Origin of the sequence: Thermococcus sp. P6, from assembly GCF_002214525.1 — an archaeon.
Classification (GTDB): domain Archaea; phylum Methanobacteriota_B; class Thermococci; order Thermococcales; family Thermococcaceae; genus Thermococcus.
The window spans coordinates 997,559-1,215,023 of sequence record NZ_CP015104.1 but is presented as its reverse complement, the minus strand read 5'-3'; the positions used below and the strand labels follow the sequence as shown (position 1 = coordinate 1,215,023).

General features: G+C 55.2%; 242 protein-coding genes, 4 tRNA genes, 2 pseudogenes and 1 CRISPR repeat array (2 of these 249 cut by a window edge). Of the genes and pseudogenes, 97 read left to right on the top strand and 151 right to left on the bottom strand.

The window, feature by feature from the left end:
* On the top strand, positions 1 to 125 hold the final stretch of the coding sequence (locus tag A3L12_RS06575) for an asparagine synthase-related protein (RefSeq protein WP_088882878.1). It extends 493 nt beyond the left edge of the window; only the last 125 of its 618 coding nucleotides appear in the window; the start codon falls outside the window, past its left edge; the stop codon is at positions 123 to 125.
* A gap of 5 nt (positions 126 to 130) precedes the next feature.
* On the opposite strand, the gene rpl18a is transcribed toward A3L12_RS06575, so the two are convergent.
* The 7 genes from rpl18a to A3L12_RS06540 all read right to left on the bottom strand — a co-directional run bounded on the left by rpl18a (position 131) and on the right by A3L12_RS06540 (position 5,163).
* Positions 131 to 361: a 50S ribosomal protein L18Ae gene (rpl18a, locus tag A3L12_RS06570; protein ID WP_088882877.1), complete on the bottom strand. Its 231-nt coding sequence runs from the start codon at positions 359 to 361 to the stop codon at positions 131 to 133.
* Positions 362 to 376: 15 nt separating this feature from the next.
* The gene (locus A3L12_RS06565; RefSeq protein ID WP_088882876.1) at positions 377 to 1,063 is read right to left on the bottom strand and encodes a translation initiation factor IF-6; all 687 of its coding nucleotides are present in this window, start codon (positions 1,061 to 1,063) and stop codon (positions 377 to 379) included.
* Between the two features lie 26 nt (positions 1,064 to 1,089).
* Positions 1,090 to 1,359: a 50S ribosomal protein L31e gene (locus tag A3L12_RS06560; protein ID WP_088882875.1), complete on the bottom strand. Its 270-nt coding sequence runs from the start codon at positions 1,357 to 1,359 to the stop codon at positions 1,090 to 1,092.
* A gap of 10 nt (positions 1,360 to 1,369) precedes the next feature.
* Positions 1,370 to 1,525 (bottom strand): 50S ribosomal protein L39e, encoded by a 156-nt coding sequence (locus A3L12_RS06555; RefSeq protein ID WP_088882874.1) that lies wholly within the window; start codon positions 1,523 to 1,525, stop codon positions 1,370 to 1,372.
* A 114-nt stretch (positions 1,526 to 1,639) separates the two neighbouring features.
* Positions 1,640 to 3,328, bottom strand: a complete 1,689-nt coding sequence (locus tag A3L12_RS06550) for a methylmalonyl-CoA mutase (protein ID WP_088882873.1) — start codon at positions 3,326 to 3,328, stop codon at positions 1,640 to 1,642.
* A gap of 87 nt (positions 3,329 to 3,415) precedes the next feature.
* Complete coding sequence (locus A3L12_RS06545; RefSeq protein ID WP_088882872.1) at positions 3,416 to 4,228, bottom strand: ABC transporter permease; 813 nt, start codon at positions 4,226 to 4,228, stop codon at positions 3,416 to 3,418.
* Complete coding sequence (locus A3L12_RS06540; RefSeq protein WP_088882871.1) at positions 4,225 to 5,163, bottom strand: ABC transporter ATP-binding protein; 939 nt, start codon at positions 5,161 to 5,163, stop codon at positions 4,225 to 4,227. The genes A3L12_RS06545 and A3L12_RS06540 overlap by 4 nt, the downstream gene beginning before the upstream one ends.
* 61 nt (positions 5,164 to 5,224) lie before the next feature.
* Here A3L12_RS06540 and A3L12_RS06535 point away from each other — a divergent pair, with 61 nt between their 5' ends.
* From A3L12_RS06535 to A3L12_RS06525, 3 genes are all read left to right on the top strand, one after another.
* Positions 5,225 to 6,088: an MBL fold metallo-hydrolase gene (locus tag A3L12_RS06535; protein ID WP_088882870.1), complete on the top strand. Its 864-nt coding sequence runs from the start codon at positions 5,225 to 5,227 to the stop codon at positions 6,086 to 6,088.
* An 87-nt stretch (positions 6,089 to 6,175) separates the two neighbouring features.
* Positions 6,176 to 6,661: an Hsp20/alpha crystallin family protein gene (locus A3L12_RS06530; RefSeq protein ID WP_088882869.1), complete on the top strand. Its 486-nt coding sequence runs from the start codon at positions 6,176 to 6,178 to the stop codon at positions 6,659 to 6,661.
* A 103-nt stretch (positions 6,662 to 6,764) separates the two neighbouring features.
* Positions 6,765 to 9,155: a CDC48 family AAA ATPase gene (locus A3L12_RS06525; RefSeq protein WP_088882868.1), complete on the top strand. Its 2,391-nt coding sequence runs from the start codon at positions 6,765 to 6,767 to the stop codon at positions 9,153 to 9,155.
* Positions 9,156 to 9,173: 18 nt separating this feature from the next.
* Here the strand turns inward: A3L12_RS06525 and A3L12_RS08375 are convergent, their stop codons facing one another.
* The 4 genes from A3L12_RS08375 to A3L12_RS06515 all read right to left on the bottom strand — a co-directional run bounded on the left by A3L12_RS08375 (position 9,174) and on the right by A3L12_RS06515 (position 10,843).
* The gene (locus tag A3L12_RS08375) at positions 9,174 to 9,323 is read right to left on the bottom strand and encodes a hypothetical protein (protein WP_198300039.1); all 150 of its coding nucleotides are present in this window, start codon (positions 9,321 to 9,323) and stop codon (positions 9,174 to 9,176) included.
* A 163-nt stretch (positions 9,324 to 9,486) separates the two neighbouring features.
* Entirely contained in the window at positions 9,487 to 9,636 is a 150-nt protein-coding gene (locus A3L12_RS08370; protein WP_198300038.1) for a hypothetical protein, read from the bottom strand.
* Between the two features lie 247 nt (positions 9,637 to 9,883).
* The gene (mobB, locus tag A3L12_RS06520; RefSeq protein WP_088882867.1) at positions 9,884 to 10,618 is read right to left on the bottom strand and encodes a molybdopterin-guanine dinucleotide biosynthesis protein B; all 735 of its coding nucleotides are present in this window, start codon (positions 10,616 to 10,618) and stop codon (positions 9,884 to 9,886) included.
* A gap of 9 nt (positions 10,619 to 10,627) precedes the next feature.
* The gene (locus A3L12_RS06515; RefSeq protein ID WP_088882866.1) at positions 10,628 to 10,843 is read right to left on the bottom strand and encodes an LSm family protein; all 216 of its coding nucleotides are present in this window, start codon (positions 10,841 to 10,843) and stop codon (positions 10,628 to 10,630) included.
* Between the two features lie 60 nt (positions 10,844 to 10,903).
* On the opposite strand from A3L12_RS06515, the gene A3L12_RS06510 reads away from it, so the two are divergent.
* A complete protein-coding gene (locus tag A3L12_RS06510) occupies positions 10,904 to 11,731 on the top strand; it encodes a hypothetical protein (RefSeq protein WP_088882865.1) in 828 nt (275 codons plus the stop codon).
* Here the strand turns inward: A3L12_RS06510 and A3L12_RS06505 are convergent.
* Together A3L12_RS06505 and A3L12_RS06500 are read right to left on the bottom strand one after the other, a co-directional pair.
* Positions 11,715 to 12,422 (bottom strand): 6-hydroxymethylpterin diphosphokinase MptE-like protein, encoded by a 708-nt coding sequence (locus A3L12_RS06505; RefSeq protein WP_088882864.1) that lies wholly within the window; start codon positions 12,420 to 12,422, stop codon positions 11,715 to 11,717. The two genes, A3L12_RS06510 and A3L12_RS06505, sit on opposite strands and share 17 nt — an antisense overlap.
* A gap of 53 nt (positions 12,423 to 12,475) precedes the next feature.
* Complete coding sequence (locus A3L12_RS06500) at positions 12,476 to 12,958, bottom strand: Mut7-C RNAse domain-containing protein (protein WP_232462927.1); 483 nt, start codon at positions 12,956 to 12,958, stop codon at positions 12,476 to 12,478.
* An 85-nt stretch (positions 12,959 to 13,043) separates the two neighbouring features.
* On the opposite strand from A3L12_RS06500, the gene A3L12_RS06495 reads away from it, so the two are divergent.
* Entirely contained in the window at positions 13,044 to 13,790 is a 747-nt protein-coding gene (locus A3L12_RS06495; RefSeq protein WP_088882863.1) for an MBL fold metallo-hydrolase, read from the top strand.
* 162 nt (positions 13,791 to 13,952) lie between these two features.
* Here the strand turns inward: A3L12_RS06495 and thrC are convergent, their stop codons facing one another.
* Positions 13,953 to 15,101, bottom strand: a complete 1,149-nt coding sequence (gene thrC, locus A3L12_RS06490; RefSeq protein WP_088882862.1) for a threonine synthase — start codon at positions 15,099 to 15,101, stop codon at positions 13,953 to 13,955.
* Between the two features lie 74 nt (positions 15,102 to 15,175).
* Entirely contained in the window at positions 15,176 to 15,505 is a 330-nt protein-coding gene (locus A3L12_RS06485; protein WP_088882861.1) for a methionine--tRNA ligase subunit beta, read from the bottom strand.
* 138 nt (positions 15,506 to 15,643) lie between these two features.
* Positions 15,644 to 17,888: direct repeats of the CRISPR family, unit length 30 nt; unit sequence CTTTCAATTCTCTTAGAGTCTTATTGGAAC.
* A gap of 515 nt (positions 17,889 to 18,403) precedes the next feature.
* Between A3L12_RS06485 and cas2 the strand changes: the two genes are divergently transcribed.
* On the top strand, positions 18,404 to 18,658 hold the full coding sequence (gene cas2 / locus A3L12_RS06480; RefSeq protein ID WP_088882860.1) for a CRISPR-associated endonuclease Cas2: 255 nt from the start codon (positions 18,404 to 18,406) through the stop codon (positions 18,656 to 18,658).
* A 33-nt stretch (positions 18,659 to 18,691) separates the two neighbouring features.
* Here the strand turns inward: cas2 and csa3 are convergent, their stop codons facing one another.
* The 15 genes from csa3 to A3L12_RS06405 all read right to left on the bottom strand — a co-directional run bounded on the left by csa3 (position 18,692) and on the right by A3L12_RS06405 (position 33,544).
* On the bottom strand, positions 18,692 to 19,372 hold the full coding sequence (gene csa3, locus A3L12_RS06475; RefSeq protein ID WP_088882859.1) for a CRISPR-associated CARF protein Csa3: 681 nt from the start codon (positions 19,370 to 19,372) through the stop codon (positions 18,692 to 18,694).
* A complete protein-coding gene (locus A3L12_RS06470) occupies positions 19,341 to 19,961 on the bottom strand; it encodes a CRISPR-associated endonuclease Cas3'' (protein WP_232462878.1) in 621 nt (206 codons plus the stop codon). Before A3L12_RS06470 ends, csa3 begins: the two co-directional genes overlap by 32 nt.
* Before the next feature lie 41 nt (positions 19,962 to 20,002).
* Positions 20,003 to 21,562 carry a CRISPR-associated helicase Cas3' gene (cas3, locus tag A3L12_RS06465; RefSeq protein WP_088882857.1) on the bottom strand — a complete coding sequence of 520 codons (1,560 nt, stop codon included), beginning with the start codon at positions 21,560 to 21,562 and terminating at the stop codon, positions 20,003 to 20,005.
* Positions 21,559 to 22,767: a type I-A CRISPR-associated protein Cas8a2/Csx9 gene (gene cas8a2 / locus A3L12_RS06460; protein ID WP_088882856.1), complete on the bottom strand. Its 1,209-nt coding sequence runs from the start codon at positions 22,765 to 22,767 to the stop codon at positions 21,559 to 21,561. The genes cas3 and cas8a2 overlap by 4 nt, the downstream gene beginning before the upstream one ends.
* Entirely contained in the window at positions 22,757 to 23,500 is a 744-nt protein-coding gene (gene cas5a, locus A3L12_RS06455) for a type I-A CRISPR-associated protein Cas5a (RefSeq protein ID WP_232462877.1), read from the bottom strand. Before cas5a ends, cas8a2 begins: the two co-directional genes overlap by 11 nt.
* A 1-nt stretch (position 23,501) precedes the next feature.
* Complete coding sequence (cas7a, locus tag A3L12_RS06450; protein WP_088882855.1) at positions 23,502 to 24,449, bottom strand: type I-A CRISPR-associated protein Cas7/Csa2; 948 nt, start codon at positions 24,447 to 24,449, stop codon at positions 23,502 to 23,504.
* Positions 24,449 to 24,799: a type I-A CRISPR-associated protein Csa5 gene (gene csa5, locus A3L12_RS06445; RefSeq protein WP_088882854.1), complete on the bottom strand. Its 351-nt coding sequence runs from the start codon at positions 24,797 to 24,799 to the stop codon at positions 24,449 to 24,451. Before csa5 ends, cas7a begins: the two co-directional genes overlap by 1 nt.
* 189 nt (positions 24,800 to 24,988) lie before the next feature.
* Positions 24,989 to 25,969, bottom strand: a complete 981-nt coding sequence (gene cas1b, locus A3L12_RS06440) for a type I-B CRISPR-associated endonuclease Cas1b (protein WP_088882853.1) — start codon at positions 25,967 to 25,969, stop codon at positions 24,989 to 24,991.
* A 3-nt stretch (positions 25,970 to 25,972) separates the two neighbouring features.
* On the bottom strand, positions 25,973 to 26,485 hold the full coding sequence (gene cas4, locus A3L12_RS06435; RefSeq protein ID WP_088883238.1) for a CRISPR-associated protein Cas4: 513 nt from the start codon (positions 26,483 to 26,485) through the stop codon (positions 25,973 to 25,975).
* Positions 26,486 to 26,535: 50 nt separating this feature from the next.
* Positions 26,536 to 28,722, bottom strand: a complete 2,187-nt coding sequence (locus A3L12_RS06430) for a CRISPR-associated helicase/endonuclease Cas3 (RefSeq protein ID WP_088882852.1) — start codon at positions 28,720 to 28,722, stop codon at positions 26,536 to 26,538.
* Complete coding sequence (gene cas5b / locus A3L12_RS06425; RefSeq protein ID WP_088882851.1) at positions 28,719 to 29,333, bottom strand: type I-B CRISPR-associated protein Cas5b; 615 nt, start codon at positions 29,331 to 29,333, stop codon at positions 28,719 to 28,721. Before cas5b ends, A3L12_RS06430 begins: the two co-directional genes overlap by 4 nt.
* Positions 29,334 to 29,337: 4 nt before the next feature.
* On the bottom strand, positions 29,338 to 30,426 hold the full coding sequence (cas7i, locus tag A3L12_RS06420; protein ID WP_088882850.1) for a type I-B CRISPR-associated protein Cas7/Cst2/DevR: 1,089 nt from the start codon (positions 30,424 to 30,426) through the stop codon (positions 29,338 to 29,340).
* Positions 30,423 to 31,880: a type I-B CRISPR-associated protein Cas8b1/Cst1 gene (cas8a1, locus tag A3L12_RS06415; protein ID WP_394335072.1), complete on the bottom strand. Its 1,458-nt coding sequence runs from the start codon at positions 31,878 to 31,880 to the stop codon at positions 30,423 to 30,425. Before cas8a1 ends, cas7i begins: the two co-directional genes overlap by 4 nt.
* Entirely contained in the window at positions 31,849 to 32,643 is a 795-nt protein-coding gene (gene cas6, locus A3L12_RS06410) for a CRISPR-associated endoribonuclease Cas6 (RefSeq protein WP_088882848.1), read from the bottom strand. Before cas6 ends, cas8a1 begins: the two co-directional genes overlap by 32 nt.
* Before the next feature lie 202 nt (positions 32,644 to 32,845).
* Complete coding sequence (locus A3L12_RS06405; RefSeq protein WP_088882847.1) at positions 32,846 to 33,544, bottom strand: acetate--CoA ligase family protein; 699 nt, start codon at positions 33,542 to 33,544, stop codon at positions 32,846 to 32,848.
* Between the two features lie 144 nt (positions 33,545 to 33,688).
* Between A3L12_RS06405 and A3L12_RS06400 the strand changes: the two genes are divergently transcribed.
* Entirely contained in the window at positions 33,689 to 34,987 is a 1,299-nt protein-coding gene (locus tag A3L12_RS06400) for a DUF4139 domain-containing protein (protein ID WP_088882846.1), read from the top strand.
* Here the strand turns inward: A3L12_RS06400 and A3L12_RS06395 are convergent.
* On the bottom strand, positions 34,984 to 35,217 hold the full coding sequence (locus A3L12_RS06395) for a hypothetical protein (protein ID WP_088882845.1): 234 nt from the start codon (positions 35,215 to 35,217) through the stop codon (positions 34,984 to 34,986). The genes A3L12_RS06400 and A3L12_RS06395 overlap by 4 nt on opposite strands.
* 86 nt (positions 35,218 to 35,303) lie before the next feature.
* On the opposite strand from A3L12_RS06395, the gene A3L12_RS06390 reads away from it, so the two are divergent.
* The 3 genes from A3L12_RS06390 (at position 35,304) to A3L12_RS06380 (ending at position 40,637) form a co-directional block, all read left to right on the top strand.
* Complete coding sequence (locus A3L12_RS06390; protein ID WP_088882844.1) at positions 35,304 to 35,879, top strand: SWIM zinc finger domain-containing protein; 576 nt, start codon at positions 35,304 to 35,306, stop codon at positions 35,877 to 35,879.
* Positions 35,880 to 35,883: 4 nt separating this feature from the next.
* Positions 35,884 to 39,549 carry a reverse gyrase gene (gene rgy / locus A3L12_RS06385; RefSeq protein ID WP_088882843.1) on the top strand — a complete coding sequence of 1,222 codons (3,666 nt, stop codon included), beginning with the start codon at positions 35,884 to 35,886 and terminating at the stop codon, positions 39,547 to 39,549.
* Between the two features lie 293 nt (positions 39,550 to 39,842).
* Complete coding sequence (locus A3L12_RS06380) at positions 39,843 to 40,637, top strand: helix-turn-helix domain-containing protein (protein WP_088882842.1); 795 nt, start codon at positions 39,843 to 39,845, stop codon at positions 40,635 to 40,637.
* Positions 40,638 to 40,690: 53 nt separating this feature from the next.
* Here the strand turns inward: A3L12_RS06380 and A3L12_RS06375 are convergent, their stop codons facing one another.
* The 3 genes from A3L12_RS06375 to A3L12_RS06365 are packed head-to-tail and all read right to left on the bottom strand — an operon-like array spanning position 40,691 to position 41,954.
* Positions 40,691 to 40,903, bottom strand: a complete 213-nt coding sequence (locus tag A3L12_RS06375) for a winged helix-turn-helix domain-containing protein (protein ID WP_088882841.1) — start codon at positions 40,901 to 40,903, stop codon at positions 40,691 to 40,693.
* Positions 40,900 to 41,199 (bottom strand): Sjogren's syndrome/scleroderma autoantigen 1 family protein, encoded by a 300-nt coding sequence (locus tag A3L12_RS06370; RefSeq protein ID WP_232462923.1) that lies wholly within the window; start codon positions 41,197 to 41,199, stop codon positions 40,900 to 40,902. Before A3L12_RS06370 ends, A3L12_RS06375 begins: the two co-directional genes overlap by 4 nt.
* Positions 41,200 to 41,228: 29 nt before the next feature.
* Positions 41,229 to 41,954 (bottom strand): arginase family protein, encoded by a 726-nt coding sequence (locus A3L12_RS06365; RefSeq protein ID WP_088882840.1) that lies wholly within the window; start codon positions 41,952 to 41,954, stop codon positions 41,229 to 41,231.
* Between the two features lie 138 nt (positions 41,955 to 42,092).
* Here A3L12_RS06365 and hxlAB point away from each other — a divergent pair, with 138 nt between their 5' ends.
* The 12 genes from hxlAB to A3L12_RS06310 all read left to right on the top strand — a co-directional run bounded on the left by hxlAB (position 42,093) and on the right by A3L12_RS06310 (position 52,807).
* On the top strand, positions 42,093 to 43,313 hold the full coding sequence (gene hxlAB / locus A3L12_RS06360) for a bifunctional 3-hexulose-6-phosphate synthase/6-phospho-3-hexuloisomerase (protein ID WP_088882839.1): 1,221 nt from the start codon (positions 42,093 to 42,095) through the stop codon (positions 43,311 to 43,313).
* Positions 43,314 to 43,323: 10 nt separating this feature from the next.
* Positions 43,324 to 44,076 (top strand): hypothetical protein, encoded by a 753-nt coding sequence (locus A3L12_RS06355; RefSeq protein WP_088882838.1) that lies wholly within the window; start codon positions 43,324 to 43,326, stop codon positions 44,074 to 44,076.
* Between the two features lies 1 nt (position 44,077).
* Positions 44,078 to 44,722, top strand: coding sequence for an HAD family hydrolase (locus A3L12_RS06350; RefSeq protein ID WP_088882837.1), 645 nt, complete (start codon positions 44,078 to 44,080; stop codon positions 44,720 to 44,722).
* Positions 44,719 to 44,895 carry a hypothetical protein gene (locus A3L12_RS08365; protein ID WP_198300036.1) on the top strand — a complete coding sequence of 59 codons (177 nt, stop codon included), beginning with the start codon at positions 44,719 to 44,721 and terminating at the stop codon, positions 44,893 to 44,895. The genes A3L12_RS06350 and A3L12_RS08365 overlap by 4 nt, the downstream gene beginning before the upstream one ends.
* Before the next feature lie 2 nt (positions 44,896 to 44,897).
* Positions 44,898 to 45,710 carry a glutamate cyclase domain-containing protein gene (locus A3L12_RS06345; RefSeq protein WP_088882836.1) on the top strand — a complete coding sequence of 271 codons (813 nt, stop codon included), beginning with the start codon at positions 44,898 to 44,900 and terminating at the stop codon, positions 45,708 to 45,710.
* Positions 45,711 to 46,331, top strand: a complete 621-nt coding sequence (locus tag A3L12_RS06340; protein ID WP_088882835.1) for an HD domain-containing protein — start codon at positions 45,711 to 45,713, stop codon at positions 46,329 to 46,331.
* An 88-nt stretch (positions 46,332 to 46,419) separates the two neighbouring features.
* Positions 46,420 to 46,932 carry a KH domain-containing protein gene (locus tag A3L12_RS06335; protein ID WP_088882834.1) on the top strand — a complete coding sequence of 171 codons (513 nt, stop codon included), beginning with the start codon at positions 46,420 to 46,422 and terminating at the stop codon, positions 46,930 to 46,932.
* A gap of 23 nt (positions 46,933 to 46,955) precedes the next feature.
* The gene (gene aspS, locus A3L12_RS06330; protein ID WP_088882833.1) at positions 46,956 to 48,272 is read left to right on the top strand and encodes an aspartate--tRNA(Asn) ligase; all 1,317 of its coding nucleotides are present in this window, start codon (positions 46,956 to 46,958) and stop codon (positions 48,270 to 48,272) included.
* A 55-nt stretch (positions 48,273 to 48,327) separates the two neighbouring features.
* Complete coding sequence (locus tag A3L12_RS06325) at positions 48,328 to 50,379, top strand: hypothetical protein (protein ID WP_088882832.1); 2,052 nt, start codon at positions 48,328 to 48,330, stop codon at positions 50,377 to 50,379.
* A 57-nt stretch (positions 50,380 to 50,436) separates the two neighbouring features.
* Positions 50,437 to 50,793 carry a peptidyl-tRNA hydrolase Pth2 gene (gene pth2 / locus A3L12_RS06320; protein ID WP_088882831.1) on the top strand — a complete coding sequence of 119 codons (357 nt, stop codon included), beginning with the start codon at positions 50,437 to 50,439 and terminating at the stop codon, positions 50,791 to 50,793.
* Between the two features lie 3 nt (positions 50,794 to 50,796).
* The gene (gene truD, locus A3L12_RS06315; RefSeq protein ID WP_088882830.1) at positions 50,797 to 52,044 is read left to right on the top strand and encodes a tRNA pseudouridine(13) synthase TruD; all 1,248 of its coding nucleotides are present in this window, start codon (positions 50,797 to 50,799) and stop codon (positions 52,042 to 52,044) included.
* Positions 52,045 to 52,087: 43 nt separating this feature from the next.
* A complete protein-coding gene (locus A3L12_RS06310; RefSeq protein ID WP_088882829.1) occupies positions 52,088 to 52,807 on the top strand; it encodes a phosphoglycolate phosphatase in 720 nt (239 codons plus the stop codon).
* An 11-nt stretch (positions 52,808 to 52,818) separates the two neighbouring features.
* On the opposite strand, the gene A3L12_RS06305 is transcribed toward A3L12_RS06310, so the two are convergent.
* The gene (locus tag A3L12_RS06305) at positions 52,819 to 53,967 is read right to left on the bottom strand and encodes a M20 family metallopeptidase (protein ID WP_088882828.1); all 1,149 of its coding nucleotides are present in this window, start codon (positions 53,965 to 53,967) and stop codon (positions 52,819 to 52,821) included.
* Positions 53,968 to 54,100: 133 nt separating this feature from the next.
* On the opposite strand from A3L12_RS06305, the gene A3L12_RS06300 reads away from it, so the two are divergent.
* The 6 genes from A3L12_RS06300 (at position 54,101) to A3L12_RS06275 (ending at position 57,247) form a co-directional block, all read left to right on the top strand.
* Positions 54,101 to 54,178, top strand: a tRNA-Ala gene (locus A3L12_RS06300).
* Positions 54,179 to 54,188: 10 nt separating this feature from the next.
* Positions 54,189 to 54,266 (top strand) — tRNA-Val (locus A3L12_RS06295).
* Between the two features lie 63 nt (positions 54,267 to 54,329).
* On the top strand, positions 54,330 to 54,617 hold the full coding sequence (locus tag A3L12_RS06290; protein WP_088882827.1) for a DUF357 domain-containing protein: 288 nt from the start codon (positions 54,330 to 54,332) through the stop codon (positions 54,615 to 54,617).
* Between the two features lie 11 nt (positions 54,618 to 54,628).
* Positions 54,629 to 55,018 carry a DUF555 domain-containing protein gene (locus A3L12_RS06285; RefSeq protein WP_088882826.1) on the top strand — a complete coding sequence of 130 codons (390 nt, stop codon included), beginning with the start codon at positions 54,629 to 54,631 and terminating at the stop codon, positions 55,016 to 55,018.
* Positions 55,019 to 55,096: 78 nt separating this feature from the next.
* Positions 55,097 to 56,698, top strand: coding sequence for a glutamine hydrolyzing CTP synthase (gene pyrG / locus A3L12_RS06280; protein WP_088882825.1), 1,602 nt, complete (start codon positions 55,097 to 55,099; stop codon positions 56,696 to 56,698).
* 153 nt (positions 56,699 to 56,851) lie between these two features.
* Positions 56,852 to 57,247, top strand: a complete 396-nt coding sequence (locus A3L12_RS06275; protein WP_088882824.1) for a 30S ribosomal protein S8e — start codon at positions 56,852 to 56,854, stop codon at positions 57,245 to 57,247.
* A gap of 53 nt (positions 57,248 to 57,300) precedes the next feature.
* Here A3L12_RS06275 and A3L12_RS06270 read toward each other — a convergent pair whose 3' ends face one another.
* A complete protein-coding gene (locus A3L12_RS06270) occupies positions 57,301 to 58,380 on the bottom strand; it encodes an NOG1 family protein (RefSeq protein WP_088882823.1) in 1,080 nt (359 codons plus the stop codon).
* 112 nt (positions 58,381 to 58,492) lie between these two features.
* Here A3L12_RS06270 and A3L12_RS06265 point away from each other — a divergent pair, with 112 nt between their 5' ends.
* From A3L12_RS06265 to A3L12_RS06255, 3 genes are read left to right on the top strand one after another with little or no spacing between them, the layout of a single operon-like run.
* Positions 58,493 to 59,269, top strand: a complete 777-nt coding sequence (locus A3L12_RS06265; protein WP_232462922.1) for an undecaprenyl-diphosphate phosphatase — start codon at positions 58,493 to 58,495, stop codon at positions 59,267 to 59,269.
* Positions 59,266 to 60,519, top strand: coding sequence for a bifunctional sugar-1-phosphate nucleotidylyltransferase/acetyltransferase (glmU, locus tag A3L12_RS06260; RefSeq protein WP_088882821.1), 1,254 nt, complete (start codon positions 59,266 to 59,268; stop codon positions 60,517 to 60,519). Before A3L12_RS06265 ends, glmU begins: the two co-directional genes overlap by 4 nt.
* A complete protein-coding gene (locus A3L12_RS06255; RefSeq protein ID WP_088882820.1) occupies positions 60,516 to 61,628 on the top strand; it encodes a DUF835 domain-containing protein in 1,113 nt (370 codons plus the stop codon). Before glmU ends, A3L12_RS06255 begins: the two co-directional genes overlap by 4 nt.
* 6 nt (positions 61,629 to 61,634) lie before the next feature.
* On the opposite strand, the gene A3L12_RS06250 is transcribed toward A3L12_RS06255, so the two are convergent.
* Positions 61,635 to 62,810, bottom strand: coding sequence for a CBS domain-containing protein (locus A3L12_RS06250; protein ID WP_088882819.1), 1,176 nt, complete (start codon positions 62,808 to 62,810; stop codon positions 61,635 to 61,637).
* A 133-nt stretch (positions 62,811 to 62,943) separates the two neighbouring features.
* Here A3L12_RS06250 and A3L12_RS06245 point away from each other — a divergent pair.
* Positions 62,944 to 63,030 (top strand) — tRNA-Ser (locus A3L12_RS06245).
* A 9-nt stretch (positions 63,031 to 63,039) separates the two neighbouring features.
* On the opposite strand, the gene map is transcribed toward A3L12_RS06245, so the two are convergent.
* The gene (gene map / locus A3L12_RS06240; RefSeq protein ID WP_088882818.1) at positions 63,040 to 63,927 is read right to left on the bottom strand and encodes a type II methionyl aminopeptidase; all 888 of its coding nucleotides are present in this window, start codon (positions 63,925 to 63,927) and stop codon (positions 63,040 to 63,042) included.
* Positions 63,928 to 64,026: 99 nt separating this feature from the next.
* Between map and A3L12_RS06235 the strand changes: the two genes are divergently transcribed.
* Both A3L12_RS06235 and A3L12_RS06230 read left to right on the top strand, forming a co-directional pair.
* Positions 64,027 to 65,508 (top strand): TrkH family potassium uptake protein, encoded by a 1,482-nt coding sequence (locus A3L12_RS06235; RefSeq protein WP_088882817.1) that lies wholly within the window; start codon positions 64,027 to 64,029, stop codon positions 65,506 to 65,508.
* Positions 65,505 to 66,359, top strand: coding sequence for an ATP-binding cassette domain-containing protein (locus tag A3L12_RS06230; protein ID WP_088882816.1), 855 nt, complete (start codon positions 65,505 to 65,507; stop codon positions 66,357 to 66,359). Before A3L12_RS06235 ends, A3L12_RS06230 begins: the two co-directional genes overlap by 4 nt.
* On the opposite strand, the gene A3L12_RS06225 is transcribed toward A3L12_RS06230, so the two are convergent.
* The 5 genes from A3L12_RS06225 to hjc form a co-directional block, all read right to left on the bottom strand.
* Positions 66,319 to 67,122, bottom strand: coding sequence for a hypothetical protein (locus A3L12_RS06225; protein ID WP_088882815.1), 804 nt, complete (start codon positions 67,120 to 67,122; stop codon positions 66,319 to 66,321). The two genes, A3L12_RS06230 and A3L12_RS06225, sit on opposite strands and share 41 nt — an antisense overlap.
* Positions 67,109 to 67,660: a class IV adenylate cyclase gene (cyaB, locus tag A3L12_RS06220; RefSeq protein ID WP_088882814.1), complete on the bottom strand. Its 552-nt coding sequence runs from the start codon at positions 67,658 to 67,660 to the stop codon at positions 67,109 to 67,111. Before cyaB ends, A3L12_RS06225 begins: the two co-directional genes overlap by 14 nt.
* Positions 67,661 to 67,767: 107 nt before the next feature.
* Positions 67,768 to 68,805, bottom strand: coding sequence for a lysyl aminopeptidase (locus tag A3L12_RS06215; protein WP_088882813.1), 1,038 nt, complete (start codon positions 68,803 to 68,805; stop codon positions 67,768 to 67,770).
* 66 nt (positions 68,806 to 68,871) lie between these two features.
* Positions 68,872 to 70,419 carry a hypothetical protein gene (locus A3L12_RS06210; RefSeq protein WP_088882812.1) on the bottom strand — a complete coding sequence of 516 codons (1,548 nt, stop codon included), beginning with the start codon at positions 70,417 to 70,419 and terminating at the stop codon, positions 68,872 to 68,874.
* Positions 70,409 to 70,810: a Holliday junction resolvase Hjc gene (gene hjc / locus A3L12_RS06205; protein ID WP_088882811.1), complete on the bottom strand. Its 402-nt coding sequence runs from the start codon at positions 70,808 to 70,810 to the stop codon at positions 70,409 to 70,411. Before hjc ends, A3L12_RS06210 begins: the two co-directional genes overlap by 11 nt.
* 71 nt (positions 70,811 to 70,881) lie before the next feature.
* On the opposite strand from hjc, the gene A3L12_RS06200 reads away from it, so the two are divergent.
* The 4 genes from A3L12_RS06200 to A3L12_RS06185 all read left to right on the top strand — a co-directional run bounded on the left by A3L12_RS06200 (position 70,882) and on the right by A3L12_RS06185 (position 73,748).
* Positions 70,882 to 71,406 (top strand): gamma carbonic anhydrase family protein, encoded by a 525-nt coding sequence (locus A3L12_RS06200; protein ID WP_088882810.1) that lies wholly within the window; start codon positions 70,882 to 70,884, stop codon positions 71,404 to 71,406.
* A 5-nt stretch (positions 71,407 to 71,411) separates the two neighbouring features.
* Complete coding sequence (gene uppS, locus A3L12_RS06195) at positions 71,412 to 72,206, top strand: polyprenyl diphosphate synthase (protein ID WP_088882809.1); 795 nt, start codon at positions 71,412 to 71,414, stop codon at positions 72,204 to 72,206.
* A 65-nt stretch (positions 72,207 to 72,271) separates the two neighbouring features.
* Entirely contained in the window at positions 72,272 to 72,946 is a 675-nt protein-coding gene (locus tag A3L12_RS06190; protein ID WP_088882808.1) for a TBP-interacting protein, read from the top strand.
* Between the two features lie 34 nt (positions 72,947 to 72,980).
* Entirely contained in the window at positions 72,981 to 73,748 is a 768-nt protein-coding gene (locus A3L12_RS06185; protein WP_088882807.1) for a hypothetical protein, read from the top strand.
* On the opposite strand, the gene A3L12_RS06180 is transcribed toward A3L12_RS06185, so the two are convergent.
* Positions 73,707 to 75,581 carry a threonine--tRNA ligase gene (locus A3L12_RS06180; protein ID WP_088882806.1) on the bottom strand — a complete coding sequence of 625 codons (1,875 nt, stop codon included), beginning with the start codon at positions 75,579 to 75,581 and terminating at the stop codon, positions 73,707 to 73,709. The two genes, A3L12_RS06185 and A3L12_RS06180, sit on opposite strands and share 42 nt — an antisense overlap.
* Before the next feature lie 119 nt (positions 75,582 to 75,700).
* On the opposite strand from A3L12_RS06180, the gene A3L12_RS06175 reads away from it, so the two are divergent.
* Genes A3L12_RS06175 through A3L12_RS06160 form a run of 4 tightly spaced genes read left to right on the top strand, consistent with a single transcriptional unit; the run spans position 75,701 to position 77,610 of the window.
* Positions 75,701 to 76,288, top strand: a complete 588-nt coding sequence (locus A3L12_RS06175) for an exosome complex RNA-binding protein Csl4 (RefSeq protein ID WP_088882805.1) — start codon at positions 75,701 to 75,703, stop codon at positions 76,286 to 76,288.
* 2 nt (positions 76,289 to 76,290) lie between these two features.
* Complete coding sequence (locus A3L12_RS06170) at positions 76,291 to 76,923, top strand: DUF2067 family protein (protein WP_088882804.1); 633 nt, start codon at positions 76,291 to 76,293, stop codon at positions 76,921 to 76,923.
* On the top strand, positions 76,913 to 77,200 hold the full coding sequence (locus A3L12_RS06165; RefSeq protein WP_088882803.1) for a DNA-directed RNA polymerase subunit L: 288 nt from the start codon (positions 76,913 to 76,915) through the stop codon (positions 77,198 to 77,200). Before A3L12_RS06170 ends, A3L12_RS06165 begins: the two co-directional genes overlap by 11 nt.
* Before the next feature lie 23 nt (positions 77,201 to 77,223).
* A complete protein-coding gene (locus A3L12_RS06160; protein WP_088882802.1) occupies positions 77,224 to 77,610 on the top strand; it encodes a ribonuclease III family protein in 387 nt (128 codons plus the stop codon).
* Between the two features lie 2 nt (positions 77,611 to 77,612).
* Here A3L12_RS06160 and A3L12_RS06155 read toward each other — a convergent pair whose 3' ends face one another.
* A complete protein-coding gene (locus A3L12_RS06155; RefSeq protein WP_088882801.1) occupies positions 77,613 to 78,419 on the bottom strand; it encodes a sugar phosphate isomerase/epimerase in 807 nt (268 codons plus the stop codon).
* Positions 78,420 to 78,512: 93 nt separating this feature from the next.
* Between A3L12_RS06155 and sppA the strand changes: the two genes are divergently transcribed.
* From sppA to A3L12_RS06125, 6 genes and pseudogenes are all read left to right on the top strand, one after another.
* Positions 78,513 to 79,529, top strand: coding sequence for a signal peptide peptidase SppA (gene sppA / locus A3L12_RS06150; protein WP_088882800.1), 1,017 nt, complete (start codon positions 78,513 to 78,515; stop codon positions 79,527 to 79,529).
* Positions 79,526 to 80,514, top strand: a pseudogene (locus tag A3L12_RS06145) (AI-2E family transporter). Before sppA ends, A3L12_RS06145 begins: the two are co-directional and overlap by 4 nt.
* Before the next feature lie 48 nt (positions 80,515 to 80,562).
* Positions 80,563 to 81,531, top strand: a complete 969-nt coding sequence (locus A3L12_RS06140) for a beta-ribofuranosylaminobenzene 5'-phosphate synthase family protein (protein WP_088882799.1) — start codon at positions 80,563 to 80,565, stop codon at positions 81,529 to 81,531.
* Positions 81,503 to 82,285: an N-glycosylase/DNA lyase gene (locus A3L12_RS06135; protein ID WP_088882798.1), complete on the top strand. Its 783-nt coding sequence runs from the start codon at positions 81,503 to 81,505 to the stop codon at positions 82,283 to 82,285. The genes A3L12_RS06140 and A3L12_RS06135 overlap by 29 nt, the downstream gene beginning before the upstream one ends.
* Before the next feature lie 140 nt (positions 82,286 to 82,425).
* The gene (locus tag A3L12_RS06130) at positions 82,426 to 83,295 is read left to right on the top strand and encodes an ABC transporter permease subunit (RefSeq protein WP_088882797.1); all 870 of its coding nucleotides are present in this window, start codon (positions 82,426 to 82,428) and stop codon (positions 83,293 to 83,295) included.
* Positions 83,296 to 83,299: 4 nt separating this feature from the next.
* On the top strand, positions 83,300 to 84,217 hold the full coding sequence (locus A3L12_RS06125) for an ABC transporter ATP-binding protein (RefSeq protein WP_088882796.1): 918 nt from the start codon (positions 83,300 to 83,302) through the stop codon (positions 84,215 to 84,217).
* Positions 84,218 to 84,227: 10 nt separating this feature from the next.
* Here A3L12_RS06125 and A3L12_RS06120 read toward each other — a convergent pair whose 3' ends face one another.
* Positions 84,228 to 85,493 carry a UbiD family decarboxylase gene (locus tag A3L12_RS06120; RefSeq protein ID WP_088882795.1) on the bottom strand — a complete coding sequence of 422 codons (1,266 nt, stop codon included), beginning with the start codon at positions 85,491 to 85,493 and terminating at the stop codon, positions 84,228 to 84,230.
* 72 nt (positions 85,494 to 85,565) lie between these two features.
* Here A3L12_RS06120 and A3L12_RS06115 point away from each other — a divergent pair, with 72 nt between their 5' ends.
* Entirely contained in the window at positions 85,566 to 86,951 is a 1,386-nt protein-coding gene (locus tag A3L12_RS06115; protein ID WP_088883236.1) for a DEAD/DEAH box helicase, read from the top strand.
* Here the strand turns inward: A3L12_RS06115 and truA are convergent.
* The 4 genes from truA to tdh all read right to left on the bottom strand — a co-directional run bounded on the left by truA (position 86,898) and on the right by tdh (position 92,131).
* Positions 86,898 to 87,701 (bottom strand): tRNA pseudouridine(38-40) synthase TruA, encoded by an 804-nt coding sequence (gene truA, locus A3L12_RS06110; protein ID WP_088882794.1) that lies wholly within the window; start codon positions 87,699 to 87,701, stop codon positions 86,898 to 86,900. The two genes, A3L12_RS06115 and truA, sit on opposite strands and share 54 nt — an antisense overlap.
* 95 nt (positions 87,702 to 87,796) lie before the next feature.
* Entirely contained in the window at positions 87,797 to 89,503 is a 1,707-nt protein-coding gene (gene pheT, locus A3L12_RS06105) for a phenylalanine--tRNA ligase subunit beta (protein ID WP_088882793.1), read from the bottom strand.
* Between the two features lie 10 nt (positions 89,504 to 89,513).
* Positions 89,514 to 91,016 carry a phenylalanine--tRNA ligase subunit alpha gene (locus tag A3L12_RS06100; RefSeq protein WP_088882792.1) on the bottom strand — a complete coding sequence of 501 codons (1,503 nt, stop codon included), beginning with the start codon at positions 91,014 to 91,016 and terminating at the stop codon, positions 89,514 to 89,516.
* A gap of 62 nt (positions 91,017 to 91,078) precedes the next feature.
* The gene (gene tdh, locus A3L12_RS06095) at positions 91,079 to 92,131 is read right to left on the bottom strand and encodes an L-threonine 3-dehydrogenase (RefSeq protein WP_088882791.1); all 1,053 of its coding nucleotides are present in this window, start codon (positions 92,129 to 92,131) and stop codon (positions 91,079 to 91,081) included.
* Positions 92,132 to 92,257: 126 nt separating this feature from the next.
* Here tdh and A3L12_RS06090 point away from each other — a divergent pair, with 126 nt between their 5' ends.
* Together A3L12_RS06090 and hmgA are read left to right on the top strand one after the other, a co-directional pair.
* Positions 92,258 to 93,001, top strand: a complete 744-nt coding sequence (locus tag A3L12_RS06090) for a MinD/ParA family protein (protein ID WP_088882790.1) — start codon at positions 92,258 to 92,260, stop codon at positions 92,999 to 93,001.
* 15 nt (positions 93,002 to 93,016) lie between these two features.
* Entirely contained in the window at positions 93,017 to 94,243 is a 1,227-nt protein-coding gene (hmgA, locus tag A3L12_RS06085; RefSeq protein ID WP_088882789.1) for a hydroxymethylglutaryl-CoA reductase (NADPH), read from the top strand.
* Positions 94,244 to 94,445: 202 nt separating this feature from the next.
* Here hmgA and gatE read toward each other — a convergent pair whose 3' ends face one another.
* The 3 genes from gatE to A3L12_RS06070 form a co-directional block, all read right to left on the bottom strand.
* Positions 94,446 to 96,323, bottom strand: a complete 1,878-nt coding sequence (gene gatE, locus A3L12_RS06080) for a Glu-tRNA(Gln) amidotransferase subunit GatE (RefSeq protein ID WP_088882788.1) — start codon at positions 96,321 to 96,323, stop codon at positions 94,446 to 94,448.
* Positions 96,324 to 96,328: 5 nt separating this feature from the next.
* On the bottom strand, positions 96,329 to 97,648 hold the full coding sequence (gatD, locus tag A3L12_RS06075; protein WP_088882787.1) for a Glu-tRNA(Gln) amidotransferase subunit GatD: 1,320 nt from the start codon (positions 97,646 to 97,648) through the stop codon (positions 96,329 to 96,331).
* A 104-nt stretch (positions 97,649 to 97,752) separates the two neighbouring features.
* The gene (locus A3L12_RS06070; protein ID WP_088882786.1) at positions 97,753 to 98,046 is read right to left on the bottom strand and encodes a transcriptional regulator; all 294 of its coding nucleotides are present in this window, start codon (positions 98,044 to 98,046) and stop codon (positions 97,753 to 97,755) included.
* 47 nt (positions 98,047 to 98,093) lie between these two features.
* Between A3L12_RS06070 and A3L12_RS06065 the strand changes: the two genes are divergently transcribed.
* The 5 genes from A3L12_RS06065 (at position 98,094) to rsmA (ending at position 101,596) form a co-directional block, all read left to right on the top strand.
* Positions 98,094 to 99,254, top strand: a complete 1,161-nt coding sequence (locus A3L12_RS06065) for a tRNA pseudouridine(54/55) synthase Pus10 (protein WP_088882785.1) — start codon at positions 98,094 to 98,096, stop codon at positions 99,252 to 99,254.
* A gap of 133 nt (positions 99,255 to 99,387) precedes the next feature.
* Positions 99,388 to 99,684 carry a 50S ribosomal protein L21e gene (locus A3L12_RS06060; protein ID WP_088882784.1) on the top strand — a complete coding sequence of 99 codons (297 nt, stop codon included), beginning with the start codon at positions 99,388 to 99,390 and terminating at the stop codon, positions 99,682 to 99,684.
* 2 nt (positions 99,685 to 99,686) lie between these two features.
* On the top strand, positions 99,687 to 100,049 hold the full coding sequence (locus A3L12_RS06055; protein ID WP_088882783.1) for an RNA polymerase Rpb4 family protein: 363 nt from the start codon (positions 99,687 to 99,689) through the stop codon (positions 100,047 to 100,049).
* Between the two features lie 66 nt (positions 100,050 to 100,115).
* Positions 100,116 to 100,745 carry a DUF655 domain-containing protein gene (locus A3L12_RS06050; RefSeq protein ID WP_088882782.1) on the top strand — a complete coding sequence of 210 codons (630 nt, stop codon included), beginning with the start codon at positions 100,116 to 100,118 and terminating at the stop codon, positions 100,743 to 100,745.
* Entirely contained in the window at positions 100,742 to 101,596 is an 855-nt protein-coding gene (gene rsmA / locus A3L12_RS06045; protein WP_088882781.1) for a 16S rRNA (adenine(1518)-N(6)/adenine(1519)-N(6))-dimethyltransferase RsmA, read from the top strand. Before A3L12_RS06050 ends, rsmA begins: the two co-directional genes overlap by 4 nt.
* Here rsmA and A3L12_RS06040 read toward each other — a convergent pair.
* Positions 101,563 to 102,102 carry a ferritin family protein gene (locus tag A3L12_RS06040; protein ID WP_232462921.1) on the bottom strand — a complete coding sequence of 180 codons (540 nt, stop codon included), beginning with the start codon at positions 102,100 to 102,102 and terminating at the stop codon, positions 101,563 to 101,565. The two genes, rsmA and A3L12_RS06040, sit on opposite strands and share 34 nt — an antisense overlap.
* Before the next feature lie 87 nt (positions 102,103 to 102,189).
* Between A3L12_RS06040 and A3L12_RS06035 the strand changes: the two genes are divergently transcribed.
* On the top strand, positions 102,190 to 103,935 hold the full coding sequence (locus A3L12_RS06035) for a radical SAM protein (RefSeq protein ID WP_088882780.1): 1,746 nt from the start codon (positions 102,190 to 102,192) through the stop codon (positions 103,933 to 103,935).
* On the opposite strand, the gene A3L12_RS06030 is transcribed toward A3L12_RS06035, so the two are convergent.
* The 14 genes from A3L12_RS06030 to A3L12_RS05970 form a co-directional block, all read right to left on the bottom strand.
* A complete protein-coding gene (locus A3L12_RS06030) occupies positions 103,925 to 104,698 on the bottom strand; it encodes a hypothetical protein (RefSeq protein WP_088882779.1) in 774 nt (257 codons plus the stop codon). The genes A3L12_RS06035 and A3L12_RS06030 overlap by 11 nt on opposite strands.
* Before the next feature lie 42 nt (positions 104,699 to 104,740).
* Positions 104,741 to 106,549 (bottom strand): S-layer protein, encoded by a 1,809-nt coding sequence (locus A3L12_RS06025; RefSeq protein WP_088882778.1) that lies wholly within the window; start codon positions 106,547 to 106,549, stop codon positions 104,741 to 104,743.
* A 198-nt stretch (positions 106,550 to 106,747) separates the two neighbouring features.
* A complete protein-coding gene (locus tag A3L12_RS06020) occupies positions 106,748 to 107,563 on the bottom strand; it encodes a hypothetical protein (protein ID WP_088882777.1) in 816 nt (271 codons plus the stop codon).
* Between the two features lie 2 nt (positions 107,564 to 107,565).
* The gene (gene amrS, locus A3L12_RS06015; protein ID WP_088882776.1) at positions 107,566 to 108,609 is read right to left on the bottom strand and encodes an AmmeMemoRadiSam system radical SAM enzyme; all 1,044 of its coding nucleotides are present in this window, start codon (positions 108,607 to 108,609) and stop codon (positions 107,566 to 107,568) included.
* A gap of 108 nt (positions 108,610 to 108,717) precedes the next feature.
* Positions 108,718 to 109,422 carry an ABC transporter permease gene (locus A3L12_RS06010; protein WP_088882775.1) on the bottom strand — a complete coding sequence of 235 codons (705 nt, stop codon included), beginning with the start codon at positions 109,420 to 109,422 and terminating at the stop codon, positions 108,718 to 108,720.
* Positions 109,419 to 110,120, bottom strand: a complete 702-nt coding sequence (locus A3L12_RS06005) for an ABC transporter permease (RefSeq protein ID WP_198300035.1) — start codon at positions 110,118 to 110,120, stop codon at positions 109,419 to 109,421. Before A3L12_RS06005 ends, A3L12_RS06010 begins: the two co-directional genes overlap by 4 nt.
* Positions 110,117 to 110,590 carry an AAA family ATPase gene (locus A3L12_RS08430; protein ID WP_394335083.1) on the bottom strand — a complete coding sequence of 158 codons (474 nt, stop codon included), beginning with the start codon at positions 110,588 to 110,590 and terminating at the stop codon, positions 110,117 to 110,119. The genes A3L12_RS06005 and A3L12_RS08430 overlap by 4 nt, the downstream gene beginning before the upstream one ends.
* A 13-nt stretch (positions 110,591 to 110,603) precedes the next feature.
* Complete coding sequence (locus A3L12_RS08425) at positions 110,604 to 110,966, bottom strand: ATP-binding cassette domain-containing protein (RefSeq protein WP_250638311.1); 363 nt, start codon at positions 110,964 to 110,966, stop codon at positions 110,604 to 110,606.
* A gap of 113 nt (positions 110,967 to 111,079) precedes the next feature.
* The gene (locus A3L12_RS05995; RefSeq protein WP_088882774.1) at positions 111,080 to 111,475 is read right to left on the bottom strand and encodes a type II toxin-antitoxin system VapC family toxin; all 396 of its coding nucleotides are present in this window, start codon (positions 111,473 to 111,475) and stop codon (positions 111,080 to 111,082) included.
* Positions 111,472 to 111,705, bottom strand: a complete 234-nt coding sequence (locus A3L12_RS05990; RefSeq protein WP_088882773.1) for an AbrB/MazE/SpoVT family DNA-binding domain-containing protein — start codon at positions 111,703 to 111,705, stop codon at positions 111,472 to 111,474. The genes A3L12_RS05995 and A3L12_RS05990 overlap by 4 nt, the downstream gene beginning before the upstream one ends.
* 43 nt (positions 111,706 to 111,748) lie before the next feature.
* Positions 111,749 to 111,925, bottom strand: a complete 177-nt coding sequence (locus A3L12_RS05985) for a hypothetical protein (protein ID WP_198300034.1) — start codon at positions 111,923 to 111,925, stop codon at positions 111,749 to 111,751.
* A gap of 57 nt (positions 111,926 to 111,982) precedes the next feature.
* Positions 111,983 to 112,585: a hypothetical protein gene (locus A3L12_RS05980; protein ID WP_198300033.1), complete on the bottom strand. Its 603-nt coding sequence runs from the start codon at positions 112,583 to 112,585 to the stop codon at positions 111,983 to 111,985.
* Positions 112,586 to 112,719: 134 nt separating this feature from the next.
* Positions 112,720 to 113,658 (bottom strand): thiamine-phosphate kinase, encoded by a 939-nt coding sequence (locus tag A3L12_RS05975; protein WP_088882772.1) that lies wholly within the window; start codon positions 113,656 to 113,658, stop codon positions 112,720 to 112,722.
* Positions 113,659 to 113,742: 84 nt separating this feature from the next.
* The gene (locus A3L12_RS05970) at positions 113,743 to 115,008 is read right to left on the bottom strand and encodes a TIGR00375 family protein (protein ID WP_088882771.1); all 1,266 of its coding nucleotides are present in this window, start codon (positions 115,006 to 115,008) and stop codon (positions 113,743 to 113,745) included.
* Between the two features lie 102 nt (positions 115,009 to 115,110).
* On the opposite strand from A3L12_RS05970, the gene A3L12_RS05965 reads away from it, so the two are divergent.
* Positions 115,111 to 115,581: a hypothetical protein gene (locus tag A3L12_RS05965; RefSeq protein ID WP_088882770.1), complete on the top strand. Its 471-nt coding sequence runs from the start codon at positions 115,111 to 115,113 to the stop codon at positions 115,579 to 115,581.
* Positions 115,582 to 115,590: 9 nt separating this feature from the next.
* Here the strand turns inward: A3L12_RS05965 and A3L12_RS05960 are convergent, their stop codons facing one another.
* The 7 genes and pseudogenes from A3L12_RS05960 to A3L12_RS05930 form a co-directional block, all read right to left on the bottom strand.
* A complete protein-coding gene (locus A3L12_RS05960; RefSeq protein ID WP_088882769.1) occupies positions 115,591 to 116,910 on the bottom strand; it encodes a cation:proton antiporter in 1,320 nt (439 codons plus the stop codon).
* On the bottom strand, positions 116,898 to 117,392 hold the full coding sequence (locus tag A3L12_RS05955) for a CBS domain-containing protein (RefSeq protein WP_088882768.1): 495 nt from the start codon (positions 117,390 to 117,392) through the stop codon (positions 116,898 to 116,900). The genes A3L12_RS05960 and A3L12_RS05955 overlap by 13 nt, the downstream gene beginning before the upstream one ends.
* Before the next feature lie 120 nt (positions 117,393 to 117,512).
* Complete coding sequence (gene speB, locus A3L12_RS05950) at positions 117,513 to 118,370, bottom strand: agmatinase (protein WP_088882767.1); 858 nt, start codon at positions 118,368 to 118,370, stop codon at positions 117,513 to 117,515.
* A gap of 41 nt (positions 118,371 to 118,411) precedes the next feature.
* Positions 118,412 to 118,822 carry a translation initiation factor IF-5A gene (locus tag A3L12_RS05945; RefSeq protein WP_088882766.1) on the bottom strand — a complete coding sequence of 137 codons (411 nt, stop codon included), beginning with the start codon at positions 118,820 to 118,822 and terminating at the stop codon, positions 118,412 to 118,414.
* A gap of 68 nt (positions 118,823 to 118,890) precedes the next feature.
* The gene (locus A3L12_RS05940; protein WP_088882765.1) at positions 118,891 to 120,270 is read right to left on the bottom strand and encodes a sodium-dependent transporter; all 1,380 of its coding nucleotides are present in this window, start codon (positions 120,268 to 120,270) and stop codon (positions 118,891 to 118,893) included.
* Between the two features lie 95 nt (positions 120,271 to 120,365).
* Positions 120,366 to 121,025 (bottom strand): 16S rRNA methyltransferase, encoded by a 660-nt coding sequence (locus tag A3L12_RS05935; RefSeq protein ID WP_088882764.1) that lies wholly within the window; start codon positions 121,023 to 121,025, stop codon positions 120,366 to 120,368.
* Between the two features lie 114 nt (positions 121,026 to 121,139).
* Positions 121,140 to 121,631: pseudogene (locus A3L12_RS05930) on the bottom strand (saccharopine dehydrogenase family protein); the annotation flags it as partial.
* A gap of 59 nt (positions 121,632 to 121,690) precedes the next feature.
* Between A3L12_RS05930 and A3L12_RS05925 the strand changes: the two are divergent.
* Together A3L12_RS05925 and A3L12_RS05920 are read left to right on the top strand one after the other, a co-directional pair.
* On the top strand, positions 121,691 to 122,269 hold the full coding sequence (locus A3L12_RS05925; protein ID WP_088882763.1) for a metallophosphoesterase: 579 nt from the start codon (positions 121,691 to 121,693) through the stop codon (positions 122,267 to 122,269).
* Positions 122,269 to 123,249, top strand: coding sequence for a hypothetical protein (locus tag A3L12_RS05920; RefSeq protein ID WP_088882762.1), 981 nt, complete (start codon positions 122,269 to 122,271; stop codon positions 123,247 to 123,249). The genes A3L12_RS05925 and A3L12_RS05920 overlap by 1 nt, the downstream gene beginning before the upstream one ends.
* Here A3L12_RS05920 and A3L12_RS05915 read toward each other — a convergent pair.
* Both A3L12_RS05915 and argF read right to left on the bottom strand, forming a co-directional pair.
* Entirely contained in the window at positions 123,236 to 124,165 is a 930-nt protein-coding gene (locus tag A3L12_RS05915) for an RsmB/NOP family class I SAM-dependent RNA methyltransferase (protein WP_088882761.1), read from the bottom strand. The genes A3L12_RS05920 and A3L12_RS05915 overlap by 14 nt on opposite strands.
* Positions 124,166 to 124,228: 63 nt before the next feature.
* Entirely contained in the window at positions 124,229 to 125,176 is a 948-nt protein-coding gene (gene argF / locus A3L12_RS05910; protein WP_088882760.1) for an ornithine carbamoyltransferase, read from the bottom strand.
* Positions 125,177 to 125,378: 202 nt separating this feature from the next.
* Here argF and A3L12_RS05905 point away from each other — a divergent pair, with 202 nt between their 5' ends.
* Complete coding sequence (locus tag A3L12_RS05905; protein WP_088882759.1) at positions 125,379 to 125,894, top strand: DUF996 domain-containing protein; 516 nt, start codon at positions 125,379 to 125,381, stop codon at positions 125,892 to 125,894.
* 124 nt (positions 125,895 to 126,018) lie between these two features.
* The gene (thyX, locus tag A3L12_RS05900) at positions 126,019 to 126,768 is read left to right on the top strand and encodes an FAD-dependent thymidylate synthase (protein ID WP_088883233.1); all 750 of its coding nucleotides are present in this window, start codon (positions 126,019 to 126,021) and stop codon (positions 126,766 to 126,768) included.
* A gap of 11 nt (positions 126,769 to 126,779) precedes the next feature.
* Here thyX and A3L12_RS05895 read toward each other — a convergent pair whose 3' ends face one another.
* Positions 126,780 to 127,280: an HIT domain-containing protein gene (locus A3L12_RS05895; RefSeq protein ID WP_088882758.1), complete on the bottom strand. Its 501-nt coding sequence runs from the start codon at positions 127,278 to 127,280 to the stop codon at positions 126,780 to 126,782.
* Between the two features lie 120 nt (positions 127,281 to 127,400).
* On the opposite strand from A3L12_RS05895, the gene A3L12_RS05890 reads away from it, so the two are divergent.
* Both A3L12_RS05890 and A3L12_RS05885 read left to right on the top strand, forming a co-directional pair.
* Positions 127,401 to 128,636, top strand: coding sequence for a 2,3-bisphosphoglycerate-independent phosphoglycerate mutase (locus A3L12_RS05890; protein ID WP_088882757.1), 1,236 nt, complete (start codon positions 127,401 to 127,403; stop codon positions 128,634 to 128,636).
* A 66-nt stretch (positions 128,637 to 128,702) separates the two neighbouring features.
* A complete protein-coding gene (locus A3L12_RS05885; RefSeq protein WP_088882756.1) occupies positions 128,703 to 129,521 on the top strand; it encodes an aldo/keto reductase in 819 nt (272 codons plus the stop codon).
* A gap of 1 nt (position 129,522) precedes the next feature.
* Here the strand turns inward: A3L12_RS05885 and A3L12_RS05880 are convergent, their stop codons facing one another.
* From A3L12_RS05880 to A3L12_RS05835, 10 genes are all read right to left on the bottom strand, one after another.
* Complete coding sequence (locus A3L12_RS05880) at positions 129,523 to 130,248, bottom strand: tRNA-binding protein (RefSeq protein ID WP_088882755.1); 726 nt, start codon at positions 130,246 to 130,248, stop codon at positions 129,523 to 129,525.
* Positions 130,166 to 131,284 carry a tetratricopeptide repeat protein gene (locus A3L12_RS05875; RefSeq protein WP_232462876.1) on the bottom strand — a complete coding sequence of 373 codons (1,119 nt, stop codon included), beginning with the start codon at positions 131,282 to 131,284 and terminating at the stop codon, positions 130,166 to 130,168. Before A3L12_RS05875 ends, A3L12_RS05880 begins: the two co-directional genes overlap by 83 nt.
* 22 nt (positions 131,285 to 131,306) lie before the next feature.
* Complete coding sequence (locus A3L12_RS05870) at positions 131,307 to 131,633, bottom strand: hypothetical protein (RefSeq protein ID WP_088883232.1); 327 nt, start codon at positions 131,631 to 131,633, stop codon at positions 131,307 to 131,309.
* A 42-nt stretch (positions 131,634 to 131,675) separates the two neighbouring features.
* Positions 131,676 to 132,659 carry a bifunctional oligoribonuclease/PAP phosphatase NrnA gene (locus A3L12_RS05865; protein WP_088882753.1) on the bottom strand — a complete coding sequence of 328 codons (984 nt, stop codon included), beginning with the start codon at positions 132,657 to 132,659 and terminating at the stop codon, positions 131,676 to 131,678.
* The gene (locus tag A3L12_RS05860; protein WP_088882752.1) at positions 132,637 to 132,969 is read right to left on the bottom strand and encodes a DUF3194 domain-containing protein; all 333 of its coding nucleotides are present in this window, start codon (positions 132,967 to 132,969) and stop codon (positions 132,637 to 132,639) included. Before A3L12_RS05860 ends, A3L12_RS05865 begins: the two co-directional genes overlap by 23 nt.
* Before the next feature lie 26 nt (positions 132,970 to 132,995).
* A complete protein-coding gene (locus A3L12_RS05855; RefSeq protein WP_088882751.1) occupies positions 132,996 to 133,346 on the bottom strand; it encodes a prefoldin subunit beta in 351 nt (116 codons plus the stop codon).
* 66 nt (positions 133,347 to 133,412) lie between these two features.
* Entirely contained in the window at positions 133,413 to 133,685 is a 273-nt protein-coding gene (locus tag A3L12_RS05850; RefSeq protein ID WP_088882750.1) for a KEOPS complex subunit Pcc1, read from the bottom strand.
* Positions 133,634 to 134,269 (bottom strand): ribosomal biogenesis protein, encoded by a 636-nt coding sequence (locus A3L12_RS05845; protein WP_088882749.1) that lies wholly within the window; start codon positions 134,267 to 134,269, stop codon positions 133,634 to 133,636. The genes A3L12_RS05850 and A3L12_RS05845 overlap by 52 nt, the downstream gene beginning before the upstream one ends.
* Positions 134,270 to 134,312: 43 nt before the next feature.
* Positions 134,313 to 134,462 (bottom strand): DNA-directed RNA polymerase subunit P, encoded by a 150-nt coding sequence (locus A3L12_RS05840; RefSeq protein ID WP_088882748.1) that lies wholly within the window; start codon positions 134,460 to 134,462, stop codon positions 134,313 to 134,315.
* Positions 134,463 to 134,488: 26 nt separating this feature from the next.
* Entirely contained in the window at positions 134,489 to 134,749 is a 261-nt protein-coding gene (locus A3L12_RS05835; protein ID WP_088882747.1) for a 50S ribosomal protein L37ae, read from the bottom strand.
* A 271-nt stretch (positions 134,750 to 135,020) separates the two neighbouring features.
* On the opposite strand from A3L12_RS05835, the gene A3L12_RS05830 reads away from it, so the two are divergent.
* From A3L12_RS05830 to A3L12_RS05815, 4 genes are all read left to right on the top strand, one after another.
* Entirely contained in the window at positions 135,021 to 135,518 is a 498-nt protein-coding gene (locus tag A3L12_RS05830; RefSeq protein WP_088882746.1) for a hypothetical protein, read from the top strand.
* A gap of 19 nt (positions 135,519 to 135,537) precedes the next feature.
* Positions 135,538 to 135,798 carry a hypothetical protein gene (locus A3L12_RS05825; protein ID WP_088882745.1) on the top strand — a complete coding sequence of 87 codons (261 nt, stop codon included), beginning with the start codon at positions 135,538 to 135,540 and terminating at the stop codon, positions 135,796 to 135,798.
* A gap of 9 nt (positions 135,799 to 135,807) precedes the next feature.
* Complete coding sequence (locus A3L12_RS05820; RefSeq protein ID WP_088882744.1) at positions 135,808 to 136,569, top strand: 7-carboxy-7-deazaguanine synthase QueE; 762 nt, start codon at positions 135,808 to 135,810, stop codon at positions 136,567 to 136,569.
* 67 nt (positions 136,570 to 136,636) lie between these two features.
* Positions 136,637 to 137,959 (top strand): RuvB-like helicase, encoded by a 1,323-nt coding sequence (locus tag A3L12_RS05815; protein WP_088882743.1) that lies wholly within the window; start codon positions 136,637 to 136,639, stop codon positions 137,957 to 137,959.
* A 73-nt stretch (positions 137,960 to 138,032) separates the two neighbouring features.
* Here the strand turns inward: A3L12_RS05815 and A3L12_RS05810 are convergent, their stop codons facing one another.
* Both A3L12_RS05810 and A3L12_RS05805 read right to left on the bottom strand, forming a co-directional pair.
* On the bottom strand, positions 138,033 to 138,494 hold the full coding sequence (locus tag A3L12_RS05810) for a DUF2284 domain-containing protein (protein ID WP_088882742.1): 462 nt from the start codon (positions 138,492 to 138,494) through the stop codon (positions 138,033 to 138,035).
* 43 nt (positions 138,495 to 138,537) lie between these two features.
* A complete protein-coding gene (locus A3L12_RS05805) occupies positions 138,538 to 139,260 on the bottom strand; it encodes an SDR family NAD(P)-dependent oxidoreductase (RefSeq protein ID WP_088883231.1) in 723 nt (240 codons plus the stop codon).
* A gap of 185 nt (positions 139,261 to 139,445) precedes the next feature.
* Between A3L12_RS05805 and A3L12_RS05800 the strand changes: the two genes are divergently transcribed.
* Complete coding sequence (locus A3L12_RS05800) at positions 139,446 to 139,913, top strand: YbhB/YbcL family Raf kinase inhibitor-like protein (RefSeq protein WP_088882741.1); 468 nt, start codon at positions 139,446 to 139,448, stop codon at positions 139,911 to 139,913.
* 2 nt (positions 139,914 to 139,915) lie between these two features.
* Here the strand turns inward: A3L12_RS05800 and A3L12_RS05795 are convergent, their stop codons facing one another.
* Entirely contained in the window at positions 139,916 to 140,173 is a 258-nt protein-coding gene (locus A3L12_RS05795; protein ID WP_088882740.1) for a lipid-A-disaccharide synthase N-terminal domain-containing protein, read from the bottom strand.
* Between the two features lie 100 nt (positions 140,174 to 140,273).
* Complete coding sequence (locus A3L12_RS05790) at positions 140,274 to 140,738, bottom strand: hypothetical protein (RefSeq protein WP_088882739.1); 465 nt, start codon at positions 140,736 to 140,738, stop codon at positions 140,274 to 140,276.
* Positions 140,739 to 140,829: 91 nt separating this feature from the next.
* On the opposite strand from A3L12_RS05790, the gene A3L12_RS05785 reads away from it, so the two are divergent.
* Together A3L12_RS05785 and A3L12_RS05780 are read left to right on the top strand one after the other, a co-directional pair.
* Complete coding sequence (locus tag A3L12_RS05785) at positions 140,830 to 141,393, top strand: CGP-CTERM sorting domain-containing protein (RefSeq protein WP_088882738.1); 564 nt, start codon at positions 140,830 to 140,832, stop codon at positions 141,391 to 141,393.
* Between the two features lie 62 nt (positions 141,394 to 141,455).
* Positions 141,456 to 142,184 carry a cytochrome C biogenesis protein CcdA gene (locus tag A3L12_RS05780; protein ID WP_088882737.1) on the top strand — a complete coding sequence of 243 codons (729 nt, stop codon included), beginning with the start codon at positions 141,456 to 141,458 and terminating at the stop codon, positions 142,182 to 142,184.
* On the opposite strand, the gene A3L12_RS08310 is transcribed toward A3L12_RS05780, so the two are convergent.
* Positions 142,176 to 142,331, bottom strand: coding sequence for a hypothetical protein (locus A3L12_RS08310; RefSeq protein WP_157726707.1), 156 nt, complete (start codon positions 142,329 to 142,331; stop codon positions 142,176 to 142,178). The two genes, A3L12_RS05780 and A3L12_RS08310, sit on opposite strands and share 9 nt — an antisense overlap.
* 27 nt (positions 142,332 to 142,358) lie before the next feature.
* Positions 142,359 to 145,778: a helicase-related protein gene (locus A3L12_RS05775; protein WP_232462875.1), complete on the bottom strand. Its 3,420-nt coding sequence runs from the start codon at positions 145,776 to 145,778 to the stop codon at positions 142,359 to 142,361.
* 246 nt (positions 145,779 to 146,024) lie between these two features.
* Between A3L12_RS05775 and A3L12_RS05770 the strand changes: the two genes are divergently transcribed.
* From A3L12_RS05770 to A3L12_RS05760, 3 genes are read left to right on the top strand one after another with little or no spacing between them, the layout of a single operon-like run.
* Positions 146,025 to 146,594, top strand: a complete 570-nt coding sequence (locus A3L12_RS05770) for a hypothetical protein (RefSeq protein WP_088882736.1) — start codon at positions 146,025 to 146,027, stop codon at positions 146,592 to 146,594.
* The gene (locus tag A3L12_RS05765; RefSeq protein ID WP_088882735.1) at positions 146,578 to 147,069 is read left to right on the top strand and encodes a hypothetical protein; all 492 of its coding nucleotides are present in this window, start codon (positions 146,578 to 146,580) and stop codon (positions 147,067 to 147,069) included. Before A3L12_RS05770 ends, A3L12_RS05765 begins: the two co-directional genes overlap by 17 nt.
* A 12-nt stretch (positions 147,070 to 147,081) precedes the next feature.
* On the top strand, positions 147,082 to 147,672 hold the full coding sequence (locus tag A3L12_RS05760; RefSeq protein WP_088882734.1) for a hypothetical protein: 591 nt from the start codon (positions 147,082 to 147,084) through the stop codon (positions 147,670 to 147,672).
* 61 nt (positions 147,673 to 147,733) lie between these two features.
* Here the strand turns inward: A3L12_RS05760 and A3L12_RS05755 are convergent, their stop codons facing one another.
* From A3L12_RS05755 to A3L12_RS05675, 18 genes are all read right to left on the bottom strand, one after another.
* A complete protein-coding gene (locus tag A3L12_RS05755; RefSeq protein ID WP_232462917.1) occupies positions 147,734 to 150,280 on the bottom strand; it encodes an Eco57I restriction-modification methylase domain-containing protein in 2,547 nt (848 codons plus the stop codon).
* Positions 150,281 to 150,627: 347 nt separating this feature from the next.
* Positions 150,628 to 151,587 (bottom strand): hypothetical protein, encoded by a 960-nt coding sequence (locus A3L12_RS08415; RefSeq protein ID WP_232462874.1) that lies wholly within the window; start codon positions 151,585 to 151,587, stop codon positions 150,628 to 150,630.
* Between the two features lie 78 nt (positions 151,588 to 151,665).
* On the bottom strand, positions 151,666 to 152,394 hold the full coding sequence (locus tag A3L12_RS05750) for a hypothetical protein (protein WP_088882733.1): 729 nt from the start codon (positions 152,392 to 152,394) through the stop codon (positions 151,666 to 151,668).
* Entirely contained in the window at positions 152,366 to 153,316 is a 951-nt protein-coding gene (locus tag A3L12_RS05745; protein WP_088882732.1) for a MarR family transcriptional regulator, read from the bottom strand. Before A3L12_RS05745 ends, A3L12_RS05750 begins: the two co-directional genes overlap by 29 nt.
* A 324-nt stretch (positions 153,317 to 153,640) precedes the next feature.
* Positions 153,641 to 154,327: an NADH-quinone oxidoreductase subunit NuoI gene (gene nuoI, locus A3L12_RS05740; RefSeq protein WP_088882731.1), complete on the bottom strand. Its 687-nt coding sequence runs from the start codon at positions 154,325 to 154,327 to the stop codon at positions 153,641 to 153,643.
* 5 nt (positions 154,328 to 154,332) lie between these two features.
* The gene (locus tag A3L12_RS05735) at positions 154,333 to 155,508 is read right to left on the bottom strand and encodes an NADH-quinone oxidoreductase subunit D (protein ID WP_088882730.1); all 1,176 of its coding nucleotides are present in this window, start codon (positions 155,506 to 155,508) and stop codon (positions 154,333 to 154,335) included.
* A 10-nt stretch (positions 155,509 to 155,518) separates the two neighbouring features.
* Complete coding sequence (locus A3L12_RS05730) at positions 155,519 to 156,034, bottom strand: NADH-quinone oxidoreductase subunit C (protein WP_088882729.1); 516 nt, start codon at positions 156,032 to 156,034, stop codon at positions 155,519 to 155,521.
* A complete protein-coding gene (gene nuoB / locus A3L12_RS05725; protein WP_088882728.1) occupies positions 156,027 to 156,620 on the bottom strand; it encodes an NADH-quinone oxidoreductase subunit NuoB in 594 nt (197 codons plus the stop codon). The genes A3L12_RS05730 and nuoB overlap by 8 nt, the downstream gene beginning before the upstream one ends.
* An 11-nt stretch (positions 156,621 to 156,631) precedes the next feature.
* The gene (locus A3L12_RS05720) at positions 156,632 to 157,561 is read right to left on the bottom strand and encodes a respiratory chain complex I subunit 1 family protein (RefSeq protein ID WP_088882727.1); all 930 of its coding nucleotides are present in this window, start codon (positions 157,559 to 157,561) and stop codon (positions 156,632 to 156,634) included.
* A gap of 3 nt (positions 157,562 to 157,564) precedes the next feature.
* Entirely contained in the window at positions 157,565 to 159,427 is a 1,863-nt protein-coding gene (locus A3L12_RS05715; RefSeq protein WP_232462873.1) for a proton-conducting transporter membrane subunit, read from the bottom strand.
* The gene (locus tag A3L12_RS05710) at positions 159,424 to 160,911 is read right to left on the bottom strand and encodes a proton-conducting transporter membrane subunit (protein WP_088882726.1); all 1,488 of its coding nucleotides are present in this window, start codon (positions 160,909 to 160,911) and stop codon (positions 159,424 to 159,426) included. The genes A3L12_RS05715 and A3L12_RS05710 overlap by 4 nt, the downstream gene beginning before the upstream one ends.
* The gene (locus tag A3L12_RS05705; RefSeq protein WP_088882725.1) at positions 160,908 to 161,252 is read right to left on the bottom strand and encodes an NADH-quinone oxidoreductase subunit K; all 345 of its coding nucleotides are present in this window, start codon (positions 161,250 to 161,252) and stop codon (positions 160,908 to 160,910) included. Before A3L12_RS05705 ends, A3L12_RS05710 begins: the two co-directional genes overlap by 4 nt.
* Positions 161,249 to 161,950, bottom strand: a complete 702-nt coding sequence (locus tag A3L12_RS05700; RefSeq protein WP_088882724.1) for a Na(+)/H(+) antiporter subunit B — start codon at positions 161,948 to 161,950, stop codon at positions 161,249 to 161,251. The genes A3L12_RS05705 and A3L12_RS05700 overlap by 4 nt, the downstream gene beginning before the upstream one ends.
* Before the next feature lie 2 nt (positions 161,951 to 161,952).
* Positions 161,953 to 162,237, bottom strand: coding sequence for a DUF4040 domain-containing protein (locus A3L12_RS05695; protein WP_088882723.1), 285 nt, complete (start codon positions 162,235 to 162,237; stop codon positions 161,953 to 161,955).
* Positions 162,234 to 162,608, bottom strand: a complete 375-nt coding sequence (mnhG, locus tag A3L12_RS05690) for a monovalent cation/H(+) antiporter subunit G (RefSeq protein WP_088882722.1) — start codon at positions 162,606 to 162,608, stop codon at positions 162,234 to 162,236. The genes A3L12_RS05695 and mnhG overlap by 4 nt, the downstream gene beginning before the upstream one ends.
* On the bottom strand, positions 162,605 to 162,859 hold the full coding sequence (locus A3L12_RS05685; RefSeq protein ID WP_088882721.1) for a monovalent cation/H+ antiporter complex subunit F: 255 nt from the start codon (positions 162,857 to 162,859) through the stop codon (positions 162,605 to 162,607). The genes mnhG and A3L12_RS05685 overlap by 4 nt, the downstream gene beginning before the upstream one ends.
* Positions 162,856 to 163,362 carry a Na+/H+ antiporter subunit E gene (locus A3L12_RS05680; protein ID WP_088882720.1) on the bottom strand — a complete coding sequence of 169 codons (507 nt, stop codon included), beginning with the start codon at positions 163,360 to 163,362 and terminating at the stop codon, positions 162,856 to 162,858. The genes A3L12_RS05685 and A3L12_RS05680 overlap by 4 nt, the downstream gene beginning before the upstream one ends.
* A 231-nt stretch (positions 163,363 to 163,593) precedes the next feature.
* Positions 163,594 to 164,094, bottom strand: coding sequence for an ACT domain-containing protein (locus A3L12_RS05675; RefSeq protein ID WP_088882719.1), 501 nt, complete (start codon positions 164,092 to 164,094; stop codon positions 163,594 to 163,596).
* Between the two features lie 155 nt (positions 164,095 to 164,249).
* On the opposite strand from A3L12_RS05675, the gene A3L12_RS05670 reads away from it, so the two are divergent.
* Entirely contained in the window at positions 164,250 to 165,512 is a 1,263-nt protein-coding gene (locus tag A3L12_RS05670; RefSeq protein ID WP_088882718.1) for a radical SAM protein, read from the top strand.
* 3 nt (positions 165,513 to 165,515) lie between these two features.
* Here A3L12_RS05670 and wecB read toward each other — a convergent pair whose 3' ends face one another.
* The 3 genes from wecB to A3L12_RS08305 are packed head-to-tail and all read right to left on the bottom strand — an operon-like array spanning position 165,516 to position 168,132.
* Entirely contained in the window at positions 165,516 to 166,649 is a 1,134-nt protein-coding gene (gene wecB / locus A3L12_RS05665) for a non-hydrolyzing UDP-N-acetylglucosamine 2-epimerase (protein ID WP_088882717.1), read from the bottom strand.
* Entirely contained in the window at positions 166,646 to 167,932 is a 1,287-nt protein-coding gene (locus A3L12_RS05660; RefSeq protein WP_088882716.1) for a UDP-N-acetyl-D-mannosamine dehydrogenase, read from the bottom strand. The genes wecB and A3L12_RS05660 overlap by 4 nt, the downstream gene beginning before the upstream one ends.
* Entirely contained in the window at positions 167,929 to 168,132 is a 204-nt protein-coding gene (locus tag A3L12_RS08305; protein WP_157726706.1) for a hypothetical protein, read from the bottom strand. Before A3L12_RS08305 ends, A3L12_RS05660 begins: the two co-directional genes overlap by 4 nt.
* Positions 168,133 to 168,217: 85 nt before the next feature.
* Here A3L12_RS08305 and A3L12_RS05655 point away from each other — a divergent pair, with 85 nt between their 5' ends.
* Positions 168,218 to 169,342 carry a DUF354 domain-containing protein gene (locus A3L12_RS05655; protein WP_088882715.1) on the top strand — a complete coding sequence of 375 codons (1,125 nt, stop codon included), beginning with the start codon at positions 168,218 to 168,220 and terminating at the stop codon, positions 169,340 to 169,342.
* Here A3L12_RS05655 and A3L12_RS05650 read toward each other — a convergent pair.
* Positions 169,283 to 169,849, bottom strand: coding sequence for a stage II sporulation protein M (locus A3L12_RS05650; protein WP_232462872.1), 567 nt, complete (start codon positions 169,847 to 169,849; stop codon positions 169,283 to 169,285). The genes A3L12_RS05655 and A3L12_RS05650 overlap by 60 nt on opposite strands.
* A gap of 11 nt (positions 169,850 to 169,860) precedes the next feature.
* Complete coding sequence (locus tag A3L12_RS05645) at positions 169,861 to 170,145, bottom strand: lipoate protein ligase C-terminal domain-containing protein (RefSeq protein ID WP_198300030.1); 285 nt, start codon at positions 170,143 to 170,145, stop codon at positions 169,861 to 169,863.
* 63 nt (positions 170,146 to 170,208) lie between these two features.
* Between A3L12_RS05645 and A3L12_RS05640 the strand changes: the two genes are divergently transcribed.
* The gene (locus A3L12_RS05640) at positions 170,209 to 172,113 is read left to right on the top strand and encodes an arginine--tRNA ligase (protein WP_088882712.1); all 1,905 of its coding nucleotides are present in this window, start codon (positions 170,209 to 170,211) and stop codon (positions 172,111 to 172,113) included.
* A gap of 26 nt (positions 172,114 to 172,139) precedes the next feature.
* Here A3L12_RS05640 and prf1 read toward each other — a convergent pair whose 3' ends face one another.
* From prf1 to A3L12_RS05625, 3 genes are all read right to left on the bottom strand, one after another.
* Positions 172,140 to 173,387 carry a peptide chain release factor aRF-1 gene (gene prf1, locus A3L12_RS05635; protein ID WP_088882711.1) on the bottom strand — a complete coding sequence of 416 codons (1,248 nt, stop codon included), beginning with the start codon at positions 173,385 to 173,387 and terminating at the stop codon, positions 172,140 to 172,142.
* Between the two features lie 74 nt (positions 173,388 to 173,461).
* The gene (locus A3L12_RS05630; RefSeq protein WP_088882710.1) at positions 173,462 to 173,701 is read right to left on the bottom strand and encodes a pro-sigmaK processing inhibitor BofA family protein; all 240 of its coding nucleotides are present in this window, start codon (positions 173,699 to 173,701) and stop codon (positions 173,462 to 173,464) included.
* 9 nt (positions 173,702 to 173,710) lie between these two features.
* Entirely contained in the window at positions 173,711 to 174,319 is a 609-nt protein-coding gene (locus A3L12_RS05625; protein ID WP_232462871.1) for a hypothetical protein, read from the bottom strand.
* Positions 174,320 to 174,463: 144 nt separating this feature from the next.
* Between A3L12_RS05625 and A3L12_RS05620 the strand changes: the two genes are divergently transcribed.
* Positions 174,464 to 176,680, top strand: coding sequence for a glycosyltransferase family 39 protein (locus A3L12_RS05620; RefSeq protein ID WP_157726705.1), 2,217 nt, complete (start codon positions 174,464 to 174,466; stop codon positions 176,678 to 176,680).
* A gap of 3 nt (positions 176,681 to 176,683) precedes the next feature.
* On the opposite strand, the gene A3L12_RS05615 is transcribed toward A3L12_RS05620, so the two are convergent.
* Positions 176,684 to 176,869 carry a class III signal peptide-containing protein gene (locus A3L12_RS05615; RefSeq protein ID WP_088882707.1) on the bottom strand — a complete coding sequence of 62 codons (186 nt, stop codon included), beginning with the start codon at positions 176,867 to 176,869 and terminating at the stop codon, positions 176,684 to 176,686.
* 96 nt (positions 176,870 to 176,965) lie between these two features.
* The gene (locus A3L12_RS05610) at positions 176,966 to 177,148 is read right to left on the bottom strand and encodes a class III signal peptide-containing protein (protein WP_088882706.1); all 183 of its coding nucleotides are present in this window, start codon (positions 177,146 to 177,148) and stop codon (positions 176,966 to 176,968) included.
* A gap of 181 nt (positions 177,149 to 177,329) precedes the next feature.
* Here A3L12_RS05610 and A3L12_RS05605 point away from each other — a divergent pair, with 181 nt between their 5' ends.
* Complete coding sequence (locus tag A3L12_RS05605; protein WP_232462870.1) at positions 177,330 to 177,830, top strand: hypothetical protein; 501 nt, start codon at positions 177,330 to 177,332, stop codon at positions 177,828 to 177,830.
* Here A3L12_RS05605 and A3L12_RS05600 read toward each other — a convergent pair.
* Genes A3L12_RS05600 through A3L12_RS05590 form a run of 3 tightly spaced genes read right to left on the bottom strand, consistent with a single transcriptional unit; the run spans position 177,820 to position 180,662 of the window.
* Positions 177,820 to 179,058 carry a site-2 protease family protein gene (locus A3L12_RS05600; RefSeq protein ID WP_088882704.1) on the bottom strand — a complete coding sequence of 413 codons (1,239 nt, stop codon included), beginning with the start codon at positions 179,056 to 179,058 and terminating at the stop codon, positions 177,820 to 177,822. The genes A3L12_RS05605 and A3L12_RS05600 overlap by 11 nt on opposite strands.
* A 41-nt stretch (positions 179,059 to 179,099) precedes the next feature.
* The gene (locus tag A3L12_RS05595; RefSeq protein ID WP_088882703.1) at positions 179,100 to 179,492 is read right to left on the bottom strand and encodes a DUF126 domain-containing protein; all 393 of its coding nucleotides are present in this window, start codon (positions 179,490 to 179,492) and stop codon (positions 179,100 to 179,102) included.
* Positions 179,493 to 179,501: 9 nt separating this feature from the next.
* Positions 179,502 to 180,662 (bottom strand): aconitase X catalytic domain-containing protein, encoded by a 1,161-nt coding sequence (locus A3L12_RS05590; protein ID WP_088882702.1) that lies wholly within the window; start codon positions 180,660 to 180,662, stop codon positions 179,502 to 179,504.
* A gap of 144 nt (positions 180,663 to 180,806) precedes the next feature.
* On the opposite strand from A3L12_RS05590, the gene A3L12_RS05585 reads away from it, so the two are divergent.
* From A3L12_RS05585 to A3L12_RS05555, 7 genes are all read left to right on the top strand, one after another.
* Positions 180,807 to 180,884, top strand: a tRNA-Met gene (locus A3L12_RS05585).
* A 67-nt stretch (positions 180,885 to 180,951) separates the two neighbouring features.
* Entirely contained in the window at positions 180,952 to 181,425 is a 474-nt protein-coding gene (locus tag A3L12_RS05580) for a lamin tail domain-containing protein (RefSeq protein WP_088882701.1), read from the top strand.
* An 81-nt stretch (positions 181,426 to 181,506) separates the two neighbouring features.
* The gene (locus A3L12_RS05575) at positions 181,507 to 181,962 is read left to right on the top strand and encodes a 30S ribosomal protein S15 (protein WP_088882700.1); all 456 of its coding nucleotides are present in this window, start codon (positions 181,507 to 181,509) and stop codon (positions 181,960 to 181,962) included.
* A gap of 27 nt (positions 181,963 to 181,989) precedes the next feature.
* Positions 181,990 to 183,408 (top strand): DHHA1 domain-containing protein, encoded by a 1,419-nt coding sequence (locus A3L12_RS05570; protein WP_088882699.1) that lies wholly within the window; start codon positions 181,990 to 181,992, stop codon positions 183,406 to 183,408.
* Entirely contained in the window at positions 183,405 to 183,665 is a 261-nt protein-coding gene (locus A3L12_RS05565; protein ID WP_088882698.1) for a KEOPS complex subunit Pcc1, read from the top strand. Before A3L12_RS05570 ends, A3L12_RS05565 begins: the two co-directional genes overlap by 4 nt.
* 15 nt (positions 183,666 to 183,680) lie before the next feature.
* A complete protein-coding gene (locus A3L12_RS05560) occupies positions 183,681 to 184,280 on the top strand; it encodes a 30S ribosomal protein S3ae (RefSeq protein WP_088882697.1) in 600 nt (199 codons plus the stop codon).
* Positions 184,281 to 184,316: 36 nt separating this feature from the next.
* Entirely contained in the window at positions 184,317 to 185,363 is a 1,047-nt protein-coding gene (locus A3L12_RS05555; protein ID WP_088882696.1) for an SPOUT family RNA methylase, read from the top strand.
* Between the two features lie 6 nt (positions 185,364 to 185,369).
* Here the strand turns inward: A3L12_RS05555 and A3L12_RS05550 are convergent, their stop codons facing one another.
* From A3L12_RS05550 to A3L12_RS05525, 6 genes are all read right to left on the bottom strand, one after another.
* Positions 185,370 to 186,092: a DUF92 domain-containing protein gene (locus A3L12_RS05550; RefSeq protein WP_088882695.1), complete on the bottom strand. Its 723-nt coding sequence runs from the start codon at positions 186,090 to 186,092 to the stop codon at positions 185,370 to 185,372.
* Between the two features lie 69 nt (positions 186,093 to 186,161).
* Positions 186,162 to 186,611, bottom strand: a complete 450-nt coding sequence (locus tag A3L12_RS05545) for an Lrp/AsnC family transcriptional regulator (RefSeq protein ID WP_088882694.1) — start codon at positions 186,609 to 186,611, stop codon at positions 186,162 to 186,164.
* An 86-nt stretch (positions 186,612 to 186,697) separates the two neighbouring features.
* Complete coding sequence (locus tag A3L12_RS05540) at positions 186,698 to 187,006, bottom strand: MazG nucleotide pyrophosphohydrolase domain-containing protein (protein ID WP_088882693.1); 309 nt, start codon at positions 187,004 to 187,006, stop codon at positions 186,698 to 186,700.
* 1 nt (position 187,007) lies between these two features.
* Positions 187,008 to 187,385, bottom strand: coding sequence for a metalloregulator ArsR/SmtB family transcription factor (locus tag A3L12_RS05535; protein WP_088882692.1), 378 nt, complete (start codon positions 187,383 to 187,385; stop codon positions 187,008 to 187,010).
* A gap of 68 nt (positions 187,386 to 187,453) precedes the next feature.
* The gene (locus A3L12_RS05530; RefSeq protein WP_088882691.1) at positions 187,454 to 187,825 is read right to left on the bottom strand and encodes a Mov34/MPN/PAD-1 family protein; all 372 of its coding nucleotides are present in this window, start codon (positions 187,823 to 187,825) and stop codon (positions 187,454 to 187,456) included.
* 9 nt (positions 187,826 to 187,834) lie between these two features.
* Positions 187,835 to 188,635: a DUF2666 family protein gene (locus A3L12_RS05525; protein ID WP_088882690.1), complete on the bottom strand. Its 801-nt coding sequence runs from the start codon at positions 188,633 to 188,635 to the stop codon at positions 187,835 to 187,837.
* A 115-nt stretch (positions 188,636 to 188,750) separates the two neighbouring features.
* Here A3L12_RS05525 and lonB point away from each other — a divergent pair, with 115 nt between their 5' ends.
* Positions 188,751 to 190,652, top strand: coding sequence for an ATP-dependent protease LonB (gene lonB / locus A3L12_RS05520; RefSeq protein ID WP_088882689.1), 1,902 nt, complete (start codon positions 188,751 to 188,753; stop codon positions 190,650 to 190,652).
* An 11-nt stretch (positions 190,653 to 190,663) separates the two neighbouring features.
* Here the strand turns inward: lonB and A3L12_RS05515 are convergent, their stop codons facing one another.
* From A3L12_RS05515 to A3L12_RS05475, 10 genes are all read right to left on the bottom strand, one after another.
* Positions 190,664 to 191,113 (bottom strand): hydrogenase maturation protease, encoded by a 450-nt coding sequence (locus A3L12_RS05515; RefSeq protein ID WP_088882688.1) that lies wholly within the window; start codon positions 191,111 to 191,113, stop codon positions 190,664 to 190,666.
* Positions 191,114 to 191,142: 29 nt separating this feature from the next.
* The gene (locus A3L12_RS05510) at positions 191,143 to 192,426 is read right to left on the bottom strand and encodes a Ni/Fe hydrogenase subunit alpha (protein ID WP_088882687.1); all 1,284 of its coding nucleotides are present in this window, start codon (positions 192,424 to 192,426) and stop codon (positions 191,143 to 191,145) included.
* The gene (gene hydD, locus A3L12_RS05505) at positions 192,423 to 193,208 is read right to left on the bottom strand and encodes an NADPH-dependent hydrogenase/sulfhydrogenase 1 subunit delta (protein ID WP_088882686.1); all 786 of its coding nucleotides are present in this window, start codon (positions 193,206 to 193,208) and stop codon (positions 192,423 to 192,425) included. Before hydD ends, A3L12_RS05510 begins: the two co-directional genes overlap by 4 nt.
* A gap of 10 nt (positions 193,209 to 193,218) precedes the next feature.
* Positions 193,219 to 194,106: a hydrogenase subunit gamma gene (locus tag A3L12_RS05500; RefSeq protein ID WP_088882685.1), complete on the bottom strand. Its 888-nt coding sequence runs from the start codon at positions 194,104 to 194,106 to the stop codon at positions 193,219 to 193,221.
* Positions 194,103 to 195,203 (bottom strand): 4Fe-4S dicluster domain-containing protein, encoded by a 1,101-nt coding sequence (locus A3L12_RS05495; protein WP_088882684.1) that lies wholly within the window; start codon positions 195,201 to 195,203, stop codon positions 194,103 to 194,105. The genes A3L12_RS05500 and A3L12_RS05495 overlap by 4 nt, the downstream gene beginning before the upstream one ends.
* A 159-nt stretch (positions 195,204 to 195,362) precedes the next feature.
* Entirely contained in the window at positions 195,363 to 195,533 is a 171-nt protein-coding gene (locus A3L12_RS08360) for a hypothetical protein (RefSeq protein WP_198300028.1), read from the bottom strand.
* 47 nt (positions 195,534 to 195,580) lie between these two features.
* Positions 195,581 to 196,687 (bottom strand): ABC transporter substrate-binding protein, encoded by a 1,107-nt coding sequence (locus tag A3L12_RS05490; protein WP_088882683.1) that lies wholly within the window; start codon positions 196,685 to 196,687, stop codon positions 195,581 to 195,583.
* A gap of 145 nt (positions 196,688 to 196,832) precedes the next feature.
* A complete protein-coding gene (locus tag A3L12_RS05485; RefSeq protein WP_088882682.1) occupies positions 196,833 to 197,396 on the bottom strand; it encodes a CBS domain-containing protein in 564 nt (187 codons plus the stop codon).
* 258 nt (positions 197,397 to 197,654) lie between these two features.
* The gene (locus A3L12_RS05480; protein ID WP_088882681.1) at positions 197,655 to 198,524 is read right to left on the bottom strand and encodes a DMT family transporter; all 870 of its coding nucleotides are present in this window, start codon (positions 198,522 to 198,524) and stop codon (positions 197,655 to 197,657) included.
* 163 nt (positions 198,525 to 198,687) lie between these two features.
* The gene (locus A3L12_RS05475; RefSeq protein WP_335755171.1) at positions 198,688 to 200,379 is read right to left on the bottom strand and encodes a hypothetical protein; all 1,692 of its coding nucleotides are present in this window, start codon (positions 200,377 to 200,379) and stop codon (positions 198,688 to 198,690) included.
* Between the two features lie 102 nt (positions 200,380 to 200,481).
* Between A3L12_RS05475 and A3L12_RS05470 the strand changes: the two genes are divergently transcribed.
* The gene (locus A3L12_RS05470; RefSeq protein WP_088882679.1) at positions 200,482 to 201,945 is read left to right on the top strand and encodes a DHH family phosphoesterase; all 1,464 of its coding nucleotides are present in this window, start codon (positions 200,482 to 200,484) and stop codon (positions 201,943 to 201,945) included.
* On the opposite strand, the gene A3L12_RS05465 is transcribed toward A3L12_RS05470, so the two are convergent.
* Genes A3L12_RS05465 through A3L12_RS05445 form a run of 5 tightly spaced genes read right to left on the bottom strand, consistent with a single transcriptional unit; the run spans position 201,946 to position 204,547 of the window.
* A complete protein-coding gene (locus A3L12_RS05465) occupies positions 201,946 to 202,152 on the bottom strand; it encodes a PRC-barrel domain-containing protein (RefSeq protein WP_088882678.1) in 207 nt (68 codons plus the stop codon). It lies immediately after the preceding gene.
* 41 nt (positions 202,153 to 202,193) lie between these two features.
* Positions 202,194 to 202,712 carry a hypothetical protein gene (locus tag A3L12_RS05460; protein ID WP_232462869.1) on the bottom strand — a complete coding sequence of 173 codons (519 nt, stop codon included), beginning with the start codon at positions 202,710 to 202,712 and terminating at the stop codon, positions 202,194 to 202,196.
* Positions 202,712 to 203,347, bottom strand: a complete 636-nt coding sequence (locus A3L12_RS05455; RefSeq protein WP_088882676.1) for a DUF120 domain-containing protein — start codon at positions 203,345 to 203,347, stop codon at positions 202,712 to 202,714. Before A3L12_RS05455 ends, A3L12_RS05460 begins: the two co-directional genes overlap by 1 nt.
* Entirely contained in the window at positions 203,344 to 203,928 is a 585-nt protein-coding gene (locus A3L12_RS05450) for an endonuclease V (protein WP_088882675.1), read from the bottom strand. Before A3L12_RS05450 ends, A3L12_RS05455 begins: the two co-directional genes overlap by 4 nt.
* Positions 203,897 to 204,547: a haloacid dehalogenase gene (locus A3L12_RS05445; protein ID WP_088882674.1), complete on the bottom strand. Its 651-nt coding sequence runs from the start codon at positions 204,545 to 204,547 to the stop codon at positions 203,897 to 203,899. The genes A3L12_RS05450 and A3L12_RS05445 overlap by 32 nt, the downstream gene beginning before the upstream one ends.
* Before the next feature lie 181 nt (positions 204,548 to 204,728).
* Here A3L12_RS05445 and A3L12_RS05440 point away from each other — a divergent pair, with 181 nt between their 5' ends.
* Entirely contained in the window at positions 204,729 to 205,946 is a 1,218-nt protein-coding gene (locus A3L12_RS05440) for a methionine adenosyltransferase (protein ID WP_088882673.1), read from the top strand.
* Positions 205,947 to 205,963: 17 nt separating this feature from the next.
* Here A3L12_RS05440 and A3L12_RS05435 read toward each other — a convergent pair whose 3' ends face one another.
* On the bottom strand, positions 205,964 to 206,173 hold the full coding sequence (locus A3L12_RS05435; RefSeq protein ID WP_088882672.1) for a hypothetical protein: 210 nt from the start codon (positions 206,171 to 206,173) through the stop codon (positions 205,964 to 205,966).
* Between the two features lie 120 nt (positions 206,174 to 206,293).
* On the opposite strand from A3L12_RS05435, the gene A3L12_RS05430 reads away from it, so the two are divergent.
* Positions 206,294 to 206,833, top strand: coding sequence for an adenylate kinase family protein (locus A3L12_RS05430; RefSeq protein WP_088882671.1), 540 nt, complete (start codon positions 206,294 to 206,296; stop codon positions 206,831 to 206,833).
* 4 nt (positions 206,834 to 206,837) lie between these two features.
* A complete protein-coding gene (locus A3L12_RS05425) occupies positions 206,838 to 207,482 on the top strand; it encodes a metallophosphoesterase (RefSeq protein ID WP_088882670.1) in 645 nt (214 codons plus the stop codon).
* On the opposite strand, the gene A3L12_RS05420 is transcribed toward A3L12_RS05425, so the two are convergent.
* The 3 genes from A3L12_RS05420 to proS all read right to left on the bottom strand — a co-directional run bounded on the left by A3L12_RS05420 (position 207,479) and on the right by proS (position 211,840).
* Positions 207,479 to 208,648: a pyridoxal phosphate-dependent aminotransferase gene (locus tag A3L12_RS05420; protein ID WP_088882669.1), complete on the bottom strand. Its 1,170-nt coding sequence runs from the start codon at positions 208,646 to 208,648 to the stop codon at positions 207,479 to 207,481. The two genes, A3L12_RS05425 and A3L12_RS05420, sit on opposite strands and share 4 nt — an antisense overlap.
* 92 nt (positions 208,649 to 208,740) lie before the next feature.
* Positions 208,741 to 210,354, bottom strand: a complete 1,614-nt coding sequence (locus tag A3L12_RS05415; protein ID WP_088882668.1) for a carbamoyltransferase — start codon at positions 210,352 to 210,354, stop codon at positions 208,741 to 208,743.
* A 37-nt stretch (positions 210,355 to 210,391) separates the two neighbouring features.
* The gene (gene proS / locus A3L12_RS05410; RefSeq protein WP_088882667.1) at positions 210,392 to 211,840 is read right to left on the bottom strand and encodes a proline--tRNA ligase; all 1,449 of its coding nucleotides are present in this window, start codon (positions 211,838 to 211,840) and stop codon (positions 210,392 to 210,394) included.
* A 101-nt stretch (positions 211,841 to 211,941) separates the two neighbouring features.
* Between proS and A3L12_RS05405 the strand changes: the two genes are divergently transcribed.
* The 5 genes from A3L12_RS05405 (at position 211,942) to A3L12_RS05385 (ending at position 216,787) form a co-directional block, all read left to right on the top strand.
* Positions 211,942 to 212,943 (top strand): NAD(P)-dependent oxidoreductase, encoded by a 1,002-nt coding sequence (locus A3L12_RS05405; RefSeq protein WP_088882666.1) that lies wholly within the window; start codon positions 211,942 to 211,944, stop codon positions 212,941 to 212,943.
* An 18-nt stretch (positions 212,944 to 212,961) separates the two neighbouring features.
* Entirely contained in the window at positions 212,962 to 213,735 is a 774-nt protein-coding gene (locus A3L12_RS05400) for a sulfite exporter TauE/SafE family protein (RefSeq protein WP_232462868.1), read from the top strand.
* Positions 213,736 to 213,791: 56 nt separating this feature from the next.
* Positions 213,792 to 214,523: a sulfite exporter TauE/SafE family protein gene (locus tag A3L12_RS05395; RefSeq protein WP_088882665.1), complete on the top strand. Its 732-nt coding sequence runs from the start codon at positions 213,792 to 213,794 to the stop codon at positions 214,521 to 214,523.
* 188 nt (positions 214,524 to 214,711) lie between these two features.
* Positions 214,712 to 215,932, top strand: a complete 1,221-nt coding sequence (locus tag A3L12_RS05390) for a hypothetical protein (RefSeq protein WP_335755170.1) — start codon at positions 214,712 to 214,714, stop codon at positions 215,930 to 215,932.
* Between the two features lie 30 nt (positions 215,933 to 215,962).
* Positions 215,963 to 216,787: a helix-turn-helix domain-containing protein gene (locus A3L12_RS05385; RefSeq protein ID WP_088882663.1), complete on the top strand. Its 825-nt coding sequence runs from the start codon at positions 215,963 to 215,965 to the stop codon at positions 216,785 to 216,787.
* A 105-nt stretch (positions 216,788 to 216,892) separates the two neighbouring features.
* Here A3L12_RS05385 and metG read toward each other — a convergent pair whose 3' ends face one another.
* Positions 216,893 to 217,465, bottom strand: partial view of a methionine--tRNA ligase gene (metG, locus tag A3L12_RS05380; RefSeq protein ID WP_088882662.1) — the final stretch only. It continues 1,629 nt past the right edge of the window; the window shows 573 of its 2,202 coding nt (coding positions 1,630-2,202); its start codon lies beyond the right edge, outside the window; the stop codon is at positions 216,893 to 216,895.

The following is a 217,465-nucleotide window of genomic DNA, read 5'->3' as shown; positions in this document are numbered from 1 at the left end:
ACGAAGTCGAGCTGAGGCATCTGCTGCGGGAGAAAGGCATCGACCCGCTGGAGATATTTCCCAGGGAGCACTACCAGTCGAGGGTTCTCGGCTGGAGGGAAGGAAACCTCAAGGGTAAGGAATAAAAACATCAAAGCCCGCTGAGCTTTCTGACTATCGGGTTCTCGGCCTCTTCGGGTTTTATCTCTTCAACGCTCTCGATCCAGATCTTGTTCCTCGGAACCCTGTGCTTGCTACCCACCTCTGAGTAGAGGATTTCCACGACGTCCTCGGCCTTAAGGCCGCGGTACTCCCTGCTGAACCTCTCCTTTTTTCCGTTCCTCTCGAAAACACCCCTAATCCTGAAGACCTTAACCTCCATATCCACACCTCCCGATCAGTCAAGGAAACCAAGGGCCTCTTCAATCTTAACTATCTCGGGTCCGGTTGTAAGGCTTCCAACGACGACACCGTTGGAGTTTGCAAGGACGCATGAGCCGACGAAGGGAACGCCCATGTTGGCGGTTCCAACGTATATATCCACCCCGAAGAGATCGCGGAGCCACTCAAGTTCCTCATCCGTGGCCTCGGGATGGACGAGCCCGCCCCTGTTCGTAACGACCCCCGCACTCCCAACGGCATGGAAGTCGCCTATCATGCCCCTCTCAACCTCAACGTCGAGTATGTCCCCGAGCTTTTTTGCCTCCTCACGGGTGAACTTGGCACTCACCAGCGCCGCCCTGTCGTTGGCCAGGATGAGGTTGCCAAGGGCCGTGAGTGTGCTTTTGAAGGGAACAACCTCCATATCCAGGTCGTGCTCCCTGAGTCCCTCTTTTATCCGCTCCAGCTCGGTGTCCCAGACATACCACGGGACGACTATCGCTCTGGAGTTCCCGGCGGCGAATATGCCGATTATGCGGGACTTCATAACGCTCGTCTCCACGAGAGGGACTCCGAGAACTCCCCCGAGGGTTTCAAGCTTTCGCGAGCTTAGACCCTCCCTGATGAGGGCTACCCTGTCGGTGACGAGGCCGTAAACTCCAAGGTACGGGGAGTTCTCAAAATCCATCCTTTCTATTCGCATCCGGTCACCCCTTCAAATTAAAAGAATCAGGCGAGGGAAACCCGGGCAATCCTCTTGCCTTCGCTCTCCTCGACGATAACCTTGACGCGGATCTTGTTCGGCGGTTTCTCCGCCCCGCGCTCCCAGAGCTTCTCGTTGACGTCCGTTCCGATGACCACCTCGTCGGCCTTGGCGTGCCTCGCTATCCACTCGCGGACGAATCTTGCAGCCCTCGGTGCCCTCTTCCAGCGCGGAACGCGCTTCTTTATCTTCCTGATGGGAACGACGAACATAACTTCCTCTCCGGGTCTGATCATTTAAACCACCTCACTCCTTGAGCTTGGTCCTTCTCCACATCCTCCTCTTCGGATGGGTCATGACCTCCCTGCTGGTCTTGAGGATGACCCAGACCGGAACGCGTCTGTTCTGCTTGGCGGCCTTGGCAAGCCTGAGCTTCTTCGCAAAGGGTTTGTTTCTCGCCATAACTACACCTCCGGATTATCATGATGTCCGTTGATGCTTTGGGTATCCTTTTTTAAGCTTTTTCGTGAGCCCTACGCTTCTCCCGCTTGAGAAAGGGGGGAGAAAAGGTAAACCTCAGAACACCAGCGGGGCCCTGTACTCGCCCCAGACGTCCCTCAGAACGTCGGTAACCTCCCCGAGGGTTGCGAGGTGCCTGTGGGCCTCTATGATGTAGGGCATGAGGTTCTCGTCCTCGGTTTCCGCTGCTTTCCTGAGCTTATCAAGGATTTCCTCAACTTTTTTACCATCTCTTACGGAACGGAGCTTTTTGAGCCTCTCGATCTGCTTCTCCCTTATGCTCGGGTCGACCTTGAGTATCTCGACGTCCAGAGGTTCGTCAACCACGAACTCGTTAACGCCGACTATTATACGCTTCTTCTCCTCTATCTCCTTCTGGACTTTGTAGGCACTCTCCGCTATCTCCCTCTGGACGTAGCCCCGTTCAATGGCCTTCATCATCCCTCCCATCTTCTGGATCTTCTCAATGTACTTCAGGGCCTCGTCATAGATGTGGTCCGTGAGCCACTCGATGTAGTAGGAACCCCCAAGCGGGTCTACGGTGTCGACCACACCGCTTTCGTAGGCTATGATCTGCTGGGTTCTGAGGGCTATGCGGACGCTCTTCTCCGTCGGCAGGGAAAGGGCCTCGTCGTAGGAGTTGGTGTGAAGACTCTGGGTTCCGCCGAGAACGGCCGCGAGGGCCTGAATGGCAACGCGAACTATGTTGTTCTCCGGCTGCTGGGCGGTCAGGGTTGACCCGGCCGTCTGGGTGTGGAAGCGCAGGAGCATGCTCCTTGGATTTTTGGCGTTGAACCACTCCTTCATGATGTAGGCCCAGAGTTTTCTGGCGGCCCTGAACTTGGCTATCTCCTCGAGGAAGTTGTTGTGGGCGTTGAAGAAGAAGCTCAGTCTCGGGGCGAACCTGTCAACGTCCATCCCCCTGTCGATGACGGCCTTGACGTACTCCACACCGTCCGCGAGGGTGAAGGCAACCTCCTGAACGGCATTTGCCCCGGCCTCCCTGATGTGGTAGCCGCTTATTGAGATGGGGTTCCACTTGGGAACGTTCTCGGCGCAGTACATGATGATGTCCGTGGTGAGCCTCATGCTCGGCTGGGGCGGGAAGATGTAGGTGCCGCGCGCTATGTACTCCTTGAGCACGTCGTTCTGAACCGTTCCGCGGAGCTTTTCCTGAGAAACGCCCTGCTTTTCGGCAACGAGTATGTACATGGCCAGAAGGTTGGCCGCGGTGGAGTTGATGGTCATCGAAGTTGAGACCTTATCCAGAGGAATACCATCGAAGAGTATCTCCATATCCCAGAGGGAGTCTATGGCAACACCGACCTTACCCACCTCACCCTCGCTCATCGGGTGATCGCTGTCGTAACCTATCTGGGTTGGAAGGTCAAAGGCGACGCTCAAACCCGTCTGTCCCTGCTCAAGAAGGTATTTGTACCGCCTGTTCGACTCCTCGGCCGTTCCGAAACCCGCGTACTGCCTCATCGTCCAGAACCTGCCGCGGTACATCGTCGCGTAAACCCCGCGGGTGAAGGGGTACTCGCCGGGAAAACCGAGCTTTTCGAGGTAGTCCCAGTCCTCTCCAAGGTCCGCGGGAGTATAAGTCCGCTTTATCTCAAAGCCGTCGTCCGTCATGAACTTCTCCTTTCTCTCGGGCCTCCTCTCGATGAGCTTCTTAACCGTCGTTTCCTCCCAGCGCTTTTCCTCCTCCCTAATCTTCGAGAGCTTTTCCTTATCGAAGGTCATACCTACCACCCCTTCCCTATTGGACTCCGGAATATAAAAAGCTTTTACATAACTAAAGAGTCCCCTTTACCTTGGATAAATTATCCATCAGTCCGGGAAGTCCCTCCTCATCAGAACCGCCCACGTAAAGGTCAGCAGGAGAAGGGTCGTTCCGCCGAAGTAAAGGGCCGTGTGGGATGGAACTCCGGTGAAAACGCTCAGGTCGAGTTTGTCGAAGCTGGCCTTGAGAAGAACGACCGCCTGATAGCCGAGGGTGTACCTCTCCGGATTCCGGATGTAGGGTATCTGGGGAAGGAGGAACTGAAGGAGGAAGACGATTCCAAAGGTCGCCAGAGAGGCGTACAGGGAGCGGGGTATGAGAGCTGAAACGAGCATCGCCAGTGCCCCGAGGAGCGCCAGAACGAGCAGGGTTACTCCGAGAACGAGGAGGAGCTGGGGAAGACCCTCGCGGAGACCCTCAAAGCCGGCGTCGTAGACCACGGGATTGTAGAGCCAGACGGTAAGATAGGGAATCCCAAAGAGGACCGCGAGGGCACTTAACCCCGCGAGGAACTTGGCGGTGATCATCTCGCTGAGCCTCAGGGGTCTCGCAAGCAGGAGCCTTATCGTCCCCCTGTCTATCTCCCCCCCAAGGAGGTCGCTCATCAGGATTATGGCTATGAGCTGACCGATTATACCTATCCAGTAGTCTGGGAGAAGCTGGAGCATCAGGGCCTGAAAAGACTCCAGCATGGCCTCAACGCCGGTCCCTGTTGAATTCGGGTTAAGGAGGTATATCAAAGCCGGGAAGAACGTTACAGCAAAGAGAACCTTGAGCTTCCTCGAACGGATGAGCCTCCTGAACTCGCCCTCGAAGACGACCCACAGGGGACTCCGGAGGGGGTCTGGTTTAGGGCTCATTCCTTCCACCCCACGTTGAAGCGCTTCATCAGGATCCTCTCCAGCGGGCTGGTGTGGGGTTTGAAGAGCCTGAGCGCGAGTCTGTTCTCGGCCAGAAACTTTGGAAGCTCCAGAAAGAACCTCTCGGCGAACCTCTCATCCAGCTTTACCCTCACAATACCTTCCTCCTCCCACGCTTCCCTAACGTAGATCTCTCCCCTGAGGAACTCGAGGAGAAGAGCGTTGTCGGAAACCATCACATCGTAGTCCGTTCCGTCGACCTTTACGAGCTCCCTGACGCGCCCCTGTTCGATGAGCTCGCCGTCCTTTATAAGCCCGACGTGGTTGCACATCCTCTCTATCTCGCTCACAATGTGGGAGCTCACGAATATGGTCTTCCCGCTCTTTGCCAGCTCCAGAACCTTGCCTATGAACTCCATCCTCCCCAGCGGGTCGAGGTTGCTCGTTGGCTCGTCGAGGATGAGGAGCTCCGGATCCCCGAGGAGGGCCATGGCGAAGGTGACCCTCTGCCTCTGGCCGCTCGAGAGCTCCTTTATCCCCTTGAAGGCCAGCTTTCCAACGCCCGTGTAGGCCATCAGCTCCCTCGCCTCCCTCACCGCCTCGTCCTTTGGAAGTCCCAGAAGGCGGCCCATGTAAGTCAGAAACTCGAAGATAGTCATGTCCTCGTAGGCGAGGGGTCTCTCGGGCATGTAGCCAACGTTACGCATTATCTCGACCCTCTGGCGGGGCATCTCGAGGTCAAAGATCCTTATCTCACCGTAGGTTGGTCTCAAAGCCCCGGTGAGCATCTTTATGGTGGTGGTCTTTCCCGCACCGTTGGGCCCCAGAAAGCCGTAGACAGCCCCCTTGGGCACCCTGAGGTTGAGATGATAGACGGCGTTCATCTTACCGAAGAACTTGGTGAGGTTCCGGGTCTCGATAATGTAGGTGCCCATCTCAACACCAAGAAGGGAATCGAAACGAAGGTAGATAAACGTTTCGGGGTATCTCCCTGTGATGATACTGGAGAACGTCGGTCTCGACAGCTCGGCCACCTTAGCCTTCCAGAGCCACGCCCACGCGGACCACTTCGTAAGCGGCCGGATAATCTTCTCGACCAGACCAACGAAGTTCCTCAGCCATCTGAGAAAGGGGGGCTTTTACCGGGAGGTTAAATTCGGGAAGCGCTTCTACCTCGGCGATTTCAAGGCCAAGCTATATCCCGCAGGCCATATGCTCGGCTCTGCCGGAATAAAGCTGTGGCTCGAAAACGGGACGCTTTTCTATACCGGAGACACGAAGTGGTTCAAACTAAGAACGGCCGAGAAGAGCCGATTTCCGGGGGCAGATTTCCTCATCGTGGAGGCCACCTTCGGGGTTCCGGGTTTCTCCTTTCCAGCTCCAAGAGAGGCCGAGAAAAGGCTGGTAGGACTTGTCGAGGAGGCCCTCGATAGGGGAAAAAGGCCCGTTCTATACGTCAACCGGATGGGGAAGGCTCAGGAGGTCATGAAGATACTCGACCTGCACGGCTACACCGTAAGGGTTCCGGGGGAGGTACTGAAGGTGGCGCGCGTTTATTCCAAGTTCGGGGTCTCCTTCAAGAACGTCTCCCCGGAGGGCGACGTCGTGCTGGCTTCCGGCATGGAGAGGTCTTCACTTCCGGAGCCTGGAGTTAGGGTCTCCGGCTTCGGGGAATTAAAGCTCAGCAACCACGCCGACTTCTGGGAGCTCATCAGGATCGTGGAGAGGGTGAATCCCGAGAGGGTGTTCACCGTCTACGGCTTTTCGAGGGAGTTCGCCCGGACACTCAACGGCCTCGGCTACGATGCTCAGGCCATCTCAAGGGACTCCGTTCTGAATTTTAGCGGAAGAGAATTTTAGTCACCAATGCACACTAAAAGACACAAAACTTTTTAAACCCTTACGTTTTAGTTACAGTGGGTAAACAAAAGGTACGGGGGTGGTAGTATGGTGTGGAGGAGGGACCGCTACTGGGATCCCTTCGACGTTATTAGGGAGATACAGGAGGAAATAGACGATATCTTCAGGGACTTCTTCAGGGGACCAAGGCTCTGGAGCCACCGCGAACCCGAGGAGCGCTACGAGTTCATGAGCGAGACGTGGAGGGAGCCCTTCGCGGACATCTTCGACCGCGGTGACAGGTTCGTGATAACCGTCGAACTGCCGGGGGTCAGGAAGGAGGATATCAGGCTCCGCGTTACCGAGGAGGCGGTCTACATCGAGGCCCAGGTAAAGCGCGAGAAGGAGCTCGAGGAGGAAGGGGCAATAAGGATCGAGCGCCACTACTCGGGCTACAGGAGGGTCATCAGGCTGCCCGAGGAGGTTATACCCGAGAAGGCCAAGGCCAGATACAACAACGGCGTCCTCGAGATAGAGATACCCAAGAAGTCCCCGAGGAAAGAGAAGGAAGGGTTCGAGGTCAAGATCGAGTGAACCTTTCGTTATTTTTTTCATCGGGATAAAATAAGGTTCGTCCCAATCATCTGAAGTACCAATCATCTGAAAAAACTGGTGAAAAAACTGGAGGTGGTTAAAAATGTCCGAAAAGAGGGAGGTCAAGCTCAAGGTGGCTTCCGCTTACCAGCGCGACGTTGGTAGGGGAATAGTTAGGATAGACAGGAGAGCCATGCACGAGATTGGCGTTCAGAGCGGTGACATCGTCGAAATCATCGGAACGAAGAACACCGCCGCCGTGGTGTGGCCGGCCTATCCGGAGGACGAAGGACTGGGCATAATCAGAATGGACGGGACCATGAGAAAGAACGCCGGCGTTGGCCTCGGGGACGAGGTCTCGGTGAGAAAGGCGGAAGTGAAGGAGGCAAAGAAGGTAATCGTTGCCCCAACGGAACCGCTCCGCTTCGGCCATGACTTCGTCGAGTGGTTCCACAGCAGACTGATGGGCAGGCCCGTTGTCAGGGGTGATTACCTCAAGGTCAGCATCCTCGGTCAGGAACTCACCTTCGTGGTTACCGCGACGACTCCCGCCGGCATAGTCCAGATAACCGAATTCACGGAATTCAACGTGAGCGAGAAGCCCGTTAAGGAGGTCAGCAAGACCGCCGCTCTGGGCGTTACCTACGAGGACATCGGCGGGCTGGGCGACGTCATCCAGAAGGTCAGGGAGATGATAGAGCTCCCGCTCAAGCACCCGGAGATATTCGAGAAGCTCGGTATAGAGCCGCCGAAGGGAGTTCTCCTCTACGGTCCACCCGGAACGGGTAAGACGCTTCTCGCGAAGGCGGTTGCCAACGAAGCCAACGCCCACTTCATAGCAATTAACGGACCCGAAATAATGAGCAAGTACTACGGAGAAAGCGAAGAACGCCTGAGGGAAGTCTTCAAAGAGGCGGAGGAAAACGCTCCGACCATAATCTTCATTGATGAGATCGACGCGATAGCCCCCAAGAGGGAGGAAGTCACGGGAGAAGTTGAAAAACGCGTGGTATCACAGTTATTAACCCTGATGGACGGTCTGAAGAGCCGCGGGAAAGTCATAGTCATAGCGGCAACCAACAGGCCCGACGCGATCGATCCAGCGTTGAGAAGACCCGGAAGGTTCGACAGGGAACTCGAGGTAGGAGTGCCAGACAAAACCGGAAGAAAAGAAATCCTCCAGATCCACACAAGAGGAATGCCCATCGAACCGGAGTTCAGGAGGGACAGGGTTATTGAGATACTGGAAGAGCTGGAGAGAAACGATGCCTACCGCGAGGCCGCGGAGACGGCCATGCTGAGGATCAAGTACGCAAAGGACGAGGACATCCCGAAGATACTGAGGGACGTAAACGAAAGGCTCTACGAGGAGGTCCGGGCGAGGCTGATAGACCTTCTCCTTGAGGAACTGGCGGAGGTCACCCATGGCTTCGTCGGGGCGGATCTGGCGGCACTCGCAAGAGAAGCGGCAATGGCAGCACTCAGAAGGATCATCAAGGAGGGCAGAATAGACTTCGAAGCCGAGCACATACCCAAGGAAGTCCTTGAGGAGCTCAAGGTGACGAGGGAGGACTTCTACGAGGCCCTGAAGATGATCGAACCCTCAGCCCTAAGAGAAGTCCTCATAGAAGTACCAAACGTCCGCTGGGACGACATCGGAGGACTCGAAGAAGCAAAACAGGAACTCCGCGAAGCAGTAGAATGGCCACTGAAGTACCCGGAGGCCTTCCTCGGGCTGGGCATAACCCCGCCGAAGGGGATACTCCTCTACGGTCCACCCGGGACAGGTAAGACGCTACTGGCCAAGGCCGTCGCTAACGAGAGCGAGGCGAACTTCATAGGCATTCGCGGTCCCGAAGTGCTGAGCAAGTGGGTTGGCGAGAGCGAGAAGAACGTCAGGGAGATATTCAGGAAGGCGAGGCAGGCGGCTCCAACGGTGATCTTCATAGACGAGATCGACGCGATAGCTCCCGCGAGAGGGAGCGACGTGAACAGGGTTACGGACAGGCTCATCAACCAGCTCTTAACCGAGATGGACGGCATACAGGAGAACAGCGGGGTCGTGGTTATAGCGGCAACCAACAGGCCGGACATCCTCGATCCAGCTCTATTAAGGCCGGGGAGGTTCGACAGGCTTATACTCGTCCCGGCTCCCGATGAGAGGGCGAGGCTGGAGATACTCAAGGTGCACACGAGGAACGTTCCATTGGCGGAGGAGGTTAGCCTCGAAGAGCTGGCAAGGAAAACCGAGGGCTACAGTGGAGCGGACATAGAAGCCCTCGTAAGAGAAGCCGCCATGACCGCGATGAGAAGGGCGCTCCAGGTGGGCATCATAAGGCCGGGCATGAAGGCCGACGAGATAAGGAGAAGGGTAAAGGTAACCATGAAGGACTTCGAAAGCGCCCTCAAAAAGGTGGGTCCCAGCATAAGCAAGGAAACGATGGAGTACTACAGAAAGATTCAGGAGAAGTTCAAACAGTCCAGAGGGGGCTGAAGGCGTAAGGGGGCCGCTTCAGGCCACCCACTCCACCTCGTACCCCCTCGCACCGAGCCTTTTCATTTCTTCCTTTGCCACCCTTTCTGCCTTCTTAATGTCGTTCGTAACAACTATGCGCTCCGCAGGGATGGTGCTATCGAAGTAGTAGACGACCCTCACGAGCATGCCGTCACCCCCTTATATCACTGACGGTGATGAAGCGATGGGAAGGTCTTATAAACGTTAGTGGACTTATAGAAACATCAATGAACACAAATGGCCGAACACAAAAATACATTAATGCACTTAAATTCCCGGGAGCACGTAGATGACGCAAAAGAAGGAAAGGTCACCCGAGCATTTCAAGTTCGAAGACTCTGGCGGCCTTCCTCTTGAGTTCTCTGAAGGCGAACTGCCTCGCCTCGTCGGCCGTTTCGGCCTCAAAGACCAGCCTTTCGCCGTGATGTTTTCCCCCGTGGAGGGTGAGCTCCCACTTCACGATATCACCGGCGGACTTTCGTCATATCTCCAGCATTTATAAGCTTAACGGGGAGTTTTTAACCACGAGGTTGATAATTCGACAGGAGGACTTAAGGGCGATTGTCAAAAAGGCGTAGAAAAAACCCGCCGGGGTTTGTGGCTTCCTCTTCGGGAGGAGTGAGGGATGCGGGCACCTCCGAGAGGTTCGCTTCGTTCCCAACGGGCCTACGTGCTGAAAAACGGGGGTGCAGAGATCGTAAGGACCTTCAGTCGTCCCTGATCACGATCTCTATCCTTCTGCCATCCCGGTAACCCTTCATCGCGGAGAGCATCCCCTTCACGGTTTTCTCAACCAGCTCCTGCACCCAGTCCTTCATGGGCAGAACCTTCCCGTCAATCCTCACCGTTACCTTGGGCCTCTGGCTCAGGATAACGCAATCCCTGGGTGTTTTCTCACCGCTGACGATCTTCTTCGCCATGAGCTCGCACGTGAAACCGCAGAGCCCGCAGTCTATGTTGGGGAGCATGAAGGCCTTCTCCTCGACCAGATCGGCGAGTTTCTCAGGCTCTCTGGTCGCATCGATAACCGGAAGGCCGTTGACCTCTCTGATCCCCTTTGAGGCTATGACACCGCTGACCGCCACTGCGAGGCCCCCGTCGAGCTCGCCAACCTCCCACTCATCCCTCGCACAGACCACCCTTGGAACGTGCTTTACCGCCTTAAACCCCTCGAAAAGGACGAAATCCGCGGAGACCATTGAAAGGAGGGCGTTTAAATCCCTGGCCCGGAAGAGCAACGCGTCCGTGTCCCTCGCCCTGACGAGGACCTCATCGGCCACCCGGGAAAAGCGCCACGTGTCGCTTCCCTCCCTGTCGAAATCGGCGTGCATGCTCTTCGCCACAACGACCCTGTAACCCCTCCCCTTCAGGACGCTCGCTACGGCCTCAACGGTTGTCGTTTTCCCGCTCTTTTTGTAGCCCACGAAGGCAACGCCCCTCATTGTACCACCTCACAGGAGCATTATCCAGTTGATGTCGTCTATCTTGACGAGCAGTGCCTTCGCCCTGTTCTGGACGACATCCGAGACGTCCCTGAGGAGCACCACCTCATCGTCGAAGTCCTCCAGGATTCCGGTGAAGGACTGTTCGCTGCCGATGGCCAGGGCGACCCTTTTACCCCTCCACGATTCAAGGGTCCTGTCGAGCAGGTACTCCTTCTCTCCCATCGTCTCACCCGGAGACCAAAAACCTATAAGGCTTTTAACCCTTTCCGGTTCGGTGGTAAAATGCGGTTCGTAACGAAGAGCGAGGCTGTGAAGGAGTCGTTTCTCAAAGACCTGAGGGATGCGGGAATAAAGTTCGAGCTTCAGGAAGTGGCCGGTTACGAGACCTTCGTGGGCTACGCCCTCGAGGGGACGCTCGAGGAGATAAGCTTGATGATAAACGTTATCGAAGGTGCCGACAGAGAGGCCCTCAAAGAGGGTTTTCTCTCCTTCAAGGAGAGCCTCAACCACCTTCTGGAGCATCTCAAGGTTGGAGAGAGGTTTGAGACCCTGATCCGGGAGGGGCCGTGGGTGGCCGAGCTCCTCGATCAGCTCGCGCGGAACGGTGCTCTGGAATACGGGGACGGCACCGTCAGGCTAAAGGAGGGAATCGACGTCACGAACCTCCGCTTTGAGTTCAAGTTCCCCTTCAACCTCGTCCACAGCCCGGAGAGTACGGAAAGGATCGCCAAACAGTTCGTGCTCACCGAGTTGACCATGGAGTACAGGTTCGAGATACTGGAGCTCGATATGGGGAGGATAAACTCCCTTGGGGAGATCGCGGCGCGCTACTTCCCGGAGGATCAGCTCCTGAAGGTTTACTTCGCGCTTATAGGCCGGTCGATTCTTGCCGGAGAGATCCTAAAAGCCCTTGGAGAGGGGAAGATACGGGAGGAGGACCTCATAAACGGCTTCCTCCGGGCCTCTCCGATATCGATACCGACCCAGAAGGGAACCCTCGTGATCAGCTACTCAAAAAGGGCCCTTGAAGAGGTCCTGCGCTTCCTGAAGAAGGCCGGCTACGTCGAGATGAAGGGCGGGAAGGTCAGAAAACTCAGGGATCTAACCTGAAATACTCGATCCTTGCCCTTCCGTTTTTTTCCAGCCACCGGAGAAGCTCCTGCGCAAACTCGAACTTCTTCCGCTTGCTATCCCAGACGGGCGAATGGTCCCTGAGACGGGGCTTGCTCCACTTCCCCACGAGCGGACCGAAGTCGAAGCCCACCAGAACGATCTCCCTTGCCCCGAGCTCCTCCGCCAGAAAGGCAGCCCTGTCACCGTCCGTGAAGCCACCGAAGTTGTAGACAACGTCCAGCGGTTCCGTCTGGCACGTTCCAAGGATCCTCGAGAACACCGGGACGTAAGCGGCGATCCTGTCGGCGTTGTCACCGTGGGCGTGCACCACCACGAAGGTCCCCCTGTCGTTGGCCAGTTTTATGTCCGGAATCCTGCCGTCGAGGTCCGTGACGGTTATATCCGGAACGAGACCGGCATTGAGGAGGGCCGAGGTGGCTCCATCTGCCGCTATAAGCGTTCCGTCGGAGAAGTCGTGGGTCTTTAAAGCGTCCTCGAGGCTCGGGCCCGCTCCGAAGACGTAAGCTTTCCTCCCAACGATAACCTCAAGCTCATCCCTCAGAAGGTACTCATCACCCTCAAGGAGCAGCGCCCTCAACAGCCCGGCGGACCTTCTGTCTTCCTCTATGGAATAACCCATCTCGCGGACGATCCGGAGGTAGAAGGGCTTCCACGTTTCCCACCTCATGCCATCACCCGCACCTTCATCCTTATCACTCCGTGGCCTGCCATCCTACCCCTTTAACCCCCCCTCGCGTTTTTGAGCTTTTCAGCCATTCTCACCATCTCCCTCCACTGCCTTCCGGGCCAGTATATCTGGCCACACTTTTCGCAGATGTAGAACTCGTCGTATTTTTGGTAGACCGCCTCGGGGACTTTTCCCCTGACCTCCTCGCCGGAGGCCCTCCTGAGGGGGCCGTTGCACTTTGGACAGCGGGCGCTGGCCGGCGACAGTTCCCCGAACTCAACCCCGTGCTCCTCAAGCTCTGTGACCTGTCCTTCGAGCGAGTTCGAGCCCAGCAGAATGACCTCCAGACCGAGACTCTTCGCCCTCCGGGAGAGCCCCGAATCCCGGGTGATGATGACCCGCTCCTCATCGCGGGCAATCCTGAGTATCTCCCCGTCTTCCTCGACGCCGTAGAGCGTGTCGTAACCGTACAGCCGAAGCCACCTCGCCAGTCTTCCGAGCATCATGTCGGCTATGAACTTCCGCCTCATACCCATCACCGGGGAACTTCAGGGAAGAACAATAAATGCCTTTTGGAAGAAACTTTATAACCCCTTAGCGTTTCCGGTTGTGGTGAAGGTATTGATAGTGTACTTCATAGGCACCGGGGGCAGTGAGGGGATTCCGGCTCACCTTTGCACGTGCGAAACGTGCGAAGAGGCCCGTAAGCTTGGATTTGCACAACGGAAACCTTCCACCCTGGCAATCGTCACCAAAAACAAAAGGGCGATCCTCATAGACGTTGGAACGGACATCAGGGACGTTTTAAACGTTCCACTTGAGGGAATACTCCTCACCCACTGGCACCACGATCACATTTACGGACTTTACAAGCTCAGGTGGATGGCGAGGAAAACGACATTGTACGGGCCGAGGGGCAACGCGGACTGGCTGATGATCCACGATCCGAAGAACATTCAGGTAAGGTTCATCAAAGCTGGAGACGTGCTTGAGATGGATTCGCTTAAGATAACGGCTCTAAAGCTCAATCACCAGATAGAAACCCTCGGATACCTGATAGAGGAAGATAACAAAAGCGTGGCGGTCCTCTACGACACCAAAGGGCTTCCCGATGAGACCTTCGAACTGCTGAAAAAGAAGGGTCTCAGGCTTGCCGTAGTGGACTCCACCTACGGCCCCGGCGTCGATGATCCCTACCACAATAACGTCGACGAGGCAGCTGAAATCGGCCTCGAACTGGCCCAGAGGACCGTGTTAAGCCATATCTCCCACAAGAACCTCCCATTTTTAGAACTCGACGAATACGTGAGGAAAAAATACGATGGAAAGGTTCTCGTTGCCTACGATGGGATGCTGTTTTACGTGTAGGGATGACACTCGAACTGGCTAAAAAAGGTTAGAACGTCCCCCCGAAACGGTTCCAAAAGCCCTGTTTATGGGCTCTTCCGGTATTTCTATCTTCCTCCTCCGGATCCAGAACTGGATTCACGTGAGACACCACGCTGAAGCTGTTAACGTTTTTTCATTCCCTCACTGAAAGCATGCTTCAAGAGAGTCCAGATCACATTCGCTCACCTCTGCGGTTTTAACACTGCTCAGGGTCTTTAAACCGGCGCCCGTGAGGATATCAACGATTTTTGCCCCTTCTTCCACAATTTTTCCCGCTACGAGTTTCCTTATGGCAGCTATTCCAGTAGCAGAGGCCGGCTGGACAAAGATCCCCTCCCCACCAAGCTCTTTTTGGGCCTTTAGAATCTCTTCATCGGTTACGGTAACACAAAGTCCATTGAATTCCTTCAACAACCTCAAAACGGCGTTTCCACTCGGTGGATACGGATTCTCTATGGCATGGGCTATGGTACGGGGACTTTCAAACCTCTCTACCCTTTCTTTTTTCTTCTCAAATGCCCCGCATATCGGAGAGCAGCCCTTTGCCTGAACCACGACAAAACGCGGAAGTTTTTCAATGATTTCACTCTCTTTAAGCTCCAAAAACCCTTTCACGATTCCCCTGAAAAGACCCCCTGAAGACGTCGGCACAACAACGTAGTCCGGAGTGACCTCCTCGATTATTTCAAAGCTTATGCTCTTGTATCCTTCAATTCGGAAGGGATCGTCTGAATTTATGAAGTATATCCCCTTTTCCCTGCCAATTTCGAGACTTCTGTAGTAGAGCTCGCCGTAATCTCCACGGACCTTGATGACCTTTGCTCCATAAGGGGCGAGAGCCTTTAATTTCTCCTCCGCTATACCTGAGGAAACGAGTACGTAGGTTTCAAGCCCGGCCCTTGCTCCATAAGCGGCCACGCTGGCCGCCATGTTGCCCGTTGAAACCGTGCCGATTTTTTTAAACCCCAACTGGAGGGCCCTGTGGATGCCCAGATAAGTTCCCCTATCCTTAAAGCTCCATGTCGGGTTGAGGGTCTCGTTTTTTAGATACAGCTTAACGCCGAGCTCTCCTGAGAGGCGCTTCGCCTTCGTGAGGGGGGTGTCACCTTCACCGAGGCTATACTCCGGATCAAGCTCGAAAGGATAGAATTGAGAAAAGCGCTCCCATACCTTTCTTCCCCTACCGGGAGCACCCCTAAAAAGCTCAAGCTCCAGAGGTTCCCCGCATTCACACCTCTGATACGGCTCCCCTAAGGGGTAACGTCTTCCACATGACGTGCATTTCAGCATGGTACCACCTCAAAACCTCCGGAGGTTTTTGTAACGTGTCACGATGGATGGACCCCGGCGATTCCAAACAGCATCTACCACACCTTCGTTCCTACCGGCACTTCATCGGGAACCGGAAGGAGGTAAACCTTCCCATCTTCACTTTCAGCAACTACAAGCATTCCCCGACTTTCTATCCCCGAAAGTTTCTTGGGCTTTAAATTTAAAACAAAAATGAATTTTTTATCTTCCAGCTCCTCTGGAGCGTATTGATCTGCTAAACCGGTGATTACAGTCCTCTGTTCACTTCCAAAATCTACCTCGAGCTTTATGAGCTTTTTAGTTCTCCTTAACTTTTCAGCTTTCTTAACAAGACCAACTCTAAGGTCAAATTTCCAGAACTCATTGACGTCATAGAGTTCCATGTCCAACACCAAAACTATTCAAGGGAAGAGATATTTAGAGTTTTTCCCGGTGCACCTTTCAATTGGAGGTAGCTCTTGTACCAAACGATGCTAAATTACAGTAGAACAGCACAAAAATGAGCGAAACGCATTGCCCTACTTTCAATTCTCTTAGAGTCTTATTGGAAGGGGGGATGAAACATCCCCCACTCCCCCCTTAAAGTTCCCCCATTCTCTTAGAGTCTTATCGGAACTTAAGAAAATTATTGACGGCCGGTTCAATCCACCAGCCCTTTCAATTCTCTTGGAGTCTTATTGGAACTTAAACTTTAAAGCATAAAGATATATGACGAAATCGCCTTTCAATTCTCTTAGAGTCTTATTGGAACTTTCCCTTATCCTCCCTGCTTCCCTTAAGTTCACTACCACGTTTCAATTCTCTTAGAGTCTTATTGGAACAAAAGCGAGGGCATCAACTCAACTAACGACTAATTCTCTTTCAATTCTCTTAGAGTCTTATTGGAACCATTGCGAGCATTGCGATCGAGCCAATCACCAGGAAAGCTTTCAATTCTCTTAGAGTCTTATTGGAACTTAAGCGTTAATTTTATAGTTTATCTTATTTTATCTTTCAATTCTCTTAGAGTCTTATTGGAACACTACCACCACGGTAGCATGGTGAAGTTTTATTATAACTTTCAATTCTCTTAGAGTCTTATTGGAACCCCCAACATATAAAGTAGAGAACGCTATAAGAGAGCTCTTTCAATTCTCTTAGAGTCTTATTGGAACAGTTTAACGACGAATACCATATTATCCCCCATGATCTCTTTCAATTCTCTTAGAGTCTTATTGGAACGATGATAAATTTCCTTTGGACGATTGGAAATCTCTTCCTATTGATGACTTTCAATTCTCTTAGAGTCTTATTGGAACTTTATAACTTTTGCAGCTATACGGGGGTGTGCTTTCCTTTCAATTCTCTTAGAGTCTTATTGGAACGGAGATAAAAGTAATTAGCGACTACATAGCCATAGTACTTTCAATTCTCTTAGAGTCTTATTGGAACGCCATAAGCTTAATATCCTATATTAAATTAAGATAACCTTTCAATTCTCTTAGAGTCTTATTGGAACAGTTCTTCAACTAAGACTGTATACTCCCCATATACCTCTTTCAATTCTCTTAGAGTCTTATTGGAACATACCCTCTATGAAGATAAACAGAATGTTTATTTCCTCTTTCAATTCTCTTAGAGTCTTATTGGAACGAGATATCTTTTCATATTCCTTAGCAAGCCACTTTGGCTTTCAATTCTCTTAGAGTCTTATTGGAACGATGTTAAGAGCATCTAAAAAGCCACATAAAAAAAAGCGCTTTCAATTCTCTTAGAGTCTTATTGGAACCGTTGCGCACCACCTCGGACTGTCTCTAAAAAGTTACCTTTCAATTCTCTTAGAGTCTTATTGGAACAATAACCTCCATGCCGTCGATGTAGTTCATTAGTCGCTTTCAATTCTCTTAGAGTCTTATTGGAACCGGCGTCTATTAACTCGAGGTAACCACGGCCCCCCTCTTTCAATTCTCTTAGAGTCTTATTGGAACTTCGGGTAGTGGGGGTATAGGTCATTCGGGTTTATTCTTTCAATTCTCTTAGAGTCTTATTGGAACGCCCCGGAATTAAGGCAATCTGGAATATTATCATTGCCTTTCAATTCTCTTAGAGTCTTATTGGAACGAATTAGATTCTACGAGGACGGAAAAAGAACACATACTTTCAATTCTCTTAGAGTCTTATTGGAACTTGTCGAAAACCACGTTTTGAGTGTTTCAAGAATTCCTTTCAATTCTCTTAGAGTCTTATTGGAACCAGCATCATAAAGCCCGCACCATCTCCGCTTATCTTTGCTTTCAATTCTCTTAGAGTCTTATTGGAACATATCAGGAGTAGCTATACTCTTATCTTGTGCTTGCCTTTCAATTCTCTTAGAGTCTTATTGGAACCTTATCGTCGAGGATGGGGATTATAGGCTAGAGCCACTTTCAATTCTCTTAGAGTCTTATTGGAACGGGAAACGCCATTATAACCGGTATAGTGATGGTAGTCTTTCAATTCTCTTAGAGTCTTATTGGAACTTACATAGCTCCACGCCGTGCTTATTCTCGAGACGGTCTTTCAATTCTCTTAGAGTCTTATTGGAACTTTCCTTGAGTTATAAGGTTCCGACGGAAGGAGGGGACTTTCAATTCTCTTAGAGTCTTATTGGAACAATGAAGTATACAAAGGAGAGGGATTTCCGGAAGGCTCCTTTCAATTCTCTTAGAGTCTTATTGGAACAAAACTATATATATTTTGACGTCGTACATAGACCGACTTTCAATTCTCTTAGAGTCTTATTGGAACAGGCCGGATTTTTGCCCCATTTTCCTAACAACGTTATATGAGAGCCGGAACTATAAAAGCCTTTCGGTGAAGGGTCAATAAAAACTCCCTAAAAAGCCCCCAATTCGGGTCATCGTGTGGTCTCCCAGAACCGTTGAACCCTTTAAAAAACCCGGATTTCACCATGAACAAAAACGTCCACGAGACTTCCCAAGCTTTCCGAGAGGAGTAAAACAAAAATAAAACCTTTAAACACCTCAAAAATCAAAAAGACACGATTTCCACTGGGAGAATGCATAAAAGCTCCCCTGAAAGCCCTCCTCCCAGAACTTCGAAAAAATTCGTAACAAAAACTTAAAATTTTATAACTTTCTGTTAGATGATAACTTTTCATTACTAAAGACTTCCAGACTCCTGAAAAACCCCAGAATCGAAAAAGAACCTCCTTCAGAACCCCAAACCCGATAAGAACCTCTCAAAGCGAGTAACGAAAAACCTTCGAAAAGGTTAAACGTAAGTACACCAATATTCCCTTGATGTACGTGATCATCGTTTACGACGTCAACGTTTCGAGGGTTAATAAGGTTAAAAAGTTCCTGCGTCGGCATCTGCACTGGGTTCAGAACAGCGTCTTCGAGGGAGAAGTCACCATGGCGGAGTTCGAGCGCATAAGGGAAGGCCTCCGCGATTTAATCGATGAAGAGGATTCCGTTGTTATCTACAGGCTCCGCTCCATGCCCCGGAAGGAAGTTCTTGGAAAGGAAAAGAACCCGATCGAGGACATCATCTGACTTTCAACTCTTCGGTGGTTACTCCGGAGTCCCCTAAGGTCCCTCACATTCCGCCTCCATTAGCTTCAGATAGAGCCTGCCAGCCCTCGTAATGACGTATCTCGGGACGCGTTCGTTTAGCTTTCCGGTCTTTATCAGATGGTGCTCTCTCATTTTTCTCAGTTCGTTGCTGACGGTGGCGGGTGAGAGTCCTACTTTCTCGGATATCGTTCTCACGCTCTCGTTTCTTAAAAGTCCGCAGAGTATGTGCTCCCACCTCCTGTTCCTGGGTGCGAGGAAGGCCCCGAGCTCGATGGAGATGTATCCCGAGAGGTTCTCGAAATCACTTTCAACTATTACCCGGGCGTCCTTCAGAGTTAGCAACGCCAGTAACGTTGAGACCAAAAGCGGCCTCATCCCTCCGGAGAGAACCGCGAGTACGATCCTGTCGGATGGCATGTTCTCCTCGAGACCCTTCTTTATGAAGAGGACCGTATCCTCCCCATCCACCGGAACCTCGAGACGTATTAAACCCTCCTCCCCAACTATGGGGACGGCTATGTTCTCTATGGATTGAAGCGCGCTCAATGTTCTCTGCTCCTTCCTGTATCCCTCGGGCAGTATGGCCATCAGCCTGTCTCCCTCCTTTAACCCGGTAACGTCATCCTCTCTGTTTCTCACGAGGGCACGGATTATGAACTTCTCATCGAATCCCACCGGAAAGACAACGAGCAACCTCCCACCCCCTGACGGAGAGCGTTTCAAAGATCTCCCTGCCGAGGAGACTTCCCTTTCCACCCCTGTTGCAGGCCGCGGCGTAGTTGTCAGCCACGGTGATCGGAAGCAGGAATGCGTAGACGCCACGGAGGTTTTTTTGAAGAATCCCCTTAACATTACTCTGAAATCTCACCGGCTCAACCCAGTTCATTTCCCCGGGAATACTCTCACCGGACAGCTCCTCAAGTAAATGGCGACAGGTTTCCTCGAGCTTCAGGTCTGGTGGTTTTTTTGGTGTTTTACTCCTGACCCAGTCGTGGTGGTGGAGCATTATCGCCACCGATGCAACTCTGCCGGCCTCTCCGAATTTTTTCAGGACTTCCATCGCTATTACTCCCGAGTAGAACTCATGGAAAGGGAACTTGGATTTTCGCTTCTGGAAAAACTCGAGGCACTTGCCGGCATCGTGAAGAACGTAGGCCTTTCTCAGGAGGGTCTCCGCTTCTTCGGGCGTTACACCCACAATCCTGCCGATCAGGGAACCGTAGTTCCTTTGGAGGTATAATCTATCAATGAGCTCGAGACCTCTGGTGACGTGTTCCTTCATGGTTTCGATGCACTCCCCCTTCTCAAAAAACGCGCATCCCGTCATACTATCCCACGCTCCCGATCGTATTCTCCCACAAACACAACGTTAATATCTCTACCGAGGGCGATGTCCTTGGCTACAAGGTACGCATCGTTGAGGTCTTTGATCTCCCTCCCGGAGCCTTCGACGCTGAGCAAACCCTTTGAATAGAGCTCAAGAAGTTTCTTTGGAGTTATGGGAACGATTTCGCCGTTGACTGAAAGGGGAATCAAAAAGCTCCTCATGATGGGTTTTCCCTCAGCCATCATGGTCTCGATAACGCTAAGAACATCGGGGGCCCTCTTTTCCGGAGCCTTCATGAGGTTTAGAAGCTTTGCCTTGTGACTCCTGTCGATGATTCTGGTAACGTTGCTACGCTTTTCTCCATGAACCGCACTCACGATGTCCTGATAGGTTCCGGGAACGCGGGGGTGAATACCCTTTTCTTTCAGGAGTTTTAGGGTGGTCCCCACCTTCTCCTTTGAATAGGGCTGTGGGGGAGCATCGATTATTATGATCTCTCCTTTCTTATCCCCACCGTGCCGGGCCACCCTTCCGAAGCGCTGGAGGAGGGAGTTTATGGGCGCTGCATCTGTAACCATCACATCCGCCGAGAAATCAACCCCTGCCTCGATGGCCTGGGTTCCGATGAGGAGGAACTCCCCGTTCTTAAGCTCCCTGAGGCGTTCTATCACGCTTCTCTTATGGCCCGGTGTCATCCTGCCGTGGATGAGGAGTACCTTCTCGCGCCCTAATCCGATGTCGTTTTTGGCATCTTCATAAAGCTTAATCGCCCTGTCAACCGTGTTCACTATCACGGCGTTCCGCTTTTCTGGATCCACAAACTTCAGGTGATCATCTCTGGCGAAGCTTATTGAGAACTCCTTCCCGAGCTCACGTTCTATGAAGGGATCCCCTTCCTTAGGAGTCAAAATCCTGAAATCGTAACCGTTCTTTTTTGCGTACCCCTCAAAAAGCTCACGGTGTCCCCTCGAGAGGGTGGCCGTCATCACCACAACCGGAACCCCGTTGGAAGTAAGAAAATCAACGACCGCGTCGAAGGCCGTCACCATGGATTCGTCCTCGAGCAAAAAGTGGGCCTCATCGAAGATCACCAGCGAGGTTAAAATTGAAGCCTGAGTTAGATAATCGTATCCGAACTCCTTTCCCGCCTTTATCCGGTGTCTCTTCTTTGTGTTGAGCTTCAAAAGGTCCCACGTAAAGGTATCGGCAGTCGTTATGTTGAGAGGGAAGAGGTGGAGGAACTCACCGCTCGAGCCCATCATCTTTGTCCTCGAGAAGCCGAAGGTCTCCTCCGCGGTCCTTTGAATGTCCTCGATGATCGAACGCATCGGCAGAACGTGTATCACCCTGTCGAAGAGGGAGGCATCTCCAAGGGAATGCAGGGCCAGTGCAAAGCTCAGGAGTGTCTTACCGTAGCCCGTGGGTGCGTTGAGTATGAGGAAAGGTCTATCGCTGGAGGTTAAAAAATCAAAAGCCTCCTCCAGGAGGGGCCTTCTTTCGGGTTTGAACCCCTTAACCTCCGCCAGTCTTTTAAGAGCCTCCCGGTAGGCTTTCATACCAACACCCTCAGGTGTTCCTCCCACATGAACCCTCTGAGAACCTTTCTCAGCTCGTAACTTCCGCTTCCCTTCCCCTCCAGGAGACCCCTTCCCTGACGGAACAGCCTGAAAATGGTGTCCTCGATCAGCTTTCTGTTATCGCTGTTTATCGCCCTGTAAAGGTCCTTTACGAAGATGTAAGCGAGCATCTCTCCATCACCGCTTACGTTCTTCTGCAGTTCTTTCTCAGCAACGTCCACGAGGGCCCACAGGGGGTATTTCCTTACGGTTTTGCCCCGCTCTTTGAGCTCGATCGTTATCGGAGTTCCTCCGATACCCGCTCCCCCGATTCTATCTATGTAAGCCCTGAAGTATCCGTTCAGGCCCGAGAGGTTTAGCTGGACTGTCTTGAGTTCGGTGTAAACTTTTGTCTGTCGATCTGGCTTTTTATGTAAATGCAGTGTGAGGGGATAAACCTCCTCGGGTATGCTCGCGTTATCCTCAACCAGCTTCATAGCGAGCTTCATCTCGTAAAGCTCCTCGGTGGTGAAGGCAACCCTTCCCCTGATGGCCGCCCCGGTTACCGGCAGTATTCCCTTTTCAACGATGTCCTCCACGTCATAGGGCCAGAAACCTTCGATTCCCGGTTTTGTTATAAGGTAATGCATACCCCCAATGGAGCCGGCGAAGGCCGTGAAAAATCCGACGGCCATCAGGGAGAGCCACAGGGGATCGAGATGGATCTTTGCCATTTGACCCATCGTGGGGAGCATGAAAGTGCTCTGGCGTTCGTAATATTCCGGCTGCTTGATTATTGCCGGAAGCAGTGCCATCTCCCCGTTGTATTCCACGCCCAGATAGATTCCCCTTCTGTCGGTTCTAAATGCCCTCAAAGATTCCTCCGGGTCCAGAGAGCCGTTGCGGAGCAGTTCCACGGTCTCCCTTATCACGAGCTCGAAAACTTCACCATAGGTTTCCGGGGCTCCCCTGTTGAACCACGCCCTGAAGAGATTATCATAGGAACTCCGATCGTTCCTGCCCATCTTTGACGTGTGCGCCTTCATCCTGTCCCCCAGGGAGCGGAGTGCGTTTTCGAGGGAATCCGCCATCTCCTCACCATCGGGTTCGAGGCCGGCGTTCATAACGACCCATGACATTCCAAGGGACAGTAACTCCCGGGTAAGACCCTCGTAGGGATAGTTTTCGATCGCCTCAAGAATCAAGGATCAGCACCTCCCCCTCAACCTCTGCAGTGCGTAGATCTCCCCTAACCTTCACGCTACCCTCAGGATAGAACATCGCCATCCTCTTTGCCGTTGAGTGCTCCCCTATTCCAGAGCGCCATTCCACCACCGACTGCAGGGTTCCTCTCCCTTCGACTTCCACCCTCCTGAAGGGGAACGCATAGGAGGTTTCCACGATGCTGGCTTCCCCGATCTTCGCCTTTCCGGATTCAACCCCTTCAACGCTCACAACCGATTCCCTCGAACCGAGCCTTGTTATCCCCCAGAGGGCCCTTTCAATGTCCTTCAGGCTGTAACTGCTCCCAGAGAGCGCCTCTTCGTTGAGGAGGTAGACGGCAGTTATCTCCGGGTTAAATGCACCGTACATAACCCCCAAGGGAAAGGAGGTGACGGCGCTCTGGGCCTTTCCACGGTACAGGGTGTTGATCTTCAGGAGCGAACCGTAGAGCATGGGCTTTACAGACGTCTTCACGGTTACCCACGTGAACAGGTTCAGGACCTCCTCCGCGGCGCTTCTGAAGGTTTTCCCTTCGTAGATCGTCTCCCTTCTGTTCCCCTTCTGGTGGAGGAGGGGGTAGGCCACGGCACCGATCAGCGTGGTGGGTGGAACGTAGCGCAGTGCCATCCTCATCTTGCTCTGGGGCAGGGAGCGGAGGGCTATTATCCCCGTAGGCCGCAGGGTGACCTTAAAAAATTTGGTCAAGGGGATCACCTCAGAGGGTTTCCCCGTCATTCAGGTGGTCGATCACTTCCTTCAGGACTTCCTCCGGGACCTTCCCGTCCTCTGTGGTGGCTAAATATGTGGATTCGTTGAAGCCCTTCAGGACATCCAGCCTTCTCCGGGTCTTTTCAACGTAGTCGTCGTATATCGGCGATGTGACCACGAAGGGGTGCTCCGTAACGGTAACCACGAGCTCGGTTATGCCTCCCACAGGGAAGAAGCGCGAGAGCTTTGCCCCGAACTGCGAGGAGGAGAGCATTCTGAAGAGGGATTTGAGGGCCGCTTCGCGCCTCGCTTTTATATCCTCCTTCTCGAGTATCGGCTCTGCAGTTATTGCGCTCACCCCGATGGCGTCGAGGTCGAGGTTGAACGTGAACCCGTAAAGTGCCGTGCCCGTTTCGACGTAGTATATCATCTGCTCCGAGGCGTTGCCCTTTTTGCTTGAAGCATCCATCTGCGCATGCCTCGCGTGAAGCTGAGGCTCGGACGTGGCGAAGAGTGCCGTGGACTTGACGGGGAGTGCGTAGCTGACCTGAAACGCAGAGCTTCTTCTTACCGGTGGCTTTTCAGCGTAGAGAAATCCCCCAACGTCCTCGACGACACAAGATTTCACTATGGCTTCTTCTATCCTCTTAGGATCGTCTGGGATGGGATCGACCTTCTTCTGGAGGTGGACCCTGTTCATGGACTTGAAGAATTCTCCCTTTCTGCAGTCATCACACACGGGAAGGTTAAGCGACAGGGCCTCCCGGACGAGATGCTCCTGATAGGCATGTGCCAGGCTTTCTCCACTTATTGCCGGGACGTAAACGGTCTTAAGTTTTCCATCCTCCTCCACGAGGTACGGGACGCGTCTGTGCTTCCCGTAGTTGCCGGCCGTTTCCACCATGTTCAGGGCTTCCACGTTTGCCTCAAACCTAACCCCAAGGCTCAAAAACATCATTCATCACCTCCGTTGGTTTTCTTCTTTGAGGGATACGCGAGAGCCAGCGTTGAGATCCTCTTGGCAACCCCCACATCAGAACGCACATCCTCGAGAAAAGCTTTGATTTCCTCTTCAGAGGGAATGCCCGGTACAGGGATTTTTTTGCCCTCCTTCTCCACGTATCTTCTGCCTTCACTATCGACGGATGCACTCTCCCTTATGGACCTGAAGGCTCTAATGGCTTCAAAAAGTGCCACTTCCACGGATTCAGGGTTCAGGGCGTTCCCGATTCTGTCCACGTAGCCGAAGTTCTTCGTCTGGACGAAGAACCTCAGCATTTTCACTATCCCTTCATACTTCGACATGGAATCACCTCAATAACAATGGAAAGTAAGGTTTAATAAGCTTTTCGCTAAAAAGTGTTTATTAGGAAACGTAAAATGTTTAGAAAAAACTAAACACACTGCAATCGTTACGGTTCGGAAGATGTCCTGCAACTGCTCACCGGTCTGAAAAAGGAAAATTCCAGTGTGTTTAGATATTACTGAACAGCCTTAAAACCACGCCACCAGCGGCTCGTACTCCCTAACGCCAACGAGGTGCTTGATTAGTTTATAGGCTTCGAGCCTTATCAGGCGCTGCTTCGTAACGTTCTTCCCGAGTTTTGGATGCTTTACGCTGCCCGTCATCTCCGCGTTGAAGGCTTTTAGGACCCTTTTCTTCCCTTCGTCGTTGAGCAGAACGCCGTTGAGCTCTTCCCTGAAGTGCTCTTCCCCGATTATCCCCTGCTTCACCAGTCTGGTGGCGATGCGGTCGACGATTATGGGCTTGAAGATCTCGCTCAGGTCGAGCGCCAGAGAAAACCTCCTCTCGGCCGGCTCGTGAAGGTAGCTAACCGTCGGAACCAGCTGCGTGTTGTAGAGCTCCGAAACTATCGTCGCGTAGAGCCTCGAGTTTAGGAAGCTTATCAGGGCGTTCATCTCGTTCCCCGGCGGCCTCCTCAATCGCTTTACTATTCTGAACCCCTCGGGCATGTGCTCGTCCCACCTCGAGTAATAGCCCTCCCGTATCCTCGCCTCGACGTTCATGACCTCGGTTAGCTTTTCCGCCCCTTCGAGTTCCTCGAGGAGTTCCCTCAAAAGGTCGGAAAAGTCGCCATCTGTTTTCCAGCGCTTTAGATTCTTCTCCATGTTCAGCGCACTTCCCCGGACGAAAAGCCTCGCAAGTTTCAGGCGCTTTGCCGTGTCAAGATAATGTTCAGCCTGTCTGACGACCAGATCGCCGGAGTGCAGACTTTCCCTCGGATAGAAGGAGCCGTCGTAGTAGCCGTAGTGGTTGAAGAAGTGAAGGGCTATGCCATTCTGGGCCAGAAAGTGAAGGGCCTGCGAGCTTACGTTCACGTGGCCGTAGATGTAGATGTCGTAGATCCCCTCTATCGCGAGGGGCTTTCTTCCACGGGCGTTCTCAAAGTAGAGGGTGTTCTCCTTCCTGAAGAGGGTTCCATCCGAAAGAAGGGTTATCGAGCGCTTCCTCATCTTTCACACCCAGCAGAGTTCGTAATAGGCGCACTTCTTACACGCCCTTCTCTTTACGGGAGCGGGAGGCTCCGGCAGGGACTTTATCCTCTCAACCTCCCGGATGGCTTCCTCCACCTCAGCTTCCCTTCCCTCGAGGCTCAGCTCCTTCGTTTCCCTGAGCTTTGGATAGTTCAGGAAAGCCTTAGCGTTTATTCCGAACTTCCTGAGGTAGTAAAGGTAGTAGAGCGCCTGCATCTCGTGGGCCTTCTCCATGCTCCTACCCTTCTTGACCTCGTGGACTTCAACGATGTCGCCCCTCTTGATGAAATCGATGTTTATGAAGCCGATATTCACATCCTTCTCCTCATTGAAGTAGCTCCTCTCGTGAAGGAACCTGCCGAGATCGACGTATTCGCTTTCCTGCTCCATTGTGATGCCCCTTGAGAAGTACCAGAGCTTCGTGGGGCAGACGAAGAGGTAGTTTATCTCTATGCCGCGGATGCGGAGATCTTCTTCAGGATAGGCCACCTCCAAACTCCGACGCTTATCCGTTCCAACCCTACCTGTGAGGGATTTATCTGCAATCACAGGATCTCCTCCTCTTCAACCTCATCAAGAAGTCCAAGATCATGGCTGTACTTCAGGTTGGCTATAATCAGACGGTGTTTCCTATCGTAGTTGAAGACTTCTCCAAGGCTGTTCTTCAATGCAAAGAACTTCCAGTAGGGAATCGGCACCAGATAGCGGTTCACCTCGATACCCCTGCCCTTATCGATTAAATCGCTGACCTCACCGGCAAACCCAATCGGGACGACTTCAAGACCGTTGAACATCCTGTAAAACTCCTCTTCGCTTCCACCTCTTTTTAGTGGCTTCAGGTTTTCAAAAAGCTCGAAGGCAATTTTCCTCTTCCGGGACACCTCATCAACTATCCGATCTTTTACGGAAGAGTATGCTTCACTAACCAGCTCTGGAATTATGGATTCTCTCAGCTCCTCTCCGTTTAACCCTTCTAAAAGCTCAACGCTGCGTTTCACAACATCGTAGGGACTGTAAACCTTTTCATCCTTTTCAGAGCCCTCTGTTAGAACGTACACATCGGCTTTTACCCCGTCCCTCCATCCCTGCCTGTTCACCCTCCCAAAGCGCTGAATCAGGGCATCCATCGGGGCCGGTTCCGTCAGTATCGTTCTGAAACTTATATCCAGAGAAACCTCAACCACCTGCGTCGCCACAACAAAGTCATAATCAGCCAGGTTGCTTTTGAGTTTCCTCTCAAGCTCCTCTCTGTCCCCGTATGTGAAGCGACTGTGAAGGAGCATGACACGATAGTCCCGACTTAACTCTTCGTAAACCTGCATTGCCCGATCGACTGTATTGCATGCAATCAATGCAGGGGTTTCGCTCTTGATCTTCTCTACGAACTCCGTGAGATTATCTTCGATGCTTCCATCAACGATCCTGACCCTATGCCTCGTAAAGTCGTCCGCTTCCCCGGGGGAAACTATCAGCTTCCGTGGACTCAAAACTTCCGAAAATAGCTCCTCAATGAAATCCGGAAGTGTTGCGGACATTATCAGTGTTTTTGCCCCGTATCCCCTCAGGATTTCAAGCATCGCCATGATTATTCCCAGAACGTTCGGCTCGTAGGCGTGAATCTCGTCGAATATTAACAGGGAACCTGTGAGCTCAGTTAGGGCCATCTCAAAGAATCCAACTCCAAAGAAAGCCTTCATAACCTGAAATGGCGTGGTTACCTTTAAAGGCGTGAACATTTTCCGGTACAGACTGGAGAGGCGCCGGTATTCAAGATTCGAGGCGTAAAGATAGTATGTCGATGAGCTATGAAGCACCCCCGCCAGTTCTGGGCTTTTGAAGTACTTCAACATGCGTTCGTGCATGGCGTTTATGCTCGCCTTATAGGGCAGAACGTAGAATATTCTGCTTGAAATACCTTTTTTAGTCCCTCTGGCGTTTCTATCTGCCCATAAAAGGGCAGCCTCCGTTTTACCGTAACCGGTTGGGGCCCTGAGCAGCAGGTTTCCTTCCGTTTTCCATGCCTCCCTTTGAAGGGGCCTCCACCCTTCCTCCGGAATCCGGAGTTCCACTGTGCTCTTTACATCCGGTAGAAGGTTGATTCCAAGCTCTCCGGCAGAGGCAAGGTGATCGGAAGCGTTTAGAAGGCCCCTCATGAGGATAAGCTCATTTCTATAGTTCTCCACGTTCCTGTCGTACCAGTCCAAAAGGCTGTCGAAATCATATTCCCTGACCACTTCGATCCAGTTGTTTGGTAGATTGAAAATCCCGAGCTTCTTTCTAAAAAAGTAAAGCTCCCAGTATGGAACCCTTGGAAAGAACGCTTCCTCTAAATAGGGGGCGTTTTTTGAGAGTTCTTCAACTTTTTCCTCGAATTCGACCCTGTGCTCCCCGCTTGGAAGGAGTCCCTCAAGTTCGTCCAGCGTTTTGTGATGGGTAAGTACAGACAGGGCTATCAGGTTTTTATCATCCCCGGGGAGGTTGAGGAAAGAGGCAAAGGGGGCGGATAGGATTTCATGCCTGTATCCCCATTTCAAGGGGTTCCTTTGAAAACCGGCCGCACACTTTCCGATATCATGGAGGAGCAGGGAATAAAAGGAAAGCTTCCATACATCCGGAAAAATATCCTCCAGCCACTTAAAAGAGGATTTGATACTTTTGAGGACGTTTATTGCGTCGTTTACATGGCATTCGAGGAAGTCGTGGGGATTAAACTTGGCGAAGCATACTTTCATCCTCCCCACCTGTGGAGATAAACGCCGACTCCAAGCTCCGGATCGAAGAGTGTTTCTATGGGTCTTCCCCTCTTTTCAAAGGGCAGAACGACGAAGGGCTTCACAATACTTGCTTTTCTGGGAACGGTTGAGTAGTCGTATTCGACGACGAGGGCGTGCACTATTCCCGGGATCCCGAGTTCAATTGGAACAAGGGTTCCGCTTAAAGGTGCCCTGCCTTCTTCCAGTTCTGTGCGCTTTACCTCTTCGACCGTCGCTATATCACTGGAACGGCCGAGGAGGAGCTGGTACTTTGGTTTCTTAAAGTAGCCTGCCCATTCATCCGGCAGGTAGAGGTAGAGTTCTGCATTATGGAGGAACTCTCGCTTTATCACATCCGTTTGAACCTTTCCAATGGCGTATATCCTCTCGAGGTCGATGGCGGTACCGTTGCTCTTAAAGATGTAACCGACGTATGGGAGTTTCGTTAGATATACCGGTTCTCCCTTTGCTGCTGAGAGTATCCCCTGGATCGTGGACGGTGGTGGAACTGGAAGGGTTGGCTGGTAACCCGATTGGAAAGTTGGAAAGCGAAAGGAGGCCGTCCAGGCTTTAAGTTTAACCCTTATCATCTGCTCACCCGTAATAGGCTTCGATTTCCTCCGCGAATTGATCGATGGCTTCCTTCACGGTACCTTCAACCACTTCAAGTCCGCTCTTCTTGAGTGTCTCAACGATTTTTTCGGCGTCCCATCCAAGGGAGTGCACAAAGCCACCGTCGTAGCCGACGTAGAGTTTTGCACCCTCGGGAATAACATCCTTAAGGTCGGAGATTCTCCCAGCAAGAACTTCCGCGTCGAACTTTACCTCCCCCTTCTCCTCGAGGATTATATCGCTTATGAATGGGTTTATCCCCCCGTCCACGTTGAGCAGCAGGACAAATTTGGGCGTAACGTCCGTATGGTATGCTGTCTGCTTTGCCCCTCCTGTGAGGAAGCGTAGGGCCTTGATGGTCTCGGAGGCGCGTTTCTTCCTGACGTCCGCGGGCATGAGCCATTCTCCCTCTCCTTTTTTCACGTTGAATTCATCGGCCAGCTTCTCCATGTCCTCTATCTCCTTAACTATCTCCTCGGTTCCCCGCTTGGGTTTACCGCCCTTACCTTTGGGAACGTCTTCGAGGGTTAGCAGGTTCTTGAAGCCGGCCTTCTGTATCACCGTGAACCTCCCCACGGACTCAAGGTCGAGGGAAAAGGCCCCCTTGAAGACTGTGGAGTAGAATTCCTGGCTGTAAGGAACGGGATCCCCTTCGTGTCTCGATGCGTAGCCATCATCGGTGGTTAGAGCACTCCTATCGGGCAAAACAGACACAAGCGGGGTGTTCTTGAGCGGGGAGACTCTGGTGACGCTTACGTTTATTTTGCCTTTTTTAAATGCTCTCATGTAACCGAAGACGTCATCGTCGGGATATTTTATCGGATTCGCCGCGGTGAAAACCTGCTTTTGCTCACGATAAAGCGGGGAAAGCTCCCAGTTAAAATACTCCTTGAGGGTTGTCCTCCACCAGTAGCGCCACGCCTGCGGGGAAACGTATGGATAGCGGTTCCTTCCCCGTCTGAAAGTTTTAACCCTCGTTACGTTCCTGTCGGCGAGACTCGTGTCTATACCGAGCATGTTTAGGGCCGAGTGGGGCGCGTCTATCAAAACCAATCCCGTTGCAAACCTCATTCTTCCACCTCCTCCAAACCGTATACCTCTTCGGATTCCTCTTCCCCAACCTCCTCGAGGGTCTTCATCAGTCTATCGTGGAGTTTCTCGTATATTCTGAACAGGAGCAGGTCCCTAACCGTTCTCCACGAGACGTTCAGATCCTCCCCGTAGGAGGTTAGAATAGTCGCAAATTCGTCAAAGGTCATCAAAGGCCCCTTCACTCCAAGCCTCTGGCGGAGCTTTTCCGTGTTCACAAAAAAGGCCTCGAACTGATATAGCTTCTCAGCTCTCTCAAGCTCCATAACGCGCTTTGAGAGCTGGTTTTCGGGGAGCTTTTCAATGGTCTCCACTATCCTGTCTCCTATGGACTTAACAAACTCAAGGGCATCCTTATCCAAACCCAACACCTCCGAGCAGTAAAATTCGAGTAGGGCCCACTTTGAATTGGCAAGACGGTTTTTTCTGTCCGTGAAATAGTAGAGGATGCTCTCGCCGCTGAGGAGCTTTGAATAAACCTCGTTAGAATACCTCCTCTCGTAATCCTCAAACTCCTCTTCACTCGGTCTCTTCCTCCAGCCCAGTGAAACTATCCTTCTCCATCCCTCCCTATCGCGGGTTGCTGCATAGGCTACGAAACGAAGGACCGGTGCTGGAACGTGTATTATCTGCAACTCTTGGCTCTGGTTGTTGTTCACAAAATAGTACAGTGTTATTGATGCATTTTTCCAGAGCTCACGGTTTTCTGTTTTTCTTACGATCTCGCCCACTTGGCGGAACAGAAAGTTTTCCGGCCATTTAAAGTTCCGGGCAGTGGATGCCAGCATGCTCTTCTTCACATCTCTCAACGCCTCGGAATGCAGTTCAAGGGTGAGTTCGTAGGGATGTGCGTGCATCACAAGAACCCGTCCGAGCCGATATGCGATGAGCGGAAGGAACTGGACGAGGAAGAGACAGCGCGGGCATACGTTCGCCCCATCCTTCCCTGAGTGGAAGTAATTCCTCATACCCCCCGTTCCCACAAGTGGAAAGTCGGAACGGTGGACGGGTTCTACCCTTGAATGGCCCCTCCCGCAGATCTCGCAGATCGGAGCTTTAGGATCCTCGGGTTCATTCAGGAGGTTTAGAAGGTTTTGAGCTATCGCCTCCGGAGTTCTCTTTTTGGCCATGCTTGGATTTGCCATGAGGATGCCGCTGTTGGGCAGCATCATCGCGTGTATGTATCCTGAGCTCCATTCTTTCCTTGCGTAAAGTTCAGAGGCGAACTCAACCGCTTTCCTAACGTCCTCCTCGGTCAGTTCCTCCGGAGAATCCTTCTTTGAGAGAAGCAGCAATGCCACCAGCCCTGCATCTACGAAGGGATGCCCCGTCCATTGGAAGAGCGGGGCTTTTTTGGCGTGTTTTTCCGGTTTACGTTCGGGTGAAGACGGCCCTATAAATTCGTCAAGCTTCTTTTCGTTTCCTATCTCGTCCACCCCCTTCTGAGCTTTTTCTCCCTCTTGATATCCTCTTACCCCCATCAAGCTTCACCATGCCGAAGCCTATCGAGTTCTTCTCTCCGAAACCGGCCAGATAACCCGCTCTTAAGAGCCCCTCATCTCCCATTGCCCGAAACACGAGGTGCCACGCTATCTGGTAAATCCCGGGCTTCACCTGAAAGCGCTTCGGCTTTGCTTTGAGGACTTTCATCTCGAATTCTTCGGGTGGGTTAAGGCCGAATATCTGAAGATGCTTCTCGCGGAGATTTTCCTTTATGAGCTCGTAGAATTCCGGTTCAGTTGGACCGAGATCGTAGCTCCTCGGTTTGCCGAACTGAGCTCTTTTGGTGGTTACCGCTATGGGGGAGAGCGTTACGAACCTTTTCCCGCTGAGCTTTTGAGGCTCCGCAAGGGCCTTTACCTCCTCCACGGTGAACTTTTCACCCCAGAGCTCCACCTCCGGGTTCTGGAGCAGGCCGGTGATGAAGGCCTCGGCTATCTCCGGAACGGCCGTGGAGAAGTAGAAGAACCCCCTCCTGTGGCCGATGAGACCGCTCCTATCCTCCGCGAGGTTACGCCTCTCGGCCATGAAGAGGGAGAAGGTGAAGAGCTTGGGGACCTTCGGCGAGTGCAGTTTCAGGCTCAGGTCCGGGTTGACCCGCTGGACCCTCCGGTAGAACAGTCCCTGAAGGCTGTGCTGGTGGTTGAAGGGGATCTTGAAGGGTTCACTCTCCGGCCGGAGTCTTATTACAAATCTCAATGGATCACCCCATTAAACGATGTGGATTGTCCATAAAAGTATGCGCTCGAACTTTATAACATTTTCCATTCCCGGAGGTACATAGGGATTTATCCGGACGTTCCGAAGGGTGAGGATTAAAGGAGGTAAGCGTTGTTAATCCCACGGACCGGAGGTTAAGGAAGGAAGAAGGGTAATGCTGAAGAGAAGAAAAGGAAAACCCTCAAAGGAGCATCCTCGCATCGACGGCAACCGCGGAGTCCTCGTAGGCGAAGACAGGGTTGATGTCGAGCTCCTTAATCTCAGGGAGTTCAAGTGCAAGCTCCCCGACCTTTGTGATGATTTCCGCCAGTGCTTCGACGTTAACGGGCTTCTCTCCGCGCGCTCCCGCGAGGATCGGGTAGGCCTTTATCTCCTTAATCATGTCGAGGGCCTCTTCCTTCGTTATCGGAGCGACCCTGAAGGAAACGTCCTTGAGTATCTCGACGAAGATGCCACCGAGACCGAACATTATGGCCGGACCGAACTGCGGGTCCCTTATCATACCGATTATGACCTCCTTGCCGAGCGGGAGCATTCTGTAAACGATGACGCCCCAGAGGTCCGCATCCGGCTTGTAGTTCTTTGCGTTCTCCATGATCTTCCTGAAGGCTTCCCTTGCCTCCTCATCGCTCTTTATGTTGACCTTGACACCGCCGGCGTCGCTCTTGTGGATTATCTGCGGGGAGACTATCTTCATGACGACCGGGTAGCCTATCTCCCTTGCGAATTTAACGGCCTCCTCCTCGGTGGTGGCGACCTTAAAGTCCGGTACCGGAACGCCGTACAGCTTCAAAATTTCCTTGGCCTCGGGCTCAACGAGCGGCCTGTTCTCGGCCCTGGCCTTCTCTATTATCTCCTTTGCCTTTTCGACCCTGTTCATGCAGATCACCCCGTTAGATTGACATTTTTCAATCCATCCGGGGGGTTAAAAGGGTTTCCATACACCGGGTTTCGCTTCCAGTGGCGTTGAAGCGATGTTCGGGGTATAAATACCATGAAGCCCAAGGGGTTACTGGTGATCGTGATGAAGGGTAAGATACTGGCCGGCGTCCTGGGGATGCTGGTGGTTCTGGCGGTTTTTTCCCTTCACGGGGGAAAGGCATCGGATTCGAGCAGTACCGTGGTGCTGTACAACTCGGTTAAGATCGGCGTTGTTGAGAGGGTTGTTGAGGTTGAGCTCGGGGAGGGCATGAACGACGTTCCCCTCGAGGAGCTGGCCGGCCTGGACATAGCGGAGGTGACCATCAGACCGCTCGATGAGGGCGTTACCGTCCTCGGAGTCTTCAGCAGGGGCGGGGGAGATGCCTACAGCGCCAACGTTGGAAACGATGTGGAGGTAAAGCTGAAGAACGGAGAAAAGGTGGCAGGTAAGTTCCTCGGCCTCAGGGAAGGAAAGATCGTTCTGGAGGGGGACGGCTACTACCTCATAAACCCTGAGGAAGTGGCCTACTTCAGGGCCCAGAACCTAGAGGGAAAGGCGAGCGTTTACGCGGTTCTTCGCGCGGAGAAGGCCGGAAAGTACAACGTGAGCGTGATCTACCGCGTTGTGAACATGGACTGGGAAAGCAGGTACAAGCTCTACCTCGGCGAGAAGGCGAAGCTTTACGGCTACGTCGTCGTCAACAATCCGACGGTCCAGAAGTTCGAGGATGCCCGGGTTCTCCTCGTTGCGGGTGATGTGCAGCTTTACCAGAACCTTCCACGCCCGGGAGACCTTTACACCCTCGCCGAAAAGGGAACTCAGGAAGTCAGCGTCGGCCAGCCCGAGAAAGTGGAGGCCTTCTACCTCTACAGGCTTGGGGTGGTGGACCTGAATCCCGCCAGTACGATGATGTACCCCTACATAAACTTCGAGGCCCCCTTCGAGAGGGGGTACCTCTACGAGAGCTGGCCCTACAGCAGGGAGGGGGCGGTTTACGAGTCGGTATCTTTTAAGACGGAGAAGGTCCTTCCGGCCGGAATCGTCGAGGTGTACCGGGAGACGGAAGACGGATCGCTCCTCATCGGCGAAAGGGCCATCGAGCACACGCCAGAGGGGGACACCCTCAGGATAGGCATCGGCAGGGACTACGACCTCAAGGGGAGCACAACGGTCCTCGAGGAGAAGCACGATAAGGATTACTCCTACTACAAAATAAAGATAACCCTCGAGAACCTTGGAAACGGGACGAAAACCGTTGTCGTCAGACACCACAAGCGGGGCAGGATCCTGAATTCGAGCGTCGAGCCCATCGACGAGACCGCGAGCTACGTGGAGTTCAGAGTTACTATAAACCCCGGAGAAAAGAAGGAGATCGTCTTCGACTACAAGAACCGCTATTAGCTCTTCCGGAGCGTTATCTCGAACCTCTTTTCTCCCTTTGTTACCTCGAGGACGAGGCTTCTGTCGTAGTCCACGAACTTCGTGCTTAGAATGTTGTAGCCTTCGCCTCTCAGGAACTCGGCCATCTTTAGACCGAGATCCCCATAGAGCTCAGCCGCCATGGTCGCCATGCTGGCCTCCTTCACGCCGAGCTCATCGTGGTAGCGTCTCGCGAGTTCAAAAACGTCCATGACCATCACCGGTGTAATTACGCGCGAGGGAATAAAACGGTTGCGGTCGAAAGGCTTAAAGATTAGCCACCAAAGTAAGGGGTGCCATGGACGAGAAGACGCTGAAGAAAGGGGAGCGCTATTACAGGGCCGGAAAGGTCCTCTGGGTGGTCAAGGTTGGAAACAGGCTCTTCTCCAAGGTTCTGGGGAGGTACCCCTATTACGTGGAACTGAACGTCGAAACCGGGGAGAACAGATGCACCTGCCCGCTCGGGGGGGACTGCAAGCACGTGGGGGCCGTTTTGAAGGCCTATGAAGAGGGTTTCTACTTCGAAGCTCTGGACGGACACGCGGAACTGTTTCCGGAAGCGGTTGCCATGGAGTTTCTGGCCGAAGTGCCCGAGTTGGCGCTCGACGTTACCCTCAAGGAGCTTTCCTTTTCCCTGAGCACGGACGAGAGCGGGAGCGAGTCTGCAAGACTCTTCCGCAGGGCCCTGAAGCTCGTGAGGATGACCGGGAGGAGAGAAGCCCTGCACGTTCTCGAGGAAGCCCTCGAGGATTACAGACACGTCTTCAGCGACTACGAGCTTTCGGAGAAGCTTGAGGCTGAACTGAGGGAGCTTAAGGCATCGCTCGAAAACCCTTATAAATCCCGAAGAGGCAATCGGACGTTCAGAGGGTGAGAAAATGAAGGCCATCTACCGCGGAATGTGCCCGAACTGCCTCGACAGGATCTCCGATGAGAGGCTCTACATGAAGAATCCGTGTAAGGAATGCCTCGATGAACCCCTTCACGCTGACTCCTACTTCGATCTCGTTTCTGCGGTTAGAAACGCCCTTAAACTCAGGGGGACCCTCAAAGAGTGGGAGAGGATCTATTCTCTGGAGAAGGACCTCAGAGAGATCGAGGAGTTCTTCCGCCGGGCCACGGGGTTCACCTTCTGGAGTGCCCAGAGAACGTGGGTAAAGCGTCTCCTCAAGGGGAGGAGCTTCTCCATCATAGCCCCCACCGGAATGGGCAAGAGCACCTTCGGAGCTTTCATGGCCGTGTGGTACGCCAGCCGGGGAAAGAAAAGCTACATAGTCGTCCCGACAACACCCCTCGTCCTCCAGACGGTGAAGAAGCTCCGGACGATAATTGACAACTCGGGCCTCGAGGTGAGGGTGGCTTATTACCACGGCAACCTCCGAAAAAAGGAAAGGGAGGAGATGCTGGCCCTTATCCAGAAGGGGGATTACGATGTACTCGTAACCAGCTCCCAGTGGCTCGCGAGGAAGTTCGACGAGGTTCTCGCCGGGAGGCGTTTTGACTTCATCTTCGTCGATGACGTTGACGCGTTTCTGAAGGCGAGCAGGAACATAGACCGCTCCCTTTTCCTGCTCGGCTTCAACGAGGAAATCATAGGGAAGGCCTGGGAGATAGTCCGCCTCAAAAAGGAGATGAGTCGCTACCTAAACGGCCGTGCCAGTGACAGGGAGGAAAAACTCAGGGAGCTGAACGATAGGATCTCAAAGCTCCAGCTGGAGATCGAGGAGTTCAGGAACAAAAACAACGTCGGGGCGATGGTCATCGCCTCGGCCACCGGCTCCGCGAGGGGGGATAGAATAAAGCTCTACCGCGAGCTCCTCGGTTTCGAGGTCGGAAGCGGCCGTTCGTCCCTGAGGAACGTCGTTGACACCTACCTGAAGCCGGAGAAGGACATAAAGGAACACGTCGAGGAGCTCCTCCAGCGACTCGGAAGGGGAGGGCTGGTATTCACCCCCATCGATCAGGGGCTCGGCTACGCCGAAGAGCTGGCGGAGTACCTTCGCGGGAAGGGCTTCAAAATCGAAGTCGTTAGCTCGAAGAACAAAAATGCCATAGAACGGTTTGAGAAGGGGGAGGCGGATTACCTCATAGGCTCGGCCGCCTACTACGGTTCCCTCGTGAGGGGACTCGACCTCCCCCACCTCATACGCTATGCGGTCTTTACGGGCGTTCCAAAGTTCCGCTTCAGCGTGGACCTCGAAAGGCCGACCATATACCGCACCCTCGGTTTGCTGAACGAGGTAATGGACTTCCTGAGCGACGAAGACAGGAAAGAAGCCGAGAGGCTCCACGCAAGATTGAGGCGCCTAATCCGCAACATTCCAAGCTTCCAGATCCTCAAGATAGAGGAGGCACTGGCGGAAGGCCTGCCTCTGGAAGACGGGTTCCACAACCACGTCCTCGGTGTTTTCAGGAAGACGGTCGAGTTCCTCAGGAGGGTCTTAAAGGACGAAGAGGTGCTCAGGAAGCTCGCCGAAGACCCCTTCGTAAGCCTTAAGGAAGAAGGGGGCAAATGGTACATCGAGATCCCCGATGTGAGGACCTACATACAGGCCACCGGAAGGACGAGCAGGCTCTTTGCGGGGGGAATAAGTCAGGGACTCAGCGTCCTGATAGTGGACAACGAGAAGGTCTTCAACGGCCTTCTGAGGCAGATGCGCTGGCGCTTCACGGAGTTCAGGATGGTACCCTTTGAGGAGCTCGACCTCGATGAGGTTCTCAGGAGAATAGACGAGGACAGGGAAAAGATAAGGCTCCTGATGGAGGGTAAAATAAGCTCGAAGGCCAAAGATCTCGTGAAGTCCGCCCTCATGATAGTGGAGAGCCCGAACAAGGCCAGAACCATAGCCGGTTTCTTCGGCAGGCCCAGCAAGACGAGGATAGGCGATCTGGTTGCCTACGAGGTGAGCATAGGGGACATGATGCTGACCATCCTCGCGAGCGGCGGGCACATGTTCGATCTCGTAACGAACGAGGGTTACCACGGTGTTCTGCTGGAGGGTGAAGCCGACCGGATGAAGTTCATTCCGGTCTACGACACCATCAAGCGCTGCAGGGACTGCGGTCATCAGTTCGTTGACTGGGAGGAGAAGGGCGTATGCCCGAGATGCGGAAGCAGGAACGTCTACGATGCCACCCAGAACGTGAAAGCAATGCGCGAGATAGCCGGAGAGGTGGACGAGATACTGATAGCCACGGATCCCGATACGGAGGGAGAGAAGATAGCGTGGGACATAAGGAACGTGCTCTCTCCCTACGCACCGAACATCAAGCGCATAGAGTTTCACGAGGTAACGAGACCGGCCATAATGAAGGCCATCTCGGAGGCGAGGGAGGTTAACGAGGGGCGCGTCAATGCCCAGATAGTAAGGCGCATAGAGGACAGATGGATAGGCTTCGAGCTGAGCCAGAGGCTCCAGAGGGTTTTCGAGAACCACAACCTCTCCGCCGGAAGGGTTCAGACGCCCGTTCTGGGATGGATAATAGAACGCTACAAGGAGTTCACGGAGAGCGAAGTTTACTTCCTCGGGTTAACCCTTGAAAACGGCCTCAAATTGACGATAGAGCTTGGAAAGGACGGTAAGGACGTCAAGGTTCCGGAAGAGGTGATCGTTGAGGACGTTCAGCTTGAGGAGAGGGAGATCAACCCGCTTCCACCCTACACCACGGACACGATGCTTAAGGACGCCTCAACCTTCCTGAAGCTTTCGGCCCCCCAGACAATGCGCATAGCCCAGGACCTCTTCGAGATGGGTTTGATCACCTACCACAGAACGGACAGCACCCACGTGAGCAACACCGGAATAGAAGTGGCCAAGGAGTACATTACGGGGGAAATCGGCGAGGAATACTTCAAACCGCGGCCGTGGGGGAAGGAGGGAACCCACGAGGCCATAAGACCCACCAGACCCATAGATACCGGAAGGCTGATGAGTCTCGTCCGCGACGGCGTGATCCAGCTCCCCAAAAACCTCACGCGGGACCACTATCGCCTTTACGACATGATATTCCGCCGTTTCATGACGGGTCAGATGAAGGCGGCGAAGCTCATCATGGAGAGGGCCGTCATCAACGCCATCGCCGGAAAGGCAGAGCTCGAGGGCTACGTTGAGGTTATCGAGGATGGCTGGACGAAGCTCCGCTCACCCCCCTTCAGACAGCTGCCGAGACTCGAAGCCGGGGCGAGGCTCAGGGTCGTTGAATCCAGAAAATGGAAGGCGCCCAAGGTTTCCCTTTACACCCAGGGAGACGTGATTGCACTGATGAAGGAAAGAAAGATAGGACGCCCCTCGACCTACGCCAAGATAGTGGAGACGCTCATAAAACGCTACTACGTCATCGAGACCCGCGGGAGGAAGAAGCTCGTCCCCACCGAACAGGGGGTGAAGGTCTACCACTACCTCGTTAGTAAGTACAGAGACCTCGTTAGCGAGGAAAAGACGAGGGAGCTTGAGGAAATAATGGATCGAATCGAAGAGGGGAAGGCGGATTACGAGGAGGTTCTCGGAGGGCTCTACGAGGAGATACAGAAGTTCCTAACATGATATCGTTGTGTTAAAAGATCCGGCAATGGATTGCCTGAGGTTACATTTATCCCTTCTTTTTATCCGGTTTTCATGCCTTTATGTTGGGTTGTAGGTTTGCTCATCGGTAAAACCAAAACTTTTAAAACCTTTTTAGTGGTAATCCAAATGTATAGCTATACAACGACAGTAACATCCGGTAGAGTTATCCCGGGGTAACCCCGGTAGCATAACCGGAGACACTAATGACACGGGGAAAAAATTTATAGGGGATGAACCCCAAAGGACAGATAGGAAATACGGTGGTGGTAAGAATGGTAAAAGATAGGATGGTTGAGCTCCTTCAGGAGCACTTTGAGTTGAACCTGTACGAGGCAAGGGCGTATGTGGCACTGGTCGGCTTCGGCGTCCTCACCCCTGCGGAACTGGCCAGCGTTTCGGAGGTTCCGGCTCCGAGAACCTACGACGTCCTCAGGAGCCTCGAGAAGAAGGGCTTCGCCATAAGCCAGCCCGGAAAGGTCAACAAGTACAGGCCGGTTCGCCCTGAGAACATCCTCGAGAGCTTCATCGAGAGGTGGCAGGAGCGCGTTAAGGAAGAGCTCGAGGCCAAAAAGAAGGCCAAGGAGGAACTCCTGGAGCTGATGAGCCCGCTCATAGAGACGGAGATTCCCAAGTACGGCGTCGAGAAGGTCTGGGTTGTGAGGGGCATCAGGAACGCCACCCTCAAGACCAGGGAGATGTTCGAAGGGGTCAGGGAGAAGATACTGCTTGCCGACGACGGCTACATTGCCATAAACCTCGAGAAAGACATCCTGAAGGCCATCGACAACGGTGCCGAGGCCAGGATAATCGTCACCGAAAACGTCTACAACAGGCTCAGCGACTCCAAGATACTCGACTACTATAAGGACGGAAAGCTCGAACTCAGGATAATCGACAAGCTCGAGCTCCCGATGCTCATCTGCGACGACGAGGTCTTCTTCGCCCTCGAGGACATGGCGGCAAGGTACTTCAACTACGAGACTCAGATATGGATCAAGGACCCGCGCGTTAAGGCGCTCTTTGAGGGCAGGTTCAACGAGTACTGGGAGAAGGCCCGGAAGGCCTGATCCCTTTCGATTTTCCTTCTTCCGTATCCCTGACGGGGAGACGTGGGGAGGAGTTAGACGTACCTGAACTCCTCCTCTTCCTCACTCGTCTCCCTGATCTTCCAGAAGATCTTTCCTTCCCTCTGGTAGCTCTCGACCTTTCCCTGCTCCACAAAGCGGAGGAGGTACCTCCTGACCTCCATGGGGCTTATGGCTGTGATTTCGCTTATCTCCTCTATAGTCTTTGGTCCATCCTCAAGGGCCTTCAAAACCCTGACGTTCTTCATACCTCTCCCTCCAGTTTCCTGTAACGTTCCAGCAGTTCAACTATCCTCTCCATCACCTTTAAGTGTTTCTCGAGCTCCTCCAGATCCTCCGGCAGGGAGTTTGCCAGATCCTCCAGCTTCTCGATCAGCCGTTCCTCGACCCCCTTCCTGCTGGCCTTTTCCATATTCTTCCTGTGCTCGCACACGGGGCAGAAGACCCTGCCGTTCTTCTCGAAGAGCGGTGAGCCGCACACCGGGCAGTGCCTGTCGAGCATCTTCGCCCCGGAGAGCATCAGGGGCATGATGACGGTTCTCATCTCCTCCTCCGTCGGACCCTTCAAAGCGATCACCCCGCCAGCAGCTGGAAAACCTCGACGAAAGCCTTCCTTCCAAGCCTTGAGTGACGGATCCTGTCGGAAACTTCGGCTATGTCAAAGGACACTATCCTGAAGTTCTTCTTCACCTCTTCGAGGATCTCGAGAAGCTCTTCCAGAGTAAGTTCGCCGTGCTGGAAGCGTGCTATCCTGTACTCCGGCCGGAGCACGTCGAGGTCAACCGTCAGGTACACTTCGTCACCCAGATAGCCCTTTGCCTCCCGGATTATCTCATCGAGGGAGTTCGTCTGGAGGTTCCGGTAGGCCCTCCACTTCCCCCGGACTTTCCTGCTCCTGAGCAGGGCGGGGAATATCTTGACCCTCCTGTTCCAGAGCTTCGTCCTTTCGGTCGTGGGTATCATCAGAACGGGAGCCAGAACCGCCGCTCGATTCACCTTCCGTTCCTCGAGGGCGTAGGCGAGCCACGAGCCGTGGTCAAGGTAGTCATGCATGAGATCGGTGTGGGCATCAACGCTGAGGAGGGAAGGAGGACGTAACTTATCGACTATGCCGTAAGTTGCCACGTGCTCCCCGATTACGTAGGCTTTATCGGCCGGTATCCGCTCGGGCAGCAGTTCAACCCGGCTCGATTCGACTATGATGTAATCGTCGATGAGCTTGTTCCTCTTGAGGAGACTGAGGACGTAAAGGACGCCCTCCCTGTTGGGCTTCTCGCCGAAGGGAATGAAGGTTACCATGATCCCACCTCCCGGGAGTTGTCCCCCCGTTTTTTAAACCTTGGCCGGTGTTATTGCCATGTTCCTGTTAAATTTCAACACCAAACTTTAAAAAGTAGGCCCTTAAGGCTAAAACGAAAACCCTTCGGAGGCGAGGAGATGATACTTCAGGTTGCCCTTGACCTTACCGATGTTGAGGAGGCCATTTCTATAGCGGAAAAAGCCGCCCGTGGTGGAGCTCACTGGCTGGAGGTCGGGACCCCACTGGTTAAGAAGGAGGGCATGCGTGCTGTTGAGCTTCTCAAGAGACGCTTTCCGGACAGAAAGATCGTCGCAGATCTGAAGACGATGGATACAGGAGCGCTCGAGGTGGAAATGGCGGCGAGGCACGGTGCGGACGTTGTATCGATCCTTGGTGTGGCAGATGACAAGACGATAAAGGACGCCGTTGAGGTAGCCAGAAAGTACGGCATCAGGGTTATGGTGGACCTCATCGGGGTTAAGGACAAGGTCAAAAGGGCGAAGGAACTCGAGAGGATGGGGGTTCACTACATCCTCGTCCACACGGGCATAGACGAGCAGGCTCAGGGCAAAAACCCGCTGGAAGACCTCGAAAAGGTAATCAAAGAGGTTAACGTCCCGGTTGCGGTTGCCGGCGGGTTGAACCTTGAGACCATCCCGAAGGTCATCGAGCTCGGGGCAACGATAATAATCGTCGGCGGGGCCATAACGAAGGCCAAGGATCCCGAGGAGGTAACCAGGAGGATAATAGACCTGTTCTGGGAGGAGTACATGATGGCCATAAGGAAGGCCATGAGGGACATAACGGAGCACGTGGCGGGCGTTGCCGAGAAGTTAAAGATGGAACAGGTTCGCGGCTTCGTCGACGCTATGATAGGGGCGAACAAGATATTCGTTTACGGTGCCGGGAGAAGCGGTCTCGTGGGTAAGGCCTTCGCGATGCGTCTCATGCACCTCGACTTCAACGTTTACGTCGTCGGCGAGACCATAACGCCGGCCTTTGAGGCGGGAGACCTGTTAATAGCCATCAGCGGTTCGGGCGAAACAACCAGCATCGTTGACGCCGCGAAGATAGCCAAAAAGGAGGGTGGAAAGGTCGTGGCGATAACCTCCTACTCGAACTCAACCCTTGGAAAGCTCGCCGATGTCGTGGTGGAGATACCCGGAAGGGCCAAATCAGATGTTCCAACCGACTACATAGCCCGCCAGATGCTCACAAGATACAAATGGATAGCCCCCATGGGGACGCTCTTTGAGGACTCCACGATGGTGTTCATGGACGGCGTCATAGCCCTCCTTATGGCAACGTTTCAGAAGACCGAAAAGGATATGAGGAAGAAGCATGCGACCCTCGAGTAAGGGGGGCATCATGGGATCTTTTACCCATATTTTTGTGGGCATAGGGAACAATGGCGCTCGCGTGGTCAACGGCATAAGGGCCGATGGAGTGGTCAGGGTAACCGTGAACCCCGCCTATTACCTCCTCCGGCCCGATACCTACGGGGATCGCCTGAGGAACTTCATCTCAGGCCTTCCGGATGGGAGCTTCCTCTGGCTGGTCTTCGAGGACACGGAAGTGAACCGCGAGCTCGAGAGGCTGATAGTCGAGAGCGTTCCGGCAGGAGTGATAAAGCTCGCCTACGTTTTGACCCCCGGGAAAGAACTTGTAGTCGAGAAGAAACCTCCGTGGGCCGGGGATTTTGAAACGGTGTTTTATGACTCCCTGTGGGATTTCCTTATCGATGAAAACGCTTCCCTGTCGGAGGCCTTCGATGGGGCCTCAAAGAGCATCGCGGAGATGTTCTCCCGGCTCCACTACTACCTCGAAACCCGGATGCTCGTCAACATCGACTACGCGGATCTCTTCAACATCATAAAAGGCGGCAACGTGGGCATTCTCAGGCTCCTCAGGAAGGTGGACTTCAGGTGGCACTGGGGGATCTGGGAGCGGGGACTCGTGGGGATTCTGGTGGGAACGAGCTTTCCCCTGAAGGACGCCCACTCGATCCTCGGGAGGTTTCAGGAGATACTCTCCGAGAAGGACGTCATCTGGGGCGTAATAACGGACGAGGACATGGGGAGAGGGGTCGAGATACTGGCCCTCCTCGTAAGGAGATGGTAGGATGAAGGCGGTTCTCTTCGACGTGGACGGAACACTGCTGACGGAGATACCTCTCATACAGCTCTTCCTTCCACAGGTTTACGACAGGATATCCCGGAAGTTTGGAATCAGCAGGGAAGAGGCGAGGAAGCGGTTCCTCGGGGAGCTCCTTGGAAGGAGGGACACCTACGAGTGGCACGACTGGAACTTCTTCTTCGAACTCTTCGGGGTGGACCTCAGGTACGAGGAACTGCTCAGGGCTTACCCGCAGAAGCTCCACGTTTACCCCGATACGATTCCGGTCCTGAAATGGCTCAGGGAGGAGGAATACGGACTCGGCGTCGTTACCAGCGGGCCCGAATACCAGAGGCTGAAGCTCAGACTCACCGGACTGATGGATTACTTCGACGTCGTTGTTACCCGGGATGACGTCAACTCCGTAAAGCCGGAGCCGAAGATATTCCTGTACGCCCTTGAGGCCCTCGGATTGAAGCCCGAAGAGGCCATTATGGTGGGAGATTCCCTCAGTCAGGACGTTTACGGGGCCAAGAACCTCGGGATGACGGCCGTATGGGTAAACCGGGAGGGAGAAAGGGGCTACAACATGGCCGATTACGAGGTTAGAACCCTTCATGAGCTTAGAAAAATAGTGGAGGGGGCAACATGAGGAAGGTGTTCGATGAGGAAGGCGTTTTCGTGAGGTACGGGGAGAAAAAGGTCAGGCTCGAAAACGGCCACGAGCTGACCCACAGGAGTGAAGAACCCACGGAGCTCTGGTGGAAGCTCAAGGAGGCCCTGAAGGGCAAGAAGGTCAGGGTAGTGGTCTACGAGGTTGAGTAGGCATGATAGCCCATCTCATCAACACGGACGCCGGTAACCGAGGGACACTCAGGGTTTACCTCGACTACCGGAGAAATAATCCCGATTTCTTACGCGATTCCGCGAAGATGCTCCTCGACAATTACGAGAGGGTTTTGATCATAACGGGTTTTCCCATACCCCCGACGATGAGGGCGGAAACCGACGGACCACCGGGGGCGCTTGCCATAGCGAGGGCCGTGGAGAACCTCGGCGGAAGGGCGGAGGTGCTCACCTACCAGGAGGTGAGGGAAGCCCTCGACCGGTTTCACCTGAGCTTCGTGGAAGGGCCGGATGTTAGCGATTACTCCCTCGTCGTGGCCGTGGAAACCCCCGGCAGGGGGAAGGACGGAAGGTACTACTCGATGACGGGGGCGGAGATAACCCGGGGGACCTTTGACCGTGCGATCCTCGAGGCGAGAGATGCTGGCATACCCACGATTGGAATAGGCGACGGGGGAAACGAGGCGGGGATGGGAAAGATCAGGGAGCTCGTTGAGAGGCACGTCCCCCGCGGGAGGAAAATAGCGAGCACCGTTGAAACCGACGGACTCGTTCTTTCGGCGGTCTCAAACTGGGGCGCCTACGGGCTCGTAGCCCAGGCCTCTCTGGAGTTCGGTCGAAAACTGATCCCCGACTGGAAGGAGGGGGAGGTCATAAGGACCATCTCAAGGTCCGGGCTCATAGACGGGGTAACCCGGAACCAGACCCCCACGGTGGACGGTATAAGCCTGAGGATACACGAGGGGATCGTTGAACTTTTAAACGCCCTGCTGGAGGAATCGATGGGTGGTTGAATGAACCTGAAGGAGTTCATAGCCGACGAGGAAACCCTCAGGCTCATAGAGAGGACCCGGGAGTACGCGAGGAAGTTCTTCGAAAGGGAAGGAACCCACGGTTTCAGCCATGTTGAGCGCGTCTTCAACCTGTGCATGCACATCGGGAAAAAAGAAGGCGCGGATCTTGAGGTTCTGGCGCTTGCGGCCCTTCTCCATGACGTTGCCCGCCCTCTGGAAGACGCGGGGAAGGTAGAAGATCACGCCATCGAGGGGGCGAGGATTGCGGAGGACTATTTAAGAAGCCTCGGCTACCCCGAGGAAAAGGCCCGTGCGGTTGCCCGGGCCATTGAATCCCACCGCTTTTCCCGTGGTCCCGAGCCCGAAACTCTGGAAGCAAAGATCCTGAGCGATGCAGACAAGCTCGACGCCATCGGTGCGATAGGCATTGCGAGGGTTTTCATGTACTCCGGAGAGCACGGGAGGGACATAGAAGCCTCGCTGAGGCACTTCGAGGAGAAGATACTGAAGCTCAGGGATACCATGTACACCGAAACGGCCAGAAGCATGGCGGAGGAGAGACACGCCTTTACACTTAGGTTCATCGAGCGCATCAGGCTGGAGATAGAGGGGAAAGCCTGAGCTTACCCTTTTTTCATAAGGTTTTTAAACGGGCTCCGGAATTTAGGTTAGCCCTCAGGTTCATTCTTCGGACGGAGGAGGTGAGAAGATGAAGGCACCGATCTGTGAGGTGTGTTTGAAGACCGATGGTATTCTGTGCCCGGCCGACGAGAAAAAACTTCAGGAAGGGATCATATCCGAGCTGGACGTTAAGGTTGCGAGACTTCTCTACAGGCTCATCGGTGACTCGGATGTGGAGTTCAAGAAGGCCGTCGAGGCCGGTGATCTGGTTGTCATCGTGGTCGGGGAGGGTGACGTTCCGCTGACCATCGGAAAAGGCGGTAAAAACGTGAAGATCCTTACGAGGGAGCTTGGAAAGAGGATACGCGTCATCGAGGCGGTTGAGGTGAGAAAACCCGAGGACGTTAAGAAGATCGCCACCGATTTACTCTACCCCGCGGGGGTCTTCGGGGTCAACGTCGTTTACAAGCCCAGCGGAGATAATTACTACAGGATTCTCGTGCCGGACAGGGACAGGAAGAAGATCCCCGGAAGGAGGGAAGTGCTCGAGAGCATAATCTCCCAGATAGCCGGTGCGGAGGTAAGGATAAACTTCATCTGATCTTCCTTCATCGGGTGATGATCATGTACAGAACGCACTACTCAGCCCAGATAACCGAGGAGCTGAACGGTAAGAGGGTCAGGATCGCGGGATGGGTTCAGGAGGTAAAGGACCTCGGTGGAATAAAGTTCCTCTGGATAAGGGACAGGGAGGGCATAATTCAGGTCACCGCCCCGAAGAAGAAGGTAAGTCCCGAGATCTTCGGGCTCATACCGAAGCTCAACGCCGAGGACGTTGTGGCCGTTGAGGGAGTCGTCAGCTTCACGCCCAAGGCGAGGCTGGGATTTGAGGTTCTTCCAGAGAGGATTGAGGTCCTCAACGTCGCCCAATCCCCGCTGCCCCTCGACCCCACGGGGAAGGTGAAGGCCGAACTCGACACGAGGCTGGACAACCGCTTCATGGACCTCAGAAGGCCGGAGGTAATGGCGATCTTCAAAATACGCTCCAGCGTCTTCAGGGCCATCAGGGACTTCTTCCACAGCGAGGGCTTCGTCGAGGTTCACACCCCGAAAATAATCGCCACGGCCACGGAAGGCGGGACCGAGCTTTTCCCCCTGAAATACTTCGAGAGGGACGCCTTTCTGGCCCAGTCCCCGCAGCTCTACAAACAGATAATGATGGCCACGGGCCTCGACAGGGTTTACGAGGTGGCCCCCATCTTCCGGGCCGAGGAGCACAACACGACGAGGCACTTGAACGAGGCGTGGAGCGTAGATGCCGAGATGGCCTTCATAGAAAACGAGGAAGAGGTTATGAACCTACTCGAAATGATGGTTGGAAGTGTCATCAAACACGTCCTCGAGCACAACGAGAAGGAACTGGAAATCCTGAACTTTGAACTCGAGGAGCCGAGGCTGCCCTTCCCCAGGGTATCGTACGGGGAGGCCCTCGAAGTCCTCTCGGACCTCGGAAAGAAAATTGAGTGGGGCGAGGACATAGACACCGAGGGCGAGAAACTGCTCGGGAAGTACATGATGGAGAACGAAGACGCACCCCTCTACTTCATCCACGGGTACCCCAGCGAGGCAAAGCCCTTCTACATAATGAAGTACGACGACCGGCCGGAGATAAGCCGCTCCTTTGACCTCGAGTACAGGGGGGTGGAGATAACCTCCGGCGGCCAGAGGGAGCACAGGGTTGACGTCCTCGTCGAGCAGATCAGGGAGAAGGGCCTCGATCCGGGGAGCTTCGAGTTCTACCTTAAGGCCTTTCGCTACGGGATGCCCCCCCACGGCGGCTTTGGCCTCGGGGCGGAGAGGCTGATAAAGCAGATGCTGAACCTGAACAACATCAGGGAGGTCATCCTCTTCCCGAGGGACAGGAGGAGACTAACACCGTAACACCTTTATATCACCTCCCCCTTCTGGTTTTGTTAAACAACCGGAGGCTGAAAGAATGGGAAAGGTAACCGCTTTAATCCTGCTGGGAATGATGATCTTTTCATTGATACCCTCCTTCCATGCCGTGGGGGCCGCAGGCGTGCCTGAATCAGCCAGCATATCCGGTGTCTCCCTTGGTGCCGGAGATAAGGCCGTTCTGGGACCCTTTAAGGTGCAGTTCGTTGACTTCGACAAGGACTGGACTCAGGTCTACCTCCAGGTGGACGGCCCTCAGGGTTCCAGGAGCTACGTCCTCGGCGAAGGTGACCACCTCCTCTATCCATCGGGGGACAACGTTTACCTGAACGTGAGTCTGGTGTGGATAAGACACGATACCAACTCCATACTTCTGGAGATCAGTTCTCCCATCCAGAAGATTCTTTCAGAGAAGAACATGGTCGTCGGGGACGAGATAACCCTGCCCGAGGGCTTTCCCGCGATTAAGATAAAGCTGACCTCCGTTTCAGGCAGCACGGCCACCTTTAAGGTCACCATGCCCTACGGGAGCACTTACACCCTCGCCGTAGACAAAGGATCCGCGGGAAGGGTATCTTACAAACTCGATGATAAGCACTCCTACTCGGATTATCTCACGCTGGAGGTTACTAACACGGTCAACAACGGTGCAACCGTGAACGTTTATCTCCCGAAGGTAGCCTCTACGGACTTCCAGATCGTTAAAAAAGGAGGCACCTCCAGCCAGGAAAGCAACGAAACCGTCGAGAAGGTTCTGCTCTACAACGACCTCCTTTACGTCAACGAGAAACTGCCCGTTAAGGTCGACGGCAGCACTTACTACGTTAAGCTGGTCTCCACCATACCCGACGTTGTTAAGGTCGAAGTTCTTAAGGGAGACGAAAGCCTCGGCACGATGCTCCTCGAGGCCGGTGACGAGCCGAAGGAAGCTCCCGGCGCACCCCTCAAGCTCTCCGTCCAGAACGTTGAGCCGGACTACAAGAGGGCCATCCTGAGGGTTTACGGTCCGGCGGACGCGCAGGTTACCCCCATACTGAGAAGGGCCAACCTGATGGCTAAAATCGATGCCGTTCCCCGGAAAATGCTCCTTGGAGACATCCTCGTGGTCACGATAAACGTCCAGAACCTCGGAAGGGGAGACGCCTACGATGTGAACGTTGCAGCTCCCATACCCGATGGCTTTGAGCTCGTGAGCATGACCAGAACGTGGACGCTCAAGAACTTCCCGGCCTTCACGAGCATGCCCGCCCTCATATACGTCCTCAAACCGACGGGGATGGGTAAATTCGACATCGGCAAGGCCATCGTTACCTTCTACGACGATCAGAGCCTCGAGACGGGGGAGAAGAGGACGGTTTACTCCCCGGCACTTGAGGGTATAGAGGTCTACGCCGTGCCCAGCATAGACGTCACCGCCCGGGCCTACAACGGAACATGGGGCAACTACGTTGGCTCAAAGGTCGGTGATAGCGTAAAGCTCAGGTTCACGCTCTCCGCTGGTGAGGGGGTTCCGGACTACGAGTTCGTAACCAACGCCACCCTTCTCCTTGACCTCCCCCCGAGCGTGGACGGTCCCTCCTACATCAGCGTGGGAACCATAAAGGCGGGGGAGACCAAGACGGTTCAGGTGGACCTGAAGGTTCTGAGCGAGAACCTTACAAACGTGCGGGCAACCCTCGTCTACCTCGACCCCCTCGGAAACGAGAGGGAACTCCAGCTCGGCAACCTCGTTACCATTGACAGCATCCCGCCGAAGGTCATCGTTAAGAACACCACGATAAAGGTGTGGCCAGCACCAGAGGAGCTTCCGGCCTACATCAACAAAACCCTCGCCGAGAGGAACGATTCGGGTGTTCTTGCAGGGGAAATCAAAGGGGTGGTGGAAGCCTACAGCCCGACGGGCAATCCGTGGAAACCGCTCGCGATACTCTTCATCCTAACAACCCTCGTGCTCGTGGGTGCGGCTTACAAGTACTGGGACGAGTCCAGAAAGCTCAGGGAGAAGCTCGAGAAGAAGAGGAGCAGCCGTCCCGGAGGACTGCCCAAGAAGTCTGAAGAGGAGGAATCCAGCGAAGAGATCCACGAGCTCTGAGCTTTTTTCCTTGCTTAACTTTATAAGCCCCTTTTCTCAGCCTTCCCGGGATGGGCCATGTTCAGGTACAAACAGGTCATGGTCACGAGGAAGGATCTGAAGCTCAGCAGGGGTAAGTTCGCGGTTCAAGTCGCCCATGGGGCCGTTACGGCCGCCCTCAAGGCCCAGAAGGAGAAACCGGACTGGTTCAAAGCGTGGTTCCACGAGGGGCAGAAGAAGGTGGTGGTGAAGGCCGAGAACGAGGGGGAACTCTTCGAGCTCAAGGCCCGGGCTGAAAAGCTCGGTATTCCCGTCGCCCTCATCAGGGACGCCGGTCTGACGGAGATCCCTCCGGGGACGATAACGGTTCTGGCCGTTGGACCCGCCCCAGAAGAGCTGGTTGATAAAGTTACAGGTCACTTAAAACTGGTGTGATCCATGGACTACAGGGAGTTCTTCTCAAGGTTCCGCCACCTGAGCGAAAGGCCCGGCATAGGCGGCAGGATAAAGGTCCGGCCCGAGGACTTCACGGTCATCGAGGACCCCCTGAAGGGGATATTCGAGGGGAAGGAACACGCCATCTTCCTCCTCAAAAAGCGCAACTGGGACACGATGGGTGTTATCAAGGAGATAGCGAAGCGTGCCGGAATCAGCCACAGGAAAGTGGGCTTCGCCGGAACGAAGGACAGGCACGCGGTTACGTATCAGTACGTGAGCGTCCCGTCCCGGGCGAAGGAGGCAGTTGAGAGGGTCAGGATAAGGGACGTTGAGCTGAGGTTCGTCTCCTACGGGCGCTTCATAAAGCTCGGCCACCTCCGCGGAAACAGGTTCCGGATAATCGTCAGGGACGTCGACGAAAGGGCCTTCGAGCTTTCGAGGGACATCCTGCGGGAGCTCAGGGAGAAGGGAGGGTTTCCAAACTACTTTGGTTACCAGCGCTTCGGTGAAAGGCGCGTTACGAACCACATCATAGGGAAGCTACTCCTTGAGGGGAAGTTCGAGGAGGCCGCAAGGCTCTTCCTCGGGGCCCACGGAGACGATATGATGGGAGACGATGCGAGGAAGAACTTCTGGGAGAGTGGGGATGTCGAGAGGGCCCTGAGGGAGTTCCCGAACTTCCTGCGCTACGAGAGAACGCTCCTGCACCGCTATAAAGAGACGGGAAGCTGGAAGCGGGCGTTTCTAAGCCTCCCCCTCCCCATAATGCGCATCTTCATACACTCCTACCAGAGCTACCTCTTCAACCTCTACCTCTCGAGGCGCATCGAGGAGATGCCCCTTAACGAGGCCCTCCCCGGGGACATCGTGGTTCAGGTTAAAGGGGGGATACCCCTGAGGGACAGGACCTACCGGGTCACGGAGACCAACCTCAACTTCGTCAGGGAGAAGATAGAGAGAAATAATGCCATGGTTTCGGGACCGCTCTTCGGCTTCGCCATGAGAAGGGCCCGGGGACTTCCGGGGGAGCTCGAGGAGGAAATTCTGGAGGAAGAAGGTATCGACCTTAACGCCTTCAGGAGGCTTCCAAAGCCCATGCAGGAACCGGGGGGGAGGAGGGAGTTGCTCATCAGGCCCCTCGGGATGACCTACGGCTACGTACCCGGGGAGGGCATGTGCTTCCGCTTCTTCCTTCCGAAGGGCGTCTACGCGACGAGCGTGCTCAGGGAGATAATGAAGGACCACTGAAAAGCTTTTATCCCCTTTTTCCATCACCCCACGGGCGAGGAAGATGAAAAGGGTAAGGGCGATATCCCTTGATATAGACGGAACGATAACGTATCCCGACAGGAGACTTCACGAGGATGCCCTGAAGGCGATAAGGCTCGCCGAGGACCTCGGGGTTCCGGTCATGCTGGTCACGGGCAACTCCGTTCCCTTCGCCGAGGCGGTGGGGGTGATGATAGGCACAACGGGTCCGGTGGTGGCCGAGGACGGGGGGGCCCTCTCCTTAAGGGATGGAAAGCTCAGAAAGAGGATCTACCTCACGGGCATGGAGGAGGAGTGGATCCTCTGGAGCGAGGTAAAGAAACGCTATCCCGAAGCCGTTTTGAGCTTCTCAATGCCGGAGCGAAAGGCCGGGCTCGTTATAATGAGGACTGTTCCGGTAGAGGCCGTCAGGGAGCTGATTGAGGAGCTCGGGCTGAACCTCGTCGCCGTCGATTCGGGCTTCGCCATACACGTGAAAAAACCGTGGATAAACAAGGGGACGGGTATAAAAAAGGCCTGCGAGAGTATCGGCGTGGATCCGGAAGAGGTCGCCCACATCGGGGACGGGGAGAACGATCTCGACGCCTTTCAGGCCGTCGGCTACCGCGTTGCGGTGGGTCAAGCACCCAAAAGCCTCAAGGATAAGGCCGATTACGTGACGGAGAGGACCTACGGAGAGGGAGGCGCCGAGGGAATCCTGCACATCCTTAGGAAGTTCGGCTACCTCGAGCGGAATAAATAAGGAAAAAGCTTTTACCCCCTCAGGAACTCCCTGGCGAGGGCGACCTCCATGGCGGTGCCGATGGGGAGGACGTCCTCGTCAACGTCGAAGCGCGGGTGGTGGTGGGGGTAGATTATCCCCTTCTCCTCGTTGTATATTCCAAGGGTCAAGAAAGCTCCCGGAACCCTCTGGAGGTAAAAGGCGAAGTCCTCCGCCCCCATAGTCGGCTCAACGTCACCATATCTAAGGTTGTACTTCTCGGCCACCCTTCTGGCGAAAGCGCTCATCTTCGGATCGTTAACCGTCGGGGGAGTGAGCTCCTCTATGGACAGCTCGTAAGAAGCCCCGTGTGCCCTCGTTATTCCATCGAATATCTCCTCCATGCGCCTTCTGATGAGCGCTCCTATTTCATCCTTGAAGAACCTCACGGTTCCTTTCATCTCAACCTCCACGGGAATCACGTTGAAGGCCTTTCCGGCGTTTATCGAGGTAACGCTAACCACCCCGGTTTCTATGGGCGGGACGTTTCTGCTCACGATGGTCTGGAGGGCGAGCACCGTCTCGGCCGCCACGGGTATCGGATCGACGGTCTGGTGGGGTGAGGCACCGTGGCCGCCCTTTCCGATTATCCTCCCCCTGAAGATCCCGGCCCCGGCCAGAAGTGGACCGTCCCGTATCCCTATGATCCCGCTCGGAAGGTCGGCCCAGACGTGGAGGCCGAAGATAGCGTCCACCCCATGGAGCGCCCCGCCCTCGATCATCCTCACCGCTCCGTTGCCGCCTTCTTCAGCCGGCTGGAAGATGAGCCTTACCCTTCCATGGAACTCATCGATGTGGTCGGAGATTATACTGGCCGCTCCGAGGAGCATTGCCGTGTGGGCATCGTGCCCGCAGGCGTGCATTTTTCCGGGAATCCTCGACCTGTAGGGGACCTCGTTCTCCTCCTGAATGGGCAGGGCGTCCATATCGGCCCTCAGGGCTATCGTCCTCTCTCCATCCCCGATATCAGCTATCAATCCCGTTCCGACCCGCTTCACGCGGTAACCCCATTCGCGGAGGTGTTCCTCCACTATCCCTGAGGTCCTCTCCTCCTCGTACTTCAGTTCGGGGTGCATGTGGAAGTCCCGCCTCCACTCCACTATCCTATCCTTAATCGCTAAAGCTTCTTCGAGCGGGTTCATGGTACCACCGGGGAAAATTGCCTGAGGGACTAAATTAACTTTTCGATGGCGGTCTTAATGGAGTTACCAACCGCAAGATTTATAAACCTGCCCCGGTAGGTGATTACGGCCTCACCGGAGGCCGTGGAGGAGTGGGCCGGTAGCTCAGCCTGGTATGAGCGCCGCCTTGGCAAGGCGGAGGCCGCGGGTTCAAATCCCGCCCGGTCCACCATCCCTGGGTTGGGCCCGTGGTCTAGACTGGTTATGACGCCACCCTGACACGGTGGAGGTCCGGGGTTCGAATCCCCGCGGGCCCACCAGAAAGATCTCTTCTGAGGCAAAATTTATAAGCCACATCCCCAAGGGGTGCTGAGGCGAGACCGGTGGAACGGGAGATCACGGAAGAAAGGCTCCAGAAGTATTTTAAAATAACCGGCGAGGCCCTGAAGACCCTCGAAATAGCGGTCCACGAAAAAAGCCTTTTAAGAAGCGTTGCCGAGGACTTCCTCACCATGGCGAGGAGCTATTTTGAGGACGCCCGGTATTACTACGGGAAGGGGGACTACGTGACGGCCTTTGCCGCGCTCAACTACGCCCACGGTTTTATCGATGCCGGCGTAAGGCTGGGGGTCTTTAAAGGAGAAGACAACAGACTGTTTGCCTTTGGCTGAGGTGGGAGACGATGGGAGACTACGTGGTCGTTTTGGAAGCACCGATTATAGTGAGGGACGTTGAAACGAGCGAGGACGCGGTAAACGTCGCCGTGAGTAAGGTCGCGAGGGCACTCAACAGGGAGAAGCTCGACTTCGTGAGGGTTGAGATAGGCTATTCCCAGTGTCCCGTCTGCGGGGCCCACTTCGAGAGCGCCTTCGTCATAGGCTCCGTCGGTCTGGTCGGGATTTACCTCACGATCAAGGTTTACAACGCCCAGACCATCGAGCACGCCGAGAGGATAGCGAAGGCCGTCATCGGAAAGGCCCTCAAAAAGGTTCCGCTGAAGGTTTTTGAGATTAAAGAGATTGAAAATGGAAGTAAGGAGGAAGGTTTGCACTTTGATGGAGACGAGGCCTGATCTTTATTTCTTTCGCTGTACAGTAAGCTTTTAAACACCCCGCAATCAACCAACGGCATAACGGAGGGAGGTTTTGTCATGGCAAAGTTCATATTCGTCACCGGTGGTGTCGTTAGCGGTCTTGGAAAGGGTATAACGAGCGCTTCCCTCGGGATGCTGATGAAGGCCCGCGGTTTTAAGACGACCAACGTCAAGATCGACCCCTACCTGAACTACGACGCTGGAACCATGAACCCCTACCAGCACGGAGAGGTTTTCGTGCTCGACGACGGCGGAGAAGTTGACCTCGATCTGGGTAACTACGAGCGGTTTCTCGATACGAGCCTGACCTCCGACCACAACATAACCACCGGCAAGGTCTACTCGGCCGTCATAGAGAAGGAGCGCAGGGGGGACTACCTCGGCGCCACGGTTCAGGTTATTCCCCACGTGACCGGTGAGATAAAGGAAAGGATAAAGGCCATAGCGAGGGATTACGAGGTCGTTGTAGTCGAGATAGGGGGAACCGTCGGCGATATAGAGAGCATGCCATTCCTCGAGGCGGCACGCCAGATGCAGCTCGAAGAGGGGAGAGATAATGTCGCCTTCGTCCACGTTACCTACGTGCCGAAGCTTAAGGTTGTCGGGGAGCAAAAGACCAAACCAACCCAGCACAGCGTTAAGGAGCTCAGAAGCCTTGGAATTCAGCCCGACGTCATAGTGGCCCGCTCGGAGGATCCGCTCGAGGAGAGCGCGAGGAGGAAGATAAGCCTCTTCACCAACGTTCCACCGGAGGCCGTGGTGAGTGCCCACGATGTGGAGGACACCTACGAGGTTCCACTCATTCTGGAGAGAGAAGGCCTCCCCGGCTATCTGACGGGGAGGCTCGGCCTTCCTGACAGGGAGGCGAGGCTCGAGGAATGGGAGAGGATGGTGGAGACCTACAGGTCCCTCGAGGATACGGTCGAGATAGCCGTGGTGGGCAAATACGTTAAGCTGGCCGATGCCTACCTGAGCATAAGGGAGGCCCTCAAGCATTCCAGCGTCGCCAACGGGGTGAAGGTTGGAATACGCTGGATAGAGGCAGAGGATCTCGAGGAGAAAGGAACGAAGCTCCTTGAAGGCGTCGATGGTATAATCGTTCCCGGAGGTTTCGGTTCGCGCGGAAGCGAGGGCAAGATTATGGCCGTCAGGTACGCGAGGGAGAACGACGTACCCTTCCTCGGGATATGCTTCGGTTTCCAGCTGACGGTGGTTGAGTTCGCCCGCAACGTTCTCGGGCTTGAGGGTGCCCACTCCACGGAGATAGACCCCAAAACGCCCCATCCCGTCGTTGACCTGATGCCCGAACAGAGGGACCTCAACAGGCTCGGCGGCACGATGCGGCTTGGAGCGTATCCGGTGAGGATAAAGCCCGGAACCCTCGCGTGGAAGCTCTACGGAAAGGAGCTGGTTTACGAGCGCCACAGACACCGCTGGGAGGTCAACCCGGACTACGTGGGGAGGTTCGAAGAGGCGGGCATGGTCTTCAGCGGGGTTGCGGGAGACGATGGGAGGAGGATGGAGATACTCGAGCTTCCTGAGAAGAGCTACTTCATAGCCACGCAGTTCCATCCCGAGTTCAGGTCAAGGCCGATGAACCCGGCACCCGTGTTTAAAGGTCTCGTAAGGGCCGCAAAAGAAAAGAGGTACGGGAGCTAAACCCCCTCCCGGAACCCTTCTCTCTTTCCCCCGCTCTCAGAGTAACCACCGGAAGGAGTAACAAACGCATGTTTTTAAGCCCTTTGGAAAAGCTTATAAACGAACCCCCCAAAGTGGCGATAGGTTGAGCATCAGGCTTATGAGGTGAGATAAATGACCGTATGGCAAGGAAGATCACTCAGAAAACCCTCAGGTGGAAGGATTATCCTCGCCCGAAAGAAGAGGAAGAGGGAGCTCGGAAGGGAGCCAGCCCTCACGAGGGTCGGTGAAGGAAGGGAAAAGAAGAAGATCATCAGAACCCACGGCGGGAACGAGAAGGTCAGGCTCATCGAAGCCGTGTACGCCAACGTCTTCGAGAACGGAAAGGGCAGGAAGGTCAGGATAATCGGTGTGGTTGAGAACCCGGCCAACAGGCAGTACGTCAGAAGGGACGTCATAACGCGGGGCGCTGTGATTGAGACCGAGGCAGGCAGGGCGCTGGTTACCTCAAGGCCCGGTCAGGATGGCGTCGTTAACGCCGTTCTCATCAAGGAAGAGAAGAACGCCTGAACCTTTCCCTTTGGGGCCTCTCCTTTTTAGTTCCGCCGGAAGTTAAGAAGGGATCAAAGTCCGGGTTCTTCCCGGTATCTCTCCAGCTCCGCTTCCATTATCCTTCTGGCGTGCTCCTCGACCATCGGTCTCACCAGTTCGATGACCCTCTTCCTGAGCACGTCGAGACCCTCGCCCTTCAGCGCCGAAACCCTGATGGGTTCAAAGCCCTTCTCCCTGACGAACTCCTCAACGGTTCTCATATTCCCCTCTTCAGCCACGTCCGCCTTGTTAAGGACGACCACGAAGGGAAGCTCCCCAAACTCCCTGTGGATTTCCTCGAAGAGGTGGAGCTGCTCCTCCACAGGATAACCGCAGTACTCGCTGGGATCGAAGACGTAAAGGATAACGTCGCCGAGATGCTTTAGAGCCAGAATGGCCTGCCTCTCCACCTCGTTCCTCTCGCTCAGCGGTCTGTCGAGCAATCCGGGGGTGTCTATGACCTGATACCTGAGGTAGTGCTCCTCGAACTGACCGACGTTTATGCCCTTCGTGGTGAAGGGGTAGCTTGCCACCTCGGGCTTCGCGTTCGTGAGGGCCCGTAAGATCGTGCTCTTACCCACGTTAGGATGGCCGGCTATCACAACGGTGGGGAGCTCAAGGTCCACGACGGGAAGGTCTTTGAGCACGTTTCTGGCCCTGTTGAGGTATTCGAGGTCGTTAGCTATGTCCCTCAGAACGTCCGCAACCCTTCCGTAAAAGGCCCTTCTGAGCCGGGCCATCTCTTCAGGATCCCGAGAATAGCGTATCTTTAGGGCGTGCCTCGCTTCAAGGTTCCTTACCGTCTTTATCGCCCAGTTGACCCTCGCGAGGGAACGGTGGAACTGGTCCCTCTCCACGAGGGTATCAACGAGTTCCCTGTAGAAGGTGGGCAGTTCCGAAACCCCGGGCGTTCTCCTCAGGAGTTTTTCGAGGTTGTCCCTGATAACGTTCGAGACCGTTCTAACGCGGAGCTCCTCCCTCCATCTCGCCCTGGCCCTCGGGCCCCCCCTCGGAGTGGCGGCTGAAGCGGCCTTCTCGGCCCTCCTGAAAGCTTTATCGATGAGTTCATCGGCCGTAAGCACAGTCGGCATCTTTTCAAAGGGATTCTTCATCTCACTCACCTTTTTCTCTCGCGGGGGTTAGCTTTCCGGCCGGGTATTTAAATGTTCGCCCCCTTCGAAAGGTTTATGTTTCGGAAAGTCCAAAAGTGCCCGTGTGGTCTCAATGAATGTCCTTGATTACTTAACCCCCGCGGTCTCGGGCGTTGTCGTTGCACTGTCATCACTTTTCCCGATTAGCCCGGAAGGCTATTCCGTCCTGAAGTCCCTCGAGGCCTTAACTCCAGCCTGCGGTGATTACATCGTCTCCGCGTACCTCGGCGTGACCTTTGCCCTTCTCTTCAACTTCAGGAACGAGATCGGATCCGGGTCTCAGAGGGTCCTGCGGGGAATACCCGATCCGGATATGCGGTATCTCCTCTACTCCACCGTTTTCACCCTTCTGATAGGCTACCCCCTGCTTACCAACAACGGGATACCCCTCTCCCCCCGAACCGCAGACCTCATCAACGCCGTAACCGGGGCCCTAATCCTCTCCCTGATGGGTCGCCCCGGCAGGAAGACCGAATGGGGGGAGGAAGAGAAAACTCTTGTGGGCTCGATCGTCTCAGGTTCACTTCAGGGGGGTGCCCTCATCGGGGCCCTTTCCAGGAGCGGACTGACCTTCCTCGGTCTCCTCGTTACCGGGATCCCGGTTAAGAAGGCCCTCAAACTGAGCTTCCTCACGGCCCCGACCTACTTCGTACTGAAGCTGGCTTTTGTCGGCTGGCAATTGAAGCTTCCGGTCCCACTCCTCTTTACGGCCTTCCTGACGGCCTTTCTAACGGGTATGGTGACCATAAAAGCCCTGTTCAGGGCCGTTGACGTTCTCGGAGAAAGGGGGTTCCTGATCCTCTTCGGCTCGTTACCCGTCATAGTGTACCTGATGGAGGTGATCCTTTGAAAGGAGTCGTTCTCGCAGCCGGAAAGGGCGAAAGGCTGCAACCTCTAACCGATGACAGGCCAAAGGTGTTGCTCAAAGTTGCAAACAGGCCAATAATCGAGTACGTACTCGAGAACCTCGATCCCTTCGTGGACGAGTTCGTGATAATCGTCCGCTACGAGAAGGAAAAGCTAATCAAAGCCCTTGGGGACGAGTTCAACGGAAAACCCATAACCTACATCGATCAGCTGCCCGGGGAAGGCACCGCGAAGGCCATAGAGTCGGCCCGCGATCTGATCGATGAGGAGTTCATAGTGGCGAACGGCGACGTCTATCTCGAGGTGGATGGCCTGAAGGAGCTCGTGGGGACCTTCAGAAGGGAGAAGGCCGATGCCGCCGTCCTCGTGAAAGAACTCGACGATTTGAGCCATTTTGGAAAGGTTGATACCCGGGGGAACCTTGTCTCCGGAATAAGGGAGAAACCGGGGGGGGTTTCCGGTTACGCCAACCTCGGCCTCTACGCCTTCAAACCGGAGGTCTTTGAGTTCCTCGAGAGGACCCCCCTCAGCGGGCGCGGGGAGTACGAGGTAACGGACACGATAAACCTCATGGTGGAAGCCGGGAAGAAGGTTGTCTACGCCCTTTACTCCGGCTACTGGAACGATGTTGGGAGACCCTGGAACCTTCTTGAACTGAACGAGTACCTCCTGAAGACCAAACTGCGGCACAGCGTCAGGGGAAAGGTCGAGGAGGGAGCGGTACTGGTTCCACCCGTTGAAATCGGCGAGGGCACGGTTGTTAGGAGCGGAGCCTACATAATCGGCCCCGTGAAGATAGGCAGGAACTCCCGCATAGGTCCCAACTGCTTCATAAGGCCCTACACGAGCATAGGGGACAACTGCCACGTGGGCAACGCCGTCGAGGTCAAGAACTCGATAATCATGGACCACAGCAACGCCCCCCACCTCAACTACGTCGGGGACTCCATAATCGGAGAGAACACGAACCTCGGTGCGGGCACGATCACCGCAAACCTGAGGCACGACGGAAAGGCGGTAAAAGTAGAGGTGAAGGGTAAGCTTGAGAGCTCTGGAAGGAAGAAGCTCGGGGCCATAATCGGCCACAACGTCAAGGTGGGCATAAACGTCAGCATCTACCCCGGCAGGAAGATAGGGAGCAACTCCCTCGTCGGACCCGGCGTTGTAGTTGATCGTAACATCCCGGAGGGAAGCCTCGTGGTGGTAAAGCAGGAAAAGGTGGTGAAGGCATGAACTGGGACCTGTTCATCTCCTACCTCAACTTCGTCTCAAGGTGGTACCTTTTCATAGCGGTTGCCTACAAGGCCTATCAGACGAGGGATAAAGCGTGGGTTCTGCTGAGCGCGGCCCTCTTCATAAACGCACTGGACGTTGAGAGCTACATCCTCTCCCCCCTCGGGATCCAGATAACCGGTGAGGTTTACGACGTCGTCTCCCAGCTCCCCAACTTCTACATAGCCGTTTTACTCTTCTGGGGTGCCCTCCACCTCAAGTACGGCACGAGCAGGCTCATGGATACCGTACTCCTCTCGACGTTCGTGGTAGAATCCTACGTCTGGATGTTCCTCGTGGCAGCCGGCGTTTTTCAGGACAACTTCGCACTCAAAACCTCTTTTCCCCTATTCGCCTACAGTTCTGGCCTCGTTTACTTCGGAAAGGTCCTCAGGGAGAGGGAGATATCGGGCAGGGGTATTGAGTCCCTCTTCCCGTGGGGGATGATGCTCCTTGGACTGCTCAACTTCACCTACCCCTTCATAAGGAACGTTGAGGAACTGGCCAGAGCGGCCTTTTTCCTCGCCGCCCTCTTCAGACTGAGCGCGACCGTTGGGGCCCTTAAGTTCGTCTTTATCCCGATTCCGGAGGAAAAGGTCGCAAGAGCGCCGACAACGATAATGCCCGGGGCCTTTATACGCTCTCCCAGAGAGGGACTGGACGACCTGCTCGGGGATACAAGAGACGTTCCAAATCTCGTTTTGATAACCCGGGAAGGAGCAGAGGCCGTTAAGGAAAAACTGCATCCCAATGCCCTCGTGTTCTGGGTCACAAGGATAGCCGAGGGGGAGGTACTTTCCTCCCCGAGGGTTTATGCAATAAGCCCCACGAGGATCGACATACTGACGGATCTGGTGGCAAAGGCCATTGACAGGGGCTACCGCGTCCTGTACGTTGACGCCCTCGAGTACCTGGTGGTGGAGAACGGCTTCGAGAGCACCCTGAAGTTCCTCCTCAACGTGAAGGACCGCGTGCTCGTTGCGAACGGCACCATGGTCCTCATAGTTGACCCGGAGGCCCTGAAACCGTCGCAGAGAAGGATACTGGAGAGGGAATTTCAGGGGGGATGATCCCCCTCAACCCAGTCCCATTTTCTGGAGGAAGCGCCTGTAGTAATGGGGGTCCTTCTCGAGCTTCGCCTTCTGCAGTATCTGCCTCTCTATGGCCCTGAGGGCGTCGTGGACGGCCTGTATTGCACCCCAGCTTTCTCCCGTGGCCACGAAAACCCCTCTGTCCGTCGCGACGCGCATCCTTGCCTGATAGAGGTGAACGCCCCTGAAGCGTTCGTTGAAGCGCCTGATGTAGAGGTATATTATGCCCTCCTGCCCGAGCAGATCCTCGTAACCGTCAACGAAATCCCTTACATCTTCTACTATCCTTTCCCTCGTGAAGTCGCTGAGCACTGAAGCGTCACCGCCCAGCTGGAGGTAGAAGCGGGCTTCCTTCTCGACCATCCTCGAGATCGGAAGCAGCACGTCCTTTACCGTGAGAACGCCCTTAACCCTGTCCTCCTTATCAACCACTATCAGGCCGTCGATGTCGTTATCTATCATGGTGGCAACGGCTTCCCTGAGCGTTGAATCGGGAAAGGTCGTTATGACGCCCCTTATCATGACCTCCCTCAGTTTCATGCTGAAGGGGGGTACCTTCTCGCCGGCGACCTCACCGTACTGGGCCCTGAAGCGTGGTTTTATGAAGCGTACGATGAGGTCGTGGAGGGTAACGAGCCCCTCGAGTCTGCCCCTCTCGTTTACCACGGGTATCCTCGATATGGCGTGGTCGCGCATGGTTGCGAAGGCCTTCGCAACGGTATCGTCAGGTCCGAGGGTTACGACGTCCTTGGTCATGAACTCCTCCACCTTTCTCTTACCGAACTCCCCCATGGTCATCCTTTTGAGCAGCTCCAGATCACTTATGACGCCCATGATTTTAGTCCTGTCCCTTCCCACGGGAAGGGAACGCAGGTCGGTTTCTATCATGAGCTTGGCGGCCCTGCTGAGATCTTCATCGGGCTCGATTACGGGGGCCGGCTTGTAAGCGTCCTTAACCTTGGCCCGGGTCGGGTCCCACTTCAGGTGGGAGCGTATTATCAGGTCCTGAGTCAGAACACCCTTGTAGGTGTCCCCATCGAACACCAGAATCAGGTCGGGATCCTCCTTTTCAAAGATTCCAATCGCTTCAGAAAGCGGGGCGTTGATGTCTATCTTCCTGAACCTGTCGGTCATAACCTCCTCCACGCGAATGCCGACCATTTCTGTCACCTCCTTCTAAAGTTAATACGGTGGCCAAAGATTTAAACCTTTGCAACCGAAGTTTTTAGTTAATTTGGGTTAATAAATCTATCGCGGAAAAGTTTATAAGACCGCCGTGGGAAGATTCCACCGCGCCGGGGTAGCCTAGCCTGGGAAGGCGCGGGACTCGAGATCCCGTGGGCGTTAGCCCACCAGGGTTCAAATCCCTGCCCCGGCGCCACTTCTCTCCTCAGGTGGTTACGTACGCGGAATCCTTCTCCACTATGACAGTATGTTCAAACTGGCTCACGAGACCCCCGCGGACTTCCCTGAGGATCCTGTAGGAGTATATCGCCCCCGCCCTGTCGAGCTGGGTCAGTGCGATTTTAAGCTGTCCCTCGGGCATTAAATCCTGAAGCCAGCGGTAGGCAAAGGGCAGGGTCCGGTATTCCCTCCTTATGTGGGCCAGCAGCCTTCTCGCTCCGGGCATTCTCACGGGCCTGTCGCGAAGGTACATGAATATGAGCGCCGGTGGAACCTCCACAACCCGGCCCGCTCCGGTGGTGGCGAAGGGTTCTATGGCTATCACATCCCCCTCCTTGAGCACGTAGTTATCGTCCGGCCTGTAGACGTTGGGTATGCTTACACCCGCGTGGAGTTTGTAGCGCTCTATCTTGTGGCCGCTGAGGTTGACTATCGGATTGAAGCCCCGGGATCTTATGGTTTCCTCCACGGTCCTTCCGATCTCGCTGATCCTCACCCCGGCGCGCACCACGCTGATGGCGTTTTCAAGGGCCTCCTTCGATGCCTCCATCAGTTCGTCCTCCTCCATGCCAACCCTGAAGGTTAACGCTGTGTCCGCTATGTAGCCGTCAACGTGAACCCCGAGGTCCACCTTCAGGTAATCCCCCTCTTTGAGAACCGTCTCATCGCCCCTGTAGGGCGTGTAGTGTGCCGCCACCTCGTTTATTGAAAGGTTGCAGGGGAAAGCCGGTTTTCCACCGAGCTCGACTATGCGTCTTTCCACGAACTCCGCGATATCGTAGAGCTTAACTCCCGGTTTTATCATGTCCCGGACTTCCTTCTTTACCTGCCTCGCTATCTTTCCGGCCTTTATGAGGGCATCCCTTTCATCCAAGTTCTACCACCGGGATAAAGAAGGCAATACTCCTTAAAACCTTTCCATCCCGGGAAAAACCTTTTATTCGATGCCCCCTTTCAATCCCCCGGTGAACCCATGTTCCAGAGCCGTAAGTACATCAACCTCTCCAACGATACCTTCGTCATCAAAAGCCTCATCGGGCCGATCCTTGAGGGCGTGGGGCTCGCCTACTTCTTCCCCGTGTTACTCCTGTGGTTCTATCCGGATGAAATTGGTTACGCCCCCTACTTCGCGGCTCCCGGAGCCCTTTTGATCCTTCTGGGAGCGTGGCTCGGGAGACATGAGGAACAGGTGGAGGACGTGAACCTGAGGCAGGCAATGGTGGCCGCGGCCTTTACGTGGCTCTTTGCGTCCTTCGCAAGTGTCGTACCCTTCATGTACATGGCCGGAATGTCCTTCGTGGATTCCTACTTCGAGAGCATGAGCGCATGGACGGGTACGGGTTTAACCGTGATGAGGAATCTGGAGAGTTACCCTCACATCCTCCTCTTCTGGCGTGCGTGGATGCAGTGGCTCGGGGGAATAGGTATCGTACTCGTCGCGTTAACCGTTCTCATCCACCCGGGGGTCGCGGCCGCGAGGCTCTACAGGGCCGAGGCGCGGAGCGAGAGGATACTCCCCAATCTCGTCAGCACCTCCAAGGTCATCTTCCAGATATACCTCCTCCTCACCCTCGTGGGTGTCTACCTCTACTACATAAACGGAATGCCCCTCTTCGATGCCTTCATACACTCCATGACCGGCCTTGGAACGGGTGGTATGAGCAACCACGACCTCAGCATCGGTTACTTCAACAGCACCGCCATAGAGGCCGTTACCATCTTCCTGATGATAATGGGTGCCGTAAACTTCACGGTCCACTACCGTCTCTTCAAGAGCAGGCATCTGAGGCCCTTCTTCGAGGACGTTCAGGTCAGGTACATGTTCGTCTTCCTGCTCCCCGCCGTGGGGATAACGGCCTTCAACCTCACACAGGCCGGAAGCAGCGTTGCCGATGCCCTGAGGGGGGCTGTTTTCCACTCGGTTTCGGCCATAACGTGCACCGGGTTCGGGATCGCCGACCTGAGCAAATACCCCGAACTTGCCAAGTTCATCCTGGGAATCCTCATGGTGGTGGGGGGTGGCGCCGGAAGCACTGCCGGCGGCATAAAGCTGATACGCGTCGTTTTGATGTACGAAAGCCTGAAATGGACAATTCAAAGCGCCATCCTGCCAAGGGGCGCCGTCATAAAGAGGAAGGTGGGCAGCTACATCTTCACCGAGGAGGACGTTCAGGAGGTCACCGGCTTCACAATAACGTATCTGGCCTTCCTTCTGTTCGGGACCGTCTACACCATGCTCCGCATGAAAACGGGTCTCGTGGATTCGTTCTTTGAGGTGGCCTCCGCTCAGGGCAACGTCGGTCTCAGCGTGGGCATAACCTCCCCCTCCATGCCCGTCGATATGAAGGTCCTCCTCGTGCTCCACATGTGGATCGGAAGGCTGGAGATCTTCTCAACCCTCGTCTTCATCATAAGCGTGTTTTTCCTCGCTCCACGGATGGTGAAAAGGAAATGAAGGTCATAAGGGTGGAGAACCTCAGCTTCAGGTACCGGCGGGCCAGGAGGTATTCCCTTAGGGAAGTAAGCTTCGAGGTGAAGCGGGGGGAGCTGCTGGGGATAATAGGGCCGAGCGGAAGCGGTAAATCAACGCTCTGCCTCACCCTGAACGGCATAATTCCCGGCTCGATAAAGGGAGAATTTTCGGGTGATGTCGTGGTAAGGGACCCCGCAACCGGGGAAGAATACAACACCCGAGAAGTTCCGGTCTCGAAGCTCTCCACTCTGGTCGGTCTCGTCCTCCAGAACCCGGAGAGCCAGCTTTTCAACATGACCGTCGAGGAGGAGGTGGCCTTCGGGCTTGAGAACCTCGGACTGGAGAGGGACGAGATACTCAGGCGCATCCAGTGGGCTCTGGAAGTAACCGGCTTGAGAGGACTCGAGAAGGAGTTCCCGCCCGGTCTAAGCGGTGGCGAGAAGCAGAGGCTGGCCATAGCGTCAATCCTCGCCATGAAGCCGGAGGTTCTCGTTCTTGATGAGCCCACGAGCCAGCTCGATCCCGTTGGGAGGAGGGAAGTTCTGGGGGTGGTATCCCTCCTGAAAAAGGAACACGGGATTACGGTGATCCTTGTGGACCACAACACCGATTACATACTCCGCCACGCCGACAGGGTCCTTGTTATGAAGGAGGGAAGGGTGATCCTCGAAGGAACCCCCCGAGAACTCGCGGAGGAAGTCGAAACCCTGAAGGAACTGGGCGTGAAGCTGCCCCCGAGCCTCGAGATCTCCCACGAGCTCAGAAAACGTGGAATCGTCAAAACCCCGGCCCTTACTGAGGAGGAGCTTCTTTCCCTGATAGGATCCCCCTGATATCGAGGGAGCTGTCGAGCAGGTGATGTTTGAGATCGTAGAGCTTGAAGGCCACCTCTACTTTGGCCTCGGGTTCCTCTATCTCATCAACAACCCTGAAAGCCTCGTTGAGTATCCGGAGGGCCTCCTCCCTGTTCCTTCCCCCCTCGATTTCCGCCAGATAGTAGAGCGCCATGGCCCGGTGGAAGGGGGTCGATATGTGATCCACTATGCGCCACGCTTTCTCCTTCTCTCCCCGGCTGTAAATGAGTCTTGCAAGGTTGACCAGAACAACGTCCAGCGTTTCAGGTTCCCGAACCCTCTTCATGGCGTAGCCCGCCTTCTCGAGAAGACCGTACTTCAGGAGGTTCATCAGGATGTCCCTTATCGTGTCCGCATTGTCCCCTGCGAACTCTATCGCAGTCTTCAGCGCTATATCCCCGTTCAGCTCGTCTCCCAGAAGGTAGAACAGAACCGCCATATCGCCAAGGACGAGGGCCCTGTAACGCGGGGTGAAGAGCGAGTTGGCCGGGGGGATAAGCCCGCGCAGGAGTTCCCTTACCCTTCCGGGATCCTCTTTTTGCTCCCAGATCATTTTGATTATCGAACGTATTATCATTCGAAGGGCGAGGAAGGTATTCGGCTCGCTCTTAACCTCATCGGTAAGCCGGATAGCCCTCTCCACTTCCCCGATCTTGAGGGCGTTCTCGATGTCATCGAGCACCTCGAGGTCGGATCTATTCCTCCTCTTCGAAGGGCTAAAGAGATTATCAAGTATGCCCATTAGACACCCCCTTCTCAAGCATCAGCTCGAGGTAAGAACGCCTCTCAAATCTCTTGACTCCAAGAGATTTAAGGATTTCCCTGAGTTCCCCCACGATCTTCTTAACCTCGTCCTCCTTCCCGGTCAGGTATTCGATCTCCACGAACTTCCCAAGGCCGTTGACCTCGTCGAGGGCTATCGTAATCCCCCTGTCAACGTAGTATCTTTCCCGGGTCTTCCTGACGGTGAGGACCTCCGTGAAGCCGAGGCTTTTGAGCACCCTCGCGTGTTCCTCCGGATCGTTTATCTGGACCTCAAGTTCCTTCCGGGTTTTCGAGGTTTCCTCCATTCTGGGCCCCTTGTAGGTTAGAAAAGCCTCGAGATGACCGTCGAAACGCTTTATCCTTATCCTAAGGGCTTCATCCGTCTTCCCGAAATCCCTGCACGGATGGTTGAAGTAGGTGTCCTCATGGTACTCCCTGCGTATGCACTCGAAACTCTTCCTAACGCGCTCGAAAATCCCTTCGTCCGCGTACCCCTTGAGCTCAACCTCTATCATTGGCCCTCCTCCCGTAAAAACGATGGGTTCCCCCGCAGGGTTCCCATGAACTTATCTCATCGGGAGAGGAGATAAACCTTTCCCTAAAGGGGGAAGGTAAAGAAACGTCAGGGAGTCAGATCCATCTCCCGGAGCTCCTCCATGAGGCCTCTGGCGAGTTTAATCGTCATGTCGATGTCCCTGATGTCAGCGGTCTCAACCTGACTGTGCATGTAGCGTATGGGTACGCTGAGGACCGCGGTGGCAACGCCCTCGCGGTTGATCTGCATTATGTTGGCGTCGGTGCCCGTTGGCCTCGGCGAGGCCTCAACCTGAAGCGGGATCCCGTACTTCCTCGCGATCTCCCCGGCGAAAGCCCTGAGCTTCGGGTTTATGTTCGGTCCAACGTCCATCACAGGCCCCCCTCCGAGTTTGGGGACTATCCTGTCCTTATCCCCGACCTGCTTTGCGAAGGTGACGTCCATAGCGATACCTATCTCGGGATCGATGGCGTAGCTTGCCACCCGGGCACCCCTGAGTCCAACCTCCTCCTGAACGGAGGCAACGAGGTACAGATCGGCCTCGTGTTCTTCAACGGACCTCGCGGCCTCTATCATGGTGTAGAGGCAGACCCTGTCGTCGAGGTAAGGAGTGGCTATCCTGTTCTCGTTCAGCCGGACGAAGGCCGGGGCGAACTCCCCGACCGTTCCAACGCGGAAGCCCATCTCCTCGGCCTCCTCCCTGCCATCCGCGCCGACGTCGACCACAACCGTGTCCCAGTCCGCGGCCTTTTTTCTGTCCTCGGGCCTCTGGATGTGGGGGGGTATGTGACCGACGACGCCGAACCGCTCGCCCTTCTCCGTGAAGAACCTTACCCTCTGGGCCACCAGAGTCCTCGGATCGACTCCCCCTATCGGAACGATGTGGAGGTAACCGTTTTCATCGATGTAGTTCACCATAAGGCCGATCTTGTCCATGTGGGCGGCGAACATCACCCTCGGACCGTCGCCCTTCTTATGGGCTATGACGTTGCCGAGTTTGTCCACCTTTATTTCATCCACGTAATCCCTAAGGGCCTCGATGACCACATCCCTGACTCCGAGGAACTCGTAGCCCGAAACACCCGGTGCCTCGATTATTCTCCTTAAAAGCTCCATGTCCACCATGGTTTTGCCTCCTTTAGATTTTGATCTAAATGTCCCCATCCCGGTTAATAAGGTTTACGAGGGAAGTTAACCGAGGATGACCTGCAGGTAGGCCTCCTCCTCGGGCTCAAGATGCTCCACTTCCCAGACCACCACCCCATCTTTGACCTCCGCCCTTCCCTTCGTGGCCCGAACTTCTATGGCATTGACGGCCCTCTCGAAGTGGAATCCATCCACGCCCCTGAGCCTCGGGGCTTTGACCTTAACGAAGTAATACCTGTCCAGCATCTCCTCCTGAACAATGGGGCGGAAGAAGGCCACGTAGGAGGTTCCGGCGAAGATAACACCGGCAAGGAAGAGTATCCCGGCCAGCGATCCGTAGTTCCTCGGGGGATTCGCCCGGGTTGTTGTGGGTGTGATCGTGACGGTTTCAGGGGCTTTAGTCTCCGAGGTGGTCGTGCTCGTGCTCGTCGTTGGCCTGACAGGAGGGGCCACGTTAACCGTCGTTTCCCCGCCCACGTACCTCCTGCTTTCGGCACGTATCATAACCGTTCCGTAGCCGGTTTTCTCCAGATCTATCCGGGCCACGCCGAGGGAGTCGGTGGTTGAGTATTCCGTCCCAAGGGGCCCGGAGGCGGTAACTGTTACGTTAGGAACAGGCTGTCCCGTCGAGTCAAGGACGCTGACCAGAAGGGTCTCGTTTTCCCGGGTTACACTCAGGAAGAGCTTTTTCACCTCCACAAAGGTCTTAACGATCCTTCCATCGAGGTTCATAACGACCTCGTAGGTCCCGGGGTTGTCCACGAGGTAGGAGACGGTTCCGTCATCCCCCGTCTGGAAGGGCACTCCCCCTATCGTGACGGGTATACCCGACACCGGTTGTCCCTTTTCCCCGTAAACACGGACGTATATCGCCCCGTCCCTGAAGTAAGCTTCGTAGTTCAGGTTCCTCTGGTAAACCCTGAAGGTCTTTCGTGTGCTCTTGAACTTCCCGCCGAAGTTGGCCCAGAGGTAGACGGAGTAATCCCCCACCTCCGGCCTCGTCAGGTTAACCTCCATGACCCAGCTCTCCCCGGGCAGGAGGTAGACCGAGGTGGTGAAGGTTTTTACCGGACTTCCGTCGCGAGAGATGGTGTAACCCAGCCTGCCTATGATCACGCCGTTCGCCCCGGACTTCACCCTGAGCACTGCCGTAACGTTGCTACCGTAGGTGTACTCTTCGCCCACATCTATCCTCAGAGAATAGTCAACGAGCGTTCCAACGCGCACTTTTATACTCGCCTCGGAATAGCTCGAACCGGCCCTTGCCACGAGGGTGAGGTTGTAGACCCCGGGGTTGAGGTTGAGGAGCTTTATCGATACCGTGTCCTCCACAGTCCCGTTGGGTTCAACGGGCTCCCTTATGACCTTACCCCCGTAGAGAAAGCCCTCCGCCGGGCCGGTAACGTAAACGCTGACGTTCGACAGGGTCACGTTTCCGAGGTTTTTGAGCTGGAACGGGATTATTATCGTGTCGCCGGGCAGACCCGTGAAGCTATCGTTGAGAGGAGCTATTACGAGCGGTGACTGGGAGGTAACCTCCGGAAGGAAAAAGGGAACCAGCAGGATTATCAGGATTACGACCTTAGGTTTCATCCCCCACCACCCCTTCGAGGGTTTTCTGCCTCCCGATAACCTCGTCAAAGGTCAGGTATTCCCTGCTCTGGAGGTCCAGCTTATAGCTCTTGCCTTCCCTTTTGAGGCTATCGGGGAGAAAGAAGCGCCAGCCGTTGTTCACGAACTTAACGGCTATGACCGGCTTTCCTCCGAACCTTCTGGAGAAGGAGACAAGCTTCTCGTGGTCCTCGGCGGTGAAGTACAGCCTCCCCCTGCGGGTGCTCTTCACCTCCACGCAGAGGTAGAGCCTCCCGTTGCCCGCCACGATGTCCACCTTCTTGCTTCCTGCGGAGCGCACGACGGCGAAACCCGCCCTCTCGAGCATCTTTATAAGTTCCCTCTCAGCGCTCGCTCCCATTCTGTAGCCCATTGAACTACCCCATGATGGGTTCTCCGGTTAGGTTTATAAGCTATGTTGAAGAGTTAGGCCGGGTGATGGATGTGGCGATCTACGAACTGGCCGGAAAGAAGCCTGTAATTCACGAGACGGCTTTCGTTGACGAGAGTGCCTCTGTCATAGGGGACGTGGTTCTCGAGGCCAGAACGAGCGTCTGGCCGAGTGCCGTTCTGAGGGGAGACATAGAGAGGATCCACATCGGAGAGGGCTCGAACGTTCAGGACAACGTCAGCATACACACCTCCCACGGACAGCCCACCATAGTGGGAAGGTACGTTACCATCGGCCACAACGCGGTCGTCCACGGGGCTGAGATAGGAGACTACACCATAATAGGCATGGGTGCCGTGGTGCTCGACGGTGCAAGGATAGGAAAGCACGTCGTCATAGGTGCCGGGGCGCTCGTTCCACCGGGCAAGGAGATCCCGGACTACAGCCTCGTCGTTGGAGTTCCGGGCAGGGTGGTAAGGGAGCTCAGAGACGATGAGATCGAGTGGACGAGGAAGAACGCCGAGATCTACATCGAACTTGCCGGGATGCATCTCTCCGGCAGGAAAAGGATCGAGTGATTAAAATGATCTCCCGCCTCATCTCCCACGTTCCCCACCTTCTTTTAAGGCCGGTTTACAACCTCTACGAGGACTACCTCCTCGAGAGGGTTAAGTCGGGAAAGGTTCCGAGGCACGTTGCCATAATAATGGACGGGAACAGGAGATGGGCGCGGAAGATGGAGAAGCCCCCGTGGTACGGCCACCTTTTCGGCTCCCGGAAGCTTGAGGAAATACTGGAGTGGTGCCGCGAGCTTGACATAAGGACCCTCACGGTCTACGCCTTCTCCACCGAGAACTTCAGGCGAAGCGAGGAGGAGGTAAACTCCCTCATGAACCTCTTTGAGGAGAAGTTCAGGGAGCTTATAAAAGACGAGAGGGTCCATAAGTACGGGATCAGGGTAAACGTCCTCGGGAGGAAGGAGCTTCTTCCGGATAACGTGAGGAAAGCCGCGGAAGAGGCGGAGAGGGCCACGAGGAAGTACAGAAACTACGTCCTCAACATAGCCCTCGCCTACGGGGGGAGGAGCGAGATAGTTGATGCGGTGAGGAACATCCTGAAGGACGCTCTGGCCGGGAGGATAAAACCTGAGGATGTGGATGAGGACCTCATCAGGGAATACCTCTACTACCCGAACATGCCCGATCCGGACGTGGTCATAAGAACAGGCGGGGAGGTAAGGATAAGCAACTTCCTGCTTTACCAGATCGCCTACAGCGAGCTGTTCTTTGCGGACGTTTACTTCCCGGAGTTCAGGAAGATAGACTTCCTCAGGATAATCCGCGAGTACCAGAAGAGGCAGAGGCGCTTCGGAAGGTAGGCCATCCTTTTTAAAATTTTCTAAAAGTTTATTAACGCCCGGGACGATCTTCCGGGGGGATGAGGATGGACTACAATGGATTGAGCCCCCGGATCAAAAAGGTGTACTCTCAGGTCAGGTACCTGGACGATTACCACTGGGAGATAACCGGCGATGAGATCGTCGGGGTCCACAAGAAGAGCAACGTTAAGATAACCATCGAGGTTGCCGGTAACAGGGAAGAAGCGGAGAAAATGGCGGAAAAAAGAGGCGAGGGAATCAGGATAATAGCCGTTCCCGACAGGAACGTTTTCTTCGTCCACAACGGGGTTTTCATACTCACCTACCGTTACCTCAAGGCGACCCTCTCGGACATAAACGACCACATAGTCTGGAACGGGTTCAGGGTGGTCGAGAAGGACGGAAAACTGGTTCAGGAGGATTTCTACGAGTACCTCGGCGGGGCGCTGATCAACCACATAAAGGACAACATGCTCGCCGGTCAGGACTACGTCTTCTGGCAGTTCCAAAGGTGTGAGGTGTGCGGGAAGTACGTGGACGTTGAGAACCTCGAGAACCACCTCAAGTGGCACGGGATAAAGCAACACGAGAGGAGCGAGGAGCTCTACGAGGTCTTCGAGATAAACTTCCGGGAGGGTAAGGTCTACAACAAGTACGGCGAGGAGGTCCCCTCCGGGGAGTTCAGCGAAGAGGCGAAGGAGTTCCTCGATGAGATAAAGGCCGGGATGGGTGGAAGGTGATCCCAGCTCCTCCCGACCGTGCGGGTGAACCCCGATGAACGTCCTGAGGCTCTTCAGGGAGAAGTACCTGCCCGGTTCCACAGTCAGCGTTATCTACGACGCCCATTCCTCCGCATGGAGGATCCCCCTCCTCCTGCTCATGCACGGGGTCCAGAAGGGGCACTTTGGAATCGTATCGAACTACTCCGGCACCATCGGGTCGCTCGTAAGAAAGGCCCGTGTCTCCGGCTGTGACATGGAGAACGCTTTAAAGGAGGGGAAACTCGCGGTCATAGACGTCTTCGGCTCAAAGTACGGATCGAGGGCGTCGCTTCCAAACGTTTTCTATCTGGATAGTGTCGATCCCCAGACCATCAACCCCAAGATAGATCGCATCTACGATACCCATCTCCGCGAGAACCTGAAGGGGGGACCCGTTCTCAGGCTGATCCACACGCTCGACGGTACTGCCCTCATGCTCGGAGAAGACCCCACCCTGAGGCTTCTCAACCAGACCATAACCTCCAAAGACCAGCGGTTACCGGATTCCGTGCTGGTTCTATCCCTGAACAGCGACGTTGTATCGACCGGATTCACGGCATGGGTTTCGGAGATCAGCGACTACCTGCTCCTCGCCAGATCCTGGTTGAAGGAGACGGAGTTCAGGGAGGTGCTCTACTTCCTATCCGCACCTTACGATGACTTCGAGCCCGTGGTTTACTCCCTGAGCGTTACGAAGAGAAGGGGAAGGGAAAAGATAAGGGTAAAGAGGATGTCCCGTTCATCCCCTGAACTTCGGCCTCCTCGAAAGGAGGAGGGGTAAAGGCCTCGGCCTGTAGGGAAATCCTTCCGTCTGGCCCTTTATCTCCCTTATGAGGTCCTCGAGCTGCATCTCGCGGTTTTCACCGCTCCTCTTCCTGACGGTTATCGTGTTCCCCTCCTTCTCCCTGCCGCCGACGACGATTATGTAGGGTATCCACTCCTTCTCGGCCTTCCTTATCTTCTTGCCGAGCCTGTCGCCCGTGTCGTCAACGTCGACCCTTATCCCTGCACCCTCCAGCTTCCCTGCCACGTAGAGGGCGTAATCCAGAACCCCCTCATCAACCGGAATGACCCTCGCCTGTATCGGGCTGAGCCACAGCGGGAAGGCCGGCTTGACGCCCTTTGCCTGAAGGCGAGCCTGCTTTTCAAGCATCGCGTACATCACGCGCTCTATGGCACCGCTCGGGGAGCAGTGGAGGATAAGCGGGTACCTCTCCTTCCCCTCCTCGTCGTAGTAGGTTATGCCGAACCTCTCGGCGTTCTCAACGTCTATCTGAACCGTGCTCAAGGCCGCGGCCTTGTCGAGGTTGTCAACGAAGTTGAACTCGAACTTCAGGATGAAGTAGAAGAACCTCTGGTCCCACATCTCCACGAGGACCGGCTTGTTGATTATCCTCGCCAGCTCGACGATGAAATCCCTGTGGGCTTCCCAGAAGTCCCTTGTAAAGCGTATGGCCACCTCGTAGTCCTCGGGAGTTAAGCCCACTCCTTTCAGGACCTCCATACTGAGTCTGTACTGCTTCTTGAACTCGTCCATGGCCTGCCTCAGATCCCCGGCAACGGTATGCATGTCCGGCATCGTGAAGGCCCTCAGCCTCCTGAGTCCAGACAGTTCCCCCCTCTTCTCCCTTCTGAAGGAGTAGCGCGTGAGCTCGTACATCCTGAGGGGCAGGTTCCGGTAGCTTATCGTGGCGTCCTTCTTTATGAGGAACTGACCGAAGCAGGCCGCAAACCTCAGGAAGAACTTCTTGTCCCCGCTCTTCACTACGTACTGCCTTGCGGGGAACCTGTTGAGGTACTTCTCGAGAGCCGGGTGCTCAAAGTCATACATTATCGGCGTCTCGACCTCCATCGCCCCGTACTCGATGACCTTCTCGGTAACGTACTGCTCGAGGAGTCCCTTTATCAGCCTGCCCTTCGGATAGTACCTGAGGTTTCCGGGGTCGCTTCCGGGTTCGTAGTCGGCAAGCTCGTGTTCGAGCATTATCCTGACGTGGGGCGGTTCCTTATCGGCCGCCCTGTTCTTGTTTATCTCGTAGTTCGCGAACTTCCTCAGGTTCTCGTGTCCGGTGAAGTCGAACTTCTCCACCTCCACGAGCTCGCCTTCGGGGGTGAGGACGTACCAGTAGCTCTTGAGTTCCTCCTCCTTCTCGAGGGCCACGTTCCGCTCCTCAACGTTTACCTTTCCCTCCGGGACTATCGTCCTGCTGAGTTCCGCCAGCGGGTGCCCCTTGCAGCTCAGCTTAAAGGCCTTGTAGTAGCCGAAGGGAGCGCGTTTGACCTCAAAGCCCTCCTCCCTCAGGCGCTTCTCGATCATCCTGAGTATCTCAAGGGCAGTCCCCGGCTCCGCCAGTTCACTGCTCAGGTGGGCGAAGGGGTACACGAAGACCTTTTTCGTTCCCACCCTGCCTGCCACGTCCTTTATCTCGGCTAAGGCCTTCTCCACGACCTCTTCCTGACCGCCCTCATCCACCTTCTCAACGCTTACGAAGACCGCCAGAACCTCGTCGAGCCTGCCCTTCCTTTCCTCATCACCTATGGGCTCGGGGTTCCTAATGGCCCTATCCTTCACCTCGTACTCGAGGTAGTCGCTGTGTATCAGAAGCATCCTCATTTTCAACACCACCCTGACTTCAATCCGGATCACTAAAACTTTTCCCCCTTCTTTATAAACCCTCCCGTATGGCAAAGGCTTAAAAAATCCGAACGGGAACTTTCATGGAGGTGGGAGGAATGGATGAAAAGAAGGCCATTAAAAACGGTGATCTCGTTCTTCCCGGAGATTACCTCGGGGTTATTGAAGAATACCTGCCCGGTGACGGCGTTCGAGAAGAGAACGGGGAACTCTACGCCATGAGGACGGGGAGGGTGAGGATAGATCCGGAGAGGATGGAAATAAGCGTTGAACCCGTAACGGACACACCGCCCCTTCCACAGGTCGGGGACGTCGTCATAGGAAAGGTCACGGACGTTAAGCCTCAGGTGGTCATCGTCCAGCTCGTTAAAATAGAGGGGGAGGACGAAAGAGAGATAGCCACCTCGAAGCTCGCCGGGATCCACGTCTCCCAGATAAAGGAGGGCTACGTGGAGGACGTATCCCGGGAGTTTAAGATAGGGGACATCGTAAGGGCCCGGGTGATAGCCAACGGGAAGAGCCCGATACAGCTCTCAACGAAGGGGAACGATTTCGGCGTGGTTTACGCCCTCTGTTCCAGATGCAGAACCCCCCTCGTCAGAAGGGGGCAAAAGCTCATCTGTCCCAGCTGCGGCCACGTTGAGACGAGGAAGCTCTCATCCCTCTACAGGAAACTGAAGGTGTGAACATGGCGAGGGCCAAGAGGGTAATAACGATCCACGTTCGCGATGACCGGGAGAAGGAAGAGCTCCTGAGGGAGATCCAGAGGCTGAACCTTCCGGCTTTCATATACGTTCACGGGAAGCTCAACGACCTCAAGATAAACGTTCAGGGGACGAAGGACGAGATCAGGGAAGCCCTCAGCAGGATAAGGGAGATACAAAACCGCGTCAGGGCAAAGCTATATCCGAACAGGAGGGGCCTTTACCGGTACTCGATCGATGACCTTCTCCGCAACTCCGGAAGCTCCGTTCCAACCCCGGTGCTGGTGAAGACGCTGGAACTGCTCGGGGAGGGCGTTGAGCTGAAGGGGAACGAACTGGTGACTTCCATGCCGTGGGAGGAGCTGGTTTCCATAACGAGAACGCTCGGTGAATACCTTGCGGAGATATCCCACCAGACCACCAGACAGATAAGGGAGGTCATCCTTCCTTTAGCATTGGCCAAAAACCTCGATCCCGTTGAGGTCATCGATCTACTCCTTCGGCTCAACCTCGCCGAATGGAAGGAGGATAAGTTTAAATACGAACTTGTGAAGAACAAGGAGCAGGCCATGGAGGAACTCCTTGGGTATCTGGAGGGTGAGAAGGATGAAGATTGAGGTCATCAAACGTGAGGGAAACGTCCTTGAGTTCTACCTTGAGGGTGAGGATCACACCTTCGCCAACCTGCTCAACGAGGTGCTCCACGAGAACGGGCACGTTACCTTTGCCGGCTACACCATCGAACATCCCATCCTCATGGCCAGAAAGCCAAAGTTCAAGATCGTAACCGACGGCGAGGTAACCCCGGAAAAGGCCCTCGAAGATGCAGCCCAAAAGATATTCAACAGGGCGAGGGAGACCCTCGAGGCGTGGAACTCCACCGTAAAAGGGTAAGCAGATCGGGAGGAAGTGAAGGCTTGAGGTATGAGAGGAACTTCACGGACAGGGGACTCTCAAAGTTCGGGGACTCCCTGGTAAATTTCGTCTTTTCGCTCGCCCTGAGCGAGTACCTCGGCGAACCCACCGGTGAGAGGGTTCCCAACTCCTCCCTCAGTATGGCCCTCGAGCTCGCAGGGTTGAGGAAGCTCGTGCCTCCAAGGACGGACGTGCACGGTAAGGGGGACGTAGCCGAGGCCCTCTTCGCCTACGCCTACCTCGAGGGCGTGATATCCATCGAAGAAGCCACCAGAATCCTGAGGGAGAACTTCACCCCCGACGTCGTCCACTTCTCGCGGAAGAAGGAAATCGTAGGCAGGGCCTTCGCCGGGGTCTTCAGGGTGATAGGCGAGAGGCTGGGCCTGTAAAATCAGAGGCTCGTCAGCAGTTCTATCAGGCCGTCCTTGGTCGGAACCTTTGAGAACTTCTCTGGATCTTTGATCTTCAGGAGGAGCGGGACGTCGCCGAAGAGCCTGAGAACCTTTCCGAAGGGTATGCTTCCTTCCCCTGGCAGGAGGTGGAGGTCCCCGACGCCGTAGGCGAGGGCATCCTCGGGTTCAACCTGCGGAAACAGCTTTCCGAAGTTGTCGTGTATCATAAGTATGATCGTCTTATCGGTCCCGAGCTTCAGGTCTTCGAGCAGCTTATCGGCGTTACCCTGAGCGCTCAGGAAGGCGTGGGCCACATCCAGGGCAAAACCAACGTTTTCCCTCTCCACGTTCTCAACCACGTACAGAGTGTCCTTCACGCTGTAGGTGTTCTCGAGGGCCAGTTTTATGTCGAAGGGCGCCGCCATCTCCGCGAGCTGCTGGATGGCCTCTATCTCGAGGTCCAGCCTCCCGGTCCTCCCGCTCTGCATCACTATTACCTTTGACCCGAGCTTTATGGCCACATCGACCATGGCCCTCGCAACGCGGAAGTGCCTGGTGTGGTAGATGTGGTCCCTGAGGTTCATGGATGTTGGCATCCTGACTATGTAATCTATACCGACCCCCCGGAGTGTCGTCTCGAGGTTCCTGAGATTTTTCTCAACGACGGCACCGTTTCGTATAATCCCGAGCGTGTGGGGAAATATCGATACGAAATCGTAGTTCTTTATCTTAACGTCCGCAAGCACCGAGGCGAGGGTTTTGTTCCTGTTAACAAGGTGCGGGTAGATCGTTATACCTATCTCCATACCAACCACCCACACCGGATTGACGGGGGAATATAAAAGCTTACCGAGGGCAGGGTTTAAAAGTCCAGAGGATAGATTTATGCAGGTGAGTGGATGAGGGAGAACATCTGGAAGTACGTGGCTCTCGTTCTCACGCTCCTCCTGACGGCTTCGAGCGTAACCGTCGTTCTGCTCTACATGCAGAACTCCGAGCTGGCCGGATGCAGTCCCCGGAACCTGACGGGTAACGTAACGCCTAAGGCTCCTCCAGTAGTGAGCTGTAACTTAACGCCATACAGGATTCAGATAGACGAACTCCAGAGACAGGTGGACTTCCTTAAGGCCCAGCTGAGGGAGCGGAACCTTCCGGAGGGCAACGTCACGATAGCTGTGGTCCCGATCTTTGGCCTCATAGACGATTACACCGCGCTCAGGGTCGTCACCACCCTCAGGGAAATAGCCAGAAACGATACCATAGGGGGTGTCGTGCTGTGGATAGAAAGCCCCGGGGGCTACGTGGGGCCCGTGAGGGAGATATATTCCGCCGTCAAAAAGCTCGATCTCATCAAGCCCGTGGTGGCCTACACCGGAGGAATCGCCGCTTCGGGCGGTTACTACGTAGCCGTCGGTGCCGGGAGGATAATAGCCGACCCTCTGGCGGAGGTGGGGAGCATAGGCGTCATCTACGTCCATTACAACTACCAGACGAACTATCAGCAGAACGGAATAGAGGTTGAGGTCTTCAAGACAGGACCCTACAAGGACATGGGTGCCGAATGGCGCGGTCTTACCGACGAGGAGAAGGCCATGATAAAGGAGACTGTTGATGCCTACTTCCAGGGCTTCCTTCAGGCTGTGAGCAGCGGACGGGGAATGGACATCAACGAGACGAAGAGATACGCAACTGGAAGGACGTGGTTGGCCATGAACGTTACGGGGAGTCTGGTTGACGAAACCGGCGACCTCGATCGCGCGATAAAATCCCTTGAGGAGAGTCTGAACGTGACCAGACCGCGGGTGGTAATCTACGAAGGCTCCACCTCCCACGACTTCGGGGTGTTCGGGAGCACCGCCCTGCTCCTCGACCCGAGGTACGTTGAGGCATACCTGAAAACGGGGAACGGGCGATGAGAATCGAAACCGGGATCTGGATAGTCGTTTCCCTGATAGTCCTCTACCTCGTGTGGGAGACGGTCAGTCCAGTCCTATCTCCGATCATACTGGCCGTGACGCTCGCCTACATCCTCTACCCCTTCCACGAAGGACTGTCGGAAAAAACGGGCAACAGGCTCTCGGCCTTGATCATAACGGGCCTTCTAACCCTGCTCACCTTTCTTTTCATGATAGGCTTTGCCCTCTGGATAAACGACGTCAAGAGCTCCCTCGCTTATTACCTCGACGTCTCATTCAGGTGGCTCCTTCACAGGAACCTCCCCGATTCCGTCTACGAGCTCCTTCGGAGGCTTGCCGAGGATATTCCAAGGCGCTTTGAGGAATACGTGCTCGGCTACACCTACTCCCTGCCGAAGCTCTCCCTTCAGGCGATAGTCATGCTCTTCTCCTTCTACGGCATCCTCGTTAACGCAAAGAGCATAAAAAGGGAAGTTTACTCCCTTCTCCCGCCGGAAAACAGGAAGCTGGCCATAAAGCTCATTGAGAGCGCCGGTGAGACGCTTCACAACCTGCTCCGCGGCTGGCTGACGATCAGTATCATCAAGGGCTCCTTCACAGCTGTCGGGTTCTTCCTCTTCGGCCTCTCCGGTCCCGGTGGTGCCATAGCGGCGGGTATCTTCACCGTCATCTTTGAGCTCCTTCCGGTTCTGGGCGGTGGCTCGTCTGGCTCGCCGGAGTGGTTTACATGGCAGGCAACGGTAACGTCCCCGGCGCGGTCCTTTTTGCGCTCTACGGGATCACCTTCATCTCGCCCCTTCCCGACGTAATCCTCAGGTCAAGGCTGAAGGAACGCTGGAAGGGGGTCAACTCCCTCGTCTCCCTCGTTGGAATCTTCGGCGGTTACTTCGCCTTTGGGTTCGTGGGGATCATAATCGGCCCGGTTGCCCTCTCTCTACTTGCCACCCTCATAGGCGAGTGGAAGGATATCAAGGAGAGGGGGTAACCCGCTGGGTATAAAAGGGATCTCTCCCCTACCCTTCCGGTGATGTTCGTGATAATCCGCACTCCGCGAAGGCTCCACCTCGGTCTGATAGATCCGTCAGGCACTTTCGGGAGACGCTTTGGAAGCCTCGGGGTAGCACTGGAAGGCGGTTACGAGGTCAGGATAGAGAATAGCGGGGAGGGAAAAATAGTGGCCCGGGGAGAGGACAGGAAGACCGTAGGGTTCACAATGGAGAGGATGAACCATGCCTACGGAACGGGTCTGGGTTACACCGTTGAGGTCAGAAAGGCCATCCCCCGGCACGTCGGCCTCGGCTCCACGACCCAGCTCAGCCTCGCGGTGGCAACCGGAATAGCCCGCCTCAGTGGTCTCAACGCGTCCGTGGAAGAGCTCGCCCTGACTCTCGGAAGGGGGCGGAACAGCGGGGCGGGTATCTACTCCTTCGCCTACGGCGGCTTCGTCGTCGACGGAGGGGTTAGGGACGGCATCCCCCCGCTGATATTCAGGGAAGACTTCCCACAGGAATGGGGCTTTCTCCTGATCATCCCGGAACTCAGGCCGGGTTTTGACGAGGAGGAGGAAAAACCGGTCATGGAGAGCGTCACGGGGAGCAGGGAGGCGGCCATGGAGATAAGCCACAGGATACTTCTCGGTCTGTTGCCGGCCCTGAGGGAAGGGGACATCAGAACGTTTGGAAAACACCTCTCGGCCATACAGACGCTTGTAGGGAAGCACTTTGAGAGCTATCAGGGAGGGGAGTTCAGGGAGGACGTGAGCCTTTTACTCGAATTCCTGAGGGAGAACTCCTACGGATACGGGCAGAGTTCATGGGGCCCAACCGTCTACGGCCTCATCCACCTGAAAGAGTTCGAAAGGCTCAGAGGAGAGGCGGTTGATTTCCTCAGGGAGCACGGCCTCAGGGCGAAGGTTGAAGCCGGCATTCCGAACAACAGGGGTTTCACGATGGAAGAATCCGGAGGGGAGCGAGATGGGAATCGACCGCTTCATCGGAATTAACCAAGAGAATGAAAAGGTCCGGCACCTCGTGGAAACCCTGAGGAGCCTCGGGCTGGAATGCGCCAGAACCATCGAGGAGAAAATTGACCTGCAGTTTTCCGCTCTGGAAAATCTTCACGAGAATTTGAACAACGATGAGCTCTTCATCAAACTCGTGCTTGCCAATGCCATCGTCTCCTACCAGCTCAGCGGTAAGGGCGAGGACTGGTGGTGGGAGTTCTCCCGCCACTTTTCCATAAACAAAGAGGTAGGAAGCATAAAAAAAGCTTATGCGAGCTTTTTACCCAGCTCCCGGACGAACAGGCGTCTGGTGGGAGCCAAGCTCAAACGCCTGGAAAGGCTTGAACCCTTTCTCAGGGGACTAAACATCGATGACCTTAAAGAATATTATGATAATATGCTCAGGCTGAGGGATGATCTGGCAAAAGCGCTGAACTCAGGGAAAGATGCCAAAACAATCGTCTTCGCGGTTAAGATGTTCGGCTACGCCGCCAGGATAGCTTTTAAGAAGTTTAAGCCGTACCCGATGGAGATTCCGATCCCGGAGGATGTGCGGATACTGAGGTATACGAAACGCTTCACCACCGAACCGCCCGGGAGTTTCTGGGGCAGGATCGGACGGCAGACGGGAATCCCTCCGCTCCACATTGATTCCCTCGTGTGGCCGGCACTGGGGAAAAATGACGAAGTGATGGCACGCCTCAAAAGGCACTGTCCCAGATGGAGGCTCGTTCTTGAGATAACTGAAATTTAGTCAAGAGTGGAAAGGGGAGCGACGGGAACGAACTTATGGGGACTGTTTTCTCATCCAACAACTACCTTCGATCAAAAGGAAAAGATTTTATACCTCAAACGTTGGTTTATATTTGAACTGTAATGAAGGAGGAGTTGCCTATGCTATGGGGATTTGAACTTGAGTTCAAACAGAGCCTTCGGACCAAGAAGCTCTGGGTAATACTTGGGGTCATGATGTTGCTCTACATACCCACCTTTTACATCCAAAAAACAACCGGGGTTGAGGTGAAAAGCGTTCAGGAGGCGGTTTCGATCCTTGTTGGAAGCGTCACTGGATTCGGCGGCTTTTTCATCGCCATCCTCGCCCTCCTGATAGGGGCCACGGCGATAAACGGCGAGATAGAAAAGGGTACCCTCCGCGTTGCCATGAGCAAACCTGTGAAGAGGTTGAGTTACATAGGCGGTAAGTTCCTCGCGCATACGTTGATCGTGCTCCTGGCCCTTATCCTGACGACGTTCGTCGGGGTAGCGGGCTTAAAGTGGCTCGGTGCCCCGATAGAAGGTAAGCTAATCACAGAATCGCTCCTGCTCAACGGCCTGCTGATGCTGGCGATGGTGCAGTTGATAGCCCTGGGATACATACTCTCAACAACCATCAGATCTTCAAGCACGGCCCTCGGGGTGGCGCTGGTTCTCGTCTTCGTGGCCTTTATGATAATGCCGGCGATCGTCCAGTACATGGCAGCCAAGGACACCGTACTGAACAACAATCCCGATCTTAACGCCTTCCGGGATAAGAGCCGGGAGTACAGGACCAGGTATCTTTTCTACGACCCACTGGAGCAGATAAACATCATAGTAAACGATGCCACGGAGGTAAGCGGTGAATCCGGCAGAGAGAAGGTTGAATACGTTGGGATCTCAAGGGGCATAGCGAAGAATCCGATCAACTTCGGTATACTCATCGGACTTCCCTTCGTTTATCTGGCCGCTTCCCTATACCGCTTCACCCGTATGGACCTGAGGTGATCACATGATCAGGATAGAGAACCTCGTTAAGGCTTACAACGGTTTCCGTGCGCTGGATGGTCTGAACCTCGAGGTTAGAGCTGGCCAGATCTACGGCTTTCTTGGGCCGAACGGTGCTGGTAAGAGCACGACCATACTCAGCACTCTGGGGTTGATTTTCCCACAGGAGGGCAGGATAAGGCTCTTTGACCTCGAGGTCTTCAACGGTGGAAGGTTCGACGAGAAAAACCTCGTAAGGGCCAAGTTCAGGATAGGTTACATGCCCGAACAGGCGGCCCTCTGGGACTTCCTAACGCCCGTTCAGACCCTCGAGATCATATCGGACGCCTTCGGGATCCCAAAATCCGAGAGGGAGAAGCGCATCAGGGAACTCCTTCAGCGGGTTAACCTGTGGGAGGAGAGGAACAGGAAGGTGGGCAAGTTCTCAAAGGGAATGGAACAGCGCCTCCTTCTCGCCCAGGCGCTCATAAACGATCCGGATCTTCTAATACTCGACGAGCCAATGAGCGGCCTCGATCCCCTGGGAATAGCCGAGTTCAAGGAGATAATCCGGGAGGAGAAGAAGGCCGGCAAAACAGTCTTCTTCTCGAGCCACATACTGGCTCACGTTGAGGAGATATGCGACACCGTTGGGGTCATAGTGAAGGGGAGGCTTGTGATGGAGGGAAAAATAGAAAGCATCAAACGGGAATTCCTCGGGAAGGCGGGCTACACCATAATCGTAGAAACGAACCTTCCCGTGGACTTTGGGGGGTCAGGGTGGAAGGTCAGTTCCATTGGGGACAGAAAGTACCGCATAACGGCCGCTGAGGACATCAGGGAAGAGCTAAACGACTTCATCGTTTCAAAGGGAGCCAAGATACTCTCCATGAAGGTGAAGGAACCCAGCCTCGAGGAGATATTCCTGAATACGGTGGAATAATTGGGGGGGGCTAAACGCTGGCCCTCTCAAACTCCTCCTTTCTATCCAGCGGCTTTGTGGCGTCGATGCCCCACTTTGTCGTGAGGCTCTTCTCCGAGGAAGGATCGAGGGAACTGCCCCGGGCGTTGGGAACCACAACGAGGTCCCTATCCGCCTGAAAGCGGGTGGCTATGGCCCATTCAACCTCGCGGTCGTCGTATATGTTTACGTCCTCGTCCACCACAACAACGTGCTTAAGGCTCGGGTGCCCGGCGAAGGCGGCCAGAATGGCGTTTTTCCCATCGCCGTCGTGCTGCTTTGTGATGGAAACGATGGCATGGAGCCACATGGCACCGCCTTCCGTTAGTCTCACGCCGTGCACCCTCGGAACAACCTGCTTAACACTCCTGTAAATCTGCGGTTCCTTTGGAAGGCCCATCAGCATGTAGTGCTCGTAGCCCCCCGGAAGCAACGCATGGAAAACCGGCTCATCAACGTGATACATCCTCTCAAAGACCACAACCGGCTGTTCTCTAATGTGATCGTAGGTTCCGGTTATGTCGACGAAGGGGCCTTCCCTGTCAAGCTCGGGAAGGATCTTCGCCTCGAAGACGAACTCCGTCTCCACCGGAACGGGAATTCCGTTCATGTTGAAGACCTCAAGGGGCTTTCCAAAGGCCATTCTGCTCATGGCCGATGCAATCTCCAGCTCGCTCACCCCATAGGGCACGCTCGTTGCCCCGGCAAGGAGAAGGTGCACCGGACTGCCGACGATTATCCTGACATCCAGCTCCTCTCCGCGTTCGGCTCTGGCATTCCACATCGCGTAAAGATGCCTCGGAACGAGCCTTATGGTACCGGTCTTCTCATCCGTCACCATTATCCTGTGGAAGGATGTGTTGACGAAACCCTTCTCGTCCCGGGCTATCACCATGGCCGATGTGAAGTACTGCCCCCCATCCTTCGGGTAGTACTTTGGAATCGGAAGCTCTCTGAGGGAAAAGTCCCCCGTGGAGTTCTTCGTAAAAGGCGCCCGTTCAACGGTTTTCCACGGTTCCGGGTTCTCCATTGCTTCGGCTATGAAATGGGGAAGGTTGTCCCTCTCCGTTCCGAGGTAACCGGCTATCCTCTCGCGGGTGCTCCACACGTTCCCGGCCACGACCCAGCCGTCAACGTCCCTGAAGAGAACGGGCCTATCGCGATACTTCAGCAGGTACCGGGTTATCTCAAGCTCCTTTTTCACGGGCTTCTCGATGACTACCGTATCCTCAAAACTCTCAACTATTTCCCCGAGCATTCCACCACCTTCACTCGGTGTTCCAAAAGGTCTATAAATCCTTTTTCCAGACCCCCGATGATTGGCATGCCCATGGTAACCTTTCGCATTCCCGACAGTTCGGCACTGGTCAGGGTGGAGAAGGCCGATCCCAAGGTTTACTTCAGGATATACGACTTCCTGACCTACAGGAAAAGTTTCGGGAAGTGGGAAAAGCCCGAGAGCCTCTACGACCCCTACGAGAGGACCTTTCCGGTGGGCCTCCTCCCGAGGGTTAAGAAGTTCCTCAACTCCACGGGCTATAGAGTAAGGATCAGGGATGAAAGGAAGGTCAGGGGGACGAGGATCGATTCACGCTGGAACGAGGACTACCTCCTGAGAAAATACCAGCAGCGTGCCGTCAGGAGCGCCCTGAGGGGAAAAATGGGGGTCCTCGCCCTTCCAGTAGGCAGTGGCAAAACCGTTGTTGGCCTGCGTATAATCCACGAGCTTGGCCTTTCGGCCCTCGTTGTGGTCCACACCAAGGAGCTCCTCTACCAGTGGGCCGGGAAGATCGAGGAGGTTCTGAACATCAGGCCCGGTCTGGTCGGGGACAACAGGTGGGAGGAGGGAGAGGTTACGGTTGCGATGATCCAGACGCTGCTCTCCCGTGGCGTTGAGAAGCTGGAAAGGGACTACGGTGTCGTCATGTTCGACGAGTGCCACAGAACTTCGGCCGCCGAGAAGTTCTACACCCTCGGTCTATCCCTTCCGCAGGTTTACCGCTTCGGCCTCTCGGCGACACCGTGGAGGCGCGTCAGGGGAGAGGAAATGAAGATAGAGGCAGTGGTGGGCCCGATTCTGATGGAGATCAGGGCCGAGGATCTGATAAGGGAGAAGTTCCTCGCGAAGCCCAGATTCGAGGTGATAACGTACGAATCGAAAATGCCCTCGTTAAGTGAACACTACAGAGAACTCTACGAGGATGCGATAATTAACAACGACGAGAGGAACGGGGCGATAGTCGAAAAGGCCCTTGAACTGGTGAAGAAGGGCCACCGCGTTTTGATAGACGTGAAGCGCATAGAACACGGCAGGATACTAAAGAGGATGCTCGAGAAAGCCGGCGTAAAGGCCGAGTTCCTGAGTTCCCAGAGCCCCAACAGGTGGGAGGTTCTGGAGGAATTCAAGGAGGGAAAGATTCCGGTTCTCATCTCCACGCTCCTCAAAGAGGGCGTCGATATACCCGAGATATCGGCCATAATCCTCGCGGGGGGAGGAAAGAGCGACATAATGACCATCCAGACCATAGGACGCGCCCTGAGGCCCAAAAAAAGAATGAAGGCGGTTATAGTGGACGTTCAGGATGAGGATCCCCTTCTCTTCACGCACTTCATAGAGAGGCAGAAGGCCCTCAAGCAGTACTACGGCAGGTACTACGACCACTCAAAGTTCAAGGAGGGCGTCTCCGAAGAGGGCCGCCCTCGTAAGGGCCCGTGAGTAGCGCTCGAACATCTCCCGCTTCGCCTTCTCGATGCCCCTTCCCCCGCCCCGGAACTCTATCCCGTCGTAGGTTATTCTCCAGAGGATAAGCCCCTCCGGGGGAGCGGGGGGTACTTTTCTGTCGTAGCGACCTTCAAGCATACCCTTAATCTCACCGGGTTCCATCAGACCGAGACCGCATAACCTGATGGCGTTAACTATTCTCCTCGCCATCTCCCAGAGGAAGCTCCTTCCTTCGAGCTCTATCACGTAGTAGCCGTGGCGTTTTTCAACGTCGACCCTCAGGAGCTCCCTGATCCTGTCCTTCCCCGGTTCCAGCCTCGCGAAGGCCGAGAAGTCGTGCCTTCCGACGAAGAGGGAGGCGCATTCCTCCATTCCCGGGGGATCGAGGCCCTCGTCCACGAGGTAGTACCTGTAGGTCTTGGAGAGCGCTTGAAAGCGCGGGTGAAACCCCTCGGGAACCTCCGCAACTCCAAGAACCCAGACGTCCCTGAGGTTGTGGTTGAGGACCTCAGGCCTCACCAGATCCGCCCTCTCGGTAGCGTCGAAGGAGACGACGTTGAAGAGCGCCGAGACACCCCTGTCGGTTCTCGATGCCCCCATAAAGTTCGAGCTCCTGGCGTCTTTTATTATCCCGAGCTTTGAGAGGACCCTTATGAGTTCCCCCTCGACGGTTCTTACATCGGGCTGCCTCTGAAAGCCGTGGAAGGCCGTGCCGTCGTAGGCCACCCTGAGTGCGAACCTCATGCTAACCGATCCGCGGGGGGGTATAAAACGCTTTGCATCGAACGTCGCGAACTTTGAGGTGGCGTGGGTGCCGTACAAAGGGATGGAAAAAAGGATCAGATGTAGGGTTCCCTGTAGAGGGGTTTTAGAAACAGCTCGAAGACCGCCACGGGCATTTCGATCCCCCAGTTCTCCAGAACCTCCGGGTGGATCTCGCCTATAATCCCGGCTTCCTCGCCGTTGAGGACCACTCTACCAGCCCTCCCGGGTATGAAGCTGGGGTGATCGAGTTCCCTGAGCTCGTATTCGAACCCGAGGTGCCGCATTACGCTCTCGAGTATCTCCTTGGCCTCGGTGAAGGTCACGCGCGGATGAGCTAAGGCCACGGCCAGCTTGCTTTCGCTGACGGTCCTCGTTTCCCTTTCCTCGTCTATCAGGGTGACCTTACCGACCTCGAAGATCCTCTGGGGGTACTCCTCGTGGGTGTTCTGGCTGAGGAAGTCCAGCAGGGAGGGGGTGAGCCACACCCTGAGGGCCGACCACTTGGGACTTATCGGGTTCTCTATCTCCACCAGATCCGAAGGCGGGTGGAGGGAGTTACCTTCCCCTGGTTCGAGGCGCATCTTCCCGTACTGAGCCTCAGCGTTCGTGAGGTTGAAGGTCATCACCTCCTGCAGGCCGAAGCCCACCATGAGCTCCCTGACGGCATCCTCGAACTCAACGAACCTATCTGCCCTTCCCTGCACCGCGAGCTCCGGCTCTTCGGGCTCGATCTCGTTGTAGCCGTAGGCGATAAGGACATCCTCGAGAACGTCCCTCGCGTGCATTATGTCGTCGCGGAAGGCCGGGTAGAGAAGCCTCGCCTTCCCCCCTTCCAGCTCAACGCGGTACATCATGCGCTCCAGAAGGTCCTTTATGTCCCCATCACCAAGCTCCAGCCCGCTGAGCCTTTTGATGTACTCCAGATCGACCTCGAAGGCCTTTGGGGTTAGATCGGGCGTTTCTATCTCAAAGTCGGGATAGATTACCCTAACGCTCTTTATCCTCCCACCACGCTCCGCGAGGGCCGTTACAACCACGTTCAGGGCCAGCATTATCTTTTTCAGATCCCAGCCGGTAACGTCGACGAAAACGTTCCGAGTTTCGGTGGTCACCCTTCCGGTGACCTCGGAGTTTATGATCGGTGGCATCGAAAGGACCTTCCCCTCGCTGTCAACGAGGAGCGGGTAAAGGGGCCTGTCCCGAATCAGATGCCCGTACTCCCTTCCCTTCTCGTGCCTCTCGAGGATCCCCTCGAGGGTGAGCTCCTCCGTGAACCCGAGGGGGACGAACTTCTCGTCCTTCTCGGCCGCCCGGTAGTAAACGGGTGGCTTTATCCTGTCAAAGTCGAAGATGCCTATCGCCACCTCCCTCCTTCTCCTTCCGAAGGTTAGCGCCACCTTCTCCTGAAGGTTTATCATCTGTCTGACGGCTTCCTCGCTCAGCTCCAGCCCCTCAACGACGGCGTAGACACCGTAGGGTCGGATGTCCCTCAGTTTTTCGTCAACGTAAACCGTAACCCTGCTCTTTTCCATCCGGTATTCGGGAAGGCCCCTCTCCAGACCGAGGGCGAACCTGATCTGCCTCGCTATGCCCTCGGCACTCCAGAGGTCCGGCCTGTTGGTATCCTTTGAGTCCACCTTGAAATAGACCTCGCCGTCCTCCTCCCGGACGTCGTCCATCTCACATTTGGCGTAGAGGAAGAGATCGTCCCACTCATCGACCCTGAATTCCTTCCCGACGAGCCCTTCAAGATCCCTCTTTGAAACCTCGAACTTCGGCACTTCGATCACCTCACCAGACCAGTTTCGCCTCTCTGAGCCACCCCAAATCGTAGCTGAAGAGGTACCTGATGTCGTCTATTCCAAGCTTGAACATGGCCAGTCTGTCTATGCCTATTCCCCACGCTATCACCGGGACGTCTATTCCAAGGGCCCTCGTCATCTCCTCCCTGAAGATGCCCGCACCTCCGAACTCAACCCATCCAAGCTCCTCGTGGTAGGCGCTCATCTGAACGCTCGGCTCCGTGAAGGGATAGTAATCGGGCAAAAACTTTACCTTCCGGGCCCCGGCTATCTCCACCGCAAAGCGCCTGAGTATGCCGAGCAGGTGTTTGAAGTTGAGTTCCTCACCCGCAACGAAGCCGTCTATCTGGTTGAACTCTATCAGGTGGGTCCTATCAAGAACATCCGGTCTGAAGACGCGCTGAATTGTGAAGTACTTCCCGGGGATCTCGATGCCCTCGGAGAGCCTTCTCGCGTCCACCGCAGTTCCGTGGGCACGGGGCATGAGCAGCATGGCCCTCTCCGGGGACCAGACGTAGCCCCATCCTCTGGAACCGGCGAGTCCCCTCTCGTGGGCCGTCCTCACCCTCTCCACGAGTTCCCTTCCGGGCAACCGCCCGCTCTTCGGGTATTTGAGCTGATAGGTATCGGTCCAGTCCCTCGCCGGGTGGTTCTGGGGCTGGAAGAGGGCATCGAAGTTCCAGAACTGGGTTTCTATGAGGCTGTCGACCGTCATCTCTATGAAGCCCATCTCAACGAGCCTTCTCCTCAGCCTGTCGAGGAAGGCCCTGTAGGGCTGCTTCTTGCCGGGATGTACCTTTCTGACAGGGGCGTGGATGTTGAAGCGCTTGAACTCGACCTCCCGCCATTTTCCGGACTTTATGAGCTCCGGGGTGAGGTTGGATACCTCTTTCTTCAGCTCGATGCCCTTCCTTACGAGCTCCTCTCCTTCGGGGGTTATCTCAACGAACCTCTCGGTCAGGGTGTCCTCCTCTCCAACCTTTCTCCTCTTGAGCTCCTTAACCGGGATTATTTTCTCGATCTCGGCTACGGGGACCGCTTCCCTCCCGGCGAGGAGTTTTAAAGCCCTGTCAATCGGCCTTTCCTCAGCTTTCATCCCTTTTTCCGTTATTTCGAGTGTTAACTTTCCCCCTTCCTTTCCGATGGACGCCCAGCCTTCCCTCCTCAGAAGGCCGACTATGGGCTTCAGCTCCTCATCGCTGAGGACCCCTCTAAGGTCGTCGAGGGTAACCTTTCCCCGCTCCCTGAGGATCCTCAGGGCCCTCCACTCGGGAAGGCCTCTTCTAACGTATTCCCTCCCCGTCCCGGTCAGTCTCACCACCCTTTCGCTCCTCTCATGGAGCTTCGCCAGTCCTTTACTCTGCAGACCAAGGACTGAACGCATTACGGCAACCTGATCGAGGCCGGTTCTCTCGACGAGCTCTTCGAATCTGGCCTTTTTAACCTCGTTGAGCTTTAGGAGCGTGAGTTTCTCCTGATAGCTTAACTCCATAGGGGCACCTCCCGATGGGGTTTGAGAAGGAGTTACTTAAAAATTGTGGTGGAAAGAAAAGATCAGCCCCTGTGGGGGAAGAAGACGACCTTCCCGGTCTTCCCGGCCCTCATCAACTCGAAGGCCTCTTCAAACTTCTCAAAGCCTTTGTACCTGTGGGTGATTATAGGGTCGAGGTTTAACTTTCCGCTCTGAATGAGGCTCGACACGGTGTACCACGTCTCCCAGAGGTGCCTTCCGGTTATCCCGTGAACCTCGAGGGCCTTGAATATGATGAGGTTGTTGACGTCAAGGGTAACGTCGCGCGGGTAGAGCCCGAGCAGGGAAACCCTCCCTCCGGGCGTGGTGGCCTTTAAACCCTGTTCAAGCGCCTTCGGGGCGCCGCTGAACTCGAGGAACACCTCAACGCCGGCTCCGTCTGTGACATCCATCACGAACTTAACCGGATCCTCCTCGAATGGGTTAACGACGTAATCGGCACCGACCTTTCTGGCAAGTTCCCTCCTGAAATCGCTCGGTTCGCTCACTATGACCGGGTAGGCTCCCGATGCCTTGGCAACCGTTATCCCGAGAAGCCCGAGAGGTCCGGCACCGGTAATCAGGGTGCTCCTCCCCGCTATTGGACCGGCCAGCACGGTGTCAACGGCGTTTCCAAGGGGCTCCTGAAGGGCCGCATGTTCCGGCTTCATGTTCCGGGGGTTCTTCCAGGCGTTCCGGGCTGGAACTATAGCGTACTCCGCAAAGACGCCGTCCATATCCACACCGAATATCTTCGTGTTCTGGCAGACGTGGTAGCGGTTGTGCCTGCAGGCGTAGCACCTGCCGCAGACGATGTGAGTCTCGGCGCTTATGTAATCCCCAACCTCGATATCATCCACACCAGGGCCGACTTCTACGACCTCTCCCGCGACCTCATGCCCCATTATCTGGGGGGGCTTGATCCTGCTCTGGGCCCACTCGTTCCACTCGTAAATGTGGAGATCCGTCCCGCAGATTGTGGTTGCGAGAACTTTGATGAGAACTTCCCCGGGGCCGGGTTCCGGAACGTCGACCTCAACGAGCTCGGCGCCGTAAGCGGGCCGGGTTTTCATAATGGCTTCCATCTTCTCCGCCATGGGAATCATCTCCTTAACATTACAACGACTGTTTGAATAGGATGATATAAACCTTTTGCGCTTCCCACCCATCGGAAACCTTATATCTCCCTTTGAGTATTTTAACTTCGGTAAGGGGGTCCAACAATGGCAGTGATAGTGGTAACGGGGAGGGGCGGCGCCGGAAAGACAACGACGACGGCCAACCTGAGCACTTATCTGGCTATGAAGGAATACAGGGTTCTGGCGGTTGACGGCGATCTCTACCTCCCGAACCTCGGCTTTCACTTCGGACTCGATACGGTGAAGTACACCCTTCACTCCGTTCTGAGGGACCCGGAAGTTGAACCGGAGTGGGCCATATACCGACACCCCCAGACGGGGGTTCACGTTATGCCGGGCAGCACGAAGCTTCAGGATGTCGTGGGTGTTACCCCCCCAAAGCTCGTGGAGGTCCTTGAGAGGGTTAAATACAAGTTCGGTGTCGTTTTCGTTGACTCTCCCACCGGGGTACCCTTCGATACCCTCCCGACTTTTGAGATAGCCGATTATCAGATCATAGTCGTTGAGATCGAGCGTTCTCCGATATACTCCTTCGAGATGATGGTTAAGAACGAGATCGAGAAGCTGAAGGTTCTCGGTGAGAGGTACAACCTCAACATAGGCGTTGTGCTCAACAAGGTGAGGGAATCAGCCGACGTTGTCAATCACATAATTGAGGCCATAGAGAACGATCTGGACGTCCCGGTTATCGGATGGATCCCCTTCGATTACAACGTTCCGGAATCCATAAACGCGGGCATTCCCATAATCAAGTACTTCCCGGAAAGCGATGCGGCGGTGGCCTTCCGCGAAACCGGGGAGGTACTCGAGGACTGGATATTCGGCTGATCGTGGGGTGGTGTTATGAACGTGGAAGAGCTCGTGGATAAGGTGGCAAAGGGGGAGATAAAGCTTCACCTCGTTGAGAAGTACACCAACGGCGATAAGAGACTGGCAACTGAAATAAGGAGGAAGGCTCTGGAGAGGAAGCTTGGAGTAAAGCTCGATAACATAGGGCACTACTCAATCGACCCGGATCTTTTGATAGGGAGGAACATAGAGAACATGATAGGCGTCGTCCAGATCCCGATGGGCGTGGCCGGACCTCTTAAGATAAACGGGGAGTACGCCAGGGGAGAGTTCTACGTCCCGCTGGCGACCACGGAAGGGGCACTCGTTGCGAGCGTGAACAGGGGCTGCTCGGCCCTAACGGAAGCTGGCGGTGTTAAGACAACCCTCATAGACGACAAGATGACGAGGGCGCCCCTTTTGAAATGCCCCGATGCGAGGAGGGCGAGAGAGGTTGCGGAATGGGTGCGGGAGAACCTCGACTACCTCCAGGAAAAGGCCGTGAGCAGGGTTACCCGGCACGGAAGGCTGAGAGGAGTTAAACCGTACATAGTCGGCAACAACCTCTACCTCCGCTTCGAGTTCGAGACAGGCGATGCGATGGGCATGAACATGGTGACGATAGCGAGCGAGGAGATAATGAAGCTCATCGAGGAGAAGTTTCCCGACGTTAAGTACCTCGCCCTATCGGGTAACCTCTGCGTCGACAAGAAGCCAAACGCCATGAACTTCATCAACGGAAGGGGCAAGAGGGTCATAGCCGAGGCCGTTATACCGAGGGAGATCGTGGAGCGGAAGCTGAAGACAACGCCGGAGCTCATAGCCGAGGTGAACTACAGGAAGAACCTCGTCGGCTCGGCTCAGGCCGCCTCTTACGGATTCAACGCCCACTTCGGCAACATAGTAGGTGCCATATTCCTTGCAACTGGCCAAGATGAGGCCCAGATTACGGAAGGCTCGCACGGCATAACCCTGGCCGAAGTGACCCCGGAGGGGGATCTATACGTAAGCGTCACGATGCCGAGCCTTGAGATAGGGACCGTGGGCGGTGGAACGCGCGTGCCAACCCAGAGGGAAGCCCTGAGCATAATGGGCGTTGCCGGTGGGGGGGACCCGCCGGGAACCAACGCCAAGAAGTTCGCCGAGATAGTTGCGGGAGCGGTTCTGGCCGGGGAGGTTTCGCTTTTAGCGGCCATAGCGGCGAAGCACCTCGCGAGGGCCCATAAGGAGCTTGGAAGGTGAGCTAATCGAACTCGCTTTCCCCGTAGCTTTTTTTCAGGCTTTGCACGAGAAGTGTCATGGCAAAGGTAAGGGCCAGAATGGCTGGCATATGCATGATACCTCCGACATATGCAAGGAAAATCCCGGGGATTCCTAAAAGTGCCTGCAGGACATTTAAACGCCATCCCTATAATTTTCAAGGAAATCGAAAAAGTATCGGTATTCAGGAGGAAATCTCCCGAATCTTCTTCCTCACGAGCTGATTCACCAGCTTTCCATCCGCCCTGCCGCGGAGTCTGGCCATTGCCCGTCCCATTATCATGCCCATCGCTCCCATTCCCTTCGCCTTTATGACCTCAATGTTGGCCGCTATCACCTCGTCCACTATGCTTTCCACTTCAGCTTCGCTCAGGAGCGTCAGGCCCTTCTCCTCCGCCACCCGGGATGCCGATTTTTCCGGATTCCTGGCGAGCTCCTTGAATATCTCCTCGAAGGCTTCCTTCGCTATCCTTCCGCGGAGGTAGAGGTCAAACGCCTCCCTTATGTGGTCGTCCGTGATATTCTCGATTGGAACCTCCTTCCTCAGCCCCCGGAGCACCACCACGAGGATCGAAGCCGCTAAAGAGGGTTTGACACCCATCTCCACGAGCTCCTCGAAGAGCTCATCGCGCTCCTCGTTGACGAGGGTCTCGGCGAGGCTCCTGTCTATTTTATATTCCCTCACGTAGCGTTCAACGCGCTCCTGAGGGAGCTCCGGAAGGTTCGCCAGAATTTCTTCCTTCATTTCGGGGGTTACCTGTATCGGCGGGATGTCGGTTTCGGGGTACATCCTCGCCTTCCCCGGGAGCGGGCGCATGTACTGGGTGTTTCCGTCCGGCAGGGCCCTCCTCGTTTCTTCCGGAACTCCGTGAAGCGCTTCCCTTGCCCTTTTGACGACCTCACTGAGGGCCTTCCTGCAGACCTCTTCCTCCCCGGCCACGAGAACGAAGGCATCCTCCTCTCCAAGCCCGAGTTCTTCAACAACCGCCCTAACCTCACCTTCGGTAATTCCATAATTCGGCAATTCGTCGATGTGGAAGATGCCCCTAACGTACTTCTTTGCCCTGTCGGCCATCTCAGTTCCCAGTCTCCTTCCCGGCTCTATCTCCCTTCCTATGAGACCCCTGAACCCCGGGAGTTTGACCGCGAGGACTTTGCCGCCCCCTTCTATCGCCTTCCGGATTATCCTCGAACCGGTGTTCGTGAAGATCCCGGTCACGTCCCGGAAGTCCTCCTTCAGATCCTCCTCTTTAACCCCCCTCCTCGCGAGTTCGTCCCTTATCTCGAGGAGTTTCAGCTGCCTCTCGACCTCGCGCTCTATGATCACTGGAATCATATCCAGCTCCTGAACGCCCTTTATCTCCACCCTCGCCCCGCCTTTTATCGAGACGTTGAGATCCTGCCTGATGGTTCCGAGACCGCGCTTTACCTTTCTCGTGGCCCTCAGGGCATCACCTATGTACTTCGCCACGACCTTCGCCTGTTCCGGGTGGTGTATATCTGGAGTAGTGGCTATCTCCACGAGCGGGATGCCGAGACGATCGAGGCGGTAGATAACCTCCCCATCCTTCCTCTCGACGATCCTGCACGCGTCCTCCTCGAGGCATATCGTAGGTATTCCAACGCTTCCCCAGGGCGTCTCAACCCTTCCGTTCATCGCCACTATGGCCGTCCTCTGGAAGCCCGAAACGTTCGAACCGTCTATGACTATCTTGCGCATGAAGTGGATCTCGTCAACAGGGGTGGCGTTCAGAAGGTAGGAGATCTGGAGGGACACCCTTAGGGCCTCTTCGTCGGGCATATGGGGGGGCTCCTCGTCCATGTAAACGAGGTCTGTAAGCCTGTAATTCCCCTCGTAAACGTAGCTCCTGCCCTTCTTGAACTCCTCGAGAGCAGCGGGGTCGATCTCACCGAGCTCGCTTATCGTCGGCCTGAGCCTCCTCCTGAAGGTGAAGTCAACCTCATCGCTGAACTCACCCGGAACGGGGGAGAAGAGTTTCTTCGTGTTAAGCTGTCTGTGGATCTCAAGACCAACTTTGAGACCGAGTTTTTCGTAATCCATCCTCCTCACCTCAGGAAGGTATCGAACCTCGTGTAGGGTGTTATCTCGCCCGCGTAATTCGTAAGCATCATCGCCCGCACCTCTTCAGGATCGTGGGTGTGGCCGAGCACCCACATGAGTTTCACGTAGGCCGTCTCAGGGAGCATGTCCTCGCACGGTATGACCCCGGCTTTAAGGAGCCTTCTTCCCGTGGAGTAGACGTTCAGGTTAACCCTTCCGTAGAGGCACTGGCTCGTCATGCAAACCGTAACGCCCTCCTCCGTGGCACGGCCTATCGAGTCCAGCAGGTGGTTGGGAACATGCCCGAGCCCGGTGCCCTCGATGACGAGCCCCCTGTAACCCTTATCCACGAAGAAGTCTATCACCTCAGGCTGGATCCCGGGGAAGGCCTTGACAAGGGCGACTTTTTCTTCCATCTCATCGTCCACCCAGACCTCACTATCCCTTCTCCTCCGGTAGTCGTCCCTCAGGAATTCAATTTTGCCATCCGCCCATATTCTGGCCACCGGGATGTCGTTTATGCTCCTGAAGGCATCCCTCCGGCTCGTGTGCATCTTTCTGACTTTGGTCCCCCTGTGGGCCAGACAGTAGGTATCGCCCGTCTCACCGTGCATGACTACAGCGACCTCCCCGAAATCGGCGGTCGCCATTCTGACGGAGCATATCAGGTTCATCGCCGCGTCGCTGCTCGGCCTGTCCGAACTCCTCTGAGAACCGACGAGGATAACCGGCTTACCGAGATCGCGGAGCATGAAGCTGAGGGCTGCCGCGGTGTATCCCATCGTGTCCGTTCCGTGGGCCACCACGACACCGTCCTCGCCGTCGTTCAGGGCTTTTGCAACCTCGTGGGCTATTTTAACCCAGTGTTTGGGGCTCATATCCTCGCTCATTATGTTGAAGAGAAGCTTCGGTGTTACGTTGGCTACCTCGAATATCTCCGGAACGGCCATTGCGAGCTCCTCGGCGGTGAAGGCCGCGTGAACGGCCCCGGTCTTGTAGTCTATCCTGCTCGCTATGGTCCCGCCTGTTCCGATTATCGCAACGCCCGGGAGGCCGGGCTTCTTTGGGAGAACTTCCCTGAAGGTTGGCCCCTCCTTTTGAGACGCCCTCTCAACCACCTCGACGGATTCTATCTGGTCTATCAGTATCCCGATGTTGTAGCCGTTGTCGAGCTTCAGCGTGAGCGTTTCCCCACTGGAAAGCTCGTAGGGGTTCATCACGATGCCCTCATAGGTGCTCGTTTTTCCGTCCTCCTTTTCGATTATCCGGACGCGATCTCCGACCCTGAGGTCCTTATCCCTCATAAACCTCTCCACTTTACGCATGACCCACCCTCCGGAGAAGGTGCTTTTCCTTTAATATAAACCTTGGGGCTGGACGGGTGACGAAATCCGGCCAGAATTTCGGGGTTATGTTGTCTGAATGACGGCTACCGGGTTTCGATCTTAAACCTCGGCTCCTCTATCCACTCCGAGCCACACCTTGGACAGCGCGAGGGAACGCGTATCTCCGGTCTGAAGACGAAGCCACACTTCCTGCATTCCGCGGGCTTTATGAGGAGCACCCTGCCCTGATGCTTGAGCGTCCTTCGGATGACCTTAAGATCCTCGAGGATTACCTTCCCCGAGCCCCTGCCACGAAGCTCGAGGGCCCTCGCAAGCTCGCTCACGCTGTAGTCCCGCTCCTCCAAAAGTTTTATTATCCTCTGCCTGCGACTCATCATCGCGCGGGAATTTCTGGTCCGGGGAATATAAAACTTGGGGTGAAAGGATGATAATCGAAAGGGCGGAAAAGGTGCTGGAAGTCTACGGTCTCTGCGACCACTGTCTGGGAAGACTCTTCGGAAAGCTGGGGAAGGGCACCAACGAGAACAGGGGTAGAGCCATAAGGTTCGTCCTCAACATGGAGCGCTCCGCCAGAGGACTGGATCCCATCCCCGAGCCTGAGACCTGCGGGCTGTGTGGCAACGTCTTCGAGAGGATCCCCCGGCTCGTTGAGGACATGAAAAAAGCCTCCTCGGGAATAGAGTTCGGGACCTTCCTCGTTGGCTCCCGGTTTCCTCCGGAGGTTGTGGAGAGGGAAGAGTCCATCTGGAGGGAGTTTGGAATAGAAAGTGCGGAGCCCATAAACCGGGAGTTCAACCGGGAGCTCGGAAAGGCCTTTGAAAAGGCCACGGGAAAGGAGTTCTCCAGAGACCCTGACGTGGTTTTTATCGTCGAGCCCTACTCAAATAAGATCGAGCTCCGGATAGCTTCCCTCTACGTTTACGGTCGCTACAGGAAGCTCGTAAGGGGTATCCCGCAGACCCCCCTGTCCGGTTTTAAGGAGAGCGTTGCTTCCATAGTGTGCGGCCCATTTTCAAGGGCATCCGAAGGGAAGTGCGTTTTCAAGGCCGCCGGGAGGGAGGATGTTGACGTTCGAACGCTCGGCAACGGAAGGCCCTTTGTGCTTGAGATCAAACGTCCGAGACGCAGAAACCTCGATCTGGAAGAGCTGGCGAAGGAGGTAAACTCAACCGGAAAGGTTCTGGTTTCGGACCTTAGCTTTATCTCCCGGGACGAGGCAAGGAAAGTCCTCACCCGGAGACACAGAAAGGAATACCTCGCCCTCGTCCGCGTCGATGAGGGGGTAACCCCCGAGGAAGCGGAAGAGGTGGCTTCAAAACTCAAAGGTATGGAAATCCACCAGAGAACCCCATGGCGCGTGAGAAAGGTCAGGGCCGACAGGGTGAGGATCAGGCGGGTTCACGATGCCGAAGCCAGATGGCTCGATGAGAAACATTTCCTGCTCAGGCTGGTTACCGATGGAGGTCTTTACATCAAAGAGCTCGTGTCCGGAGACGGGGGAAGGACGAAGCCCTCGGTCAGCGGGTTGCTTGGAAAATCTGCATGGTGTGAGAGGCTCGACGTGTTGAACGTTCTCGAGGACTGAAAACTTTATAAAAGGTTTTCATGAGTGGATAGCGAGGCCGTAACAGGCTTAGTTGATACGCCGGAAAGGTTTGAAAAGGCTGAAAGCCCTTTGTGAAGTCCGTGCTGGATACAACCCCGTGAGGTGATGGAAAATGGTCAAAAAAGCCCACAGCTTTAGGAGGAAGACCCGTGAAAAGCTCAGCAAGAGCCCCCGAAGGAGAGGAATGCCCCCCGTTACCAGATTCCTTCAGGGGTTCGAGGCCGGCCAGAGGGTCCACATAGTCATCGAGCCGAGCTACCACAGGGGCATGCCCGACCCGAGGTTTCACGGGAGGACCGGGACCGTCGTTGGAAAGCGCGGTGACGCCTACATCGTTCAGATTAAGGACGGGGGAAAGGTTAAGACCTTCTTCATCCATCCGGTCCACCTGAGGCCCCAGAAGGGATGAGCATGATAGGCAGGAAGAAACTCGAGGAGCGGTACCTCACGATAGCCGAGACCCGGAAGCTCCTTGAAAGGCGAAAGGCGGAGGGCATGGAGGAGAACCCCGAGGAGCCGATGTTCTACGAGGCGAGGGTTAGCCTCGAACATGCGGAGCGCTTTGCAAGCCTTAGCCCGGAGAAGGCGGAGGAGCTTAAGGGGAAGCTCATGGAGCTCTTCGAGTGGATGGACGAGAGGCTCGCCGCCAAGATCGTTGACCTCATGCCGGAGGACTACTTCGACCTGCGGGTGATCTTCGCCAAGGAGGGCTACATCCCCACAGAAGAGGAAGCCCGCGAGATAGTAAGGCTCCTCGACGATTACAGGGAATGATTTCTCTTTTCCTTTCTTAGATAAAGTATAAAAACCAGTGAGGACATATTTTCTGGGGGAGAGACGATGGACAGATACAGGAGACATTCCTACAGGGAGAGTCTCAAAAAGAAGAGGAGGAACGCTGAGTACGAAGAGTACGAGGAGTACGCCTACGTGCTTGATTACCTGCCCGAGGGTTACGTTGATCTTAGCACCGGAAGGAGAATGGGGAAACCCGTGGCTCAGGTTGTGGGTGAGAGGGCCTTCACGCTCCTTGAGGTTACCCCCATAGGGGACCTCCAGCCCTACGAGAGGGTTTTCGTGGGCAAGGGGAAAAGGGATAAGGTTTTCAAGATCAACAGGAAGATTCACTACGATGACCTAACGGCAACCGCCAGGGCCGAGCTTCCCTACGTTGTCGAGGAGATAGTTAAACGCAACGAGGACTACTTCGTCCAGTTCTTCAACGTGGCCCCGCCCATAACCAACAGGCTTCACAGTCTGGAACTGCTCCCGGGAATAGGGAAAAAGCACATGTGGGAGATAATCGACGAACGCAGGAGAGAGCCTTTCAAGAGCTTCGAGGACCTCCACAGCCGTGTCAAAGGACTGCCTGAACCGGCGAAGATGATAGCAAGAAGAATAGTTGACGAGCTTCAGGGGAAGGACAGGTACAGGCTCTTTGTAGGCCCGGGGAGGATATTCCGCCCATGAAAGAGCGTCTCTTCTCCATCATTTCAAAATACAACCTGAGGATCAACCCAAACCTCGGCCAGAACTTTCTGATAGTCCCCGATGTTATCGAGAGGAACGTCGAGAGAGCGGAGGTCAACGAGAAGGACACCGTCCTCGAGGTTGGCCCCGGCCTTGGGTTCCTCACCGAGGCACTGAGGGAGCGCGCGGGAAAGGTTTACGCCATAGAACGGGACCATCGTCTCGTTGAGATACTTCGAAGGGAATACAACTGGCCAAACGTGGAGGTAATCGAGGGCGACGCCCTCAGGGTGGAGTTTCCAGAGTTCAACAAGATAGTGTCAAACCTCCCCTACGGCATCTCATCGCCCGTAACCTTCCGCTTCCTCAGGCATGAATTCGAACGGGCCGTTCTGGTGTACCAGCTGGAGTTCGCCCGGAGAATCGTGGCAAAACCCGGGGATAAAAACTACTCCCGCCTGTCCCTCATGATCGGGGCGAAGGCCCACGCGGAGCTCGTAGAGAGGATAGGTCGGGGCGCTTTCTGGCCGAAACCTGAGGTGGACTCGGCCGTTGTGGTCATGGAGCCCAAACCCAAAGGAGAGCGAATAAACCTAAACGAGAACCTTGTAAGAGCCCTCTTTCAGCACAGGAGAAGCACGGCCCTTGCCGCTTTGAAGAAGTCCCGCCACATGCTGGGCCTTGAAGGGCGGACCTTTAGGGAGATGAAGGAGGCCTTCTCGAGAATGCCACACCGGGAAAAGCGGGTCTTCCAGCTCTCCCCCGCAGAAGTTGAGGAGATCGAGGAGTTTCTGAGAGCCGAGGGGGTTCTCAGGGACTACTCTTCTTCATCCCCAAAAAGGGCGGTGTAAGCCTCCTTCAGCTTCCGGTAATGGCCGTTCTCAATGTCAGCAAGCCACATTAGAGTTGCCCTTATCTTCTCGTTTTCGGTTTTCTCCGCGAGGTACTCGTAAACGTCGTGAGCCAGAAGTTCGGTTCCCATCAGGTACTCGAGGATGTCCCGGAGTTTGCCCCTGTAAACCATCTCCTCAAGTTTCTCACCCGAGAGCTCAACTTCAAGGGAGGGGAGCTCAACCTTAGGGGGTTGTTCTTCCGGAAACATCTCCTTGAACGTCCCCAGCAGTATTTCCGCATGTTTGAGGCTTTCCTTGTAGAGCTGGAAGAACAGCGCTGGGACACGCTTATCCCAGTTTACCTCCTTACTGAGCTCGTAGAGGTGGTAGTACATCTCCGCTTCCCCTACCTCCTGATCGATCCAGTAGGACATAAGTTCCTTTCTGTCCAGATGGGATAGGGCTTCGAGTATCCTCTTAAATTCAATCTTCTGCTCCCCGGTCATAGAGCGGGTTCGCTTCATAAGTATCACTCCTGATACCTTAGGTCTTTGAAGATTTATACCTTTTGCTTCCGATTGTTTTTTAAAAGATGCCGTCAAGCTCCGAACATGATAATCGCCCTGATAGACGGCTACACCGACGAACCGGCCGGACTTGGAGTTCCACCCTACCTCGGCATATACCCGCGCTACGCTTACGGGGCGGTTAAGAAGGCCAGAGGGGATGTTAACGTCTTTTACCTGACCATAGACGATCTCAGGGCCACGTTCGAGGGAGAGAACGGCATAAGAACCCGGAACAAAACCCCCAACTACCCGAAAACCCGGGAGATACTCGAAAAGGCGGAACTTATCGTTTACATAGGCGGCCTCCACACGCCGGGGAAATACCTTTCCGCGGTTCCCTCGCAGGTGGAAGAGGTGGCCGCGTTCATAAGGCAGTTCAGGGGGGTTAAGGTCCTCGGCGGGCCCGCTTTTATGGGATCCGCGCACGGCGGGGGTACCAGAATCCTCTCCCGGGAGCTCGGTCTTGCCAGCGAGGTATTCGATCACATCGTCTACGGCGATCTGGAGGCATTCCTCTATGACCTCATAACCGATCCGAAGGAGGCCGACCCCTTCCGCTTCAGAACGTATGAAGAGCTCAGGGACTACGCCATTTTAGGTGCAGAGGTCGTGAAGCAGTTTCCGGATTACCCGGACTTCGTCATAGTTGAGATCGAGACCCAGCGGGGATGTCCCAAGGCAGCGGGAATAGGAGGGTGCTCCTTCTGTACCGAGCCCGTTAGATACAGAAGGGTCGAGGACAGGCCGATAGAGGATGTTGTGGAGGAAATAAGGGGCCTCTACGAGCTCGGAGTGAGGCATTTCAGGATCGGGAGGCAGAGTTGCATATTCTCCTACATGGCGAAGCCGAACGGCCGCGTTCCGGTTCCCAATCCGGACGCTATCGAGAGGCTCTTCAGGGGGATTCGCTCCGTCGCGCCCGACGTCAAAACCCTCCACGTTGACAACGCCAATCCCGCCGTTATAGCCAATCATCCGGAGGATAGCAGGAGAATAGCGAAGGCACTGATAAAATACGGAACCCCGGCTAACGTTGTGGCCTTCGGCCTCGAGAGTGCGGATCCAAAGGTTGCAAGGCTCAACAACCTGAACGCCACCGCCGAGGAGACCTACGAGGCTGTGAGGATACTCAACGAAGTCGGGGCGAAGCGCGGTTACAACGGAATGCCGTGGCTGTTACCCGGAATAAACATTTTATTCGGCCTTCCGGGAGAAACCAAGAAAAGCTACGAACTGACGTTTCAGTTCCTTAAGCGCCTTCTGGACGACGGACTGATGGTGAGGCGCATAAACATCCGGCAGGTTGTCGTTTTCCCGGGCACGCCCCTCTGGCATCTCCGGGATAGGGTAAAGGTTCAGAAGCACAAAAAGCTCATCCAGCACTACAGGTACAGGATACGGCACGAGATAGACCTTCCAATGCTCAAACGCCTCGTTCCCGTAGGTACGGTTCTCAGGGATGTGCGCGCTGAAGTTTTCGATGGTAATCTTACCTACGGGAGGCAGATAGGAAGCTATCCCCTGATAGTTGGGATTCCCAAGAGGCTCGAACTCAACAGGTTTTACGATGTGCTAATAGTCGACCACGGCTTTAGAAGCATAACCGGAATACCCGTTCCCGTCAGGGTGAACACCGAGCCTTCCAGTGTTTTACGCTACCTCCCCGGGATAGGGAAGAAGAACGTCGTCAAGATACTCTCCAGAAGACCGTTTAAAAGCAGAGACGAGTTTTTTGATGCCGTAGGGGAAGATAAGAGGAAAACGCTCGATCCCTGGATCACCCTTTAGTGGAGTTACCGGGCCATGAGAAGCCTATCAGGTTCTCGATGAGGACAACCTCCGCCCTAAGCGCCTCGTCCGTTTTGCCCTCTATCACGAGCACTCCCCTGCGCGGGGTGAATATTCTGTTCTCCACGGCGTTCTCTGCCGGACCTATGAGGATGATCGCGAGGTGGTCTTTGTTTCCTATCCTCCCACTCCCTATCTCCAGTTTGGTCCAGAACGTCAGGTAAGCCTTCCTGTACCTGAGCCACGTCTGGTTGAAGGCGTACTGCTTTGCCGTGGCGTTATCGTAGCCCATCTGGAGTCCCCTCAGGTAGTAGTTCGTCGTGAATATGCTGGAGACCATGGCGGCCACCTCGGAAACCGTGGCCACCCTGTACCTGCAGTTTCCCGCGTACAGCACGGGCGAGCTCTCGCAGTTCGTTACCGATGGATCCCCCATGACCACCGTGAAATGCTCGTAAAGGCTCCTGAGGGTGAGGTTGAGGTCCACCCCCGGGCTTCCGGTGAGGTAGCTCTCGACCGTAACGTTGAAGAGCTTTGAGCCCGAAGGAAGCCCCCCACTATCCAGAAGCTTCCGGGATTCCTCTGAGCTCAGGGTGTAGAACTGACCCGACGGGGTGTACACGACCACGTAACCGGCAGAGGCCCTGGGCGTTCCCGGGTTGAGGAGAGCGTTAAACCCGTGGTAGGAGTAGAGAACGTAACCGATCGGAGACACGACAATCAGAAAGACCACAAGAAGCGCTACCAGTCTTCTTTGATTCAACTTCAAAACCCCCAGAAAAGGGAATTAAAAGAGGGAAAGCCTTCAGAGGCCAGCGAGGTACTGCATGAGGGCCTCAGCGGCAACCCTGGTCTCGTTCCTGGTTGCACCGGCGACGATGACCACGTCGTAGCCCCCAAGGGCACCCTGGAGGTACTCGATGTCACCGGGGCTGTTGACCCAGTCAACCGTGCTGATACCCTGGTCGACGAGGTACTTGGTGACCTGGTTGGCCACGGGTCCGCCGACGAGGATAAGGTTGCTTCCCGGATCGTCAAGGTTGACCTCGTAGTCCATGACGGTTATGGGCTCGGTGACCGTGTTTACGGTGATGACGTCGCCGTAGATTCCCTCGACTGTGTAGTCGGTATCGAGGACCTGATCACCGACTGCGAGCGTTTCCTCGACGACGGTGCCCTCTTTCTCCTTGAGCTTGACATAGGCGTAAGCGACGACGCGGTCGGTGTCCGTGATGGAACCGTCACCGTCGATGTCGTAGTTAACGTCCTGCTCGTTCAGGGTTTTGAGTTCGAATCCGTAGCAGAGGTTGTAGGCACCGAATATGTCCACGGGGTTGCCCTCGAGGGTGTCCTTGTTGGTGAGGGTAATGTTGGTTATGTAACCGTTGTCGGTCGCTATGGTCATCTCCCACTCTTTTCCGTCGTAGGTGAGGGTGTCACCGCTTGAGTAGTCCTTAACGTCCACCTGCGCCTCGATTTCGGCTATGAGGTGGCCGTTTACACCGATGAAGGTGTCCTTCAGGGTGAGGATGACGCTTCCGTCTCCGAAGATATCGACGGGCGTGTCTTTCTCAAGAGTTACCACACCGCTATCCTGACCGGTTACGGAGTTCTTGACTTCCACAAGGGCCCTCTGGTCGACGAGGCTTATGTCGAGGGCGGTTACCACCCAGTCGGTACCCTCTATGGTCTTCGGCTCGTCCACAGGGTACCAGTCAGTACCCTTGTCGAGACCGGCGGTGAAGCCGTTGTCGCCGACGCTGAGGACGTAGTAGGTCTCTCCAAAGACCGTGAACGTATCACCGGCCCCAACACCTTCCTTGTAGGTGCTGACGATGGTTCCACCGTCCGCGGCGACGTTCTCAGCGTCTCCGATGTAGTAGCTGGTAACGTCCTGGGAATCGGCAGGGACACCCCACTCCGGGTATTCGTCCCTGACCTGCTGGGTACTTGTGACGCTGTAGTTGTAGAGCTTGTAGTCAACGAATACCGTCACGTTCCCCGGAGTGATGACGAGGTCGGCATCCTTGGGCGGCCTGCTCTCATCCCAGTTGGCCGGATCCTTGGAGCTGAGACCTATGTTGCTGAGGGTGATGTGCCAGTCGACGAGCTGCTCATCGTTGATTTTGTCCTTGTCCCCCAGGTCAATACTGAAGCTGACGGAGCTCTGGAAGTCGCTGTAAGCACCGTTGTAGGCGGCACCGTTCCACCAGTAGTCTCCCGGAAGCTCCTCGTACTTGGTGGCCCAGTTCTCGCTACCGTTGATCGTGAGCCCGTGATCCTGGGTCATTGTGTCGTAGTTGTAAGCGTAAATCGTCCTGGAGTCAACTACGGCCGGCGGGTATTCGGCCTTCACCTTCACGTATCCGTTCTGGACCTCGGCCTGCTCGGTGGTGTAGAGCAGGCTTCCGAGGGCCACGGCTATGTCAGCGGCACTGGCAACGTCCATCGCAGCGGCGTTGCTTCCCACCACGATTTTAACGTTCGGGGTTCCATCCTTGACGAAGAAGTCCTTCGGTATGTTCGGAACGGTTGTCTGAGCGCTGGCAAAACCCATGGTGGCTCCGACCATTGCGGCACCAACTGCAAGGGCCGCGATCTTTTTCACCTTCACTTCCCAACACCTCCTTAAGTTTGGGCTTACGCCCTTGGGATATCTAACATGTTGTCAATAGCTTCCTATCCCTTTGGGGTATATATACTTTTCGCTTTCAGACCCTTTCTTCGGCTAAAAAAAGCTCGCCTATTGCCGTAAAAACGGAAAGAAGCATTAACCGAATGTCTGCAGGCCTTTCGCCTTTTGCCGATAATATCACAGCTTGGACTCCTCCTTCTGCCCTTCCATCAGCTGCCTCTTCACGGGCCTCGTGACCAGCTCGTTAACGAACCCGCCCAGATCGGTGAGAGCGTTCTGAAGCTCGCTGGCAGTTACGTCCACAACCTCTGGCTCAAGTATGGAGATCGCAACGGGGGCGTACTTGGCGGTCAGCTGAAACAGGGTCTCGAAAGACGAGAGGAGTTCGGCTGCCAGCAGTCCCTTGAACTTCTCCCCCTCCTTCTCCCCCTGAACGACGAGCTTGTTTATCCTGCATCCCTCGAAGGTCAGAGCCCTCCCCATGGTCTCCCTTATGCCTTCCCCGTCCTCCCCAAAAACCTCCACGACGAAGCGGTACAGGAGGTTCCTGTCTTCGAGGATGAGCTCCTCGATTTCATCCCGGGAGTAGCCTATCCTCGGCTCCGGAAGATCCTCGAGTTTGGGATAAACGGCCAGACCACCGAACTGTTCCATCAGCTTTCCCATGAAGAGCGAAACTTCCCCGAGGATCTTCATCAGTTCCCTCGACTCAACCTCCAGCTTCCCGGGTTTCAGGACCTCCACGATCGCCGGGGAGTACCTCAGGACAAGACGGACCACTTCCCCGAGGCTTCCCTCAAGTTTTGCCTCTATCATCCCGGAGTACTTTAAGGGCTCCCCCTCACTTTCTATGATATCTTCGAGCTTCACGTACCCGATCTTAACTCCCCTCTCGTTCCTGAGGTTCTCCGCCGTATCCTTCAGGGCCCTTTCTAAAACTTTCCTGTCGTTTCCCATCCCTTCTATGTAAAAAATGACCTCAATCCCGGCCAATTTCACCACATCCAGCTATTTCGTTCCTTTTTATATTCCCCGATTATTGGTATCGGTTCACCGCAGTATTCACATTTTCCATCCTTTACGTGATATTCCTCAATCGTAAAGCCCCAGCGGACTATTAAAGGTTTTCCACATTTTGGGCAGTAGGTGTGTTCCCCCCTATGGCCCGGTATGTTGCCCACGTAGACGAACTTAAGCCCCTCTTCCCTCGCTATGCCGTAGGCCTTCTCTATCGTCTTCAGGGGCGTGGGCGGAAGGTCTAAAAGCCTGTAGTGGGGGAAGAAGCGGGAGAAGTGCACCGGGGTATCGTCACCGAGCTCTTCAAGGACCCACCTCACGAAAGCTCTTATCTCCTCTTCGTCGTCGTTCAGGGTGGGTATTATAAGGTAGGTGAGCTCCACATGGATCCCGAACTCCTTTTTTGCCATCTTTGCAATTTCTCTGCTCGCCTCCCCACCGGGCACGCTCGCTATCTTCATGTAGAACCTGTCATCAAACGCCTTGATGTCGATGTTCATGGCATCTACGTAGGGTGCCAGCTCGCGGAAGGGTTCCTCGTTTATGTAACCGTTGGTGACGAGGATGTTGTTCAATCCCGCTTTTCTGGCGAGCTTTGCCGTGTCAAGGACGAACTCGTACCATATAGTTGGTTCATTGTAGGTGTAGGCTATGCTCTTACATCCATAGTGCTTTGCAAGGTTCACTATGCCCTCCGGTGTGGCGTTTTGCAGATAGGGGAAGCTCTCATCGGCCTGACTTATCTCCCAGTTCTGGCAGTGTTTGCAATGCATGTTGCATCCGATGGTGCCTATGGAGAAGGCGCACGAGCCCGGGTAGAAGTGAAAGAGGGGCTTTTTTTCAACGGGATCAAGGGCAATGGAAGAGACCTTCCCGTAGTTGAGTGTGTAGAGCTTTCCACCCACGTTCTTCCTCACCCTGCATGAGCCCCTCTGCCCCTCGTTTATGATGCAGTTCAGGGGACACAGACGGCATCTCACCCTGTTCCCCTCGAGGGGCTCCCAGTACATCGCCTCGCGCATGGCTCATCACCGTGAAGATTTTTCAGATCAGGTTCAAAGCCGGAATCAAACCTTCATCGTGAGTAAGCTATGAACGTAATTTAACCTTTCGGTCAAAAGAGAAAAAGGTCAGAGAATCCTTCTTTTGAAGAGAACAACGAGGGGAATCAGCCACACCAGATGGACCGCTATGGCCACCGGAAGGTCGCCGTAATCCCCTTTAGGAATACCTTCAAAGGCCTTATAGAGCCAGTAGGTTGGTAAAAACGCCGTAAATCTGCTCCAGTCGGTCGAAAGGTTCCTCCACACCACGACGAGCTTTATCAGCGGCGGAAGAAACAGAAACCATCCGATGATTTTGGAAACCGTCAACGCCTGCATTCTGGACTCGGAAAACACCGTTATCAGAAGCCCGAAAATCCAGACCTCGAGGATGAAGAGAACACCCAGAGCAAGAAGGCCCCTCTGTGATAGCTCTACATCGAGGATTTTTGGGGATACCGCGGTTAGCACCGCCGTGGTTATGGAGGCCCACGTAAGCCTGTAGGCCAAAAACGCCTCGCTCGAGAGGGGGATTACCTGCAGGGCCTGTATGGTCTTATCCTCCTTCTCGTCCGCCATCATGAAACCCGGCACCATGCCAAGTATCATGGGGATGAATATCAGCGTCAGCAGTGCCAGAAGCGGGTAGTAAACCCCAACGCGCTCCTTGAAGTAACGGACGATGAAGAGGAGGACGAATATCATGGCAAGGCTGTAGAGGAGCATCGGGTCCCTCCGCAAAAGCTTAAGGTCCGTTTTGTATATAGCCCCAAATTTTTTCACAAAACTCATCTCAATCCCTCCACGGCGTATTTGTAGAACCTTATTTTAGCCACGTAATACGCTATGACCGCCCAGAGAAGCAGGGCGGCTGTGGAAAGGGCGAGCGTCTTCGCTGGTATGTCCTCGAAGGGCGCCCTGAAGAAGTAGATCCCCGGGTAGCTCGGGATGAGGTAGAGAACCTTCCAGATCCCGTTTGTAAGGTATCCATGGTAGTGGGCGAAGGGAAGGAGCGAAACTATCAGAACCACCATTATCGGAACGAAGTAGTCGTCCAGATCGTGGTATTTTGCGGAGATTCCTATTCCAAGGAGAGTGTAAACGATTGAAACGAGGAACGCGCCGATTATTACGTAGGAGACGCCTTCGAGGGACCTCGTTCCAACCATCATTATCAGAACTGCACCGACGACCGATAACAGGCCCATGATGAGGGTTTTGGCGACGATGTAACTCCTCCAGTCTATTGGCGTAACGGATAGAGCGCCTATTGCACCGTCTTTCTTTTCGGCGAAGATTTCAGTCCCCACGAACATAAAACCCACGAGCCCGGGCTCAAAGAGTATGAAAACCGGCACCATGGTGGGAAGGTACTGCTCGGGAAATACCATCAGCATCAGCCCGTAGGCCAGTCCTATCAGCACGTATATCGGGTAAACGTAGCTTCTCACTCCAAGGACGAGGTTCGTCCTGATTATGTTCCGCATCATACAAGTCTCCTCCCCGTTACTTTGAGGAAGATCTCTTCAAGGGTGGGCTCCTCGGTGTTGATTCTGCGTACTTCATGATTTTTGATAACCTCGAGGAACTCTCTGTTCCGGCCGATTCCCTCAATCGGGAACTCCCTGACCTTAACATCACCATCGATGTATTCCACCCTGACCAGCCTTTTCCCCATCTTAACCTTGAGCTCTTTCGGATTGTCCACGAGCCTTACAGCGCCGTCAACTATGAAAGCCACCCTGTCGCAGAGCTCGTCTGCTACGTACATGTTGTGCGTGGTCAGGAAGATGGTTTTTCCATTTTCTTTCATCCCGAGCAGTAAATCCTTGATTTTTCTCGCACTCGCGGGATCCAGACCTTCGAGGGGCTCGTCGAGGAACAGTATTTCAGGATCGGGTAAAAGAGCCCTCACGAGATCGAGTTTCTTCTTCATACCCTTTGAGAACCCCGCAACCAGCTGGTCGGTCTCTTTATCGGAGACCCACCATCTTGAGGACTTCCATGGGATCGAGATGTTTCCCGTAGAAGGATGCGAAGAACTCGAGGTTTTCGAGGGCGGTTAGCCTTGAGTAAAGGGCCGGAAACTCAAATGAAACGCCGATTTTGTTGTAGTAGTCCTTGCCCCACTCCTTCAGGTCCTTTCCAAAAACCCTCACGTCGCCGGTGTAGTCCCTGATGATCCTGACCAGTACCTTTACCGTGGTCGTTTTCCCCGCACCGTTGGGCCCGAGAAAACCGTAGATTTCCCCTTCTTCGACCTCAAAGCTTAGGTTCTCCACGCCTCTAACATCGCCGTAATACTTCTTAACGTTATTAACCTCAATGAGGGGCATGCTTTCACCTGTTTAAAATAAGGTCGTTGATGTACTTATAACTAACCCCGCACATGTGCGGGAAAGCTGGACTTATCCCTTACATATTCCCGTCCGTGAGAATTGAAAGTAACTTAAAGCCACTCAACCTCTATTATACCCTCAACGCTCCGGAATTCGTCGTCTCCCGTTAGGAGTGTGGCGTTGAGATCCAGGGCCGTCGCGACAGCAAAGGCATCGGCGTAACTGAGTCTGTGAAATGCCTTTATTCTTCCGGCGATCAAAGAGAGTCTTTCGTCAGCGGGGACGATATTTATTGGCTCCTTCTTTAGGAGCGCGATGGCGATGTCGGCGGTATCAACGTTCTTCCTCCGTGCGATTATGTAATACACTTCACCGAGGTTGACAGCATTCATGTAGAGCTCGATTTTTCCCTCCTTTGAGAGTTTCAGGTACTCCTCAACCCTGTCCGCTCCTTCCTCATCAGCTATATAAGCAAGAACCGCGTAGCTGTCGAGTACGGCTTTCATTTCCGTTCCTCCAGTTCTTCCTCTTCCTCCCTGGATTCTCTAAGGATATGCCTGACAGACTCCTCGAACTTTACCAGCCCCCTGAGCCTTTTGCCCTTCAGGGGCACGATGACTATCTCACCACCGAACTCGAGGATCTCCACCTCGTCTCCCGGGGATATCCCGAACTTTTCCCTGATGCTCTTTGGTAAGACAATTTGCCCCTTTGAGGAAACTTTTGTAGTTATCATCCTACATTCACCAATTTATGTTTGTTGGTTAAGTTAAAAAGTTTTACCCAATGCTCTCTGGAGCTCTAAGATCCTTGAACTTAATCTCGACCAGTTTTACAACATCACCGTCCACGATAAAGTAGGTATCCCCGTAGGCCCATTCCGTCACTTCAAGGAACCATTTGAAGCCGGCTGAAAGCTCTCCGGTGCTGGGTATCCCGATCTTCAGACGCTTCATATTCGGATTGTTGCTCCCATGAATTATTAGTCTTCCGGTTAAAAAAAGAGAAAGCCTTCAACCGCCTGCGCACGTTATGAAGGCATTCCATACTTTGAAGGGCCCGAAGAAACAGGTAACGTAGCAGTCGCAGTCGAAGTCTACCTCCGCACACTCGAGGGCAGTGCATATTGCATCCGGATCCGAGGGGTCAAAACCATCCAGGAATCCCAGACACGGGTGTATGTCTCCCCATCCGAACGTTGGAAGGCTGTCCTTCAGGTCATCGGCGTAGCTGTTTGTACCATCGTCTCCAACGACGGAATTCGTTTCAGGCATCGGCGGCCATGGGGTCGGGCACTCAAAGCGGTCTATTGCTTCCCAGACAGCGGAGAAGAGGTAATTGAACACCACCGCCGGCCCGAAGTTCTTGCTACTAAGGCAGCAGAGCCTGCAGGATTCACCCTCTACGACACCGACCATCGCCGCTTTTAGCTTGCAAACATCGCACCTGCTGGAGTCAAGTTCTCCACCCTTAATCCCGCCCCCGGATTTTGACATCGGTCCCCCCGGATAGGTGCCGGAGTGCATCGAGCTAAGGGTGACGCTTCCAACCGAAGCCGAGAAGCCCGCGTAGCTTTTAATATGTAAAATCGACTTCTTCCCCCTTTCCCGCTGCATGCCCACGAATTCCCAGTGATGGGCGAAGTAAACCCTCGGCTCTCCTAGGTGGGCGTGAGCAAAAGGACAAGCTAGCTTAATAAGTGGGAAAGGATAAGGATAACGATGATTGCTCCCAAAATCAATAATCCCAATTATACCCCATTTTCGATTGATCCGGATAGATGCTCCCATCCCAAAAGGGGCATCCTCTCAACTCTTCCGTTCCTCCTCAGGTAGACCCCTTCTCCCCTTTCAACCTTGCCTACAACCGTGAAGTTGAAGTCAAGCTCATCCAGACGTTCTTCCGGAAGGGTGAATATCAGTTCAAACTCCTCCCCGCTCGCGAGGGCAACCCTAAGGGGATCGATCCCCAAAAACTCAGCGACCTCAAAGACTTCCTCCCTTATGGGAATTCTCTCGGCATCGATTAAAATCTTAACGCCACTCATTTGAGCGATCAGGTGTAACTCTTTGCTCATGCCGTCGCTTATATCGATTGCGGCACTGGCGTGCCCGCCTAAAACGGCCCCCTCCTTAACCCTCGCCTTCGGTTCGAGAAGCTTCTCGTAGAACCCCATGGGAGCCTCGATGCCCTTCTTCCACAGGAGCAACCCGGCCAGTGCCCTTCCCACGTCACCCGTTACGCAGACAAGATCCCCAACCTTTGCCCCGCCCCTCGTGAGCAACCTTTCAGCCCTTCCGAGGGCCATTCCGTCAATTATCAGGTCATCGGCCTCGTTTGTATCCGCACTCAAGATGGGCGTTTCGTAGAATTCGGACGCTCGGGCAATTCCCCTTGCAATCCCTTCGAGGTAAGCCAAGTCAAGATCCTTCGGGACGCCGAGGGAGAAGAGGAAGCCTACTGGTTTAGCCCCCATGGCGGCTATATCGCTGACGTTCATGGTAAAGACCTTAAAGCCGACCTGCTCGGGCGTCATTAAATCAGGTACGTCGGTTTTCCTCACGAGCATATCGTTCGTCGCCACGAGCCATTCGTTGCCCAGCCTCACCGCCCCGGCGTCATCGCCCAGCGGCAGGTCTCCCTGAAGCCTGAGGTGCCTCATAAAGAGCTCGATTATATCCCCCTCCAAAGCAATCCCCTTTAATAGTACACTTCCCCAGCGTTAAAAACCTTTGGAGAAAGTGGTTAAACGTCGTTCCACGAAGGGCCTCATTTAGTTTTTCTTCAAAAAACTCAGGATTGAACTCTGCTTTGGTTTATAATACACGTTCTCCTTTTTAACCTCGATGTTTTCGAGATCTTCGAGTTTTGCCGTTTTGACCTCTTCCGGCAGTCTTATCTCCCCGTACTTCCCCCCGCCGCCGGGGATGACGATAAGCTTCTCATTCCTAAAAGCCCAGATTGCTTTTGCTATATCATCTCCAATAACCGATGCTATGCCCTCCACAGGGACGTCAACGAGAACCCTGATCTCACTTCCAAACTCCTTTAAGAGCCGCGCCCATACGCTTTTTACGGATTTTGTGTTAACCCCCTTATTGAGAACCATCGCAATTATCTCAGCCAGAGGAGCGAGATGAAGGTAAGGGGGCCTATCCTCGGGTTTTTCTTCCGTGTCGGCAAGCTCGAGGATCCTGTCGTGAACGCCCTTCTTTATAATCCCCCCGCAGAGCTCACACCTCCACCCAAGCCTCTGGGCGTCTTCAAGTTTGTACTTCGTGTAGCACCTTGAACAGGCGGTGAGATGATACTTCCCCAGCCTCGGATCCAAGCCGGCGTTGAGAACGATTTTTCTTCCACCCCTCCTGAGGATGGCCTTTCTCACCTCCTCAAAGGTTGCCTCCTGGATTTCAAAGCGGTTGAATTCCCTCCCGAGGCGGTGGGGCTGGGGAGAATGGGCATCAGAATTTGAGAGATAGGTCAAGCGGTGGTGGGCCTTAATTCTGTCCGCCATCTCGCTGTCGGCGGAAAGACCGAGCTCGAGGAAGTCCACCCTCGCCCCTCCGTACGCTTCTCGAATGCTGTCGTACTCCTTGTAGAGCGCCGTCCACGGCGTGAAGGCGTGAGCCGGTCCTATCAGAACCTCCAGCTCGTTGGCAAGGTCTGCTATATCAGCCGCCGAAAGGTTGACCCTCGGCCGTCCCTCGGTTTCAATATCGCCGGAATAGCGCTTTAACCTCTCACGCATCTCCCCGACGGTCGATAGGTTCGGGAAGATAAGGAGGTGGTGCACCCTTCTATTATCCTCGACCTCGGCGGTGAGGAGGAAGCGAACCCCCTTCTTTTCGTAGGTCCCCTCATCCACCTTCCGGGCGTATTTTAAAAGTTCTTCCTCCCACCTCGGGTTCAGTATGTCTCCGGTGCCCACCATTTGCAGGCCCTTAAGCCCCGCGTTTTCGGCGAGGTTGGGAAACGTCATTGCCTTTGAAACGGCCCTTGAATAGCGGGAATGTATGTGAAGGTCCGCATCAACGAACATAGGGACACCTCTCCCCTCCGGACGTCATCGACGTTCAATCGATTCTCCCAATAAAAAGCTTAAGCTTTTATACCCTCCTGAAAATCCCTTACGGTGAAGGTTATGAAGGTCGAAGGTTTTGTTGCTTCCCTGCGGAACGCGGAAACGCTGGATGAACTGTTCAAGATACTCGAGGAGAAGGGTGCCCCCCTTATCGAGCTCGACGGGGAGAGGTTCCTCATAGTCGTTGAAGGTGACTTTGAGGGTAAAAAGTTCTGGACGGAGATAAACGGCGAGAGGGCAAACCAAGCCCTTGGCGATGCCATGCTCAACTCCTCGAGCTTCCCCTTCAGGTGCAAAAGGCCCTACACGGGAGGGAACGTTATCTTCGTGAGGTTTGAGGACGTGGAGGTCAACGAGTTTCTCGTCGCCTACCGCGGTCCCGAGGAAGGCCTGTTCTACCTCGTTAAGGACGGAAGGGTGGAGAAAATAACCGGGGAAGAGCACAGGGAGTTACTCCAGAAAATGCCAGAGTTCAGGGTAAAGGGGATGAGCGAGGAAGAGATGGACGCCATGGGGGCCTTCTTTGGCTGAACCGTGAGTTCAGCGCCGGCCCTTTATCTCCTGTATCCTCTTCTTTGTTTCCCTGATTCTCTCCACCTTCCTCGCAACCTTTTCCTCGGAAGCCGTTTTGATCTCCCTCCTGAAGGCCCACTTGAGGAGTGGTGGTGTTATCAGCACGGAGACCGTTATGAATATCAGAGTCGCGGCTATGAAATCCGGGGCATCCTGAGGCTTTATAGCACCCCCGTGTATCGCCACCATCAGGTCAACGAGGGCCACCTCAGTCCTCGGAATCGAGCCGATGCCCATCTGGAGCGACATCCAGAAGTTCTCCTCCCTGAATAGGAACTCCCTGCCACGACCCCACGCGGTCAGCCATGCTCCCAAACCCCTTCCAAAGACCTTTCCAACGACGGCAACGGTCGTTAGAACTCCCGCGAGAAGCAGGGCGCTGGCTTTCTCGAAGACCGTCAGGTTAAGCATCGCACCCGTGTGGACGAAGAAGAAGGGTATGAGCAGACCGTAGCCTATGGCCTTGACGTCCTCCATGATGCGCTTACCCTCCGGGAGCTTCGAGAGCACGAGGCCCATCATGAACGCACCTTCGATGGCCGCCGCGAACCAGCCCTCGGCCAGAGCCGCGAAGAGGAACATCATCCCCAGTACGCTCCCCAGCACGCCCTTCTCAACGTGGAGCCTCTCGGCGAACCTTACGTAGTGGTCAACAAGATACCACCAGAGAACGCCCGTTATCACGAAGAAGGCTACGATCTTCAGGCTGAGCTCGATCAGACTTCCACTCCCGACCGCGAATATAATGAGGGCTATACCGAGGAAGTCGTCCATGACGCTCGCACTCATGGAAGCCGCACCGACCTCGCTCTTGAGAACGCCAAGATCCATCATAACGCGGACGGTTAGCCCGATGCTCGTGGCCGTCAGCAAAACGCCTCCAGCGAAGGCCTCCCTGCTGGGGTATCCAAGCTCCATGAGGGCAAACCAGCCCATGACCAGGGGCACGAAGACGCCCAGAACCGTGGAGACCGTTGCGGTAAGTCCGGTTTTCTTGAGCTGTTCGATGTCGGCATCGAGGGCACCGAGGAAGAGGAGGAACACTATGCCCAGCTTGGCCAGAAAGCTGGAAACCACCGTCGCATCGGTTGTAAAGCCCTCGCCGCTCACTATGGGAAGGTACTGCGGAGAGACCACACCAAAATAGACGATGTTTCCGAGGATCATGCCCATTATTAGCTCTCCCAGAACGCCCGGTAGCCGGAATCGTTCTATTAGGCTGTCTCCAATCTTCGCAAGGATCAGGGAGATCCCTATGGTGAACAGAAGCCACGTTACGGTTTCCATTGGGTCCCACCCACCCTGAGAAGTCTCAGAAGTTCGTTTATGAGTATGCGCAGGCTTATCTCACCAACGAGTCTTCCATCCTTCACGACCGCCAGCACCTGTATCCTGTACCTGCGCATCTTCTTCAGGGCATCAAGGACGGTGGCGTCTTCCTCTATCGTGAGGACGTACCTCTCCGCTATATCCCCGGCCCTGGTGGCGCCACCGAGCAGTGACTTCAGGCTCCTGCTCGTCATACCCAGTTTGAAGTTGTGGGTATCCGGTGAAAGGAGAACGTCTATAACGTCCAGGTACCTGATGACGCCCACGAGCTCCATGCTCTCCCTGTCCTCGACGACCCAGACGTGGTGTCTGCTCCTCAGTACCTTGAGGACGTTGATGACGTCCGTATCAGAGGTAACAACCGGCATCGTCTCGATTTTCGGCATGATGTCTTTTAAGATTAGGGAATGAAGGCTTTCAAGGGCAGATTCGGCCTCCATCGCTACCACCTATTCCGGGAAAAGGAGAAAGACCATTTAAAGCTTCTGGTGGTATCAGAACGCCGCGACGTTTGAAGGGGAGGCGTCCGGTATACCCCTAAATCCGGATGTAAGCGACGGTTACCTCCCCTTTGCTCCCATGAAGTGGAAGAGAAGCTTTGCGGCCGTCAGAGCGGTGGGGTCTCCGAGCTCGCTTCCGCCGACTTCCATTATATCAAAGCCAGCAACTTCCTTGTTCTCCACGAGCCACTCCATCGCATCCACCACTTCCCAGAAGCCCAGTCCTCCGGCCTCAGGTGTTCCGGTTGAAGGAACGAGCGGGAGATCGAAGACATCCACGTCAACGGACAGGTAAACCGGCTCTGGAAGACTCTTCACCAGCTCGACAAAGGCATCGAAGTCGTAATCTCTGGCGTGCACCCATGGGATCCCCTCTTCCCTCGCGTAGGCGACCTCCTCCCTCGTCCCGCTCCTTACCCCGAAGATGGCCTCCTTCACCCCGAGTTCCCGAATCCGTCTCGCCACGCAGGCGTGGTTGTAGGGGTTGTCCTCGTAGGAATCCCTCAGATCGAGGTGGGCATCGAAGACCACGTAGCTCGAAGGTCTGAGTGCCTCAACGGCTCCAAGGGTCTGCGAGTGCTCGCCACCGATAAGTATCGGTATGGCATCGGGGTTCACGCTTTTGAGCTCTTCTATGGTTTCCCTCACCCTGTCGGCCGTTCCCCTCGGATCCCCGGCCACAACCGTAACATCACCGGCATCGGCTATGGGAAGCTCCGCGATGTCCACATCGTAATCGAGGATGTAACTCTCAAGGTTGAGGGTCGCGTGCCTTACGAGCGTCGGCCCGAACCTCGCCCCGGGCTTAAAACTCGTCGTACCGTCGAAGGGAACCCCAAGAATAACGAATCTGGCCTTTTCGGGTTCCACAAGGGGAAACTCCAGTCTAAAACCCTCGTGGGTGTAAAGAAAATCCATCCACGGCACCTCCGGGGAAGAGGATAGAAAAAGAGGGGGACTCACTCACCCTTGAGCTTCATCACCTTTATCCTGCCAAGGGTCTCCCAGTACTCGACGTTAATGCCCTCCCTGAGCTGGTCCTTGATCTCATCATCGACGCCGCCCTCTATCGGAACGTCGTAGAGCTCGTAGGTCTCCATGTCCATTATCTGGACCGTGTCGGGGGTAATCGAGATAATCTGGGCGGTTCTCTTGTCGATTATAGGCACGTCAACCTCGGCGCTGGTGGGTTTGACGATGCTCCTGACCTTACCGTCAAAGATCCCAACGGCCTCTATCCTTGCCTTGGCGGAACCGTGCTTTCCGGGTGAGGAAACGGTTATGTTAACTATCCTGCAGGGTTCCCCGTCAATGAGGATGTATCTTCCGCGTTTGAGCTTGCTTACCTGAGTCTTCGTTTTATCTCCCATTTTTCAGCCCTCCCTAAGCTTCCTAAACCCCCTTGGAGGGGGTCTTTAAAAAATTTTTGAATGAAAGCTCAACGCCTGCCCCTGAGCAGCACCCCGTTCATAAACAGCGGCACGAAGAGTACCAGCCCGATGATAGCGCCGAGCTTCACCGTGCTCGTGGATGCCCTGAAGGAGTTGTAGAGCGTGTAAAGACCTACGATCAGGAGGAGGACCATCGTGGCCCCCACCGCAATACTGTTTTTCTCAAGTTCCGACGAAAGAAGAGGATAGGCCTCTAGGGCCACAACTATGGCGCCAACGCTGAAGGGCACCACGAGGAACATCACCCTGACCTCGGCCACCATCATAACCGCCGAGAGCAGGAAGCCGAGGAGCGCCACCACCGTCAGGCTCGTCCCCCTTCTGAGCTGCATGACCTCCGACAGCATCTGACCGCCCATCTCGAGCAGGACTATTATGGTGGTAAGACCGGCGAAGTAAAGCGAGAACATGAGCAGGTATATCAACCTCCCGGCGTTTGGAACGTTGCCCCTGAGCACGTACGGGATCGAGTAGAAGACTTCGATGGAGTTGATCGGGCTCTTCTCGCTGTTGGTGGTGTACTCCTTGAGGTTCTGGAATTTGAGGAACAGGCTCATGGACTCCTCGGCGGGTACGCTGGGGTTGCGGAAAGCCCTCCCGAACCCCTGATAGGCCGTACCGAGGGAATAGGCAACGGTGAAGGCTGCGGCGAAGCTGAGTATTACCTGGAGAAGTAGAACACCGGCCAGTACTTTCCTGAGATCGAGGTCCTCGGGAGCGAAGCTTCCCACGACGTAGTAAACCCCCGCACCGAGACCGGAGGAGATGAGCACGGAAACTATCAGGTAAACCACGCCTCTGAATGTCAGGGGAGCCCCTGGGGAGGTAATCGCCGAGACCGCGTTTTCCATGTACCGGACCGCCTGCGGTGCCCTAACGGTGCTAAGTGCCTGATCCCTGATAAAGACCGCCGATGTTACCGCAAAGAGTATGAAGAGTATCGAGAGCACTGAGATTACCTCAAGAGTCCTTCCCTTGGCGAGGACGAGGAGGATCATCGCCAGGAGCAGGGTCCCGAGGGTTATGGCGGGAAGGTAACCCTGAGGGATATCGAAGGCATAGACAATGCCGTAGGAGGAGTAGTAGGTCGTTATTCCGAGCATCACGAGCAGGAAGGTTAGCAGGGTAAAGATCAGTGCCGGAGTGCGGGCAACTTTAAAGAACAGCTCGTATATCAGGTACCGGGTTTTCCTGGTGCTCTCGGCCTCGCCGAATATCAGGAAGAGGGCAACGAGCATCGTCACCAGTGCTATCAGGGATCCCCTGAGGCCAAAGGTTATGTAGTACTTCGGCAGTATGAGGAAGTTCCAGATCCCGAGTATGTACCCCGTTATCAAAAACGCCATCAGGAAACTTACCTTTCTCATCGATTCGCACCCCCTGCAATAAAACTGGCATCGGTTCGTTAAAGACGGTAAATGATGAGGGAATATAAAAACATTGTGTAATTTTTCTACCCAATTTAGAGGCTCGCATGCTCAAAATTGACTATAACCTCGTTCACAATCGTCCACGCCATGAGCGGTTCCCGGTAAAGGCTCACCCTCCTACCCGGGATTTTCCTTCTGAAGTCTCCGTGTGGAAAACCCCCAACGATCACGAGGGGATTTTCAAAACCGGAAAGGATCCTCCCGAACTCCCCGGGGTTCACGGGCTCACCCCTCTCGTGCATCACGAAAACCCCGTCAGGATCTATCTCCCTCACCAGCTCCCCGAGGAATCTATCCTCCATCCGGAGCAGTTTAAGGTCCTCCGGGACGGCCCGCCTCTTGAAGAGGCTCTCCATCAACCCCACGAACCGGTTGTAGTTCCTTGGGATCCTCGTTTCTGGATTGATGTAGATAACCTCGTCGTTCCTCGTGTGCACGTAAACCCTCAGCAGACCCTCCCTGCAGGCTATGCTCTCGAGGGCGTTAAGGAGGCAGACGTGGACTATGTCCGGCCTCCCCCGCCTTTCTCCCTCGGGAAGGTTTTTAATGGCGGAATGGTGGTAGGTGGCATCGAGGATCATCTCCTCCGGCCGTTTTCCCCTCCTCTTTGCGTGGCTGAGGATGGCCGGATGTCTGAGGATACTCCCGGGAACAGGTTCGAGCTCCGCCTCAGCTATCACCAGATGGAGCATTCTCCCACCCCTCAAGACTTATTCCCCTATCGGAAAGCTCCCGCGTTATTCTGGTGAAGGTGTCACGACGCATGCCGAGTATCTCCGGTGGAATAACGCCGTACACGCATCCCCCTTCGGCGACCATGTAATCCTGTAATACAGCGGGGGCTTCGGGTTCTTTGGGAGGCCACCCACGTAGATGTAACCTTCCTCAAGCTCGTCCAGTTCGTGGTAGATCCTCCCCATCAGGATGTTGCTGAGGCCCGGGGCGAAGCCGGCATCGAACACCACCGTTATTCCGGCCTCCTCCGCCTCGTGCCGGAGCTCGAGTGGATCCTGCGGCATGAAAGACACGTCCACCATGTCAACCCCTGCCCTTACGGCAGCCTTAACCGCGGAATAACCCAGATCCCCTGGCAGGGTGCCCACGACAAGATCGAAGCCCTTCATGAGGTCGAGAAGGGAATCGAAGTTCGAGGCATCTACCTTAACCGGCGTGGCGAACTCAGAAACGGCCTTTAGCTTGCTATCGCTCACATCTCCGACGTGGACGTTGAAATCATCCTTCATGTCCCATGCAACGGCCCTTCCAACGTTTCCGGCACCGAGAACGAGGACTTTCATTTCAATCCCCTCTTCAGCTGGTGGCAAGGTATATATAAGCCCTGCTCCCACCTTTACAGATGCCCTTCAAAATCTCCCTCTTCAGGAAAAACGTACTGGACCTGCTCTCTTCCTCCGGGGAGAGAAAGGTTATGCACGTAAGCGACACGCCGGAGAGCGTTTACCGCTTCATAGAGAAACTCATAGAAAAGACAGGGCCGGATTACATCGTCCACACCGGGGACGTGGCGGACAACCTAAAGCTTGAGAGAAGGCCGGAGCTGATATCCGAATACAGGGGAGCCCTGAGAAAACTGGCACGCATCCTCAAGGGCTCCGACGCGGTTGTCTACATCGTCCCGGGCAACGAGGACAGCGTTGAGCTCCTTAGGGAGTTTTTCGGGAGGGCGGTGATGAAGCCGGGTAGCGTCATCGATATCGGGGGAAGAAGGTTCGCCCTCGGCCACAGCTGGAGGGACGTTGCCGGGCTCGACGCGGACTTTAAACTCTACGGCCACAACTTCAGGTTAATAGAGGGGGGCCTAAACGGTGTTCTCGGGGTTAACTTCGTTCTCCTTCCCAGCGGGAGGACCTACAGAATAAAATACCCCGGGGGAACGGACTTCGATAGGGGTTACAGAACGTGGAGGGGTATGTGATGAGGGTCCTTCGTTTCGGGCCGTCCATAATCTTCCTTCGAACGTCCCAAATGGAGGCCGTTAAATCGGCGATCTCCCGGCTTTTCGGGGTTGAGGAGATGCCCACCGACAGGGCAATACGGGAGAGCAGGGAGTTTGAGACGATCCTTTTCGTCACCGATGAGTGGGAAAAGGAGACGATCCCTCCCGACACGGCCTTTCTCCTGAGATGTCACACGCCGGCCGTTCTGAGCACGGTGGTGAACAAAAGGCTCCCCGTTGAAAAGGTTCACGTGGAGAGCACGCTGATATTCATGAGAATTCCCGAGAGACTGGAGGAGGGGCTTCAGTTCCTGGTAAAGAAATACGGCGGGGAGATAATGGACATAAGAAGTGCCTTCGATGAAGGGGAAGTCGGAGACACGATAATAGGGGTGACGCGGAAGAAACTCAGCTCGCCAATTGGACCGGAGGACATAGAAAGAGCGGTCCTGATACACAGGGATTTTCTGGAGGTTTACCGCGAACTGACGATCGACGTCCCCCTTCTTCTGCTCAAGCTGATGCCCGGGTGGAAGGAGATCACCATCAAGATCTACGACACGAACAAACGCTACGAGGAGAACGTGGAGAGACTGATGATGGTCATAGAGGACCTCGACTTGGGCTTCGTCGTCGGCGAGGGCTGGGGCTGGGACTACCCGAGGCCCTTTATGCGCGTCCCGATCTACAGGCTCAGGCTCCTCACATGGGAAGATCCCGTGCGCCTCAAGTTCCTCCTCAAGGGCATCGAGTACCTCGAGTACAGAAGGCTCTGCGACATAGACGTTTTTCTCGAGGGGAAGAAGATAAGCTGGACCTCCCTCGGGGATTTCAATTCGAAGTTCGAGCTCGCAAGGGCCGCCCGGGAGGAGTTGGAGAAAAACCTGAGCGAAAACGTCCTCGAGAGACTCCGTGAAATCGAGGCAAAACTGGTCGAGGAAGGGGCTAAAGCTTCCTGAGCTTTGCTATGAAGAAACCGCTCGTGCCGTGTCTGTCGGGGTAAAAACGCCTCGCCTTCGCTATCTCCTCACTCAGTGCTATTCCAAAGGGATTAACAAGAGCCGGCTCGCCGTAGCGGAGGGGCAGGAGCTCAACGTCGAAGCCCTCGAGGGCCCACTGAATCACGAACTCGTTTTCCTCCGGTTCGAGGGAGCAGGTGGAGTAAACCAGAACCCCGCCCCTTTTAAGGACGCTCAACCCCTTTTCGAGGAGCCTCATCTGAAGGCCCTGGCAGAACTTAACGTCATCCATCGTCCTGCTGGCCTTCCGTTCGGGATTCTTGTGTATCGTTCCGCTACCCGTGCAGGGTGCATCGAGGAGTATTCTGTCGAACTCAACCCCGAGCTCGTCTATGTGGAGGGACGAGCCGTGGATCAGCACCGCGTTTATGACCCCAAGGCGGGAAAGGTTCAGCCGGGTTTCCCTCAATCTCTCCTCCTTCACGTCAAAAGCGTAGATTATGCCCCTGTTCTCCATGAGCTGGGCAAGGTGGGACGTTTTCCCGCCGGGGGCCGCGGCCATGTCCGCAACGGTTTCACCGGGCTTCGGATCAAGGGCAACCGCCGGAAACATGGAGCTCGCCTCCTGAACGTAGAGGAGGCCGCTCAGGTACTCTGGTGTGGAGGTTATTGAGAAGGGCTCCCTCGTAAGGCAGAAGCCCTCCCTGATACCGGGAATTCTTTTGAACTGGAATCCCTTCCTGTTGAGGAGTCTGGTGAGTTCCTGAATTTTTGTTCTGAGGGTGTTAACCCGGAAGCACCTCGGAAGGGGTTTTTCCATGGCCTCGGCTATCCTCAAAGCCCTCTCTCCCCAGAGCTCGTAATATCGCTCCGCGAACGTTCTTGAATAGCCGAGACTGAAGAGTCTTTCGATCATGGCCGGGGATTGGAAGGGGGGTTTAAAAGTCTCCCGCCCCGAAGGAAAAGAAAAAGAACGTTATCAAACCTTTATACCACCCATGACGAGGGCCATCAGAGCCTTCTGGGCGTGCAGGCGGTTCTCAGCTTCATCGAAGACGACGCTGTTCGGTGAGTCCACAACCTCATCGGTAACCTCCTCGCCCCTGTGCGCCGGAAGGCAGTGCATGAAGATGTAGTCCGGCTTCGCGTGTTTTACGAGCTCTTTATTGACCTGGAAGGGCATGAATATCTTTCTCCTTTCCTCTGCCTCAGCTTCCTGTCCCATCGAGGCCCAGACGTCCGTGTAGACCACGTCGGCATCCTTAACCGCTTTAACCGGATCGTGGAGAAGCTCGAAGCTTCCACCGCTTTCCGCCGCGTTCTCCTCGGCCCACTTTATTACCTTTTTATCCGGCTCGTAGCCTTCGGGCGTTGCAACCACCACGTTTGCCCCGAGCTTTGTCCCGGCTATCATGAGCGAATGAGCAACGTTGTTCCCGTCGCCGACGTAGACCACTTTAAGGCCCGCTATCCTGCCCTTCTTCTCGAGTATCGTCTGATAGTCCGCAAGGGCCTGGCATGGATGGGAGAAATCGCTGAGCCCGTTGATGACCGGAACACTTCCGTACTTTGCGAGATCCTCCACGTCCCTGTGGGCGTAAACCCTCGCCATTATGCCATCCACGTAGCGGCTGAGAACGCGCGCTGTATCGGCTATGGTTTCACCCCTTCTCAGCTGAAGGTCCTGAGCGTTAAGGTAGAGTCCGTAGCCGCCGAGCTGGTAAATCCCAACCTCAAAGCTTATTCTGGTTCTTGTAGAGGGCTTCTGGAAGATCATTGCGAGGGTCTTCCCCTCGAGAACGCGGTGGGGTTTGCCTATCTTGTTCCAGATCTTCATCATTTCAGCGGTCTTGAGGATTGTTTCAATCTCCTCCCTCGTGAAGTCCTGAAGGCAGAGAACGTCCCTTCCTGCCAGACTAACCACCATGTGCATCACCGTTCGATACTCTCCCGGGATTTTAATAACCCTTTCGTCGGAAAGGATGTCCCGCAATAGAAATCTTTTAAGTGTCAATGCACCCTGACTTTTCAAACGTAACGTTCGGCCTCCCGTGGGACGAAGGTGAAGTTTACTGTTTAAAATCGAAATCTTTTTATACAAAAATTTCTTAAAAAATAAAGGTGATCCTTTGACCGAGATAAGGAACGCAAAACTTATGGGGGGAATAGGCGCCGCCCTGAGCATGATAGGTGGAGTTGCCATCCTGGGCTTTGCAATGAAGGTTCTTGCCGTTAAGGAAATCGCCGAGGCCCTCGGAAAGGAGGAGATATTCAAAAAGTACCTCCTGGGGGTTATACTGTGGTTTATAGGCAGTGTGGGGGCCGCGTTATGGATGACGGGTCTTATTGGAGCCTCTGATATAGGCATGATACTAACGGGCACCATAGGGGTGCTTATCGTCGTGGGGGTGCCCCTCCTCATACTCGGGGGCTGGCTGATGAAGAAGAGCTATGACATGATAGCCGAAGAAACCGGGGTAAAGAAGTTCAGTGACGCGGGAATGGCGTACTTCTTAGGGGGCCTGCTGGCGGTGGTTTTCATCGGCTTTCTGATACTGCTGATAGCGTGGATCCTCGAGATAGTGGCCTTCTTCTCCCTTCCGGATGAGCTTGAGGAACCCGAGGGAACCGCACTCCTCGCTTAACGTTCCCTCTTTAACCTGCCGTGTTGAGCATATTTCCAATTTTTATTCCCAGTAGAATTATCCAACGGGGCACCTTATCGATAAGCTAATAAACTCCTCTCCTCTTTACTCCCGGGTGGCATCTATAAGGGGGAAGATCAGGGTCAGGCTTGTCAACTATACAAAAAAACCAATGGAAACCGTCACATGGGCAGCTCTGATAAGCTACTGGGACGAATGGGAGAGCGAGGCCTTTGAGAGGACAACTATGAGCGATGTGGAAAACCACCTGCCGAGGGTTCTTGGTTACGGGCATGAAAGCATACTCGAGCACGCCGTTCTGACGTTCTCGATAGAGGGCTGCTCAAGGGTTTGCAGCCATCAGCTCGTGAGGCACAGGCTGGCGAGCTACACCCAGCAGAGCCAGAGGTACATCAAACTCAATCCGATGGACGTTGAAGAGACCTTCGTCATCCCCGGGGCCGTAAAAGACCATCCGGAGCTGTATGAGAAGTGGAAGCGTCTTATGAGGGAAGCCATGGAGCTCTACGAGGAGAGTTGCGGGAAGGGAGTTCATCAGGAGGACGCGCGCTTCATCCTTCCTCAGGCGGTGCGCACAAAAATCGTCGTCACGATGAATCTGAGGGAATTGAAGCACTTCCTCGGCCTCAGGGCCTGCGAGAGGGCCCAGTGGGAGATAAGGGAAGTGGCGTGGAAGATGCTCGAGGAGATCGCAAAAAACGAGGAGCTGAGGCCGATTATAGGGTGGGCGAAGCTCGGGCCGAGGTGCGTCCAGCTCGGTTACTGCCCCGAAGGGGAGTTAATGCCGCCGGGCTGCTGGAAGAGGACGAGGGAGAAATGGAAAGCCTTAGCGGGTTCAAAACCGAAGGCTTAGGCTCCTTCACGTCAGGTTTTAGAAGCCCCGACGATCTCATCTATCGCTTTTTTGAGCTCTTCGTACGCTTCATCGAGCGATTCCGGGATGACCTTAGTGTCCGCCACGACGGGCATGAAGTTGGTATCCCCGTTCCACCTCGGCACTATGTGGAGGTGAACGTGGTCGTCTATTCCAGCGCCGGCGACCCTCCCGAGGTTCACGCCCATGTTAAAGCCGTCGGGGTTCATGGTCTTTTTGATGGCCCTTATCATGAGCTGGGACAGTTCCATTATCTCGAGGAGCTCCTCCTTCGTAAGATCCTCCCACCTTCCAGCGTGCCTGTAGGGGGCGATCATGACGTGGCCCGGGTTGTAGGGGTAGTTGTTCATTATCACGAAGGCATAACTTCCGCGGTAAAGGATGAGCCTCTCCCTGTCCCTGTTCTCCTTCGGGAAGTCGCAGAATATGCATCCATCGTGCTTCGGTGAGCGTATGTACTCTATGCGCCACGGTGCCCAGAGGACCTTCATCTCCTCACCTCCAGTGGGAGAACCGGGGAAGGGTTAAAAGCTTTTTGAAGTCCCCCTCCCTCTCAGGATCAGCCGGCAAACCTTTTAACCCCCGACAGCTACCCACTCCGGGTGATACGCATGGAGAAGAGGAAGGGACTTCTCGTGATCCTCGATGGTCTCGGGGACAGACCGGTCAGGGAACTTGGCGGAAAGACCCCCCTTGAGTACGCGGAAACGCCGAACATGGACAGCCTTGCGAGGTCCGGGATCCTCGGCCAGCAGGACCCGATAAAACCCGGTCAGCCGGCGGGAAGCGACACGGCCCATCTAAGCATCTTCGGCTACGATCCCTACAGGGTTTACCGTGGCAGGGGCTTCCTCGAGGCTCTCGGCATCGGGCTGGATCTCAACGAGGACGATCTGGCCTTCAGGGTGAACTTCGCCACCCTCGAAAATGGCATCGTAACGGACAGAAGGGCCGGGAGAATAAGCACTGCGGAGGCCCACGAGCTCGCCAAGGCGGTTCAGGAAAAGGTAAAGCTCCCGGTTGATTTCATCTTCGCGGGGGCCACGGGCCACAGGGCCGTGCTGGTCCTCAGGGGGCTTGCAAGGGGCTACCGCGTTGGGGGGAACGACCCCCACGAAGCGGGTAAACCGCCCCACGAATTCACTTGGGAGGACGAGGAGAGCAGGAAGGTCGCCGGTATACTGGAGGAATTCGTGAGGAAAAGCCACGAGGTCCTCGATGGGCATCCGATAAACCGGGAGCGCAGAAAGGCCGGCAGGCCCGTTGCGAACTACCTCCTCGTGAGGGGAGCCGGGACCCATCCCGACGTCCCGATGAAATTCACCGAACAGTGGGGGGTAAAAGCCGCCGCGATTGTGGCCGTTTCCCTCGTCAGGGGCGTTGCGAGGGCCATAGGGTTCGACGTTTACACCCCGGAGGGTGCGACGGGCGAGTACGATACCGACGCCATGGCGAAAGCGAGGAAGGCCGTCGAGCTCCTCAGGGATTACGACTTCGTGTTCCTCCACTTCAAACCGACCGACGCGGCCGGTCACGACGGCAATCCGGAGAGGAAGGTGGAGATGATAGAGAAAGCCGACAGGATGATAGGTTACATAGTCGACCACGTTAACCTTGAGGAAACCGTCATAGCCATAACCGGCGATCATTCAACGCCCTGTGAGGTCAAGAACCACAGCGGGGATCCCGTGCCGCTCCTGATGGCAGGAGGTGGCGTTAGGAGGGACCACACGGAGGGCTTCGGCGAGCGCGAGTGCATGCGCGGGGGCCTCGGAAGGATCAGGGGGCACGACATCGTTCCGATAATGATGGACCTCATGAACAGGAGCGTAAAGTTCGGGGCCTGAGCGCTTTCTCCTTTCATCTCGACATGTTTATATTCTTCTTTGACAACTCTTTTACCGGTGATGAAGATGAAGGATATGAAGGTTATAGGCGATGACAGGGTAACCTCCATAGGGATGGGCACATGGGGCATCGGAGGAAGGGAGACCGCCGATCACTCGAGAGACGGGGAGAGCGTTGAGGTCCTCCGCCACGGCCTCGAGCTCGGGATAAACCTCATAGACACGGCCGAGTTCTACGGTGCGGGCCACAGCGAGGAACTCGTCGGCATGGCCATCAAAGGGTTCCCCCGGGAGGACATCTTCATCATCAGCAAGGTCTGGCCGACCCACTTCGGATACGAGGAGGCGAAGAAAGCGGCAAGGGCCAGTGCCAGACGCCTTGGAACGTACATAGACCTGTACCTCCTCCACTGGCCGGTGGATGACTTTGGAAAGATTGAGGCGACGCTCCACGCCCTCGAAGATCTGGTGGATGAAGGACTCATAAGGTACGTGGGCGTTAGCAACTTCGATCTGGAGCTCCTGAAGAGAAGTCAGGAGGCCATGAGGAGGTACGAGATAGTCGCCAACGAGGTTAAGTACTCCCTGAAAGACCGCTGGCCCGAAGACAGCGGGCTCCTCGACTACATGAAGCGGGATGGGATTGCCCTCATAGCCTACACCCCGCTGGAGAAGGGCTCCCTCGCGATGAACGAATGCCTCGCCGGGATCGGGAGGAACTACGGAAAGAGCGCGGCTCAGGTTGCCCTTAACTACCTCATATGGAACGACAACGTCGTGGCCATTCCAAAGGCGGGAAGAAAGGAACACGTTGAGGAAAACGCCGGTGCGATGGGCTGGAGGCTCTCAAAGGAGGACAGGGAAAGGGCCCGGAGATGCGTCTGATTCAGCCCTGAAGGAAGGCCTCCACCAGATTCCGCGTCTCTTTAAAGGCCTCGATGGGAACCCCCCTTGGAAGTCCCCCGACTTCCCCCTTAACGTTTTTCAGAACGCCCTCACCGGCCCCGAGGAACATCCCCTCGCTGACAACCCCCCGGAAGTTCGCGGGAGGAAGCAGGGCCACGGCGACGCGGTCGCCTTCCTTAACGCTCAGATCGTTGGTAACCACGGTTACGGCCCTCTCACCGATGTTAACGTTCGTTATCAGAAGCCTGTCCGCGTTCGGATGCCTTCCAACGCTCATTACCTCGCCGGCCTTTATGTCCACGGCTATGACGGGATCGTTTATCTTCCCGAGCTTCAGGCGATCGTCGAGGTTCAGGATGGTGTTCAGGAAGAACCTTATCTTAGCTACCGCTTCCTCGACCTTCTCGCGCTCGTTCCCCCGGGCCAGACTGAGGAATTTGTGGTACCAGTCCTCCCCTCCGAGGGCCTCGATTATGCCTTCGGCCTTCTCCTTCAGGGCCCGCATCTGGGGGGTATCCACGAGTTCCTGAGGCTCGAGGTAGGAGTAACGCATTGCCTGTATCTCGGGTATCATCTCCCTGGCGAGCTGGGTGGCCCGCTTCTTGTCCCACTTGCCCTTGAACTTAGCCCCCTCGATCGTCTTCAGGAACAGTTCCACCGCCTTCTCCGCCACCAGCAGACGGTAATCCTTGCTCGTGTCCCACACCTTCTTCACCCTCCAGAACTTTCAGAAGGCGCTTCTTAACGCTTTCGTCCCCTATCGCCTCGGCTATGGACAGGGCTCTGGACATCTCACCCCTGCGGGCGTAGGAAAGGGCTATCTCACCGAGCAGCTCCGAGGCCGTTCCCTCATCCCTTATAAGGCCGGCTATTATCATGGGCTCCCTGAGGAAGCCTATGCGGAGGAACCTCTCCCCGATACCCCTGAGCTCCCCATCCCCCGGTTTGAACTTGCCCACCAGCATTATCTCAAGGGCATCCTCGAAGGTCCTCCTCCCGAGCTGCAGGTTACCGTGGAGGAAGAGCCAGTAGGAAAGCTCGAGCATCGAGATGGCCCTCTCCTCCAGCGGGAGAAAGCGCATCATCTCAACGGCCCGCTCAACCTCGCCCCTCTCGAGGAGTTCCTCAACTACGTTCTTTCCCCTCTTCAAAACGTCCCTTACGAGCTCCATCTTCTCCTCAAGGTGTCTGGCCTGAAGTGTGAAGCGGAGGGAGGAGTAAACGTCCCTTGCGAGTCTGTAAAAGTCGATGGCCATCCCGTTGGGTATTTCATCGGCGCTCTTCTCCACGAGCCTCGCCACCGTTATGAGGGATGACACCGATGCGGAGTAGGCCCTCGACGTCTGCAACAACTCGATGGCCTTCCCGAAAAGCTCGAGGGCCTCGCTGTACCTGTCAGATAGAACGAGGTTCCTCGCTATCCCGGCCAGAACCTCGCCCCTCAACCTCGCGGAGCCTATCGATCCGGCCAGCTCGATGGCCTCCTCAAAGTAAATCCCGGCATCGTGATCCCTGTCGAGGGTGTAGAGCGCCCTTCCCAGAATGGCGTACGCGAGCGCCCTTTCCGGGGCACTTCTCAAGGGCTCGATCGTGTCGAGCATTTTTGAGAGAACCTCCTCCCGGGGGAAGGCCGACAGGATCTTCGCAAGGGCAACGAGCCTTTTTAACGGGTTTTCGATCTCAAGGGCCCCCTTCAGGGCACCCCTGTAATCGCCCCGGGAGATGTAACCTTCAACTTCCACGGAAACCACCGACCGGGGAAGGCTAACCCTTCACCCTTTCATCCCACCGTTCGAGCATCGTGTCGAGGGCGAGCAGGTTGTTGAGCCTGAGGCGAACCTTTCCCCTCTCCCAGTCTATCGAGCCCCTGAACTCGTTGAGAAGGGAGAAGACCTTCTCAGCTTCCTTTGCCGGGAGGTTCCTTCCGTAGAACTCCTCACCGCAGCTGGGACACTTAAAGACGAACTCTTCGAAGGCTTTCATGAACTTCTCACCGTCGCTGAAGACCTCACGGGCGTTCTCCATGGTGAGCATCTGCTCGATGAGCCCGGCCCAGTCAAGGGGCGCCCCACAGAGCGGGCATCTGGCCAACTTCATCACCCCACCCCACTACGCGGCGGTCGTTTTAAACGTTTATCCCAGTTCACTCAGGGCCCTCTCTATCTCCTTCAGGATCAGCTTTATCGCCCCGTCGAGGTTGGATCTGCCGTTCGCCCCGGCCGCCCCGGCGTGCCCTCCCCCCGAGCCATCTATCAGCGGTCCGACCTTCTCCATTATCCTGCCGAGGTGAAGGCCCTTCCTGACGAGGCTTTCCCGGGCCCTTGCGGAGATTCTAACGCCTCCCTTCTCGCTACCAACCACGGCCACATCCGCCCCGAGCTGGATGAAGACCTTGCAGGCGAGGGATTCGTAGGCGGAAACCCTTGAAACGGCTATCAGATACCCCCTGAACTTCCTCAGCTCCATCCTCTGGCAGGCCTTGAGGACGGCCGCACGTTTCGAGTGCTCAACGTTTTCCCCGCTTGCAGGAGCAACGAGCTGGAGGATCTCCCCCATCCCAATCGGGAAAAGATCGAGCATCTCGCTCACGGCCCTAAACGTCCGGGCGTTTGCAAATCGGAAGTTCGCGGTATCCGTAACGATTCCGGCCAGAAGTGCCCTAACGGCGTTCTCATCGGCAAAACGGAAGTACTTGAAGAGCTCCCATACAACCTCAGCGGTGGAGGTCCGGGAGGAATCGACGACGGTTATGTCGGCCCTGATGGGTCCCTCCTTCTCCATGTGGTGATCTATGACGATGAGCACCCTATCATCAGGAATTTCAATCGGCTCGAGCTGTTCCGGGGACGAGGTATCAAAAACTATGATAACTTCCTCCAGAACCCGGGGGTTTTTTTCGACCGGAACGGGCGAAAGGGTTAGCATCCTCCGGGCGTAGGAGGACACGCTCTGGGGTATCCCTATCCTCACCCTCTCCACGCCGATGGATTTGAGGTAGATGGCAAAGGCTATGGCCGAGCCGAGTGAATCGGGATCGGCGTTGTGATGACAGAGCAGAAGAAAGGACCTGTCCCTCGATTTCTCGAGGAAGCGCTTAAGCTTTATCTTTCCTTTCATCGGCGATCTCCCTTAATCTCCTCTCAACGGCATCGTAAGCCCTCTCGAGGGCCTCGTTAACGAGCCTCTCCACATCGATCCTGACGAAAACCGGAACCTCAAGGTAAACCTCAACCTCAAGATCAAGGGTTTCCCCGCGGTTTATCCTCGTCGTGACCTCTATGTCCTTAACCTCACTCCCCCTGAGGACGCTGAAAACGTGCCCGATTACGGTTTCCTGTGCGAGCTCGCCCACCTCCACGATCTCCTCCTCGCTGAGCTCGGGCAGACCTATGTTGACCACGCCCCTCCTTCCCTGCCTTTCCGCCATTCCTCTCACCCCAAAAAGGTAAAGGATCAACCCGCCGCGGGTCTGAGGGCGGACTGTACCTTCGCCGTGAGCTCCTTGAGCCTCTCGTTGAGCTTCTTCTCCTGCCTCTCAAGGGCGTTGAAACGAACCTCGAGGGTCTCTATGTTCTCCCTGAGCTCCTCGATTGCCCTATTCCTGTCCGTCTTCACCATGAGGGTCCCCACGGTTTTGTACACCGTGCTTCCCTCATCGATCTTCTCGAGCTCTTCAAGGGCCTTCTTTGCCTCGTTAAGCTCGAGCTGGACCTTCTGCTTCTGCTGGATGACGAGCTGAAGCTGCTGCTGGTAACCTTCAAGCTGGCCGAGCATGGCCTGAACCTGAGGTGGAACGTTCTGCATAACCAACACCTCCCCTTCAATGTCCGGTTAGAATAAGCCCGCAGGTTTAAGAAAGTTTGGGAAGCATTACAGCTCAATGGAGTTAACCGCCACGGCGATCCATCTGAGGTAGGAGTTGAGCGTTCCCCTCAAAGCTGAGTTGTCCCTGGCAGTGAACCTAAGGATTATCCTCCTCCCCTCCCGGAGGAACTCCACCCTGCTCCTCCTGTAGGGGACGGAATCGTGCTCGTAAAGAACGCTCTCGTAAACTATTCTCGCGGTCTCCTCATCGGGAAAAGAGAGCTCTATCAGGCCTTCGATCGGCCACTCCTCCGGGGAAGGGCTTCCTTGTAGTCCCATCTTCTTCCGTCCTCCATTATCCATATCTTGACGAGAACGAGGGGACCAACGGCCCTTTCCCTCGTTACGTCGAGGCGGTAGAAGTTGACGGCCATGCCCCTCGGGTAGTTCTCCACGACCCCCACGACGTCGGTGTTGTTCTTCCCGGCTATCGTCTCGATGCTCCCCTTCCCCCGGGGAACGAACTTCCCGCCGGTCAGCTCAGCAAAGGCCCGGGCGAAGGCCATATGATCCACCCCGACCCTCTTTGCCGTGGTTACCACGAAGGGCATCTCCTCGCGTATGGGCCTGAGGTTCCTGAAACCGATCTCCCGCTGGAGCTTTATCCCGTGGAGGTAGAGGTAGCCGAGGTAACCCCAGTCCTCCGGATCGACCCTGATGAAGGTCATCTTCAGGGGGTTGCCCTTCCAGACGTTGATTATCAGAAGCCTCTCGTAGTTCCTGTCGTAGGCCTCCATGAGCAGATCCTGCAGGGTCTTCTTACCCCGGGTCAGGTAGAGGGAACCCGGAAAGACCCTCTCAAGATCGTGTCCGAAGCTCCTCGTCCGCCTCGTAGGCCTGTGGGAGGTGGTTATCAGCATCATAGTCCTCACTCAAAACCTTCAGGCTGTATGGATAACGAAAGAATCAGATGGCCTTTACGCGCCGGGCCACCCGGGGCCGGGGCTTGTAGAGTATCCTGCTGCCGCAGTAGGGGCAGCGAACTTCCCTTGCGGTCTCGAGGTCGAGCTCGACTTCCTTCCCGCACTTTGCACAGCGGTAAACGGCCAGCACCATGCCCATCACCCGGATGAAAAAGGGCATCAGACCTTGGAGGCCATGACGCGCTTGGCTACCCTGCCGGCCGGAGTCGTCGGGAGGTAGGCTCCACCGGCGAAGGTGGCACCGCACTTCTGGCACTGCCATATGCCAGTGCTTATCCTCCTAACGGCCTTCCTTCCGCAGACCGGACAGACGTGCTTCTGCTTCATCCTGGCCTCGACGGCCGCCACCCTTCTTCTGATCTTGAGACCGTACCTCGGGCCGTATCTTCCCGCGGAACCAACCTTGGTAGTCCTTCCCATGAGCATCACCCCTTAAGCTAACCCTCTTTCACGACTGGAAACCTCTTTCAGGGGACGTTTTATAAACCTTTGCCCGAAAAATGTAAGGACCCCTAAGTTCACAGGTTTGAACTTCTCCCTTTAAAACCATCAGGACGATAGAAAGCGGGGGGCCGTTCGGACTGTCGCCCCCCTGGGGGTCCCGAGGTCATCGCAACCCGGAACTCCTCGGGCAGTCCCTTTACGCATAAAACCTTATAACGTTTTGGCCGACCTATGGTTGGTGCGAAACATGGCTGGAACCGTGAGCAAGGTAATTCGCTTCAGGGACGAGGAGGAGTTCATCGACGATGTGGGCGAGGCAATGGAGATCTTCTCCCGTCTGGCGGTTAAATACGGCCACAACCCGGTGGAGGGGATAATCCTCTGGGATTACGTCGGTGTCCGGGACAGAGAGGGTGTGAAAGTTTTTCGAGTGGGCGAGTTCTCCCGGCTCAGGGGGACGCTCGATCTTGACCCTGAGACGCTGGAGGTTATGGAACGCCACTTCGATGAGATGAAGGGGAGGGACGATCTCGGGGTGGAGGACATCGCCCGTCTCGTGGACCTTCTCAACGAGGAGCTCGGGGAGGAGATGGTCTACTACGAGGCCTACGACCTCGGTCTCGAGAGGAACACTGCCTACATAATCCTCAACCTGCCCAACCTGGCCTACCTCGACGGCATTCTTGAGGGAGATGAAAGGGAGGACTTCGAGAGGGCCGTTAAGCTGTTGATTAAGTACGTTTAGTCCCCCCGGGGGTGAGGGAGTGCTTTTCAAGAAGAGGGGAACTTTTACGGAGGAGGACGCGAGGAAGGTCGTGGAGTTCGTGAGCCAGAGGCCCGGGGAGAGGGAGATAATAGTGATGGCCGAGAGGGTTACGGACGAAGCCCGGAGAAGGCTCTGGGACTACTCGAACGCCGTGAGGCTCATGGCGAGCCTTAGGGGGGAGGAGAGGGAGGTAAGGGTCGAGATACTCGAGGGGTACGTGAGCGAAAGGGTCCGGGGCGTTGACGTTGAGGAACTGTGAGGTGTCGGTATGAGGCTGATCATGGCCGAGGTCTTCAACAGCTGGCAGGGTGAGGGGGGAAGCGTTGAAGGTTCGGCCTTCGGCAGGAGGCAGATCTTCGTCAGGTTTGCGGGCTGTGATCTTAACTGCCTCTGGTGCGATTCCCGGGAGTACATCGACGCGTCGCGGGTTTCCCGGTGGAGGCGGGAGGTCGAGCCCTTCACGGGCAGGTTCGAGTATAGGCGGAACCCGGCCTCGCTCGAAGAGGTTGTGGAATCCGTCCTGAACCTCGACACTGGGGACGTTCACTCCATAAGCTACACGGGCGGAGAACCCACCCTCCAGATCGGGCCCCTGAAGGCCCTCATGGGCGAGATGAAGGAGCTCGGCTTCGACAACTTCCTCGAAACCCACGGGGGACTTCCAGAGTTTGTTGGGGAGGTTGCTGAGCTCACTGACTACGCGAGCGTTGACGTAAAGGACGAGAGCGCCCGGGCAACGCCCGACTGGAGGGGCCTCGTTCTGAGGGAGGTCGAGAGCATCAGGATACTGAAGAGGGCCGGAGCTAAGGTTTACGCCAAGCTCGTGGTGACCCCGCGGACGAGGGTCGAGAACGTCCGCTGGTACGCGGAACTTTTGAAGGGCCTCGCCCCCCTCGTGATACAGCCGAAGGAACCCATGGAGATGAGTCAGGGGGAGCTCATGGACATGTACCGCGAGGCGGCGCTGATCCTCGGCCGGAAGAACGTTGGTCTGAGCTTTCAGGTCCACAAGTACCTCAACGTCCTTTGAGCGTCAAATTTTTAAGCCCCAGCCTTTAGTAACCTCCGGAAACATTAAGTCGAAAGGAGGTGAAGCCATGCCCGTGATAGAGGAGGTGGCACCGAGGAGGTTCGAGAGAGTCGGCATGCATTCGCACATAAGGGGCCTTGGACTGGATGATAAGGGAAGGGCGCGCTTCATAGCCGATGGAATGGTCGGGCAGACGAAGGCAAGGGAGGCCGCGGGGATAGCGGTCGAGCTGATCAAGAGGGGCAAGCTCGCCGGAAAGGGAATCCTCCTCGTCGGCCCGACGGGCAGCGGTAAGACGGCCATAGCCATGGGAATAGCGAGGGAGCTCGGCGAGGACGTTCCCTTCGTCCAGATAGCCGGGAGCGAGATCTACTCAACGGAGGTCAAGAAGACGGAGTTCCTCAAGGAGGCCCTGAGACGCGCGATTGGTGTTAGGATAAGCGAGGAGAGAAAGGTCTACGAGGGCGAGGTGAAGGAGATCAGGATAAACAGGGCCAAGCACCCCCTCAACCCCTACGCCGAGGTCCCGCAGGATGTGGTCATAACGCTGCGCACGAAGGACGACGAGAAAACGATCCGGGCCGGGAGGGAGATAGCCTACCAGCTCCTCGAGATGGGCGTTGAAGAGGGCGACGTCATACAGATAGACGCAGAAACCGGCAGGATCTCCAAGATCGGAACGACCAGAGAGGAGGAGGGCCTCTTCCTGAAACGCAGGGTGAACCTTCCCGGCGGTACGGTCCTCAAGATAAAGGAGTTCACCTACACGGTTACGCTTCACGATCTGGACGTCGCCAACGCCCGCGGTAACATAATCGGCATGCTCTTCAGCACGGGCATGGAGATAGACGACGAGATAAGGCGGAGGGTTGATGAAACCGTCAAGAAGTGGGTTGAGGAAGGAAAGGCCAGCCTCGTTCCGGGGGTTCTCTTCATCGACGAGTGTCATATGCTCGACATAGAGGCCTTCTCCTTCCTCGCGAGGGCCATGGAGAGCGATCTGGCGCCCATCCTCATCCTCGCCACCAACAGGGGGAAAACGAAGATAAGGGGCACCGAAATCGAGGCACCGCACGGCATACCCATAGACATGCTCGACAGACTGCTCATAATCAACACCGCCCCCTACAACAGGGACGAGATCAGGGAGATCGTTAAAATCCGTGCCCGGGAGGAGAAGATCGAGGTGGACGAGGAGGCCGTGGAGTATCTGGCTGACCTCGGGGAGAAGACGAGCCTGCGCTACGCCGTACAGCTTCTGGGCCCGGCAAGCGTGCTCGCCGGAGGTGGAAAAATACGCAGGGAGCACGTGGAAAGGGCCAGGGACTACTTCGCTGACCTCAGGAGGAGCATTAAGTTCGTCGAGGAGCTCGAGGGAATGCTCAGCTGACCCCTTTCTATTTCATCCCCTCATCTCTCAGTTACGTAGGCAATCGCTCCCTCTCCCCCGAATCCGGAAGGGCTCATTCTATCAGCACCATCCCGTAAAGAACGCTTTCCGAGAAGTCTATCTTCACCAGCCTCCCGATCTCAATCCCCACGGCGTCTATGCTCGGTCTGACCTTTTCGGGCATCCTGCAGGCTTCGCCCCTCTCGAAGGGACAGTCGTCGCAGAGGTTACAGCTCCCGGGAAACAGTGCGGTGGCGTACATCTTCCCCTCCCTGAAGAACTCGGCCTCCTTTTTCAGGAGGTAGAGGATGGCCTCCCGCTTGTCCCTTTCAAAGCGGTCCATGTCCACACCGAACTTCACCAGAAGGGCCCTTCTGAAGTGGCGCACCCACTCCCTCGCCTCCCTCCAGTCCGGAGCGTGGGGAGGACAGCTCGGTCTCCTGCCGTACATGGGACAGGAACGGCACTTCCAGACGGGCCTCGGCGAAACCACTATATCCTCCGCCGGAATCTCCCTCTCCCAGATCACCTTCATGTCCATCGATTGGAAAACGGGTTAAAAACCCTTCCGATCGGGCTCAGTCCATCAGCCTGCCGCCGTTGACGTCCACCACTTCCCCGGTGACGTGGTCGTTTTCAAGGAGGAAGATCACGGCATGGGCTATATCCTCGGGTCTGGCTATTTCTCCCGTCAGCGAGAGCGAGCGGAGCCTCTCCTTTACCTCCGGGCTTATGAGGGATGTATCCACGGGACCCGGGGCAACCGCGTTGACCAGCACGTCCGGGGCGAGGTGCCTCGCGAGGTTGAAGGTGAGGGCTATCAGTCCGCCCTTCGATGCGGCGTAGTGCGGCCCGACCGTTCCGCCGTCCTTTCCGGCTATCGAGGCTATGTTGACGATCTTGCCCTTTTTCATGTACCTTAGAACCTCCTGCGTGACGATGAAGGCCCCCTTGAGGTTGACGCCGAGGACCTCGTCCCACTCCTCATCGCTCACCTCCATCGGCTTCATGGCCTTCCCGAGGATCCCCGCGTTGTTCACGAGGACGTCTATCCTTCCGAAGCGGTCGATCATCCGCTCGACCATCTCCCTCACTTCACCGCGGTCCCTCACGTCGGCCTTCAGGGCGATGGCATCCACACCATAGGAACGGCACAGCTCAACCACTTCCTTCGCCTCTTCCAAGCGGTGGGCGTAGTTCACGCCAACGTTCGCACCCTTCCGGGCGAGGGCGATGGCTATGGCCCGTCCTATTCCCCTTCCGGCCCCCGTAACGAGGGCGACCTTTCCCTTCAGCTCCATGGTCAGCACCATCTCCACCTTGTGTTTGAAGTTAATAAACCTTGGTGGGGTTTTAACCCCGAAAAGTTTTTACGTTTGAAAAGGAACATACCAACATGAGGGAACTCGCGGTGGTGTTCCTTTTGGTTTTTGGAATGCTATCAACGGGATGCACCTCCATGGAAAGGCCAGAAGGAGGGGTTGGTATGGACCTTGAGGTTGGTTCGGTGTTTCACAATGGGGATTACATACCCGTGGAGTTTACCTGCGACGGCGACGACGTTAACCCGCCCATCTTCATCGGGCACATAGATCCGGGTGCCAGAAGTCTGGTGATAATAGTGGACGATCCCGACGCCCCGGCGGGAACCTTCACCCACTGGATAGCGTGGAACATCCCACCGCTCGGGGAGATACCAGAGGGTCTGCCAGCCCAACCGGAAGTTGAAGCCCCCATACGACTCGTTCAGGGGCGCAACGACTTCGGAAGGATAGGCTACGGCGGGCCATGTCCGCCGAGGGGGCACGGGGTACACCACTACCATTTCAGGGTCTACGCCCTCGATACCACCCTTGACCTTAAACCCGGTTCGAGCAGGGAGGAACTGGAGAGGGCCATGAGGGGCCACGTGATCCAGCAGGGTGAACTCATCGGCCTCTACGAGAGGAGGTGAGCTCAGGCTTTTTTCTCCATTATTTTTACCGCGAGGTTCACCGCACTCTGGAAGGCCGCGAGGAAGTTCAGGACAAGGAATATCGGGTCACCTATCAGGTAAGAATAAACTGTGAGCAGGGTTGAAGCCGTGACGTAGATCAACACGAAGCCCGTGTTGAGCGGGCACTTCCTCGTCCTTATCGTCTCCCACGTCTGGGGAACCCACGAGCTCACGAGAAGGAGCATTCCCACGAGTCCTATTATCTCTCCGCCGTTCATTCCCTTCACCCCCGGCAGAAGGGGGCGGGGCGTAAAAAAGCCTTTTGGCTGGATTCGTGTTGAAATCTCCCCAAACTCCGGGAAAAATGGACAGGTAAAGCTAAAACTGGTTCGCCAGTCTCGACATAGCCCACGTTTTAACGTCCTCATCGAGGATCGAGTTGATGATCTTCATGGCCCTTGAGACGTCTCCCCCCTTTGCGAGTGCGAGCGCAACCTCGGCCTCCACCTTCGACCTGCTGGAAAGGTCGGTGATGTGCTCCGAGATCCGGAGGGCGTCCTCGACCTTCCCCATGTTCAGGAATTCAAAGGCAAGGCTCATCAGGGCTTTCGTGCTCTCCTCAGGGTTTCCTATTTCCCGCGCCGCTTCGATGGCCCTGTCGAGGGCTTCCCCGTAGGGCAGGCCCCTTCGTGCGGTCTCAACCGCTATCCGGGAGAGGGCCTTGGACCTGATCATCCTATCCGGTATCCCGCCGGCCATCTCCGTGGCTTCCTCCAGCCTTCCGGAGTTCAGGAGCTTAAGAACCGCATCGTAGAGCGCCCGGGATTGGTACCACTCCTGCATGACAACCCCCGTAACTTCTGGAGCTCAAAGGATTTAAGCTTTCCGCGGTTAAAGCTTATAACCCCCGGCGAGAAGGGTCTCAGGTGAGAAGATGAAGAGGATGGCTCTGTTGTTCACGGCCCTGCTGATGCTCTCGACGGTTTCCTACGCCCTCGCTGAAGCCGGGGTCGATCCAAACAGGATTCACTTTTACATGTACGGCATGGCGACCTGTCCCCACTGTAAGCGCATGAAGGAGGAGATACCCGAAATCTACGGCGAGAACAGCCTGACCTACTACGAACTGCTCAACAACGATGAAAACGAACGGCTCTTCTCGGCCCAGTACAACTACACGGGAATAGCCGGGGTTCCGGCCATAGGGATAGCCTACGACGGGAAACTCGTGGCGATAGTCGAGGGAGAATACAACGTCTCGGCCACACCCGATATCGTAAGGACGGCCCTTGAGAACAACGGCCTGCTGCTCTTCGTGGGGGGCAAGGCTTACATAATAAAGAACGAAACGGTAACCCGGAAGCTTCAGGAGATATACGTCGAGCACAGGCTGCCCGGGGAGGATGGGACAAAAACCCCCGGCAACGGTGGCACCTGCGGGCCGGGTACGATGGTGGCACTCGCCCTTCTTCCGGTCTTTCTCAGGAAAAGGCGTTAACGTTTCGTTTTCAACTTTCCGTTTTCGAAATCCACAAAAAGAGTCCCCGGGAAGAAGTGCACATGAAGGGTGAGGTAAAGGGACTGGTTGTCATTCTGCTCGCCTCTTTCGGGATAAGCACGCTCGCACTTTACCTCCTCGGCATGGTGAACTTTCTGCCGGAGTTCCTCGCCCTCGCGATGAGCGACTCCATAAACCCCTGCACCTTCGTCGTCTACACGATGCTCCTCATAGCGATCTCCGTCAGGGAGGTATCGAAGAAGAGGCTCTACCTCATAGGGACAACCTTCATCGGCGCGGTTTACGTTTCCTACTACCTCCTCGGGGTCGGCCTCCTCTACTTCGCCGGCCTCATCCCCGTCTGGGTCGCCGGGATTGTGGCCATAGCCTTTGGTGTCTACACGGTGGTAACAGGTCTCGTTGAGAGATCCCGCATAGGCGATAAGGGGAGGATCCGGCGGATGCTGTTCGGCCGTGACGCAACCATCATCGGGGCCCTCACCCTCGGGATTACGGTCTCGACGACCCTTCTTCCCTGCTCCGCCGGAAGCTACCTCGTCTACGCCATACTGATCTCCGGAGCCGGAAGGAGGCTCGCCCTTCTCCTCCTCGGCCTCTACAACCTGATCTTCGTCCTTCCCCTGTTCGTCATACTCCTCGTCATGGGGAGCCTCGTGGAGAGCAAGAACTTCTCCCGGATGATGGTGCGGCACGGGAGGGAGCTCTCCGTTATGGCCGGGATGCTCCTCATAGCCGTGGGGCTCTGGGTGCTTACGGGATCCTCACCCTGAGCCGGGCTTTAATCCTGCCACCCGGAGCTTTACCATAATCCCGTCCTCCAGCTCCCGGGCTTTTCCCTCTAAGCCGTCCCGGATTGAATCGCTTATGAGGTAAACGTCGAGGAAGTACCCTCCGGGATGGGCGAACTCCTTCAGCATACTCCTCCTGAATACCGGCGTCCCGGTTCAGGGTTTGGTTCCCGCGCCGGCTTCGGGGTAATCCGGCAGGGTGGGAACGAATAGGATGCCGGATACGATATGGGGCTTAATGCCTTTCTCGCCCAGTTCCCTTCTCCGGGCTTCTACCTGCTGTTTCCATGATGAGATCTGATATTTTACTATCAATGCCTCACAGGCCCTGACCACCCTGTCCGATGCCATGCTGGGATTGATCTCTCTGAGCGCCCTGGCGAAGAGCTCATGGTTTGCATACCCCCATCTAACAAGATCAAGGAGCTGGCTTAGGTAGTACCTATCGGAATCCGTCTTCGCTTTGAGTTTTGCGGCTTTGAGTTTTTTCAGGATTCGTTTAATTTTCTCGGGATTCCTGCGGCGTTTCTTGAAGGTTAACGTACTTGTTTTTATAGTGCGGAGCTCCCTGAACTCGTCCAATGCCCTCTCCGCAGCTTCATAGTATATTCCCATATCCTTGAATCCATTGAATGGCCGGGATTTCTCCGTTAATCCCGTGAGGTCCAGAAGTTTCTCAAGTGGCATGTTTTCGGATATCCATTTATCCCCCTTCTTCCGGTATATGAAGTTCTGGGCCATTATTCCATCGCTGCAAACGAAAAATGCATAATAGTCGGAGCCCGGATACCTAACCACGCTTCTCATGGAGTGTCTCTTTATTATCTCCTCAAACCGGTTTTTGTGTCCCTCCCTGAACTCCCTCACGAGCTTCTCCGCAAGGGTGGTTACCGTAAGGGTTTCGACACCCTTCTCAAGTTCTTCAATGTTTCCCCCATATATCGCTTCGAGGGCTGAAGGGTTCCATTCCTCGCTCTCCTCAAGGATTTTGCCATCGGCACCCAGCGCGTTGTTGAACTCGGTTATCCTTCTCCTGACCTTTTCAAGGAGGCCAAGGTTCTCCTCCAGTCCTTTTTCCGGGAAGAAATTGTAAACGAGTATCTCATCATGCCCGGTTCCGATCCTGTCAACTCTGCCTATTCTCTGGATGAGCTTTATCGGCGTCCAGTGCAGGTCGTAGTTTATGACTACGTTCGCGTCCTGCAGGTTGAGTCCCTCACTGAGGACGTCCGTGGATATCAGTACGTCGATCTCATCCTCGGTCTCGTAGTTGTTCGACCGGGGTGCAAAGCGTCTGACTTTATCCGCTATTCCCTTCGTACTGGAGCTCACCATTTCTATCCTGTAATTCCGGGTGTAGCCGAGCCTTTCCAGTCCTTTGTAGATCCACCGGACGGTCTCCTCGAATTCACTGAAGATGAGTATCTTCCTCCGCGGTTGCATCAGCTCATCTATCAACGAGGCCAGCTTTGACAGCTTTGGGTCCTTCTCCGGATTCTCTTCAAGGCCCTCCTTAAGGGGTCTTAATACTTCTTCCATGGCTTTCAATTTCCTCAGATCGTGTTCCAGATCCGAGATAAGTCTATTTAAGTTAAAAGCGCCCTTCTTGTATTCCGGCTCTTTTGTTTTCCTGTATTTTTCAATGAAATCCATTATTTCCCCATCGTCCAGAACGTGCGGTTCTTTATTTAGACCGCCGAGCAGGACCTCATCAAACTCATCCCCCGCAGGAATGAACCCGTGCTTTACGAATCTCAGGAAGTTCTCGGTTTTGATGATGTCCCTCCTGAGAGTCTGATACATCGAGTACCACGAACTCTCCAGCCTTTTGAGGTAAAGGATCCTTTCCAGCCCTCTCAGGTTTCTCCCGACGGAAAGGTCTACGTAAGGGGACTTATCCCTGAACTGCGGTTTTACGTAGTCATAGAGCGCGAACCTCGCGTACTTCATGGAGTTTATGCCGGCAAGAAAGAGGGTGTAGATGTCAACCGGCTCGATGTTCGAACCCCTTGAGATCTCGTCCAGAAGCTCCGGAGGGACCTTCTCCAGCGGATAGACCTCGGATATTCCGTACTCAATGCTCTTCAGCTTCCTGTCTGGGAAGCAGAGCCTTTTCTTCCCCGCCTTAATGCAGCCCTCCTTTCCTCCGTAGAGCCTTAAGATGTCGTGTCTGGTTCTCCTCACCATGATCTCCCTGAGGACGTAGGAAGGATCCACGTTCCCCTTTTCAATCGCCCTGATGAGGTCATCCCACGTCTGGGGTGTTATCGGGAAGGGATGCCTCCTCTCGGGCCTGAAAAGGCGGATCTGATTTATGATGTCACGGTACTGCCTCCTGTATGGGGTCGCCGTAAGTAAGATCACCCTCTTTCCGATCAGGAGCTCCTGAAGGTTTTTGTAGGACTTGGTCGAGGGGTTTGCGTAGTGATGGGATTCATCTACCAGAACGGTGTTTGCCTGATTCCTTATGTAATTCTCCATCTCCCCGTACTTTTCTCCGGAAGTTTCTTTTCTCGGAAGCAACCCGGCGGAGAAAACCCTTCCCTCAACGTTATATGTCCCGAGGAGTTCCCGCCAGTAGCCAACGAGCTCGGGGGGAGCGATTACGGCCACTCCCTTCGACCTTCCGTTGAGCAGATCCAGCAGGGAGAAGTGTTCCAGAATGGCGAGACCAATGTAGCTCTTCCCCAGCCCGACGACATCGCTTATCAGAACTCCACCGTACTTATTTACAATGGATATGCCCCTCCTGACGGCGTCCATCTGAAAGTCGTAAAGAACGTCGTGAAGGTTCCTCACGAGGAAGCCGGAATCCCTGTCCACAACCTCCCTGTAGAGCTCGTAAAGACCCCTTATGAAAACCTCGTAGGGGGAGGGGAAGTTCCCCGGCTTCTGACCGGGCCAGCCCCTTTTGATAACGTCTATGAGAAGGGGACTGAAGGGTTCGGCCTCCTCCCACAGCGCCTCGTACCATTCCCTCAGACTCTCAAAATGAACCGAGAAAAGCCCGGCGTTCAGCTCGGTGTTCCCGTAAAGTCCGGCGAGGCTGAAGTTGCTCGAACCGACGAGGCCGACCGGGGAGATGGACTCACTTTCCGGATAAAAGAGGTAGGCCTTGGCGTGCATGAACTCCTTCGTGTAAACCCGGATCTCAATGCTCCCGCTTTCCAGCCATCCGATAAGCCTATCCAAAAACTCCTCGTTTTCCCGGTTCTGCTCCATGAAGTTGACGTTTTTCTCCAGATCCTCAACCTGCTCCCCCGGAGTGGTTTCGGCCCACCGGTTCCGTTCCTTGAGCTTCCTTAAAGTTTCGAGGGAGTGGTAAGCCATGCTGAGCTGTTCGTAGGTTTCCCTGTTCGTCTGGTTTCCGATCATTATCCTCATCTTCCCTCCCCGTGAGAAAAATTCATCAAGCTCTCCCTGAATCTCCTTCAATCCGCTCACGAAGAGAAAGCCGACCGCAACGTCTACCTTCCTGTAGTTTCCGGACGTTAAAACTTCCCTTAGAACATCGAGGAGCTTTACCCTCTGGTTATCAACGAGACCGTATTTATTGAGAAGGCCGATCGCGGACATAAGAATCACCTTCCATCATTACATTTGATAGGACTCTAATAAAATTTCTTACTCCCTCCATCCGGATCGTCCTTCGCTCAAAGCACCTCGACGCTTAATATGCCGTTACGCGTGCTGAACAAAGTGAACACCATCTAATAGTGGAGCTTCATTTATTTAAGGGTTTGGTGTACAGTGGATTCGTTATCTGGAATTGTCGAAATGTTTTTAAGAGTAGTTATGTAAAAGTGTGTGGGTGTGAGTTCTATGGCAGACAGTGACCTCATTAAACTTCTCCAAAAACTTGTTGAATACGAGGAAACTCCCACTGACGAATCCAAGGTAAGCGGGGTTATAGAAAAGATCCTGTCACTTACGAATTTAAAGGCTATCGTGAGTGGTGAGGGGGAGGTCGGGCTTTCGGTTTCAACTGGCGAGATACGCCCATACCTGAGGGAGTTAGGAATACCCCCAGATCAGGAGAAAAAGTACGTTAATCTCGCTACAAAGAGGATACTTGGAACGCTGGGCGAACTCATATTTAATGAAAAACAGCCCGAAAATGAATTTGAAAAAAAAGTGTTTGAAAAATTTAACGTTCCGGATATGAGAACAAAGGCCAAACTTAAAAGGGAATATTCAATTCCAGTCGTTGACGGGATCAACCTGTATAGAGCGACACTAAACATCGATGAGCCTTTGGAGTATTACCTCCTGAAAATTGAGCACATGCGATCCAAAAAACCGAATACTGTGAATTTCATAATAACAAAAAACGACCTGAAGAAGTTTCGGGAAATATTAAACGAGGTGCTCAAAGATGGCGATGTCAGCTAAGGTGGCAGACCAGTGGTTATTCTTTGAAAAAGATCGTGATGTTGTTCTTTTGGAGGATGCCTCTACGGAAAGTTATGCCAGAATTAATGAAGAACTTAAACGGCTCTTAAAGATACTAATGCCCCTATTCAGATTAAAAGAACTGGAGAAGAAGTATTCGGGAAAACTTAAAATCGATGACGAAGCTCTTATTGAATTACTTGTATCGGACCGGAGACACATTAATCAATACCTGAATACCTATCAGTACTTAACTAACCTTCTTCCCAAGTTTTTGAAGATGCCTGAGATCAAATATGTGAAAATTACCGGAGGCGCTCCGGAAGAAGGCTTCAGCCCCCACGTGATTCTCATCGTCAGATTTTCTGCTGACGCCGAAAACGTCGTCGACCTCTCAGAGGAGTTAGAATACAAAATCCTCACTGCTGATCCCGATATATCGAACAGGATACTGGTATACTCGTTTTTTGAATGACGGTGGGGGAACATGCCCGGCTTTGATCCAAAGGGGTTTAAGCATGTTGGAGACTACCTGCTGCGTCTGTCTGATAAAACCCCATCGGAAACGCGTAATGATCCAGAGCTCCCCCCATCCGATGCCGTTAATAGGACCATTGTTGGAAGATATTACTATTCTGCCTTTTTGCAACTCAGAAAAGTTCTAAAAGTCGAGCTAAACAGTTATCCCACGAATACCCGTTCCAGAGGAAGCCTTGAAGATTTTTTGAATGAACTTGACGGACCGAGATCGCATAAGGCCGTGGCGCTGTTTTTAGAAAAATTAAAACATAGGGTCAAGGACCTCAAGCTGAGACAGGCGCACAACTCCATTATGTATTTAAGGGGACTCAGAAACGCCGCCGACTACGACCTTAGCAACAATACGAAGATCAAACAGGGACGCATAGAGGAGCCTGTGGATTTCTCCAAGAAAGAACAGGCTGTTAAATCTTTGAAAAAGTACGAATCAATAGAGCGGTTACTTGAAGATTCCAACAATGGGACCTTAAAATATATTTTAAGAACTCAGAGAAATACCGTAATCGAGTGTATTGAGGAGGTTATTAGGGAACTCTAAGCCTTCTGGAGGCCCTCCATCTAATCTATCGGCCGCATCCAATCTTGGGAGTGGTCCGGCATCATTTCCGCTTTTTCTTCTTGAACGTCCTCGCCTTCACCAGCCTCGCCTTCACGAGTTCGACAACGGCCCTGTAAACCTCCAGCTGCTCCTCCTCCGTTAACCCGAGGGCCTCGAAGACGACCCTGTCGAGCTCCCTTCTGTCCGGCATGATCCTATCGAGGGACACATCATCGGGGTTGATGTTGCTCAGGTCGCGGTTGGGCTTCGGCAGGCCGAGTTCTTCGAAGATGGATTTGATTTTATAATCCCCTAATTTTCTGACAATCTGGTTTAACTGATCCATAGATCCAGCTAAAGCTTCTTTTTTGAAGACAATGAGTTTTTTAATGTCAATGCCCTCAGTTTTTAATGCCCCCTCTCCGAGATTTGAACGCCCGAGAAGTTCTCTAATGAGTGCCTGATAAGTCGAAAACAAAGACACAAAAAGAACAAGAGGCGATTCGTTTTTATTGGCTTTTATTTCAAAGAGATTATGATCAACTACAATATCTTTGTTTCGTAACATCCCAACAATTAGCCGATCGTTGTGTATCATTGGCCATAAAACATCTGGAGTATCATGTGGGACTAATTTGTACCAAGGTTTTCTACTCTTAAGAGTTCTTCGCTCGGGATAACCCATGTGTTCCCCCCATCTAATGTAATTCAGAACATGAACCTTTAGTTTATCCTTTAACGAATCTAAAGGTTCGTTACAGATTAATGCCCTCATCTTTAATCCGTAAACATCAACCAAAGCTTTTTTGATTTCACGGGGACTTACTATGACAGGCCTCAAGAACTCCTCCTCGATGTAGCCCTCCCATCCAGCCTTGTTCCTCACGGCAATTAACCCCTCGTCCGGTTTATGAACCCTTCCGCAAACCTGACAGACCGGCCACTCCACAGGGTTCTTAATCGGCTCAAGGTAGAAGAACTCGTTCGCTCCCGTTTTTATGCCGAATCTGACCTCGGCGATATCTCCGAGCCTCACCAGTTTTCCCTTTCCCTTCCGGAGGATCACGTAGAATATCCCCGGAGCCCTGATGAGTATTCCACCCCACTTCATCCCCTCGTACTCGCCCGAGACGTTGTAGGCCCTCAGGATCTGGTTCATCTTCCCGATGCTCAGGCCTCCCATCTTCGCTAACTCCACGGCCCTAACGCTCCTCACCCTCAGCTCGTCGTCCTCGTAACTGTAAACCTTCCCCCCGAAGACCTCAACTCCATCGACCTTTCCCGCGTAGCACTCGAGCAGTCTGTCGATAACATTAAGTCCAAGCTCCCCGAAGTCCCTCTTCAGAAGGACGAAGTTCACGCACTCCGTCCCAACGGTGTTGAAGAGCCCCTTTGGTTTCCTCGTCAGAACCGTGATGACGGTGTTAACGTCCGCCTGCTCGAAGCTCCTCCTCGTGTAGTCAATAACCGCCCTCAGATGGGTGAACCTGAGGAAGAACTCCTGCAGGGCCTTTCCGAAGTCAACGTCCAGCCACGAGTTGGAGGTGATGAAAATCAGCGAACCCTTTGGATTCAGAAGGTTGACGCCCTGTATGAAGAAGTACACATAGAGGTCGCTCCTCTTCGGAAGCTTCATCTCGTGCCCGAACTTCTCCCTTATCAGGGTCTCCATGTGACTGATTATCTTATTCTTGTAATCCTTTCTAAGTTTTTCCTGCTCCCTTTTGCCGAGCATCCCGAACTCCGCCAGATCGTACTGTTCAGGGTATATCCTCTCCTGCCTTACGTAGGGAGGGTTCGCTATAACGATGTCAAAGCCCCTCTTCTCGAGCATCACGTCCGGAAAGTCCAGCTCCCAGATGAAGGGAGGCTTCTCAAGGGCCGAGAGGTTTTCGTTCCTGACGGCCTCGAGGAGCAGGTTAATATCCTTCCTTTCCCGGGCTTTGAGTTCCTCGAGTGCCCCCTCAAGGAACTCCTGAAGAACGCCCCATCTGGCCCTCTCGATGTCCTCGAAGGTAACGGGTCTGCCGTCTATTCTCTCACCCATGTAGTACTTTCTCACGAGCTCCCTGTAGGCCACCATGGCCTCACCCATACCCCCCTTCGCCCAGAGGAGCTTGAGGCTCTCCCTGAATCTGGCCAGCGGAATCTCGACCACCTTCTTCCGGCTGTCAATCTTGAGGATAAAGTGGGGCGGTGCGAGGGAGTCGCCGACCTTCAGCTTCGTCTCGAGGTTCGGCAGAATCGGTTCGTTGGGGATCCTCTCCTCATCCTCGATGAGCGCCAGCCAGAGCCTCAGCTTCGCAACCCTTATGGCCCACTCCTTCACGTCAACCCCGTAGATGTTCTCCCTGATTATCTCGAGCTTCCTGTCGTAGTCAACCGAAAGGTTGGCCTTCTCGTAGAGCTCCGTTAAAAGGTGGTACATCCCGACGAGAAAGGCCCCGCTTCCGGCTGCCGGGTCAACTATCTTAACGTCTTCAAGGGCCGTAACAAGCTCCCGGGGTAAAGCTCTCGGCTCCCACTCGTGAAGCGGCTTAAAGACGAACTCCCTGAGGAGCCTATCGTCCACCTCGAGGTTTCTCCGGAGGTACTCGTAAACCGCCATCCTGCACATGAAGTCCACTTCGGCCCTCGGCGTGTAGAAGATCCCGGAGACCCTCCTCTCTTCCTCCTCAAGGGCCTTCTCCTCCTCGGCTATGAGCGATTCGTAGATCTTACCGAGCATCGCCGGGTCAACGGCAACCTCAACCTCGTAGGGCGTCTCCTCTGTTACAGTGAAGTTGTAGGCCTCAAAGAACTCGAAGACAATCTCTTTCACGAGATCCTCCGGAAGGGAGGAGATTATACCGTCCAGATCAACGTTCTCGAGCTTAACACGGGCAAAAAGGCCGCCGTTGAAGTAGGGAACGCCGTAGAAGAAGACGTCCCTGACGTCCTCAGACGGGACCCTTTTTATCTCCTCGTTGTCCCTGCGGGCGTAACTCCTCTGGGCCCGTTCATAGCGTGGAGAAAGAGAACCCTGAGGTAGTCCCTGTAGAACTCCCCGCCGTGCTCCCTGTAGTTTTCGTAAAGCCATCTCACGAAGTTCTTAACGTCCACCCTCTCCCTGAGATCCCTTCTGAGGGTCCCTTTTTCAACGATCCACCCCTTTTTCTGGAGGAAGTAAACGAACATCAACCTGTTTAGGAAGGTGTGGGCAAAGGTTTTGGTTGCCCTCTCGACGAAGATCTCCTTTTTGAGATCACCCCTATAGGCTTCCTCCAGTTCTTTTCCGTAAAGCCTCTTTATCTCATCCTTGAGCCTGTAGTAGTACCTCCTGTAGTCCCGGAAGAACTCTTCCGTCAGGGGCCTGACCTGCATGTGCTCATCGATTATCTCCTTTATATCGCTCGCCGTGAGTCTTTTCTTTTCCCGGATGGCCCTCCCAACTTCCGCCATGTTCTTGACCAGCGTCCGGAATTTCCCTGCAGCAGGGTCGATGGTATATACGTTGATTCTGGTTCTTTCGACTTCCTTTCTGTACACCGGGACGAGGAGCTTCCAGTATCCGAAGTAATCAACGATAACGAGGAAGTTTGCAAACTCCAGATCGATCGAATCGGTGATGTTGATTAGATACCTTACCAGCCTCTGCCTGTACCTTACGGTGTCCCCGCCCTTCTTCGGGCTTTTAGCATAGAAGACGTGGAAGCTCTCCCCTGCCGGGGGCTTGCTCCTCCCTATGACCTTGAGCAGCCGGGTGAGTTCCCCGACCGTTGAATCCTCAATCTGCTGGAGGTTTATGGTTTCGTCCGCGTATGCGAACCCCCATGCTTCCTTAAAAAGGTCCCTGAAAATCCTTATTGCCTCTTCCGGTTTCGTCTCCGGAGTGAGCTCCTTTAGAATATTTTCAATTCTCCTCTCGAGCTCCATCCTTATTCACCCTTGCGATGAATTTTCAACCCCTAAGAGAAATACTAACTTCAGGGTTATTAAATTTGCCGGGGGCAATTATCCGGATAACAATTCCTCAAGAGAATCAATGAAATTATCCAGCCCAAGACTCCTCAGACCCCTTCCCCTTAGAATTTCCCGAACACCTTCCATCTTTTCAAGGAAAACAGCCGCAAGGCGTCCAGATCTTTCAGATTCGATTACCCTCCTCTGAGCTTTGATCTCGTCGAGGATCACATTAAAGTCAACCCCGGCTTCGAGGATCCGCAGGATATCATCAACGTCCTTTGAACGGCCAGGCGATGTAACGCCCTTGAACAAAAAGATGTCCTCAAGGGAAACGAGATAAACCCTTAACCGTTTCAGCTCCTGAAACTCCTCGGACACAAGGGACCGACTTTTTATCCCCTCGGTCAGTTGGATACCTCTCATGACGCGCTTTACGAAAACGTCAAGGTTAAAGTTGCCCGTTTCTGGGTCAATCTTTTGATAAACCGAATCAGCGCCAAGTTTTTCCTCATACTCATGTCCAAAGACCTTCAGGTAAACCACGATTCCACCGCTCGTCCTCAGCTCTGGAGATGGATCTGTAAGGATGGAATCAAGGGCTTTCAAACTCCTGTAATCCTCAACTATTACGTCAACATCCGCAGTTGCCGGTTTTATGCCTCTCAAAGCGAGGTTCCCGCCTCCGATGAGGTAAACACGGATCTCCTCTGAACCCATGAGCCAAGCCTTCTCATCAAGCAGGGCAAACTCACGGATCAGTCTGTCCCTTGTTATCATTCTTACACCCCCCAAAATATTGCCTGCAGAGCTCCTCGACTTCCTCCCTTGACGGGAAGGGATACGGTTTATCCATACCCTTAAGATATTCGAGCAGTTCCTCTACGGTGGAGGAAACACCAAACTTGGCGGAGAGCCTCCTGAGTTTGCGTTCATCAAAATCTTTACCCTTAAGGAGAACGATGGTGTAAAGCAGCTCCCTTGCATCCCTTCCGACCGTCAAGGTGTGCACAGCGACCTCCTCAATGCTCAATCCTCTCGAAGGCCAGTAATAATGGTAAATCCCTGACGAGATGAGTGGAAGGCCAAAGTCGGAGAAGCGGGCGAGTCCGGTGAGCTGAAAGCCGCCAACACTCTCCCCCTTGAAGTTCCCGGTCGCGAGTATCAGCTCCTCCACACCACTCCAAACAGGTGAGGCGCCGGGGTCAAACTCCTTCGCTTTAATCGAGTTCTGAAGGTAAAAGTACTCGTCAGCGAAGGCTTTGAAGGGAGCAAATCGCTCACTCAGGAAGTAGCCTCTGTCTCTCTTTCCCACGATGAGAGCTTCCATAAGCCCGTTGAGAATCCTGTGGAGCGTCGCCCTGCTCACTCCCGTCCTTAACTGGATGAGCCAGAGGGGCTGGGGGTTTTCAACTTCAAGGGCTGCGAGAACTTTGAGGCGGTTCCCTGTGAGGATGGGTGCGGCGTTTACGTGAGGATACTCCATGATAATCCTTCTCAGGAGCTCAATTACATTGTTCTCCGCAGGCTTAACTGTTATCGGCTTCTTCCCTTCGAGCTCGACGAGGCCCTTTCTCTCAAGGGAGTGAAGGGTCGATGAGAGCGTACTCTTTGAGAGGTCGAGCTTCTCAGATAACCCCCTTAACGTTATGGGTTCCTCAATCTCTAAAAGCACATTGAGCTCGGCCTTCGTAAGTGTCATGTCTCAAACTTCCGAACGGTTTTATAAAAACGTTTGGGTTTTTGAGACATCCCGTGATGGGTTTTCAACTTATAGTGATTATCCTCAAATCCCCGCCATTTTGAGGAAGAGCCACCGGAATAAGCGGAAGGAAAACAGGTACGGTGTTCTGGCAATTCGGTTCGGGCTCCTAACCAGAGGAGCATCTGAGGTTTGATGGGTGTCAATACCCTGCTCCCGGGGATGTGGAAGGTTCCAAGTAAAGCCTGAAAAAGCCCAAGGCCCGGGTAGAGACCCTTTTCAAACGCGTCAAAAGGCGCACCATGAAGAAAAGGAAAGGAGGGATCACTTCTTCTCTTCCTCTGCCGGAGCCTTTCCATCCGCTGGCTTGGAGGCTTTCTTTTCCTCCTTTGCCGCGGGTTTGGCCGGAGTTGGCCTCTTCGGAGTTGGTCTCTTCGGCGGCCTTATGCCGTAGCCCAGTATCTTGAACTTGAAGATCGAGCCGTCCCTGAGGTGGTAGGTTACCTCCCGGCTCTCCTTATCGAACTCTATCTTCTCAACAGGGAAGAGGTAGTCGCCGTACTCGTCCTGATACTTCCTGAACTCGTCCGGATGGATGGGCACCCAGTCGTAGAGCTGGAGCTCTTCCTCGTTCCCCGTGGTGGTTATAACGAAGGTCTCGATGAAGCCGAGGGCTCCGGTGGGGCACACGTCAACGCAGAACTGGCAGAAGGTGCACCTCCCGTAGTCTATCTTCGGGTGGGGTCTCTTCTCCATCTTGCCGTCCTTCTCGATCCAGGTCATCTCTATGGCCCTCGCCGGGCATATCTGACCGCAGAAGTTGCAGCCGACGCACTTCTTCCAGTCGAGCGTGTGGACACCGCGGTACCTTTTTGCCACCTCTGTCTTCTCGTAGGGTATCTTTATCGTGACCGGCTTCTTGAAGAGGTACTTCAAACCCATCCACGGCTTGACGTAGGAGGGCTTCTTCCGGATCCGTTTCTCTGGGGCTATTTTAAAATCGACTTCCATCCTCATCACCTGTCTATATCCGGTGGGCAGTTGTCAAGACTCGTCAGTATCACGGGCACGTCGGCTATTCTCGCCCCGACGAGAAGCTGCTCTATCACCCTGATACCGTGGGCTATGCTCGGTCCCCTGACGTGCACCCTGTAGGGTTTGTTCTTGCCGTTGCTGACCACGTATGCCCCAAAATCACCCTTGGAACTCTCGACGTGGGCGAAGGCGTCCCCTTCGGGCACCTTAAACCTCGGCAGGTTCTTTAGCCTCGGATCGCTGACCATGTGGGGTCCATCCGGCGGCCCCATATCAAGAAGCTGTTCGAGGATGTAGAGGTCCTGTTCGAGCTCGTATCTCCTCACGAGGAACCTCGCGAGGGCGTCTCCCTCCCTGAGCACGGGGACCTCGAAGTCGAGCTCCGGGTAGAGGAGGTACGGATCGACGCGCCTTACGTCGTAGGGAACACCTGTGGCGCGGAGGTTGGGACCGGTGACGCCCTCTTCGAGGGCGAACTTCCTGTCCATCACGCCTATGCCCTCAAGCCTGCGGTGGGAGATGTAGTTCTCGAAGAGTATCTCATCGAAGTCCTTCAGTTTGTCCTTTATGTATTCGACGGTATCCCCGAGTCTGCGGAGCCAGGCATCGCCCGGGATGTCCCGCCTGACACCTCCAGGGACCGTGTAGATGTGGTACACCCTCGCCCCCGTGAGCTGCTCGAAGAGGGCCAGGAGCCTCTCACGGTAGGCCACGGCCCACTGACCTGCTGTGTAGACACCGAGCTTGAAGGACATCCCCATGATCCAGAACAGGTAGGCTGAGACTCTGGCCATCTCAAGGACGGTTGTCCTTATCCACTGGGCCCTCTCGGGAATCTCCCATCCGAGTATCTCCTCAACGGCCATGGAGTAGATGTTCTCGGGTACGTCCGACTCTGGAACGCAGATCCTCAGGAGAAGGGCTATGTTCGTGTGCCACGGCCTGTACTCGGCCAGTTTCTCGAAACCCCTGTGGAGGAAGCCGGGGTTTGCTATGGCTTTAGCGACCCTATTACCGTCCATTTTGAGGATCAGGCTGTAGTTCTCGGTTGCCATGTGCTGGGGACCGAATAGAAGCTCGTAGGTGTCCTTACCCAGCGGCAGAAGGTCCATCCCGTTCTCCCTTGCCTCCTTAATAAGCTCGCTCTCTGAGACCATCATCATCACCTCAGATAACGTAGTAGTCCTTATCCTCATCGTACCTGTCCAGTGTCCCGTACTTCCTCTTCACGTAGCCGAGAAGGTCAAAGTCCTTCCTGTAGGATAGCCCCTGTTCCTTGTCTATGTCCTCCAGTATCCATGGCATCTCGATCTTCGGGTTCCCCTCGAAGACCACCTGGAAGAAGTCGTGAACTTCTCTCTCGTAGGTCTCGGCAGCGGGATAGACGTCCCTGACGGTTGATATAACCGCATCCTCCCTCGGTATGGAAGTTCTTACGAAGGTGTGCGTTCCGTGGGTTATGCTGAAGACCTGATAGATGAGCTCGATCTCTCCCCTGTCGGGCCAGTCAACGGCCGTGATCTGGAGCAGGAGCTCAAAGGCCTTATCCTTAAGCAGTTCGAGGAACTCCCTCACCCTGTCCGCGGGAACCCTGAACTCTATCCTCCTCTCCCTCCGGACCTTTCCTTCCGCGTAGGGGGCCTTTTCAGTTATCTCTGAAACGAGCCTCTCGTAGTCAGTCATCCCTCTCACGCTCCTTTTCGGCCTTTCTGACCTCGTCCATCAACCACGGGATCCATCTCTTCGCGGTCTTCTCACGCCAGCCTTCTCCAAGGAGTCTGTCCTGATTCTCCCGGTAGTAATCGTAGTTCTCCCTGTACCTCTTCCAGCCATCCGCCCTGCCGGTTTCTATAAGCTCCATCATCTTGCTGATACCGTGCATTATCGACTCGGGCCTCGGCATGCAGCCGGCTATGTAAACGTCCACCGGGATGTATTTATCGAGGCGCTTTATTGAGTTGGGGGAGTCCCAGTAGACGCCTCCGTTGATGGTGCACGAACCGAAGCCCATAACGTACTTTGGATCGGGTTGCATCTCGTAGGTTATGATGATCCTCTTGAGCGTCTTCGGGGTGACGTAACCGGTTATGAGGAACAGGTCACCCATCCTCGGGGAGGGGTTCGGCATCATTCCGAAGCGCTCCAGATCGTATCTGGAGGTCATGAGCGGTGGCAGCTCTATACCACCGCACCCCGTACAGAAGGACACAATCCAGAGGCTCCTCTTCCTTGCGAAATCAATCAACGGTTCCCACAGCTTTAGGTCCATCTCACATCACCTCACAGACTTGCGAGTATCGCTCCAAGGGCGGCTATTATGGTGGGCCACTTCCAGTAGAATTTGGCCGCCTGGTCTATCGTGAACCTCGGGAAGATGCTGCCTATGAATATCGCCACCATGAGCACGGCCAGTTGCTTTATCAGGAGTATCCCAAGGCTGGCCACAGCGTTCAGTACCGGGCTTGCGAACGCGCTTACGACTCCACCGCCGAGGAATATGTTGCTGAAGAACAGCGTTTCCGCGAAGAGCGCTATGGCGTGCTGTATCTGGAGGAGCCCCATGTGCTTGCCGCCGAACTCCACCATGGGACCGAGGGATATCTCACCCGGTGCGATCATTATGTCGAAGGGTTCCTTCCCGAACATCGCCTGAAGCACGATGTCGTAGGCTATGGCAGCGAGCAGGAGCGAGGGGTGGATTATGCTCCATCCCGAGTTCTGCTGCGCCATCACTATTCCGTAGGTGCTGAAGGTTCCGTAGAACTCACCGAGGGCGACTATGGCGAAGCCGAGGGGGACCTGTATCGCGAGCAGGGTCAGCAGTGCCCTCTGGGCACCGAGCCCGGCCCACGGGTTTCCTGAGCTCATCGCGGCGAACATGATTCCGAGCATGGGTATCTCGAGCAGGAAGGAGATGAGGATCAGATCACCGTAGGATCTGAGCAGGCTCACGTTGGCGAGCGGGATGAAGAACAGGGCCAGTATCGTGGCCCCGAGGGCGAAGACGACACCGAAATCGTAGATGCGGCCGTGGGTTATGTTGCTCTCCTTTGAAAGGAGCTTTATGGTATCGAGGATGGGCTGGTAGAGGGGAGGGCCAACCCTTCTCTGTATCCTTGCACTCACCTTCCTCACGATACCCATGAAGAGGAACCCCACGAGGGTTCCATAGATCAGTATTAACAGGGCCTTGAGCGCGACTTCAAACATCCTTCACACCCCCCATATTGCCAGTATCAGAAGGATTATGCCCAGATACCAGGCGTAGCTCTGTGCGTTTCCGTTGTAAACGTACCTCCTCAAGATGTCCGCGAACTCCTCCGTGGCCTTGGCAACGTCGCGGTAGAGGTCGTCGAAGCTTATCCCCAGCCAGAAGGAGAGGGCCTCCCTGAGAGGCCTGAAGAAGTCCCTCCTTATGGTGAGGTTGTACTCCATGGTAACGGGGTTTCCGGACTGGTAGGTGTCCGTGACCGGAACCCTCCTGGCCTTTGCCCCGAGGAAGTATATTATCGCGGCTATCAGGAGGCCTACGATGAGCCATACGGTCAGTAGAAGTCCGTTGTACCTTCCGACGCCGATGTCGAGCTCCCATATGGTTCCGCCGATGACTTCCTTACCTATTATCTTGTTGAGCTCTCCGGCCACGAGGCCCGGTGCGATACCGAAGACCACGTTCAGCAGGGCCAGTATGCCCATTCCGATGGCAAGCGGAAGGGGTGCGTCTCTGGTATCCTCAAGGTCGGTTGGCCTCTGCCCGAACCACACCGCGTAGGTGAACCTTATGAGGTACACGAAGCCTATGGCGCTTCCAAAGAACACCATGCCACCGAGTATGGGCAGGTTCTGGCTTATGACGGCCTCGAATATCAACCACTTGCTGGCAAAGCCCACCATGGGGGGTATTCCCGCCAGGCTCAGGATGGCCACGAAGGCCATGGCGAAGGTCACGGGCATCTTCTCAGCGAGGCCGCCCATGTCCTTGAACTCCGTTTTGCCCGTTCTGTGGACGATGGCCGCCACGACGAGGAAGAAGAGCCCCTTGAAGAGGGCGTGGCTTATGGCGTGGTATACGCCGGCCTCCATGCTGAGGGCACTGCCGACGCCGACGGCGACGAGGACGTAACCCACCTGACTTATGCTGGAGTAGGCGAACAGCTTCCTTATGTCCTCCTGAAGGGCCGCGAGGAGACCACCGACGATTATCGTCAGGCCCCCGAGGAAAGCTATTAAGTATCCGAAGGAAGGAACGCCCCTGAACGTTCCCAAAGCAGACACGAGCCTGTAGCCCATGAGCATGTAGAGGATTATGAAGCCGTAAACTCCAGCCTTGCTGAGGACCCCGCTGAACATCGCGGTGTAGCTCTGGTTGGTCTCGCTGTAAGCGTCGGGCGCCCAGACGTGGAGCGGGAAGAGTCCGGCCTTAACCCCAAAGGCCACCAGCAGGAGGCCGAAGATGGCCGCCATATCAAAGGTGCTGAACACCGTGCTTCCCCCGGCCACTCCGAGGGCCGCATCCTGAGCGAAGGCCCTGTAGACGTCGACGAAGCTGAAGGAGCCGACTCTGGCGTAGATGAGCCCTATGGCCAGCAGCATGGCGTAGGCCCCTATGACGCTCAGGACGAAGTACTTGAGCGATGCCGACCTGTTGTACCTGAGCACCATCATGAATGATCCAAAGGTCATGATCTCCCAGAATATGAAGAAGGCCAGCAGGTCGTAGGAAAGGAACACCCCGAGGACACCCGTGAGGCTCATGAGGGCGAAAAGCCACTCGTAGCCGCTCTTCGAGGTCGAGGCCATTCCGAGCGCCGCCGCCAGACCGATAACGCCGGCTATCATGCCGAATATCCAGCTGAGCTGGGTCAGGGCGAAGTTGAAGGAGAAGCCCCCGAGGTTCACCGTGTAATTGACGAACCCTCCGCTATCTATCGTCGTGTAAAGTTTGACGAGGTAGGACAGGGAAACGGCCGGTCCGGCCACGCCGAGGATTTCCCTTATCCCCCTAACGTCGAGCCACCATGCCAGGACCCCCGCTATGAGGGGCGCGAAGATTATGATCAGGAGTTCGTTAATCATGCTCCCACCCCCATCAGTGGCACGTTCTTAACGTACTGGGCGACGTTGAAGATGTCGTTTCCAGCTTTCTGGGCGATGTTCCACACGTAGTCCGGGTAGACGCCTATTGCTATGACCAGAAGGGCCAGCAAGAGCATTATAAGGCCCATGGTCAGGCTTTCGTCCCTTCTCTCCCCTCCTTCGCCGAACCACATCGTGTGGAGCAGCCTGAAGTAATAGACCGCTTCCACAACGCTGGCCCCGAGGACGAGGACTGCGGCCCAGGTGTAGCCCACGTCAAGGGTGGCCAGGATTATCCTTACCTTGCTCCAGAAGACGTTGAAGAGTGGCACTCCCACCGTGGCAACGGCACCGACGGATATCGAGAAGGCGGTAACGGGCATCCTCCTTCCAAGCCCCCTGAAGTTCTCGATTCCCGTCCCGCCGAGAGTGAGCGCAACGTAGCCCACGCCGAGGAAGAGCAGGGTCTTGACTATCGCGTGGTTCACCATGTGGAAGACTCCGGCATCGACCCCAGCTTCGGTGCCGAGGGCGAAGGCGAGCGCCATCAGGCCTATCTGGGATATGCTGGAGTAGGCCACCATCCTCTTGACGTTCCTCTGCCTCAACGCTGCAAGCTCCCCAACGATCACCGTGAGGGTCGCCAGTATGACGAGCAGTCTCAGGATGGAGCTCCAGTTCCAGAGGTCCTTCATGAGGTAAACTATTCTGGCCATGGCGTAAAGGCCGGCTTTGACCACGAAGGCCGAGAACATCACGGTAACCGGGTGGGGTGCGGCCTGATAGGCATCGGGCGCCCATGCGTTGAGCGGGAATATCTCGGCCTCAACCGCCAGACCGAAGACTATCAGCGCCAGCCCGACCTCCGCAACCGTCGGGTTCATGGTCCAGGCGAGCTCGCTTATGTGGGCCATGTTGAGGGTCCCGAGGGAGCCGTAGATCAACGCCACGCCTATGAGGAAGAAGCTCGAGCCGATTCCACCGAGGATAATGTACTTCATGGAAGCTTCCGCCGCTTCTCCCGTCTTGTTGTAGGCCGTGAGAGCGTAGGCGCTGATGGAGGTTATCTCCATGAAGACGAAGAGGTTGAAGATGTCTCCCGTGGCGATCATGCCCGTTGCACCGAGCATGAGGAGCAGCAGGAGCATCGCGTACTTATCGATCGGCTCGACTTTGACAGCTCTGAGGCTGAACACCGCCACCAGAAAGCTCACCACCGCAACTATAAGAACGAACAGTGCCGCGAAGTGGCCGATGTAGAGGTTGATTCCCACGGGCGGTTTCCAGCCACCGGCCATGACGATTATTGGCTTTCCCGTGTCGTAGACCTGCTGGAAGACGAGGGTCGCTATCACCGCCTGAAGGGCCGTGACCACTACGAGGAAGTAGCCGACGGCCTTCTTTCCGGCCCCCTTGAGCAGGGGCACGAAGAAGGCGCTGATGAGGGGTAAAGCTATGAGCAGCGAAGCGTACTGTCCGTTCATCCTCTCAACCTCCTTATCTCCTCAACGTTGAGCGTTCCATACTTCTCATAGATCAGAATGGCGGCGCTAAGGGCCATTGCGGTCGTTGCAACGCCGATGACTATTGCCGTGAGCACCAGAGCCTGAGGGATCGGGTCAACGGCCTGATTTGGACCTATCCCCTCGCTCAGTATCGGCGCGCTCCTCCCGGAAACGTACCCGATGCTGATGAGGAGAAGGTTGACTCCCGTTTCCATGATGCTCAGCCCAACGAGTATCTTAAGCAGGTTCTTCTTGACGAGGACGGCGTAGAGGCCTATGAGGACGAGGGATATCGCGCCGAAGTAGTAGGCACTGATCATTCGCTCACCCCCTCCTTGATCATGTTGTCGATGATTCCGCTGAGTTCGGTGCCGACCTTGATGCCTATGAGCATGTAGATGACCGGTATGAAACCACCGCTCAACAGTTCTCCGACGGTGCCGATCTTCCACGTCTGCCATATCCAGTCGAAGAGGAAGTAACCGCCTATGGCGAGCCCGATGAGGCCCACGAGGACGTAGCTCATCCCGGCAACGCCTTCCGTCTTTTCAAAGCCCTTGTGGGGTATCTCGTATGCCGTGAAGGCCATGTAGAGCAGAAGGAAGGCCGTGGCTATCGTTGCCCCTCCCGGGAATCCTCCACCCGGCGTGAGGTGTCCGTGGATGAATATGTACGAACCGAAGAGGATGACGAAGGGCACGAGGAGCTTCGTTCCGGTTGTAAGAACAACCGAACCCTCAACCTCGGCGGTCCTCTCCTTCTTTCTCCTCCAGAGGAGCGCCCCGACACCGGTCGAGGCTATGAAGAGCACGGTAACCTCGCCGAGCGTATCGAAGCCACGGTAGTTGACGACGACGGCCGTTACAGCGTTGATCGCACCCGTCTGCTGCTTCACGTTGTCGAGGTAATACTGCCCAACGAGCATCCTGTCCTCGCCGAAGGGAACCCCGGCGAGGCCGTTCGCGAGCCAGTAACCGATTACAAGGATTAGACCTATCGCAAGGAGACGCTTCATCATCTTTACCACCTCACCCACCAGCCGGGCTTCTCCTCTTCCTCGCTCTCAAAGCGCCGGGTCCTCTTTATGGCGAGGATGAACACCGCCCCGCTCAGCGCTGCCCCTATGGCTGCTTCCGTCATCGCAACGTCCGGTGCCTGAAGCATGAAGAACAGTATGGACGCGAAGAGGCTCACCGCGGCCATTCCAACCACCGCCGCAAGGAGGTCCCTCCACTCGACTGCGAATATTGCGGAGACCACCATAAGGGCTATTATGATGTACTCAATAACGGCAATGGCGCTCATTCCTCATCACCTTCCTCCTTTTTGGCCTCCATGTGCTCGCGGTACCTGTCGACAACGCTACCCTCCCACAGGGGAATGCCGTTCCTGTAGGCCGCCCTTATGAGGGCGTGAGCGCTTATCGGATTCGTCAGCAGAAGGAAGATGGCTATGACCAGAGTCTTCGTGAACCAGGCGACGCTTCCGAAGTCCGTCCCAAGGGCCCAGATGCCCACACCGATCATGACACCGAGGGAGCCGAGGGTGGCGCTCTTCGTTGAGGTCTGCATCCTGTTGTAGACGTCGGGCATCCTGATGAGACCAAGGGCGGAGAGCATGTAGAAGAACGTGCCGATGAGAACCAGAATCTCCCCCGTGATAGCGAACGCGTTCATAGGCCTCCCTCCATATAGCGCGCGAAGGCTATCACCCCTCCGAAGGCGAGTATCGCGTAGACGAGCGCAACGTCGAGGAATATTATCCTTCTGTAGTACAGGGCAAAGAGGACCATGAGCCCCGTGGTGATGGTGGTCATGATGTCAACCGCGACGAGCCTGTCCACCGTGGTCGGTCCCCTCAGGAACCTGTAAATGCTGAATAACGTTGCTATCGCTATCAGGGCGAGGTAAACGTTTATCTCTATCATCCGAAGATCACCTTCAGGAATTTTTCAAAGGGAGCGGTTATGTTCCGGGACGCACCCTCAACCGAGGCGTCCTTAACGTCTATCCAGTGTATGAAGTATCTGTCACCGTCAACGTCAAGGGTTATGGTTCCGGGCGTTAGCGTGATCGAGTTCGCAAGGGCGAGCTTTCCGACATCGCTCTTTAGAACGGTCCTGCATTCAACGATTCCCGGATTTATCGGCCTCTTGGGGTGCAGAACCCTGTAGGCGACGTCAAGGTTCGCCATTATCATGGCCCATAGAAAGTAGGGGACGTAGGCTATCGCATAGACGATCCTCCTGGGGCTGAGGTTCGCGAGGCCGTTGGTGGTGAATATCTCGTAGGTGAAGGCGCCCACTATGAGTGCCAGTAACAGGCCAACCAGCATCTCCTGTGGATCCAGACTGGCCGTCAGGAACAGCCATATCAGAAAAAGCACAATAACCGTGTACAGGTAACGACTTACCTTGCTTGCTTCTCCCATTCGGCAACCCTCCGCAGGTTAATGCAGCCTCCACGTGGAGTTAAGTTGGGCTAACCTACGGTTCAAAATTATGACTTATAAACGTTACTTTCGAAGAACAAAGGTTTTAAACGTTTGGTTGAAATGGCGGCATCATATCCGTCCTTCAGTGATAAAAAGCGTCCCTCACGGAGCATCAGTGTAGAAAGGCTAGAAGGTTCAAAATTGGGTTGTAAAGACAAAAAACCAGAGTCAGTATATCGATATCCTCTTCACACCCTCCAGCTTGGAGAGCTCGTTTATCAGATCGCCGGGAACCGGCTTTTCGGTGGTTATCGTTAGGGTCGCCTCGGGGTAGAGCTCCGGGTCCTCCGCCACCACCTGAATTATGTTGATGTCCCTTTCGGCTATCTTCTGGGCTATCTTCGCGAGTATCCCTATGGCCCTCGGCTCGGGTTCGATCTCTATGACGCCGTAGCCAACGTGTCTGCCAACGTGCTTCATGTGAACCGTCGGCTCGAGGTTCATGTACACGTGCCTCAGTTCGGGCGTCTTGAGTATCATCCCCACGGTTTCCTTAACGACCCTCCTGTCAACGTCGAGGGCCTTGGCGATCTTGGTGTAGGGGACCTCTATGTCCCCAGCCCTTACCTTCATGTCCTCGGAAACCCTGAGGCCGTATCTGAGGAGGGTTTTGGCGATCTGTTTCCTCACGGGGTATTCGTCAAAGTAATGCTCCAGCTTTCCCCACATCATCCATCACCTATGAAGTTCATCATTAGCCCGTTTAATCCAATGGTATTAAAATGTTTCCATGCCCCCATGACTCCAGAAGGTCCCTACCCATTCGATTTTTGGATTTTTTATCCATAGGCGGCTTTTTTAAGCTCCGTGGGAAACGGGCGAACATGATCGAGATCAGGCTCCCCCACGCGCGCTTCGAAGACGGGGGCGAGAACATCAGACTGATCTGGAGGGGTACCCTTTACGCGGAATTCGAAAAAAGGGAACTCCGACGGATCATCAAAAGGAAGTACCGCACAGAACCCGAGGTAACCGCCAAAAACGGCGCACTGCTCATAGACGACGACCGCTCCGGCCTCGAAAAGTACATCGCCATCTACATTCAGAACAACCTCGGGAGGGTCCTGAGGAACCGTTACACCGGCAGGAGGGTTATCTACATCCACGAGGGGATGGAAGTCCCTCTCCTCGGATACAACGCCTTCGGGCTGATAGACAGGGGGACCAATCTGATTCAGGTCAGGGGAGCCAGCGGCTGCAACCTCAGCTGCATCTTCTGCTCCGTCGACGAAGGGCCCTACTCGAGGACGAGAAGGCTCGATTACGTTGTTGACATCGACTACCTGACGAAGTGGTTCAACCGTGTGGCCGAAATCAAGGGAAAGAAATTGGAAGCGCACATCGACGGTCAGGGCGAACCCCTGATATACCCCTTCAGGGTTGAGCTGGTGGAGAAGCTGAGGGGGAATCCTGCCGTTTCGGTGATATCCATGCAGAGCAACGGGACCATTCTCGACGAGGGGCTCGTTGAGGAGCTGGCGGAGGCGGGACTCGACAGGGTTAACCTCTCGCTCCACTCCCTCGACCCCGAGAAGGCGAGGATGCTCATGGGGATGAAGAGCTACGACCTCGAACACGTTCTCGAGATGGCGGAAGCGCTCGTTAACGCAGGAATAGACGTTCTCATAGCCCCGGTTATAATCTTTGGGATAAACGACGACGAGGCCGAGGCTTTCATCGAGTTTGCGAGAAAGATAGGTGCGGGAAAACGCTGGCCCGCCCTCGGATTTCAGAACTACATCCCCTACAAGTTCGGGAGGAACCCAGCGATAGCCCGGCCCGTTCCCTTCAGGGAGTTCTACGCATGGTTAAGAAGACTGGAGGAGAAGACGGGGATGAAACCCCTCGTTCTGAAGCCGAAGCACTTTGGAATGGAGAGGCGCGAGTTCATCCCCCTTGCCTTCCGGCCCGGTGAGGTGGTCAAGGCTGAGGTGGTCCTTCCCGGCAGGATAGAGGGCGAGATGCTCGCCAGAGCGAGGAACCGTCTCATAGAGGTCATAAACACCGACGCGGAGGTGGGCGAGAGGATACGGGTCAGGATAGTGAGGACGAGGCACGGCATCTACATCGGGACGCCCCTTCCATGAGGCTCAGATGAACCTCGAGCTCCTGACCCTGAGCTCTCCCCTCTCATACAGTTCGAGCAGAATCCCGGCTATCCTCTCGCCGGCCATTCCGTCACCGAAGGGGTTCTTTGAGGAGGCCATTCTTCTGTAGAACTCCCCATCCTCCATGAGCCGCTTCAGATACTTCAGGACGAGCTCCTTCTCGAGGCCCACGAGGACGTTACCACCGGCCTTAACCGTCTCGGGCCTCTCGGTGTTGTAGCGGAGGGTGAGGCACGGCACGTTAAGGATTATGCTCTCCTCCTGTATTCCGCCCGAATCGGTCATCACGGCGAAGGCGTTCTTCTCCAGCCTGAGGAAGTCGAGGTAACCGAGGGGTTCGGTTACGAGGAGCTTCTCGATCGAGCCAACCCTCTCCCAGAGCCCGAACTCCTTCAGCCTATTCCTCGTTCTGGGGTGCATTGGATAGACGGCTCGCATAGGAAGTTCCTCCAGTATGCCCACGAGCCTCTCGAGGTTCTCCCTGCTGTCGGTGTTCTCGGCGCGGTGGGCGGTTACGAGTACGTACTCCCCCGGTTTGAGGCCGAGTCTTTCGAGAACGTCGCTCTTTCTTTCGGCCATCTTCGAGTTCTGCAGAACCGCATCCACGATGGTGTTGCCCACAACGTAAACGTTCCGGGTTACGCCCTCCCTCTCGAGGTTTTTCCTCGCCTCCTCGGTTGGCGGGAAGAGGACCTCGCTGGCGTGATCCGTTAAAATCCTGTTTATCTCCTCGGGCATGGTCCTGTCAAAGCTCCTCAGACCGGCTTCCACGTGGGCAACAGGTATCTTCAGCTTCACGCCCGCCAGAGCACCGGCTAAGACGGTGTTCGTATCCCCCTGAACGAGCACCACGTCGGGTTTTTCCTTCATCAGAACCCTTTCGATCCCTATCATGGCCCTGCCCGTCTGTTCGGCCTGAGTTCCGGAACCCACCTCAAGATGGTAGTCAATCCCATCGAGCTCGAGCTCTTCAAGAAACACCCTGCTCATCTCGTAGTCGTAGTGCTGCCCCGTGTGGATCAGGAGGGGCTTTACAGACCTCTCCTCGAAGGCCCTTACGACGGGTGCGAGCTTGATTATCTCCGGCCTCGTTCCGAAGACGAAGGCCGGTTTCAATACTCACCCCTCCCTATGCCCCTGAAAACGAAGCCCTCCGGCGGTTTCTCTATCAGGTGCCTGCCGTCAACGAGGATCCTCGTCCTCATGAGCTTCCCCAGCTCCTCCCAGTTGAGCTCCCTGAAGGCGTCGTGGTCCGTGGCTATCACAGCCGCATCCGCCCCGTGGAGGGCCTCCTCAACGGTGCCACAGCTCCCGCCCACGAAGGGATCGTACGTCCTTACCTCTTTAACGTCGTCCTTTATTTCGTCCACAAAAGCCAGCGCCGGGGAGTTCCTGACGTCGTCGCTGTTTCCCTTGTAGGCCAGACCGAGGACTGCAACTACGGCCTTCTCGGGTGGAAGGTTAACGGCTTTGAGGGCACTGAAGAGCAGGTCCTTCGCGAGAAGGGGCATGCCGTCGTTTACCTCCCTCGCGAGCCTTATCAGGCCGAAGTCGTCTTTCGCGGGCCAGAGGAGGAGGTGTGGATCCTTCGGCAGGCAGTGCCCTCCGACACCTATTCCCGGCAGGTGGATCCTGACCCTCGGATGGGTGTTGGCCAGCTCTATAGCCTCGAAGACGTTTATGCCGTACTGGTGGGCGAGGTAGGCGAATTCGTTGGCCAGGGCTATGTTCACGTCCCTGAAGGTGTTCTCCATGAGCTTGACGACTTCGCTGACCGTTGAGCTTGTTTTGAACGTCTGACCCTTCACGAAGGAGCGGTAAAGCCTCTCGGCGAGTTCGGCACTTTCGGGGGTTATCCCTCCGAAGATGCGGGAGTTGTAGACGAGTTCCCTGAATATCCTCCCCGGCATCACCCTCTCGGGAGCGTGAACCATGTAGAAGTCCTCGCCGGCTTTGAAGCCCCTTATCTTCTCTATGAGGCTCGCCATCTTAACGGTCGTCAGGGGAGGAACCGTGCTCTCTATCACCACCAGCGAGCCCCTCTTCATGACCCCGGCGACCGTTTTGATGGCACTTTCGAGGTATCCAAGATCCGGGCTTTTGTCCTCATTAAGCGGGGTCTGGACGCATACTATGTAAACGTCCATGTCCCTTATGTCGTCCGGGTTCGAAGTGGCCCGGAGGTTTCCCCTCCTGATGGCCTCTCTGAGGAGGTTCTCTATGTCCGGCTCAACGATGTGGGCCTTTCCGGAGTTTATTTCCTCAACAACCTCCTCCCTTATCTCGTAACCCGTGACCTGAAAACCCGCGTTTGCGAACATTATGGCCGTGGGGAGGCCGATGTAGCCGAGACCGATCACGGCTATCTTCGCCTCTCCCTTCTCTATCCTCTCCATCATTTCACAGCACCCTCTATAGGGGCTCCCCACGGGAATAAAAGCCTTTTCCAGAAAACGGTTTTAGGATCGATTTCCGAAGGGTACGGAGGTTTTAGGCTTTCCAAGAGCCAGACACCAGATTCCAGACCGATAGCCATCTCCCTGCAGGTCATCTCATCGAAAGAAAGCGTTGTAAACGTCTTTTCGCAGTGAAAATCCATCAGAGGACCTTAAAAAGAAGGCTTCAAAACCATTTTCAGGAAACCCTTATATTGGACAGGATTGTCCACTAAATTGGTGAAACTCATGAAGGTATGGATCGACATCACGAACGCCCCTCACGTTCACTTCTTCAAGGGTGTAATCAGGGAGCTGGAGAAGACGGGCCACGAGGTTATAATCACGACGAGGGAGTTCGATGGGTTAACGGGTATTCTGGACATGCTCGGATTCGATTACTACGTTGTTGGAAAGCATGGGGGCGCAACGCTCGAGGGAAAGCTTCTGGCGAGCGCTGAGAGAACCTACAGGCTTTCCAAACTCATAATTGAGGAGAAGCCGGATCTGGCCCTCTACAAGCACTCCGCCGAGGCCCCGAGGGTTGCCTTCGGTCTCCAGATACCGGCCATAGGCTTCGTTGACAACGAGACAGCTATCGGGCAGAACAAGCTCATCCTGCCTTACACCACGCTCCTCCTCTATCCAAAGGCCATAGACGCCTACGAGCTCCTGAAACACGGGGCGGATCCAAACGGAATGCGGCCGGTTAACGGTTTCTCCGAGCTGGCGCACCTCCACTCTTTCGTTCCCGACAGGAAGGTCCTCCGGGAGCTCGGCCTGAAGGCCGGTGAATACCTCGTCATGCGCACCGAACCCGTGAAGGCCAACTACTTCCACGGACCGGAGAAAAGCGTTCTCGAGGACGTTATCCCCCTCCTTCCGGACATGCCGATCGTGCTCTTCCCGAGAACGGCACGGCAGAGAAAACGCTTTGAGCGCTTCGATAACGTTATAATGCCGGAGCGAGCCGTTGACAGCTTGAGCCTTCTCCACTACGCCAGAGTCATGGTAGGTGCAGGCGGAACGATGAACAGGGAAGCGATAGCCCTTGGAACGCCGACGGTCTCAACCTATCCCGGGAAGCTGCTGGCAGTTACGAAATGGCTCGTGGAGAGGGGGCTGGAGTTTCACTCAACGGACCCGCTGAAGGTTGCCGAAACCGTGGAGAAGCTGATCGAAACCAACGGGAGCTATCGCGCCTACCTGAGGAGCATCGTGAGCGGTCTTGAGAACCCCATGGACGTTATCCTGAGGGAGATAGAGAACTACGAGGAGTCCGGAGCCTTCATGACGGTGAAAATGGAAGAAACCTTAGAGACCGGCAACCCGGGGGGTTACGTAGGTCTCAACGGCAGCCGCGACGAGGAGTAGCAGTATCGAGAGCCCCAGAAGCTTTATCGCCCTTTCAGTTCCCCTTATGAACCTTTTCTCGGCCGTTCCTCCCTTCACCGCCTCCCTGTACCAGAGGATTCCCGAGACCCCTGCGAGCGCTATGGCCGGTATCTCGATGATTCCGTGGGGAAGGAGGGCGAGGAGTAACCGAACAAGGGAGAGGCCTTTGCTGTAGTGGGAGAACCCCACGACGAGGCCCACCGCAAAGCCGTTGGTGGCCATTATGAACCATGGCCCCAGACCGAAGAAAAGGCCGGAGATGAACATTAAGAGGGCCACCCGGGAGTTGTTCAGGAAGATCTTAAGGAACATTTCGAAGCCGTAATTCGAGACGGGACCTATCTTCCTGACGATCTCCCGGGCTATCTCATTAACGACCCCGGCAGTAAGCTCCGGGTTTTTGAGGGCGAAGAGGTAGCCGATCAGGGAGGTAACGAGGAACACGGCGAGCAGGTTAACGATGGTCCTCTTGGTGCTGGCCTCCACCCTTGACCACCTCAATCCTTCAGGGCCCTCTTGAGGGCTATCTTGAAGTCCTCAACGTTGACGTAGGGCATCTCCACGTCCATCCTCATGGAGAAGAACTCGTCTATAAGGTGCTCCAGTTCCTCGATTTTTCTCCCTTCAAGCCTTCTTTCGAGCTCCCCGATGGCTTCCTCAGGATGAACGAAGAAATCCCCGGTGATCCTGACGTGTTCAGCCCGTCCATCCCTCTCGTCGAACTCCACCCGTATCAGACCCTTTCTGGCCTTTTGCTCGCCGACGTGGTGCTTCACACCCATCCCCAGAGTAAGTACTCCGGAGAACTTTTTAAAGGTTGGGCCCAACTGGTTGCGGTGGTGTCGATGGGATACGCTGAAGTTAAGGAGAAGGTCAGGCTCATCCTCGAGAAAACCCTGAGGGAAACCCTTGAAGAAGCCGGGAAGGAGTGGAGCGGTGAGATAACCTTCGAAGATACCCCCAGCATCGAACTCGGCGATTTTGGAACCGCCGTTTCCTTCCAACTCGCGAGGGTATTCAGGAGGGCGCCAAAGCTCATAGCGGAGGAGATAGCCGGAAGGATGGAGGGCAGGCTTCCGGAGGAGATATCAAGGGTAACGGCCGTAAACGGTTACCTGAACTTCCACCTGAACTACGCGACCTTCGGCAGGGCCCTCGTGGGGGAGATACTCGAGAAGGGAGATGCCTACGGAGAGAGTAAAGTGGGGGCCGGAAGGAAGGTGATAGTGGAGCACACCTCCGTGAACCCGACCAAACCACTCCACATGGGGCACGCCCGGAACGCGGTTCTGGGAGATACGATGGCGAGGATACTGAGGAAGCTCGGCTACAGGGTTGAGGTTCAGAACTACATAGACGACCTCGGGGTCCAGTTCGCTCAGGTCCTCTGGGGTTACCTGAACCTCGGGGAGGAGGTTGAGAGGATAGAGGCGGAGGTAAGGGAGAAAAACCTCAAGGAAGATTCCATCGATCACGTTCTCGGCCTCCTCTACGTCGAGGTCAACAGGCTGATCGAGGAGAACCCCGGGATTGAGAGGGAAATCCGCGAGCTGATGAAACGGCTCGAGAAGGGTGATGAGGAGGGAAGGGAACTTGCAGAGCGCGTGGTACGGGCCCAGATGATGACCACCCGCCGTATGGCGGTAAGCTACGACCTCCTCAGCTGGGAGAGCGACGTGGTGAGGAGCGGCGTATTCGAGGAAGCCTACAGGCTCATAGAGGCCAGCGAGAACTTCTTCTGGGCCACGGAGGGCAAATACCGGGGAGCCTTCGTTATGGACCTTAGGAAGCTCTTTCCGGAGATGAAGAACCCCTTCCTCGTCCTGAAGAGGAACGACGGAACGGCAACCTACACGGGCAAGGACATAGCCTACCACCTCTGGAAGTTCGGAAAGGTTAACGCCGACATGCTCTACAAACCATGGGATGAAGAAACGTGGACAACCGCTCCGGATGGCGAGAGGATGCCGGGCAGGTTTGGAAACGCCGACGTGGTCATCAACGTCATCGGCGCCGAGCAGAGGCACCCGCAGATGGCCGTGAAGTACGCCCTTCAGCTCCTCGGATTCGAGGAGAGCGCCCGCAACTTCCACCACCTCGCCTACGAACACGTCGTCAGGCCGGAAGGCAGGTTCTCCGGAAGGAAGGGTACGTGGGTCGGCTTCACGGTCGATGAGGTCCTCAACGAGGCCGTTCGCAGGGCCGAGGAGCTCGTGAAGGAGAAGAATCCTTCCCTGAGCGGGGATGAGATGAAGAGGATAGCGGAGGCCGTTGGTGTCGGGGCCGTCCGCTTCAACCTCCTGAAGTACAGCCCCGACAAGGAGATCACCTTCAGGTGGGAAGACGTGCTCAACTTCCAGGGGGAGAGCGCCCCCTACGTTCAGTACGCCCATGCAAGGTGCGCCTCAATACTGCGGAAGGCCCAAGAGACAGGGGTGGAAACGGACAGGGAGACGCTCATGGAGAAGGCGGACTTCTCAAAACTGACAGACCGCGAAAAGGAGCTCATCAAGCTCCTCGCATCCTTCCCGGAGGTGGTGGAGACGGCCGGAAGGGACCTCAAACCCCACCTGATACCGTGGTACGCCAACGAACTCGCCTCGCTCTTCAACAGGTTCTACATGGACCACCCGGTTTTGAAGGCCGGGGAAGGAATAAGGGAGGAGAGGCTACTGCTCGTGCTCGCGGTGAAGGTAACCCTCAGGAACGCACTCGAGCTTCTCGGCATAGAGGCCCCGGAGAGGATGTAATTTCGTCCTTTGAAAAACGGGGAAAATCACTGAATCCTGTACCTCAGGAACGCACCCAGACCTCCGAAGGCCCTGTAGAACTGCTGGCCCTCGTCGGTGTCGAGGGATATTACCTCCACCTCGGCACCGCTCTCCTCCGCCATCTTTATGAGCTCCTCTGCAACGTCCCATTTCTCAAAGCTGATGTTCTGGCTCCCGCATTTGGGGCAGTGAGTGAGCTTTTTCCTGTAAACGTGGAACTCCGCCTCGCTCATGGTCTTCTCCTCCGTCCAGCCACAGTTCTTGCACACCGCCTTAACCCTAACCCTCTCGTAGCCCTCGCTTATCAGCAGGGTTTCGACGGCACCCAGTTCGAGGGCCTTCCTTACCTCCTTCTCACCGTAGGTTATCATGCCCGTGTCCTTCACGAGGTGTTTGAAGAAGTTCTGTATGAGGTGCCTCTCCCTGATGGCCTCGTGATCCCTGAGTATGTCGCTGGCCTTCTCGACGAGCTCTTTGAGACCGTACTCACCGTGGTAGCTTATGTCCACCACGCCTATGATCCTCTTCCTCAGCTCGTGGTGGAGGTAGTCCCCCTCAACGAACTCCTCCTTGGTCGGTCCGGGGCCACCGATGATTATACCCTTCAGCTCGCCCTTCTCAAGGAGGGGGAGAAAAACCTCGTTGGCGTGCTCGCCTATGCGCTTCATGAACTCGTGGGTCTCCTGCTCTCGAATCCTCTCGTAACGCCTCGCGGACTGACCTCCGGCGCGGGTCTTTCCGGGAACGTTGGAGGTCAGATCCTCCACGACCTCTATCCTCTTGCCCCTCAGGAGGCCTATCGTGGCCTCGTTCTTCTCGACGGTTATCAGGCCGTAGGCTTCTTTGACGCGAAGCATCTCCTCAAGGGGCTCGGTTACAAAAGTCTGGTCACATCGATAGAGTCGAACCCTGAGGGGTTCGGGCGGAACTACCGCCCAGAGCCTTATATCGCTCACACCCTCCTGCTCGCTGACGTTTCCAACGAAGAGTGCGAGACCGTTTGGAGGCGTTTGTTTGTAGAGCTTCAGATGCTGCATCGCCCTCTCCAGAGCTCCAAGGACGTTCTTTCGGGTGGACTTGGACTTTATGTTCTGGGCCGTTCCGTACTCCTCCCTGAGCTGCTGCATAACCTTGTTTATGTCGTAGCCATCGGGAATGTAAAGGCTCACCAGTTCGGTCGCACGACCTCGATAACCCTTCAGCTCCTCAACCTTCTTCTTAAGTTCATACATCTCAGCGGATCTGTGGGACATGATCATCACCATCCAAAATTCCTCGCTCCAGAAGGGGCTCGGGGGGAAGCTTATAAAGATTTAGCCGGGAGAAGCTAAAGCCACGAGAGCAGTAGCAGAAGAACAACTCCAGCAACTCCACCCACGGCCACTATGAGGATGTTCAGAGGGGTGTACTCAACGTGCGCTATTCCAACGGTGTTGATAGCCCACAGGAGCAGGAGACCCACGATGGCGTTGGTTATTAGGTACTTCAGGACGGCCAGCGTCAGTTTGATGACGATGTAGAGGGCCACAAGGATAAAAAGGAACAGGAACAAAAGCTCGCCAATCATTGAAATCCCTCAGGAAAGCTTTTCTAAGGTCTCTCTGGCTATGTCCCCAAGGGGGACCCACTTGTAACCCTCGAGGGGCAGTATGACCCTGTCCTCCACGTTAACGAACTCCTCAACGTGGCTTCTCAACTCTTTGATTTCCTCATCGTTGAGGAACGCTTTAGCCTCTTTGCCCAGCCTTCCGATGAGCACCAGTACAAAGCCCTTCGTGTGCTTATCTCCCTCCATGAGGTCCTCCATCAGCGTCTTTAGGGCGGAATCCTTCAGTCTTACCAGCTCCTCCGGGAACCTCCGGGTGAGTTCGTAGGAGAGCATCATGGCATTTTCCCTTACGTATGGGTTTCTGCTCTCCGTCAGTTCGAAAGCTCTGGCAAAGATCTCCCCCAGATAGGGTTTGATGGCCCCTTCCTCCTGCTTGAGCACCGTTGCGATGAGGACCAGGGCATCTCCCCGAACGCCCGGAACCGGGTCGTCGAGGAGTTCTATCAGGGCTTTTATGGTTTTCCCGTCCTTTAGGGCCATCGATACGACCTCGTCGAAGCGGTCATCTTCGATAAGTTTTTTGATCCTGCTCTTCTTCGAGCCGAAGGGTAAGAAAGCCATTTCCACCACCGGCATTTCCTATGGTATCCCCATATGTCTTAGAGGTTAAAGCTTTTCCGCTGGTTTACGACAAAAACTTAAAAAGATTCCCCGAACCGATAGGGGGAAGGGCATTTGAAAGCCGGGGAACTTAAATTCAATCGAAAAGCCCTGACGTTCATGATCCTGATATCCGCCTATTACCTATTCACCCGACTCCACGGAATTGCCGGACATATGAACGAGTACTTCGATTACGATGAGGGGACGTATCTCCTGATCGCCCGCCTTATAAACCACGGATACCTGCCCTACAGGGACATATTCGCTGTTCATCCTCCCCTCTTTTACTACCTGCTCGCCCTGTGGCTTAGAATCTTCGGGGATAGCTATATCGTGGGCAGATTGTTCTCCGTTTTTCTGGGTTTTCTGTCTTTGATAGTCGCCTATTATGTGGGTAAGGAAGTCAGAGACTGGAAGCTGGGGATTGCGTTTTCTGGACTGCTCGCAATGGATCCCCTTTTGATCCATGTGAACCCTCTGGTTTTTCACGAAACTTCAATTGAGCTGTTTACACTGCTCTCCCTCTATCATTTCGTTAGATACGCCAAAGGGCGGAACCTCAAACATGCCTACGTCTCCCTTTTCTGGGCAGGGCTGGGAAGCACGTCGAAGTTCACGATAATCCCCTACCTCCTGGCTCTCTATCTGGTGGTTGTCCTGTCGCTGGATGAAAAAACGTGGGGATACCTGAAGGGAACGGTGGATGTGCTGTTAAACAGAACTCAGGTGTTCATAGCGATCGTCACCTACCTTTTTATGACGCTCCTGTGCATAGCTGCCGTTATGCTCCATCCGGCAAAACTCCTCCGGGAGATAATGGTAGTGCCGGGAATCCACGCCACAACTCTTAAGGGACACATAATTCCAGTGATGATCCTTTTAACCTTCTGGGCCCTCCTGACCATCTGCATATTCAGGCTCAGCTATTTTGGAAAGTTCCTTGAAACGCTGAGAGTTCTCTTTAAAAATCTAAAAACAGAACTCAAGCTCGCCCTCTTTGCCCTTATCCCCAAGGCAACCGTGGAGGGGTTCCTTGGGGTGGCGGTTAGCAGGGATTACCTATCCCAGACCTACGTTTCGCAGGGAGGAAGGTTCCTGCCGTTCTTAAATCTGTTTTACTATATGGGGAAAAAATTCGGGGATATTCGTGCTTCCAGACCCGAATTCCTCGTGTACGATGTTCCCCTGATGGTTCTGCTTGCTCTCGTGGTTTTGGCGGTGATGAAGAACTCCCCCAGGAGGGACCATGGCGCCGGAGATGCCCTCAAAATTCTCTTCATGATGAACTTTTTCGTTTACTTTTTCGTCTCTCCAATAATACCCACTCCAAGGTTTCTGTACCCGATGACCCTCGTTTTATACCTCCTCCTGCTGGACTTCCTCCTTAGTTTAAGGGTATCGAGAAGGGAAGCTGCCGTGGCGGTTCTCATATCGCTGGTCTTTCTTTCAGTGGCGGATTTTGGAATGATCTACAGGTTCCCTTCGGGAACCCTTAAACTTGGCTGGGCCACAAAGACAAAGACCCTCAGGGACGATCTGGGCGATTACATCGAAACGAAAGGAACGGGTGAGGCCGTATATTATTCCGTTAATCCCATGAACGCTTACTACCTGAATCTGACCGTGGACCCGTGGCATGTTGACACCTTCGGTCTGATACTTTTGAAGGGCACCGATGGAAGGGATATGATTGAAAATGTCAGGGGATCCGGTGATTACGCAATCCTGAGCACGTGGGTTTATGAAGCGTGGACTTCATCTTTGCTCCGGGGGAATTTGAGGTATATCTTTTCCTTTTTGCATGCCAACACTACTCTGGAGTACGCGGATTCCTACGATTCCGGCGACGTTATAGAGGTTTACGACCTAAAAAGAAACGCACAGGGGGGGCTTTCTTTCTCTGCATACAATGGAAAAATTGCGATATGGACAAACGGGAGCATAGCCGCTTACATCAACCTCAAAAAGGAAGGAGAGGAATTCAGCCACAGAACGAGGATAATGCGCGTGAAAAACGGGACCTACAGGGTGATCCAGTACTCAAACGAGGGTAGCGTTGAATTCCTCGTGGACACCTCGAACGATGGCCTTTTGTTGGACATACCCGATGGAAACAGTCTGGAAATCGAATTCAAAGGAAGTTTCGTGGCATTCTATGATGCCAGCGGGAGTTTTAATCCCGTAGGGAATGAAGAGGAAACCGTGAACCGGCTGAGGATTTTCACGGATACCTGCGAGCTGGAAATTCTGGGAGAAAGATTCCTCGCTAAAAAAACTTCCAGAAAACGGCTTGAGATCGGGGGAGAGAGGTTGAAACTGAGGCCGGGGAGGTGAAGCCTACCGGTCCCCAATGCTCTCTATCCCTTTCGAAACGTTCTTCTCCAGAGAACCCTGAAGTTCCCCTCCCTTCCTGATGGTCCCGAACCTTGGGTCAAAGAACCTCCATACGAATATTAGAATCATAATTATCGCAAGGGTTATCATAAAAAGGTATTCAAGCGATGCCTGAGCGTTCCGTCCCATGGAAATCCCACCATAGATTAAGAAAAAACAGAGAATTGGGAGTCAATCCCTATTGAGCTCCCAAACCCCCTGGATATCTGATTCTTGGCCTCGGAGTTAACCGTTGGTGCTGGTTATCTGTTCCTGAAGCTCGCCGGAGATCTTGTTCTCGGCTTGACCGGCCAGTTCACTTGCGCTTTTGCCCCTGCCCTGGAGCTGCCTGACCACGATCAAAACTATCACCAGCGCTGCAGCGATCATGAACAGGTACTCGATGGCACCCTGTGCTTTCCTCTTCATTCACATCACCTCCAGGAGGTTGTCTTCATGGGATGAAACTCTGAAAAAGCTTATATATCTTTCTACCCAAATATGAGGGGTGTAATCCCAATATTGTGAAAACCTCAGAGGTGGTAACGTGGAATTGCTTGCCCTTCAATGCGAATCCGCCAGCATTGAGGATTGTTTAAAAGATATCGCAATGAAATCAAGGACCCTCCTGTCATCGAGGTACGGGACTATAAAATCATCAAAAATCCGCCTGACCTTTGGGGCTTTTATGAACCTGACGGTAACCGTCCTGATAGACCAATCGACCGACGCCGTGAAAGGCCTTCTCGCGGAGTACCACCATGGAAAGAGCAGGGAGGATGCGATTCAAAAGGCGCTGGAAAAGATCAACTTAAAGCTTCCCTCCGGAGCGAAGGTCGTGGACTTCGAGGTTGGAACCTATACAACGCCCGTGACGAGGCGAACTTACGCCGTTGGAATCGTCCTCTACAACGCCCCCCCTCAGGTGAAATCCCTGGAAGATTACACGATAAAGGAGCGCAGGAAGCTTCTGAGCGATGTCCTGCGGAAGTTCAACTACAACCCGAGGGTCCTCAACATCTCGGAGGTGGCCCGGACGTTCGGCGTCTCAAGGGACTCCATATACTACGACATAGAGCAGATACTAAAGGAGAAGAGAACTACCCCGTAGCCCAGAGCGGCCTCGGTGTGGCCGAGACAAGGAAGATCACAACGGAGAGTATCACGAGCAGAAGCCTCCCCTTTGAAACGGGAGAGACCTCGTCCAGAGGCCCGGGGTTGCCGAAGGAACCCATCAGGAGGACCAACATGCCCCATATAAGCCAGCCGGCCCAGAGGTAGCTCATTCCAAGAAGGACGAAGCCGACGGCCATTGTGAGGTACCTGTGCGTTCTCTCGTCGAGGAAGGAGCGGGCGATGTGGCCGCCGTCCAGCTGGGCCACCGGGATCAGGTTGAGGAACGTCACCAGAATCCCAACCCATCCGGCTATGGCGACCGGGTGGAGGAAGATGTCAGCGTTCTGCGGGAGCTTAAGGACGTACTCTTCAAGGAACACGAAGAGCAGGTTTGTACCGAAGACGATGGAACCACCCGGGGCCTGAGAGAGGGTACCTGAGGGAACCACAACGGAAAGCCTGAGCCCGATCACGGTAACCGGAATCGCCACGAGGAAACCTGCTATCGGACCGCTGACCCCGAGGTCTATGGCGGCGTTTCTCGTTGGCAGGGGAGACTTAACCCTTATGACGGCCCCCAGCGTCCCCAGTATGTTCGGGAAGGGTATGAAGTAGGGCATCGTGGCCTTAACGCCATGATAGGCCGCCGCTATCTTGTGGCCGAGCTCGTGGGTCCCGATTATGGCCAGTAAAGCTACGGAGAAGGCCACGGCGTTCAGGTAGGGGTCCCTGACCCCCGGAAGGCCGTAGGTGTTCAGAAAATCGACGTAGCCCAGCGAGAGGTAGTAACCTGCAAGGAACGTCGTAAGGATCGTGGCCATCAGAAAAACCAGAGGGAGCCAGATTTTTTCTTCCTTCACCTCCTGAGCGGGGAAGACGAAGAGCAGCACATTATCATTCCGTTTTTTAAGGGCGGCCCAGTAGCCGATTTTCTCAAGCTCGCCGAGAACCCTCTCGAAGTCCCGCTCGAGGATCTCGCGAACCTCGAAGACGAGGAGGTTGCCCTCGACCCGGTTCAGCTCGAGATCGTAGAACTCCCTCAGCTTTTCCTCAAGGTCCTTAGGAGTTGAGGGTCCGCTCTGCCCTTTCCCGGACTCCCCGGCAAGGCCCACGAGGACCATGTCACCCCCACAGCGGGGGCAGGCTTTCTCGAGCACCGGCTCTGAGGAATCGAAAAGCTCCCTGTGGCCGCAGTCGACGCACTCGTAGATGCCCTTCGGCATTTTTCACACTCCCATCCGGAGAGGGGGAGAGACCTTAAAAATCATTCCCCCACATCCACCAGTCCGTCGTCGGCATCCACGCGGGCGCGTTTTCCGGTTTTGAGCTTTGAGACGTCAACCCCATCGATCGTCGGTATTCCGGCTATTATGGCCCCGGTTGCCACGATGGTTTCAGCCTCCCCGACTATGAGGGCCTCCGGCGCCTTTCCGTTTTTCTTCAGGGCGTAGATGACGTAAGAACCCACTGTTGAACCCTTACCTCTGGGAAAGGCGAGTATCTTCCCGGCTATGCTCTGACCCTTTATGTCGCTCTCCGCGTCGGTCACGATCCCCGTTTCCGGATCGACACCGCCGAGGAAGGAGAGGGGCTTACGGGACACCAGAAGTTCTCCCTCGGCCTTTCCGCCTACTATCTTCCTGCCCCTGAGTCGCATAACATCACCTCACGGAGCCTCTTTAATCAGGTTCTCCACGTCGTCGAGCCTCACGTTCAACCCGAAGGAACGGAAGTAAAAGGCCGACTTTCCGCTGTTGGTGGCCACTCCGCTGTACCACTCCTTCACGGGGGAAACCACGAGGCAGGAATCGGGAAGTATCCTCCCGTTGTAGCGTTCTATGACCTCGCTGTACCCGAGGGCATCGGCGAGCGCCTTCACGGCCCTGCTTGCGGTGATGAAAAGGGGTATCCTGAGAGGCCTTCCGCGCATCCTGAGGAGTTCGGCCACCTCTTTTATCTCGAGAAGGGAAGCGTGGGGGCAGCCGACGAGGATCACATCTATCCCGCTCCAGTCATCACTGAAAGCCTCCCTGACGGCCCTGATGTCTGACTCCTCAACGGTTACCCTCTCGAGTTTATCCGTTATGGCGCTCCCGTACTCGGGGGTTTCGCCCTCCACGTGGTAGAGGGCTATGGAGCCGCTGGCGGCCATGGAAGCGCCCATCTCCTTGAGGTACTCCGTAAGCTCCGGCTTCAGGCCCCTGATGTAGGGAACGTCGTTGCCGAGGGTTCTGCCGAGGTGGTAGCCCAGAGCGGCGTAATCCACGAAGCCCCTGAGAGGGGCATCAACCTCGACAACAACGGTCGCCTTCCTGTTCTCATCGAGGTGGAGGCCGTAGTTCGGGGTTTTGCCGACTATGGCAGAGGCAAGACTCGAGGGACCGCCCTCCCGGTTTGTTCTGGCCCCGAGAATCGAGTTGGCGAATATCACAGCCGAACTCTCGCTCCACGCGATGTGATCGCCGAACTTTGGAAGGTTGGCCCCGTAGTAGGGGGTGCAGGTCGAGGTAACCTCCACGCCCATCCTTCTGTAGAGCTCGAGCACCTCCCTCTGCTTCTCCATAAAGGCGTCATCACCCACGCCAGCCGGATTTAAGGTGGTGTAAACGCTCACCCTGGCCCCCGCTTCGGCAAAATCCCGCAAGAACTCTACACCCGCATCTCCGATGTTCTTGTAGGAAACCCCGGCTATCTGGGCGCTCTTTATGGGAATCAACCTATCGGCACCGTAAATGTCACCGAGAGCGACGAGAATCTCCATCGCCTTCTGAAGGGCGTAGCCGTACTCACCGGCCAGGATGAGTTCCTCCTCTCTCGTCAGATGCATATCCTCACCCGATAACATAGGGAAGGAATCCCTTATAAGTTATCGCCATCCCGCTGGATTCGAAGGCGGATTGCCTAATCCTTCCGGCCAGAAGCTCGGTAGCACAAAATTTATAAACCCTCCCCTTAACCAATCGATGGAAGCAGCGGGGTGGGGCAGCTAGGAGTGCCCGCCGGGCTCATAACCCGGAGGTCGGAGGTTCAAATCCTCCCCCCGCTACCAGCATTCTCCCGGTCGTTAATGGGAAACGTTTTTTTAGGATGCTGTTGATACGTAAACGGGGATAAGTATGTCCCCCGTTCGGGCCCAATCGTCCATAGACTACCTGTTCATGATCGTGGTATTGATCGTGATGGTCCTCTCCACGATATACACCATAAGGGAGATCCTCCTTACGGTTCCTGAAACTCAGGGAGTGATCATATCCTACGTGATGTACAATCCACCCGGTAGCGATGTAGAGGGAGAATACGTCCTTATAACCAACAGGGGCATCGTGGAAGTTGACATGAGCGGGTGGCAGCTGAAGGACGAGAAGAACCATGCCTACACCTTTCCCCCGGGCTTTGTCCTGAAGGCCGGTGCGAGCGTTAGGGTGCACACGGGTTCCGGGGGGGACAACTCCACGGACCTCTACTGGGGATGGAACCAGGCGGTCTGGAACAACGACGGGGACACGGCCTACCTCTACGATGCCGGCGGGAAACTCGTTGACAAATGCAGCTGGACCGGAAAGGAAGGCGGTGCCGTTAGCTGCCACTGACGGCAAACTTTTTAAACTCCTCCCTTCAGGCTGATGCGAGGGGCGGCCGGCGGGAGCTGGCCGTCACCCGGAGGTGATGGTATGGCAAGGATACACGCGAGAAAGAGGGGTAAATCAGGTTCTAAGAAGCCACCGAGGACCGCTCCGCCGACTTGGGTTGAGTACACGGCGGAGGAGGTCGAGGGGCTCGTTGTAAAGCTCAGGAAGGAAGGTTACAGCGCCGCCATGATAGGGACCATCCTCAGGGACCAGTACGGAATCCCGAGCGTCAGGCTCATCACAGGCAAGAAGATAACCAAGATCCTTGAGGAGAACGGCCTCGCGCCCCAGATACCCGAGGACCTCATGGCCCTGATCAGGAAGGCCGTCAACCTGAGGAAGCACCTCGAGATGCACCCGAAGGACACGCACTCGAGGAGGGGTCTGCAGCTCACCGAGAGCAAGATCCGGCGTCTGGTTAAGTACTACCGCAGAACCGGAAAACTGCCGGCCAAGTGGCGCTACGATCCGGAGAAGGCCAAACTCCTGGTCCGCTGATTCCTTTCTTTCTTATAAGGTGATAAAATGGACCGGGGCGCCTTCTTGGAAAGGGTTCGAGATGGAGCAGAGCTAATAAGGATGCACGTTGAGTTAGGCCACACTATAAGGATGGTCTCCCACCGGGACGCGGACGGCATAACCGCCGGTGCGATTCTCGCCAGAGCGATCGCCCGGGAGGGCGGTAGCTTTCAGCTCAGCATAGTCAAACAGCTCAGCGAGGACATCCTGAAGGGCCTCGCATCCGAGAAGCGGGAGATATACGTCTTTACCGACCTCGGAAGCGGTTCCATGGAGCTCATAGATGAGTACCTTGACTTCGCCACCGTCGTGGTTGCCGACCACCACCCCCCGGAGAAGGAGGATCTATCCGGAGATTCCCACGTGCTCGTGAACCCCGTTCCCTTCGGGGCCAACAGCGTCAGGGACCTCAGCGGGTCGGGCGTTGCCTACTTCGTTGCCAAGGAGATCGACGGGAGGAACAGGGATCTGGCCTACACCGCTATCGTAGGTGCCGTCGGGGACATGCAGGAGATAGACGGGACATTCCACGGACTCAACGTGGACATCATCGAAGACGGAAAAAAAGCCGGAGTCCTCGAGGTCAGAAAGGAGCTCCGCCTCTTCGGAAGGGAGAGCAGGCCGCTTTTCCAGATGCTGGCCTACGCCACCAACCCCGAACTCCCGGGGATAACGGGCGACGAGAGGAATGCCATCGAGTTTCTAAGGTCCAAGGGCTTCGATCCTGACGTGAAGTACTGGCAGCTCCGCGAGGAGAAGAAGAGGAAACTCCACGATGCCCTCGTGATACACCTCATAAAACACGGCGCTCCCAAGGAAGCCATAGACAGGCTCATTGGAGACGTCGTGGTGAGCCCCCTCTACCCCGAGGGGGATCCGAGGCACGAGGCGAGAGAGTTCGCAACCCTTTTAAACGCCACCGGGAGGCTCAACGCCGGAACGCTGGGAGTTGCGGTCTGCATGGGCGATGAAAACGCTTACAAACGGGCCCGGGAGATGCTGGAAGACTACAGGCGGGAGCAGATGGAGGCCAGAAAATTCATCATCCGCAACTGGAACATGGCGAGCGAAGGGGAGCACGCCTACGTTTTCTACGCCGGCAAAAACATAAAGGACACCCTCGTCGGGATCGCCGCAAACATGGCCATAAACTCCGGCCTCGCCGATCCCGGGAAGCCGGTTGTCGTGATTGCCGACAGCGAGGAGGATCCGGGACTCGTGAAGGGATCAGCCAGAACCACCGAAAAGGCCCTGAAAAAGGGGTACCACCTCGGAGAGGCCCTCAGAAAAGTCGCCGAAAAGCTGGGAGGAGAAGGTGGCGGGCACGCCATAGCCGCGGGGATCCGCTTCCCCAGAGGAAAGATCGACGAGTTCATAAGGCTGTTCAACGAGATCCTTGGGGAACAGGAGGGGGGGAAGGGATGAAGGTTGAGGCAACCGCCGAGATAGTCTGGAACTACGGCGATGAGGCGAGGGCAAAATCCATAGCGGGGGCGCTGGAAGTTGACAACGAAAACCTTCCGGAGGGGCTTAAGAAAAGTTTAAATGTCTCAACCCGATGGGAAGATGGAAGGGTTATAACAAAGGTTAAATACTCGGGTGAGATTGAGACACTCGTCAAAGCGCTCGATGATTTGGTGTTTTCAATCAAAATCGCCGAAGATGTTACCGAAAAGGTATGAACTGGAGGTGTGAAGATGGCAAAGGGTAACCCAAGGAAAAGGGCTGTCACCAAGGATAAGTGGAAGATGAAGGAGTGGTACGTTGTTTACGCTCCTGACTTCTTCGGGAGCAAGGAGATAGGCCTCACCCCGGCAGACGAGCCCGAAAAGGTCATCGGTCGCGTTATAGAGACCACCCTTAGGGATCTCACGGGCGATTTCACGAAGGGCCAGGTCAAGCTCTACTTCCAGGTACACGACGTTAAGGGAGGAAACGCCTACACGAAGTTTAAGGGGCACACCCTTGCAAGGAGCTACATCCGCTCGCTCGTGAGGAGGAGAACCACGAGGATCGACGGGATCTTCAACGTCACCACCAAGGACGGCTACAGGCTCCGCGTCATGGGCATGGTCATTGCCTACAGGAGGATACAGACCAGTCAGGAGAAGGCGATAAGGAAGATCATCCAGGACATCATCTACAGGAAGGCGGAGGAGCTGAACTACAGGGACTTCGTCCTCGAGGCCGTGAGCGGGAAGATGGCCGCGGAGATAGCCAAGGAGGCCAGAAAGATATACCCGATCAAGAGGGCTGAGATCAGGAAGATAAAGGTTCTCGCCGAGCCCGAGATGTGAGGGCTCCTTCCCTTCAACATTCTTACGGGGACTTACATGAAGTTCATAGTCAAAACCCAGCGTGGACTGGAGGGAGTAGCGGCCGGGTACATCCGGGAGACCCTGCCCGACGCCGAAGTCTGGGCGTCGCCGATGGGCTACTCCGGGCTCGTTATAGTGGAGAGTGAAGACGGAAACGCCGCTGAAAGGATACTCGAGATCCCCGAGGTGGAGAGGGCCATACCGGTTCTGGTCGAGGTCCCCGCGGAACTTGAGGCCATAGTTGACACCGCCGGGAAGATAGCCCCCCTCATAAAGGAGGAAGAGACCTTCGCAGTCAGGACCAAGCGCAGGGGAAAGCACGACTTCAGCAGCGTGGACGTTAACAGGGAGCTCGGTGCGAGGATAAGGGAGCTGACGAATTCCGACGTGAACCTCAGCTGGCCGGACAGGGTCGTTCAGGTTGAGATAATCGGCGACAGAGCTTACGTATCCCTCCTCCCGGGAGAGGAGTTCAGGAAGTTTACCCCGGGGAAAATAGACGCCAGAAAGCTCTTTCAAAAGGTCGTCCTCGTTCAGATGCCCTACTGGGGCGATTACCGGGCATGCAGGAGCTTTGGAGAGAAGATAGGAAGGGCTGCACAGGCCTTCGAGGTTAAGGAGTTAATAATCGCCCCCAAGGAGAAGATGGACGCTTTTGAGCTTGCGGAGTTTCTGAAAGGCGTGAAAATCGGTCAGGAGAGCAGGCATAGGATACAGAGTGAGGCCTATCCGTGGAAGGTTGAGAAGGTCCCGGTCAGCCTGTGGGACCTCTATCAGGTCGTCCGCGATAAAAGAAGGAAGAAGAGGTTGCTCATAATCACGGACCCCAAGGGGCCGACGCTCGCCGGGGTCAAGGATGAGCTCGCGAGGGATCTCTTCCACTCGAAGGAGGTTGTCATCTTCATCGGTTCCAGAGAGGGAATCCCAAGGGGCCTTTTCAGGTTCGCCGATTACGTCGTTGATCTGGCACCGTACATGACGTTCGCCACTGAACACGGCATTCCGGCGGCACTCGTATCCCTGTGGGAGGTTTACGAAGAGTACCTCCGGAAGAAGCCCTGAACCCCGTCATCGGATCAAAGCCATCAGGTAGAAAAGGCCCCCACCGAGGAAACCGCCGAAGAGGCTCGCGAGGAAGTTCGTAGAGGCGTTGTTGGTTATTCCCTCGTTCTCAAGGGTGGCACCTATAAGGCTGTCCAGATTCACGCCTATGAACCCCCCGAGGGTTACCGACAGCAGCATTGCGATCTTTTCAGAGGTGAGGGGAAGGGCCAGGAAGGCTATCACGAGCGAACCGGCGAGGGCGAAGAGCTCCCCGGCCCATGAAACCGCCCCGTTGGTTCCCGGTTTTACGGGTTTGAGGGTTGTTATGAGTCTGGGGTTCTTTCCAAAGACCTTGCCAAGCTCGCTCGCAAGCGTATCCCCGTTAACCGTGGCTATGGCCGCAAAACTCGCCGCCCAGAAGACGTCCATTCTGGAGAAGTACTCGAAGACGAGGAAGATCACCGCCGCGAGGCCGTTGCCGATAACGTTTTCCCAGCCACGCACTCCCCCCTTGCTTTGAGCAACGCCCAGCCGGGCCTTCTCTCCGAACCTGTACCTCGTGGCGAGAACGCCCAGAACCATGAACGTCAGCAGGGCCACAAAGGGATAAACTCCACCCAGTTCCATAACCGCGAACCCGAGAAGCGCCGCCCCAATCGTACCCCGGGCATCGAGGGCCCCCAGCCTGTGGGCAAAGAGGCCGAGCACCGTGACGGTCGCTGCTTCCATCGCCAGTCTCTCGAACATTCCTGCCACCTGAAAACCCATGGGTATAGCATTTATTAGCCTTTCGTCGTCCGGCTAAGAAGTAAAGAATCAGAGGGTCTCAAACTTGACGATATCGGTCACGAAGGTCACGTCGAGCCTGTCCACACCCGGTATCTTCCGGGAAACCGCTTCTATAATCTTCTCGAGCTTCTTCATATCCTTGGGTCCGATGATGTGGACGACGAGGTTGTGCGAGCCGATGGCCCGTTCAACGATCTTAACGTTTTCGTCCTCGACGAGAACTGGAATAACCTCATCCACGCCAACGGACGGTTTGAGGGTCACCCCGAGGATAACGTGAACGTAGCCGAGGGCATCGTAATCGGGTATCATGGTGTACTTCCTGATTATACCGCTCTTCTCCAGACGTTCCATCCTCCGCGATATCCTCTGCCTCGTGGTGTCGAGAAGCTCTGCGAGCTCCTTGTAGGTAAGGCGGGCGTTTCCAGAGAGAAGCTTCAAAATCTTCACGTCAATCTCCTTTATTTTATCCGCCATGCTCCCACTCCCCCGAAAGTGTGGTAAAAGTTGGGAGACCGATTATAAAAATGTTTCGATAATTTGCAGGATTTCCAATTACCTGGTTATTCCCCCCGCTTATTCCGGGCCCACCGGGCCATGTCCCTCTTCCGGTACTTTTCGATGCTTCCCTTAAGTGCCCCGACGAGGTCTATTCCGTAGTGGTTGGCCATGCAGGCGAGGGCGAACATAACGTCGCCGAATTCCTCCTCGAGCCTCTTCCTGTTACCGGTCCCCTTGACCCCCTCAACCTTCAGGATCTCTTCAGATAGCTCCCCCAGTTCCTCCACGAGGGCGGCGAGCATCTCAAAAGGCTCCCAGTAGCCCCCAAATTCTTCTATAAGTTCATCAACCTGCCTCTGGAGTTCGTTCATGTTACACCAGCTCCGAGCTCACTCTGGAGAGGTACTCCCTCAGGATTTCGGTGTCGGTCCTGTAGAAGCGCATCTTACCTTCCCTGCGCTCCTTCAACAGTCCAAGGGACTTAAGGATACGCAAGTGGTGGCTTATCAGGGTCTGATCCCGCTTCAGTATCGTGGCTATGAGGCACACGCAGAGCCATCCCTCCTTAAGGAGCTTGAGTATCCTCAGCCTCAGGGGGTTCGAGAGGGCCTTCAGAAACTCCATGACGTCCCCATCTATTGAGACATCGACCTCCCCCTCGAGATCGATGAGGGCTCCGGTTTCCGCGAGGTGGCTTAACCTCTCCCTCTGCTTCGGATCCAGCCCGTCAAGGAAGTCCTTAACCTTCATCCTCAACCACCGTCCGGGAGTAACAACTACCTTTAAATTCATATGAACGCTTTTAACACTTTTCCGTCTCAGTCCACGATTTCTATGGGAAGCTCCCTCCCATCGCTTCCGTACGCCCTAACGCTCTCCTCCACGAAGGGGTAGGCGATTATCAGGTGAACCCCTCCGAACTTCGAAAAGAAGCTCAGATCCGCTCCCGACGGACGGGGATTCGGTCCGGGATGGGAATGGACCGTTCCCTTCACGCTCTCGTCGTGGGGCAACATCCACGGGTTGAAGAAGGCGGACCCCCTGCCGAAGTGGGGATCCGGAGCTATGAGGACCTCCTCGAATACCCCGTCCCGTTCCCTCAGGAAACCTGCGAATTCGTTGGGATAGAAGTCGCGGGCGAGCTCCAGCAGGTAATCCATGAGCTCCCGCCTGATCCTGACCCTTTCCATGTTCCTCCCTCATTTCTTCTCCAGATACTTCTCAAGGCTCTTCGCTGGAACATCCAGGGGCAACCCGATCTTTTCGAGGGCAGTTCTAAGGGCGTAGATCCTTGCATGCTCCTCAAAACCCGCGGGGGCGTAATTCCTCGCCTGAAAGTGCCTGTACTTTTCAATAACCGCCGGTATCTCCCCCTTCTTCACCTTCCTGTATTCGCCGAACCACCGCTCTATTCCCCCGGTGTCTATTCCAGCGTAGGTGGGCAGTTTGAGGGTGATGCTCTCGTTTATGCTCGCGAGGACCCTCGCAACGTCCTCCATTGGGGTCTTCTCGTCGATGATGATCCTCCTGACGGCCCTCCACTTCGTTTTTCCCTGCGTGTGGAACGCCACGAAGTTGACGTGGTCCTCCGCGTAGGGGAAGACGATCTCAACCCCCTCCAGAGGCCCCTCCGGATAATCCAGGGGCACCTTCCCGGAGAGCGTTTCCCTGACGAGAACCGCTCTGGCAACCGTGACGAGATGCTTCTTGAGCTTTTTGTCCTCCTCAAAAACAAGTCTGCCGAGCTTTGTCGAGGTTCCCCGGGATTTAAGGGCAACAATAGCATCGCTCAGTTCCTTTCTCCTGAGCTCCTCGGCGAGGCTCATTATTCCGCTGACGTTCATTATGCCCGTGAGGTACTCGGGTATCTTCGGGTTAATGGTGTTGGCGATGCCCGCTATGAAGTGGGCCACCTTCTCGTCCTCCATATCGATGAGCCTGTGGGCCACCTTCCAGTTCCCGTGACGTGCGGTAAACACGATCTGATCCCGGATCTTCATCTTCCCCACCGGAGTTCCTGTGCGCGAGGTTGTATTTTAGCTTTTCCGCCACCTCAAAAAAGTTATAAATCCCCCCGCCATCTCACGATCAGAGGGATGAAGAGAGGGAAAGAAGATGGGGGAAGAGAACGTCAGTAAGGAAGTGACCCCCGTGGAATACGGAGAGAGAATCGAGCTGGGGATAGAGTTCACCACAACCGAGGATATAAGGGTCCCCGATAAGCTCATAGATCAGGTCATAGGACAGGATCATGCGGTTGAGGTTATAAAAACGGCCGCAAACCAGAAAAGGCACGTCTTGCTCATCGGTGAACCGGGAACCGGCAAGTCAATGCTCGGTCAGGCCATGGCCGAGCTCCTTCCCACCGAAAACCTCGAGGATATACTCGTCTTTCCAAATCCCGAAGACGAAAACATGCCCCGGATAAAGACCGTTCCTGCATGTAATGGGAAAAGGATAGTTGAAAGGTACCGTGAAAAGGCCAAGAATCAGGAGAACACAAAATCATACCTGCTCCTCTTCGTTGTTTTCACCGTGGTGCTGGCCGTCTTAATGGCAAGAACCCCCGAGATCCTCCTCATGGGACTCTTCGTCATACTGCTCAGCATAATGGTAATCTCCAACATGAGGTTCAAAAATCAGGCCCTCGTTCCAAAACTCCTCGTGGACAACTGCGGGAGGAATAAGGCGCCCTTCGTTGATGCCACGGGCGCTCATGCGGGTGCGCTCCTTGGGGACGTACGCCACGACCCTTTCCAGAGCGGCGGTCTTGGAACGCCGGCCCACGAGAGGGTTGAGCCCGGCATGATACACCGCGCCCACAGGGGCGTCCTCTTCATAGACGAGATCGCCACCCTCGACATAAAGATGCAGCAGAGCCTCCTTACGGCTATGCAGGAGAAGAAGATGCCCATAACCGGCCAGAGCGAGCTCTCAAGCGGTGCTATGGTAAGAACGGAACCCGTTCCCTGCGACTTCATCCTAGTTGCTGCGGGCAATCTGGATACGGTCGACAAGATGCATCCCGCGCTTCGCTCCCGTATCAGGGGGTACGGTTACGAGGTGTACATGCGCACCACGATGCCGGACACGCTCGAAAACAGGAAAAAGCTCGTCCAGTTCGTTGCTCAGGAGGTAAAGCGCGACGGCAAGATCCCGCACTTCACGCGCGAGGCCGTTGAGGAGATAGTACGCGAGGCCCAGAAGCGCGCCGGGAGGAAGGGGCACCTGACGCTCCGTCTCCGTGACCTTGGCGGCATCGTGAGGGCAGCAGGGGACATAGCGGTGAAAAAGGGCAGGAAGTACGTGGAGCGGGAGGACGTTCTCGAGGCCATAAGGATGGCGAAACCCCTCGAGAAGCAGCTTGCGGATTGGTACATTGAGAACAAGAAGGAGTATCAGGTTATCAAGACCGAGGGAAGCGAGATTGGCCGCGTCAACGGACTGGCCGTCATAGGTGAACAGAGCGGTATAGTGCTCCCGATAGAGGCGGTTGTTGCCCCCGCCGCCAGCAGGGAGGAGGGCAGGATCATAGTCACGGGAAAGCTCGGCGAGATAGCGAAGGAGGCCGTTCAGAACGTCTCGGCGATAATCAAGCGCTACAAGGGGGAGGACATAAGCAGGTACGACATACACGTTCAGTTCCTTCAGACGTACGAGGGCGTCGAAGGAGACAGCGCGAGCATAAGCGTGGCAACTGCAGTTATATCCGCCCTCGAGGGAATCCCGATAAGGCAGGACGTGGCGATGACCGGCTCTTTGAGCGTCAGGGGGGAGGTGCTCCCGATAGGCGGCGCAACCCCGAAGATAGAAGCCGCCATAGAGGCGGGCATAAAGACCGTGATAATACCCCGGAGCAACGAAAAGGACGTGTTCCTGAGCAGGGATAAGGCGGAGAGGATAAGGATTGTCCCCGTGGACACCATAGACGAGGTTCTCGAGGTAGCCCTCGAGGAGGGCGATGAGAAGAGGGAGCTCCTCAAACGCGTGAGGGAGGCCCTCCCGCTTTTCGCCTGATTTTCGAGGGTTCAGTTTTTACACAATTCTTCAACGAGTTCGACAGCTTTACTCAGGCCCTTTTCCACCTCCCTGCTGAGCTCAGTCCCGAGGCCTATCTCCTTCACAACGACGCCGATGAAGTGGACATCAACCATAGAAAGGCGTTCGTCGAGCAACATCAAAAGCCTAAGCCCGTCTATGGCACCCATGAAATGGGCGCTTCTTATTTCACCCCTGAGTTTCTCGAATATCTCATCCCCCCGAAGGTGAATCACCTCCCCGGGTTCCAGTTCGCTGCTCAGGACGGCATCGATTATTACGATCCTCCCTTCCCCCCCGTAATAGCTCGAGAGCCTGAAGATGTCGGTGCCCACCTCGAGAACGTTGTAACCTTTTTCAAGCAGTATTCTACCCACTTTAATGCCCACCCCGTCGTCCTTCATCAGCTCGTTACCGAGGGCAAGGACGAGCGTTTCCACAGGACCACCGCCCTGAATTGAAAAAAAAGTTAGAGCCTCGCCACGTGGACGGAACAGGAGATGCACGGATCGTAGGCCCTTACCACCATCTCCGCAAGGAGCTTGAGCCTCTCAGGATCGTCCCTGTAGTGTTTCTCCGCCATCATCCTGACGTGCCTCTCCATCATGGCGAGGTTAAAGGCGGTCGGCGTTATTATATCGGCGTAGGCAACCCTTCCTTCCTCGACCTTCAGGGCGTAAACGAGCACCCCGCGGGGGGCTTCCGTGGTGGAGACGCCGAAACCGTCCTTCACCTCGACGTTATCCCTCGGTCTCACAGGCCACTTTGCAAGGACCTCATCTATCAGGTCGATGGCCCTCTCTGTGAAGTAAACCAGCTCGAGGGCCTGAGCGAGGTTGTTGGAAAAGGGATTGGTGGGCCTTAAAAGGTCCCTGTGGCTCTCGTAGAGCTCCTTTGCCCTTCCGTAAAGCCTTTCATGGTTGTTGACCACCCTCGATATGCTCCCCACCATAAAGGGTTTTCCGTGGTAGTGGGAGTGCTTGGCAAAGCTGTGCTCCACCACAAACTCCCTTATGTGCTTTCTGTAATCCTCGCTCGGAAACTCGTTCCCATCGCTGGCCTTTAATCTATCCCCGTACACGCTGTACTCCCCGCGGGGCTTCACCGAGAGGTGGGTTATCGGTCCTTCGACTTCTTCATAAGATTCCAGCTTGCTGAAAAGCTCAAAGGTGTATTCCGCCTTTGGGAGTGCCTCCTTAAGCCTCTCCTCCAATTTCTCCAGCGTGAATCTGTCCGGAAGTTTTCCAAAGCCCCCGAGGACGACGTTCTCCTGATGTATCGCCCTCGAACCGAGTTCGTCCATGATGGCACTGCCGAGGTTCTTAAGCTCGAGGGCTATGCCTATCTCCTTCCTGTACCTATCGGCCATGTCGAATGGGTTCGAGTAGCCGGCGTAATCCGGCAGCACGAGGAGGTAAAGGTGAAGGGCGTGGCTCTCTATCACGTCACCTATGTAGAGAACCTCCCTCAGGGCCTGAATTTCCTCCCTTGGGGTAAAGCCGACGGCCTTCTCAGCCGCCTCGACGGCGGTGAGTTTATGGGATGCCGCACAGAAGGAGCATATCCTGGGATAAACCGCCAGAGCCTCCTCGAGTTTCTTGCCAATGGTTATGGCCTCGAAGAACCTCGGACCCTCGATGATCTCGAGCTTAACCTCCTTAACCCCATCCTCCCCCACGAGTATCTTCACGCCGCTCTTTCCCTCAATGCGCGCCACGTGATCGATGGTTATAGGAAGGTAAACGTTCTTCATTTTTCCACCTCCCTGAACATGCTCCCGACCATCTCCTCAATCCGGGGGTTGTGACCGTTGAAGATCTTCATCCTCTCGATTATCTCCTCCTTTGTGAGGCCTTTCTCCTTCAGGGTTTGCGCGAGCGAATCGAAGTAGGCAACGTCGTAACCTATGGCCCCCCTGCAACCTATGCAGGCTATCCCGTAGCCCGGACACCTCGCGTCACAGCCCGCCCTCGTTACGGGGCCGAGGCAGGGCTCACCCTTCTCTATAAGCACGCAGGAATTGCCCCTCAGCCTGCATTCAAGACATACGGGATAGTCTATGTCCTCGGGCCAGGAGCCTATGAGGAGCGTCCCAATGGTGTAGATGAAGTCCTTCTTCTCCGGTGGACAGCCGTAGATCCTGTAATCGACCTTGATGAAGTTCTCGACGGGTTCGGCCTTCCTCGGCCGGAACTTAACGGTTGCATCCCCGTAAACGGTCTTCCAGAGTTCTTCGAGCGGTTTATCGTCCCAGCTCTGAACACCGCCCTGGGTGGCACAGGCACCGACGGCAACGACGGTTTTAGCGTTCTCCCGGATTTTCTTCACGAGCTCAACCTCTTCCTCCGTTGAAACGCTTCCCTCGATGAAGGCTATATCCACGGGCTCATCCTCCCTGCTGTTCCTGTCAACCATGTACCAGCAGACGAGCTCAACCCCGGGAAGCAGGCTTAGTATCTCGTCCATCATGGCGAACTGAAGCTGACAGCCGTAGCATGAGGTTAGAGCATAAAATCCGATCCTGATCTTTCCCATACCGACCACCTCAGTCGAGTAAACCCGGAGTTGACACTATGTCGAAGTAGGTGAAGACCGGCCCGTCCCTGCAGACGTACTTCCAGCTGGTGCTCGTTCCAACGTTGCAGTGGCCGCATTTTCCTATCCCGCACTTCATCTTCCTCTCGAGCGTGACAAAGATGTTCTCCGGGCGGTAACCGTAGTTTATGAGGTGCTCAAAGACCGACCTGTACATTCTCGGGGGGCCGCAGATCGCCACGGCCGTCTTCTTCGGGTCGGTGTTGGCTTCGGCAATGAACTTCTGAGGCCTTCCGTGACGCCCGGGCCAGTCGGGGTCCCTCGTCACGCTCTGGATTATCCTAACGTTCTCCGCCTCGGCCATGTCTTTCATGGCCTCGAGTTCCCTGTAGAAGAGCAGATCTTTGCCGTAACGGGCGGTGTTGATGAAGGTTATGTTGCCGTACCTCCAGCGGTGGTCCATGGCGTAAAGGAACACACTTCTCAGGGGTGCCGTTCCGAGACCCGCGGCTATGAGGAGCAGATCCATGCCCTCCCACTCATCGACCGGGAAGCCGTTCCCGTAAGGTCCCCTGACGAGAACTCTATCATTGGGTTTAAGCCTGTGTATTACCGTCGTAACTCTACCGGCCTTCCTGATGCACAGCTCGAAGAAACCCCTTCTCATGGGGGACGAGCACAAGCTTATCGGCACCTCACCCACACCGGGTACGGTGAGCTGGACGAACTGTCCCGGCCTGAACGTCCAGCTTTCGGCCAGCTGTGGATCCTCGAATCGAAAGAGGAATAGCTTTTCCTTATCGGTCAGGGGGTAAATCCTAAGCACCTTGGCCCTGTGGAGGGAGTAGGGGTTATCGTTGGGCATCAGAATCTCCTTCGGCAGGTTAAGCTCCTTCATAACCCATCACCCCGAGTCTTAACGTATGCAAACCCCTTTTTCGGTATCTCCCCAGATATCCGGGGTGGGCAGCACACCTCCGTGTAGCCGGCTATCTTTCTGAGGTTCTCAAGGAAGTTTATCCCGGCCGGGCAGAAGTAGGTGCACCTCCCACAGCCAACGCAGAAGCTAATCCCCAGCTTCTCGTTGAGGGACATCTTGCACAGGTATCTGTTCATAAAGCGGGCTTTTTTGGTTGGTCTGAAGTTGTGGCCGCCGGCAACGAGTCCATGGCTCCGGAACTGGCACGAGTCCCAGCGTCTCTCACGATAGCCGCTCCTCCCGTCTATGCTCACAACGTCCTGAACCTCGTAGCAGCGACACGTCGGACAGGTGGTGGTGCAGTTCCCGCAGGCGAAGCACTTTTTCGCTTCCTCTTCCCATAGGGGATGTTCTGCTTCCAGCTCGAGGAGGTAACGGATGTCGTCCCATTCCTCATGGTATCTGAAGGCACGAGCCCTCCTTCCCTCAAAATCCCTGAAGTTGCAGACGTCATCCCTGGTAACTTCCTCGAAGAGTTCTATGTTCCCATCAACGATTTCATGACCCCTTCTGCTCCCGACCCTGATGAGCCATCCGTCCGGAAGCTCGTGAAGGAAGAGGTCGAAGCCATCCTGAGCGAAATCCGTCCCCACAAGGTTACAGAAGCAGTATTCGTCCGGCATACAGCTTAGTCCTATGATTACGCTCTTCTCCCGCCTCATTTTGTAGTACTTGTCGGGGAACTCATCGAGGTAAACGCTATCCAGTATCTTGAGGCCATGGATGTCGCAGGAATGCAGGCCGAAAATAACCAGAGGCTCGACTTCAGGCACGTTTTCCCTGTATTCGTTCTTTTCAAGGTTGAACTCGAACATCTTCTCCCTTGGGGGTAAGAAGAACTTCTTTGGAGGCATGAGGGTTCTGACGTAGTCAAACTCCACTTTCCTAACATCATCTATTTCCCTGAAGTCGTAAAACTTCTCAGAGACCTTCACAGGGCCGTAGAGCTTCCCGAAGCTTTTCAGACGTTCCAGGAACTCGTAAGTGTTTTCCCGGGAAAGCTTAACATACCTCACCGGCTCACCTCCCAATGATCACATATATTCACATGCTCATCTTTATCCTTCAACCTAACCTGCTCGCCCGCCTAAAAAAAACGTTTTTAAACCCAAAAATTCTAAACCAAAGGTTTCACTCCTTTTTTGTTTCCGAAAAGGGACGGAAGAGAAAATCGCCTATTTCCTCAGCTTCCCCTCGAGGCGGAGGTAGAGGAAGAGCATTATCATGATTATCGTGATGTAGTAGCTGAGCTCGAAGGGAAGAACCCCCACTATTCCAAGGGTGTAAATCAGGGCAAGGATCAGAACTATCACCAGAAGAACCCGGTAGAAGGTCCTCCGTTCCATACCATCACCACGGGAACTTCCCCGGATCCCTTTAAAAAATAAAGGGTTCAGCCCCCGGCGGAGGCCGTGGCGTTGCAGGTTAGCGGCTGGAAGGTATAGTTGAACGCCTCGGGATGGAGGTAGGTGGCGATCTCCCGGAGGCCGTACACTATCCTCGGCCCCGGTCTGGAGACGAGGTTCTCGTCGCTTATGGTAAAGACCCTGCCCTCCTTTAGGGCCTTCGTGTCGACAAGCGGGGTGTTGCAGAGTTCCTCGGCCGTTATGCCCCCGGAGGAGAGGATTATGACCTCGGGGTCCCTCTCGAGGACCTGCTCCATGCTAACCTGAGCCCAGCCGTTCACGTCGTGGAACACGTTCTCGCCGCCGGCGAGCCTTATGAGGTCGTCCTGAAACGTGCCGTTCCCGGGAACCCAGATGGGATTCCACCACGTTATGAACAGCACCTTCGGTTTTGGCTCTCCAGCCACCATTGAGGTAACGTAATCCACCTCCGCCTTCATGTCGGCAACGACCCGTCTGGCCTCCTCCTCGCTGTTGGTGATCTTTCCGAGGAGCTCAATCGAGCGGTAGATGTCCGTTATGTTCTTTGGATCGATTATGACCACAGGGGCTATTTTTTCGAGGTCCTCCAGTATGGACATCGAGTAACCGTCCGCAAGTATAAGGTCCGGGTTGAGGGAAGCTATGATCTCCAAGTTAGCGTACTTACCGTAACCGCCAACACGGGTGATGTTGGCAACGGCCGGCGGAAAATCGGCCCACTTCGTGACACCGACCACCGAACCCAGCTGACCGATGTAGTAGAGATCCTCGGTTATGGACGGTGCGAGGCTCACGATGCGCTCGGGTTTCTTTTCGATGGTCACGGTTCTGTTCGCGAAATCCCTGATCTCAATTGGATACCCCGTTTCCAGTTCCGCGGAGGTGGTCGAGGTTATGCTGGAGGACTCTGTCGGACTCGTTGATGTGGTTGTTCCAGAAGATCCTGTCGAGCTCGTTGAGGTAGTTGTCCCGGAAGACTCTGTCGGGCTATTTGAGGTGGTTGCCGGTGAAGAAGTCGACGTTTCCGTCGTTGCCTTTTCTCCGCCAATACATCCAGCGGCCACTACCGCACCGAGCAGGAGGAGCACGAGCAAAAGGGCGGTTCTCTTCATTGCGCATCACCACCGGATTATTTATCCATAACTGCTCGGGTTTCGGGTATATAAATCTATTGGATATTTTGACCAGAGGAGGTTCCAGAGGGGAAGGATTAACGCTCCCATTGAGGCTTAAATCAGGCGGTTTCAGAAAGATGGGCTACTTTCCGAGCCTGAAGATGTCCACCCGGGTTATTATCCCGACGATCTTTCCCCTCCTGTCCTGAACCAGAACCGCGGGATGTTCCTCGAGTAGGTACTTGACGATCTCAAGCTCATCGTTCTCGTTCACTATGGGAAAGGGATCCGCCATGACCTCCATGACCTTCCGATCGTATATGTCCTCGTACTCGAGGCTTTGTCTGACCAGCGTCCGTTCCGTTACAGAACCGACGACCTTGTTGCCCGAGATGACCGGTATCTGGGAGATGTTGTGCTCGTTCATTATCCTTATGACCTTCTCAACCACATCGTAGGGCTTGACGGAGATGACGGGGGAGGACATAACGTCTCTGGCCTTAAACCGGGCCCGCTTGCACTCGAGGAGGGCCTGAAGGATGCGGTTAAAGGTGGAGAGCCTCGGATCAACCTTTCCGATTTCGAGTTTGGCTATGTATGCCTGAGTTACCCCGGCCTTCTTCGCGAGCTCTTCCTGAGTCATGCCGAGCTCCTTCCTTATTCGCCTCACCACCCGGGGATCAACGGGGTGGGGTATGATCACCATCAATAACCACCGGTTATTTAATCTTCCCCGGGGTTATAAACCTTCCTCAAAAGGAGATCGAAATGTGGGCCGGGTACAGAGGCCCGCGTTCATTGATCACACGGGTGGATGCTCCCGGCCCTGTGAGCCCGGCGTGAGCACTCTCCGCTCACAAATCCGTACCTCACGGAGGCGGGTTGACCGGGCCCGTGCGAGGAGACGATTGTCCCCCCGCTGTCGGCGTGTTTACCTACGCGCTGGAACTTAAAAACCTGAGCCTCATCCCGTCGAGATCAGCACCACGCCGAGAACAGCAAGCAGGAGACCTTCGAGTATCTTCCTGCTCGGGGATTCCTTCAGGAAAACCACCGCCAGCGCGGAGGAGATGACGGGATTTATCGCCGAGATGGGTGCCGCCATCTGGGAACCCAAAAGGTTCACGGAGTAGACAAAGAGGTACTGCCCTATGAAGAGCCCAAAAAACGCTGCACCGAAGAGTACAGCCATCTCCTCCTTCGTAAGACTCGAGAGCTCTTCACCGAACCTTGGAAGGAGGAAGGTAATACCAAGGGCCGCCATCATCATCCTCAACCCGGCCAGTGTGAGAACATCTATGTATCCGGTAAGCCAGTCCATGGTGAGTATGGCGAGACTCCATGATATCGGGGCAAGCAGGGCGAAGATAAAGGCCTTTCCATTGACGTGCTCTTCCTCTTCCCCCTTCCTCACGAGGACTATGGCTCCGAAGATCAAAAGGGCACCCACGATTACCCGAGGGCTTACTTCCCTGCCGAGGAAGAGAACGGCCCACAGTATGGTCCAGAGGGGATACGTGGACGTTACAGGTACCGTCCTCGAAACGCCGGCCATTTTGAGGGCGTTGAAGTAGAAGTAATCGCCCACAACGAAGCCCAGCTGTCCGGAGACGAAGGCCACGATAAGGAGCTCAAGCGGGAGGGATTCCAGAATGGAAAACCTCCCCTCGATCAGGAAGACGATTCCAAAGAGGGCGGAGACGATGTACAGTCGCACTATGTTAACGGCTATAGGGCTTTTATTCCTCATCCCTATCTTTATGAGAATCGTGGCGAGGGCCCACGAGAAAGCCGAGGTGAGGGCTGCGGTGATTCCGATAATCAGGCCGTTCATGTTGAACCGGGGTACCGCTCAGTTTAAAAACTTAGCGTTTCGATAATAGACGAATAGCCCGGGGAATAGGGTTAAATACCCCCGGAGCCATGGAAGAAGGAGTGATGAGCCAGGCAGGGCTGACGTAAGGATGATGACGATCTTGAGTGCTGAGGATAAAAAATCAGCGGAGGATCACGTTGAGCTTCCTCAGTTTTATCTTTACCCCGTATTCTCTGGAAACCTCCCGAATGATCCTCATTACCGTCTCTTTGATATCCTTCTTTAACCTGTCGTCTGAGACCCCTGAGAAGGACCCGAAGAGTCCACCCGTCTCCTCCCTCATGAAACTGGCCTCAACGTCAACTATCACTTCGGAACCCTTCACCTCGTGGTTCATCTTGAACCATTTAAACGTAACCCTCGGTATGAGCTTCATCTCAGCGTTAATCCTTGTCTTCAACCTCTCAATGGCCGGCTCTATGCGGCTTTTGAGGAAAGTCTCCTGGGTTTCCTTTTTCTTCTCCTCCGTGAGGGGAGATAGCTCGTCTATCCCCGCCTGCTTGAGCAGTTTCTCCACCTCCTTCTCGAGGTCCTCCTTCTTAATCAGAACTTCCGCGGCCTTTCCCGAGCTCACCACGGGGCTACGGGCCACTCCCCGGGCTGTGGGAGTTATGACCTCAACGTCAACGTTGTGGACGGTTATGTAACGGTTTATGGATCTTCCGAGCTCTCTGGCGTGCCTCGTGAGGGTATCCCTGATTAACTTCTCCACGTCCTCCTTCCCGGACTCAACGACCACTGAGAGGTTGATCTCGAACTCCCTTCTCCCCCTGACGTCAAAGTGAGCCCTTTTGATCTTTAAACCCGCCCCCCTGAGTTCCGTGATGACGGTTTTCGCGTAGGCGCTGAAATAGGGCCAGACATCCTCAAGAACAGAAAGGGTTACACTTCCGTCCTTTGTGACGTTACCCTGTTTCTTTTTCTCCCTCTCCACGATCTCCTGGGGTTTGACCTCCTGACCATCAATGACGACACTCACATCCCGGAGTATGGGCTTAACATCGGCCTCCCTGAGGATAATCGGAGCGTACTTGCTCACGGCGTGGAGCATTCTCCTCTCGGCGATTTGTATATCCCCTGAGTCTCCGGTGGAGGTGCCGTATATGCGGACGTTTAGGTAAACCACCCCTTCCCCGGCGTTCGCTTCGAACTCGATCCTGCTGATGCTCAGGCCCCTGATTTTCCGGGATTCCTTGAGCAGTTCCTCAGCATACGCCTGAAACGCCCTCCTCGGAAGCTCGCCCCCGGTGAAGTTAACGATTATCTCGGGCTCCTTCGGGGGAGCCGGTTTCATGGTTTCCTTTTCGGGTTTTTGGACGGTTCCTCCGGCTAAAGCCGGTTTTTCCACCGCAGTTCTTTCAACTTTACTGGCGACGGTCTCTGAGAGGGACTTTTCCCCCACTTTCGTCGATCCTCCCGATTTCCCGAAGAGCTCGCTCAGGGGGATCTTTGGAGTCTGGACGTAGGCCTCAACGTTGTCCGCTATTGAAATCTTGATTTCCAGCTCATCGAGGGCATAGACGTCGATCACCATTGGGCTACCGAGCAGGGACCTCAACAGGTTTACCGCCTCTTCCCCCGTAAGGATTTGATCCTTATCCACAAGAAGGCATTCGGCCGCGAGTGCCTTCGAACGGTCGAGGAGCACCGTTATGTAGTACTTTCCAGACCGGTCCTTGGTGAATACCTTCAAGAAGACCCCGCTGCCCTTTGAAAGGGCCCTCTGGATGAGGTCTTCCAGTTCATCCGCCGAAGTGGCCACCAAGTTCTCAAAGAGTGGCTCCTTATTGGGAAGTTGCATAGCCACCACCATTAGCTATATATACCGCCGGCATTAAAGAACCCCTAATGAAATTTCACCGTCCCAGTATATCGGCGATCATATTTAAACATTACCGTGCAAAAGGTGAGGTAAATGCGGGTGCTGATACTCGGGGGGGGAACGTTGGGCCGTTTAATAGCCGAGTCCCTTAAAGGGGAGTTCGAGGTAACCATCGTTGAGAAGGATGAACTCCGGGCAAAGGCCCTCGAGGAGAGTGGCTTCCACGTTGTTCAGGGGGACTTTTCATACACGGCGACCCTGTTAAAGGCGGGCATAGACAGGACCGAGCTGGTAATAATAACCGTGATGGACGTTGGTACCCTGGGAAAAACCCTTTACGTGATAAGGAGCAACAACAAAGAGGTTCCTGTTCTCACGCTCCTTCCCGATGGTGTATCCCTCGACGAGCTGATAACCAGAATCCAAGACGAATTCGAGACGGAGGTAAAGATCGACTACGCGATCTCTCCCCGCAACGCCCTCAGGGATGCTGTGGTGAGAACTGTTGAAATGCTCGGGGAGAAGAAGAACGCGAACATGCTCGTCAAAAAGCTCAGGGAACTGAAGGAGAAGGGTGATTCCCTCCTCATAGTTACCCACGACAACCCGGACCCTGATTCCATAGCGAGTGCAACCGCCCTGAGTGCCATAGCCGAAACCCTCGGGCTCAGGACAAGGATAGTTTACGGCGGTGAAATAACCCACCACGAGAATAGGGCGTTCGTCAACCTGCTCGGTATAGAACTGAGGAAGGTATCCCGCGGGTCCTACGAGATCAAGCGCCACCCCTTTATAGCCATCGTGGACTGCCAGCCGAACGGAAACCTGACGGTGCTCGAGGAGGAGGACTACAGCAAGATACAGGTGGTGGTGGACCATCATCAGGTGTTCCAGCACCTCGAGGAAATCCTCCCCGGTGATGCCTTTCTGGACATAAGGCCCGAAGTGAACTCCTCCTCCGCGATACTGACCGAATACCTCCGCACTCTCAACATCCCCATCTCGCCGATCCTCGGAACGGCCCTCTTCTACGGGATATACATCGACACCAGAAAGTTCTCCAAGCTGAGCCACGTCGATCTGAAGGCTATAGACTTCCTCGCGGGAAAGGTGGATTACGACCTTCTCGACAAGATAGAGCACCCCGACATAAGCACGGAAACGGCCGAGATACTGGCCAGAGCGATAATGAACCGGCGCATCTACAAGAACGTCGTTATCAGCAACGTAGGGTTCATAACGAACAGGGACGCGATAGCCGAATCGGCGGACTTCCTCCTCCGCCTTGAGGGCATAACGACCGTCCTCGTCTTCGGAATCGTTGACGACAGGATAGAGATCTCCGCGAGGACCCGCGATGTGCGGGTTAACATAGGGGCGGTTCTGAAGGAAGCCTTCGAGGGAATCGGCAGTGGCGGTGGCCATTCCCAGTCGGGCGGTGCGAGGATCCCCCTGGGAATCTTCAAGCTTGCGAAGGACAAGGATTCACTGCTAAGACTGGCAGAAGAAGCCATAACCGAGAGGTTCCTCGAGGCCTTAAAAGTTAAAGAGGAGTGATCACTCCCGGGCCTTTACGAGGATTATGTCGCCTATCGCCGTGACCTTGTCGTAGGGAATCCCCACCTTCTCGCCGGGGAGGCCGAGGGCGAGCACCTTTCCCCTGCCCCGGTCTATCTCGATTAGAACCTCGTCCGTGTAGCCCACGTAGTAACCCTTGGTGTCGTATATCTGCTTCCCGTAGAGCTTTGAAAGGCGCATCACCATGAGCATCACCGGGTCCGGTTGTTGCCGGATGTATTTAAACGTTACCGCCGCGTGACGTTTCTGGCCGCGATGAACGCCCATCTCGCGAACACGCCGAAGAAGACCACTATCGCCCCCATGATTCCGGCGGTGAAGAGGCCCGCAATGGCCCCCTCAGAACCATGGAGTGATGGATAACCCCTGAAGGTCAGCATCGCAACGCCAAACCCACCCACGTAGGTCAGGGGGGCCAGAAACATGTCGAGGAAACAGCTGAACCCGGAGAGCATCATGAGGGCCATTACGACCGCAAGGAAAGCGTACATCCCGGCCGTCCCGATGTCAGTTACGGTCCAGAGGACTGCCAGAAGGCTCGTTGCGAGGAACCCCAGGAGGAACGCGAAAGGGGACGCCTGCATCTCCATAGGATACCTCACTCCAAGAAGGCCCCCGAGGAGCGTTCCGAGGTATATGAGGTACACGAAGTTCTCGTTTCCGGTTGCTGAGTAAAGGCCGACCGCTATGGCGAATCCCAAAAAGGCACCAACGCCGGCCCACGTGAGTACGGAAAGCCACCTCATCATCTCACGACCTGTATCCTTACCCTGCTCCCGTCTTTGAGTCCAAGCCTCTCCCTGAGGCACTCGGGAGCGATTACCTCGGCGATCTTCGGTGGATGGACGGTTCTGGAGGGTATCACAATGGCCCCCTCTACCCCCTCCACCCGAACGCGGTAGGCCTTAACGTCCCCGAAGGTCCTTCCGTTCCTCGTGAAGCCCGGCAGGATCACGGGCCTGACCTGACAGAGGGCATCGAAGATGGTCTTCGGGAACAGCACCTTAACGTTCAGCGTGCCGGGATAGGGTTCGAAGCCAAGGTACTCCTTTATCAGGGGAGCGTACTGTTTAACGTAGTATGCCCCTTCCCCCATTCCCGAAACGACCTCGCCGAGTACCAGGCCGTCGTAAAGCGTCTCCGAGATCGCATCGCAGAGTTTCTCCAGAAACGTCAATCCCTCGGGACTTATCCCAACGTACGTTTTTCTTCCGATTACGTCCCTTTCCACCAGTCCCTCCGATTCCATCTCATCAAGAAGCCTGAGGACGGACTGGGGGGACATCCCGAGCTCGCCGGCGAGCTCCCTCAGGGTCACCCTTACCATCCTGCCAGTGGCACCCCTCCGGGCGAGCAGTATGAGAGCCTGAACCTTCTTCATAACCTTCCCCTCTTGGACAGCTTATCGGCCATCTTCAAAGGCAGAGGATAACCTTCTTCGAGCAGTGGAGTTACGATCCTCACCGCCGATTCCAGATCGATTAAGTGCCCCACGCTTACATAAGCTTTTCCCACCCTTGCGAACCTCCCGCCCTCGACCCCCCTCAGGGGTCTCTTCGCCACCCCGATGGTCGGCTTCCCGAGGAGAAGCCCCACGTGAGAAGCCAGCCCGTAGCCGCGGGGATGGGCCCTTCCGTGTCCCTCAACGAGAAGAACATCGAAATCCCCCTCAACCGCGAGAAGGATCGGTCTCGTCTCCCTGAGGAAGAAGAACGTCGGGATGTAGGCGAAGGGAATCTCGGTCTCCACAACCCTCGTCTTAACCGGCCTGCAGTCCGGGTAGGAGCAGAGGACGAAGGATGCCCTCGCTCTACTGCCATAGGAAACGTCCACCGCGCCTACCGTGTGAACCTCCTCAGGTTTTAACGGCCTCTCCACTATCCTCCGGGCGAGCTTCAGCTGTATTCTGGCTATCCTCTCGAGCCTCTCCTCACGGATCACTGGACTGCTTGGCTTCCTCATCGACCATCCCCGACAGGGCTTCAAGCCTTTCCTCGAGCCTTCTGCTGAGCTTCGCCCTCGTAAGGTCCTCCAGAGTTCTCTCAAGCACGTGCCTTGCCGCATCCTGCTTCTGGCGGATGTTCACGAGGCCCTTGGGATACTCCAGCGTCATGAGGGCGTTGTAAACCTCCTCCATGAAGGCGTACACCTCCCCGGCCTCCCCGACCTTTCCATCCAGCAGGAGTATCAGAAAGTGCCTCCTCAGTTCGCCGATGAAGTCGCCGACTCCAAGGGCGTAATCGGCGTGTGGAACCCCGAGTTCATCGGGGGAGGGGAACTCCCCGCCGGTCATGTATGCGAAGAACAGAAGGGCCTCCACGAACTCCTGATGGGCGCTCTGGACGTAGCCCGTGAAGTATAAGTCCGGATGGTTCTTGAGCCTTTCTTTGAGCAGCTCAACCCTCTCCCGGGCCGAGTTTAGCTTTTCCTCCGCTTCCTTAAGCTCCCCGCGGTGGAGGGCTTTTACAACACTCCCGCTGAGCCTGACTATCTCACGGGTGAGCTTCAGGGCCTCCTCCCTGAGCTCCTCCTTTTCATCGAGAACCTCACGTATCTCGTCCACTATCTCCTCGAGCTTCATTGTCCCACCGCCGGGAGTTCAGTCCGGACCTTAAAAGGCCACCGCCACGAAGATCCTTCGGGAAAAATTTCCCCGATTCCGAATTTAATAACTCTTAGGAATATCAAAAGCCGGGTTTCATGCCGAAAGTTATATAAAAGGACCGACGTAGGTTCCCACACCGATCTACGAGGTGACGCTCATGGTTGAGAAGGTAAGGAACATAGTCGTTGAGGAGCTCGTAAGAACTCCCGTGGAGATGCAGAAGGTCGAACTCGTCGAGAGGAAGGGAATAGGCCACCCGGACAGCATAGCGGACGGCATAGCCGAGGCCGTCAGCAGGGCCCTCAGCAGGGAGTACATAAAGAGGTACGGCATAATACTCCACCACAACACCGATCAGGTCGAGGTCGTCGGCGGTGAAGCCTACCCCCGCTTCGGCGGAGGTGAGGTCGTCAAGCCGATATACATACTCCTCTCAGGAAGGGCCGTGGAGATAGTCGACCGCGAGCTCTTCCCGGTCCACGAGGTGGCCCTGAAGGCCGCCCGCGACTACCTCAGGAAGGCCGTCAGACACCTCGACCTCGAGAACCACGTTGTCATCGACTCCCGCATAGGTCAGGGAAGCGTGGACCTCGTTGGAGTGTTCAACAAGGCCCGGGAGAACCCGATTCCCCTCGCCAACGACACGAGCTTCGGCGTTGGTTACGCCCCCCTCAGTGAGACCGAGAGGATAACCCTTGAGATCGAGAAACTCCTCAACAGCGACGACTTCAAGAGGAAACACCCGGCAGTCGGGGAGGACATCAAGGTGATGGGTCTCAGGAAGGGTGACGAGATCGATGTAACCATAGCCGCGGCCATAGTGGACAGCGAGGTCACCACCCCGGAGGAGTACATGGCCGTCAAGGAGGCAATCTACGACGCCGCGAGGGGAGTAATCGAGGAGCACACCGAGAGGAAGGTCAACGTCTACGTGAACACGGCCGACGATCCGAAGAAGGGCATCTACTACATAACCGTCACCGGAACCAGCGCCGAGGCCGGGGACGACGGTAGCGTGGGCAGGGGCAACCGCGTTAACGGGCTGATCACCCCGAACAGGCACATGAGCATGGAAGCCGCAGCCGGAAAGAACCCGGTAAGCCACGTGGGGAAGATATACAACCTCCTCTCGATGCTCATAGCCAACGACATCGCCGAAGAGGTGGAGGGCGTCACCGAGGTTTACGTCAGGATACTCAGCCAGATAGGAAGGCCGATAGACGAGCCCCTTGTCGCGAGCATTCAGATCATCCCCGAGAAGGGCTACAGCATCGACAACCTGCAGAAGCCGGCCTACGAGATAGCGGACGCATGGCTCGCCGACATCACGAAGATACAGAAAATGATACTGGAAGACAGGCTGAACGTCTTCTGATGCCTTTCCTTTTCCATTCAGAGGGTCGGGCTCTGCTTCAGGGCCCTTAGAATCCTTGCCTCCTCAAGGGTGAGGGCAACCTTCTCCTTTTTGATCTTGGCGAGCTGCATTGCGGCGCTTTTCTTCTGGCGGGCGAGCCTTATGAGCCGGGCCTCCTCGAGCATTAGAAACTTCCTCTGCTCCCTAACAACGTGCAGTTTCCTCCTCAACAACTCCTGTCCCTTCATTTTACGCCACCTGCGTCTATCTTAGACGCCCAATCCTTAAAAGGTTTTCGCCGAACGCCATACATAAATTCGACGATCAACGAGGAACAGAAATATAAAGGCAGGGGAGAAGGGGAAGCGATGAGGATAGCGGTTAGCGGTACACCCGGGGTGGGCAAGACCACCGTCTCAAAGCTCCTCAGCGAAAGGCTCGGCTACGAGTACGTTAGCGTGAAGGATTTTGCCCTGATGAAGGGCCTTGGAGAACCCTCTGGAGAGGAGATAGAGATAGACGTGGAGAGACTCGCCCGGGAGTTCAGGCGCGAGTTCTCGGGCAAGGATGTAGTCGTTGACGGCCACCTGAGCCACCTGCTCCCCGTGGACGTCGTGGTGGTTCTCAGGCTCCATCCGAAGGTGGTGGCGGAAAGGCTCTCGCTCAGGGGTTACCCGAGGGAGAAGCTGGCCGAGAACGTTGAGGCCGAGCTGGTGGATGTGATACTAATCGAGGCCCTCGAGGGGAGGGAAAGGGTTCTGGAGGTAGACACCACCGGCAAGACCCCCGAGGAAGTTGTGGACGAGATCCTCGCACTCCTTGAAAAGGGGGTGAAGAGGAGGGTTGGTATCGTTGACTGGAGCCGGGATTACGACGAGGTTAAGGACTACCTGAGGCTCGGGGGGTGAGTTTATGAAACTCGTGGCCGTAACGGACATCCACGGAAACTCGAGAAAAACCCGGGAACTCGCGGGGGTTCTTGAAGGGGAGGAGTTCGACGCGATCCTCGTGGCCGGGGACATCACCCACTTCGGCAACTCGCGCGAAGCTGAGAGGGTTCTCATACCTCTACTGGACACTGGAAGGCCCGTGCTGGCCGTTCACGGGAACTGCGACGGCAGGGACGTGCCGGAACTTCTGGAGGAACTCGGGATAGGCCTTCACGACCGACGGCGCGAGATCGGCGGGATCGGCGTAACCGGGATCGGGGGCTCGAACTTAACGCCCTTCGGCACGGTGTGGGAGCTGGGCGAGGATGAGATCCGGGGGATACTAAAGAGGAACTACCGGGAGGGGGATGTGATCCTTTCCCACGTCCCGCCCTACGGAACCAAAGTGGACAGGGTTCGCTCAGGCCTTCACGCCGGAAGCAGGGCGCTGAGGGACTTCATCGAGAGGAAAAGCCCGCGGATGGTCGTGTGCGGCCACATACACGAAGGAACGGGGATCGATCGGGTTGGGGAGACGCTCGTGGTGAACCCCGGCCCCCTCTTCAGGGGCCACTACGCGGTTCTGGAGCTGGGAAAAGGAATAAAAGTTGAGCTGAGGAAACTTTAAACGAGCTTCTCCTCCTTCAGGACTTTCTCCATCCTGTCCATGGCCTCCTCGAGCTTTTCGTAGGCCGTGGCGTAGCTTATCCTTATGTATCCCTCGCCCGCACTCCCGAAGGCCGAACCCGGGACCACTGCCACCTTAGCCCGGCGGAGCATGAGCTCGCTGAACTCACCGCCGCTCAGACCGGTCTCCTTGATGCGCGGGAAGATGTAGAAGGCGCCCCTTGGCTTAACTGCATGCAGTCCCATCTCGTTCAAACGCTTCCAGACGAGCTCCCTTCTTCTATCGTACTCCCTCCTCATCTCCTCGACGGCCTTCCAGCTCCGCCCGTCCCTCAGGGCTCTGGCCGCGGCGTACTGGGCGAAGGTAACCGGGCAGGTGGAGTTGTACATCTGGAAGCGGGTCATCCTTTCGATTACCCATTCGGGGGCCGCAACGAAGCCGAGCCGCCATCCGGTCATCGCGAAAGTCTTTGAGAAGCCGTTTATCGTTATGGTGCGCTCGAACATGCCGTCGAGGGAAGCTATGCTGTGGTTCCTTGCTCCGTCGTAAACGAAATGCTCGTAAACCTCATCGCTGAGAACCATCAGGTCGTGCTCCACCGCGAAGTCGGCTATCTCCTCAACGTCCTTCTTCCTTAAAACCGAGCCCGTGGGGTTGTTCGGGGTGTTTATTATCAAAGCCCTCGTCTTAGGAGTTACGTGCTCCTCGAGGTCCTCGACAGTCAGGCGGAACTCGTTCTCCTCGCGGGTGGGAACCTCGACGGGCCTTCCTCCCGCAAGGATTACCGCCGGGGCGTAGCTAACGAAGGCGGGCGAGGGTATGAGGACCTCCTCCCCGTCGCGGAGGAAGGTTGCAAGCCCCATCAGAAAGGCCTGATTGGCCCCCACCGTTATCATGATCTCCCTCGCTGGATCGGCCTCGATGCCGTTCTGCTCCCGGAGTTTCCACGCCACCGCCTCCCTGAGCTCCATGATACCGGCGTTCGGGCCGTAATGCGTCAGGCCCCTGTCGAGAGCTTCCTTGGCATACTCCCTTATGTGCCGGGGGGTGTCAAAATCGGGTTCCCCTATGCCGAGGGAGATGAGCCCCTCAACACCCTGTGCCAGATCGAAAAGCTTCCTGATCTCGGAAGGATTGACAAGTTCAAGCCTGTCGCTCAGGGCCATGATCATCACCGCCCCTCCTTCGCGGGAATGTTTATAACGTTACCCTCCGAAAAATCTGGACGTTAAAGAACATTAAGGTGCATCAATGAAGGTTAACGGTTCTCGATCAGGAAGCCCTCCATGACGAGCAGGTCAAGGTTCGCCCTCCTGAAGGTTCTCAGAGCGTCCAGAGGGGAGCAGACTATGGGTTCGCCGTGCATGTTGAAGCTCGTGTTCAGAAGGGCACCCAGACCCGTCCTCCTTTCAAAGGCTTTGATGACCTCGTAGTAGAGGGGGTTGGTTTCCCTCCTGAGGGCCTGAGGCCTTGTAGTGCCGTCCACGTGAACCACGGCCGGGGCGAGCTCCCTGAACTCCCCGCTTGCGGTGTAGCTCATCGTCATGAAGCCGTTGGGCTCTCCCTTCAGGTCCTCGAGGTATTCGCCGGCCCTCTCAAAGAGCATGGAAGGTGCGAAGGGCTGGAAGACGTCACGCTCGAGGGCAACGTTCAGGCGTTCCTTAACGCCCTCATCCCCCGGGTCAGCGAGAATCGAACGGTTGCCAAGGGCCCTCGGTCCAAACTCCATTCTGCCGTTGAAGAATCCTACGAGCCTGCCCTCCGTCAGGGCGTCGCCAACGGCTCCCGGAACGTCATCGGTCTCCTCAAACTCAACGCCCTCCTTCCTCAGGAGTTCCTCGACCTCCTCCCTCCCGTAGGCCGGGCCGAGGTAAACGTGCTCCAGCTTTCTGGCCCTCCAGACCCCATCGAGCCTCTCCATCTGGGCCTTTATGAAAACCGCCGCCCCAAAGGCCAGCCCGCCGTCGTCCATGGCCGGGAAGACCCACAGGTTATCGTCCCCAAGGATGCCCCTCAGCACGGCGTTGGCCTTCACGTTCTGGGCCACCCCGCCGGCATAGGCCACGGGCAGTCCCTTACCCTTTAGCCTGAGGCCGAGTTCTTCCATGAGCCTCTCAAGGTGCTTCTGGGCGCTTGCGGCTATCTCGATGGCCTTCCTCTGGAGTTCCCCGTTGAGGTTTCCACGCTTCATCTGGAGGGCTATCTCTTCAGCACGCTCCAGCGGGTAGGCAAGGAGTTCCGCCAGTTTCTCCGTCGCTTCCCTCCCTATGAGCCCGAGGTGGTTGTCGAAGCTCAGGCCGTTCAGCTCTATAATCGAACTCAAGTCGTAGGTCGGCCTTCCGTAGGCCGCGAGGCTCATGACCTTCCCCTCGTGGCGCATCGGCCTGAAGCCAAGGAGTTCTGTTATCGAGGCGTAGAAGTCCCCGGCGGAGTCCACGTAGGTGCTCTGGGCTATCCGGATCATCTCTCCAGCTCTCGCTATGTAAACCGAGGAGCTGAGACCGTCGCCGGCGGCGTCAACGCTCAAAGCCAGGGCATCCCTCCAGCCCGAGGTGTAATAGGCCGAGGAGGAGTGGGCGAGGTGGTGCTCGACGAAGAGGACCTTCCTCTTGAAGTCCGGACCGAACACCTTCCTGAGGTTCCTTTCCAGCTCGAGCAGACGCTTCCTCCTTCTGAATATCCCGGCCACGGCTATGGCCTCAACCTCTTCCGGGTCCGCCCCGGCCATCTCCATGACCCTTCTGAGGCTCAGCTCCGGAAAACCCCTGTACTTCTTAACCCTGTTTAAACGCTCCTCGTTTACCGCAAATATCCTCTCCCCATCGATTAGAACGGCACCGGCGTCGTGACCGTCGTGGATTCCAAGAATCATGCCTCTCCCCGTCCACAATGGGTAAAAAGTGGAACGGTCAGTAGGTTCTCGCGAACCTCGCCACGAACCGGGCTTCCCTGCCGCAGACGGGGCACCTGCTGCCCTCAGGAGCCGTAGCTTCTTCCTCCGGGTAGGGGACCCCGAGCATCTTGGCCTCGAGCTCCTCCTCCATCTCAAGACCGCAGCTCTCCTCCCCGCACCACGGGATCTCAACTATCCCGCGCCGCTCCTCGAACAGGGCCTTGGCCTCTTCGATGCTCCCGGCCCTCTTTATATGGCTCTCGAGGAACTCCCGGGCACGGTTGTAGAGGTTCTCGTGGATCTCATCCAGAAGCCTTCTTACCTCCTCCACGATGGCCCCGCGTTCGACCGTGACCTTCTCGAGGGTATCGCGCCTCGCAAGAACGGCCTTCTTCCCTTCGACGTCCCTCGGACCGACCTCGATGCGGAGCGGGACGCCCTTGAGCTCCCAGTCGTAGTACTTCCTTCCGGGCCTTATGTCGCGTTCGTCCACGTGCACCCTTATACCGGCATCGGCCAGTTCCCGGGCTATCTCACGGGCATAGGAGAAAACGTCCGCCTCGACGTTCTTCTTTGGTATCGGGACTATCACCACCTGTATCGGGGCCACGTTCGGGGGAAGGACCATTCCCCTGTCGTCGCCGTGTATCGCTATCACCGCGGCCAGAAGGCGCTCGCTCATCCCAAAGGTCGTCTGATGGACGTATTCATGCTCCCCGCTCTCGGTCTCGTACTGAACGTTGTAGGCCCTTGAGAAGTTCTGCCTGTAGTTGTGCATCGTGCCGATCTGGAGCGTCCTGCCGTCGGGCATCATAACCTCCGCGCCGAGGGAGTAGTAGGCACCGGGGAACTTGTCCCACTCGGGTCGCTTTGAGATTACGTAGGGCAGGGCAAGGAACCTCGCAAGTCCCTCGAATATCTCAAGGTCTTCCTTTATCTGCCTCTCGGCGTCCTCAAAGCTGTCATGAGCTGTGTGGGCCTCAAAGAACCTGCTTATCTCCCTGACCCTGATTAAAGGCCTCGTGTGCTTCGTCTCGTAGCGGTAAACGTTGACTATCTGGTATACCTTGAAGGGAAGGTCGGCGTGGGAGCGTATCCACAGGGAGAACATCGGGTACATGGCGGTCTCACTCGTGGGCCTCATGATAAGCCTGACGTCCAGTGGATCGTGGCCGGCGTGCGTTACCCAGAATACCTCTCCCTCAAAGCCCGCTATGTGTTCGGCCTCCTTCTGGAACTCGGTTTCCGGTATCAAAGCCGGAAAGAGAACCTCTCCGTGTCCGGTTCTTTCCATCTCAGAGCGGATGAAGCCCTCGATGTTGCGCATGATCCTCAGCCCGTAGGGGAGCCAGACGTTCATTCCCTTGATGGGATAGCGCTTGTCCTGAATCCCGGCCGTTTCTATGAGCTCGTTGTACCACTCGCTGAACTCCTCGCTCCACCTCTTTCGTTCCACTTTGCTCATGAACACCACCCAAAGAGAGGAACCGGACGAGTTTTTAAGTTTTCCCGGTGGCGGGGAAAACGTTATTAGGCACGCTTCGATAGTTATTTTAAGGTGGTGGGATGAGGCCGAAGGTAGCGGTTCTGTTCAAGATGAAGAGGGAACCCCTTGAGGAGCTCAGGAAGTACGCGGACGTGGAGACCCTCCTCTATCCCGACCCGGAGGAGCTCAAGAAAAGGATAGGCGAGTTCGACGGGGTGATAGTCTCGCCCCTCAACAGGTTGCCGGGGGATGTTATCGAGCGTGCCGAGAGGCTGAAGGTCATAAGCTGTCACTCGGCCGGCTACGATCACGTGGACGTTGAAGCCGCAACGAGGAGGGGAATATACGTTACCAAGGTTTCGGGGGTTCTCAGCGAGGCAGTTGCCGAGTTCGCCGTGGGACTCACCATAGCCCTCCTCAGGAAGATAGCCTACACCGACAGGCTGATACGATCCGGCGGGTGGGAGAGCCACGCGATGATATGGAGCAGGTTCAAGGACGTCGAAACCCTCTACGGCAAGAAGGTCGGAATCCTCGGCATGGGCGCCATCGGAAAGGCCATAGCGAGAAGGATGAAGGCCATGGGGACGGAGATACTCTACTGGTCACGGACGAGGAAGGAGGACATCGAGAGGGAAACCGGGGCCGTTTACAGACCCCTCGAGGACGTTTTGAAGGAGAGCGACATCGTTGTGCTCGCCCTTCCCGCGACCCCTGAGACCTACCACGTGATAAACGAGGAGCGGCTTGAGTTCCTCGAGGGCAAATACCTCGTCAACATAGGCAGGGGAACGCTCGTCGATGAGAAGGCCGTTGTAAAGGCCATCGAAGGGGGCAGGCTCAGGGGCTACGCCACGGACGTCTTCGAGAGGGAACCGGTCAGGGAGCACGAGCTCTTCAAATACGAGCTGGAGACCGTTTTGACCCCCCACCACGCGGGCCTTTCGAGGGAGTCCATGGAGGACATGGGCTTTCAGGCGGTTAGAAACCTCCTGACGGTGCTCCGGGGGAAGATCCCTGAGACGCTCGTGAACCGGGAGGTGGTTAAGGTACGCCCCCCTGAGGAGGTCAAACTCCTGTGAAACCCCGGGGGTGCTCCGTTGTTGAGGTACCTCGAATACACGGGCTACTTCGCGGTGGGGGTGTTCATAGGAATCCTCGCCGCCCTCTTTGGCCTCGGTGGAGGCTTTCTGGTGGTTCCGGTGCTCAACTTCCTCGGCGTCGAGATACACCATGCGGTGGGAACCTCGAGCGCTGCGGTGGTCTTCACGTCCCTCAGCTCGGCGATAGGCTACTCGAGGCAGGGGAGGATACACTACAAAACCGGTCTCCTCCTCGCTTCGACGGCCGTGATAGGGGCCTACGCAGGGGCATGGATGACGGGTTACGTGAGCGCCGGCCAGCTGAAGGTCATCTTCGGTCTGGCGCTTCTTCCCGTCGCCTTCAGGGTATACCGGAAGAAAACGGCCGAACCGGGAGATGTAAGGCTGGAGGAAGTCAGGATAAACTACAAACTCGTCCCCATCGGCGGCTTCTTCGCCGGAATCTCGAGCGGTCTGCTCGGCGTTGGGGGAGGCATAATCAACGTCCCCTTCCTGACCTACCTCGGTCTGCCGATTCACTACGCGGTGGCAACCTCAAGCTTTACCATAGTCTTCACGGCATCCGCCGGGGCCATCAAACACTACACCCTCGGCAACGTTGAGGTTCAGTGGCTAATCCTCCTCGTTCCGGGCCTGATAACGGGTGCCCAGCTCGGTGCGAGGGTTGCCAGAAGGACAAAAGCTTCCTCCCTGAAAAAGGCATTTGCGGTGGTAATGTTCCTGCTCGCCCTGAGGATGATACTCAAGGGGCTCGGTTTCGGTGTCCCCTGATTCCTTTCCCCTGCGGTTCATCAAAGGATTTTTAACCCCGGACTCGAGGAGCCTTTATGCTGGATTACCTCCTCGACCTCATCATCGGGCTTGGCATAGGTCTCATCGCCGGTCTCTTCGGTGTCGGGGGTGGCTTCCTCATAGTTCCAACGCTCGTGTTACTCGGCCTTCCCGTTCACGTTGCCGTGGGGACGAGTTTGGTATGCATAACCTTCAGCTCCCTGTCAGCTGCATTTACCCATCTTAAAAAGAAAGCGGTCCTCTACCGTGTCGTTCTCCTGAAGGAGTCCTTCTCCGCTCCTTTCGCGCTGGCCGGCGCTTACGTATCCTCCCTGCTTCCCGAGAAGTATCTAAGACTGATCTTCGCCTTCCTCCTCCTTTACCTCGCCGTCCACATGTTCCGGGGGAAGGGGGAAGAGAATTCAAGAGCGGGAAACTTCGAAGCCCGGAAGGTTGCCCTCGTGGGCGTCCTCTCGGGCCTCACCTCGGGCCTGCTCGGTATAAGCGGGGGGATCCTAAACGTTCCCCTCTTTTACTCCTACGTGGGCATACCCATGCGCTACGCCATCGGAACCTCGAGCTTCGCCCTGTTCTTCACGGCCCTTGTGGGTTCAATCGGCCACTACAGCCTCGGACAGGTTGATGTTTACACCGCCCTCCTCCTGAGCCCGGGCCTGTTGATGGGGGCCAGACTGGGGGCGCTACTTACCCACAGGCTCCACCCGGAGCACCTGAGGAAAGGCTTCTCGGTTCTGCTCGTGGTGATAGCGATTAAAATCCTGATGTAAGGTTTATTAAGAACCTCAACCAACAACCCTCACTGGCCCCTCCACGGGGGCTTTAACAGGTAAAACCAGATTAAAGCCGATTTGGAATAAAACGACGATTAAAATCCAGGTCTGAACCGCTGGAACGATTTGGAACGTTCGTTTCACCGGGGTCCTAAAATAGGGAAGGGACGTAGGGGTGATCGGTGATGCCCATGAACGGGATGAAGGCCTTTGCAATGGCCCTTGCGGTACTGCTGGTTGGGAGCCTCGTGCCGCTGGGCCTCGCGGAAGCGAACGGGGAAGCCAACGACACGGAAGCCTACACCGGCGTGCTTGACAACGCCACGAGAGAAGCCCTAATAGCCGAGAGGCTCGTTGAGAACCTCCAGAAGCTCAGCAGGTTCGCGGAAGATAAGATAGAAGGATTAAAGGACAAACTGCCCGAGAACTCAACCATACTGACCCACTACAACATGGCGGAGGAGTACAAAGAGCGGGCCGTTGAGGAGTACAACGCCGGGGACTACTACAACTCGATACTCGACAGCCTCACTGCAATGCACCACTACAGGGTTGCACTCTCGGCCATCAGGGAAGCGGGGGAGAAGGTTCAGGACGCGAGGGAGAGACTCAGGATGGGAATAGAACGCACCACCGAGTACTTCAGGTTCGTTGAGAAGACGATAAAGATGGCGGAGAATCAGGGGATAGACGTGAGCAACCTGACGGCCCTCTACAACGAGACGAAAGCGGCGTACAAAGCCGTGCTGGATGACCTAAAGGCCGGCGATTACGAGAAGGCGAAGGAGGACTACGAGGTAGCAGAGGAGAAGAAGGCGCTCCTCGACGAAGAACTCAGAAAGGTTCGCGAGCAACTTGCCTACGCAAACGCCGATAAGATCGTCAGGGACTTCCTCGACAAAGGTGAGAAAGGAATCGAGATCGTTGAAAAGGCCATCGAAGCCGGAGAAGAGAACGGTCAGAACGTCACCGAACTCCAGGAAAAGCTCGACGCCTTCTCAGAGGTCTACGAACAGGTTAAGGCCCTCGCGGACGAAGGGAAATGGGAAGAGGCCCTGAGCGTGATGAACGACAACAGGGAAACCATAGGGGACTTCCACAGGGCCGTTAACTTCGTTCTCAGGAAGGCTCGTGAGAGGGAGCTCGATGAAAAGATGAAGAACCTGCGCGGCTTCCTCAAGGAGATGAACGACAGAATTCAGAAGGACGGGAAGGCGCTTCAGGGGCTCAGGAGAAGGGGCGTGGACACGAGGAGGGCCGAGCTGGGCCTTAGAGTGGCCGTCGAGGAGCTCAGGATGGGTATACACTTCCTCGGGAAAAAGAAGCCGGCCGATGCCAGAGCCCACTTCGCCATTGCACTCGAAAGCCTCCACAGGGTCGAGGAGTTTATTCTGGCCCACTCCTGACCCTTTTCCTTTTTCGGAGGTGATGATTAAATGAGGACCAGAACGATCACTCTCATCCTGATGACCCTGCTTCTGTTTCCCGCCGTTCGTGCCTACTCCATCTCGTCCCTCCTTCTGACGGTTTACAGCGACGGTTACGTTAAGGTTGAATACGAGATCCTCTCTCCGGAGTACTCGTCCCAGATCGAGCTTTCCCTGCCGGAGCACTACGAGAACCTCATCGTTGAGGATGGGGACGGGAACCCGCTCGACTTCCGGCTCGAGAACGGAAGCCTTCTCGTGTACCCCGGGGAGGCGGGGGTCATCAGGGTTTCCTACTACACCCCGGATCTAACTTCAAAGGAGGGCATCCTGTGGAAGCTCAACCTTTCCACGAACCACTCGTTCACGGTCGTGTTCCCCGAGAACGCGGTCGTTGTGGACCTCAGTGACGTACCCCTCGAGATAGCGGGCAACTCCATAACGATGCCCCCCGGGAACCAGAGCGTTTCGTACACGCTCGAGGGCGTTACATCCGGGGATTACGAAGGGAAAACGTCCTACATCCCGGTGCTGGCCGTTCTGGGCCTCCTCGGAAGCCTCTCCTACCTCCTGTGGAAGATGAAAAGGGGAAAGAAACCCCCGAGCCGCGAGGAGTACATGGAAAGGCTCAACAACCTGGACCTCACGGAGGACGAGAAGCGTGCGCTGATATACCTCTTCGACAGGGGTGGAAGGGCCAGTCAGGCGGAGGTTCGAGAGGCCATCGGCCTTCCGAAAACCACCGCATGGAGGATGTTCAGGCGCCTCGAAAGGAAGGGACTCGTGAAGGTCCTCAAGGGGAGCAAGGAGAACTGGGTGGAGCTGAGGTTCTGACCACAGCGTGCCCCCCTTTCAGGTTTTTCCTTGGAAGTTTCCCGTCCGGGAAGGGAAAACAACGGGTACCTTCACCGAAGTCCGGTAAAAAAGGTGAGAGAACTCTCACCTTATCTTCGAGCCGGGCTTTATCTCCCTGTCCGGCATCAGAAGGGCAACGTTCTTCCCGTCGTCCGCCGCGAGGAGCATGCCCTGACTCTCAACGCCCCGGAGTTTCTTGGGTTTCAGGTTGGCCACGACGATGACGTAACGGTTGAGCAGCTCCTCGGGTTTGTAATAGGCCTTCAGCCCGGCCACCAGCTGCCTGATCTCATCCCCGAGGTCCACCTTTACGACGTAGAGTTTGTCCGCGTTGGGGTGGTTCTCCACGCTCACTACCTTCCCAACCCTCAGGTCGAGTCTGGCGAAGTCCTCAAAGTCCACATATTCCATCTTTTTACCCTCCTTTTCCTTTTTCCGGGGTTCTTCGGTTCCCCCTCCAATCTCCTCACCGTAAATGCTCCGGAGGATCGCGAGGGACTCCTCCCTATTGATGGAGCGTTCCAGCGTTGCCTTCACAACCTCCTCCCGTTTGTAGTACCTGTCGAGGAGCACCCTCGCGCTTGCGGGATTGCCCCTGCCTATGTAGTTCACGATGAAGTGGATTATGTCCTCATCGGTCACCTTCCTGAACATCGG

Excerpts from the sequence above, each read along its gene's own strand:
- rpl18a (WP_088882877.1), bottom strand. The coding sequence starts at position 361 with ATGGAGGTTAAGGTCTTCAGGATTAGGGGTGTTTTCGAGAGGAACGGA.
- A3L12_RS06565 (WP_088882876.1), bottom strand. The coding sequence starts at position 1,063 with ATGCGAATAGAAAGGATGGATTTTGAGAACTCCCCGTACCTTGGAGTT.
- A3L12_RS06560 (WP_088882875.1), bottom strand. The coding sequence starts at position 1,359 with ATGATCAGACCCGGAGAGGAAGTTATGTTCGTCGTTCCCATCAGGAAG.
- A3L12_RS06555 (WP_088882874.1), bottom strand. The coding sequence starts at position 1,525 with ATGGCGAGAAACAAACCCTTTGCGAAGAAGCTCAGGCTTGCCAAGGCC.
- A3L12_RS06550 (WP_088882873.1), bottom strand. The coding sequence starts at position 3,328 with ATGACCTTCGATAAGGAAAAGCTCTCGAAGATTAGGGAGGAGGAAAAG.
- A3L12_RS06545 (WP_088882872.1), bottom strand. The coding sequence starts at position 4,228 with ATGAGCCCTAAACCAGACCCCCTCCGGAGTCCCCTGTGGGTCGTCTTC.
- A3L12_RS06540 (WP_088882871.1), bottom strand. The coding sequence starts at position 5,163 with ATGGGCACCTACATTATCGAGACCCGGAACCTCACCAAGTTCTTCGGT.
- A3L12_RS06535 (WP_088882870.1), top strand. The coding sequence starts at position 5,225 with ATGATACTGGAGAACGTCGGTCTCGACAGCTCGGCCACCTTAGCCTTC.
- A3L12_RS06530 (WP_088882869.1), top strand. The coding sequence starts at position 6,176 with ATGGTGTGGAGGAGGGACCGCTACTGGGATCCCTTCGACGTTATTAGG.
- A3L12_RS06525 (WP_088882868.1), top strand. The coding sequence starts at position 6,765 with ATGTCCGAAAAGAGGGAGGTCAAGCTCAAGGTGGCTTCCGCTTACCAG.
- A3L12_RS08375 (WP_198300039.1), bottom strand. The coding sequence starts at position 9,323 with ATGCTCGTGAGGGTCGTCTACTACTTCGATAGCACCATCCCTGCGGAG.
- mobB (WP_088882867.1), bottom strand. The coding sequence starts at position 10,618 with ATGAGGGGCGTTGCCTTCGTGGGCTACAAAAAGAGCGGGAAAACGACA.
- A3L12_RS06515 (WP_088882866.1), bottom strand. The coding sequence starts at position 10,843 with ATGGGAGAGAAGGAGTACCTGCTCGACAGGACCCTTGAATCGTGGAGG.
- A3L12_RS06510 (WP_088882865.1), top strand. The coding sequence starts at position 10,904 with ATGCGGTTCGTAACGAAGAGCGAGGCTGTGAAGGAGTCGTTTCTCAAA.
- A3L12_RS06505 (WP_088882864.1), bottom strand. The coding sequence starts at position 12,422 with ATGAGGTGGGAAACGTGGAAGCCCTTCTACCTCCGGATCGTCCGCGAG.
- A3L12_RS06500 (WP_232462927.1), bottom strand. The coding sequence starts at position 12,958 with ATGGGTATGAGGCGGAAGTTCATAGCCGACATGATGCTCGGAAGACTG.
- thrC (WP_088882862.1), bottom strand. The coding sequence starts at position 15,101 with ATGCTGAAATGCACGTCATGTGGAAGACGTTACCCCTTAGGGGAGCCG.
- A3L12_RS06485 (WP_088882861.1), bottom strand. The coding sequence starts at position 15,505 with ATGGAACTCTATGACGTCAATGAGTTCTGGAAATTTGACCTTAGAGTT.
- cas2 (WP_088882860.1), top strand. The coding sequence starts at position 18,404 with ATGTACGTGATCATCGTTTACGACGTCAACGTTTCGAGGGTTAATAAG.
- A3L12_RS06470 (WP_232462878.1), bottom strand. The coding sequence starts at position 19,961 with ATGAAGGAACACGTCACCAGAGGTCTCGAGCTCATTGATAGATTATAC.
- cas3 (WP_088882857.1), bottom strand. The coding sequence starts at position 21,562 with ATGAAAGCCTACCGGGAGGCTCTTAAAAGACTGGCGGAGGTTAAGGGG.
- cas7a (WP_088882855.1), bottom strand. The coding sequence starts at position 24,449 with ATGTTTTTGAGCCTTGGGGTTAGGTTTGAGGCAAACGTGGAAGCCCTG.
- csa5 (WP_088882854.1), bottom strand. The coding sequence starts at position 24,799 with ATGTCGAAGTATGAAGGGATAGTGAAAATGCTGAGGTTCTTCGTCCAG.
- cas1b (WP_088882853.1), bottom strand. The coding sequence starts at position 25,969 with ATGAGGAAGCGCTCGATAACCCTTCTTTCGGATGGAACCCTCTTCAGG.
- A3L12_RS06430 (WP_088882852.1), bottom strand. The coding sequence starts at position 28,722 with ATGAAAGTATGCTTCGCCAAGTTTAATCCCCACGACTTCCTCGAATGC.
- cas5b (WP_088882851.1), bottom strand. The coding sequence starts at position 29,333 with ATGATAAGGGTTAAACTTAAAGCCTGGACGGCCTCCTTTCGCTTTCCA.
- cas7i (WP_088882850.1), bottom strand. The coding sequence starts at position 30,426 with ATGAGGTTTGCAACGGGATTGGTTTTGATAGACGCGCCCCACTCGGCC.
- A3L12_RS06405 (WP_088882847.1), bottom strand. The coding sequence starts at position 33,544 with ATGAACAGGGTCGAAAAGGCAAAGGAGATAATAGAGAAGGCCAGGGCC.
- A3L12_RS06400 (WP_088882846.1), top strand. The coding sequence starts at position 33,689 with ATGAAGGGTAAGATACTGGCCGGCGTCCTGGGGATGCTGGTGGTTCTG.
- A3L12_RS06395 (WP_088882845.1), bottom strand. The coding sequence starts at position 35,217 with ATGGACGTTTTTGAACTCGCGAGACGCTACCACGATGAGCTCGGCGTG.
- A3L12_RS06390 (WP_088882844.1), top strand. The coding sequence starts at position 35,304 with ATGGACGAGAAGACGCTGAAGAAAGGGGAGCGCTATTACAGGGCCGGA.
- rgy (WP_088882843.1), top strand. The coding sequence starts at position 35,884 with ATGAAGGCCATCTACCGCGGAATGTGCCCGAACTGCCTCGACAGGATC.
- A3L12_RS06380 (WP_088882842.1), top strand. The coding sequence starts at position 39,843 with ATGGTAAAAGATAGGATGGTTGAGCTCCTTCAGGAGCACTTTGAGTTG.
- A3L12_RS06375 (WP_088882841.1), bottom strand. The coding sequence starts at position 40,903 with ATGAAGAACGTCAGGGTTTTGAAGGCCCTTGAGGATGGACCAAAGACT.
- A3L12_RS06370 (WP_232462923.1), bottom strand. The coding sequence starts at position 41,199 with ATGAGAACCGTCATCATGCCCCTGATGCTCTCCGGGGCGAAGATGCTC.
- A3L12_RS06365 (WP_088882840.1), bottom strand. The coding sequence starts at position 41,954 with ATGGTAACCTTCATTCCCTTCGGCGAGAAGCCCAACAGGGAGGGCGTC.
- hxlAB (WP_088882839.1), top strand. The coding sequence starts at position 42,093 with ATGATACTTCAGGTTGCCCTTGACCTTACCGATGTTGAGGAGGCCATT.
- A3L12_RS06355 (WP_088882838.1), top strand. The coding sequence starts at position 43,324 with ATGGGATCTTTTACCCATATTTTTGTGGGCATAGGGAACAATGGCGCT.
- A3L12_RS06350 (WP_088882837.1), top strand. The coding sequence starts at position 44,078 with ATGAAGGCGGTTCTCTTCGACGTGGACGGAACACTGCTGACGGAGATA.
- A3L12_RS08365 (WP_198300036.1), top strand. The coding sequence starts at position 44,719 with ATGAGGAAGGTGTTCGATGAGGAAGGCGTTTTCGTGAGGTACGGGGAG.
- A3L12_RS06345 (WP_088882836.1), top strand. The coding sequence starts at position 44,898 with ATGATAGCCCATCTCATCAACACGGACGCCGGTAACCGAGGGACACTC.
- A3L12_RS06340 (WP_088882835.1), top strand. The coding sequence starts at position 45,711 with ATGAACCTGAAGGAGTTCATAGCCGACGAGGAAACCCTCAGGCTCATA.
- A3L12_RS06335 (WP_088882834.1), top strand. The coding sequence starts at position 46,420 with ATGAAGGCACCGATCTGTGAGGTGTGTTTGAAGACCGATGGTATTCTG.
- aspS (WP_088882833.1), top strand. The coding sequence starts at position 46,956 with ATGTACAGAACGCACTACTCAGCCCAGATAACCGAGGAGCTGAACGGT.
- A3L12_RS06325 (WP_088882832.1), top strand. The coding sequence starts at position 48,328 with ATGGGAAAGGTAACCGCTTTAATCCTGCTGGGAATGATGATCTTTTCA.
- pth2 (WP_088882831.1), top strand. The coding sequence starts at position 50,437 with ATGTTCAGGTACAAACAGGTCATGGTCACGAGGAAGGATCTGAAGCTC.
- truD (WP_088882830.1), top strand. The coding sequence starts at position 50,797 with ATGGACTACAGGGAGTTCTTCTCAAGGTTCCGCCACCTGAGCGAAAGG.
- A3L12_RS06310 (WP_088882829.1), top strand. The coding sequence starts at position 52,088 with ATGAAAAGGGTAAGGGCGATATCCCTTGATATAGACGGAACGATAACG.
- A3L12_RS06305 (WP_088882828.1), bottom strand. The coding sequence starts at position 53,967 with ATGAACCCGCTCGAAGAAGCTTTAGCGATTAAGGATAGGATAGTGGAG.
- A3L12_RS06285 (WP_088882826.1), top strand. The coding sequence starts at position 54,629 with ATGGGAGACTACGTGGTCGTTTTGGAAGCACCGATTATAGTGAGGGAC.
- pyrG (WP_088882825.1), top strand. The coding sequence starts at position 55,097 with ATGGCAAAGTTCATATTCGTCACCGGTGGTGTCGTTAGCGGTCTTGGA.
- A3L12_RS06275 (WP_088882824.1), top strand. The coding sequence starts at position 56,852 with ATGACCGTATGGCAAGGAAGATCACTCAGAAAACCCTCAGGTGGAAGG.
- A3L12_RS06270 (WP_088882823.1), bottom strand. The coding sequence starts at position 58,380 with ATGAAGAATCCCTTTGAAAAGATGCCGACTGTGCTTACGGCCGATGAA.
- A3L12_RS06265 (WP_232462922.1), top strand. The coding sequence starts at position 58,493 with ATGAATGTCCTTGATTACTTAACCCCCGCGGTCTCGGGCGTTGTCGTT.
- A3L12_RS06255 (WP_088882820.1), top strand. The coding sequence starts at position 60,516 with ATGAACTGGGACCTGTTCATCTCCTACCTCAACTTCGTCTCAAGGTGG.
- A3L12_RS06250 (WP_088882819.1), bottom strand. The coding sequence starts at position 62,810 with ATGGTCGGCATTCGCGTGGAGGAGGTTATGACCGACAGGTTCAGGAAG.
- A3L12_RS06235 (WP_088882817.1), top strand. The coding sequence starts at position 64,027 with ATGTTCCAGAGCCGTAAGTACATCAACCTCTCCAACGATACCTTCGTC.
- A3L12_RS06230 (WP_088882816.1), top strand. The coding sequence starts at position 65,505 with ATGAAGGTCATAAGGGTGGAGAACCTCAGCTTCAGGTACCGGCGGGCC.
- A3L12_RS06225 (WP_088882815.1), bottom strand. The coding sequence starts at position 67,122 with ATGGGCATACTTGATAATCTCTTTAGCCCTTCGAAGAGGAGGAATAGA.
- cyaB (WP_088882814.1), bottom strand. The coding sequence starts at position 67,660 with ATGATAGAGGTTGAGCTCAAGGGGTACGCGGACGAAGGGATTTTCGAG.
- A3L12_RS06215 (WP_088882813.1), bottom strand. The coding sequence starts at position 68,805 with ATGGTGGACATGGAGCTTTTAAGGAGAATAATCGAGGCACCGGGTGTT.
- A3L12_RS06210 (WP_088882812.1), bottom strand. The coding sequence starts at position 70,419 with ATGAAACCTAAGGTCGTAATCCTGATAATCCTGCTGGTTCCCTTTTTC.
- hjc (WP_088882811.1), bottom strand. The coding sequence starts at position 70,810 with ATGGGCTACAGAATGGGAGCGAGCGCTGAGAGGGAACTTATAAAGATG.
- uppS (WP_088882809.1), top strand. The coding sequence starts at position 71,412 with ATGATCTCCCGCCTCATCTCCCACGTTCCCCACCTTCTTTTAAGGCCG.
- A3L12_RS06190 (WP_088882808.1), top strand. The coding sequence starts at position 72,272 with ATGGACTACAATGGATTGAGCCCCCGGATCAAAAAGGTGTACTCTCAG.
- A3L12_RS06185 (WP_088882807.1), top strand. The coding sequence starts at position 72,981 with ATGAACGTCCTGAGGCTCTTCAGGGAGAAGTACCTGCCCGGTTCCACA.
- A3L12_RS06180 (WP_088882806.1), bottom strand. The coding sequence starts at position 75,581 with ATGAGGATGCTTCTGATACACAGCGACTACCTCGAGTACGAGGTGAAG.
- A3L12_RS06175 (WP_088882805.1), top strand. The coding sequence starts at position 75,701 with ATGGATGAAAAGAAGGCCATTAAAAACGGTGATCTCGTTCTTCCCGGA.
- A3L12_RS06170 (WP_088882804.1), top strand. The coding sequence starts at position 76,291 with ATGGCGAGGGCCAAGAGGGTAATAACGATCCACGTTCGCGATGACCGG.
- A3L12_RS06165 (WP_088882803.1), top strand. The coding sequence starts at position 76,913 with ATGAAGATTGAGGTCATCAAACGTGAGGGAAACGTCCTTGAGTTCTAC.
- A3L12_RS06155 (WP_088882801.1), bottom strand. The coding sequence starts at position 78,419 with ATGGAGATAGGTATAACGATCTACCCGCACCTTGTTAACAGGAACAAA.
- sppA (WP_088882800.1), top strand. The coding sequence starts at position 78,513 with ATGAGGGAGAACATCTGGAAGTACGTGGCTCTCGTTCTCACGCTCCTC.
- A3L12_RS06135 (WP_088882798.1), top strand. The coding sequence starts at position 81,503 with ATGGGAATCGACCGCTTCATCGGAATTAACCAAGAGAATGAAAAGGTC.
- A3L12_RS06130 (WP_088882797.1), top strand. The coding sequence starts at position 82,426 with ATGCTATGGGGATTTGAACTTGAGTTCAAACAGAGCCTTCGGACCAAG.
- A3L12_RS06125 (WP_088882796.1), top strand. The coding sequence starts at position 83,300 with ATGATCAGGATAGAGAACCTCGTTAAGGCTTACAACGGTTTCCGTGCG.
- A3L12_RS06120 (WP_088882795.1), bottom strand. The coding sequence starts at position 85,493 with ATGCTCGGGGAAATAGTTGAGAGTTTTGAGGATACGGTAGTCATCGAG.
- A3L12_RS06115 (WP_088883236.1), top strand. The coding sequence starts at position 85,566 with ATGGTAACCTTTCGCATTCCCGACAGTTCGGCACTGGTCAGGGTGGAG.
- truA (WP_088882794.1), bottom strand. The coding sequence starts at position 87,701 with ATGAGGTTCGCACTCAGGGTGGCCTACGACGGCACGGCCTTCCACGGC.
- A3L12_RS06100 (WP_088882792.1), bottom strand. The coding sequence starts at position 91,016 with ATGGAGTTAAGCTATCAGGAGAAACTCACGCTCCTAAAGCTCAACGAG.
- tdh (WP_088882791.1), bottom strand. The coding sequence starts at position 92,131 with ATGGCGGAGAAGATGGAAGCCATTATGAAAACCCGGCCCGCTTACGGC.
- A3L12_RS06090 (WP_088882790.1), top strand. The coding sequence starts at position 92,258 with ATGGCAGTGATAGTGGTAACGGGGAGGGGCGGCGCCGGAAAGACAACG.
- hmgA (WP_088882789.1), top strand. The coding sequence starts at position 93,017 with ATGAACGTGGAAGAGCTCGTGGATAAGGTGGCAAAGGGGGAGATAAAG.
- gatE (WP_088882788.1), bottom strand. The coding sequence starts at position 96,323 with ATGGATTACGAAAAACTCGGTCTCAAAGTTGGTCTTGAGATCCACAGA.
- gatD (WP_088882787.1), bottom strand. The coding sequence starts at position 97,648 with ATGCGTAAAGTGGAGAGGTTTATGAGGGATAAGGACCTCAGGGTCGGA.
- A3L12_RS06070 (WP_088882786.1), bottom strand. The coding sequence starts at position 98,046 with ATGATGAGTCGCAGGCAGAGGATAATAAAACTTTTGGAGGAGCGGGAC.
- A3L12_RS06065 (WP_088882785.1), top strand. The coding sequence starts at position 98,094 with ATGATAATCGAAAGGGCGGAAAAGGTGCTGGAAGTCTACGGTCTCTGC.
- A3L12_RS06060 (WP_088882784.1), top strand. The coding sequence starts at position 99,388 with ATGGTCAAAAAAGCCCACAGCTTTAGGAGGAAGACCCGTGAAAAGCTC.
- A3L12_RS06055 (WP_088882783.1), top strand. The coding sequence starts at position 99,687 with ATGATAGGCAGGAAGAAACTCGAGGAGCGGTACCTCACGATAGCCGAG.
- A3L12_RS06050 (WP_088882782.1), top strand. The coding sequence starts at position 100,116 with ATGGACAGATACAGGAGACATTCCTACAGGGAGAGTCTCAAAAAGAAG.
- rsmA (WP_088882781.1), top strand. The coding sequence starts at position 100,742 with ATGAAAGAGCGTCTCTTCTCCATCATTTCAAAATACAACCTGAGGATC.
- A3L12_RS06040 (WP_232462921.1), bottom strand. The coding sequence starts at position 102,102 with ATGAAGCGAACCCGCTCTATGACCGGGGAGCAGAAGATTGAATTTAAG.
- A3L12_RS06035 (WP_088882780.1), top strand. The coding sequence starts at position 102,190 with ATGATAATCGCCCTGATAGACGGCTACACCGACGAACCGGCCGGACTT.
- amrS (WP_088882776.1), bottom strand. The coding sequence starts at position 108,609 with ATGCGCGAGGCGATGTACTGGGAGCCCCTCGAGGGGAACAGGGTGAGA.
- A3L12_RS06010 (WP_088882775.1), bottom strand. The coding sequence starts at position 109,422 with ATGAGTTTTGTGAAAAAATTTGGGGCTATATACAAAACGGACCTTAAG.
- A3L12_RS06005 (WP_198300035.1), bottom strand. The coding sequence starts at position 110,120 with ATGATGCGGAACATAATCAGGACGAACCTCGTCCTTGGAGTGAGAAGC.
- A3L12_RS08425 (WP_250638311.1), bottom strand. The coding sequence starts at position 110,966 with ATGCCCCTCATTGAGGTTAATAACGTTAAGAAGTATTACGGCGATGTT.
- A3L12_RS05995 (WP_088882774.1), bottom strand. The coding sequence starts at position 111,475 with ATGAAAGCCGTACTCGACAGCTACGCGGTTCTTGCTTATATAGCTGAT.
- A3L12_RS05990 (WP_088882773.1), bottom strand. The coding sequence starts at position 111,705 with ATGATAACTACAAAAGTTTCCTCAAAGGGGCAAATTGTCTTACCAAAG.
- A3L12_RS05985 (WP_198300034.1), bottom strand. The coding sequence starts at position 111,925 with ATGAAGCGTCTGAAGATCGGGATACCCAGCACCGGAGAGCTTTCAGCC.
- A3L12_RS05980 (WP_198300033.1), bottom strand. The coding sequence starts at position 112,585 with ATGCAGCGGGAAAGGGGGAAGAAGTCGATTTTACATATTAAAAGCTAC.
- A3L12_RS05970 (WP_088882771.1), bottom strand. The coding sequence starts at position 115,008 with ATGTTCGTTGATGCGGACCTTCACATACATTCCCGCTATTCAAGGGCC.
- A3L12_RS05965 (WP_088882770.1), top strand. The coding sequence starts at position 115,111 with ATGAAGGTCGAAGGTTTTGTTGCTTCCCTGCGGAACGCGGAAACGCTG.
- A3L12_RS05960 (WP_088882769.1), bottom strand. The coding sequence starts at position 116,910 with ATGGAAACCGTAACGTGGCTTCTGTTCACCATAGGGATCTCCCTGATC.
- A3L12_RS05955 (WP_088882768.1), bottom strand. The coding sequence starts at position 117,392 with ATGGAGGCCGAATCTGCCCTTGAAAGCCTTCATTCCCTAATCTTAAAA.
- speB (WP_088882767.1), bottom strand. The coding sequence starts at position 118,370 with ATGGATTTTCTTTACACCCACGAGGGTTTTAGACTGGAGTTTCCCCTT.
- A3L12_RS05945 (WP_088882766.1), bottom strand. The coding sequence starts at position 118,822 with ATGGGAGATAAAACGAAGACTCAGGTAAGCAAGCTCAAACGCGGAAGA.
- A3L12_RS05940 (WP_088882765.1), bottom strand. The coding sequence starts at position 120,270 with ATGAGAAAGGTAAGTTTCCTGATGGCGTTTTTGATAACGGGGTACATA.
- A3L12_RS05935 (WP_088882764.1), bottom strand. The coding sequence starts at position 121,025 with ATGCTCCATCTGGTGATAGCTGAGGCGGAGCTCGAACCTGTTCCCGGG.
- A3L12_RS05925 (WP_088882763.1), top strand. The coding sequence starts at position 121,691 with ATGCCCTTCAAAATCTCCCTCTTCAGGAAAAACGTACTGGACCTGCTC.
- A3L12_RS05920 (WP_088882762.1), top strand. The coding sequence starts at position 122,269 with ATGAGGGTCCTTCGTTTCGGGCCGTCCATAATCTTCCTTCGAACGTCC.
- A3L12_RS05915 (WP_088882761.1), bottom strand. The coding sequence starts at position 124,165 with ATGATCGAAAGACTCTTCAGTCTCGGCTATTCAAGAACGTTCGCGGAG.
- argF (WP_088882760.1), bottom strand. The coding sequence starts at position 125,176 with ATGGTGGTTAGTCTGGCAGGAAGGGACGTTCTCTGCCTTCAGGACTTC.
- A3L12_RS05895 (WP_088882758.1), bottom strand. The coding sequence starts at position 127,280 with ATGAAGGTCCTCTGGGCACCGTGGCGCATAGAGTACATACGCTCACCG.
- A3L12_RS05890 (WP_088882757.1), top strand. The coding sequence starts at position 127,401 with ATGGAGAAGAGGAAGGGACTTCTCGTGATCCTCGATGGTCTCGGGGAC.
- A3L12_RS05885 (WP_088882756.1), top strand. The coding sequence starts at position 128,703 with ATGAAGGATATGAAGGTTATAGGCGATGACAGGGTAACCTCCATAGGG.
- A3L12_RS05865 (WP_088882753.1), bottom strand. The coding sequence starts at position 132,659 with ATGAAAGGAAAGATAAAGCTTAAGCGCTTCCTCGAGAAATCGAGGGAC.
- A3L12_RS05860 (WP_088882752.1), bottom strand. The coding sequence starts at position 132,969 with ATGGCGGAAAGGCAGGGAAGGAGGGGCGTGGTCAACATAGGTCTGCCC.
- A3L12_RS05855 (WP_088882751.1), bottom strand. The coding sequence starts at position 133,346 with ATGCAGAACGTTCCACCTCAGGTTCAGGCCATGCTCGGCCAGCTTGAA.
- A3L12_RS05850 (WP_088882750.1), bottom strand. The coding sequence starts at position 133,685 with ATGGGACTACAAGGAAGCCCTTCCCCGGAGGAGTGGCCGATCGAAGGC.
- A3L12_RS05845 (WP_088882749.1), bottom strand. The coding sequence starts at position 134,269 with ATGATGCTGATAACCACCTCCCACAGGCCTACGAGGCGGACGAGGAGC.
- A3L12_RS05840 (WP_088882748.1), bottom strand. The coding sequence starts at position 134,462 with ATGGTGCTGGCCGTTTACCGCTGTGCAAAGTGCGGGAAGGAAGTCGAG.
- A3L12_RS05835 (WP_088882747.1), bottom strand. The coding sequence starts at position 134,749 with ATGGGAAGGACTACCAAGGTTGGTTCCGCGGGAAGATACGGCCCGAGG.
- A3L12_RS05830 (WP_088882746.1), top strand. The coding sequence starts at position 135,021 with ATGGCTGGAACCGTGAGCAAGGTAATTCGCTTCAGGGACGAGGAGGAG.
- A3L12_RS05820 (WP_088882744.1), top strand. The coding sequence starts at position 135,808 with ATGAGGCTGATCATGGCCGAGGTCTTCAACAGCTGGCAGGGTGAGGGG.
- A3L12_RS05815 (WP_088882743.1), top strand. The coding sequence starts at position 136,637 with ATGCCCGTGATAGAGGAGGTGGCACCGAGGAGGTTCGAGAGAGTCGGC.
- A3L12_RS05810 (WP_088882742.1), bottom strand. The coding sequence starts at position 138,494 with ATGAAGGTGATCTGGGAGAGGGAGATTCCGGCGGAGGATATAGTGGTT.
- A3L12_RS05805 (WP_088883231.1), bottom strand. The coding sequence starts at position 139,260 with ATGGAGCTGAAGGGAAAGGTCGCCCTCGTTACGGGGGCCGGAAGGGGA.
- A3L12_RS05800 (WP_088882741.1), top strand. The coding sequence starts at position 139,446 with ATGGACCTTGAGGTTGGTTCGGTGTTTCACAATGGGGATTACATACCC.
- A3L12_RS05795 (WP_088882740.1), bottom strand. The coding sequence starts at position 140,173 with ATGAACGGCGGAGAGATAATAGGACTCGTGGGAATGCTCCTTCTCGTG.
- A3L12_RS05790 (WP_088882739.1), bottom strand. The coding sequence starts at position 140,738 with ATGCAGGAGTGGTACCAATCCCGGGCGCTCTACGATGCGGTTCTTAAG.
- A3L12_RS05785 (WP_088882738.1), top strand. The coding sequence starts at position 140,830 with ATGAAGAGGATGGCTCTGTTGTTCACGGCCCTGCTGATGCTCTCGACG.
- A3L12_RS05780 (WP_088882737.1), top strand. The coding sequence starts at position 141,456 with ATGAAGGGTGAGGTAAAGGGACTGGTTGTCATTCTGCTCGCCTCTTTC.
- A3L12_RS08310 (WP_157726707.1), bottom strand. The coding sequence starts at position 142,331 with ATGCTGAAGGAGTTCGCCCATCCCGGAGGGTACTTCCTCGACGTTTAC.
- A3L12_RS05775 (WP_232462875.1), bottom strand. The coding sequence starts at position 145,778 with ATGTCCGCGATCGGCCTTCTCAATAAATACGGTCTCGTTGATAACCAG.
- A3L12_RS05770 (WP_088882736.1), top strand. The coding sequence starts at position 146,025 with ATGGCAGACAGTGACCTCATTAAACTTCTCCAAAAACTTGTTGAATAC.
- A3L12_RS05765 (WP_088882735.1), top strand. The coding sequence starts at position 146,578 with ATGGCGATGTCAGCTAAGGTGGCAGACCAGTGGTTATTCTTTGAAAAA.
- A3L12_RS05760 (WP_088882734.1), top strand. The coding sequence starts at position 147,082 with ATGCCCGGCTTTGATCCAAAGGGGTTTAAGCATGTTGGAGACTACCTG.
- A3L12_RS05755 (WP_232462917.1), bottom strand. The coding sequence starts at position 150,280 with ATGGCGGTTTACGAGTACCTCCGGAGAAACCTCGAGGTGGACGATAGG.
- A3L12_RS08415 (WP_232462874.1), bottom strand. The coding sequence starts at position 151,587 with ATGGAGCTCGAGAGGAGAATTGAAAATATTCTAAAGGAGCTCACTCCG.
- A3L12_RS05750 (WP_088882733.1), bottom strand. The coding sequence starts at position 152,394 with ATGATAACAAGGGACAGACTGATCCGTGAGTTTGCCCTGCTTGATGAG.
- A3L12_RS05745 (WP_088882732.1), bottom strand. The coding sequence starts at position 153,316 with ATGACACTTACGAAGGCCGAGCTCAATGTGCTTTTAGAGATTGAGGAA.
- nuoI (WP_088882731.1), bottom strand. The coding sequence starts at position 154,327 with ATGGAAGTCGATTTTAAAATAGCCCCAGAGAAACGGATCCGGAAGAAG.
- A3L12_RS05735 (WP_088882730.1), bottom strand. The coding sequence starts at position 155,508 with ATGGTCTCAGAGAGCGAGCTTATTAAGGAGGCAAGGGAGAACGGGATG.
- A3L12_RS05730 (WP_088882729.1), bottom strand. The coding sequence starts at position 156,034 with ATGACTGACTACGAGAGGCTCGTTTCAGAGATAACTGAAAAGGCCCCC.
- nuoB (WP_088882728.1), bottom strand. The coding sequence starts at position 156,620 with ATGGACCTAAAGCTGTGGGAACCGTTGATTGATTTCGCAAGGAAGAGG.
- A3L12_RS05720 (WP_088882727.1), bottom strand. The coding sequence starts at position 157,561 with ATGTTTGAAGTCGCGCTCAAGGCCCTGTTAATACTGATCTATGGAACC.
- A3L12_RS05715 (WP_232462873.1), bottom strand. The coding sequence starts at position 159,427 with ATGATTAACGAACTCCTGATCATAATCTTCGCGCCCCTCATAGCGGGG.
- A3L12_RS05710 (WP_088882726.1), bottom strand. The coding sequence starts at position 160,911 with ATGAACGGACAGTACGCTTCGCTGCTCATAGCTTTACCCCTCATCAGC.
- A3L12_RS05705 (WP_088882725.1), bottom strand. The coding sequence starts at position 161,252 with ATGATCAGTGCCTACTACTTCGGCGCGATATCCCTCGTCCTCATAGGC.
- A3L12_RS05700 (WP_088882724.1), bottom strand. The coding sequence starts at position 161,950 with ATGATGAAGCGTCTCCTTGCGATAGGTCTAATCCTTGTAATCGGTTAC.
- A3L12_RS05695 (WP_088882723.1), bottom strand. The coding sequence starts at position 162,237 with ATGAGCGCCATTGCCGTTATTGAGTACATCATAATAGCCCTTATGGTG.
- mnhG (WP_088882722.1), bottom strand. The coding sequence starts at position 162,608 with ATGAACGCGTTCGCTATCACGGGGGAGATTCTGGTTCTCATCGGCACG.
- A3L12_RS05685 (WP_088882721.1), bottom strand. The coding sequence starts at position 162,859 with ATGATAGAGATAAACGTTTACCTCGCCCTGATAGCGATAGCAACGTTA.
- A3L12_RS05680 (WP_088882720.1), bottom strand. The coding sequence starts at position 163,362 with ATGGGAGAAGCAAGCAAGGTAAGTCGTTACCTGTACACGGTTATTGTG.
- A3L12_RS05675 (WP_088882719.1), bottom strand. The coding sequence starts at position 164,094 with ATGTGGGGAAAGCTGGAGCATTACTTTGACGAATACCCCGTGAGGAAA.
- A3L12_RS05670 (WP_088882718.1), top strand. The coding sequence starts at position 164,250 with ATGATCGAGATCAGGCTCCCCCACGCGCGCTTCGAAGACGGGGGCGAG.
- A3L12_RS05660 (WP_088882716.1), bottom strand. The coding sequence starts at position 167,932 with ATGATGGAGAGGATAGAGAAGGGAGAGGCGAAGATAGCCGTGATCGGT.
- A3L12_RS08305 (WP_157726706.1), bottom strand. The coding sequence starts at position 168,132 with ATGGATTTTCACTGCGAAAAGACGTTTACAACGCTTTCTTTCGATGAG.
- A3L12_RS05655 (WP_088882715.1), top strand. The coding sequence starts at position 168,218 with ATGAAGGTATGGATCGACATCACGAACGCCCCTCACGTTCACTTCTTC.
- A3L12_RS05645 (WP_198300030.1), bottom strand. The coding sequence starts at position 170,145 with ATGGGTGTGAAGCACCACGTCGGCGAGCAAAAGGCCAGAAAGGGTCTG.
- A3L12_RS05640 (WP_088882712.1), top strand. The coding sequence starts at position 170,209 with ATGGGATACGCTGAAGTTAAGGAGAAGGTCAGGCTCATCCTCGAGAAA.
- prf1 (WP_088882711.1), bottom strand. The coding sequence starts at position 173,387 with ATGTCCCACAGATCCGCTGAGATGTATGAACTTAAGAAGAAGGTTGAG.
- A3L12_RS05630 (WP_088882710.1), bottom strand. The coding sequence starts at position 173,701 with ATGATTGGCGAGCTTTTGTTCCTGTTCCTTTTTATCCTTGTGGCCCTC.
- A3L12_RS05625 (WP_232462871.1), bottom strand. The coding sequence starts at position 174,319 with ATGCCGGTGGTGGAAATGGCTTTCTTACCCTTCGGCTCGAAGAAGAGC.
- A3L12_RS05620 (WP_157726705.1), top strand. The coding sequence starts at position 174,464 with ATGATCCTGATATCCGCCTATTACCTATTCACCCGACTCCACGGAATT.
- A3L12_RS05615 (WP_088882707.1), bottom strand. The coding sequence starts at position 176,869 with ATGGGACGGAACGCTCAGGCATCGCTTGAATACCTTTTTATGATAACC.
- A3L12_RS05610 (WP_088882706.1), bottom strand. The coding sequence starts at position 177,148 with ATGAAGAGGAAAGCACAGGGTGCCATCGAGTACCTGTTCATGATCGCT.
- A3L12_RS05605 (WP_232462870.1), top strand. The coding sequence starts at position 177,330 with ATGAAATCAAGGACCCTCCTGTCATCGAGGTACGGGACTATAAAATCA.
- A3L12_RS05600 (WP_088882704.1), bottom strand. The coding sequence starts at position 179,058 with ATGCCGAAGGGCATCTACGAGTGCGTCGACTGCGGCCACAGGGAGCTT.
- A3L12_RS05595 (WP_088882703.1), bottom strand. The coding sequence starts at position 179,492 with ATGCGACTCAGGGGCAGGAAGATAGTAGGCGGAAAGGCCGAGGGAGAA.
- A3L12_RS05590 (WP_088882702.1), bottom strand. The coding sequence starts at position 180,662 with ATGCATCTGACGAGAGAGGAGGAACTCATCCTGGCCGGTGAGTACGGC.
- A3L12_RS05580 (WP_088882701.1), top strand. The coding sequence starts at position 180,952 with ATGTCCCCCGTTCGGGCCCAATCGTCCATAGACTACCTGTTCATGATC.
- A3L12_RS05575 (WP_088882700.1), top strand. The coding sequence starts at position 181,507 with ATGGCAAGGATACACGCGAGAAAGAGGGGTAAATCAGGTTCTAAGAAG.
- A3L12_RS05570 (WP_088882699.1), top strand. The coding sequence starts at position 181,990 with ATGGACCGGGGCGCCTTCTTGGAAAGGGTTCGAGATGGAGCAGAGCTA.
- A3L12_RS05565 (WP_088882698.1), top strand. The coding sequence starts at position 183,405 with ATGAAGGTTGAGGCAACCGCCGAGATAGTCTGGAACTACGGCGATGAG.
- A3L12_RS05560 (WP_088882697.1), top strand. The coding sequence starts at position 183,681 with ATGGCAAAGGGTAACCCAAGGAAAAGGGCTGTCACCAAGGATAAGTGG.
- A3L12_RS05555 (WP_088882696.1), top strand. The coding sequence starts at position 184,317 with ATGAAGTTCATAGTCAAAACCCAGCGTGGACTGGAGGGAGTAGCGGCC.
- A3L12_RS05550 (WP_088882695.1), bottom strand. The coding sequence starts at position 186,092 with ATGTTCGAGAGACTGGCGATGGAAGCAGCGACCGTCACGGTGCTCGGC.
- A3L12_RS05545 (WP_088882694.1), bottom strand. The coding sequence starts at position 186,611 with ATGGCGGATAAAATAAAGGAGATTGACGTGAAGATTTTGAAGCTTCTC.
- A3L12_RS05540 (WP_088882693.1), bottom strand. The coding sequence starts at position 187,006 with ATGAACGAACTCCAGAGGCAGGTTGATGAACTTATAGAAGAATTTGGG.
- A3L12_RS05535 (WP_088882692.1), bottom strand. The coding sequence starts at position 187,385 with ATGAAGGTTAAGGACTTCCTTGACGGGCTGGATCCGAAGCAGAGGGAG.
- A3L12_RS05530 (WP_088882691.1), bottom strand. The coding sequence starts at position 187,825 with ATGGAAAGGGTCAGGATCAGGCGGGAGCTCATGGATTACCTGCTGGAG.
- A3L12_RS05525 (WP_088882690.1), bottom strand. The coding sequence starts at position 188,635 with ATGAAGATCCGGGATCAGATCGTGTTTACCGCACGTCACGGGAACTGG.
- lonB (WP_088882689.1), top strand. The coding sequence starts at position 188,751 with ATGGGGGAAGAGAACGTCAGTAAGGAAGTGACCCCCGTGGAATACGGA.
- A3L12_RS05510 (WP_088882687.1), bottom strand. The coding sequence starts at position 192,426 with ATGAAGAACGTTTACCTTCCTATAACCATCGATCACGTGGCGCGCATT.
- hydD (WP_088882686.1), bottom strand. The coding sequence starts at position 193,208 with ATGGGAAAGATCAGGATCGGATTTTATGCTCTAACCTCATGCTACGGC.
- A3L12_RS05500 (WP_088882685.1), bottom strand. The coding sequence starts at position 194,106 with ATGAAGGAGCTTAACCTGCCGAAGGAGATTCTGATGCCCAACGATAAC.
- A3L12_RS08360 (WP_198300028.1), bottom strand. The coding sequence starts at position 195,533 with ATGGAACGGAGGACCTTCTACCGGGTTCTTCTGGTGATAGTTCTGATC.
- A3L12_RS05490 (WP_088882683.1), bottom strand. The coding sequence starts at position 196,687 with ATGAAGAGAACCGCCCTTTTGCTCGTGCTCCTCCTGCTCGGTGCGGTA.
- A3L12_RS05485 (WP_088882682.1), bottom strand. The coding sequence starts at position 197,396 with ATGGTGATCATACCCCACCCCGTTGATCCCCGGGTGGTGAGGCGAATA.
- A3L12_RS05480 (WP_088882681.1), bottom strand. The coding sequence starts at position 198,524 with ATGAACGGCCTGATTATCGGAATCACCGCAGCCCTCACCTCGGCTTTC.
- A3L12_RS05475 (WP_335755171.1), bottom strand. The coding sequence starts at position 200,379 with ATGGTGGTGGCTATGCAACTTCCCAATAAGGAGCCACTCTTTGAGAAC.
- A3L12_RS05470 (WP_088882679.1), top strand. The coding sequence starts at position 200,482 with ATGCGGGTGCTGATACTCGGGGGGGGAACGTTGGGCCGTTTAATAGCC.
- A3L12_RS05465 (WP_088882678.1), bottom strand. The coding sequence starts at position 202,152 with ATGGTGATGCGCCTTTCAAAGCTCTACGGGAAGCAGATATACGACACC.
- A3L12_RS05460 (WP_232462869.1), bottom strand. The coding sequence starts at position 202,712 with ATGAGGTGGCTTTCCGTACTCACGTGGGCCGGCGTTGGTGCCTTTTTG.
- A3L12_RS05455 (WP_088882676.1), bottom strand. The coding sequence starts at position 203,347 with ATGAAGAAGGTTCAGGCTCTCATACTGCTCGCCCGGAGGGGTGCCACT.
- A3L12_RS05450 (WP_088882675.1), bottom strand. The coding sequence starts at position 203,928 with ATGAGGAAGCCAAGCAGTCCAGTGATCCGTGAGGAGAGGCTCGAGAGG.
- A3L12_RS05445 (WP_088882674.1), bottom strand. The coding sequence starts at position 204,547 with ATGAAGCTCGAGGAGATAGTGGACGAGATACGTGAGGTTCTCGATGAA.
- A3L12_RS05440 (WP_088882673.1), top strand. The coding sequence starts at position 204,729 with ATGGTTGAGAAGGTAAGGAACATAGTCGTTGAGGAGCTCGTAAGAACT.
- A3L12_RS05435 (WP_088882672.1), bottom strand. The coding sequence starts at position 206,173 with ATGAAGGGACAGGAGTTGTTGAGGAGGAAACTGCACGTTGTTAGGGAG.
- A3L12_RS05430 (WP_088882671.1), top strand. The coding sequence starts at position 206,294 with ATGAGGATAGCGGTTAGCGGTACACCCGGGGTGGGCAAGACCACCGTC.
- A3L12_RS05425 (WP_088882670.1), top strand. The coding sequence starts at position 206,838 with ATGAAACTCGTGGCCGTAACGGACATCCACGGAAACTCGAGAAAAACC.
- A3L12_RS05420 (WP_088882669.1), bottom strand. The coding sequence starts at position 208,648 with ATGGCCCTGAGCGACAGGCTTGAACTTGTCAATCCTTCCGAGATCAGG.
- A3L12_RS05415 (WP_088882668.1), bottom strand. The coding sequence starts at position 210,354 with ATGATTCTTGGAATCCACGACGGTCACGACGCCGGTGCCGTTCTAATC.
- proS (WP_088882667.1), bottom strand. The coding sequence starts at position 211,840 with ATGAGCAAAGTGGAACGAAAGAGGTGGAGCGAGGAGTTCAGCGAGTGG.
- A3L12_RS05405 (WP_088882666.1), top strand. The coding sequence starts at position 211,942 with ATGAGGCCGAAGGTAGCGGTTCTGTTCAAGATGAAGAGGGAACCCCTT.
- A3L12_RS05395 (WP_088882665.1), top strand. The coding sequence starts at position 213,792 with ATGCTGGATTACCTCCTCGACCTCATCATCGGGCTTGGCATAGGTCTC.
- A3L12_RS05390 (WP_335755170.1), top strand. The coding sequence starts at position 214,712 with ATGCCCATGAACGGGATGAAGGCCTTTGCAATGGCCCTTGCGGTACTG.
- A3L12_RS05385 (WP_088882663.1), top strand. The coding sequence starts at position 215,963 with ATGAGGACCAGAACGATCACTCTCATCCTGATGACCCTGCTTCTGTTT.